The sequence below is a fragment of the Paenibacillus sp. J5 genome (assembly GCF_054955055.1).
Genome location: NZ_JBUEDD010000009.1, coordinates 1 through 230,686, shown reverse-complemented (window position 1 = coordinate 230,686; position 230,686 = coordinate 1). Strand labels below are relative to the sequence as shown.

The following is a 230,686-nucleotide window of genomic DNA, read 5'->3' as shown; positions in this document are numbered from 1 at the left end:
CGGGCTTTTTTCTTATCGCCTTTAGTAATCATTCGAGGTTCACTCCCTTCATTCACCTTACCGATATAAGAGTTAAGCTGCTTTTACAAGCGGCTTACTTCTTCTTACCGGCTTTACCTTCCTTGCGAAGGATGCGTTCGCCTTCATATTTGATCCCTTTGCCTTTATATGGCTCAGGCTCACGTACAGCGCGGATTTTGGCAGCCAGGGCGCCTACGCGCTCCTTGTCGATGCCTTTAACGATGATTTTTGTATTCGAAGGAACTTCGAATTCAACATTCGCTTCCGGCTCGATCTCAACCGGGTGAGAGTAACCAACGTTCAGTACCACTTTTTCGCCGGACTTGCTCGCGCGGTAACCTACGCCAACAAGCTCCAACGTTTTCTGGAAACCTTCAGTTACGCCGTTTACCATGTTAGCTACAACACTGCGTGTTGTGCCGTGCAGGGAACGGTGCAGTTTATGATCAGAAGGGCGCTCTACCGAGATTTCGTTCTCCCCAATGACAATTTTCATGTCTTTGTGAAGCTCACGGGACAGCGTTCCTTTCGGTCCTTTTACAGTAATCAATGTGTTATCCAAGGTAACGTTCACGCCAGCAGGCACTTGGATAGCTTTACGACCAATACGGGACATTGTTACACCTCCAATCGTTGTGAATCTGAATTACCAAACGTAGCAGACAACTTCTCCGCCGGATTTGGATTGACGAGCTTCTTTATCCGTTACGACGCCTTTGGATGTGGAAATAATCGCGATTCCCAGTCCTCCAAGCACGCGAGGGACTTCATTGCTTTTTGTGTACACGCGCAGTCCAGGCTTGCTAATACGCTTCAGTCCTGTAATAACACGCTCGTTGTTCGGGCCGTATTTCAGGAAAATACGGATAATCCCTTGTTTGTTGTCCTCGATATATTCAGCATCGCGGATAAAGCCCTCACGCTTCAAAATTTCGGCGATTTGCTTCTTCACTTTCGAAGCAGGCATTTCCACGGTTTCGTGACGAACGACATTCGCATTGCGGATGCGCGTCAGCATATCTGCAATCGGATCAGACATAACCATTCTTGTAAACCTCCTTCCCGAACTAGGCTGATTACCAGCTTGCTTTTTTGACGCCAGGAATCTGGCCTTTGTATGCTAATTCACGGAAACAAATCCGGCAGATTTTAAACTTTTGCAAAACGGAGTGCGGACGGCCGCAACGCTCGCAGCGCGTATAGGCGCGCACTTTAAACTTAGGCGTGCGTTGTTGCTTGACTTTCATCGAAGTTTTTGCCACTTGGTAATTACACCTCCTGTGGATTACTTCGCAAACGGCATGCCCAGTTGGGTCAGCAGCTCGCGAGCTTCTTCGTCCGTTTTTGCCGTCGTAACGATGACGACGTCCATTCCGCGGACCTTGTCGACTTTATCGTACTCAATCTCTGGGAAGATGAGTTGCTCTTTCAGACCCAGCGTATAGTTACCGCGGCCGTCAAAAGCTTTATTGGAAATTCCGCGGAAGTCGCGTACACGCGGAAGAGACACGTTGAACAATTTGTCGAGGAAGTAGTACATACGCTCGCCGCGCAGTGTCACTTTAACCCCGATTGGCATATTCTCACGAAGCTTGAAGCCCGCGATGGATTTCTTAGCACGAGTGATGACCGGCTTTTGACCGGAAATGAGACGAAGCTCTTCTACTGCAACATCCAGCACTTTGGAGTTGGAGACAGCCTCACCTACCCCCATGTTGATAACAACCTTCTCAACTTTCGGCACTTGCATTACCGAAGAATAGTTGAATTTTTGCATCAGGGCTGGGGTGATTTCATTCAGAAAACGATCTTTCATTCTTACTGCCATGAACTATGGACCTCCTTTCCGTCACATCAGATTAATCGATAACTTCGCCGGATTTGCGAGCAATCCGAACTTTTTTGCCGTTATCCAGCACTTTGTAGCCTACACGAGTTACTTTTCCGCTCTTTGGATCAATCAGCATGACGTTCGATACATGGATCGGCGCCTCTTGCTCGATGATTCCGCCTTGCGGGTTTTGCTGCGATGGACGGGAATGCTTCTTCACGATATTCACGCCTTCTACAAGAACGCGATTTTCACGAGGATATGCTGCGATAACCCGACCTTTTTTGCCTTTATCTTTACCTGTGATTACGATGACATTGTCATCCTTTTTCACATGCAATTTGTTGTTGTGGGATTCCAGCACTTTTTTCAGCCTTGGCATTTGTTACACCTCCTGCTCACTTTAAGCGTTAAGGCAATATAGGTTCCCCATGAGCATACTGCTCGCCGGGGCTGGTATTAGATAACTTCCGGTGCCAGCGATACGATCTTCATGAAATCGCGGTCGCGCAGCTCACGTGCTACTGGTCCGAAGATACGAGTTCCGCGAGGGCTCTTGTCGTCTTTAACAATTACCGCTGCATTCTCGTCAAATGCGATGTAAGATCCGTCTTTACGACGTACAGAACGTTTGGTACGAACGATTACTGCTCTTACAACGTCACCCTTTTTGACAACGCCGCCTGGTGTTGCTTGTTTAACGGAGCAAACAATCAGATCACCGATATGCGCTGCACGACGTCCTGTACCACCCAGAACACGGATACACATCAGCTCTTTTGCGCCAGAGTTGTCAGCAACAGCTAAACGCGAAAATGGTTGAATCATTTATTGGTCCTCCTTTCGGACATTCCTTTTTCAAATCCGATTCAAGCGCCCGATGGCATCGGCACGCTATCGCATGATATTTAAAGGATAACCGCAGCTTCAACGACTTCAACCAGTCTCCAACGTTTGTCCTTGGAAAGCGGACGAGTCTCCATGATTTTAACGGTATCACCAATTTTAGCTTGATTGTTTTCGTCATGCGCTTTGAATTTCTTCGTGTATTTAATGCGCTTATGGTACAGATTGTGTTTTTTGTAGGTTTCTACTGCAACAACAATCGTTTTGTCCATCTTGTCGCTCACGACCTTGCCGATTTGAACTTTGCGGGCGTTACGCTCTTCGCTCATGTTCTTCCTCCTTCCTTCAGCCGAGGCTTTAGGCTTCTAGTTCAGGTTAAAGGCTATCATTATCTATCAATTAGCTGCTGATTCCGAGTTCTCTCTCACGCAATACGGTTTTAGCACGAGCTATTTCCTTCCGCACATCACGGATCCGAGTCGGGTTGTCCAGTTGGCCAGTAGCCAATTGAAAACGAAGGTTGAACAGTTCTTCCTTGAAACCGGCGACTTTCTGTTCAATCTCAGCAGATGTTAGGTTGCGAAATTCACTAGCTTTCATTTGCTTCACCACCCACTTCTTCGCGTTTCACAAACTTCGTTTTGATCGGGAGCTTGTGGGAAGCGAGGCGCATTGCTTCACGTGCGATTTCTTCGGAAACACCAGCAAGCTCAAACAACACTTTGCCTGGTTTTACAACCGCAACCCATTTCTCCACATTACCTTTACCGCTACCCATCCGTACCTCAAGCGGCTTTTGCGTAATTGGCTTGGAAGGGAAAATTTTGATCCATACTTTACCGCCCCGGCGAATGTAGCGAGTCATCGCGATACGAGCGGCCTCGATCTGACGGTTCGTAATCCATGCCGGCTCAAGAGCTTGCAGACCGAATTCGCCAAAGTGTACTTCTGTACCGCCTTTAGCACGGCCTTTCATTTGACCGCGGTGTTCTTTGCGGTGTTTGACGCGTTTAGGCACCAACATGATTAGTTGCCTCCTTCCTGGGGAGCTTTCTTCTTCGTTGGAAGGACTTCGCCACGGTAGATCCATACTTTTACGCCGATACGGCCGTAAGTTGTATGAGCTTCTGCTGTTCCGTAGTCAATGTCGGCACGCAGCGTATGCAGCGGAACCGTTCCTTCGCTATATCCTTCAGTACGAGCAATCTCAGCGCCACCAAGACGACCGCTAACCGATGTCTTGATTCCTTTTGCGCCAGCACGCATCGAACGTTGGATCGCTTGCTTCATCGCACGACGGAAAGATGTCCGGCGCTCAAGTTGTTGAGCAATGCTTTCAGCCACGAGAATCGCGTCCAGATCCGATTGCTTGATTTCAGAGATATTGATGTGCACCTTTTTGCCGCCGGAAATCTTAGCCAGATCCGAGCGCAAAATTTCTACTTCAGAGCCGCCTTTACCAATAACCATACCTGGCTTGGCAGTGTGAATCGTTACATTCACGCGGTTAGCCGCACGCTCGATCTCGATGCGGGAAACTGCAGCGTCCTTCAGTTTGTTTTTCAGGTGCTCACGAATTTTAACGTCTTCCAGCAACAGATCACCAAAATCTTTGCCGGCATACCATTTCGATTCCCAATCACGGATGATACCAATCCGCAGACCGACCGGATTTACCTTTTGACCCACACGTTATCCCTCCTTATTTTTCAGATACCACCAATGTAATGTGGCTGGTTCTTTTATTGATTCTGCTTGCGCGTCCCATCGCACGCGGGCGGAAACGTTTCATGGTTGGCCCTTGGTTAACATAGACCTGGGAGATAACCAGATTGTTCACGTCCAATTGGAAATTGTGCTCTGCGTTAGCGATCGCGGAATTCAAAAGCTTCTCCACAATCGGCGATGCTGATTTAGGGGTATGGCGCAAAATGGAAATCGCTTCGCCAACTTGCTTGCCGCGGATCAGATCCACAACCAATTGCGCCTTGCGCGGTGCAATGCGCACAAAATTGGCACTGGCTTTAGCTTGTTGCATTGTTGAACCTCCTCTCAGTTACAGTCGCTTCCAAGCAGAACTTATCTTCTGCCTGTTTTTCTGTCGTCGTCAGTATGGCCTTTGTACGTGCGAGTTGGTGCAAATTCACCAAGCTTGTGTCCAACCATATCCTCTGTCACGTATACCGGCACATGTTTACGTCCATCATACACAGCAAACGTGTGACCGATAAACTGCGGGAAAATGGTGGAGCGACGGGACCAAGTTTTGATAACGACTTTTTTGTTCGTTTCGTTCAAGACCTCGACTTTTTTCAGCAGGTAGCCGTCAATAAACGGACCTTTCTTCAAGCTGCGACCCATTTGGAATCCTCCCTTCGTCGAACCTTATGCTCACGCGCTATAATTAACAAGCGATCCGTATTACTTTGTACGAGGACGTACAATGTATTGGCTGGATGCTTTTTTCTTCTTGCGTGTTTTGTAACCAAGGGTTGGTTTGCCCCATGGAGACATAGGCGATTTGCGTCCGATTGGAGCGCGACCTTCACCACCACCGTGAGGGTGATCATTCGGGTTCATTACAACACCGCGAACTTCAGGACGCTTGCCGAGCCAACGGGAACGGCCAGCTTTACCAATCTTGATCAGCTCATGATCTTCGTTGCCTACGGAACCGATTGTAGCGCGGCATACTTTCAGGATGCGACGCACTTCACCGGAAGACAGACGAATAACAGCATAGTCGTCCTCTTTACCGAGCAATTGAGCTTCGGTACCAGCAGCACGAACTAGCTGTCCGCCTTTGCCAGGTCTCATCTCGATGTTGTGAATAACTGTACCAACTGGGATGTTCTCCAGTGGAAGCGAGTTGCCCACTTTAATATCAGAAGCTGGACCGGAGGAGATTTTGTCCCCAACTTTCAGCCCTTTTGGTGCGATGATATAACGTTTTTCACCGTCTGCATAGTTGATCAGCGCGATGTTGGAAGTACGGTTCGGATCGTATTCGATCGTTGCAACAGTACCGATGATTCCATCCTTGTTCCGTTTGAAATCGATAATCCGGTATTTGCGTTTATGTCCGCCGCCATGGTGACGAACCGTGATTTTACCTTGGTTGTTGCGTCCAGCTTTTTTGAAAAGCGGAGCCAGCAACGATTTCTCCGGTGTGCTTGTCGTAATCTCTTCGAACGTGGAGACGGACATCGCACGACGAGCAGGAGAAGTCGGTTTATACTTCTTAATTGGCACTTCTATTCCCTCCTCTTATACCGTGTGAATTAAACCGTTTCAAAGAATTCCAATTCTTTGCTGTCTTCGCTCAGTTGAACGAATGCTTTCTTCCATTCGGAAGTGTAACCAGCGTGACGACCTTGGCGCTTCGGCTTACCTGGCACACGCAGTGTGTTTACATTAACAACTTTAACTTTGAAGATTTCTTCGATAGCTTGCTTGATTGAAGTTTTATTCGCACGAATATCCACTTCAAATACATAGCGTTTGCTAGCCATCATCTCAGTTGTGCGTTCGGTAATGACCGGGCGCTTGATAATATCGCGTGGATCTCTACTCATTATGCAAGCACCTCCTGAACTTTTAGAGCCGCTTCCTTGGTAATGATCAGTTGGTCGTGTTGCAGTACATCAAGAACATTGATGCCGTCTGCAGCGACAAATTTCACACCAGGGATGTTGCGGGCGGACAGTGCAACGTTATCCTCGTAACCTGCTGTTACAACCAGCGCTTTGCGGGCAACCTTCAGGTTATTCAGAATAGCTGCAAATTCCTTCGTTTTCGGTTGAGCCAGAGCAAGCTGATCCAACACGATAATTCCGTTATCAATCACCTTGGAAGAAAGAGCGGATTTGATAGCCAAACGGCGAACTTTCTTAGGCAACTTGAATCCGTAGCTGCGAGGAGTCGGTCCGAATACGGTACCGCCGCCAACCCATTGCGGGGAGCGAATGCTTCCTTGACGAGCACGGCCTGTTCCTTTTTGTTTCCAAGGCTTGCGACCGCCACCACGAACTTCGGAGCGACCTTTAGTCTTGTGCGTTCCTTGACGTTCCGCAGCTTGCTGCAGAACAACAGCGCTATGCAATACGTGAACATTCGGCTCGATTCCGAACACGCTGTCGGACAGTTCGATTTCCTCGACTTGCGAGCCGCTCACATTATATACTGCTACTTTTGGCACTAGATGTTCCTCCTTTCCTTATTTCTTCACCGTAGATTTAATACGGACAAAGCTGTTTTTCGCTCCTGGGATCGAGCCTTTCACGAGCAGCACGTTGCGCTCGGCATCGACACGCACGATCTCAAGGTTTTGAATCGTAATCGTATCCGAACCCATATGTCCTGGCAGGCGTTTGCCCTTTGGAACACGGTTAGCTTGGATCGAACCCATGGAACCTGGACCGCGATGGTAGCGGGAACCGTGGGACATAGGACCTGTGCTTTGACCCCAGCGTTTAATTACGCCTGCAAAGCCTTTACCTTTGGAGATCCCCGTTACGTCAACGAATTCTCCTTCAGTGAACAGGTCAGCCTTCAGCTCTGCGCCTACCTCGTATTCGCTCAGGTTCACACCGCGGAACTCACGAATGTAGCGCTTAGGAGCCGTGTTGGCTTTTTTAGCATGGCCGCTCTCAGGCTTATTCGCTCTGCTCTCTTTCTTGTCGGCAAAGCCAAGCTGAATCGCTTCATAGCCATCATTCTCTTGGTCTTTCTTCTGCAGAACCACGCAAGGGCCAGCCTCGATAACTGTAACAGGCACGACATTGCCCTCGGCTGTAAATACTTGCGTCATTCCAAGTTTTTTACCTAAGATACCTTTCATGTTGACACCTCGTTTCCTTTGCTAATCCGTTCTGAATTAAAGTTTGATTTCGATATCTACACCGGACGGCAGGTCCAAGCGCATCAATGCATCGACGGTTTGCGGCGTTGGGTTGACAATATCGATCAGACGCTTATGTGTGCGCATTTCGAATTGCTCCCGCGAATCCTTGTACTTGTGTACCGCACGCAAAATCGTGATGATTTGCTTTTCCGTTGGAAGCGGAATCGGACCGGACACGCCTGCTCCGGAACGCTTTGCAGTTTCAACAATCTTCTCTGCGGATTGATCAAGAATTCTGTGATCGTAAGCTTTCAAGCGAATACGAATCTTTTGCTTTGCCATATAATTCCCTCCTTCTATCGCCCAATTAGGTATCGGACATACTCCGTGAGAAAACCCGATCGATGCCCCATGGCAAAGGGGCCGGGTGTGTCGGCAACCTCTCACATCATCGCACAGTCACAGACCAACTTCACTAGTATACAAAATTATTCGGCCCATTGCAACATCTAGGCGTAGATTTATTCGAATATTTTCCCTTGTTGCAAGCGCACGGCCAACCTTACTACACAGTATAGACGACTCTGGAATAATTATCCTGACTAGTCGATCGTATAGATGCTCCAATCCCCCTGCTTGCTCTGCCGAATCGCATACATGAGCTTGACCTCTTTGATGTCCCCCGTGTTACTGTCCAACTGCTCTCCAAGCACATAAATTTGATACTGGTGATAGGAGCCTTTAAACGTTTCAATACTATCGATGCCCGTAAATCTATACTGGAGGTTATCGCCGTAATAAAAGCCGAGAATATCCGCCATCTTCTCCTCGCCGAAGCCTGCTTTGAACGCTTCATAGTCATGCTCCACCAATGCGGTCAGATGCTTCTCCAGCACTTCCAGCACAGTCTGTTCATTTTCAGCCACCTGATCAGCATAAGACTTGGGATCAAAGGCCAAGCCAGCTTGAAATGCTGTTGGCTGTTGCTGCCCGTCAGCTTCCGTATTTTGCTTATACGCCGGCTCTTCGGAATTTTGTATCTCGCCCGCCTCTGGCGCATCGTTCCCACATGCCCCCGTCAGTAAGAGCACTGTAATCATAACAATCAAAGTATAGCTCTTCTTCATTGCACTACCGCCTTCTAGGGCGTGTCTGAACACTCTGAACGGAACAGATCTGGCCGAATTTTCGTTCCAGGCAAGGCGCTTTTTCGCAGGCGTACCGGGGGTACGTCAAGAAAAAGCAACGCAGCATGGGGCGAAAAGGCGGGGAGAGATGCCCTTGAACGGGTGTTCAGACACGACCTAATATAATGTAGAGATAAATATGTTGACGTAACCAATGACTGGAAGGTTTCGCTCCAGCAGCGAATAGCCCGCAGGGTGACAGATGATCCTGCCTTCCCTGCGAGCTATTTAACCTCATGAATGAATGAACGATTAACCCTTTACACCGCCAACGGTCATCCCCTGAACAAAATACTTCTGCAAGAACGGATATACGATCAAGATCGGGACACTGGCGACAATCGTCATCGTAGCCCGAATCGAGGTTGGCGTCACATTCGTGCCGCCGCTGCCTGCAGATTGATAGACATCGCCCGCTGAGGCGGTGGCCGAGGTGTTGGAGGTCTGTAATATTTTCATCAGTTCATATTGCAGCGTACTTAGTTTAATGTTGGAAGAGTTGTACAGAAAGACGTCGAACCAGGAATTCCATTGCCCCACCGCCACGAACAGCGATACGGTCGCCATCGCCGGAACCGTCAGCGGCAGCACGATGCGAATAAAGGTTGTGAATTCGCCTGCTCCGTCGATTCGCGCGGATTCTAGTATGCCATCTGGCAGACCCTCGATGAAGGAGCGAATAACGATCATATTGAATACACCGATGATGCCTGGGAAAATATAAACCCAGAAGGAATTCACCAAGCCGAGATCCTTGATGAGCAGATAGGTGGGAATCAATCCTCCGCTGAAATACATCGTGAACACGAAGAACATCGTAACAAACTTGCGCAGCACGAATTCGGATCGACTGATCGTGTAGGCTAGCATCGCTGTACAGAATACGGCGATTGCGGTGCCGATCAATGTGCGTAGCGCCGAAATCAGGGTTGCACCATATATATCACTTTCCCCGAAAATATACTTGTAATTATCCCATGTCCACTCCCGCGGCCATAGATAGATGCCCCCTCGAACAGCATCATTAGCATCATTGAATGATACGGCGATCATATTCACAAAGGGGTAGATAGTCACAACCATCAGGCAGATCATCATTGTTATGTTCCCTATATCGAACAAACGGTCACTCAGACTGAAGTAGCGCAAGCGGGATGTCGGTACTTTCTGCATGGCTTGAGGCCTCCTTGAATTAGAATAATCGGCTTTCCCCCATCCTCTTGGCAATATAGTTCGCCGAGAAGAGGAAGGCAAAGCTTACTAAGGTTTTGAATATGCCCGCCGCAGTTCCCAGCGAGAAGTTCCCCAGCCCCATGCCATACTTCAGTACAAATATATCAAGGTTCTCCGAGTAATCGACATTCATCCCGTTACCTAGCAAATATTGCGGCTCGAAACCCGATTCCAGAATATGCCCCAAATTCATAATCAACAAAATAATAATGACCGGCTTTAACCCTGGAAGCGTAATATGGAGAATGCGTTGAAAACGATTGGCTCCGTCAATCTCAGCCGCTTCATATTGAGACGGATCAATGGTTGTGATGGCAGCCAAATAAACAATCGTGTTCCAGCCAACATCCTTCCATACCTCGGTAGCGCCAAGAATGCCCCAGAAATATTCCCCCTTGCCCATCCATAGCACAGGACTGTCAATCAGGCGAAGCTTCATTAGAAGCAGATTGATTATGCCATCCGGAGACAGCACCGTCAGCACGATACTGGATGCCACCACCCAGGAGATGAAGTGGGGCAGATAGCTGATGGTCTGAACCACCCGTTTGAAAATGATATGTTTCAATTCGTTCAACAGAATGGCCAGCGTAATGGCAGTCACAAAGCCCAGTACCAGCTTAATGGAGCTCATAGCCAGCGTATTGCGCAGCACCCGATAAAAGGTGTCATCCTCAAACAAGGTTCGGAAATGCTGCCAGCCTACCCACTTCTGCTCCGAGAAGCTCTTGGACGGCTTATAATTTTGGAAGGCCGTTGTCCAACCCCATAGCGGAAGGTACTTGAAGACGAATGCCCATAGCACAAAAGGAATGCACATGAACAGCAGCACTTTTTGCTGCAGCACACGCTTGAAAAACAGGCCACTTCTACTTATTTGGATACCGTTGATTTCAACCGCTGAATCGGCGGGCTGTATCGGCTTCTCCACTGTCTGCAGCTCCTTTCCGTCGTTACCATCGACTCTAGAGGGGGGAGAGCCGCTCCAGCTCGCCCCCCTCTACGCAGATCCTATGGTCTACCTCTTTCTTACCATTTGCCCGCTACCCGATTTTTCACAGCCTCTGTGATGGTTTCCTCATACTTCGCCTTATCGAGCTTGTTCAGCTCGCCCATATAATCGTTCCATAGCTTCTCGAAGTTGCCTGGCGACTCCAGAATCAGGTTCGGCAGATATTTGCGCTGCAGATCATCCGCCTTCGTAATGATAATTTGCTCCGGCGAGCCCTGCTCGATCGCAATCGACCAGGCCGGGAACCATGGACGCTCCTCAGGCTTGCTGAACAGCTCGCTAAAGGTTTGGATACCATAGGCGTCCAGAAACGCCTTGTCCCCATCGGTATAGGTGCCGCGAGCAACCTCAGGCTGATTGGCAGGGCTATAAGCATTGCCGCTGGACAACGTAGAGTTGCCGCCATACTTTGGCCATTCGCTAACAAAGTAGGTGAAGCCGAATTGACGACTCATCTCCACATCATCATGGTATTTCCGTTGCTCTTCATTGGCATAATGGAAGCGTCCGTTCTCATCTACACTATAGGTCTGATCCTTGATGCCCCACTGCACCAGAATCTGATTTTCTTCCTTCAGCAGATTGTCAAAATACTGAATAATACGCTCCGGCTCCTTCGCCTTGATGCTGATGCCGACTGCATAGTTCGCGATAAAGCCTGGCGGGTCGATATACTGATCCTTGATGTCCTTGTCAAATACGATCGGCAGCGGGGCATAACGCTTCTCATCGATACCTGCTTCACGCAGATTTTTCGTCGCATCCCCAATCTGCCAGCCGTAGTTGAAGTAACCGAGCACACGTCCCGATGTCAGCTTCGCCAAGTATTGATCCTTGTTCATCGTGAAGGACTCTGGATCGAACAGCCCCTGCGAATTCACCTCATTAAGCTTTTGAATCCAGCGCTTCTGCTCCTCGGTTCCAGCTACCATCCGCGCTTCATGCGTCTCCATATTGACCATCACACTGCCATCGTTCGGATACCCTGCCAGATGCATCGCCGGGTTCTGCAGGGTGAAGAAGTTATTCGGCACACCAGCCAGGGACACGAAGCCGATCGTCTCCTTCCCGTCTACAGTCGGGTACTTCTCCTTGTATTGCTTGATCAGATCGAAATATTCATCCAGCGTCGTAATTTTCGGATAATTGAATTCCTTCAGCACGGAGCGCTGAATCCAGAAGGCGCCTCCGCCAATGTTCGGATCACCGACATATTCCCCCTGGTTGGCAGTGTAGGGCAGCGTATAGATTTTCCCATCCGTGTGACGCATTTTATCAAAATAAGGCCCGTACACCCGCTTAATATTGGGGCCATACTGCTCGATCAGATCATCCAGCGGAATATATGCCTCTGCGTCCATGAGCTTAGCCATCTCGCCACTGGAGCTGATTACATCCGGGTATTCGCCGCTAGCAATCATGACACCCGCTTTCGTCACACTGTCCCCGACCAGATATTCCATTTTGAAATCGACGCCCGTCTGCTTCTGAAGCTCCTTGCCGATCGCCGTCTCGCTTGCCAGTGTATCCTTCTTCCCTGAACCAAAATGATAGTAGGTGTAGGTAACAGGTGATGTGTCTTGTGTGTCGGCTGCCGAGGCATCTGGAGCCGTATTGTTAGATTTATTCGGAACATTGCTGTTCCCTCCATTCCCGCAGGCTCCCAGCACTGTGGCGAGCAGGATGGCCATGGAGACGGCCATCAGCTTTCGTGTCAACATGTGGATGAATCCCCCTTCATTCTTTTTAAATGTAAGCACTTTCATTATAAATGGAAAGCGCTCCCTTGATGACCCGACAAACCATACTATCTGCTTTGAAAAACATATTCGTCCGTTTCTGTGCGACAAGTTGTGCGACGAGTGGAGAACATAAACCCGCAGCAGACAGCCTTACTTGTTACCCAGCTCTTGTGGCAGCCCGATCCTAATGCATGTTCCCTCGCCCTTCTGGGATGTGATGGAGAAGTCGAAGCGGGAAGGATAGCACAGCTTGAGCCGATAATACGCATTTTTCATACCAACCTTATCTCCGATCTCCGAATCCTGGGTCAAGTAACGCTGAAGCTCCTCCAGCTTATCTCCCGACATCCCTGCACCGTTGTCGCGCAATGTGAAGATGAGGCGGTCTCTCTGCACCGATACAGAGATTGTAATGATCCCCTTCTCCGGGCTGGACTCCATCCCGTGGATGCTCGCATTTTCCACGAACGGGAGAATGACCATTTTGGGAATGCGATGCTCCAGAGCCGCCGGATCAGCAACGACACTGTATTCCAGCTTGTCACCGAAACGGTATTTCTGTATTTCCAGAAAGCTGCGAATCAGCTCCAGTTCCTCACTAACCTTGACCTCATTCTGACTCCATGAGATGGATTTGCGAAATATCTGCGCCATATTATGAATGATCTTGGCCGTTTCCTTCTCTCCCTTGATGAGACTTCGCATGCGCACCGACTCCAAGGTGTTGAACAAAAAGTGGGGATTAATCTGACTATGTAAGGCATGCAGTTGCGCCTGCTGCTGCTTCAGCTCCAGATCCTTCTTCTGAATATCAGCCACATAGACCTCATTAATGAGCGTATGAATCGTCTCCGTCATCCGGTTGAATTCTAGTGTGAGCTGCCCAATCTCATCGCGTGCGTCCTCATGGGGTATCGTCTGGAAGTTCTGGCTCTTCACCTTCTTCATGTGTCGAAGTATGCGCACGAGCCGCACATGCAGGGAGCGCGACATGGCCGCGATAATGATCGTGGGCAATACAAAGTTAATACAGGCCAGCCAGATGACAAAGGAACGGGACTTCCTCACCTCATTCAGAACCAGCTCCTCGTCCATGACCCCGTGCAGTGTCCAGCCCTCCAAGTAATTAATTCCCGTGTAGTCTGCTTCAAATAGCTGAGCGCTGCGGGGCAATGCAATATCCTCGAACTGCAGCTTCCGCGTTCGCCAGTCCTCCTCCATACTGTTGCCGAAGCGAATCGTTCCCGCAGGATCAACCAAATATAGCTTCCCGTTAAACGCGCTACTCATAAATTTCTGTCGTAGCAGCTCCGTGTTCAGATCAATCTTCATTAATTGCTCGATGCCGCCGGTATGATAGTTATTGAGCTTTTGAATCAGGCTAAAGGTGTCGCCGGAGTAAACAAACGAAGGATAAGAGGCGGTTGATGCGTTGGATTGAATATACCAGTCCGTATGGCGAATCGTATCGGCTAATTTATCGATATAGCCAGAGGCGAGGACAGTAGGGTTGTCGGTATAGACCTGATACCACCGGACACCCTGGATATGCCGATCTGCCAGCGTTCCCACAAGATAAGCATTATAGGTCTCGATATATTCCATCTGGCTGACAAACGGCCGCGCAATCGTCTTATTAAAGATCGGGTCGGCGTAGAACGAGTAGGATAAACCTACAGCCTGATCAATCATCACCCGCAGGTCGTTCTTGAGATTATCCAGTGCGGCTGCCGCGTCGCTGGTCTTCTGGCTGCGAACATTGGCTGTCGTGACTTGATAAAAGACGATGTTGGTCACAACAATAGGGATGAAAACAGACAAAAGATACATCAGGAGCAGCTTGTCACGCAATTTCATATAATTCAGATTCAGATGAATTTTCATTGCTCTCCCCTCTCCCGCTCAACAAGCAGCTTGTTGCGATACTCCGTTGGCGTGAGCCTCTCCAGCTTCTCGAACTGAGTGACGAAATAATCTGCATTTGGGATACCGATGCGTGCCGCGATCTCATATATGCGCAGGTCAGTCTGGCGAAGCAGCCTCTTCGCCTCCTGCACACGTAGCGTGAGCACATATTCATTGAAATAAACGCCATAGCTCTTGCGAAATAACCGTCCGAGATAGACGGCATTCATATAAAACCTTGCCGCAATGCTTTTGAGACTGATGTTGTCACAGTAGTGCGCATCAATATATTTCTTGATTCGGTGAATGTCCCCTTTCTGCTGCTCCTTGCGCAATTGCGCAATATAGTCGTCCGCTTCCTCCAGCGCGGACAAGACATGCTCCTGTAGCAGCTTTAGGCTCCATAAGAGATAATCGCGTTCGGCCAGCTCCTGCACGTGTTGAAGCCGTTCATCCATGCCTCCCATCTCCTTGATAACAGCCTGAATGCCGCCGAAGCATCTGGAGAGAGCGCTGGCTACCGCCTGTGGAGCGAACCGCTGCTCCTGAAACTGCCGGAACATGCTCAGGGCGGCAGCGTAGTATTCCGTCCTGTTCCCTTCCTCCACATGCATAATCAGCTCCTGGCACAGCTCCTGGCTCATATCAAACACATAGAGAGGTTGATTCTTAATCTGCTCGAACAAGATGACCTCTCTGTTCTCGGCATACTTATGCTTAGCAGCCTCGTTAGCACTAGTGTAGGAACGCCGAAGCTCGGAGAGACGATTAACGCCTTCGCCAGCATACAGGCTGACCGACATTCCCAGACGTCTCGTCAACTGATCGCGTAGCTTCGCCAGTGCCTGCATCTGATCCGAGCCATATTGCCTGAGCCAGTCCAGTCTCAACAGAATCCCTACCTCCCCCAGCCGTTGCTCCATAACAGGGAAGGTGGCAGAGGTGATAGATTGCAGCGCATCCTGCAACTGCTTGATGCTTGTCAGCTTGTCATCTGTTGCGCCGTGAAGATGTAGCACCACGTATACAAAACCAGCAGCCTTCTCCAATCCTAGTGCAGCGGCATACCGCTCCGCTTGTTCGCCATGCTCCTCATGCACGAGCGCCTCTAGCATACGATGGCTTGGCAACGTCATAGGATGGCGCTCATCGTATACGACAGCTTGCGAAGCGTACTTACCATCTCCTCCTCATCGATTGGCTTCAGGATGTAATCATGCACCCCGTAACGCATCGCCTGCTGAGCATACTTGAAATCATCATAGCCGCTAATAATGACAAATGCCGGATTACACTCGTTATGCTCCTTCACATTGCGGATCAGCTCCAGCCCGTCAACAATCGGCATGCGAATGTCGGTAATGACCAGATCCGGCTGCAGCCGCTCCATCAGTTGCAGTGCCTCCCTCCCGTTCTCGGCCTCTCCTGTAATCGTATAGTTGAGTTGCTCCCATGGTATCAGCTCCAGCAGTCCCTTACGGACGAATACTTCATCGTCTACAAGCAGCACCTTGAACATTCAATTTCCCCTTTCCGTCTAATCATCACTCTTCCATATATGGTATTTTATAATATTTCCCCCAAATGAATTATAAAGAAATAACCGGCAGACAACTACCGGTTCCATCATAAATATAGTAATGCGGCCTCCACGAAAACAAAAAAAGTGCAAGCCCCGGGCAATAAACCCATGAGCTTGCACTTTGTGTAAGCAGAAGCAGCTAATGCTGCAGCCCGCTTATTTTTGGATAGTAGCAACAGCGCCAGCGCCTACAGTACGGCCGCCTTCGCGGATCGCGAAGCGAGTACCTTCTTCGATCGCGATAGGAGCGATCAGTTCAACGGTAACGGTGATGTTGTCACCAGGCATTACCATTTCGCTGCCTTCTGGCAGGTTGATGATACCTGTTACGTCAGTTGTACGGAAGTAGAACTGTGGACGGTAGCCTGTGAAAAAAGGCTTATGACGTCCGCCCTCTTCTTTAGTCAGGACGTAGATTTGAGCTGTGAAGTTAGTGTGAGGCTTAACGGAACCTGGTTTGGAGATAACTTGACCACGCTCGATGTCTTTACGCTCAACACCACGCAGCAACGCACCGATGTTGTCACCAGCTTGAGCGGAGTCCAGCAATTTGCGGAACATCTCTACGCCAGTACATACGGATTTGCGAGCTTCTTCAGCCAGACCAACGATTTCAACCTCGTCGCCTACTTTAACAGCACCGCGCTCTACGCGACCTGTAGCAACTGTACCACGACCAGTGATTGTGAATACGTCCTCGACAGGCATCAGGAAAGGCTTGTCAACGTCACGCTCTGGAGTTGGGATATAAGCGTCGATCTGTTCGAACAGTTCAACAACTTTGTCAGCCCAAGGACCATCTGGGTTAGCCAGTGCTTCACGAGCAGCACCACGGATGATTGGAGTGTCGTCGCCTGGGAACTCATATTCGTTCAGCAGGTCACGAACTTCCATCTCAACCAGTTCCAGAAGCTCTTCGTCTTCAACCATGTCGCATTTGTTCAGGAATACGACGATGTAAGGAACGCCTACTTGCTTGGACAGCAGGATGTGCTCGCGAGTTTGCGGCATAGGGCCGTCAGCAGCGGATACAACCAGGATTGCTCCGTCCATTTGAGCTGCACCAGTGATCATGTTTTTAACGTAGTCGGCGTGACCTGGGCAGTCAACGTGTGCATAGTGACGGTTAGGTGTTTCATATTCTACGTGGGAAGTGGAGATTGTGATCCCGCGCTCGCGCTCTTCTGGAGCTTTGTCGATTTGGTCAAAAGCGATAGCTGCGCCGCCGTATCTTTTGGAAAGAACGGTAGTGATGGCAGCAGTCAGAGTTGTTTTACCATGGTCAACGTGACCGATGGTACCGATATTAACGTGCGGTTTATTACGTTCAAATTTAGCCTTTGCCATTGAACTTAATCCTCCTTAATAATTGGGAATTATATGTGTGGGCCAGATAAAAGCCGGTGAAGGCAATCATCAGGCCAAATGCACTTGTGTGTTCAGACAGCTCTTATTGAGCGCCTTTGGTTTTGGAGATAATCTCTTCCGAGATCGATCTTGGAACCTCTTCATAGTGAGACAGCTCCATTGCGAAAACACCGCGTCCTTGTGTACCGGAGCGAAGCGTTGTGGAGTAACCGAACATCTCAGCCAAAGGCACCTTGGCACGGATAATTTGTGCGCCTGCACGGGAATCCATACCTTCGATGCGACCGCGACGGGAGTTCAGCATGCCCATAACGTCACCCATGTACTCTTCAGGAACAGTAACTTCCACTTTCATGATTGGCTCAAGCAGAACCGGATTACATTTATCCTTCGCTGCTTTGAGCGCCATGGAACCTGCAATCTTAAACGCCATCTCAGAGGAGTCGACGTCATGGTAAGATCCGTCAACGATTCTAGCTTTGATATCAACGAGCGGGAAGCCAGCCAGAACGCCGTTCTTCATCGACTCTTCGATACCAGCTTGAACAGCCGGAACATACTCACGCGGTACAACACCACCGACGATTTTGTTCTCGAATACAAATCCTTCTCCTGGCTCTTGAGGCTCGAACTCGATCCATACGTGACCGTATTGACCACGGCCGCCGGACTGACGAACGAATTTACCTTCAACTTTAGCAGGAGTGCGGAAGGTCTCACGATAGGCTACCTGCGGCTTACCAACATTGGTTTCCACTTTGAATTCACGACGCATACGGTCAACGATGATTTCCAGGTGAAGCTCACCCATACCAGCGATGATCGTTTGGTTCGTCTCTTCATCCGTGTACGCGCGGAAGGTTGGATCTTCCTCAGCCAGCTTGGAGAGCGCTACGCCCATTTTGTCCTGGTCGGCTTTCGTTTTTGGCTCGATAGCAATCTCGATAACCGGCTCAGGGAAGTTCATGGATTCAAGAATAACCGGGTTTTTCTCATCGCAGAGCGTGTCGCCAGTGATGGTGTCTTTCAGACCCACCGCAGCAGCAATATCTCCAGAGTATACCACGGAAATCTCTTCACGACTGTTCGCATGCATCTGAAGGATACGTCCAATTCTTTCGCGCTTGCCTTTAGTGGCATTCAGCACGTAGGAACCGGAATTCAGAACTCCAGAATACACGCGGAAGAACGTCAGTTTACCCACGAACGGGTCGGTAGCAATCTTGAACGCCAATGCTGCGAACGGTTGATCGTCAGCAGATTTGCGAACAGTTTCTGTTCCGTCTTCAAGAACACCCTTGATGTCTGGAACGTCGGTTGGAGCTGGCAGGTAATCTACAACAGCATCCAATACGAATTGCACACCTTTGTTGCGGTAAGAAGAACCGCAGACAACTGGGAAGATTTTCACTTCACATACGCCCTTGCGGAGCGCAGCTTTGATCTCAGGGATCGAAATCTCTTCGCCTTCAAGATACTTCATTGTCAGCTCTTCGTCAAGCTCGGCAACTTTCTCTACCAGCTCAAGACGAAGCTCTTCAACTTTCTCTTTCAGTTCAGCCGGGATTTCGATTTCTTCCGGATCTTTACCCAGATCATCTTTATACTTGTAAGCTTTGCGCTCAACGATGTCTACCAGGCCGATAAAGTCGTTCTCAGCTCCGATTGGAAGCTGAATCGCTACCGCATTTGCTTGGAGACGCTCACGCATGCTAGTAATTACATTCAAATAATCTGCACCGATGATGTCCATTTTATTGACATAAGCAATACGTGGAACACCATAACGGTCAGCCTGACGCCATACGGTTTCAGACTGAGGCTCTACGCCCTCTTTTGCACTGAAAACCCCAACGGCCCCGTCCAATACACGCAGGGAGCGTTCAACTTCAACAGTGAAGTCAACGTGACCCGGAGTATCAATGATATTAATGCGGTGACCCTTCCATTGAGCGGTAGTCGCAGCGGAAGTAATCGTAATTCCGCGCTCCTGCTCCTGCTCCATCCAGTCCATCGTAGCGCCACCATCGTGCACTTCACCGATTTTGTGGGTACGGCCTGTATAGAACAGAATCCGTTCGGTAGTCGTCGTTTTACCCGCATCGATATGCGCCATGATACCGATATTACGCGTATTTTTCAAGGAGAACTCTCTAGCCATGAATTTGTCTCCTTTCGTGTTTTAAATCCTACCAGCGGTAGTGAGCAAACGCTCTGTTCGCATCCGCCATTTTGTGCGTATCTTCACGTTTCTTAACGGAAGCGCCGGTGTTGTTGGAAGCATCGATAATCTCTGCTGCCAAACGCTCCACCATTGTTTTCTCTCCGCGATTGCGAGAGTAGTTCACCAACCAGCGCAGACCAAGCGCAGTACGGCGCTCAGGCTTAACCTCGATCGGCACTTGATAGTTGGCACCGCCGACACGACGAGCTTTAACTTCAAGCACTGGCATGATGTTTTTGATTGCAGTCTCAAACACTTCCATAGGATCGTTGCCTGTACGCTCTTTGATCAGGTTGAACGCATCATACAGAATGGTTTGGGCTACTCCGCGCTTACCGTCGAGCATGATACGGTTGATCAGACGAGTAACCAGCTTGCTGTTGTACACCGGATCCGGCAGTACATCCCTTTTTGTTACTGGACCTTTACGTGGCACTGAGGAAGTCCCCCTTTCTTCTCATAGTCATCCTGCGTGCCGGAACTTTTTCCGACTTCAGGCTATCTTACTTTTTCTCTTTCGGACGCTTCGTGCCGTATTTGGAACGAGCTTGTTTACGGTTGTTAACACCTGCAGTATCAAGCGCACCGCGAACGATGTGATAACGTACACCCGGAAGGTCTTTAACCCGGCCTCCACGAACCAGTACGACGCTGTGCTCTTGCAGGTTGTGCCCGATCCCGCCAATGTAAGCCGTAACCTCAACGCGGTTCGTCAAACGTACACGCGCATATTTCCGCAGGGCGGAGTTCGGTTTTTTCGGAGTCATTGTCCCTACACGAGTACATACACCGCGTTTTTGCGGGGAGCTTTGACCTGTCTCCTCACGCTTGAGCGCGTTGAAACCTCTCTGAAGTGCAGGAGATTTGGATTTTACCACTTTAGCCTGACGGCCTTTGCGAACTAGCTGATTAATTGTTGGCATGCTGCCACCCCCTTCCCATAATTGACCATGAACAATGCCTTGCCCTACTTAAAATTTAAGCCCACAGACCCAGGCGGTTCATTCATAAACAAACAAAAGTTTCCGCCAGTCAATCTCAAGAGTTAACCAGCAAAAACGGGTGCAACCATCATTCTTCATCAGGAACCCAAGCGGCCATCGCAGCCCCGACTTCAATCCCGCACATCTGTCCGAGATGCTTCATCGTCTCTACCCGGATCACTTCAATTCCAGCTTGCAGGCTCCGCTCGACAATGCGTGTTGTCAATTTCGGATCTGCATCATCAGCCACATACACTGCGACAGCCGAGCGCTGTTCAACAGCTTTAGCCGTTTGCTTCGTGCCGATCTTAAATGCCATGGGATCTCATCCTTCTATACTATCTTCTCGCTCGCTCAAGTACAGAACCATCCATACATTCTAGGCACACTTCGCTATATTAGCATCTCATAACCCATCATGTCAAGCTACTTGTGATCCTAATATAAAAAGTGCAGCAAACTATTCTATAATATCAGGTAAAGGGGATGCAGGTCAAGACAAAATGTCTGCCTTAACCGCACCCCCGATTCCTATACAGCTCCGAATTAGGATTCTACAGGAACGCTCTCCAGTTGTTCTTCTCCGGCCAGCGTCTCTTCCTCCATACCGGCAAAGCGAACGCTGCGATAGCGGTTCATACCTGTTCCCGCAGGGATCAGCTTCCCGATAATGACGTTCTCCTTGAGTCCAAGGAGTTGGTCGACCTTGCCCTTGATAGCAGCATCAGTCAGGACACGAGTCGTCTCCTGGAAGGAAGCCGCAGACAGGAAGGAGTCGGTTTCCAGTGACGCCTTCGTAATCCCGAGCAACACTGGTTTGGCAACGGCCGGTTCCTTGTCAGCGAAGATCGCCTCGCGGTTAGCTGCCTCATATTCATGAATGTCAACGAACGCGCCTGGGAGCAGTGTCGTATCTCCGGCATCAACGATTCGGATTTTACGAAGCATCTGCTTGATCATTACTTCAACGTGCTTGTCGTTGATTTCTACACCCTGGTTACGATATACGCGTTGAACTTCCTGCAGGATATAGTTCTGAACGCCGCGGATGCCCTTGATGCGCAGCATATCCTTCGGATCGATGGAGCCGTCAGTCAGCTCATCGCCTGCTTCAATCTGCTGCCCCTCCGTTACGCGGATACGCGAGCCGTAGGTAACAGAATACACTTTGGACTCCGCTTCGCCTTGAACCTCGATCTCGCGGCGATCCTTCGCTTCACGAATCTCCTTCACCACGCCGTCCAGCTCGGTGATAATCGCTTGGCCTTTAGGATTACGCGCCTCGAACAGCTCCTGAATACGCGGAAGACCTTGGGTAATATCGTCTCCGGCAACGCCCCCGGTATGGAATGTACGCATCGTGAGCTGCGTTCCCGGCTCACCGATCGATTGCGCTGCGATGATGCCTACAGCTTCGCCGATCTCGACATGCTTGCCTGTTGCCAGGTTGCGGCCGTAACAGATTTTGCAGACGCCATGACGGGCACGACAGCTCAATACAGAACGGATCTGCAAGCGTTCAACACCGGCTTCAACGATCGCATCTGCCTTGTTGGAATCGATCAGCTCATTGCGATTGACGATTACCTCGCCCGTCTTCGGATGACGCACAGTCTCGAAGGAGTAACGACCCTCGATACGGTCGTACAGATCCTCGATAACCTCTTTGCCATCTTGAATTTTGCTAACACTGAACCCTTTATCTGTACCGCAATCATCCTCGCGAACAATCACATCCTGGGCTACGTCTACAAGACGGCGAGTCAGATATCCTGAGTCTGCTGTCCGCAGCGCCGTATCCGCCAGACCTTTACGCGCGCCGTGCGTGGAAATAAAGTATTCCAATACGGTCAGGCCTTCGCGGAAGTTCGATTTGATAGGCAATTCGATGATCCGACCGGATGGGTTCGCCATCAGACCCCGCATACCACCAAGCTGGGTGATCTGAGATTTGTTACCCCGCGCCTTGGAGTCCACCATGAGCATGATGGAATTGTAGCGATCCATGGATTTCATCAGAATATCTGTAATCTGATCCTTCGCTCTGCTCCAGATGCCGATGACACGGTCGTAGCGCTCCTCGTTCGTAATCAGACCGCGACGGTACTGATTCGTAACCACTCTGACCTTCTCGTCAGATTCAACCAGAATCTGATTTTTCTCCTGAGGCACAATAACGTCGGACACTGCGATCGTAATACCGGCCTTGGTCGAGTAGGTAAAGCCAAGCTGCTTGATTTTGTCCAGAATGATCGAGGTTTGCGTAGTATGGTAGATACGGAAGCATTCTCCGATCACTTGTCCGAGATACTCCTTGCCGACTGCGCCGGCGACGGGCAGGGACATCATGAATTCACGCATGTCGGTGCCTTTTTTGGTGATAAAATATTTATCCGGTGTTCCATTCAGCAGATTGACCTTGGTGGCCTCATTGATGTACGGGAACGTGTCCGGGAATATTTCGTTGAAGATAACCTTGCCGACTGTTGTGGCAATCAGCGAATTTTGCTGTTCTTCTGTAAACGTCTGTTTCTTGAGCACCTTAACTGGGATAACGATCCGCGCATGCAGCGAGACAATACCGCGCTGATAAGCAGAGATCGCTTCATTCACTGTGCCGAAGATGGAGCCGGAGCCTTTGGCTTCTGGGTTATCCATCGTCAGATAGAAGCTTCCCAGAACCATATCCTGAGAAGGCGTAACGACCGGCTTACCATCCTTAGGGTTAAGGATATTGCCCGAAGCCAGCATCAGCAAGCGAGCCTCAGCCTGTGCCTCGGCCGACAGCGGAACGTGAACCGCCATCTGGTCACCGTCAAAGTCCGCGTTATAAGCGGTACAGACGAGCGGATGCAGCTTAATGGCGCGACCCTCTACAAGAATCGGCTCAAATGCCTGAATACCCAGTCTATGCAGCGTAGGGGCACGGTTCAGCAGTACCGGATGCTCCTTGATGACTTCCTCAAGCACATCCCATACTTCCGGGCTGACACGCTCTACTTTGCGCTTGGCGCTCTTAATATTATGAGCCAGACCTTTGTTGACCAGTTCCTTCATAACGAACGGCTTGAACAGCTCCAGCGCCATTTCCTTCGGCAGACCACACTGATACATCTTCAGGCTTGGTCCGACAACGATAACCGAACGACCGGAGTAATCGACCCGTTTACCCAGCAAGTTTTGGCGGAACCGCCCCTGCTTGCCCTTCAGCATATGGCTGAGCGACTTGAGCGGACGATTGCCCGGTCCAGTGACCGGACGACCGCGGCGACCATTATCGATCAGCGCGTCCACCGCTTCTTGCAGCATGCGCTTCTCGTTCTGAACGATAATATCTGGCGCTCCCAGATCCAGCAGGCGCTTCAGGCGGTTGTTACGGTTGATGACACGGCGATACAGGTCATTCAAGTCGGAGGTTGCGAAACGTCCGCCATCCAGTTGCACCATCGGGCGCAGCTCTGGAGGAATAACAGGCAGCACATCGAGAATCATCCACTCCGGCTCATTGCCGGAATTACGGAAAGCCTCGATAACCTCCAGGCGCTTGATCGCGCGGTTGCGACGCTGACCCTGAGCAGTGCGCAGCTCTTCCTTCAGCGTTTCCAGCTCGCGCTCAACGTCGATGTCCTGCAGCAGCTTCTTGACTGCTTCAGCGCCCATGCCCGCCTGGAAGCCATATCCGTACTTCTCACGGTAGCTGCGGTACTCCTTCTCGGACAGCAACTGCTTTTTCTCCAGCGGTGTATCTCCTGGATCAGTCACCACGTAGGAAGCGAAGTAGATAATCTCCTCGAGTGAACGAGGAGACATATCCAGCGCCAGACCCATGCGGCTCGGGATGCCTTTGAAATACCAGATATGCGATACCGGAGCGGCCAGCTCAATATGACCCATCCGCTCGCGGCGTACCTTGGCGCGTGTTACTTCCACGCCACAGCGATCGCACACTACGCCCTTGTAACGCACTCTTTTATATTTGCCGCAGTGACATTCCCAGTCCTTCTGGGGTCCGAAGATCTTCTCGCAGAACAGACCTTCCTTCTCCGGCTTCAGTGTGCGGTAGTTGATCGTTTCCGGTTTTTTGACTTCCCCGCGCGACCACGAACGGATCTTGTCGGGAGAAGCCAGACCGATTTTCATATACTCGAAGTTGTTAACATCCAACAAGGAGCAACCCTCCTTAAGACTGTGTCAGTACCTTAGTAACCCATTCCATCCAAAGCCTGCTGTTACTCGGCGCCTACCTCTGCACCTTCCAGGTTGAGGTTCAGCTTATCGCCCGTATTGTCATCTTCATCGTCGATCTCTTTCATCTCGATCTCTTCTTCGTTCTCGGTCAGGATCTTCACATCCATCCCCAAGCTTTGAAGCTCTTTAATAAGAACCTTGAACGACTCTGGAACGCCTGGCTCCGGCACGTTCTCGCCCTTAACGATCGATTCATACGTTTTCACCCGACCAACGACATCATCGGATTTGACGGTCAATATCTCTTGCAAGGTGTAGGCTGCGCCATAGGCCTCAAGCGCCCATACCTCCATCTCCCCGAAACGCTGTCCGCCGAACTGGGCTTTACCGCCGAGAGGCTGCTGAGTAACGAGCGAGTACGGCCCTGTAGAGCGAGCATGGATTTTGTCGTCAACCATGTGCGCCAGCTTGATCATGTACATGACACCAACCGTAACCTCGCGTTCGAACGACTCCCCTGTTCTTCCGTCGTAGAGGATCGTCTTACCGTTGCGCTGCATGCCGGCTTCTTCCATCGTGTCGAATACATCATATTCATTCGCTCCGTCAAATACCGGAGTTGCAGCATGAATGCCCAAATGCTTACACGCCATGCCAAGGTGAACCTCCAGCACCTGACCGATATTCATCCGTGAAGGTACCCCTAGCGGATTGAGCACAACCTCTACAGGTGTGCCATCCGGCAGAAACGGCATATCTTCTTCCGGCAGGATGCGGGCGATAACCCCTTTGTTTCCGTGACGTCCCGCCATCTTATCGCCTTCAGAGATTTTACGTTTCTGAGCGATATAGGCACGAACCAGTTGATTCACTCCCGGTGGCAGCTCATCGCCGTTCTCACGGGTGAACACCTTCACATCAACCACGATTCCGTCGGTACCATGCGGCACGCGCAGCGATGTATCGCGAACCTCACGCGCCTTCTCACCGAAGATCGCATGCAGCAGCCGCTCCTCCGCTGTCAGCTCCGTAACCCCCTTAGGCGTTACCTTGCCGACGAGGATGTCTCCTGCGCCAATCTCGGCTCCAACGCGAATAATGCCGCGCTCGTCGAGATTCTTCAGCGCTTCTTCCCCGACGTTCGGGATGTCGCGCGTGATTTCCTCAGGTCCAAGCTTCGTATCACGAGCTTCGGATTCATATTCCTCAATGTGAATGGAGGTATACACGTCCTCTTTCACAAGCTTCTCGCTAAGCAAGATCGCATCCTCGTAGTTGTAGCCCTCCCACGTCATGAAGGCAACGACGACGTTGCGCCCCAATGCCAGCTCGCCCATCTCGGTCGATGGTCCATCTGCCAGAATCGTGCCCTTCTTGACGAATTCGCCCTTGCGCACGATCGGACGCTGGTTGATGCAGGTACCTTGGTTGGAACGCATAAACTTATGCAGCTTATGCTTCACCAGATCCCCGGTAATCTGCTTGCCATCTACAATCTCAACGCGGCGCAGCGCAACCTCATTGGCGGATACGCGCTCAATGTAGCCATCATATTTGCTGACGATACATACGCCGGAATCCTTCGCCGACTTATGCTCCATTCCTGTACCGACAAGCGGAGCCTTCGGAATCAAGAGCGGCACCGCCTGCCGCTGCATGTTGGAGCCCATCAGCGCACGGTTGGAGTCATCATTTTCAAGGAACGGAATTAGCGCCGTTGCGACCGATACCACCTGCTTCGGCGATACGTCCATATAGTCAACTCGCTCGCTCGGCATCGTCAAGATGTTATCCGCCTGCTTGTTGTAACGAACGATGACATTCTCTTCTGCAAATTTGCCTTCCGGTGTTAACTGCGCATTCGCCTGAGCGATAACATAGTTATCCTCCTCGTCCGCAGTCAGGTAAGCAATCTGCTCTGTAACGATACTGGTCTTCGGATCGACCCAACGGTATGGAGCTTCAATGAAGCCATATTCGTTGATGCGGGCAAAGGTAGACAAGGAGTTGATCAGACCGATATTCGGTCCCTCCGGCGTCTCGATCGGACACATGCGGCCATAGTGAGAGTGGTGAACGTCACGCACCTCAAAGCCTGCACGCTCACGTGTCAGACCGCCCGGACCGAGCGCAGACAGACGGCGCTTATGCGTCAGCTCTGCGAGCGGGTTCGTCTGATCCATGAACTGGGACAACTGCGAGCTGCCGAAGAACTCCTTAATCGATGCAATGACTGGACGAATATTGATCAGAGCCTGAGGCGTGATCGCATTCGCATCCTGGATGGACATACGCTCACGAACAACCCTCTCCATGCGGGACAGGCCGATCCGGAATTGGTTCTGGAGCAGCTCACCTACAGAGCGGAGACGGCGGTTGCCAAGATGGTCAATATCATCTGTGCTTCCAACACCATGCAGCAGGTTAAGGAAGTAGTTAATGGAAGCGATAATGTCAGCCGGTGTAATATGTTTGACGGACTTGTCAATCAAGCCGTTCGCAATAACTTTAATAATCTTGCCGTCTTCGTGCGGAGAGAATACGCTGATGGTCTGCAGTGGAATACTACTAGCATCCATGACGCCGCCGGCAACATGGTATGTCTTAAAGCCAACGTTCTTCTCCAGAAGCGGCAAAATTTCATCCAGCAGACGACGATCAATCATCTGTCCGCTTTCAGCCAGAATTTCACCTGTGCTTGGATCAATCAGTGTCTCTGCAAGACGCTGGTTGAACAGTCTGTTCTTAATATGAAGCTTCTTGTTGATCTTATAGCGACCTACATTCGCCAGATCATAACGCTTCGGATCAAAGAAACGGGCAACGAGCAAGCTCTTCGCATTATCCAGCGTAGGCGGCTCGCCCGGACGCAGGCGCTCGTAGATTTCGATCAATGCCTTATCCGTCGAATCGGTGTTGTCCTTGTCCAGCGTATTGCGGATATACTCATCATGCCCGAGCAGATCCAAGATCTCGGCATCGGTGCCAAAGCCCAGCGCACGCAGCAATACCGTTACCGGAATTTTCCGTGTACGGTCGATCCGCACATAGACAATATCCTTTGCATCGGTCTCCAGCTCCAGCCAGGCCCCGCGGTTTGGAATCACTGTCGCTGTGTACGTCTTCTTGCCGTTCTTGTCTACCTTTGTGCTGAAGTAAACGCTGGGTGAGCGCACCAATTGGCTGACGATTACCCGTTCTGCCCCGTTAATAATAAAGGTGCCGGTTTCAGTCATCAGCGGGAAGTCGCCCATAAACACTTCTTGTTCCTTCACTTCGCCGGTTTCTTTGTTAATCAGCCGCACCTTAACCCGTAATGGAGCAGCATACGTGACGTCGCGTTCCTTTGACTCGTCAACCGAATATTTCGGTTCGCCCAAACTGTAATCGATAAACTCCAGCGACAAATTGCCCGTAAAATCCTGAATAGGCGAAATATCTTGAAACAGCTCAAGTAAGTCGCGCTCCAGAAATTTTTCATACGATTTTTGCTGAATTTCAATCAGGTTCGGAACCTCGAGCACCTCGTTAATGCGAGCATAGCTTCTACGCGTGCGTCGGCCATACTGAACAAGTTGTCCTGCCAACTTAACCTCACCCCTCATGTCTGCTTCAACGCTCAGGTCTTCCATTTCAAGAACCAGGCGCTAACAATACTGACTGTCAAATTGCTTCAACAGTGCATATAAATGGAACATAAGAAAGCTATGCTTGAAAACGCCACTTTCTTATATCCCAATAAAGAAAAGCCCTTATCGAAAGTAGTTCGAAAAAAGAGCGTGTTTCTCAGCGGTCGGCGCGGCACAGTTGCCGCATGATCTCATATCAAGTAATTTTGCCCAAAATCTAAACATTATACGTCAAATGCTAAAATATTATGCATGTCTGCCTTCAAAAAATAACACTTGACATTTTAATCAGCTAAAGGGTTTTCACCTAGCCTAATGCTGACATTTTATAATAATACCACAAACAAAAGAACAGGTCAACTATTTTCTGATCCCTGCTTGACAGCACGAAAGATACGATACCCCTTATCCTTCGTTATTTCCTCCACCTTGTCATACAAGGCTTCGAGCTTTGTCCAGGCTGAAGGAGCCCCCTGCTTTTTTTGAATCACTACCCACATTTGCCCGCCAGGACGCAGCAGAGACCAGCCCTCCTCGAAGATACGATGAACGACAGCTTTACCGGCACGGATCGGCGGATTCGTCAAGATAACATCGAAGCTGCGACCTTGGACAGCAGCATACAGATCGCTTTGCAGTACTTCAACATTGGAAATTCCATTATGTGCGGCATTGTACATGGCAAGCTCAACCGCCCGTTCATTGATATCTATCATGGTGACTCGTCCCTGTGGAACGAGCATGGATGCTGCCAGTCCGATCGGGCCATAACCGCAGCCCACATCGAGCACCTCATCTGCAGCATTCAATTGCACAGCTTCAATCAACACTCTGCTGCCATAATCGACACCCGCCTTGGAGAATACGCCAGCATCCGTTGCAAAACGGTAGGTTTTCCCCCGGAGGATGGCTTCATGAATTTGACGATCCTGCTTGGCTGCCGGCTTTTGTGTATAGTAGTGATCGGACATCATTTCCCTCCTCTTCTAGTCTGCATGCTACCAAGAGGCACAAACAGATAATAAGCGTAAGCAAACCCCTTGAAGCACGGCTCCAAGGGGTTTGCTATAGTGCAAGAAGGCTATTACTTCACTTCTACGGAAGCGCCAGCTTCTTCGAGTTTTGCTTTAACAGCTTCAGCATCCTCTTTGGATACTTTCTCTTTGATTGGTTTTGGAGCATTGTCAACAACGTCTTTCGCTTCTTTCAGGCCAAGACCTGTGATTTCGCGAACAACTTTGATAACGTTGATTTTGGAAGCGCCAGCGTTAGTCAGAATTACGTCGAATTCTGTTTGCTCAGCAACTTCAGCAGCGCCGCCGCCAGCTACTACAGCTACAGGAGCTGCTGCAGTTACACCAAATTCTTCTTCGATTGCTTTAACCAGGTCGTTCAGTTCAAGAACGTTCATGCCTTTGATTGCTTCCAAGATTTGCTCTTTACTCATGGTTGAACCTCCATAGATTTAATTTTGTATTGGTAGTCATGCAATGCATTGTTTTGGTTCATGCTTTGGCCTCGGCGTCCTGCCATAGGGCAGCGCTGCTCTGCCAACTAAAGTTGGCATCAGCCGTTTACGCTTGTTGTTCTTGCTTTTCGGCAACAGCTTTAACTGCAAGCGCGAAGTTGCGGACAGGTGCTTGCAGCACGCTGAGCAACATGGAGAGCAAACCTTCGCGAGAAGGCAGATCAGCCAGAGCTTTCAGTTGTTCTACGCCTACAACTTGCCCTTCAACAACGCCGCCTTTAATTTCCAGAGCGTCGTTCTTTTTGGCGAAGTTGCTCAAAATTTTCGCTGGAGCAACAACATCGTCTTTTGCAAATGCAATCGCGGTTGGACCGGTCAGCACTTGGTCAAGCTCAGTCAGCTCAGTTGCAGCAGTCGCACGACGAACGAGCGAGTTCTTCAGCACTTGAAATTCAATGCCGGCTTCACGAAGCTGCTTGCGCAGTTCAGTTACTTGAGCAACGTTCAGACCACGATAGTCCGCAACAACTGTACAGTTGCTCTCGCGAAACTTCGCAGCAATCTCTTCAACCGCTTGTTGTTTTTCTTGAATGATTTTTGCGTTAGCCAAGCTTTACACCTCCTGTAGTATTTGTACAAACCGTAACCGCAAGCTCCATTCCGATGTCCGATACATGAGAAAAGGCCCCCGCTAACCGAGCGAAGGCCATGATTACGCTATGTGTTCCCAGGCTATAGAGCTCCAAGATCAGCATAAACTATATATCATAACACCTCGGTAGGAAATTAAGCTGAACGCACCTACTGTCTACGGCATGCATGTTCAATTGTCAGAGCGAATTCTTAGCGGTATACCGCTGTGTTCACACGAGCGCTAGGGCCCATAGTGGAAGAAATCGCGATGTTTTTCAGGTAAACGCCTTTGGCTGCAGCCGGTTTAGCACGCACCAACGCTTCAACCAGAGAACGAAGGTTTTCGTTCAGCTTCTCAGCGTCGAAGGATACTTTACCGATTGGAGCATGGATTTGACCTGCTTTATCCAGACGGTACTCGATTTTACCAGCCTTAATCTCTTGAACCGCTTTGGCAACGTCAAACGTTACAGTACCGGCTTTAGGGTTAGGCATAAGGCCTTTACCACCGAGAATACGACCCAGTTTACCAACTTCCGCCATCATGTCTGGTGTTGCTACGCAGACGTCGAATTCGAACCAGCCTTGCTGAATTTTGTTGATCATGTCGGCATCGCCTACATAATCTGCTCCAGCCGCTTCGGCTTCCTTCACTTTTTCGCCTTTCGCGAATACCAGTACGCGCTTTGTTTTACCTGTGCCGTGCGGCAATACAACTACACCGCGAACAGCCTGGTCTTGTTTCCGAGGGTCAACGCCCAGACGGACGGCAACTTCTACGGATTCATCAAACTTAGCAGATGCTGCTTTTTTGACCAGTTCAATCGCTTGAGCTGGCTCATATGTCGCTTCGCTGTCGAACAGCTTAACGGCTTCTTGGTACTTCTTGCCACGCTTTGCCATTTAGATATTCCTCCTCATGTGGTCATAACGGAAAATCCTCCATAACGGATGATCCTCCCACTGCAGCCGACACGCTTGTCTGCTGCACACAATTCACCGAAATTAGTCGGTAATTGTAACGCCCATACTGCGGGCTGTACCTTCGATCATCAGCATTGCCGCTTCAACGGACGCTGCATTCAGGTCAGGCATTTTTTGTTCTGCAATCTCACGAACTTTCGCACGCGAAACGGAAGCAACTTTCTTCTTGTTTGGCTCGCCTGAACCTTTATCGATTCCAGCAGCTACGCGAAGAAGAACTGCAGCCGGCGGCGTCTTGGTCTCGAACGTGAACGAACGATCCTCAAACACCGAGATAACAACCGGAATAATCAATCCCGCTTGATCTGCTGTACGAGCGTTGAACTCCTTACAGAATGCCATGATGTTAACACCTGCTTGACCAAGCGCTGGACCGATCGGCGGAGCCGGATTCGCTTTACCTGCTGGCACTTGCAGCTTTACCATCTTGATGACTTTTTTTGCCATAGTAGACACCTCCTTGCCCTGTAGTGTGGTCAGACGGGTACAGCAATTGCCATTCCCTCCCACCATCGCAGCCGCGTGTCAGCTAACTGCGAATGCTGTCCAGAAAACCAGACGATTATATCTTCTCCACCTGAGTGTAGTCCAGCTCAAGAGGGGTTTCCCTTCCAAACATGTTAACATGAACCTTCAGCTTGCTCTTGTCGAGTAGAATCTCTTCTACTGTACCGACAAAATTAGCGAAAGGCCCTACTTTGACGCGAACCGATTCTTTCAAATCGAATTCGATCACCGGTTTCGGCTCTTCAATGCCCATATGCTTCAGAATCTGGTCTACCTCATCTGGAAGCAATGCGGTCGGCTTGGAGCCGGACCCTGTAGATCCAACGAAGCCCGTCACACCAGGCGTGTTGCGAACAACATACCAAGAGTCATCGGTCTGCACCATCTCGACTAGAACATAGCCGGGATATACTTTCCTCATAACGGTCTTCTTCTTGCCGTCTTTGTTGACGATCTCTTCTTCCATAGGTACGAGCACACGAAAAATCTTGTCCTCCATGCCCATAGATTCTACACGTTTCTCGAGATTCGTCTTCACCTTGTTCTCATAGCCGGAATACGTGTGAACTACATACCATCTTTTTTCCATAACAAGCCACCTTTGGACACTTCTTAATCAATCAGTTCGACCAATCTAGAGATCCCGATGTCAAGAAGCCAAAAGTAAATGCCGACGGCCAAAACTGTCACGATAACTACAATTGTGTAGCTTGTCAGCTCTTTACGATTCGGCCAGCGAACTTTTTTGAGCTCAGCATAGGCGTCCGCAAAGAAGGCAAATGACGAACCAAAACCCTGCTTCATCTTCGCTAGAAATGTCACGTCCACACCTCCATTAACTATCGAGTCTCGCGATGAGGAGTATGCTCGTTACAAAACTTGCAGAACTTCTTCATCTCGATGCGGTCGGGGTGATTCCGTTTGTTTTTGTTGGTTGTGTAGTTTCTTTGCTTGCAGTTCGTGCATGCCAACGTAATAATTACCCGCATTCAAGTACACCTCCCGAAACTAACCTTCTCATTGCATGTCGTACACTTGCATAAACGTTTATGTTGAATCCGAGGATTCAAAACCCGTTCAAAACATATGCATATTTTGGGCTACCTAAAACACTTTATCACAATCACCATGCCATGTCAACGAGAAACTCGTTCGGTAATGTCTCCCAAGCCTTGACCTGCTTGGTCTCGCGGCGTATCCACCCCGCTCCAGTATTGCCCAGTATAGCCTATCTTATAGCCCCAGCAATTACTTTTTTTGGAATGGCTTGGGCATCTGCTGCATCACTGTCGTCGGCGAAGTCTATAAAAAAAGCGCCGGCCTACCTCCCGAATATCTCTTCGGCAAGCAAGCCGGTTAGCCTGATACGTCACGAATCTCCAGATAACGCTCTAGCTTGCGCTTGACACGCTGCAAGGCATTATCGATCGACTTCACATGCCGGTCTAAATCTACAGCGATCTCCTGATACGAACGACCATCAAGATAGAGCCTTAGCACTTTGCGCTCCAGATCACTTAGAATTTCGGCAAGCTTGTCCTCCAAGCCAATGAATTCCTCTTGGTTAATAATCAATTCTTCCGGGTCGGATACTCTCGAGCCACAGATGACATCCAATAATGTACGGTCGGAGTCTTCATCATAGATAGGCTTATCCAAGGACACATAAGAATTAAGAGGAATATGTTTCTGTCTGGTCGCTGTCTTAATGGCGGTAATAATCTGTCTCGTTATGCACAACTCTGCAAAAGCCTTGAATGAAGCCAGCTTGTCTCCCTTAAAATCACGGATGGACTTGTACAGGCCGATCATGCCTTCCTGAACAATATCTTCCCGGTCCGCTCCGATCAGAAAGTAAGAACGCGCCTTTGCCCTGACAAAATTCTTGTATTTGTTAATCAAATACTCCAGGGCAATCCCATCGCCTTCCCGGACCGCTTCAACCACATCTTCATCCGTTCTGCAATCATATTCGTGCATATTCAAATCTCTGAGGTCGATGCTCACTCACTATCCCTCCGGCCTGCAAGGCATACACTGCTCTGACCTAGCAACGAATAATCTAGCATAAAGGTGGCTGCTGCCGTCTGATAGATGCTCATCGTTCCACAGCAAACAAACTATCAAACTGCTGGTATTTCATAGAAACTAATATTTATACATAGAGCCAGTATACATTATGTAACCTGACATCGTCAATAAGTCTGAGTCCATAAAATTTCCAATTTTATTCAATTAATACTACTAATTACTTCAGGAATCGCCTCTGCGCATTCTTTCCAAGCGGCTCCATACATCCAAGCTCACAATTCCATCCAATGAATTGCGGTTGCCGTCTTGACCAGATCTCACCTGTGCGCCAATCTCCTTCTGATTTTGCTCGATGTTAATCAGCAGCTCCCGCGCTGAAATCCGCAGCGCCCCCTTGCCAAAGGCCACATGCTGCTCCACCAGATCGGAGGTGGCTACATAGATATGGCGTCCACGCCGAGTCAGCTCAATAACCAGACGCTCAATGCATTCATCGGCCGTCTCCTTCTCCTTGGTATATTGGATAGTCAGTTTATGTTGCTTGTAGGAAGCCCCCAGACCCGGAACCCGGTGCGCATCGAAGATGACATAGACCTTCATTCCTGTAAAGCCTTGATAATCTGCCAACAGATCAAGCAGACGGTCGCGTGCCTCCTCTAGCCCAAGCTCCTTGAGTCTTTCGAGTTCGGGCCAAGCCCCAATGATGTTATATCCGTCCACCAGCAGAATATCTTGAAGACGGCTCATGGCTTACGTTTCCTGCGCCGCTGCGCCTGTCGCAGCCTTGCCCTTGCTGCCATAGCCAAGCCGTTGACGCACCGCTTCATACATGAGCACGCCTGCTGCAACCGAGGCATTCAATGAATTAAGCTTGCCGAGCATCGGCAGTTTCACCAGGAAATCGCATTTCTCACGGATGAGCCTGCCTATTCCCTTGCTCTCATTGCCGATTACGATGGCAAGCGGCATGTTGAAGTCGGATTGATAGACATCGCCCTGTGCGGCCACATCGGCTCCGGCGATCCAGACCCCTCCATCCTTCAGCTTGTCGATCGTCTGTCCCAGATTAGTCACACGGGCAACGAGCATATGCTCCGCCGCGCCGGCCGATGTCTTGGAGACGGTCGCTGTCAGCGAAGCGGATCGACGCTTCGGGATGATCACCCCATGAACACCAGTGCATTCTGCCGTCCGCAGGATAGAGCCCAGGTTATGCGGGTCTTCGATCTCATCCAGCAACAGCAGCAGCGGCTGTTCACCGCGGGAGGCTGCAAGCTCCAGCATTTCCTCCACCTCGGCATAGCGGTAAGCAGCTACCTGGGCGACTACCCCTTGATGCTGCACGCCCGCAGCCAGTTGATCCAGCTTGCGTTTATCGACATGCTGGATGACAACGCCCAGCTTTTTCGCTTCGGTTACAATTGGCAGCACCGCATGCTTTTGCGCCTGCTCTGCAACCAGAATTTTGTTGATCTCACGACCGGAGCGCAACGCCTCCAGCACCGGGTGCTTCCCGGCAATCCATTCTTCCTGTCTTTCCTGATCCGTCATGTCGTTTCCTCCTCTTCGCCTGCCGCGACTGAAGTTCTCTGAATAGCAATCTCTAACAGCTCCTGTATCCGGGCGCTGCGCTTATGGTAATACAAGTAACCGAACAAGCACTCCAGCGCGGTTGCATGGCGATATTCCTGCGGGTCTGCATTTTTGGGCGGGTTGCCCGACTTGGCATTGCGTCCCCGCCTGACGACATCCGCCTCCTCGTCCGTAAGCAGCGGCATCAGCCGATGCAGCAGCGCACATTGCGCCTTCGCCGACACCATCGAGGTCGCTTCCTTATGAAGATGATGCAGACGATGATTGGGCTGCGCGAGCAAATACTGGCGTACCAGCAGCTCAAATACGGCATCCCCGATGTAGGCCAGCACGACCGGACTCATCTGCTGCGGTTCCTTTGCTGGGGGATGGAACCACAGCCCGTTCTGGACGCCGCTCTCCATGGGCTGCTTCTGCTTCTCCGCAGGCGTACCACCTGCCTGTTCCGGCTTCATCATTTGCGCCGCCAGCGGATGCCTTGCGGCGTATCCTCCAACACGATGCCCTGCCCCGCCAGCAGGTCGCGAATCTCGTCTGCACGCGCCCAGTTCTTCTCCTGCCGAGCTGTGTTGCGCTCCGCAATCAGCCGATCAACCTCCTCGTCGAGCAGCCCATGCTCCGCTTGCTTCTGCGGCAGGAGACCCAGCACCTCGTCGAAGCGACGCAGCATAGCCAGCAAGGCCTCCAGCACTACAGCTTCAGCAACCTCTTGCTGCAGATACTGGTTCGCCTCATTCACCAGCTCGAACACCGCTGTAATCGCATCTGGCGTATTGAAGTCATCGCTCATCTTGCTATGGAATCCGGCCTCGATCCCCTCCAGCCGCTTCAACACCTCGGCGGCGAGCTCCGTCGGCTGCTCCGGCTGTCCTATAGAAGGCAGCGCTGCCAGCCGATGCTCCAGATTCGCTTCGCAATTGCTGATCCGCTCAACGCTGCTCTGAGCCTGCTCCATCGTCGATTCGTTGAAATTCAGCGGGCTCCGATAGTGGGTAGCCAGCATGAAGTAACGAATCGCTTGTGGCTTGGCGCGTTCCAGGAGCGCGCGAACGGTAACCCCATTGCCGAGCGACTTGGACATTTTCTTATTGTCGATATGGATATAGCCGTTATGCATCCAGTAGTTGGCAAGCGGCTGCCCTGTGCAGGATTCCGACTGAGCGACCTCGCATTCATGATGCGGAAACTGCAGATCTGCACCGCCGCCATGAATATCCAGCGTGTCCCCCAAATATTCTCGCGCCATAGCGGAGCACTCGATGTGCCAGCCCGGACGTCCAGCTCCCCACGGGCTATCCCAGTTGATCTCGCCCGGCTTGGCTCCCTTCCATAGGACAAAATCCTGGGCATTCTCTTTACGCTCGCCGATCTCGATCCGAATGCCCATCTGCAGCTCCTCCAGATTCTGATGCGACAGCTTGCCATACTCCTCGAAGCTGGAGGTTCTAAAGTACACATCGCCTTCACTCTCATAAGCGGCTCCCTTATCCACCAGCGCTGCAATGAAGCTGATAATTTCCGCAATATGCTCTGTCACACGGGGGTTGCTCGTCGCCTTGCGCACACCGAGCGCTTCAATATCCTCATTGAACGCCGCAATGAATGTCTCCGCCACCTCGGGCACCGTCTGCCCCGTCTGCTCTGCCTTGCGAATCAGCTTGTCGTCCACATCCGTAAAATTCATGACATAGTTGACATCATAGCCTCTATGCTCAAGATAGCGACGCACCGTATCAAAGAAGATTACCGGACGAGCATTGCCGATATGGATATAATCGTAGACAGTCGGCCCGCACACATACATTTTTACCTTGCCCGGCGATTGCGGCACGAATTCCTCCTTCTCGCGGGTCAATGAATTATAGATCAGCACAGTCATAGGTCACTCTCCTCCGCTGCCCACCGGCAGTCTCGCTTCTTTCTTCATGTTATCCATCTGCTCCCGCAGCTCATCCAGCTCCTGCTGCAGCCTGCGGCATGTCTCGATGACCGGGTCAGGAAGCTGGCTATGATCCAGGCGATCACTGACGCGCTTGCCGTTGCTGCGCACGATTTTGCCTGGAATGCCAACGACCGTGCTGCCCGGCGGAACCTCGCGCACGACCACCGAATTGGCTCCGATGCTGGACCCTTCTCCTACCGTGAAGCTTCCCAGCACCTTCGCTCCCGACCCTACCACGACTCCGTTGCCAATGGTGGGGTGCCGCTTGCCCTTCTCCTTGCCTGTTCCTCCGAGCGTTACACCCTGGTAGATGACCACATCATCACCAATCACACAGGTCTCTCCGATGACAACCCCCATCCCGTGGTCAATAAACAGCCGCTCTCCGATGACAGCGCCAGGATGAATCTCGATGCCCGTGAAAAATCGGCTCGCCTGCGAGATGACCCGTGCCAGTGTATACCACCGTTTCCGATAGAGGAAATGAGCGATTCGATGCCACCATATCGCATGCAGGCCAGAGTAGGTGAAGATCACCTCAAATTTGCTACGCGCCGCAGGATCATTCTCGAATACCGCCTGAATATCCGATTTGAAATGCCTGAACATAGCACGCCCCCCTTTCAGAAAACAATCTGTTATCGCTCCGATGCGTGATAACCTGCTCCAGCCGGATGCTTTCCTCGATGCTTCAAATAAACGTCCTGTATAACAAAAAATCTTCGCAGCCATATGGCTGCGAAGACGTATCATCGTGGTTCCACTTCGCTTCAGACAACAAGGCTCAACCGCTGTTGACACCTGTATCCCTCACATGCTCTTAACGCGAGCGTCACGTTGCCGCCTACCCCGCATAGGCAAGCAGCGTTCTGCCCGCATCTATCCGGCTCGGAGCAAAGCTCCCAGGTGCATGTTCCGCCTTCGGGAATGGACAACTTCCAGCGGGCAGCGAAGATGCGCACTCCAAAGAGCGTCAGGGTTCGCGTGCGGTTGTCCTCTCTGGGAATCCCTTCAAAACGTACTTTTCCTGTTCTATGCCTGTTTCGTCATTATTTGAACCTAGTATACCCCTTTGCATCAGGGTTGACAAGCGGCAAGATGCAGCCTGCGAAGCGACCGCTAGCCGAGCCTAGCCTGAAGACGGGTCAGCACCTTGCTGCGTCCAAGCAATCGGATCGTCTCATTCAGATCCGGGCCATGCGTCTGACCTGTCAGCGCAGCGCGAATCGGCATAAACAGTTGCTTGCCCTTGCATCCCGTCTGCTGCTGAACCGCCTTGATCATCGCCTTGATGCTATCCGCCGAGAAATCGCCGTCCGCTGCGCCCTCTACCTGAGCGGCGAACGCCTGCAGCACCGCAGGCACCTGCTCCTCGGCCAGCACCGCGGCAGCCTCCTCCTCGTCTGCCGGCTCCTCGCGGAAGAACAGCTCGGTCAGCTCGACAATATCGGCCGCGCAGCGCAGCTTATCCTGATACAGCTTGACAAGTGCGCTTACCCATTCATATTCCGCAGCATCCGTCTGCGTGCTTGCTTTGCCTGCGCGCTGCAGATGCGGCAGGCATAGATCAACGATGCGCGCCGTGTCCGCTTTCTTAATATATTCATTGTTCATCCAGGCCAGCTTCTGCGTATCAAACACCGCTGGACTCTTGCTCAGACGGGATTCATCGAAGATGTCCGCCAGCTCCTCGCGGGTGAACATCTCCTGCTCGCCCTCGGGCGACCAGCCCAGCAAGGCGATGAAGTTGAACAGCGTCTCCGGCAGATAGCCCAGCTCGTCATACTGCTCGATGAACTGGATAATCGACTCATCGCGCTTGCTCAGCTTCTTGCGCTGTTCATTGACGATCAGCGTCATATGGCCGAATACGGGCGGCTCCCAGCCTAATGCTTCATAGATCATCAATTGGCGCGGCGTGTTGGAGATATGATCCTCTCCCCGTAGCACATGGCTGATCTTCATCTGGTGATCATCGATAACGACAGCAAAATTATAGGTCGGAATGCCATCCTTCTTCACGATGACGAAATCGCCCATCTCCGCCGTATCGAAGCCGATCTCGCCCTTGACCATATCCTGGAACGTATAACGCTTGCCCTCAGGCACGCGGAAACGGATGCTTGGGATGCGCCCCTCCGCCTCGAAGGCTTGGCGCTGCTCTGCGGTCAGACCGCGATGGCGTCCAGAATAGCGCGGCGTCTCGCCTCGTGCCATCTGCTCTTCACGCTCCTGCTCCAGCTCCTCCTCAGTGCAGTAGCAGTAATACGCCTGGCCGTTGCGAAGCAACTGCTCATAGCATTCGCGATACAGCTCCAGCCGCTCGGTCTGACGGTAAGGGCCGTAGGCGCCGCCGACGTCAATACTCTCATCCCAGCTAATGCCCAGCCACTTCAGATAGGTTAGCTGATTCTCCTCGCCGCCCGCCACATTGCGCTTCACATCGGTATCCTCAATGCGAATAATGAGCTTGCCGCCATGCTTGCGCGCAAACAAATAGTTGAACAGCGCCGTGCGCGCATTGCCAATATGCAGATGCCCGGTTGGCGAAGGGGCATAGCGTACTCTTACTTCCTGTGCCATCGCTTCATTCTCTCCCTTATGTAATAACGTATATTATAAGCCGCTGTAGCGGCTGTTGCACACTCAGACGCACATCATAGCACATCCTTCACGAGACAGACAACCGATTGCGCCGCGATCCCCTCTCCCCGGCCGGCAAAGCCGAGCTGCTCCGTCGTGGTGGCCTTTACATTGACCTGCGACAGGTCGGCCTCCAGCGCGCGCGCGATCACCTCAGCCATCTGCGGAATATAGGGCGCCATCTTGGGCTTCTGGGCGATAATCGTCGAGTCGATATTGCCAAGCTTGTAGCCACGCTCCTTCGCAAGCGCCCACACCCGCTCCAGCAGCTTCAGACTATCCGCATCCTTGAAGGCCGGATCGGTATCTGGAAAGTGCTTGCCGATGTCGCCCAGTCCCAGCGCACCCAACACGGCATCGCTAATTGCATGAAGCAGCACGTCAGCGTCGGAATGGCCGAGCAGCCCCTTCTCATACGGCAGCGTCACGCCGCCGATAATACATGGTCTACCCTCTACCAGTTGATGCACATCAAAGCCTTGTCCTACTCGAATCATATTGATGAGTCCCCTTCCCGCTTGCGCAGCGACAGCCACAGCTCTGCCAGGGGCAGATCCTCCGGCGTCGTAATTTTAATATTGGTATATTCCCCTCCCGCGACCGCAACCACCACCCCGGTACGCTCGACAGCAGCCGCGTCATCGGTGCCCAGGAAGCCCTCGGCTAGCGCCCGCTCCAGCGCCTCCTGCAGCACCTCGCGGCGAAAGGCCTGCGGCGTCTGGATCGCCCACAGCCCCTGTCTGTCCGGCGTGCCTGTGATCACGCCCTCCGCATTCACCTGCTTGATCGTATCCTTCACCGGTACGCCAAGCACAGCAGCGCCATGCTGCACCGCCGCCTCGCAGCAGCGCGCGACGGCAACGCCGCTTACCAGCGGACGGACGCCATCGTGTACCATCACCCATGGCGCAGTCAGCGCCTGTAAGCCCCGGTAGACCGAATCCTGACGCTCTGCGCCGCCAGCCACAACTGCTCTTACCTTGCGCAAGCCATGCTGCTGCACAAGACCGCGACAATAATCGGCGTCGTCCTCGCCCACTACCAGCGCGATTTCGCTGACCTGATCCAGCCGCTCGAACGCCTCCAGCGTATGGACCAGAATCGGCTTGCCTGCCAGCGGCAAATATTGCTTGCTTATCGCCGAACCCATCCGCTTGCCCTTGCCTGCGGCGACGATTACAGCCCCCCATACAGCTTGCTTGTCCATTATGCTCCCTGCCTTCATGCCTCGCCAGAGATGGCATCAGCACAAACAGCCGAAGGCGCAGGGTCTCCCCCGCGCCGCCGGCGTAATGCCAATGCCGCCCTTGCTTCATGATATGATCCTTCTTCCCTCTATCATACCACAATCGCAGGGCTATTGCGCCTTCTCCAGCAGCTTTGGCTTGGCAAAGATCATTCGTCCTGCCGAAGTCTGCAGCACACTGGTCACCAGCACCTCCATCGTCGTGCCGATGAACTCCCGTCCGCCCTCTACTACAATCATCGTACCGTCATCAAGATAGGCGACACCCTGCCCATGCTCCTTGCCATCCTTGATCACCTGGACGACAATCTCCTCACCTGGCAGCACCACCGGCTTGACCGCATTAGCCAGATCGTTAATATTAAGCACGGACACCCCTTGCAGCTCACACACCTTGTTCAGATTGAAGTCATTGGTGACCACCTTGCCGCCGAGCGCCTTGGCCAGCTTCACCAGCTTGCTGTCCACCTCGCCGATCTCCTCATAGTCTCCCTCGTATACGAGCACCCGAACATCAAGCTCCTTCTGAATCTTGTTCAGAATATCCAGGCCGCGCCTCCCTCGGTTCCGCTTCAGCAGATCGGAGGAATCAGCAATATGCTGTAGCTCCTCCAGCACAAATTCAGGTATAACCAGCGTCCCCTCAATGAATCCGGTCTTGCATATATCCGCAATTCGGCCATCTATAATTACACTGGTATCCAAAATTTTATGCTCCTCAAAGCCAGACTCATACGGCTCCTCCCGCTTGCTAGCACGGGATTCCATAAAGGCTGTATAGCCTGCAGTCAGCTCGTCCTGCTTGAGCATTCCGATGCGCAGACCAACATAGCCAAGCAGCACCATGAGCGCTGCCGACAGAATACCCCCCGCCTCCTGCCAGCCAGACAGGGCAGGCGACAGCAGCGCCGCCATAACCAGACCACCGAGCAATCCTGCGCCACGGGCAGCAAGCTCCCCCATGGACAGCTCTGCCAGTCTGTCCGCTGTACGCTGCAGCAGGCCGATGAGCGGCTCGGCGGCAATCCCGGCGGCGATCAGACCGCCGAACATTCCGAGCCCGATGCTGGAATAGTACAACGCGCCGCTCTTGGCCATGAACAGAGCCGGTTCTCCCCAAGCCCCTTGACCGCTCAAGCTGCTGTGCAGCCATGCTCCCGCATATCCACCTGTAATGATGCCAAATAGCTGTATAATTCGTTTTAACATTTGCGAACACCTCCATTACAAGTATGACCATTTCAGGGCAAGCTAATCGTTCCCTTCAATTTTTTTCCACATGTTTACGGCAAACAGCTTTGTCATTTCCCTTAGCATTATTCTATAATGGAGTCAGTACAGCAAAAATTGAAAGAGGTGGGAAAATGAGTACGCCTACACTGGAACATCTGCAGCAGCAAGTATCCGAATTACTGCTACGTCATCGCAGCCTGATGGATGTCATGTCCAAGTACGGACAGACTGGGGCCACTGTGAATCGCGCCGTTACCAAAGCGGTGACGGAGTGTGGCTGCATTCAGCTCCAAGCCCGCAAGCAGAATTTCCCGAATGATACCGACCTGCAGGAAGCGAAGAGCAATGTGGAAAATCATCTGTCTGGAGAGTTGTGTGAGGTTTGCAGAGATACCGTGAAGGATGAGCTGGGGCGCAATCTGTTCTACATGTCTGCCTTATGCAACCTGCTGGAGATTAACCTGAATGATGTCGTGGATCATGAGACACAGAAGTGTGCCACACTGGGCTTGTTCAAGCTTAGCTAATAGTCTGCCAGAGCGGGGTTACACGCACATCCCCCCTCCATAACAACAAACGGCTTATCCGCATCATGGCGGATAAGCCGTTTGTTTAATGTTACAAAATGTATACAAATTCTCTCATTGTAGCCGTTATGAGCTTAGCACGGCCTTTATGCGCTCTGGTCAGACGATAGAGGCTCCTCTACCTGTTGACGTTTTTTACGCTTGATGCGAAGAAGACGGAGCTTAACGTTTTTTTTTAACCCGTACAGCGCGTAGAGCAAGAGCGGTACAAAAATAATTTTGGCGAGATGCTCGCTATACAGCAGCCCCAGCACGACTGCTGCGATGATAATAATCGGAATCACCCACAGCGCGCCCTTGGATACACTCACCTTCTTGAAGCTCGGATAGCGAATGTTGCTCACCATCAGATAGGACAGCAACAGCATACTGATCACCAGCACCGACACGGGTATACTCTTGTAGAACAGAGCGAGCGTACAGAGCACGCCGCCAGCGGCCGGAATAGGCAATCCAATAAAATAACCCGGCGTACCGGAGATGACATTAAATCTAGCAAGCCGCAGCGCCCCGCAGATCGGGAACAGCGCCGTAACAATCCAGCCAGCGGCCGGACTCAGGTTCTGAAAAGCAACAACATACATAATAAAAGCAGGAGCTACCCCAAAGGAAATGACATCGGATAAAGAATCCAGCTCCTTGCCGAATTCGCTCGTCACATTCAACGCTCGTGCAACTCTGCCGTCGACGCCATCAAGCAGCATCGCAATCAGCACCATAATAGCGGCGTAGACCGGCTCCTCGTTGAACACCAGAATAATCGCCACAATACCCAAAAACAAATTCCCAACCGTAAAAAGACTCGGTATCGATTTCGTTATCATCAATTTCCACCTCATCTTTACTATGCCCATAGCGATCTTCAATCGTTCTGAACAGATTTTCCCAAACCATTACAATACAGCCATCTTAACATTGTATGGGATTTAGATTTGTCTGTCAATGAACACTTGATCCTGAATACGCTTCAGGCCCTCCTTGATCGCTCTTGCCCGCACCTCTCCGATGCCATCCACCTCATCCAGTTGGTGGATCGTCGCTGCAATGATGTTGGGCAAATGACGGAAGCGCTCCACCAGATTATGCACGATGACCATCGGCAGCCGCGGAATCTTATTGAGCAGACGATAGCCGCGTGGCTGGATGGCTTCCTCGGTAACCGAGATCGTGTACGGGTACCCCAGCAGGCGAATGATCTGGTGAATATCCAGCAGCTCCTCGGAGCTGATTTTTTTCAGAGCGGCGCGAATCTCCTTGATCTTCTCGTCGCTGTTGTCCCGCGAGTAATCCTTGAGCAAGAACCAGGCATCCTCCTCTACGCCCCCAACCAGCTCCTCCATCTGCATGCTGATCAGCCGTCCCTCGGTGCCCAGCTCATTGACATAACGGTTAATTTCCGTCTTGATGCGCAGCACCATCTCCACCCGCTGAATAACGTTGGCGACCTCCTGGAGCGTAACCAATTCCTCGAATTCGGAGGCAGACAGATTGGTAAAGCTCTGATTCAGCACCGCCTTATATTTCTCCAGCGTCTGAATCGCCTGATTCGCCTTGGTCAAGATTACGCCAATCTCCTTGAGCGAATAGCGCATGCTGCCTTGATACAGCGTAATAATATTTCTTCTCTGCGAGATCGATACGACAAGCTTGCCTGTCTGCTTGGCCACTCGCTCGGCTGTCCGGTGTCGGATGCCCGTCTCGCTCGATGGAATGCTGCTGTTCGGGATCAACTGGGTATTGGCGAACAGGATGCGGCGGAAATCCTCACTCAGGATGATCGCTCCATCCATCTTGGCCAGCTCATACAGATAGTTTGGTGAGAAGTCGCAGTTGATAGAGAACCCTCCATCCACAAGCTCCATCACCTCGGGGCTATACCCCACTACGAGCAACGCGCCTGTCTTGGCCCGCAGCACGTTCTCCAGCCCTTCGCGAAAGGCTGTTCCGGGCGCAACCAAAGGCAGCAGTTGATTCATCATTTCCTGGTGATTTAATTCTTTCGTCATGTTTGGCCCCCCTCTCTAGCTGAGCGCCGCTGCGAGCGCTTCGGATACCGTACTTACACCAATAATTTCAATGCCAGATGGCGGCTTCCAGCCCTTCAAGCTCTTCTCTGGCATAATGATACGCTTGAAGCCAAGCTTCTCGGCCTCCTTGACACGCTGCTCGGCGCGGCTGACTGCTCTCACCTCTCCCGTCAACCCCACCTCGCCGAAGATGACATCATATGGCTTGGTTGGGACGTCGCGGAAGCTGGAGGCCAGACTGACCGCAGCCGCAAGATCCACTGCCGGCTCATCAAGCTTGACGCCTCCGGCTACATTAAGATAAGCATCCTGATTCTGAAGGAACATCCCCATCCGCTTCTCCAGCACCGCAATAATGAGCGCCATCCGGTGATGGTCGATGCCCGTGCTCATCCGCCGCGGCGAAGGGAAGTTCGTCGTGGCCACCAGCGCCTGCAGCTCGACCAGCACAGGGCGAGTTCCCTCCATGCTCGCAACGACCGTCGAGCCGGACACCCCCAGCGGACGCTCCGACAGGAACAGCTCCGACGGGTTCGTCACCTCACGCAGCCCGCTCTCTTGCATCTCGAAGATGCCGATTTCATTCGTCGAGCCGAAGCGGTTCTTCACCGCACGCAGCAGCCGATACGAATGATGGCGCTCGCCTTCGAAGTACAGCACGCAGTCCACCATATGCTCCAGCAGCCGTGGGCCTGCGATCGCCCCTTCCTTGGTGACATGTCCGACCAGCACCGTCGCGATGCCCCGCACCTTGGCGATCCGCATGAAATGCGCCGTGCATTCCCGCACCTGCGCCACACTGCCGGGCGCCGACTGGACAGAAGGCTCATATACCGTCTGAATGGAGTCAATCACGAGCAGATCGGGCGATACGGATTCGATCGCCTCGTCGATCAGCTCCAGATTCGTCTCACAGAGTACATAGAGCGATGCAGACAACGCTCCGAGGCGGTCCGCCCGCAATCGTGTCTGCCGCACGGACTCCTCCCCCGATACATACAGCACCGTCAGCCCCCTTGAGGCCAGGGCGTGGGAGGTCTGCAAGAGCAGCGTCGACTTGCCGATACCCGGATCGCCTCCAACCAGAATGAGCGAGCCAGGCACGACGCCGCCGCCCAATACCCGGTTCAGCTCCCCGAGCCGGGTCTCGATTCGAGGCTCCTGGCTGCCTTCTATATTTATGATGGACTGCGGCTTTTCTTTCGTGCCGACAATCGAAGATTTCATGCCCTGCGTGCGAACCTCTGTCTCCTTCTCCTCCACCATCGTATTCCATGCACCGCATCCGGGGCATTTGCCTAACCACTTGGGCGCCTCCGTGCCGCATTCGGTACAGCAAAATTTTATTTTTATTTTAGCCATTAGCGGCTCCTTTTAGCTCAGTAATTTTCATTGCGTGGATGGAGCACCACGAAACGAGCCGCATCCCGCCAGCAGAGCGCCTCACACTCTGACCTGCGAATAGTCCAGCCCTCGCTGCCTATATTGTACACCAACCTATCCAGCTCATTCCAGCAATCAGCAAAATTGAGACTATGGGCGCATAAAAACAACTCTTGACGACACTGTTCCCTGCTTAATCAGCGCATTATACGTGTCCTCTCAAGGACAACACCGCGGCTTTGACTGGTCTAGGTTGGTTGGATTTCTCATATGTTGGGGTAGAACAAAAAGCAACTGGAAGCCGTCTTCCGAGCGGCTATGCTAATTGAAATGAGGTGATCTTCGTTGTTTACCCGCATTAACAAGCTTGCGATTGATCTGCCCGGCACCACCTACCCCGATGCCAATGCCGCTGCGGCTACCCAGGAATTGATGGGCGGGCGATTCGGCGAGATGTCCACCCTGAACAATTATCTCTACCAATCGTTCAATTTCCGCGGCAAGAGCAAGCTTCGCCCCTTCTATGATCTCGTAGCCAGCATTACTGCCGAGGAGGTCGGTCATGTCGAGCTAGTAGGCACGACGATCAATCTGATTCTGACCGGAACCACCCGCCCTGGGAAGCCGGACTCCACCCCGCTCCATGAGGGGCTCGACAAGCGCAACTCCTACTTTTTCATCCAGACCGCGCAGACCTCGCTTGCCGGAGACTCGATGGGTCAGCCCTGGCGGGGCGACTATGTATTCAATAGCGGCAATCTCATCCTTGACCTGCTGCATAACTTCTTCCTCGAATGCGGCGCCCGCACGCACAAGATGCGCGTATATGAAATGACGAACCACCCGGTCGCGCGGGCAACGATCGGCTACCTGCTTGTCAGAGGCGGCGTTCATGTGCTCGCTTATGCCAAGGCGCTCGAAATTGCCACAGGGGTGGATATGACCAAGCTGATTCCCATTCCGAATCTAAGCAACCAATCGTTCGAGGAAGCGAGAAAATACGAAAATATGGGACTCGGCAACAAGCTGTACACGTTCAGCTATGAGGATTATCGTGACATCGATCAGATCTGGAAGGGAACCCATCCGCAAACCGGCCAGCCGCTGGAGGTCATTATTGGAGTGCCTGAAGGCGGGGCCGTGCCTGACCTGAAGGAGCTGCCTGAGGAATTCGCCCCTGGCATATCTGCCGAGGATTATATTGAGATTGTTAAGCGGCTGCGACAAGGAGCGGGGATGAAGAATGATTAAGTTAAGCATGGAGGGGAAGCGTGATGGTCACAGTCATTACATTAAAAAACAAATCCATCCCAGTCTATCTGTCTGCCGGGCAGCAGCACTATCTGGAGCCGCTTAGCGCGAAGCTGGGCGAATTATCGATGCAGCTAGATTTCTATAAGAAGTGGAAAAGAATACGCTCCGTCGAACTCGTTCGCGACGTTGCTATCCTCAGCTATTCTGACGGAACAAAGCTGTACCTTGAGGTTTCCTGAGCGTGAGGAATCCGTGTCATCATACGCTTCGTCCCTTGAACGCCGATTCTTATCCGCTACAGACGGCTCCAGGTAATCCGTTCAACGCTGGCAACAAACTGCCCCATCCGCATCGGATGAGGCAGCCCGTCTAGCCAGCGGCCATCTTATCTCGGGCTCAGACTAATGCCCCCCGAGCCGGTCTTGGCCACGAGCTCCGCTTCGCCGTTACCGTAGGTTGCCGACAATTTCCCATCCGTCTCCTCCATCTCGGTGTAGCCGCCGAAGCCCAGCTTCAGGTTGCCGCTGCCTGTATTCAGCTTCACCCGTAACGACTCAGGCTGCTGTGTCAGCAGTACAGTAATATCTCCACTGCCCGTCTCCAGGCGTGAGCTGCCGCTTAGTTCCTCTGCCGTCACCGTAATGCTCCCGGAGCCAGTCTCCAGCTTCAGCTCCTCGAATGCCTGGCCATTGAGCACGATACTGCCAGAACCGGTCTCGCCCTCGACCTGCTTCGCATTGGCCGTCACCACTGCTTTGCCGCTGCCCAGATGGAATTGAAGCCTCTGCGCCTCGACTTGATCCAGCTCGAGTCGCCCCGAGCCGCTCTCCAGCTTCAGCTCCTTGGCCTGCAAGCGATCCGCCTCGACCGCGCCGCTGCCTGTTGACAACTCGAAGCGCTCCCATTCTCGGGCGGGGAGAGCAATCCTCAGGTTGATAGAGGTGAAATTAAAGCCAATCGTAAATTTGGGCTGCTCCAGCTCAATTCGCAGCTCGTCCCCGGATGGCTTCACGACCAGCCTCGTATCCTTCAGCAGCCGCTCGCTTACTTGGCCGGAGGCGATGACCTCTGCCTGCTCGCCCGCCCCCTCCACAAGGACAACATCCGAGCTGCCCAGATTGATTTTAACCTTCTTGATCCCCTCCAGAGGAACCGATTGCTGCTGCTCGAACGGAACCGTGCCGAGCGCGCCATCAAGCGTTCCCTGCTGATAAGCAACGAGCAGGCCAACTACGCCCAGTACAACAAGACACAAGCCTACATAAATAGATTTTCTCATGTATTATTTCTCCTTTATCATCCTGCTGTTCCACTTCAAGTAGCGAACCGTCATCGCCATAAACCCCTTGGTCAGCTTGCGCATCCCGGTGGTAGCCAGCAATGCAAGTCCCGCCAGCAGCGCCATACCCGACACGGCAGGCAAGGCAGCTAATCCTTCGTTGATGATCCACTCGACAGCCAACGCCAGCGGCGCGAGCCATAATGCGACCACCGCCGCCCATAAGCCTATGATCGCGGCGAACAGACCGAGGTACGGACCAAGCACAAAGACGAGATTGAAGAAGCCCAGGCTGACTGCGGCGAATACTGCACGCGATACTCGCACCGGTGATTGCTTCTCCTCTGCCTGATTGACCCGATATTGAAGCATAAGCTCTCTGGCTATCAACTGCGGGTCCCCCAGCTCCTGGATCGCTTGCTCCTCCGTCTGTCCATTGGCGCTAGCCATCTCAAAATGCAATTCATAATCGGACAACAGCTCTCGCCGCTGCTCTGACGACATCGGGTGCAACAGATGATACAGTTGGTTTAAATATTGCTCTTTCGTCATTATGGACGCAGCCCTTCCTCAATAATTTCATTTACTGCTCCAGTAAATACGTTCCATTCGTCGATTAATTGGCGCATATAGTCCCACCCCGAATCGCTAAGCCGATAGTACTTGCGGGGCGGCCCTTCGCTGGACTCTTTGAGATAGGTTGTGAAATATCCCTCTTGTGTCAGCCGACTTAGCAGCGGATAGACACTCCCCACCGCCACCTCGAATTTCTCGGATATTTTCACAGCAAGCTCGTAGCCATACCGATCCTCACGGGAGGCAAGCACCAGTACGCATATTTCCAGAACGCCTTTTTTAAATTGAACATTCATTCGGCCTACGCTCCCTATTCTTCAATGCTCACTATTCAATATTGCTTCATATCTAGCTGCGCGGATGCCTCATACTGTACCTTTTACAATCCACTATACTATAGCACTTACTATTCAACATTGCAATATACCTGACAGATCGGACTCGAATCGAAATTTCTCCGCTTCTGTGGTATGCTTGCAATTAGGTAAGTGAACCCTAAGGAGGCAATGAACACCATGTCCAACTACAGCATAACGAAGCTGGAGAACGGCTTCACGATATACGAATTGTCGGAGAGCAGCACCTCATCCTCGGTGCGCATCTGTCCTGAGCGCGGGGGGATTGCTATCAGCCTTGTACTGCACGGCAAGGAGCTGTTCTATCTGGATGAAGCCACCTTCCTTGACCGCGAGGCTAACATTCGCGGGGGCAACCCGATTCTGTTCCCGATCTGCGGCCAGTTGACTGATGCGCAATATGAATGGAACGGCGTCATCTATCCGATGAAAAACCACGGCGTCGCCCGGATTAAGCCATGGGAGGTTGCAGGCAGCAGCACCGACGGACAAGCCAGCCTGACCTTGATTCTGCGCAGTGATGCCCAGACATTAGCCTCTTACCCATTCGAGTTCGAACTGGAGTTTACGTATATTCTGAAGGATGGCAAGCTGCGGCTGGAGCAGCAATACCGCAATCACTCGAACAGCGCGATGCCCGTCTATGCCGGCTTCCATCCGTACTTTGCCACCACGGGCAAGGCCGTTCGCTACGAGACGGATGCCACCTCCTACCTCGACTACAACGACATGGAGACCAAGCCAATCGAAGGAGCTATCGACCTTGCCGGCAAGGTCGAGTCGCTCACACTGCTAAATGCGAAGTCGGGGGAAATCGCCTTCCCGCTGGACGGCTCCACCCGTGTCCGTATGGCCTACAGCGATGTGTTCCAGTATGTCGTGCTCTGGTCTGTGGAGGGCAAGCCGTTCATCTGTGTCGAGCCTTGGATGGCGAAGACGCATGAGCTGAACCGCAAGGAAGAGCTGCCGCTTATTGAACCGGGCGCGACGCTGGAGGCCTGGCTGGAGATAGGGCGCGAGGCTTGACCTGTTGCAATCGCCGTTGGTAGCATGCGATACGCCTCGGCACACCATTGCAGGTTAACTAATTGACACACAATTACAGAGAGGGTATCCCGCATGGCTGCAATACGCAGCCCGCGAGGATACCCTCTTATGTATGAGGCCATAGCTATGCCTCAGCTATATCGCCACCTGCTCCATGCCCAGCAAGCTTGCTCCCTTGTGACAACCGCAAGCTTCCATAGCCTGCTGCCTTACATGGGCGGCGTCATCCGCCGGCTGCTCGCAGCCGGCCCGCGTCCGAACAGCTCCAGCAATGTACCCTGCTTGGCGGCTGTGTAATACTCGGAGCTATCATCTGGCGCCAGCACGATGCCCAGATGATGATGATCGCCATCGAACCGCGCCCGCTGCTCGAATCTTACATGGCCATCATAATTGATGATTTCCAGCTTGCAGAACGCCGAATGGATATGGAGTGCTTCGTGGAAATCCTCCGGTGTCAGCGTCTTGCGGCCATTAACCTTATGAACGAGCTCTCCAGGGACAATGCCCAGCTCAGCGGCAGGCGAGCCCGGGACGACAGCAAGCACACATAATCCCTGCCCGTTATGCACATAGAACGGGCTCCGTCTTGCTTCGCCTGCTGCACTGATCCAGCCAATCGCCTCATGCAGCAAGAGTGCGCCGATGGCCGCGACCAGCGTCAGCGGTGGCCACCATATAGCGAGCGCGGCGATAGCGCCGAGCGCCAGACTGTACCAGAGCAGCGTCTTGGCCGTCTGTCTGGCTCGCTGACGGGGCAGCAGTGACCGGGTCAGCTCGCTATAGCCGACGATCATCGGCAAGCCGAGCAGCAGCCAGCCCCCGCCTGGGCCCTCGCCTCCAAGCAGCGGCGCCCATGGCAGTGCAAAGCCCGCTGCCTCCGCAGGGACGAGCAGCAGCAGCGGAATCGGCCAGTAGCCCTGTAGCTGATAACCGCCGATCAGCTTGCCGCGCTTGCTCTTCATCACGATCGGACTAGCCAGCCTCTCTCCCTGCGACCGCATGAACCATGCTTCAGCCAGATGCAGCATAGCGATCAATAGCAGCAGTCCCGGAATATCCAGCCGTTGCAGGGAAGCCACATATGGAGCTGCCCACGCGCCCAGTACATCCTCGTTCACCCAGCTTGCCGCCCAGTGGAGAACACCCAGCACGCCAGCACTGTAGGCAAAGCACAGATACCGGATGCGGAACAGGACAAGGATCGCTGTAAGCCCCCATAGCCAATAGACCGTCTCGATCTGGATAGCCGCACCTATGCCAAAGGAGAGTGCCGACACACCGATGCCTGCAGCCATCCCCATCACCAGCAGCTTCAGCAGCAGCAGCGGCCATGGCCGCATACGCACATGGAACAGCTTGCGTTCTGTACGCGTCTGCCTTACAAAGTGCAGCACAACCAACAGCACCGCTATGTAGTAGAACGGCTGCAACAGCAAGCTCACAACCGCTTCTCCTGCCTGTCGCAATATTTCCAGCGTCAGCTCCATCGATTCACTCCCATTTCTCAACAATATCAACCGCTCTTCACTTGCCTGCATAGCGACTGCCCAGCATCAGAACCACACCCACGCCACGCGACCGGCGTCTACCTTAACTGCCTGTTCAGGCGACTACTCTCCCTATGTATGCCATACCCCATGCGCCAGAATGCTAAACCTAGGACGAAGTCTGAAGCGAGCGGTTACGTGTCGACATCTAAGATTCGTATAAGCAAATACCGCTTTTAGTTTCTGGAATATCGAAAAAAGAAGGCTGGACATCTGCTCATTGGGAGCAGACAACCAACCTTCTACACATTCGACACACCAGAGCAGTAATCCTGCTGCCATCGTTACCTGCTAATTTTTTCCTTCACTGTTTCAATAGCCTTGATAAGCTGTACGTCATTCTTCTCATTGCGCACAAACAGAATAAGCTGCTGCTCCAGTTTCTCCGCGCTCGCCTTATCCAGCTTGCCCGTTACGGACAGACCCTCGGCACGCTGGAAAGCCTTCACAGCTTCCGCTGTCTGCTTGCTGAAATAGCCGTCCTTGCGGTCAACCTGGTAGCCCAGCCCGCCCAGCATGAGCTGCATGCTGCGAATTTCCTCGCTCAGCATATCCTGCTCCAGCACCGTCTGCTTGGATAATCGCGGCGCGCTATAATAATCTGGCGGGAGAACCTCGACATCCGGGGTAATTCCCTTCTCATGCACCCAGTTGCCATCTGGCGTCAGCCATTTGGCAATGGTCATCTTCACCAGGCTGCCATCCCCCAGCACCTTGTTGTAGCTCACCTGCACTGTCCCTTTGCCGTAGGAGGTTTCACCGACGATGACCGCTCCGGCACGCTCACGAAGCGCCCCGGCCAGCACCTCAGATGCGCTCGCACTGCCCTTATTCGTCAAGACGACGATTGGGTAGCTTCTCCCGTTCCCCTTGGACAGCGTCTGCTCACGCGCGCCGCCCTTCTCCTCGATCATGACGATCGGCTCGCCTTTCTTGATGAACGGCTGGGCGATGGACACCACAATCGGCAGCACGCCTCCCGGATTGTTGCGCACATCAATAACGAGACCCTTCAGCCCCTTCTTCTCCAGCCCCTCCAGCTCCTCTAAGAAGCGCTCACCCGTGTTCATCGAGAATTGCCGGATCTCGATCAGGCCGACACCATCCTCCAACAGCTTCGCGTAGACCGTCTCCACATCGATGTCGTCGCGCACGAGCACGAGCGAGATCGGCTGGTCGACGCCAGCTCGCCGAATCTGTACCTTGGCCTTCGTCCCCTTGGGACCGCGGATTTTGGCTACCGCTTCATTGAGCTGCAGCCCCGACAGACTCTCTCCATTTACGGACAGCAGAACATCCTTAGGCATCAGGCCTGCTCGCTCTGCAGGCGAATCCTTGATCGGAGAGACGATCACGATATTGCCGCCCTCCATCGTCACCTCAGCTCCAATGCCGGAGAAGGAGCCTTCAATCGACTCCGTGAAATGCGTTGCTGTCTCCTTCTCCATATACGCCGAATATGGATCGTCGAGCGCAGCCATCATGCCATTGATTGCACCGTCAACCACCTTGCCTCTGTCAACGTCCTTGTAATACTTCGTCTCGATCAAGGACAGCACAGCGCTCAGCTTGTCCTCCTCCTGCTTGGTCAAGCCTTGCCCGTTCACAGATGGCACCGCTGAAGCAAGTCCTCTGCTGCCATCCAGCACAAGGCGGTCAGCGAGCACCAGTGTGACGAGAACGGACGATGCCATGGTCAGCAATATGAATACAAGCACTGTACGCCCTTTGAATTTCATCGTTCTACCTCCACCCTCACCATGCCGGTTCGTTATCCTTGCTAGTATATGACAAGCCGCTGGTAATTATTTGCGGCTGCTCGTGCGAAGCGGAAGGAACTTTCCGTTGCTAGGGCGCACAACGTTTAAGATTAGCGAATATAATTCATTGGATTTTGCGGTTTTTCATTCAAGCGCACTTCGAAATGCAGGTGATTCCCTGTCGAATTGCCTGTTGATCCAACCTCCGCGATCTTTTGACCGCGCTTCACCTCTTCGCCCACCTCAACCTTGATTCCGCCTTGGCGAATATGCGCATACAGCGTCCACAAGCCGTTGCCATGATCGATAATGACCGTATTGCCATAACCGCTCGTCGCCTGAGCTACCAGCACAACACCAGATTCCGCTGCATAGATAGCCGTGCCGCTTGGCGCAGCAAAGTCGACGCCATTATGCATCTTTCCTTTCTGCCCGGTAATCGGATGTGTACGCGGCCCAAATCCCGAGCTGGTACGGTACCCATCGCCGATCGGACGCAGCAGCTTGCCGCCGGCCTTGTAATGCGACTGCACACGGTTGCGTTCCTTCTCCAGATCGGAGGCCTTCTTGGCCAGCTTGAGGATCAGCTCCTCCTGCTCCGCCGATACCTCCTCCAGCTGCTCCATCTGCTCGGAATAGGAGAGGATCATTCTCTCCTTCTCCTTCTCCTTGTCTACCAATTGCGCGTAGTATACCTCCAGGCGACCGTAGAGATCCTTCACCTCTGCCAGCTTCGTCTCTACCTCGGCCTTCTTGACCTCAATCAGTTCCTTATCCTTCTTATGCTCCGCCAATATCACCTTATCCTGAGACAGAATCGATTGTATCGAATCGAAGCGATCGAGGAAATCAGAGAAGCTGGTGGCGCTCATCATCACATCCAGATACGATACAGAGCCGCTCGTATACATCAACCGAACACGCGACTTCAGCAGCTTGTCCCGCGCTTCAATCCGCTTCTCCGCCTCCTGAAGCGCCTCTCCGGCCTCCAGCAGCTCGCGCTCTGTAACGTCCAGCTTGTCGCGGGTGGACTGCATGTTCTCGGTGGTCTGATTGATCTGATCCATAATCTTCATGATCGATTGGGCGGTCTCTTCCTTCTTCTGCTCGATTTCCTTATACTCTTGCTCTGCATTCGCCTTGCTGTTGGCCGCCGCCTTCATCTCGGAGCGAACCTTAGCCAGCTCGCGATTGATCTTGTCCACTTGTGACGTCGCCGCCTGCCCTCCTGTGGGCTGCAGCAATATGATCGCCATTGCCAGAACAGTAAGAAGCGTTAAGGCTTTTTTCACCTATCTCTCACCTACACTTTCAAGTACTTGCGAACCGAAATCGTACTCCCCCAAATGCCTATCAACGTTCCGATGCCGAGCAATATGCCTGCAACCATCCAGGCAGCCTCCTGAGTCTGAACCAGCTTAATCATCATCAGGCCAAGCTCGAACTGCGACATCTGCACCAATTGCTCATACAGCACCAGCAGCACGCCCGCTGTAATCGCCGATCCGATGATGCCAATCAGCGCTCCCTCAATAAAGAACGGCCAGCGTATAAAATGATTCGTCGCGCCCACAAGCTTCATAATCGCAATCTCGCGACGGCGCGCCAAAATCGTAACCTTAATCGTATTGGAGATCAGGAACATCGCCGTCAGCGCCAGACCCGCGACAATAACAAGCCCGATATTGCGCACGGCTGTCGTGAATTTGAACAGCGTTTCCACCGTACCCTGTCCATACTTCACATTTGTGATGGGCAATGTCGGGTCGGCTTCATTAATCGCCTTGATCTTATTCGCTACAAATGAGATCGTCTGCGGCTCGAACACCTCGATCGTGAACGAATCCGGCAGCGGATTGTTCGTCTCGTCGAACCCCTCGAGCAGATCCTTGCCGTCCTCGCCCAGACTTTCACGCAGCAGCTCCAAACCGTCCGCCTTGGAGACGAACTCCGCCGACTTCACCTCAGGCATATTGGCAATCGTATTGCGCAGCTCCTCAATCTTGCTCTGTTCTACCTCTAGCTGCAAATAGACCTTAATCTGCACCTGGCTCTCGATCTGGCTCGCGAGGTTGTTCACGTTAAGCGCCAGCAGCAGAAACACACCCAGAATAAACAGCGAAATAACAATCGAACTAATCGAAGCAAACGACATCCAGCCGTTGCGAATAATATTTCTGACGCCTTCTCGGATATGGCGGAGAATGGTGCTAAATCTCATAACCGTACTCCCCTCTTGCCTCGTCCCGCGCAATCAAGCCATCCTCGATAGCAATAACGCGCTTGCGCAGCTTGTTCACAATGTCCCGGTTATGAGTCGCCATGACGATGGTCGTACCGCGAAAATTAATTTCCTCCAGCAGATTCATAATGTCCCACGACGTCTCCGGATCGAGATTGCCCGTAGGCTCATCCGCGATGATAACCGCAGGGTTATTCACGATCGCTCTGGCAATGCCGACACGCTGCTGCTCTCCACCCGAGAGCTGTGCAGGGAAGCTGTCATGCTTGCCCTTGAGCCCTACCAGCTCCAGCACCTCCATCGTTCGCTTGCGAATCTGCCGCCGCGGCGTCTCGATGACCTCCATCGCAAAAGCAACATTCTCATAAGCGGTCATCTTGGGCAGCAGGCGAAAATCTTGAAAGATAACGCCGATATTACGGCGAACATACGGAATTTTGCGCGGCTTCAGCTTGCCGATATTAAAGCCGTTGACCGAAATCTGTCCCTTCGTTGGAACCTCTTCCCTATAGATAAGCTTCATGAAGGTCGATTTCCCGGCGCCAGAGGGTCCGACCAGATAGACAAATTCATTCTTTTCTATTAAAACGGAGACGCCGCGCAGCGCATGCGTACCGTTCGAGTACGTCTTCCAAATGTCTTGCATCTCGATCACATTATCACATCCTGTTGAGTGTCAGCTTTATCTTCTTCGACAGCAATCACTCAATTCCTTTCAAAAAACAGAGATTCGACAATTTTCTAATAATTCTAATCTTTTTTTGCATGGGAAGACACGCTCTGCCTTCTCCTGAATACGCCTGATGAACAGCTTCGCGAAAGCATGGCATACTCTCCCTCAGTCATACATAGACATAAACTGATGCCGTCGCATTATATCTCGATTGATCACGCAGCAAGGAGGAAGGGATTGTGAAGAAGCTGCATCTTGCTTTTATCATTGTCGGCGTCATTCTCCTCATCCTCGCCACCGGCTGGGGGCTGCTCTACATCTATTCTACGGGCAAAAAGGTTCCAGAGGGGGCGCACGCAGGCGCCGTGGAGATTGGGGGGATGAGCGTACAGCAGGCTTGGACAGCACTAAATGAAGCCTGGGACGAATTCGAGCAGCGTCCCGTGCACATCCTGCTCAACGAAGCCTCAGGCCTGGAGCACAGTTGGGCGCTGCGGCAGCTCGGCATTGCAGTAGAGCGTGCCGCCATCAAGCCCGTGCTCGACCAGCTCCAGGAGGGAAATATGATTCAGAGGGCGCTCTATCGCTACAACTTTGCCCGCGAGCTGCCCGTCGCGCTGGCGCTCGACGCTCAGCAACTGGGACTTGCGCTTCGCAAGCATTGGGGATGGCTCGAATTCAACGAGCCAGCCAATGCACGGCGAATCATTACGTCCCAGGATCGCATCATCTATGAGCCGCATCATAATGGCTACAGACTGGACATCGAGCCAATGGCTGGCGCACTGACCGCCTGGGCAGGACAAGCTCTGAATCGCCCGGAGCAAGCGGGAGAGGGGCAATTCATGCTGGGACTTAAGACGCTCCGCCCGGCGCTGACACTGGAGCGACTGCAGCGTCAGGGAATCGAGCGTAAAATTGCCAGCTTCAGCACCAGCTTTGCCCGAAGCTCGGAAGGGCGAGCCTATAATGTAGCCTCCACAGCTCAAGTTCTTAATGGCTGGGAATTGGCTCCCGGCGAGGTGTTCGACTATAGCCGGATCATCCAGGCCGCTAGAGAGCACTATGGCTTCCGCGAGGCTCCAGTCATCGTCAACGGCAGGATAGTGCCCGGTATCGGCGGCGGAATCTGCCAGGTGTCCAGCACATTATATAATGCTGCGCTGCTCGCCGGACTGGAGATTGTGGAGCGTCGCAACCATTCGACCCCGATCTCCTATGTGCCCATGGGGCGGGATGCTACCTTTGCCGAGGGCTATCTGAACTTCCGCTTTCGCAACACGACCGGGCATCATCTGGCGATACGTACAGAGGTGTTCGAACGGGTGCTCACAGTCAAGCTGTTCGGGACGATGCCTGCGTCCACAACCTACCGGATCGAGAGCAAGCTGGTCAAGCAGCTTCCGCCCCCGACTCGCAAGGTGCGGAGCGGGGCCGCTCCGCGCGGCGGACGAGTTCTGATCCAATCCGGCAAGCCTGGCTATGTCGTCGAGGTGTACCGAATCAAGCTGGAATCAGGGAAGCAGACCGCTCGCGAGCTGATCTCGACCGATACCTACCCGCCACAGGCGACGATCATTGGCGTATCCGCTGCCGATCCTCTCCAGCTCGAGCCGGCGCCGCCAGCAGCCGCCTGGGATGCGGAGCCCGAGCTATGGCCGCGTGAGCCGCTCATCGTCGAGGATGGCTTCCTGCCAGATAGCGATACGAAGCATAGCGATCAGGGGCTACTGCACGGCGAGTATAATTAGAGGATGCCGGATTTGTAGCTTCACCCCGAGATTCATTTAGAAGTACAGCCTGCACTCTTCAATGTGACGCGAATTCTCAACAAGCCGTTATTCATGCAGAGCAACAAGACGCCTGTCAGGTTGACTCCATACTCTGGAGCGAACCCGACAGGCGTCTTGTTGTGGTGCTGTACAGGATGCTAATCCTGGTCGACCACGGTGACCGGTCGATCTGGCTGCTGTATCGTGAAGCTGTTGGACAGATACAGCAGCTCCAGCGCACGGTTGTACTCCTGCTCGGTCGTGCTGCTGTGATGCGAGCTGTCAGCCCCGGACAACGCATGGAGCGGGTATTCCGTCCCGTCCTCGAAGCCGCTGCCCGGCATAAACAGCGAGCTCTCGCTCACGAAGGAGCCCGACGGCAGGTAATACCGCTGCGGCAGCAGATTGTACGTCTGATTGATCAGATCCTCGCCGAAATGAATCTGGCGATCAAGCGGAGCGCCCAGCAGATTCGCCACCGTCGGCAGAATATCCACCTGCCCGCCCATCTGCTCTATGACCGCTGGATACGTTATGCCAGGCCCAATAATGCTAAGCGGAATGTTAATCATATCCGTGTAGCTATATTCGTAGCCGTAGATTTCCTCCATCAGCGCCTTGTCCTGAGCCGTCAGCGAATAGATCGGCAGCCCCAGATGATCGCCATAGACGACAAGCAGGCTATGATCCCAGACGCCGCTCTCCTTCAGCCCGTCAATGAACTGGCCGAGCGCATAATCAGCATAATTCTGCGAGCGGATATAGTCGCCAACGAACGTGCCCTCATACCGCTCCGGCAGCGTCATCTTGTACTTCTCCTCCGGGATCGTGAACGGATGATGCGCCGTCATGGAGATCACCTGTGCATAGAATGGCTGATCTTCGGCATCCATTCGTGCTAACTCCTCAAGCGTCTTGCGGTAGAGCACCTCATCCGAAGCTGCGAAGAACACACGGTCCTCATCGCCGAAGAACTTGGCGTCATAATACTTGTCGAAGCCCAGTGCCTGGTAGAGCTCGCCGCGGTTCCAGAACTCCACCACATTCGTATGGAAGGTCGCCGTATGATACCCCTGCGACTTCAGCAGCTTGGGCAGACTCGGCAACTGCTTGCCAGCGTACTCGCCCGATGCGGCGCCCCGCGGCGGTATATATTGCGACGTGTTGACTATAAATTCGGCATCCGATGTATTGCCTTGCCCCACCTGCTGGTAGAAGTTCGGGAAATAGAAGTTCTCCTTCATCAGACGGTTCATATTCGGCGTAATCTCCTGGCCGTCAATCTTCAGACCGATCAGAAAGTTCTGGAATGATTCCATCTGAAGAAGGATCAGATTGCGCCCCTGAGCCGCGCCCGCATAACGCGGATGCTCGACCGGCTTCACCTGCTTGAGCTTGTTGATCCGCTCCTGCGTAATCTCGGCGAGCGGCGTCCACTCCTGCTGCTCCTTCGAGAAGATCGTATAGGCCTCATAGTTGAGAATCCCCATCTCCTCGGCCTTCTTCAGCTCATTCATCATCGCCCGGTTCGGGAAGATGTTGGCGAAGCACAGGGCGAGCGAGACGATGAACAGCGCGCTAACCCAGCCTCTGCGCTCCCGCCGGGGCATCGTCAGCCGCCACTCGCGCTTTGTCCGCATCTTGAAGTACAGGAAGGCCAGTACCAGAATATCCGTGAAGATGAGCAGATAGTACGGGTGCATCAGCGAGATCACGCTCTTGTTGACCGCCGTCACCTGATTGACCTGCTCCAGCGCATGATAGGTGACAAACACACCGTAATATTTGTAATACATAATCACCGCAAAAAAGATCGCCGTGACCAACAGATTCGTCATGAAATAGTACAGCAGCTTGCGCTTGCTCGCAAACCATTCGATGAGGCAAAAGATCAACCAGATGAATGGAATCTCTGTCAGTAGTGGAGCCAGCGAGACACCACTGCCGAAGATGACCAGATAAGCCAGATAGCTTTTGAGTAAGAGCAGCACGGAGAAAAACGCAAACGGCTTTGTCCGCAAAGCCTTGAACGCATTAAACAATGCCATCACTATTCCCTTCCTTTCATAAAGCAAGCAGACGAACCTGATATTCGCCTGCTCCGCCAATAAAACATGCACATAATTATGACGCGCAGCTCATCGAAAGTCAAAACGAAGAAAACGTTCCCATCGCTACTAACGAGCCAAAATACGAAATGGTTGCAGTAAAAACGCAGATTTTCGCCCTATATAGCCGATCTGCGCAGCCAGATAAGCATTTCCTCGAAGGTATCCACAGGGATAATGCGTAGACCTGGCGCTCCTGCCTGCGCCTCCTCCTCCTGCCCCTTCGGGACAAAAAACACATCGGCTCCATCGCGCTTGGCAGTGAACGCCTTCTGCCGAATGCCGCCGATGCGCCCGATCTGACCATCAGCGTCGATCGTACCCGTGACCGCCACCCGATGCCCATTCGTCACGCCCCCCGGAATGAGCTGGTCGAGCAGCGCCAGCGCCAGGGCCGCGCCATGCGAAGGCCCGCCCTCATGGGCAAAGTAACGGCGAAAGGTAACCTTGCGCGGCAGGTCCGGCTCCAGGCTGTCCGTCACCTGAATGCCCATGATCGCTTGCCCTGGCTGCTCTGGATTGCCCTTGGTCAGCACCTCGCGGCTCAGGCGCTCTCCGTCGCGCAGCAGCGCGAGCCGCACCGTACTGCCGGGCACCACATCCGCCATCTGTGCCCTCAGATCGACAAGCCTCGCCACCTGTGCATCGTTGACCTGCACGATGATGTCGCCCGGCTTCAACTCCCCATGAGCCGGCCCTTTTACCTCCACCAGCACCACCTTCGCGCCGCTGCGCTTCACTCCGGCGCCAATGCCTGCTTCATGCAACGCAATGGCGCTGCCAATCTGATCCGCCTCTGCCTTCAGATCGCGCACTAGACTCTCATACTGGCCAAGCGACATGCCGAGCGTCTCGATCGGCCGGAAGGTATACGCCGGGAACAGTTTGGCATATAGCCAATCTGCCAGAAAAGCGGGACGATCGAACACCAGCAGTCCCATAATCTCGCCATGCGGCTGCCCGCCCTCCACATGGACGTAGCGGTTCATATTAACCGCCAGCCCAGGGTAGGTGACCATCTGCGAGGTCGGCCAGAATAGCCCGGACAGCAGTGTGGCGGATAGCACCAGTGCGAGCAGGCTGCGCCAGGGCAGGCGACCTCCTCGATACCGTTCATGAAGTGCGGCATCCCAGATCGCAAGGAGCCAGATGAGCGCGATGCTCCCTGCCGCAACAGCCAGCAGCAGGAGAGACAGCTCGCCCACAATGCCCATATAACAGAGCAAGCCAGCAGCCAGCGCCGCCATGAGCAGAATACTGCCATGCCGGACGAGCAGCCAGCGCCGTCGTGCCTTGAAGTCGGCAGCAGGCTTGCCCCCTTGGGCTTCCCCATCTTGGGGGGAATATCCCTGGAACGAGGCGAGCAGCGCCATCACTGCCCCGCCCACCCATAGCAGCGGCGGAACCACCAGCGCAAATACGAGCCCATTCAACAGATCAATCCAGTACAATTGACCAATTCGGAGCACATCCGGCACCCAGATCAACTCGCCGAACGCGCAGAGGGCAATCACTGCCGTCATCCCGTATAGATACCATCGATGCCATCGCGCCATGGGCCACCCTCCGTTCAACATGTTAATGAACCTATCATATCATTTTCGAGCCACCAAGCGCCAAGCACCGCCCTAGACAGCCTTCCATACAACACCTATAGGGAGACAGCTTCAGCAGGAGCTGCGGCGTTCTCCATGCGCGACATTATTCATCTTGGCTGGGCACGATGCGCTAATGGCCTGTACGCTGTGGCCGATGGTTTTTTTTCGTGGGGCTCTTTTCAAGCAAGCTTTACCTGTGCTATAATTGAAAGCGCTAACATTATTGTTGCAAATCTCTAATGGGGGGAGCTTGAAAGGATGAGTGTAGCGTTGGAAACCAAAAATGTATACGAAAACTTTGAGGTGGAAACGGACATTCTTTTTTTCAAAGTCGGCTCACTGGGCATGGTCAGCTTTCACGGCAGAAACTATAACATTAAAAAGAGGATGTCTGCAGAACAGCTCCAATCCATGCTCGCCAAAGCCTGCTTTGTGCAGGTGAAATCGGATTGTTACGCCAATATCAGCAAGATTACCGCCATCGAGAACGATCATCTCTACTTCGGACAGGAGCTTGGCGATGCCAAGACGATTCCTGTGTCCAAACGGAAGCAAGCGATGATTAGAGAACTGCTGCTGCGCAAGCAACACGCCCTGCAATAAGCAGATGCCCTGCGGCAGTGTAATCCGACTTCAAGACCCGCCTTGGTGGCAGGTCTTGTTTTTTGTGCCTGTGCTCGCCTCCTCCCCTTCACCACTTCCCTCTCCTCGCCCTCTTGATCGTTCTCCCCCAGCGCCCTACACCTCAAGTCTGGCGTTTACAACCCTAGGCCCCCTTATGTATAATGAGCTTGATTCCAAAATACGACAGTGGTGGTGGGGAAAATTCTGTACTTTCTTGGCTTTATCGTGTCGTTTATTATCGTCTATGCACTTATACCGCCGTTCGCCAAGCTCGCCTTCAAGCTAGATTATGTGGACAAGCCCCGGCAAGATGTCGAGCGCAAGCTTCACCGGCAACCTATTCCGCTTACAGCCAGCTATCCGATCTTTATCGGCTTTTTTATTACATACCTGTTAATTACACGCGATTTTTCGCTACAGACAGGAGCCATGGTGCTTGGTGGCGCTCTGCTGCTGTTCATCGGTACGATCGACGACTGGTACAAGACCAAGGGCAAGGACTTCCCTGCACTGCCCAAGCTGCTCGTTCAAGTATCTGCAGCCGTGCTCGTCTACGCCTCAGGGATTGTGTTCACCGGCTTTGTCAATCCGTTCTCGGGCGAGTACATCGTCCTGCCAACACTGCTGCAATTTGTGCTGACCATCCTGTGGATCTTCGGCGTCACAACCGTCATTAACTTCTCGGACGGACTGGACGGGCTGGCAGGCGGCCTATCCGGCATCTCGGCGCTTACCCTGTTCATCGTAGCAGTCGCTATGGGGCAGTCCAATTCGGCGATTATGGCGATTATTCTGGTCGGCATTACGGCTGCTTATCTGCGCTTCAACAAACCGCCGGCCAAGGTGTTCATGGGGGATGCCGGAGCAACCTTCCTCGGCTTCATCCTGGCGGTGATCGCACTGGATGGCGCATTCAAGCAGGCGACGGTATTGTCGCTGTTCATACCGATCCTCGCACTCGGCGTGCCGATCTTCGACAATATCTTTGTCGTCATCAAGCGCTTCATCCAGGGCAAGGCGATCTGGCAGGCAGATGCAACACAGGTACATTATCGCCTGCTGCGTGCGGGATTCAACCATAAGCAGGCGCTGATGGTTCTGTTCCTCATTAGCACCTGCTTCAGCTTATCTTCTATTATACTACTGCTTGTTCAATCCTAGACGGCTAGATCGGCCCCTGTCCTGTGTGACAGGGGTCTTTTCTATGCTTACACCGCCCCGAACGCCAGTGGCAGAGGCTCTCCTGCATTCGCCGCCGGCTTCATCATTTCATTGCTGGCAGGCAACCACAGTCAAATGAACCCGCAAGTTCCGACACTGGCGGTAAAGCGCTTGCATATTGCATATGCTACAATGAAAGCATCATATGGCAAGGGATGTGCATACAACGCATGAACAAGGTTCGCATTGGCATAATCGGCCTCGGTAATATGGGCAGCGGCCACGCCCGCTATCTTGTGCAAGGCGAGGTCGAAGGCGCAGTACTCGCAGCAGTTGCAGACTCACGAGAGGAGCGACTGAACTGGGCCGCTCAGGAGCTAGGCAGCGAAGTCGCATTATTTAAGGATTACCACGAGATGCTCCAATCAGAACACATTGACGGCGTGCTGATCTGCACCCCACACTACAGCCATCCCGAGCAGGCGATCGAAGCGTTGCAAGCTGGCATGCATGTCTTGATCGAGAAGCCTGCTGGCGTCTATACCAAGCAAGTGCGCGAGATGAATGAAGCCGCCGCCGCCAGCGGCAAAGTCTTCGGCATCATGTACAACCAGCGCACCAATCCGTTATACCGCAAGCTTAAGGACCTGGTCGATTCCGGTGAACTGGGTGAGATTCGCCGCACCAACTGGATCATCACCGACTGGTACCGTCCGCAGAGCTACTATGATTCCGGCGGCTGGCGCGCAACATGGGCGGGCGAAGGCGGAGGCGTGCTGATTAACCAGGACCCCCATCAGCTTGATCTATGGCAATGGACAACAAGCATGATGCCCAAGCGGATGCGCGCCTTTTGCTCCTTCGGCAAGTTCCGCAACATTGAAGTGGAGAACGATGTCACTGCCTATGTCGAATATGAGAACGGCGCAACTGGACTGTTCGTCACCTCGACCTTCGAAACACCGGGTACCAATCGCTTCGAGCTGTCTGGCGAACGCGGCAAGATCGTCGTCGAGAACGGCGCGATCACCTTTTGGCGAACACGGGTGTCCGAATCCGATTTCAACCGCACCTACACCGGAGGCTTCGGCCAGCCGGAATGCTGGAAGATCGACATCCCTATCGAGGGGCGTCATGACGAGCACAAGGGCATTACACAGAACTGGGTCAACGCTATACTCAAGGGCACGCCACTGCTCGCACCTGGAGAAGAAGGCATTCATGGCCTGATGCTGTCCAATGCGATGCTGCTGTCGACATGGCTCGACGATTGGGTCGATCTGCCGATTAATGAGGATCTGTTCTATGAGAAATTGCAGGAGCAGATTAGCAAGTCCAAGACGACCAAGTCATCCGATGCATACCGTACACTGGATGTCAGCGGCACCCATTAACGAATACCAACCCATGCGAAGCAGGAGGACAAATTAATGAGCAGACACGACGGAATGAATTATGCGCCCCAGGGCAAGCCGCGGCCAGTAGTGGAGCCCGGGCAATTCCAATTTGCAGCCATGGCGCTGGAGCATGGTCATATCTATGGCATGTCCAACGGACTGATCGAGGCAGGAGCAGAGCTGAAGCTCGTCTATGATCCCGATCCGGCAAAGGTCGAGGCTTTTTGCAAGCAGTACCCTGGCGTACAGGTCGCCTCCTCCGAGCAGGAGATTTTGCAGGACCCGGACATCGTGCTCGTCGCAGCAGCGGCCATCCCCTCCGAGCGCGGAGCGCTTGGCGTGAAGGTTATGCGCCACGGCAAGGATTATTTCACGGACAAGACGCCATTTACAACCTTGGAGCAGTTGGAGGAGGCGCGCCGCGCCGCGTCAGAGACTGGCCGGAAATATGCCGTCTACTTCAGCGAGCGGCTGCATGTGGAGAGCGCGGTCTTCGCCGGACAGCTCATCCAGAGCGGCGCCATCGGCCGGGTAGTCCAGGTGATCGGCCTCGGGCCGCACCGTCTGAACGCCCCTTCGCGCCCAGGCTGGTTCTTCGAGAAAGAGAAATATGGCGGCATTCTGTGCGACATTGGCAGCCATCAGATCGAGCAGTTTCTCTACTACACCGGCAATACGGATGCTCAGGTCACCAGCAGCCAGGTGGCGAACTACGCCAACAAGCAATACCCTGAGCTGGAGGACTTCGGTGATGCCAGCCTTGTCGGCGGCAATGGCGCAACCCAGTATTTCCGTGTCGACTGGCTGACTCCATCAGGTCTGTCTACATGGGGAGACGGCCGGACACTGCTCCTTGGAACGGACGGATACATCGAGCTGCGCAAATATGTGGACATCGCCCGCGAGCGGGAGGGCAACAAGCTGTACCTCGTCAACGGCGATGGAGAACAGCGGATTGATCTGGATGGCAAGGTGGGCTATCCATTCTTCGGCGAACTCATTCTCGACTGTCTGGAGAGAACCGAGCGGTCGATGACGCAAGCCCATATCTTCAAAGCATCGGAGCTATGCTTGAGAGCACAACTGCAAGCCGTCCGTGTCGAATAGACAGCGCTGACAGATAGGGACACTTGGCTAACTACAAGGAGGAAGCAATATGAAATTATCTGTCTTCACTGTCGCCACACCGGATCTGACGCCCGAGGAACTCGCAACGGCAGCGCGCGATGCCGGGCTGCATGGCATCGAATGGCGCTTCAAGGAGACGCCCGAGGAAGCACGCGACGAGGCGCCTTCCTTCTGGCGCAACAATCTATGCTCCATGTCTCCGCTTGAGGGCGAGCAGAGCTGGAGTCGCTTCAAGCAGGCAGCCGAAGCTGCTGGGCTGACCAGTGTGAGCGTGACCCCTTATCTTGCCCCCGGAGACTTGGAAGCGACGGAACATGCCCTGCGAGCCGCGCGCTACATGGGCGCATCGATGATCCGCCTTGGCGTGCCATTCTATGACCGGAGCGTTCATTTTGAACAGCTATTCGCACAGGAACGCGCCTACTTGAAGGAGGCCGAGAGCCTGTGCAGGCAATACGGCGTCCAGGGCGTCATCGAGACGCATCATGTGACGATCGCGCCTAGCGCCTCCGCTGCCCGCAGACTCGTCGAAGGGCTGGACCCGCAGCATATTGGTGTTCTGTATGATCCGGGAAATATGGTCTATGAAGGCTTCGAGAACTACCGGATGGGTCTGGAGCTGCTGGGCCCTTACCTTGCGCATGTCCATATCAAAAATGCGCGCTGGGTGCGCCAGGAGCAGACATCAAGCGCTGCCTACAGTTGGAGCTGCCAGTGGGCTGGCATGAGAGAGGGCATTGTGCCGATCCATCAGGTCATAGAGGACCTGCGCGCGGTCGGATATGATGGTTATCTTGGGCTGGAGGATTTCAGTGGTCAGCTCGCTTCGGTGCCGATGCTGAAGGACTATGCCGACTATATGAGAGAATTGTTGAGGGGGTAAACCGATATAGGGTGAGCAACACGTATACCGTCTAATCCTTCAAGGACAAAGCGGCCCCGATTCTGAATCGGGGCCGCTTCTTATGGTACAGTGCATATGAAGGCAGCCAGGAATGTGATGCGCTGCAATCAGCTTCTCAGTACAGGCAGCAGCTTCGTTCCTTCATTCATCTCAGACTGGCAGATCGGACACAAAGGCTGGGACTCAAATGAAAAGTCATTGCGCATCCAGCAGCTGCAGTTGTCACTGCTGCATGTCCAGATTGCAGTCTGCTCCTCGGGCGTCGGCTCTACATTTTTTTTGGAATAATAGATTGCGATCCCTCCTTATGCTACGGACTATCCAGCTCCCCCCTCCTAGGCGAATGGACGCAAGAAAGGAGAGGGCCGGATGAAGCCGTTACCCTATTGTATCCCATGCCCCGCGAAAATAGTACCAAAAATGAAAAAACAATGCATTGCCTGCCCGAAATGCTACCCGCCTGCCATTTAATCCATCTTTAAGCGCTTCATGAACTCCTCAGCCGCGCTGTAGCCCTGCTGCTTCAGATACCAGCTATTGGCTGCGGCCTCGATCAATCCGGCCACATCCCGCCCAGGCTGTAGCTGAATTTCGATGTGTGGGATTTTGACATCCATATATTCGGTGAATTTCGGCTCCAGCTCCAGCTCGTTGTTGAGTGCGTTCTCTTGCCACTTCGTCAGCTCAATGTCCAGCACAATCCGGGTCTCCTCCTGAAATGCCTTGCGCCCATATAGTCGGGCGACATTAATAAGACCGATGCTGCGCAATGCCAGCAGCTCCTTCGTCTTCTCATCATGTGACCCGAGCAGCGTCTGTGGACTCAGCTTCTTCAGCACCACGATGTCGTCAGCGACCAGCCGATGGCCACGGCGGATTAGAGTATGTGCCGTCTCGCTTTTGCCGATACCCGACTTGCCGCGCAGGATGATCCCGATACCCGACACATTGAGGCAGACGCCATGAATGGCAATCTGTGGAGCCAGCGTCTTCGTTAAGTAGGCATCCAGCCTGCCGAGGAATTCCGTCGTCGTCACCGTCGTCCGCAGAAGCGGAATCCCCTCCTCCTCGCAGTATTTGGTCAGATATTTGAGCCCCTCCTGATTAGCAGTCACAATGAAGCACGGCGGATGATATTTGACAATGTTGCCGATTCGCTGCTTGCGTTCTTCCACATCTAATTTATGCAAATAGTTAATTTCCTTTTTCCCTAATACTTGAACATGCTCCTGAGGAAAAAAGTCAAAATAGCCGACAAACTCCAGCCCCGGGCGGTACGCCCGAGATTTGCTGATTGTCCGGCTCAGCCGATCCTCTCCAGCAAGCACCTCTAATGAAAACCTTTGGGTCAGCTCCTGAACGGTGATGGTCTTCATCCCTTTTCCCCCCGCCATTCTTAAGTAAGCAATACATAAATTGATTGTACCCTATTCGACATGCAGCAGCCAATCCCTGCAAGGGCAAGCCCTTGGCTAGCCGCTCGCGCAGGGACACGATTTCGCCCAACCTCCTAAGGTTTACTAGCGGGACAAAGAAACGTATACTATAAAGTATGTGATTGAGTTGCGAGGTGGAGCATGATGGACAACTTGAAACAAGCCCTTGAACTGCTTGGGCTGCCTGAAGACGCTTCCAGAGAAGATGTGGAGAAGCGCTACATGACGCTCGTTCGCCGAGCCAAGGCGAGAGGGGGCGCTAATGCGACCGAAGACGGCTTCGACTTCGACGCCATCACCCGCGCCTACAAGTTCGTTCTGGAACAGGACAAGCAGCAAGCGATTGAAGAGCTTACAACAAATCAGTATGGCAAGTACAAGAAGCTGGCAGGCGCTGCCGAGAAAACCGATCATTTTTTTCACTATTATAAGTTTCATGTGCTGGGTGCAATCCTGCTGATTCTTTTGGCAGGTTATGGCATTAAGAGCTATATGGACAATCAGGCGCAAAAAGCAGCGGAAGCACTGCTTCCTCCGGTTGAGCTATATGTGATGTATCATGGACAGTTCTTTCTGGAACAGAATGATAATAACATGAAGCCGGTCGAGGACAAGCTGCTACCGTTGTTCCCAGAATGGCAGCGACTCAAGGTTGGCTTGACCTACGTCCCTAAGGAAACACGCAGCGAGCTTGACATGGCCAGCATTCAGAAGGCTGTACTGTCGATTATGACGGAGAAGGCAGATGTATACCTCTTCGACAAAAGCACGTTTGCGCAGCTATCGGCACAAGGACTGCTCCAGCCGCTAGATGCTGCTGTCCGTGGCGGCACGCTGGAGCCGTTGGTATCACCCGAGCAGCTAATGGCCTCCCGTACCGAGGATGACACCGAGGATCATATCTACGGGATTGATCTGAGTAGCAATCAGACGATGGCCAGTATGCCGATGTACGGAGAGGAGCGGATTGTCGGCATCCGTACAGATGCACAGCATGCCGACAATGCCCTACGGTTTATCCAGCGTATGCTGGAGAAGAAGTAACAACTGCCCATACAGCCCTCCACGTCAGCGACCGTTATGCTGACGTTGGAGGGCTGTATGGTGTGTGCGAAGAATCTGCTAAGCATTCTCCTGCCCATTATGCTTGAGGTAGAGACGGCGAATCTCCTGCTCGTCCACCGCGGCGCTGATCAGATAGCCTTGCCCTTCATCACAGCCCTTCTCTCTCAGAAAGTCAATATGCTCTTGTGTCTCAATTCCCTCCCCTATTACCTGTATATCCAAATAATGCGCCAGATTAATGAGCGAGGACAGTATAATATTGTTGTTCAGATCATGATTAATATCCTTCACAAAGGAACGATCTATCTTCAAATAATCTATCGGGAACGTCTTCAAATAATTCAATGAGGTATAGCCCGTTCCAAAGTCGTCAATCGCAATATGTACACCTAGCTTCCGTAGAGCCGCCAGCCTGCTCTTCGTCATCTCTTGGTCCTCTATAAGTACACTCTCGGTCACCTCAATATCCAGCCAGCCCGCCTTCAGTCCACTCTCTGCCAGGATCGCGCCCACCAACTGCGGAAAATCCGGTTCCTTTAGCTGCACCAACGAGACATTGACACCGACGCGCAGCTTCAGCCCTTCGCGATGCCACTGGCATACCTGACGCAAGGCGCTTCTCAGCACCCAGTTCCCGATGGCGATAATATCCCCCGTCTCTTCGGCGATCGGAATGAAGTCGGCAGGCGATACAAAGCCCAGCTCTGGATGATCCCAGCGAAGCAGCGCCTCCACGGCCTCGATCTTGCCCGTGACTACGTTAATGATCGGCTGGTAGCGCAGGTACATCTGGTCAAGCAGAATCGCCTTGCGAAGTCCGCTCTCCAATTGCAGCCGATTGGTGAACTGGGAATCCATCGCTTCGTTGTAGATCGCATAGCGCCGCTCCTGGTGAAGCTTTCTTACATGCCTCATCGCTATGTTGGACTCGCGCAGCAGCCTTCCCGGTTCAAACTCCCTGTTCCTACCCGCTAGCGTAATGCCGATGCTCGCCGACACCACGACCTCCATTCCCTCCATATAGATTGGAGAGAGCAGCTTGGCTATTAGCGATTGGGCGGCAGTAGCCGCAGCCTGCTCACTGGCTATGTCCGGCAGCAAAACAGCGAATTCGTCTCCTTGCAGCCTGGCTATGACGGCCTCTGGGGAGAATAACTGCCTCAGCAGCGACGAGAATTGCTGCAACAGCAACTCACCCTTGGCATAGCCGAGCGATTCATTGATGAACTCAAACCGATCCAGGTTAATTGTCAATACAGCGTGCAGTTGCGAAGCGTCACCGTCATGAAGTTGCTCCAGGCGCTGCAGAAACAGCTTGCGATTCGGCAGCCCCGTCAGCAGATCGAAGTTGGTCATCAGATTCATCTGATGCTTCGTTTCCTTCTGCTCGGTTATATCCTTCACGATCCCAAAAACCACCTCAACGGAACCGTCGATCGTAATGGGAATGGTTGTGCATTGTACGTAGACGATGTTGCCGTTCTTGTGACGGGCAGCCATCTCAAATTGCTCAGGATTTCCCTGAAGCGTGCGCTGGAAATGCTCATCTGCCCGGGCATGCTCCTGTTCACCAACAATTAAGTCGCTAATATTCATAACGAGCAGTTCCTCGCGCGAAAATCCGGATAGCAAGGAGCAGTGGGAATTGACATTCACCAACAGACCCTCCCTGTTCATCTCAAACACTGCATCCGGGTGATATTCAAATAAGCATAAATAACGGCGTTCCATCTCCATTAGCCTTCTGGCTGCGCAGCTATTGTCCATCATATCCTTCACTTTCCGCACAAGAGCTTCCCTGCTTTTGCTGTAATGGTATTACTCGCTGCCCTGCTCTTCCTGGAGCAGGCATTCGTTCCTGTCTTCTGCGGCCTTCGCCGCCGAAATCCGATGGATGAAGTCGATGTCTCATGCTCTGTTCCCCTTCGATGTTGTTCTCGCTCTTCATATTAATCTGTAGCCGGCAACTCAGACAGGTCGTATTTTTTAGCATCGTCCTCTAGCATTCCTTCGTCTAGCCCTGTACTGATGTGCAGGATGCAAGCGAATCTCGTATCCAGTATATCCTAATTAATCATTCATTTAAATGAAATTTCATAAGTCAGCCTTCCCCAGAAACACCAGGCTGCGACCCCTCATAGAGCACTCTCCTTACATGCGGATGGACACAAACTTCGTCTCCAAAAAATCCGCCAGGCTGTCCGGGCCGCCCTCACGCCCTATCCCGCTCTCCTTCATCCCTCCGAATGGCCCTTCGACAGCAGTCGGCACCGCATCGTTGCAGCCGATGATTCCATACTCCAAGGACTCGTATATTCGAAACATCCGACCCAGGTCGCGAGTGTAGTAATAGGCCGCCAAGCCATAGACAGCGTGATTCGCCTGCTCGATGACCTCTTCCTCCGTATCGAACAGACAGACTGGCGCAACCGGTCCGAAGGTCTCCTCTTGCATGATCAGCATCGTATCATTCACCGCCGTCAGAATCGTCGGTTCATAGAAGTAGCCAGGCAGCCGACTGATCGCCTTGCCTCCCGTTACAATCTGTGCGCCTTTTTCGACAGCCTCATCCACCTGAAGCCTTACCTTGTTAAGTGCCTTCTCGCTAATGAGCGGGCCGATCGCACTCTCCTTCTCGAAGCCGTCGCCGACGACCAGTTGCTCGACCGCTTGCTTGAAGCGCTCCAAAAATTCTGCAGCAACGGAGCGTTGCACATAGATTCGATTCGCACAGATACAGGTCTGTCCGGCATTTCTGAACTTGCTGCTGACGGCTCCGGCTACAGCTATGTCCAGATCAGCATCCTCGAATACGATCAGCGGGGCATGGCCGCCAAGCTCCATCGATACCCGCTTCACCTGCTCGGTAGCCGCCTTCATCAATTGCTTGCCGACTGCGGTCGAGCCTGTGAAGGTAATCTTCCGAATCGCCGGATTGGACAGCAGCTCCTCCCCGATCTCCTGTGGATGGCCCGTCACCAGATTGAGCACGCCCGCAGGTATGCCCGCTTCATGGGCCAGCTCCATGAACCGCACCATGACCCCCGGCGTCTGCTCCGCGGGCTTGAGTACCAGGGTACAGCCCGCCGCAAGCGCCGGGCCAATCTTGCGCGCCGCCATCGACAATGGGAAGTTCCATGGCGTAATCGCCGCAACCGGCCCTACTGGCTGACGGATGGACAGCAGACGCTTGTCTGGCGAGCTGGACGGAATAACCTTGCCATAGACACGCACCGCTTCACCCGCACTCCAGCGCAAATATTCGGCTGCAAGCGCCACCTCACCGCGCGCTTCGGCTAACGGCTTGCCCATCTCCAGCGTGATAAGCCCTGCCAGCTCCTCCTTGCATTGCTCCATCGAATCAGCAAGCTTGCTCAGATACGCTGCTCTCTCCTTCGCCGTCAGCCCCGCCCAGCCCTTGTAAGCACCCTGAGCCGCAGCGATGGCTGCTCTGGCATCCGCTATGCCGCCCTGCTGCGCCGTCCCCGTCACTGCTCTTGTAGCCGGATTAATCAATAAATAGGTACGCCCGGATGTCGACTGTACCCATTCCCCATTGACATACATCAGCCATTGATTCATGCCATCGTTCTCCTTTCCTTGCTCGATACTGCACATGATGTTGCACATCGGCCTTGCCAGGCCGGCTTGTCCCCAATCTATTGAAGTCCAGCCTTTCAGAATGTTATGTCATCTACTATCCTATTGCCCACTTGCCCAACAAGCACAAAATTTGAATTGATCAAGTCTATTATAACCGATATAATGCTAACACAAAGAAATAAAAGTCCAATTACATATTACTTTTTGCACCGAATTAAGCCGATTTGGCCGGCAAATGGAGGGTACCTATTCCATGCAGATGACTACCCGGCACAACGCTGGAAGATAAGGAGAAGGAAATGACAGAAGCAGTATCATCAGGGTTCTGGCGGCAACTATGCTGGGCCATGGTTAAGACAGGTATTCTCGGCTATGGGGGCGGTCCATCAGTGATCCCGCTTATCCGGCATGAAGCGGTAGCTCGCCATCAATGGATGAGCGATGAGGAATTCGGCGAAATCCTGGCGTTCGCTAATGCACTGCCTGGTCCGATTGCGACCAAGATCGCCGCCTATCTCGGATACCGCCTCAAAGGGACGGGAGGCGCTACAGTCGCTGTGCTTGCCCATATTATGCCATCTGCCGTCGCCATGATTGCGTTGTTGTCGGCGGTTAATTTTCTAAGCAGCTCTCCCATTGTGCAGGGCATGATCGGCGCGGTAATTCCGGTTATTGCCGTCATGCTGGGCATGATGGCTTACGAGTTTGGCGAGCGAGCTCTGAAGGGCTCGGGCAAAGTGCTGGGGGTCATTTTCTTCGCCTGCGCCTTCATCCTGCTCCAACTGCTCGATGTTCATCCTGCTCTGGTCATCATGGTGTTCCTGCTCTACGGCGCCTTCCACTTCAAGCTGAGGGCTCGTCTGGAGGCACGGCAAGAGCAGAAGCGCTAATACGGTTTACAACAGCGGCTCCGCTTCAGGTTGCGCTCAACCCGGGGCCTTCGCTTCGAGGAGCATGGCAGAAGAATAGAAAAGAGGTTGCAGCATGGATTGGTTTCATTTGTTTCTCGGCTTTTTGCTTGCCAACTTGTTAGGCTACGGAGGAGGCCCCGCCTCCATTCCGTTGATGTATCAGGAGATCGTGACCCACTATCAATGGATGACCGACCCGCAATTCTCCAACTTGCTTGCGCTCGGCAACACACTGCCTGGACCGATCGCGACCAAGATCGCCGCCTTTGTCGGTTATGATGTATACGGAATTCCTGGCATGGTTATCGCTCTGTCCGCCACCATCATCCCGTCAGCCGCCGCTCTCATCGGACTGCTCAAGCTGCTTGAGCGCTATCGCAGCTCCAGTGTGGTAAGAGGAATGACGCTGCTCGTCCAGCCTGTTATTGCTATCATGATGGTGCTGATGACCTGGCAGATGGGCGCCAGCTCGCTGGAAGCGATCGGCATCGTGCAATCGCTCGGCATCGCGCTAGTCGCCTTCTGGCTGATGGTCATCCGCAAGATGCACCCAGCTCTCGTGATCGTATGCGCCTTCGCCTACGGCGGCCTTGTCCTTCCGCTAATGTGACGAACAAGCCCTGTCATGCACATCGTCATTAGGCACAATCAGAAAAGCCCATGCCGGGTTCTCCTGTATTATGGTGCTGTACTGACCATTTTACACGAATCCCTTCATGGGCTTGCTTGTATTTAGCTGTCACCATTCTCCCGCCCAGGTTAAAAATCACCTCGTTATGGTGTCTATTATTTGTTGCATCGCACGCCTGGCTTCTGGTATAGGGAACACCGGAAATACATGGTTCATTTTGGGATACTCAAAATAGTTGATGTGTACATTCTCCTTGTCTGCGCGTGCTTTGAACTTGCGAGCATCCGGCAGGAAGAACTCATGAGTACCTATAAACAATGTGATCTTTCCTAAGCCCCGCAGCGGGCCATTGATCGGACTTAATAAGTAATGACTTCGCTTTGTCCCTCCCGCGTACACCTTTCCTGTCTCGATCAGCAGCTCCAGATTCAGCATAGGTTCTTTTTTCTCCAATGCTGCGATGTCAGGGTGGTCTAAGGCGATGTCTAGCCATGGGGATAAAAGGATGATATTTCCTGGCTGTGGAATCCCTTCCTCCAATAATAGCTGGGCCAATGCCAGAGACAGTCCACCACCTGCAGAGTCGCCCATGATGACAATATCTTCCGGTGCGGCTTTGGTCAACAAGTCTTGATAGATCGGAAGAACCTTCGCGAAGCTCTCTTTATAGTGATGATTGGGTGCCTTGGGATAGATGGGGACTGTAATCGTGCAATCCAGTTTTTGGGTTAATTGATGCAAGAAACGCCAATGCCACAGCAAGGGCTGCTCCGTATAACCTCCGCCAGGCAGAAACAAAATTTGTCTTGTACTTGGCTCCGATGAAGATTTCATCAAGTACGTATCCATGGAATAGGATGACGTCTTCATTATATTATATTTGCGTTGCAGTCGGGCTGGCAGCTTATACGGAGATTTATTTTCAATCCTTTTTTTCTCCAGATAGGTGGCAGGATTAACGTTCTTTCTCGTTAGTTTCAATAACCACTCGATAAGAAAACTTTGCCAACTTCTCATCCTGTCGTCCCCCTTGTTGTGAACTTGTGAACAGATATAATAGCTGTAGAATTCCCTTTGCTATCTGTATATTAACAAAGTATTTTGATAAAATAAATTTAAATAAAATTTACTAACCTAAATATTTATTTAAGGATGCGCTATTATGAATATCACCCAGCTACACTACTTGATCACAGCCGCTAATTACGGTTCCTTCACTAAGGCTGCTAGCATTCATCATATTACAGTTCCTACCATTAGTCAGTCGATCCGACAGTTGGAGGAGGAATTGGATGCCGTTATTTTTCATCGGACGAAGAAAGGGATTGTCCCAACAAGGGAAGGGGAACTGATCCTCCAGCATGTCGCATCGATCCTCAAAAGTCTGGATTCGATGAAGCAGGAGCTGTCCCAGCTTAAGGAAGAATGTTCGGAAGACATTATCATTTCAACGATCCCGGGGATGGTACCGCAGGTTGTTCAGGCCACGATTGAATTTGCCAACAAGTATCCGACGCTCAATGTTCAGTTGATCGAAGGGGATACACAGACTGTAATGAATCATGTTCACGAAGGCTATGCAAGTATGGGGTTGATTACTTACAACTCCGAGCAATACCAAGATCCCGCATTGGAATGGATGCCCATTATTCAGGGGAAGGCTGTCGTAATTGTGAACAGAAATTCATCCCTATGCGTGTTGAACACCGTAGCCGCAGAGGATCTAAGAAATGAAGCCTTTGTTCTATATAAAGATGAGGAAATTGAACGTATTGCCCAACAGTTGGTAGCGGAGCAGCCCTCCAACCGTATTGCCCTTTCGACGAATAATATGGAGGCTCTGTATCAAATGGTTGTTCGAGCGAATATGATTACGATCGGCCCGGATTTTGTTATACACTCTCTGCCCTCTAGCTATCAGGAACAGCTTGTGACGATCCCGTTGCAGCAATATCATTTACAGCCTGTTCTATTGGGACGAATCACCAGAAAGAAGGAACGGGCCTCAAGAATGGTCAATGAATTCACAGCCAGACTATCCGAATTATTTAACGGAGGCTAGGGCGTGTCCTCCCCAGGGCAGTATCTGCTCCACGCGGAGGAGTCTATAACACGCCTTAGCTGCAGGACGCGCGTCACGAGTGTCTCGCCAGCGCTGGCAAGCTGCGCTGGAACGCTGACCCAAGCTCTGGTATAGTGCTGCAGCAGACTGCTCGTTCAGCCTCAACAGACCAGCGTGTCCCCAGGCTCCAGCGCATATAGCCCGCTATGCCCCTCCTGCTGAAGCAACTCAAGCAGTTCTACAGTAGGCGTGCGCGCAGCATGAACCAGCACCGTCGCATGGCTAGGGACAGCAGCCAGCATCCGGCGCACATCGGGCAAGCCCTGATGCACCTTATAGCGTACACGCAGCACCTGCAATGCTTCATCCTCCTGCGCCAGCAATCGGGCTCCGAAGGAGCCACGCCCCAGATGGCCGGTCAGCATCACCAGACCGCCTCCTGTGTTCTTCATATACCTGCAGTACCACTGTGCACACTCCGTCTCCATCATGCCGCCAGCCGTGAAGATAAGCTTGGCTCCCGTTAAGGACAACAGTCGAGCCCGCTCAGCATTATTTCCCGCAACCGCGACGCGCGGCGAGCGCAGCAATGCCTCCAGTTGCTCGGCACTGTGCTCACGCAACCAATAGCGCTGCTTGACCAGCTCTCGCAACGGCGTCAGCAGCTCCCCGTCTACAATTAGCGGCACCTGCGAGAAGCGGTGATGCGCCCACAGCAGCAACTCCTGGCCCCTTCCATGGACAGGAACGGGAAAGAGTACAGACCTGCCTCTGCTGAGTGTATCTCCTGTCGCCTCATGCAGCGCGCGCAGCTTGTCCTCCTGCGTATCTGGATCGGCGCCGCATGCCGCATCGATAATCGACAGATCGGCTGCTCTGTCCAGCCTCGGGCGATCCGCAGCAAGCACCTGTGATTCCTCGGAGTAATCCCCGGAGAAGAAGATCAGGCGGCCACACCAGTCCAGCGCATACCAGACCGAGCCGGGCATATGCCCGCTCCTGCCCCACATCATCTTGACGCCGGGCGCTGCCTCTATCCAGTCTCCAGCCTCGCCAGCGTCTTCCAGATAAGCATAACGTACCCTGGCGATGTCCCTGTCGTCATAGGGAAGCGTTAAGCCATACGAGGCGGCATAGCTCTTCCATGCGCGGTAATAACCAGGAAGCCGCAGTGCCGTTGCCCGGCTCGTCCATACCACACCCTTGTAGCCGTATTTGTACAGCAGCGGGAGCGCCATGGAGTGATCCTCGTGGGCATGGGACAGCAGAACTGTCTTGAGCCGACAGGCGACGGACGGATCAATCCGAGGATAGATGCCGCCTGACTCCTTCTTGCCCCCGCAATCCATCAGCACGGCTTCATTCTGATGCTGCAGCAGGTAGCTGGAGCGACCATGCTCGCAGGCTCCTCCCCATATGGTCAAAGATAGCATCATTTCAGTCCACTTTCTCTAGTTTGCTGTAATTTGTTCATAACAAGCAGTAGGATGGTCGTTATGCCTACGGTGACAACTGCCATCGCCATGCCCATCGATACTGCCCCTTGCTCGAATTGGGCGTAGATATAGGTTGCAGAGGTCTGCATGGATGGAGGCAGGATGAGCAGAGAGGCTACGAGCTCGCGATTGGCGATGGTGAAGGTCATCATCCATCCAGCCAGCATGCCTGGCAGCAGCAGCGGCAGCAATATTCTCCGTCCCACATACAGCCAGCGGCCGCCGAATACTTGCCCGGCCTGCAACAGCGACACATCTAGCTGTCCATACCCGGCCTTGACATATTGCACCGTATACGGCAAAAACAATAGGACATACGTCAGCACTACCATCCCATAGGTATTGTACAGCGGGATTGGCATCCACTTTGCATTCCAGAGCAGAATCAAGCCGACAACAATGACAATCCCTGGCACGGTGTTCGGCAACAGGCTGAACAGATCGGTCAGCCTCTGACTCCGCGTCGAGCTGTTCTTAATCGTCAAGGCCAGCCAGGTGCCCAGCAGCAGCGCGATGGTAGAGGCCGCCACCGACAAGCCAAGACTGTTCGTGATCGCTCGCAGACTATCTGTACCTGGAGCCAGCAGTGCAGCATAATGCTGAAGCGTCAGGTTGCCCCAAGCGAGTCCTTCACCGCGCAGCTTGAGCAAGGAAGCCACGATTATGGAGAAATAGGGAATACCCACCGCAGCGGTCATGAGAAGCACAATATATGCGCCGCACAGCAGTCGGCTCCAGCCTCGGATTGGACGCAGCGCCCGCCCCTTTCCCTTGCCTCCTGGCAAACGAAACGTATGGCGGCGGCTGATGGCACTCTGGATGTACCACATGAGCAGACAAGTCGCCAGCAGCACAGAGGATAGGGAGGTCGCCTTGCCAAAATCAATCGGCCAGCTCGAGATGTAGCGGTGGATTTCCGAGGTCATCACAAAATAACCGATCTTGCGACCAAAGGTTGCCGGTGTCCCGAATTCCGCTATCGTCTTGACGAAGATAAGCAGCGTGCCCATCACATAGCTTGACAGCAGCAACGGCAGCACAATGCGCCGTATCCGATACAGGAAGCCGCCGCCATGAACCGCGGCTGCCTCCTCCAGACTGCCGCTGATCTCCAGCAGCGTATTGCGCAGCATCAGATACAGGAAGGGGAACAGATGCAGACTCATAATAATCACCATGCCGCCGAAGCTGAAGAAGGCGGATGTTATCACCGATGATGCCGGCAGCAACTGCTCCATATAGCCGTTGCGCTGCATGAACAGCATCCACCCCATCGAGCCAATGTAGGGCGGCGTCATGAATGGAATCAGGAACATAATATCCAGCCAGCGATGACGACCCATGTCGGTTCTGGCCATAATCCATGCCAGCGGCAATGCAAGCACCGTCGTGCCGGCGACGACGCACACTCCAAGCCATATTGACTGCAGCAGCACCTGCCCTAGACTGGCGTCCAGCACGCTGCGCAGAGGCGCGAGCAGATCGAGCTCACCGTCCGGCACTATGCTCGTCCAGAAGATGAACAGCAACGGCAGTACAATGAGCAAGCCTAGCAATAAGATCGCAAGGATGAGGCCAATTCTGGAATAGATCCGTAACGGAGTTGTATGCATATGGTACCCCTATATAAGACGGTCCCGGCACTCGCCGGGACATCGGATTCTTGATGCTTACTTGAATAATTGGGTGAAGCGCGTAGCAACCTCCTCGCTATGCTCCTTCATCCACTGCCAGTTCACATTATACGTCTTAATATCTGCTGCATTGGTGCGATCCTTCGCCTGAATATCCTGGCGTCCGGGCAGCAGGTATGCTTCGGCAACGAGCTGCTGCGCTTCATCCGACAGCAGATAATCCATGAAGGCCTTGGCATTGTCCACATGGGGGCTCGACTTGACGATCGCTGCGGGACGGGGGCTGATGACGGTGCCTTCCTTCGGATAGACGATGTCGACCGGCTCTCCCTTGGCCTTGGCCTTGTAAGCCATATAATCGACGCCTGCTGCGACAATGGACTTGGCTCCGGTAATAACAGGGTCCAGCGCCTCCTGATTAGCGCCCGCCATCGCAACGCCATTTTGCTTGAATTGCTCGAACAGCTTCCAGCCTTCCTCTCCCGATTCGCTCAAGTAACCAGAGATGAAATCCAGCGCCGAGCCGGACAATGAGGGATCGGGGATATTCACCTGTCCGCTCCATTGTGCTTGTCCCAGCTCCGCCCATGAAGCAGGCGGGGTCTGTACCAGCTTCGTGTTGTAGACGATACCTAGCGCCGATGCGCTATAGCTGAAGTAATGCCCCTGCTCATCGGACCATCCGGGGATTAGCTTATCCGCACTCGCCGCCTCTGGATAGGACAGCAGCAGCCCCTCGCTGTTCAAGCCCTGCATCGAAGGCAGGGAGGCCAGCACGACCACGTCCACCGCCGGATTGGACTTCTCCGCCTCCATACGCGCCAGGATTTTGCCTGTTGTCCCCTGGAACATCTCTACCTTCACGCCTGTCTTGGCCTCGAAACCCTCTTTAATCTTATTCGCCAGCCCCTCTGGCCCGGCACTATAGACGACCACGCTGCCGCTCAGCGTCTTCTCCGCTTTCTCCTTCGTCTCACCTGTGCTCTGCACAGTCGTCGCCGCCGTATCCAACGTACCCCCAGCATTGCCTCCGCCAGATACGCCGTTCGTGCTGCTTCCTGTTGTGCCACAAGCCGTCAGAGTCATCCCCATCCACAAGGTCAAGGCCAACAGCATTCCCTTTGATGCCAATTTCATTTCATCTTCCTCCTTCTATTGTTCCTCACTGGACGATTCAACTACGCAATGTATATGATCCTCACTCACGTACAGCTCCACCATCTCGCCAGGCTGAAGGCGGCGGTCGGCATATGCAATCCACATATCCCCCCCTCTCTCCATCTCCAATCCCAGCTCATAACGATCGCCGATATAGCTTGCATGTGCGACTCTGCCTATCAGTCGCTGGTCGCTCTCCGCCCCCTTGCTCCATCGCAGATGCTCGGGCCGAACCATCAACCGATCCGGCTCCAGCCAGTTCGATCTGCCGATGAAGCGAGCCACGAATGGATGACTTGGCGCACGATAGATATGTTCTGGCGTCCCTCTCTGCAATACCTGGCCTTGCTTCATCACGATTACATCATCCGACATACTCATCGCCTCAGTCTGGTCATGCGTGACATACAGCGCGGTCATGCCTAGCTGCCTGACCAGACGCATCAGCTCGCCGCGCATCTCATCGCGCAGTACCGCATCCAGTGCGCTTAGCGGCTCATCGAATAGAATCAGCCGCGGCGATACCGCAATTGCCCGCGCGAAGGCGACCCGCTGTTGCTGCCCGCCAGACAATTGATGCGGCAGGCGCTGCTCCAGCCCTTCCAGCCGCACTGTCCGCAGCGCCTCCTGCACCGCTTCCCGCAGCCCTTCCTTGCGCTTGCGGGCGCGGAGACCGAAGGCTACATTTTCAAATACCGTCATATGCGGCCATAAAGCAAAATCCTGAAATACCATGCCCAGTTGCCGTTGATGAACCGGCATGCTCACCCGCCGGGCACTGGAGTAGAAACACTGATCCTGTACATAAATTTCGCCGCCATCCGGCTCCTCCAATCCTGCGATCATACGCAGCAGGGTTGTCTTGCCACAGCCCGAAGGCCCCAGCAACGTGGTGAAGCTGCCCGCGCGCACTGTCAGGTCAGTCGGCTGAAGCGCCTGCGCAGTGCCAAACGATTTGTGCAGCGAGCGAATGATTAGTTCTCCCATCATTAGTTTCCGCCTGTCCTTTATTTCACTCGATTGAAAGACTATGCCTTGTACCTGCGTCGTCCGTGGAGCGCATAAGCGTGGCTCGTCTGAATTCAGTATAGGAAGCGATTATTTGGCCTTTATTTCTGTCATGTAAATGACATATTAATCTTTTGGCGGATTTCTGTTAACACACATCGAATTATTCTATGGTACATTGTGGGCATCCTGACCGATCTGGAGGTTGTGTCGTTGAATCTGTTAAAGCTGCAAATACTCGAGCTGATCGCCAAGAACAAAAAAATAACCGCAGCCGCGGGAGAGCTCGGACTAAAGCAACCGACCGTCACCTATCATATGAAAAGCCTGGAGCAGGACTTGGGTGTGAAATTGTTCGAGAATCGATCAGACAAAATCTTCCTCACAGATGCCGGCAAGGCATTGCAGCACTACGCCTCGCTCATTAACAGGCTTGCAGCCGAAGCGCAGCGCATTACCGCCGAATACGGCAGTCTGACAAGAGGACGGCTGAGCATCGGGGCAAGCTATGTTCCGGCCACCTATCTGCTGCCGCAGGTGCTCAGCCACTTCAACGCCGCCAATCCAGGCATCGAGCTGGCCGTTTCCGTCAAGCCTACCCCCATGATTAAGGAAAAGCTGCATAACCATGAGATCGATCTGGGCATCTTCTCCTCCGAAGCTGTGGAGCTCTCCGGTATTCGCGCCCGCAGCCTGTGCGACGACGAGATGGTCGTGATCTGCTCGCCCGGCCATCCGCTCGCCAAGCTGCCAGAGCTGGACCCTGGCTGGATCGCAGCCTCCAATTTCATCCTGCATGGTGCGGCCTCCAGCACGCGCAGCCTGACCGACCGCTGGCTGGCTCAACACCAGGTGCAGCTCGTTCAACCACTGGAATTGGACTCGATCGAAGCGATCAAGCAGACCGTTCGTCAAGCCAGACACATCGCCTTCATCTCACGGCTCGCCGTCCTGGAAGAGCTGCAACAGGGCACACTCGTTGCCTATCCTGTGCCGCGCAATGACTTTCGGCGTTCAATCTACTGCTGCTACAACACGAATCGCTATGATTCCCGCCTAACGGAGCGTTTCATTGACGCGCTGGCAGCTCCACAAGCAGAGTCAGTATTTTAGAGGAATATACGTTCCCATTTCGGTTGACATCTTTTCCTGTAATTTGTTATAGTAGGATAAATCCGAAATTCATAGGAATGGATCTTACGTGGGAAGCACCCGTAAGAGCTGGGCATCAGCCTGGCTCTTCGGGTGCTTTTTTGACGTTGAGGTTCCACAAGGAGGAGATAGAAATGAAGCGTAGCGTAATAGGCCGCGATCGTCGATCTTATGAAATTGTAATTCCAGGTTCCCCCCAGCTTCCAGCTCAGATGCTGCTATGGCTGACCGCCCTGCTGCTGGCTCTAATCTGCAGCGCCACTGTACTACCCGCAACCGCACTCGCCGCCTCTCTTGAGCTTGGCCCGGCCACCTTGCAGCGGCTGGATAAGGCGCTTGCAGACGCCGATCGTCTCCATAGCACATCCATCCGCAAGCTGTACGTCCAGTTGGAGAGCCTGCAGCAACAGGATACAGAGCTGGAGTCCATGACCAAGACGGAGAAGCTGCGCAATGACGGGGCGTTGCTGACCCTGCGTGAGAGGATGAAGAGTCTGGACAAGAGCAGACTGGAGCAGCTCACACGGCAAGCCGAGTCGGCTCGCAAGCTGTATCAGCCGCTATTCACCGCCTACTCCAGCTTGAATAGTCAGGTGCAGGCGGCTCGCAAGTCAGGCAACAAAGCAAGGGCAGAATCGCTCTTTGCACAAGCTTCAGAGCTGAAGCTGGCGGTGCAGCTTGCAAGACAGGATCTAAAGCTCAGGAAGGACACGCTCCAGGCGGCCAAGCAGCAGCGTGCCCGGACATTGCAGGCTGTGCGCCATGTGCTGGCCGAGCTGGACAGGGTGAAGCTGAAGGCCAAGCAGCAGCGCCTTGAGATGAGCACAACTAGAAAAAGCTTGACCACGACGTGGAAAAGCTTCAACCAGCATATGAAAAACAAGGATGCGCCTCGCATGAGCACATCCCTCACGGCCTTGACTCGCCTGGCCCATACGATCGTCCAGGCTCGGCAGCAGCTCTATGATCTGGAGCGGCAGCGGGGTCGTATCCTTACTAGAGCTACCTCCATACTGCCAAAATAACAGCAGGGCAGCAACGATAACGATTCCAGAAGAGTTGCGAGTGAGCGCGCCTTCCAGACTGAAGCCACATGACCAACGGCGCTCACTCTTCGCTTGGACATGTCCTCTATCTCCCACGGGAGCAGCTTGCATCGAAGGCTCGTTATCGCGCAAGCTGCTCGCTCATCGTCATAGCAAGGAAATGATAAGCAGCACGGGGGAGAACGTCCGCAAGCGGATATTTCTCGACAGGTGTTATGGCACCCTGGCTTAATTGTGGCTCGAACGGATTAGCGGAGTCGGCTCCCCTACGTACAGCAGCTCCAGACGGTGCAGCGCCCGTGTACAGCCGACGTAGAGGAGCTTGGCATCCTGCGGCATTTCCGTATAGCTGTGGGCATCAGCGTCAATCACGAGCGCTGCGTCGAACTCTAGCCCCTTGGTCAGATGAACCGGCACGACAGATATGCCTCCGCTATATCCACGCTGCCCCTCCGTGATTAAGCTTGCCTCGATGCCCGCCGCCTGCAGCGTGTCGAACAGCTCATGTGCGCTCTGCTCGGTGCGGACGATGAGCGCGACCGTTGCCATACCGCCCTGCCCATTGTCCATGATGAATTGGCGGATGCGCGCCAGCCGATCCGCAGCGTCTGCCGCCAATGTGATACGGACAGGCTCACCGCTGCGGAATACGGGCTGGGCAGGAGGCAGCAGCGTGTCGGTGAAGGGAAGAATTCGGTTGGCGAATTCGATAATCTCCATCGTGGAGCGGTAGCTCTGGCGCAGCTCGTGATAGGAGCGGCGCTCCGGCTCGAATAAGGAGCTGAACTCCTCCCAGCGATGAATACCGCGGTAAGCGTGGATGCCTTGGGCGAGGTCGCCGAGGATCGTGAAGGATGGCTCGTTCATACAGGCCTTGAGCACCTCAATCTGCAGCGGGGGCACATCCTGCGCCTCATCCAGTACGACATGGTCGAAGGCGGGCGACGGTACACCGTGGAAGGCCAGATGCAGCCAGGCCAGCGGCGCCAGATCCTCCTGCCGGACGATCCGCTTCTTCAGATCGTTGCGTGTCTGCTCTATGATCGGCTGAGGCAGGCTCGCCGTCTCCGTCTCTTGTCCAAGCTGTTCGAACAGTTGGCTGTACAGCTTGAGCACATCCACCTCGCCCAGCTTCTTCACATAGGTGCGAAGCCGTTGCTTGGCTGTCTTGCTGCGATCCTTGCGCTGCTTCGGATCACTGATCTCGCCAAGCGCCATCGTAAGCCAACGGTTCATCCTCGCCACCAGTCGCTCACGCCTAGGGGCGAGCGGGTAGTAGCGGTACTCCACCTGGAACCACTCTCTGATCTCATCTGTGGAGAGCGTCTTTCCTGGCCAAGCCTCCATATCCTGCTGCGGGAGGTACTCCGCTTCATAGCTCGCTATGAAGCGGTCGAGCACTTGCTTGAAGGCAGCCGACCCCTTATAGCGGCCAGGAGCCAGCTTGAGCCGCTCTGCCCGTGCAGCCGAGCCGGCTGCGCCGCTTCCTGTCGCGGCAAACCACTGCTTCCCTTCTCCATCATCCTTGGACAGCAGCTTCGGCACCCCGAGCAGCTCGCTCGTCCAGTCTGCGAAGGTCGTCTGCCGGACATCGCCAACACCCAGCTCCGGCAGCACACCGGAGATGTAGTCGAGGAACATCGCATTGGGCGCGAAGATCACCATCCGCTCCGGTCGCATCTGCTCCTGATATTGATAGAGCAGATAGGCCAGACGGTGCAGCGCGACCGTCGTCTTCCCCGAACCGGCGGCCCCTTGAATGATGAGCGCTGCCTGTCTCGGGGCGCGAATGATGCGATCCTGCTCCGCCTGAATCGTAGAGACAATATCCCGCAGCCGATTATCCTTCTTCTCCCCCAGCCTGTACAATAGAAATTCATCGCTCAGCCCGAGATTGTCTCCGCCCCGTACATAGCTGTCCACTACCCTCTCCAGCACCTGCTTGCGGATCGATAGATTGCGCTTGAGCAGCACCTCGCCGTTCACCGTCCCTCCCGGCGCCTCATAGGCTACTGGCGCATCTCCGCCAGTGAAGGTGTAGAACAAGCTGGCTACCGGCGCGCGCCAATCGATGATATAAGGAGCGCCGTTAGCGCTATGCTCCATTCCCCGCTTCCCGATATAGAGCGGAAGCGGCTTGGGAGTATCCTGCTCCAGGAAATCCAGCCTGCCAAAATACGGCTCGTTCTGCAGCAGTGTTAGCCGCTGGCGCTCCCCTTCTCGTTTCTCATCGAGCAGTTGCTCCGTAAAATCATCTCCATAGTAACGCCCCCCGATGGATGCCAGTTGCTGTCCGATCTCCTCCAACGTGTCGCGGAGCCGAAGCTGCTCCTGTTGAATGCTTGTATTCGTTTCCATTGCTTGACAGATGCCTCCTTTGCAGACCAAATGTACCTGTGAACGTCAATCTGGGCATGCACAACGATGCTTCAGATTACAATTTTATTCCGGGCAGGCTCATCCTTCAGATGAACCCTTGCCCACTTTCTTGATCATATGAGCATACTCATGGCCGACCAGCGTCAGCCCTCCAATCTCCTCATAGCCTAGCGATTCGTACAGCCGCCGTGCACCTCCATTGTCACGCTCGACATTAAGCGAGATTCGGGAGTGACCCTGCCCAGCTCCCCATTGCTCCGCCGCTGCCAGCAGTTGCGTGCCCCACCCCATTCCACGAAACTCCTGATCGACACATAGCGCATCTATATACCACTCTCCGGGCTGGGTCTCCTGCTCCATCTCCAGCGGCATATCCAGAAAGCTCGCGTGCAGGATGGCCAGCAAACGTTCATGCAGCTCGGATTCCGCCGCCCCATCGTAGCAGATAACGATACCGACCGCGCGCCCCTCCTCGTCCGCCTTGACCAGAATATTCCGATGACTGAACTTGTTGAACGAGTCACTGACAGCCAGGCTAAGCCCTGTCTGCACCGTGGCCTTGGGATAGGCACGCAGCAGCGGCAGCTCCATCCCCTCCCATATCTCATAGATAAGCTTGGCAATATGATGGCTATCTTCTGTTGTAGCCGGACGAATCATAACACTCACTCTCCTTGAAGCTTGCGCATTTTGCTAACCGCTATTATACTACTAGCAACCATAGACAATGTACAACAAAGGAGCGGAGACAACCAGATGGGCTACAAAATCGCCTTTTTCGATATTGACGGGACACTGGTAAATGAGGAGAAGCAGATTCCTCTAGATACAATCGAAGCCATTAAGGAGCTAAAAGCACGCGGAGTTGAGGCTGTAATCTCGACAGGGAGAGCTCCCTATTTCTTCAAGCCGATCGCCGAGCAGCTCGGTATCGAATCCTTCATCAGCTTGAATGGGGCCTACGTGGTCTACCAGGGTAAAACGGTGTATAAGCGGATTATTCCCAAGGACAGCATGCAACTGCTTGTCGAGCATGCCAACCTGCAGCGCCATTCCCTTGTATTTGAGGGGGAAGACTATTACTACGCCAATGCCGAGAATCATCCCTTCATCATCGAGTCAGTCAACTCGCTGCGCGTCGAGCAGCCGCACTTCCGTCCAGATTACTGGCAGCATGAGGATGTATTCCAGGCATTCCTGCACTGCACACAGGAGGATGAGCACCTGTATGATGGCCATTTCCCTGATCTGCGGTTTGTACGCTGGCATCCGCAGGCTGTCGACGTGCTTCCGGCAGACGGCTCCAAGGCGCAGGGCATCCGCTATCTGCTGGACACACTCGGCATCGCCAAGGAAGAGGCGATCGCATTCGGAGACGGGCTTAACGACAAGGAAATGCTTGAATATGTAGGCTTGGGCATCGCGATGGGCAATTCACACCCCGAGCTGATCGCCCATGCGGATTATGTCACCACCTCGGTGGATGAGCATGGCATCCGCAACGGACTCATCTATGCTGGAGTGCTCGAAGCCCAGCCCGTATAGCAGTTCAAGCTTAATGCAAGAAAATAGCGGTTATGACAGCTTATCACTTTATGATGCAATTAGCAATAGGCCCATGCCCGGCTCGCAGCCGGGTATGGGCCTATAAGCATCTGTACGATGGTTAGGCCAATATATCATCAATGCGTTGCAGTTCCTCCGCCGTAAATCCGATATGACGGAGCGCGCCTACGGCGTCCTCAATCTGGCTCACCTTGCTCGCTCCGATCAGTGCCGACGTCACGCGACCGCCACGCAGCACCCAGCAGAGTGCCATCTGGGACAGCTTCTGTCCGCGCTCCCGCGCCAGCTCATTCAGAGCGCGCACCTTCTTCATCGTCTGCTCGGTCAGCTCTTCCGGGCGCAGGAACACGCTCGGCCCCGCCGCCCGCGAGCCAGGAGCAATGCCATCCAGATAGCGGTCCGTTAATATTCCCTTGTGAAGGGGCGAGAAAGCGATGGAGCCGATCCCTTCCTCTGCCAGCACATCCAGCAGCCCCTGCTCCGCATGGCGCGACAGCATGGAGTATTGCGGCTGATGAATCAGGCAAGGCGTACCTAGTCTGCGAAGTATCTCTGATGCACGCCGCGTATCCTCCGGGCTGTAGTTGGAGAGGCCAACGTACAGCGCCTTGCCCTGACGAACGATCAGATCGAGTGCGCCCATCGTCTCCTCCAGCGGGGTGTCCGGGTCAGGGCGATGATGATAGAAGATGTCCACATAATCAAGCTGCAGCCTCCTAAGGCTCTGGTCGAGGCTAGAGATGAGAGATTTCTTGGAGCCCCACTCCCCGTATGGGCCTGGCCACATGTAATAGCCTGCCTTGGTCGATATAATCATCTCGTCGCGATAAGCAGACAGCTCCTGCTTCAGTATCCGACCGAATGTCTCCTCGGCCGAGCCGGGCGGAGGGCCGTAGTTGTTCGCCAGATCAAAGTGGGTAATCCCCAGATCGAACGCCCGCTGCACCATCGCCTTGCCGTTCTCATAGACATCGATGCCCCCGAAGTTATGCCATAAGCCAAGTGAGATCGCCGGCAGCTTCAACCCGCTGCGTCCGCTGCGATAATATATCATCGTGTCATATCGATTTTCCTGTGCGCTATATGCCATTCAATGCTCCCCCTTTATGATAGAAAGGCGATCTGGCCAACCTTATTAACTATTACAATAACGCAAAGCTACAGAAGTGACTATGGCAGTAAGGAAGTACTTTATGGAATAATGTCTTGTTCCGTATATTGGCTACGGTATTGGCGAGGCGACATGCCGTATTTCCTGCGGAACATGCGCGAGAACAACAGCGCATCCCGATAGCCAACCGAATGGGCAATCTCGCCCACGGAGTAGCCGGTATCGCGCAGCAGCCTGCTTGCCTTCTCCAGCCGATAATGGAGCAGATACTGCTGTGGCGGCATCCCGACAGCCTCCTTGAACAGCACTGACAAATATTTGCGATCCAGCCCCATATAGGCCGCCAGCTCGCCAATCGTCACCTGCTCGCTATAGTGCGCATGCAAATATTCGAGTCCTTGATGCACATACCCCTCCTGCTTGCCGACAGCGGACCTGGCAGCACGGGAAGCAGGATATTCACCGATCAGCGCCGCCCAATATTCATGCAGCAATATAGATAGTCGCAGATCGCTCGCCGCTCCGAGCTCCAGCGCTTCTGTCATCCGCTCATAGAGGAACGGCATCACCTGCATATCCATCGGGAACACCGGGCGCTCCGGTGTCAGTCTGGTACGCTTCAGCAGGTCCGGCACACGGGTGCCTGTAAAGCCGAGCCATGAATAGACCCACGGCTGCACCGCGTCCGCCTCATAGTACGTCAGCACCTGTGGATAGATCAGAAAACCTTCGCCTGCTCCCAGCGCATACTCCTTATCCATCACCCGGACGATGCCTGTGCCCTGATGCACCAGATGCACCTTGTATACATCGCGCACCCCCGGCCCGACCGCATGCCCGGGCGCACAGGCCTCCTTGCCCCAGAACAACAGATGCAGCTCCGGCTCCGCCGTATGCGGAGCCAGCGGGTTATATTGAAAATCTGCCATGCCGCAGCTCCACCCTCCATCATCAAGCATTGTCGTTCTATTCTAGCACAGGGGAGTCGCGTGGCAAAACCAGCGGGTCCAAGACGGAGTCTAGCCGCCTAGTGGCCGCAGGGTTAGCGTCAGTTGCTGTCTCACCGGCTTGATCAAGTAGGCATCCAGCGTCGGAGCATAGCCACAACTGTGATTGCCAAGTCCACTCTGCGCCAGATCGGCATGCACCCATATGGAGCCAGACGGCTGCAGCTTGTGGACATGGCTGGCCGCGCTCAGCTCAGCGGTAGTATACAGACTCGCTGCCAGTTGCAGCAGCGGCTGTCCCACGAGCTCGATCCCCGCCCCGCTGCCATCGGTCAGTCTCGCCCGCCGAACATCTGCCTTGGCGCCGTTCTCCTGCGGCTTGATATAAGGCACGAACTGCTCCGCCACCGTGCCCTCATAGATGCCCAGCTTGCCGCTGAGCTTGCGGTCGGCATAGCATTCGTGCGGGCCTAGCCCGAACCATTGCAGATGGTCGAATCGTTGCGGCAGTTGCAGCTCCACGCCGAAGCGCGGCAACGGCGGAAGCGGCTGCGGCGGAAGCGGCTGCGGCGCACAGGCTGCCGTGCGCGGCTCCAGCAGCACCTCCATGCCGAGCTCTCCTGATGGATCAATCCGGTAGCTGACTGCCGCCTCCAGCATGACGCTCTCTCCGCGAGCAGCCAGCGCGAAGCGGGTATGCACCCTCAACCCATCCTGTTCCAGACTCGTGACGAACTCCCGCATATTGACCTCAAGCCGGTCATAGCCTGCCTTGCGCCACGCCTGAGCCAGATGAACATCATTGTCTACCGGCGCCCGCCATAGACAGACCCGCGGCCCACGCTCGAGCAGTTCCCGCCCTTGCCAGCTCCAGCCCTGCAGCAGCCCGCTCGTCTTATCAAAGGTGAGCTCGAAGCTCTCACCGCATACTGCCAGACGGGAGGCATCCTCCCGAACCTCCAGTTGGTGTCCGCGCTGTATTCTGTGCGCCATATCCGGTCGAGCCGGTTGCCCTTCCCCGTCCTGCTCTTGCTGCTGGAGCTCCGTAGCAGGCTGAAGCGGCAATGGTATATCCGCCCATGCGACTTCATGCCCCTGCTCCGCCCATGCGGCATCCTCTGCCAGCACAACCCGAATATGAAGCCAGGCTTCAGGCGGGCAAGTCTGCTGCTCGAAGTCAGCCGCTCCGCTTAACAAGCCGTCTCCTCGCCCGGCGAAGCTCCCCGGCTGCTGCCCGTAAGTCTCATCCCCGCCCTTCCATGTCCCCACTGCACCGTGAGCCATTCGCTGCGGCACAGCCTCGCGGTTAGCCTCCGATTGGCGCTCACTATAGGAAGACAATCGAGCTGCTGCACAGGCAGCCTCACGCAACATGGGCGGCACATCAACCCTAACCGTTTCGCTCTCTCCAGGCTGCAGCTCAGGGAGTACCAGGTCGCCGCTCCCGAGCAGCTCCCCGCCCCGCAGCAGCTTCCATTCCGCGCGCAGGTGAGCGAGGGTCAGCATATCATAGCGATTCGTCACCTTCACCTGCCACGGCGCCTCCGCCTGCTCGATTAACACAGGCTCGATGACCTTCTTGTATTCCAGCAGAGAGGCCTTCGGCGTCCGATCAGGGAAGACCAGTCCATCGAGGCAGAAGGAGCCGCTATGCGGCTGATCCCCGAAATCTCCGCCATATGCATAATAACTCTCGCCATTATCCTCCTTGAGCAGCGCCAGATCAGCCCACTCCCAGATCAGACCGCCCAGCAGCCGCGGATAGCGGTATACCGCCCCCCAATACTCCTGCAGGTTGCCTGCAGCATTCCCCATCGCATGACCATACTCCACCATCAAGTACGGCCTCGCATCCGGCTTGCGGCCTTCAGCGATCAGCATATCGACTGAAGGGTACATCGAGCTGACTATATCGTTCACAGCCGCCTCATACGCCCGTTCATAATGAATCGGACGAGTCGGATCAACCCGACGTATCCAAGCCGCCATCGCATCATGATTCGGCCCATACCCGCTCTCGTTGCCCAGCGACCAGATGATGACCGAGGGATGATTCTTATCGCGCTCGACCATCCGCGCCGCCCGCTCAACGAACGCCTCCTCCCACTCTGGACGGGAAGACAGCCATCCCTCATTGCCGGCAAAATGAAAGCCATGTGTCTCCAGATCTGCCTCATCCATGGCATATAGTCCGTATCGGTCGCACAGTTGCAGCCAGCGCGGCACGTTGGGGTAATGTGCCAGCCGCACGGCGTTCATATTATGCTGCTTCATCAGCTTGATGTCGCGCACCATCGCCTCCTCCGAGACGACAAAGCCGTGCCGCGAATCGAATTCATTGCGATTGACCCCCCGCAAGATGACGGGATGGCCGTTCACCAGCAGCAGGCCATCTGCAACCCTCACCTCCCGCAGCCCCACCTCAATAACCTTGACCTCCAGCAGCTCACCCGCCTCATCATGCAGGGAGAGCACCAGAGGGTACAGCTCTGGTGTCTCCGCGCTCCATAGCCGCGGCTCGTCTACCTCCATCGACCATGACAGACGGCATTGCTCTCCTGGAAGCAGATGGACTCCCTGCTCCCGCTTGGCAATAACCCGGCTGACCGCTCCTGCAGATGCCGATAGAGACGTACCAGGATAAGCGCCCGGCCTCCTATCTACCCCGCATCCGTCCGCTGCTGCAAAGTGCACCGACTCCGGGTCTGTTCCTTGGTCTGTTCCCGGGTCTGCTTCCGGTTCAGCTCGCCAATCGCCTGCCCCCTGTGGTGAATACAATCTGCTTCTTACTGTGCAATTGGCGTCTGCATTGGGGAACCAAGACGAGCGCGCCAACTGCAGCTCCACATGCACCCTTGCCTTGCGATACCCATCACACAGCTCGGTGCGCACCGATGCATCGGCCACGGTCACAGCAGGCAGCAGCATTAGGTACACATCACGAAAAATACCGCTCAGCCGCCATTTATCCTGACTTTCCAGGTAGCTGCCATCACACCATTGATACACCCTAACCGCCAGCACATTATCCCCTTGCTGCGCGAGTCCGGTCAGATCAAACTCCGCTTCATAATGGCTGCCCTGCGAGTAGCCGGCCAACTGCCCGTTCACCCAGACATGGAAGGCCGAATCCACCCCTTCAAAGACGAGCCTCAGTTGGCGTCCGGCAAGCTCCTCCCCCATAGAGAACTGCATCCTGTAGCATCCGGTCGGATTAGCTGCGGGGACATGCGGAGGATCGATCGGGAACGGATACGGACAACTGCTATAATGAGGCGTACCGTAGCCATGCAACTGCCAGTTGGACGGGACGGGAAGATTATCCCAATCCTGATCGTCGTATGTCGGAAGCTGGAACAGCGACGGCGCATCCAGCGGAGAACTGGCGTAGTGGAACTTCCAGGTACCATTCAGCAGCTTGAAATAGGGTGATTCCGTGCGGCGACCGCGGATCGCTCCCGCCTCATCCGCATAAGGGATCAGCTCCGCGTGCGCCCGCTCCCGCCTTCTGTGCAGTATTCTCAGGTCTGTCACATCCCGCAGCAGCTCAGCCTCTTGAATCCCGTCATCGCTATAGGCAGCATAGCGCTGCCTCTCTCGGTTGTCCGCCCTGTCCCGCAATTTCCATTCCCTAGCCCCAGTCATCCCGAGTGGCAGTTGCTCCCCTCGCTCTCTCATTCTACCCGGCCTCCCTCTATGATTCATCTGTGAAAATAGGGCGCACCCGCATCTGCTGCAAGCACACCCTATTTGCTTCTATTGGCAGCCCCCGCGTCACGATCCTCAAGCTCGGGAGCGCAGGAGCAATCTGTCCATCTGTACCGATGACCACGGAAGCCACCAGGCTCGCTAGCGACATCGGCATCGCATATCGCATGAACCTGATGGCGATGCCGTCAAGCAGCGAGCCATGGAAGGCGAGCACCCACGCTGCACGGTTTGATCGTAGCAGCCTGCTTACCATAGCAGGGCGACTGCCACTCACTGACTGCTGCCCACTGACTACCGCTTCATGCCTGTTACTGCCTGCCTCGAAACTTGGCGATCGCCTGCATGAGCGCCGGATGCTCGGCCGCATACTGCTCCAGCGGGATACCGCGCACGGCTGCCTCCCAGCCCAGCTTCATACTCAGGCAGCCTGCGGCAGGGCCGCCGGGATGTGCAAGGATACCGCCGCCCGCCAGATGCATCACATCCACACTGGCTGCCGCAGCATACGTAGCATGAGCCATCCCCGCCCATTGCCCTGAAGAGACGACAGGCATCGCCTTATAGCCTCCCAACAGCGGCTCGACACAGGCTTGGAGCGACGTGGTGACGGACTCGTTGCTCTCGTAAAATTTGCTGTTCAGGCCATTCACATGGATGTGATCTGCTCCTGCCAGGCGGCATAGCTTCTGGTAGGCCGTAAAGCTCATGCCCAAGCCGGGAGAGCGCGTCAGCATCCCCCATTGATTGCGATGCCCGTGGATCGGCACCTCGCTGTATCGGTTCAGATGCGCCAGTCCAGGCAGCCCGATGCTGAGCAGACTGACCATGACGCAGTTGCCGCCATGGCGCACGATCATATCATGGTGCCGCTTCATCTCGTCGATCTCTCCGGTAATATTGAAGGCATACATCAGCTTGCGCCCCGTCACGTCCGCTGCGCGCTCGACCGCCTCCATGACCGCCTGCACCTTCTGCTCCATCGGAGCAAACGGCGGGTTGGCATTCAACTCATCATCCTTCACGAAGTCAAGTCCGGCCAGCGCCATGTCATAGACGAGGCTTCCCAGCTCCTGCGGCGTAAGCCCGATGCTCGGCTTCACGATCGTGCCCAGCAGCGGACGCCCCTGCACCCCCGTCAGGCGGCGTGTGCCGTCTACCCCGAACTTCGGGCCGGGGTAGGCAGCGGCGAAGGATGGCGGCAGCTCCAGATCGAGCAGTCGCAGCCCCGAGAATTCCTGCAGCTCGTACAGATTGCCAGCAACAGCGGACAGCAGGTTCGGGATCGACGGCCCGAAGTTATGGAGCGGGAACGACAGCGTCACCCGTCCTCGGCGATAGAGGCCATCATGTCCGGGCGGCGTTGCCGCTCCCGGCAAGGTCGGCGCTGCCAGCGGCTCCAGCGGCTCGATATGCTCCACATGCGCCGCATGGCGCAGCTTGAGGTCATCTGTCTCGCCCGGAACGGCGGTGAACGTGCCAGTCGACTGCTCCCCGGCCATCACAGCGGCCGCTCTCTCCAGCGACCAGGGCGTCTCAATCAGATAGACCGCACGCACCCGCTCCTGTGTACCTGCTCCAGCGACGCCGCTCATACGCCCGCTCCTTCCTGCTCCAGCGCCTCCAGCACCGCCTTGACAGCCTCCACACCAAGCCGCGGACTGGACAGCACCGGTCTTCCTGTCACATCGCGGATGCGACTCTCCATACGCGCCATGGAGCCTTGCGCCAGCACGAGCACCTCTGCCGATTCGGCCGCCTTGCGCGCAGTCTCCAGCAGGAGGCGGTCATGCTCCTCCGGCCTGCCCCCGGACAGCGCCTCGAACGCGCCCTCCGCGAGTCCGCTGACCAGTTCGACCTCCCTGCCCGCCTCCTCCGCTTTGCGACGGATGAGACGCATCGTCGGATCAAGTGTCGTCGGCAGTGTCGCCAGAACAGCGATCCGCCCATACTCGATGGCCGCCTTCGCCGCCATCGCATCGTCGATCTTGACGAGCGGCGTGGCGATCATGCTGCGCGCCGCATCGGCTGCCTCGCCTACTGAGGAGCACGTATTGAGGATGACATCTGCCCCCAGCTCCTCGCCGTGATGAAAATATTGCATCAGCCTGCGCGCAACGCCTGCGGGCACATGCCCGGCCTGAATGACCTCGCCGATCAAGCTATCGTCCACGATGCTCACCAGCTTCACCTCGGGCAGCAGCTCCTGAAATACTGCGCGCAGCGGCTCCGCCAGCGCCAGGCCCGTATAGACCGCGACGACCTTTCGTGTCCTCTTCTCTCCCATATGAATCCTCCATTCTCCCGACCCGGCTCGCTTCAGCTTCCCGGAATTGATAGTACCTCCCGCCACGCCCTACCGCTAAGTCCCCTGCTCGGCCCTCGACACTGCCCCCGGCTCTGGCCTCGACCTGTCCTAACCTTATCCCGTCTCGCTTGCGGACAAGGACAGCTTACCAGACCAGCTCCTGCTCATGGCGGACATAGCTGCCCTCGCGAAGCGGCGCTTCATCATATACCTTCCGCCCGCTATAGAACGGATGCTTGGTGCCCTGAGGAGAAATATCGATCACATCATCGCCGCGCCACAGCGTTTCGAAGGTCTGACCAATTGCCGTCTCGATCGTCTTGCGCACCGACAGCGGGAAGGTAATGGTGATCTTCTCGCCTGCCTTGGCTGCGCCCAGCAGCAGGAATACCTCATTCACCCAGCGGCTTGGCTCACTGCCGTTGCCCTCCGAAACCTCGCCGCCCTGCTCACGGACGAAGCTGACCTTCGCCCAGCCTGCCCACTCCGGGATGCGCACGCGCAGTCTCGGTATGTCCCGATGAATATGGAGCACCACCTTGCCCTCATGCGGCAGATAGCTGTCCACATCGAGCCAGGCAGAGCCGCGGTTCAGCAGGAAGTTGACGCTGACCGTCCCCTTGTGCTCCGTTACTGTATTGCTCCAGCCCATATAGAGACCGCGCGTACCAGAGCCCAGACAGCAGATTTGCAGATCGCTTGTATGGCCCCGGCCATGATTCACGTCACAGCAGAAATCGTTAGGCGCGGAATAACCCGCGAAGGCGCCTCTCGTCCGGTCGGCAATATCGCTATAAGTGATCAGCCCCGGCACATTGCCTGCCGTATCCTTCGTCTCCTTCACCCAGCCCATCTCCAGTAGCTGCGACTCGGCCAGATGGTTGCGGATGAAGCGCTCGACCGTGCCCCAGTATTGGGTGTAGCCGCTCTGCGCCAGCGTAATGCCGGTTGAGATCAGATCGACGAGCGAGCAGGTCTCATGCTCATAGGCTTGCTCCTTTAGATCGCCCGGCGTCCAGCCGAACGCGGTGCATTGGGTGAGCGCCCACGCATAGCTGCGCTCAACGAAGTTGATGAGCGAGGCATCCTTGGTGAAGGCGCCGAAGCGAGCCAGCGCATCGAGCGTACCGAGCCGGGTATGAAAATGCCCGCTGCGATACGCCAGCGAATCGTTGAAGCTGCCGTCCTTGTTGAATACACCGCTGCGCTGTACGATTAATGCAGCGAAGAATTCGCATAGCTCCAGGGCATCAGCGTTGCCTGTCAGCTCATGGTATTTGAGCAGCGGCATAATCAGCCGCCCGCAGAAGGCCGCCGGGTCGGGAGCAAGGCGCAACTGCACGGCATTCGAGGACGGCCAGCCGCCATCCTTATATTCCGAGGCTGGATAATACCACACCTCGCGCTCCTTGATCGCTACCCGCTTGAGCGCCGCCACATGCTTGTCGGCTGCCTCCTTGACACGCTCATCGCCTGATGACATATACCAGGTCGTCAAGGACAGAATAACGGCGCGCTGGTCGATGAAGTTGGCGTTCGGCTCCCAATCGCGATGCGGATTCTGCTGGCGGTAGCTCAGGCCATCCTCCTTGAAGAAGGAGAGCAGATTGGCTCTGTACTTCGCCTCAATCTCCGTGCCCTGCTCAGAGCCGGACATATGGCGTGCCAGGATCATGCCGTCCACCATCCGCCCATGGGACGAGCCGTAATCCCAGTCGCCATGCGTCAGATGCGCAGGCTCCTGCATCAGATTGGCGGCAAAGAACGGAATATGATCAAAATCCTGATCCGCCATCCCTGTCATCGCATTCAAGGCGGCAGCAGCACGCTCCTCCAGTGTCAGCGTATCCGGTATCCATCTCGTAGTCATCGCTCACTCTCTCCTTTATACGTAAGATTACCTGTATTCTTGCGGTATTCACCAATGGTCTGACCCGTCTTTTTCTTGAAGATCTGACTGAAATAACGATAGTCGTCATAGCCGACCAGCTTGGCGATCTCATAATTTTTGTACCCGGAGCGCTGCATCAGCTCCTGGGATTTGCGTATCCGATAATCGGTCAAATAATCGACGAACGTCTTCCCCGTCTTCCGCTTGAACAATCGGCTGAAATAATCGGGGTTCATATAGAAGCTGCCTGCAATCTCTGGCAGCGACAGCGCCTGATCATAGTGGGCCTCGATCAGCCTCAGCACATCGCTCATCGCCTGATCGCCCTGGCGGCTGCCGCTGCGCGTACAAGCCTCCAGCACCGCCGGCAATAGCTGCTCGGCCAGCAGTATACGGATCGACTCCGCATCGCAGCGGCAGGACAGTTGCTCCGTCACATGGAGCAGGCTCTGCCCGGACGCCTGCTCCAGCCCCGAGCCCACGGCGATCAGCAGCTTGTCAAGCGCATGAACGAGCAGCGCCGCGCTGCGCTGGAGGCTCTCGACCGTCATCTGCGGCGCAGATAGCTCGCCGTACAGCCGCTCGAAGGCAGACAGCGCTGCCTCGCGATTGCCGGTCTGCAGCGCGAGCAGCAGCGCGCGCTCCTGCTCCTGCGGGTACGGAGCGGCTGCCCCGGCCGTCGCGGCGGGATGCTGCACCAGCACCCGCTCCTGCCCGAGCCGACGCGCGAGCAGCGCCGTGCGCGCCTGCCGATAGGCGCGCCGCATCTCGCCCGGCTCGCGCAGCGGTGCGCTGCAGCCGAAGCTGCACCCGCCGCCCTGCTGGCTGGCGCCGCCCAGCAGCAGCGCTGCGAGCCGCTCCAGCTCCTGGGGCGCCGATGCTTGCGCGGGCGCATGGAGCAGCACCGCAATCTCGCCGCTGTCGCCCAGTGCGCACGCGGCGAAGCTCCAGTTGCCGCCGAGGTGGAAGGCGCGCTCCTTCTCCAGCTTCGCCTCTAGCTGCGGCAGCAGCGCCGCCCCGGCAGGCTGCGCTCCATAGCAGTCGGGCAGGCCGACATACAGCCTGCACTCGCCTGTCCCGCCTGGCAGCGCCGCGAACGGAAAGCTGCCGGGCGGCTCCTCCTGCTGGCTCAGCGCCCTCTGCAGCCAGGCGCCGCGCCCGCCGCGCTCGGTTGCCTGCGCCCCCGCGCGCCTGCGCTGCAGCTCGGCAACCGCCTTCTCCAGCACCAAGGCCAGCTCCTCCTTCCTCACCGGCTTGAGCAGATACTCATACGCCTTGTGGCGGATCGCTTCCTTCGTATATTCGAAGTCGGTATAGCCGCTGATGACGATCGTCAGCAGCTCCGGCAGCTCCCGGCTCAGCATGCCGATCAGCTCCTTGCCGTCCAGACCCGGCATCCGCATATCCAGAAACAGCAGGTCGGGGCGGAGCTCCAGCGCTAGCTGGTAGCCGTCCTCCCCGTCTCCTGCCTCACCCGCCAGCTCCAGCGGCAGCTCCTCCCAGGGGATCGACTGAATCAAGCCCCGTCTGATCCATTTCTCATCATCCACCACCAGCACCTTCAGCTTCTCCATCCTGTCTCTGCTCCCTCCGGTTGAGGATTAACCCTTCAGCGAACCCGCCGTCAGGCCGTCTATGATGTAGCGTTGCAGCAGCAGATAGATGATCAATACCGGAGCCACCACGATCACCATGAAGGCGAACACAATGCCCCAGTTCGTTGAATACATCGTGACAAAATTGAAGATTTGCAGCACGATCGTCCACTTCGTACTGTCTGTCACCAGATAGAACGGTCCGAAGAAATCATTCCACACCGACACCATCACGACGATCGTCACCGTAACGAGAATTGTCATCAGCAGCGGGAGAATAATCTGCCAGTACAGCCGGAAAAATCCGCAGCCCTCCAGCATCGCCGCCTCATCCAGCTCCCGCGGAATTGACTTCATGAAGCCGACCAGCAGGAAGACCGAGAAGGGCAGCAGCACAGCGGTATAGTACATGATAATGCTGAAATACGTGCCTTTAATCGCCAGGTCATTCATCAGCTTGATCGTCGGCACGATCGAGACCGGAACGATCAGACCAAGGATGAAGGCATAGTAGACGCCGCGCAGGAACTTGTCGTTGCGCCGCTGGATGACAAAGGCTGCCATCGAGGCGAACAGGTTCACGCAGATCACGACCAGTCCGGAGATCAGAAAGCTGTTTTTGAAGCCGCGCAAAATATTAGCCTGGTTCAGCACATCCTTATAGTTGCTCACCATCCACTCTGACGGGAGAGAGAGTCCGAACAGCGCCGACTCGCGAATATCCTTGAACGAGTTCAGCACAATCATTATGAACGGCACCAGGATCACCATCGCCAGCAATATCGCGATGATCTCCAGACCGATCAGCATGCCTCGCCGCTTCATCACATCTCCACCTCCCGTTTCTTCATCGCCATCAGCACAGGCACGCCAATCACCGTCACCAGCACGAACAGCACCATATTGACAGCCGTCGCATAGCCCATCTCGCCCGAGCTGAACATACTGCGAATATAGGTGTAGAATACCTCTGTCGTATAGCCGGGGCCGCCCTCAGTCAACACCATCACCATCTCGAACACCTTCATCGAGCCTATCATGGACAGCAGCACGTTCACCGTAAATGCGGGAGCCAACAGCGGAAACACAATATGACGGAACCGGCTCCAGTAATGAGCCCCGTCGATCGAAGCACTCTCCGTGAGATCTTTCGGAATGAATTGCAGCCCGGCCAGATAGACGACCATTGAGAAGCCGGCCACCCGCCAAATATCTGTCGCGATAATCGCCATCAGCGCATACTTGGGATCATTCAGCCAGTCCTGTGCAAGAAAGCCCAGCCCCACATTGTTAAGCAGCACATTCACAATGCCATGCTCCGGGTGATAGATCGCCCGAAAAATATAGCCAATGACAATCGGTGCAATGACATACGGCAGGAAAAAGATCATCCGCAGCACATTGCGCAGCACCAGCGCCTCATTCAGGATGAGCGCGAGCCCCAGCCCGCTCACATTTTGCAGCACCGTCACTGCGGCGGCAAAAATCATTGTATTGATCAACGCCGTCTTCAATCGCGGCTCCGCAAACAACGCGGCATAGTTATCCCAGCCGATGAACTTGATCGAGTCGGCATTTATATTCCAATCCGTGAAGCTGTAGTAGAAGCCTATAATAGTCGGTGTAATAAAAAATGTCAGAAATACGGCGAGCGCCGGAAACGAAAAATACAATGGGTATTTGAGTCTTTCCATGGCCTCCCCCTCCTATCCGTCGATGCTGCTGTCTGTTATCTATTAGAGAGTGCCCCTGTATGAGGCACTCTCGATTGCCAGCCTCGCCTGATGGCGCTGCGGCAGTTGAATCTCCCATCATGCTGCTTGCCTATGCTTCTTATTCAAACCCTGCCAGACGCTTCGACTTGCCATCCTTCTCGTAGTTGGCGCTGAACTCCTTGATCGCCTTATCAATATCGCCATCGATGAAGAAGGTTTGCAGTGTTTTTTGGAAGTCGGCAAAGCTGGCTGTCAGACGGTTCTGAATGTTCACCTTCGATTTGCCTTGATCCATCAGGTCCTTCACAATCTGCTGCACCGCATACAATTCGCTCGTCGCGCCATCGAAGATCGGAATGCCCGGTTGGGTTTTGTAATACAGGTTGACCATATCCGGCGAGATCATGAATTTGACCAATTCCTTAGCTGTCTCGGCATTTTTGGCCTTGTTCGGAATCATGAGCTGGTTCGGCGGCGTAACGAGTGCCGTGCCCGCATCCGTCGCAGACGGGAAGGGGAAGAAGCCCAGCTTGCTGTTCACGAACTCCTTGCCGAATTTTTTCTCGAGCTGTGGAATGATGCCGTCCAGCATGAACGCCATGCCAACCTTGCCTTCACCCAGCAGGTTCTGCAGCTCGTCAAAGGTACCTGCCAATATATTATCCTGGTACAAGCCCAGATCCTTCAGCTCCTTGGATTTCTCGAACAGGGCGCGCAGCTCTGGAATGTCGGCGAGCTTCAGCTCGTTCTTCTCCAGCTTGGCGACGCCCTCGTCGCCGATCGCCGGATCGATATACGATACCCATCCTGTCAAGTAGAATACTTGTGGCGGCCATGCATCCTTGACGCCCTCATAGAACGGCGTAATCCCCTTCGCCTTGATCTTCTTGGCGATCTCCAGCAGGTCAGCGTAATTCGTCGGCGGCTGTACTCCAGCAGTGGTGAATACATCCTTGTTGTAGTAGACACCCATCATACCGGTCGCTCCATACGGCACGCCGTAGATTTTGCCTTCCTTCTCCTGGAACTCCTTCATGGAAGGAATAATGCGGCTCCACACATCGGCCTCGCCCGACCATTCAACAAGCGTCTCATCCGCTCTCAGCTTGACATATTGCTTCGGTCCCGGCTGCATGAGGAACAGGTCTGGGAAATCTCCTGTCGAGAAGCGGGTTTTCATCATATTGTCGTAATCCCCGCCCGGCAGCGCCTGCAGCTCCACCTTGTTCCCGGTCGCCTTCTCATATTCGGCAAAGATATTGGTGAATGGTGTCGTATCCACCGTATTCGGGATGACGAAGGTTAACGTCACCGGGTCTTTCGCTGGCTTACTGCTCTCCTCTGTCTGTTCCGTTGTAGTTCCGGTCGTTTCCCCGGAGCTAGTGCCGCCAGATGAAGCGCCGGTATTGCCTGCATTGCCCCCACAGGCCGACATAACCACTACCATGAGGCTGAGCATGAGCAGTGATGCGGTTCTGTTCATTTTTCTCATATCCTGTAACCTCCCCGTTAGCTGAAGCTTGCTGTAGTAATCGCTTACACACACATTATATTGCAAGCGCTTTCTTCGCTTCTATCCACAATATCGACCAATGATGTTGAAAATTCCGACCTGCTGCACGTCCTCATCCTTCCGACTCGGACAGACGTAGCGTAATGCAGGTACCGCGCCCCTTCCGACTATCGACCGTCATCGCGAACCGCTCGCCATAACGGATCGCATAGCGCGAATACACATTGCTGATCCCGATCCCGCCTCCCCCTGCTGTCTCTGCTACCGGGTCGGACAGCGAGGATGGACGCAGACGCGCTAGCAGCTCAGCTAGCCTCGTCTCTGATATGCCGACGCCATCATCAGACACAGCCAACACCATCTGCTCCTGGTCTCTATAAGCAGCGATATGGATAAGCCCCTTGCCTCGCTTGCGCTCAATGCCGTGAAAGACCGCATTCTCCACAAGCGGCTGGAGCGTCATCTTGAGCAGCGGGAAGCTGTACAGCTCCTCTTCAATCTCCGTTACATAGGACAGCTTGTCATCAAAACGAATCTGCTGGATGTTCATGTACGCTTCAATCTGCACCAGCTCCTCCTGCAGCGTCACGACATCATCGCGGTTTTTCGTATTATAACGGAACATATCGGCAAGCGATTGGGCCATAGCCCCGATGTCCTGCACCTTGTAGTAATCGGCCATCGCCTTGATGCTATCCAGCGTGTTATACAGAAAATGAGGGTTAATCTGGGAATATAGCATTGCCAGTTGCATCTCCTGCAGCCTGATCTGGTACAAATATTTGCTCTCGAACAGATGCTGCAGCTCATCTTGCATCGCATTGAAATTCATCGCGATTCGCCCGATCTCGTCATTGCGCCCCACAGGCACCCGCAGCGAGAAGTCGCCCCGCTTGATGCGATTCACCGTCTTGTACATGTCTAGAATCGGCTTGGTGATGCTGCGCCCGAACAGCACCGAGATGAGGAACGCCAGCACGAAGGCGACCGCAACCGTCATTAACGCGCTGGTCTTGATCTTCTCCAGCGGGGCAAAGATCTCTGCCTGCGGCGTCATCAGCACGATCTTCCAGCCCGAATACCGCGACTTGACATAGGACACCAGATCATCGCCTGCTGCCCCAGCATGCCAGAACTGCCCGCTTGCGCTCCCGAGGCGGCTCATGAGTCTCGTCGCCAGCGGCTTGTCCGCCCCTGCCGTATCATAAACTTGCCTGTCCTGAGAATCCAGGATGATCATTCTGGTCGCGGCTGATTTCGGGCTGATGTTGCGCAGCAGGTCATTGCTATACTCAGCCCTTACAATGATGAACTGATCCGGGTTAGCGAAATCACGAATCAGCAGCGAGGTAGCATACGCCGCCTCCTCTGCCCCTGCCTGCTTGGCTGAGATGCCGCTGAAGAACACCTTGCCATCCAGCTCCACTGTTCCGCGGAACCAGTCGGATGCGCGAGCCTGCGCCGCCGTCCAGGGCTTGTAGTTGTCGGAGGAGGATAGCAGCTCGCCATCGCTATAATAGATCTGGAAGCGCACAAAATCACGGATGGGCGTAATATTGAAGCTTTTGAGAAAGAGATTGCCCAGCTCCTGGCGGAACAGGAAACGCGACTGCTCCTTCATCGAAGCATAGTCGTTGATGCCGTCGATCATCGCTTCACTGTAATAGGGTGCCAATAGAACATTGCGTTTATTATGAAAGTCGTTGTCCAAGTTGACCTCAATCTGCCGCACAAATTGAACATTGGAGTCCTCCACCTGCTTCTGCATCGAATTATAGGCGATGCTGAATGCGACCGAGCCGACCAGCGCGATGCAAATCAGAATAATCGTAAAATAACTCAACAGCAGTGTGGTGCGTATATTCAGCGTTCTGCTGCCACGAATTCCTTTGAACCTTCCAAGCACCCTTATCCCCCCTATTGCTGGAAGCCTGGCTAGGATGATGCCGCAGCCCCAATATATGTAAGCGTATTCATTATTGTTGACATTGAATTGCTTCTCCCTCAGGCTGACTCTAGCTTACTACGATTATTCCCGCTGCTCAAAGCACAAATTTACCCTGTGTGTCGCAGGAGAGACATGAATCCTCCGACGACGCATAATTCCGAGAGGACATCGCTCTGCATGTCCCTTTAAGCTGAATTTAAGGTTCGTTTGCTATCGTTAGAATTATCAGATACTCATCTCAGATCTTGCTAACAGTCTAGCCCTTACGAGGCTGTGATCATGTTGCGGGATACAATAGAACACTAAAATAACGGAGGGATTACGAATGAACCCAAAACGTATGTTTATGATCGCTACACTTGCCGTTGCCTTGACATTGGGTAGTCTCGGGACAAGCTCCGACACGCGTGCAAGTGCAGCAGCCGAGCTGATGAATGTAGCTGATCGCGCAGAAGCAGAATCTCCCGTCGCCAGCGAAGATGATTTCTTGCAGGTGCTGGGCGCATCCAGTGACGATGATGTCTATGAGCAGCTACAATCCGGAATGTCGCTAGCTGCTATCGCAGATCGCAATCAGAGCGATGTTCGCCAATTGATCCAGTTGCAGACGACGCAGATGCAACAACTGCTTCAGGATCGGCTTCTGCAGGGGCAGATCAGCTTTGCCGAATATGAAGCGCAGCTTGAGGAGCTGGAATCGCTGCTGACAGAGAGCGCCCATGCCAGCTATTTCACTCCTTAACGAACACGGCATTTCCATTCGTCGCCAGGGCTCATGCCGAGCCGCAGGCAGGGGAGCTGGCTTGACACCAGCCGTACTCGGGGCGATTCTGATCATCCGCTTGCGCCCTTCTCCGGCCTCTCCTCCCGCTGCGTCTGGCTATATGCATTGTTTCACGTCATGCTTGCAGCCTGCCTGCTGCAAGTGTGCGGAGTCTTGCAGCATACGCACGCAGTTAATACACCGTTCTCTTAGGCTCTTGCGACGAATACGGCCGACCCGAGCTTGGTGCGATAGCGCTCCAGTATCCGAGCATTCATCTGCCCGAGGTAGAAGGCCGCTTCATCGAAGAACAAGGTTGGATCGACCTCACGATTCGGATCGACATCATCTAGCGTCACCATAATCTCCGGTCGTACATCCTCGCTCGCATAATGGGTGAAACCTGCTAGGCGCATCATTTCCAGCCATCCCTGCTCATCTGCCATCGTTCTCATGCCGTATAATTGCCGCATTGCGCCCTTCATCAGCGCCGTCGACTCCTTGGAGACGGTCAGCTCGCGGTCAAGCAATGTTCCTCCTGGCTTCAGCACACGACGATACTCCGCCAATGCCGATCGAGCGTCTGTGAATATCGAGACGGACTCCACGAATACAAGGTCAAATATGCCGTCCGGGAAAGGGAGCTGCTCTGCGTCTCCCCTCACCAGCTTCACCTTAGCCTCTTCTCTGGCTATTCGCCGTTCCGCGCGCTTTAGCATGGATTCATTACTGTCCACCGCGGTCACCTGATAGCCGCAGCGTGCGAGATGGCATGAGGTTCTGCCGGTTCCACAGCCGATCTCCAGGACGCGGCTTCCCTGCGGGAGCGGGTAACGCTCCACCAGTTGCATCGTCGCCATAAATCCGCCAGGGTGGGCGCTGCCTTCCCCGAGCCGTGCCAACAAATCATGGTAATTCACGCTGCATCCCTCCTCCTGCGCCATTATATGCAGGAGGGCTTCCCAGTTTCAAGAAATAGGAAAAAATGTACGCTGTACAGGTCTTCCGTCCACGCCAATTCTCCTGCTGCCGACTATGATATGACAGGGGATTGTCTTGTGCCCCATGAAGGAGGGAATCGACCGTGCATCGAATACACCCGATCTGTATGGAGACGGTGCAGCCACATCTCGGGCAGCAGGTCTGCATTGTGACCCATGACGGAAGACATCTCTACGGCTGCCTGGACGGCATTCGCGGAGGCAAGCTGTATCTGCTTGGCTGCCAGGAAGGCCCCCGGTTGTCTGCCGTAGGACGTCATGCGAAGTCAATGGCTGCCCAGAGCGGACGCAAACAACGTCCCAAAGCCAAGACCAAATCATACCCTTACGGCTACGGTCCCGGGTTTGGCCCCGGATACGGCGGCTACCCGCCTTATGGCTATGGCTATGGCCCTGGACGGGGCATTGAGCTGGCGCTGATCGCAACCTTGTTTCTGCTGCCTTTTCTGTTCATCTAACCGCTCGCCGTGGCCCGAGTGCCCAGAGCCTCCTGCCTGCCGCAGGCAGCAGCTCCGGGCACTCGGGCAGCTCGGGCGCTTGTGTGGCTATCGATAGATGGGAAAGGCGTCCTATGCTATACTATGAATGGACAAGCACGCGCTACTTACATATGACTACTACAGATGCACATTAGAAAGGGGATTCGGTAATGAGGCTTCATCATCGCAAGCGCTGGAGCATAACATTGCTTGTGCTCGCATCGCTCCTTCTTGTTCTCTCCGGCTGCGGCAGCCGCACAGCAACGCCCGGGACAAGCAGCGGATCGCAGACAGCAAGTGAAACAGGCAAGGAGACGGTCAAGCCGGAGAAAAACCCGGTCGTCACCATCGAGCTGGATAATGGCAAGCAGATCAAATTGGAGTTATATCCAGAGATCGCTCCCAACAGCGTGTATAACTTTATTCATCTGATAAACCGTGGTTTTTACGATGGAACAATCTTCCACCGTGTCATTCCCGGCTTTATGATTCAGGGCGGTGACCCGAAGGGTAACGGAATGGGTGGACCAGGCTATGATATTAAGGGCGAGTTCACAAGCAATGGCTTTCCCAACGACCTGAAGCATACCCGGGGCGTGCTATCCATGGCGCGCACGCCGGCGCCAGATACAGCAGGCTCGCAATTTTTCATTATGGTGGCCGATTCGCCTCAGCTCGACAACGAGTATGCTGCCTTCGGCAAGGTGCTGGAAGGCATGGACGTTGTAGACGAGATCGTGAACCAGCCTACAACCGCCGGCGATCGCCCCGTGCAGCCGACGGTAATGAAGCGAGTATCCGTCGATACCTTCGGAACCACCTATCCCAAACCAGAGGTTATCCTCTAAAGTTCATAGCCAAGCAGACAACAGCAACACGCCAAGAACCTTCATCGTCCTATGCAGTAGGCGCATGAAGGTTCTTGGCGTGTTAGGCGTGTGTATGCAAACCCACATCGAGGTTCTGCTACGCCTGTGACATAGCGCCTGGAATGGAACGTAAACGCAGCAACCTCGGTCCCTGCGGAGTTTGTATACACACCCTAGCGAGCTGCACGGACTTAACGAAGTGGCGCAGCTTAGCCTCCTCGGCTGATGGATCTGCTCTTTTGCGACATCATCAGGAAGGCCCCAGCGAGCACAAGCACAATCGCCAGTAACGGCTGACCTAATACACGTTGTCCGAGCAGATTGCCTATCGAGAATGCCGTGTAGAACAGCACCGATAGAATCGTCAAAATATAAATGGGAATGAGCAGCCACTTATTGCGATTGCCGAACCAGTAAAACTCAAACAACCCTACAGCCACCGCAAGCAGGAAGCCCGGCCACATCGTCCCCCAATTATCCATCAACATGGCCACTTGGCATACGACGCCCGCAGTAAACAAGATTCCCCCAGGGATCAGCAGGCCGCTGGCTCTCCTCCTCGTCATGGAAAAGTACATCCAATGGAAAAACAAGCTTAGCGGGATGACAAACATCGTCGGCCAAAAGTACGCAAATACATGCCCTGTGCTCATTGATCCGCCCGGATTCAATAGAAAATAAACGCCTAGCAATAATAATAGAGCCCCCACAACCGCCCGATTCAACATCTTACCCTTCACTCCTGTCCGTCATAGCAACCTTATGTATTGGCTTATTCAGATTACCATAGGGTTCAAGCGAATACCTCCTTCTGCGGGGAAGGAGCTAACTGGACTAAAGTCCAGGATTCAGCCATTTTAAAATTTTTTTTGAAAAGCTATAAACTTTAAATTGCGACTGCCGATATATTAATTAGGCGCTAAAATAGGCCGGTAGTCGCAGTGAAATACTTCATAATGGAATATCATAAAGTCAAGGATGGCTTATACAATCGTGACTCCTCTGCAGGATGCGGAAGGGGTGCGGTTCTATAAGCCATCCTTTTTTTGTTTTCCACATTGATAAGGGGGATGCTTCATGCTTGTAGTAGGTAGAAAACCTGGGGAGTACATTATGATTGGCGGCAATATTAAGGTTGAAGTAGTCAGAAGCAAAGATGGGCACCTGCGTCTAGCCATTGATGCGCCGAAGGACATCTCCATTTTGCGCGGCGAAGTATATGAAGCAAATCAGGCGCTTCAATCTACTACACTCGGCGTTTCTCTGTAGCTGACCTTCCATCTTACGCATGTTTTTTCTGTAGCATCATGAATTGCAAGAGAGCCTTCACAGGCTCAACTTAAAGATACAAGCGCTCAAGGACGAGCTCGCACACCCGCTATTCCGGTACATTCACCGGAACCGGCGGCGATGCGACTCGTCCTCTTTTTTGTTTCTTCGCGGAAGCAAGATGGGCTTGTATGAAGCAGTCCGCGCAGGCCATCCGCCATGAGCGCACGGCCGCAGTTCATCCCGATAATAAGCCGCCTTCAGACGGTTTGTTATAGATACAGGTGAAAATGGAAGTTCACCTTTAGACCATCCAAGGAGGAGATTCAAGATGAGAATTAATCACAACATTGCAGCAATGAACACGTACCGCCAGTTAGGTGTGAATACCGGTGCAACAGGCAAGTCACTGGAGAAGCTGTCCTCCGGTCTGCGGATCAACCGCGCAGGAGACGACGCTGCTGGTCTGGCTATCTCCGAAAAAATGCGCAGCCAGATTCGGGGGCTGGATCAAGCAACCCGGAACTCCCAGGATGCCATCTCGCTGATTCAGACTACAGAGGGCGCATTGAACGAAACCCACTCGATTCTGCAACGTATGCGTGAGCTGGCTGTTCAAGCGGCGAGTGATACGAATACGGGAGATGACCGTTCAGAAATTCAAAAAGAAATTAACCTGCTGACATCGGAGATTAACCGGATCGGCAACACGACTGAATTCAACACGAAGAAGCTGCTGAACGGCGATTTCGACTTTGTGGCCGCTACTTCAGGCAACACGAAGGCGGAGCTCGCACTGAATGCGACAACTGTCATTACCAACACGGACACAGCAGGCTCGGCAACTGGCGGCGCATATGGCGCAGCCGGCAACCGCAATCCTAAAGCCTCCGCAGCGACAGCTACTGGCACGGGCGCCGCCAACGCGGTAGCCATCGCTGGTACAAACAACGAGCTGACACTGAAAATCGACGGTACAGAGCAAACGGTCGTATTCACCAATGCGGCGGCTGGCGCTGCGGCCCTGACTGAGATTAATTCCAAGCTGAACGCGATCGGCGCAAGCGCATCGTTTGGCTCGAGCAATGAGTTGATCATCAAATCGAATACGCTCGGCAGCGGCGGATCGATTGAGATTATGGGCGGCAACTTCGCCTCCACCTTCATGTATGACGGCACAGGCGGTGAGTCTCTCGATGACATTACGCTCGCTGAAGGCAAAGACGTGAATGATGTATGGGTTCACGGCGCAACCGCGGGCGAAGTCACCGGAAGCACCATCTTTACCGATACGACGCTTGGCGGCTCTGCCGGATTCACCGTAGCTGCTGGCGCCAATGAGCTCACGGTGACCATCAACGGTACCCAATCGACAATTAGCCTGAACGTGGGCAACGTGTATGACGGCACCGCGGGTCAAGGCGTCACGAAGTTGCTCACTGACCTGAATACGGCTCTTGGCGCGTCGGGCAAATTCTCCGTCGATTCCGGCAACAAGCTGGTGCTGACCTCCGCTACGACCGGCACTACCAGCAATGTGACGATTGACGGCGGCGGCCTGGCGAATATCCTGTTCGGCGCAACGGCTTCCCGCACTACCCAAGCCGGGCTTACAGCCAACAACTCGATTTCGATTGATGTGGACGGCACAACGAAAAGCGTGACGCTTGCGAACAAGACCTATCAGGATCTGGATGATTTCGTAGCTACGAATGCGGCAGCCTTTACGACGGCTGGCGTAACTGCCAGCAATGAAGGCGGCGTGCTCAAGCTGACCAGCACAACAACAGGCGTCAATAGCGATGTGACCAATGCTGTTGATAGTGATGCGGCTAGACAGTTGGGTCTGGTTAAAGCCGATGGCAGCGCATTGGCTGCTGGCAACTTCGTTGCCGGCTCGAATGGCAACACGACGCTCAGCTTGACTGTAGACGGAGAGAGCATTAATGCTGTCATTCAACAAGGCACCTATACCGACCGTACATTGCTGGCGGCTGCTGTACAGAGTGCGATCAACAATGCCAGCACAACAGCAGCAGATGTGAAGGTATCGGTAAATGACAACAATGAGCTGGTCATTACGAGCGGCAGCGATGGCTCCTCCTCCTCTATCACCATCGGGGCGCACGCCACGAAGGATGCAGCGGGCATCCTCGGTCTGACGACCAATACGGCAACGGCAGGAGCGGCTCAGGAAAATGCAGAGCTGACCTTCCAGATCGGCGCCAACCAGAACCAGTCGATGTCTCTGAGCATCGCTGATATGCGCTCATCGGCTCTAGGCATCACAGGTACAGGAGCAGGCTTCTCTGCCTCCAATAATGTCACGAACGGCACGAATAACAATAAAGTCGAGAAAGCATTGGATGTGACGACAGCCTCCAACGCAGCCAATGCCATTACGGTTATCGACGCTGCGATCAAGAACGTGTCGAGCGAGCGCTCCAAGCTGGGGGCAAGCCAGAACCGTCTGGAGCATACCATCAACAACCTCGGCGCATCCTCCGAGAACCTGACCGCAGCCGAATCGCGTATCCGCGACGTCGACATGGCGAAGGAAATGATGGAGTTTACGAAGAACAACATCCTCTCCCAAGCAGCACAAGCGATGCTGGCTCAGGCGAACCAACAGCCGCAAGGCGTGCTTCAATTGCTCCGTTAATCGCATCGTAATAAGGGGCTCCGGGCTTTTACTGCCGGAGTCCCTTTTATTTTCTACAATAGGCCTCAATATCCCGGGCTCAGCCCGTGAGGGTCTTAGCTTCTCCTTCCCCACCACCAAACTTCAGCCCCCTGCGCAGGTCTGCCCGCTGAGCCACAGGATTCAGTCGTCTGTCCTGTCGCCCAGCAGTGCCTGCAATCGAGTCTGGTCTGTGATGGTTAGCACCCTGCTTCCCGTCTCCAACAGCCCCTGATCCTGAAGCTCCTGCAGCACCTTCGTCACCGTCTCCCGTACAGCACCCACCATATCTGCTAGCTCTTGATGCGTAATTCGTATACGGCCCGGCGCAGCGGAGCCCTCCTGCTGCTTCAACAGATGAAGCAGATGCTTGACGGTGCGCAGCTTGACACTTAGGAAGGTCATATCATAGATATGACGGTTCGCCTGCCGCAAGCGCTCCATAATGTCATCCAGCATCAGCAGCACGAGCCGCGGGCTGGAGGCTATGAAGCGTTCAAAGCAACTGCGCTTCAGTAAGGCCAGCCGCGTGCCAGCCGCGGCCTCCGCTGAAGCAGAGCGCACCTGCTGCGGGTTGATCATGGCCATCTCACCGAAGAAATCTCCCGCGCCAAGTGTGACGTAATTGATTTTTTTGCTAATCTCGAACGAAAAAATATGAACGGCCCCGGATAATATAAAATAGATTTCGTCACCCGTGTCTCCCTGCAATATTATTAGCTCTCCCTTGCGGTAGTGACGCTCTCTTATATCCGGGAGGATGGCCTGCACCGCCTCCTCGCCAATTCCTCGCAACAGTGGCACGGTACGGCAGAGCAATGCTGCGGTCAGCGGCTCCATCCTATTTGACGACATAGCATCTATCCTCCTCAACCTGTTTGCCTGCCTCCAATGCGGCGCGGATCACTGCGGCTACCGCCGCTCATTTGCAGCATTTGCCTTTGGTTGGCGCTTGGAGTCACTACAGATTGTAGCATGATATAACCTCTAATTCTGTAACCGCCGACACAAAAACCCGAATCTCGGTCTAACCGAAATTCGGGCCTGAGAGCCTATTGTGCGCCTGTCGCCGAATCGTTCCCCTGACGGCTTACGCTTGCAGCAGCCCATTGGGCAGCAGCCATCCAGGATGACGGTAATGCAGTCAGTCGGAACTCATCCTCTCCGACCCGTACCACACTGCCGAGCGCCAGCGGCACCGACTGATGCAGCTTCACGGTCACAAGATAGGCCGGGAACCTATCCTGCTGCCCCTGTGACGAGCTCCCACCCGCCGCGCTTCCCTCGTTCGACTCGTTGGACGTTTGCTGCTCAGCGCCTTGGCCTGTTGGCTGGATGCCGCCACTCTCCGCAGCTACAGTCTCTCCCGCAGACCGCGAACCGGAGCCTGCCGGCTCGCTGCTTTCCCGCGATGTGCCCGCATCTGGTGCAGCGGGCTCGCCTGCGGATGTGCCCTGTCCTGCTATGCCATCTGTCACTCCGACACCTGAAGCCTCCGTATCATTCGGAGCTGTGGCCTCCGAACCCGCTTGTGGCGGCTTGCTGCTATCGACTTCGCCTTGTCCTAATGACGAGGCGCTCTCCCCGGCAGGTGATTCGCAGGTCGTCGCATAGGTCACCTTGCCGAGCTCCTGCTCCCGCCCTTCAGGATCGATGATGATAATCCGTTCCGGTCGAAGCGTCTTACAGGAGGACGTATCGGTGAATGGGAAGAGCAGTGCAGACACCTCTTCCCCGCTGCCCGCCTCTGCCTCGCTGTCCAGTACCGCGTAGACACGCGGTTCGGCAGCAGCTTCAGGCATCTGCACCTGCAACTGCGGGGCTGATGGTGCATCTGCTGCCTGCTTATCCCCCGCCAGCCAGATTGCCCCAGCCGCGACGGCTATGCCGCCAGCAATAATGACAGCAAGTGCGGTCATTCTCGGGCTCTTGCGGAGGAGGCGCGCCAGCTTGGACGACAGCTCCAGCTTCGCCTGCTTATAGATTTCCTGCAGATAAGGCCCCGCCTTAGCCATATATTGCCGCTTGAACTCCCTCTGCTTGAATGCTTCGCGGTCATATTGCTTGAAGTAAGCCAGCACCGCGCTGCGATAAGCCGGCACGAAGCCGCGCGGCCGCATAAAGTCCGGGTGCTGCTCGGACCATTTGAAGAAGGCATAGATCGTCTCTTTGCGCCGCGCATGCTGATGCAGATACTCGATTAGCGCAGGATAGGATAGCGCCTCAAGCTGCGGACTGCGGTAAAAAGCCAGAATGATGCTCTCAAAGGGGGCCGTGTCCACACGATCCGCCAACAACCGCCGCCCAAGCTCCTGAACCTCGTCGATCGACTCTGCATTCAAGCCATCCATCAGCTCCGTAACCGGCGCGGACTGGCTCATCCATCGGTGCGCCGCCTCCAGCATCGCGGCGGTCTGCCGTTCTGCAGCGGTCAGCTCCTCCTGACACCTCTGCAACAGCTCGCGACGATCCAGGAAATACGCCTGCTTCAGTTGCTCGCGCGTTACTGTGGTCAACTGCAGGACGCGCAGCAGCCGCACATAGAGTGCCTGCTCCAACTGCTGAAGGAAGCTCGCCTCGCCTGGCTGCTCGGCGCTCTCCTGACGAGCACGCAGCCGCTCCAGTTGTTCGCTAACGATGCCCAGCAGGCGGTTGCCGGAATGCAGCTTGCTGGCTAGCTGCTCACTGACCAGATTGCGGAACCACTCCAGCCTGTACAGATCCGGGTAGGCCTCCGTCCATTGGTCGGCAAGCTCGAGGCTATCGTGCAGGGTGGGCAGTTGATGAAGCTGACTGGCCAGATAGGGCTCGAACAGCAGAGCGCTCAACCGGATATCGCCCAGCACCCTTCCGAAGAAGGCCTCGCCAAGCTCAGTATCAGAGGTTATCACTCGGTATAAGCCAGCCGCTTCCTCCTCCATGCCCTTCACATTGGCATGGGTCAAGGCATGGACGAAATAGGCGGTCAGCTTGTTCGTGTTGCGTCTGCGATCCTGCAAGCCGTAACGCACCAGCAGCTCTGCGGTTTCCCTGGCTGGCACCCGCCCCTCTCTCACCAGATCATACTCTCGGTCGAAGCAGGCGTTGAACAGATCATGCAGCCTGATCTTGCCTGAGGCCGGGACAGAACCCGAAGACTCTGTACCCAATCCGGCTCCCGACCTGTCCGGCATATACTCCAGCATAGACAGCAGCACATCGTTCTTGTGCTGCTCGTACAAGGCGTCATGACCCTCCTCGATCTGGAACAGCAGTGCCAGCTCATGGTAGGCCTGCAAGGTCAACTCCTTGCCCGGCTCTGTTCCCTGCAGCATCTGCGCAGCAAATTCGAAGAAGCGCTCCCTCCGCTCTGGCTGCTCCAGGCTGCTCCATATAAATTCAAAATACGGCAGCACCCTGCTATCCATATCGGCATTCATAATACGGTCATTAACCAGATCGAACAGGAACTCCTTCTCCACCTGGCGGTCACCGGCGCGCAGGCTGCCCCGTTCGACAAACATCAGATGAATACCCTTGCGGCTCTGGGGCTCCTTGGCGTATGTCATAAAGCCCAGTTGCCTGCGAACCGCATAGGGGAGATGGCTATAGAGCAGCTCCAGCAGCTCGGAGGCTCGGCTAGAGATATGACCAGGAGCCACATCGAGCGCAATATAGACCTTCTTCTTACCGCCGACCGCCGTCATCGCCGCATACAGCAGTTGCATGAAGCGCCGCTCGCCCAGAATCAGCTCGGCCAGCAGCGCCCGCGGCGGAGGCTGCTCCTTCTCCTGCTCGTTCTGTGGCAGCTTATCCAGCTCTGGAAGCTCGGAGCCGCTGTCCAGCTTGTAGCTATCCATGAATGCTGCCCTCAGTGCATGATGGACACTGATCTCGCCACTCTCCCAGCGGCTCGCGGGAATGACATAATGATGAGTAAAAAACGTGCTGCGCAGCCCTGTAAAATCAGCAGCCTGATAGATGCTGCGCCCCAGAAGCGCGTCACCGTTATCCAGCCGCAGCAGATGAATCGCCTCAGGATAGGCCTCCTCCTGCTTCTCTCCACTCGCTGCCAGCTCGGCCGGAGCATCATACATGCAAAGCGGATGCAATTGCTTCTTGACCAGTTGATGATCGAGCCCGGCAGAGACAGCAATTGTATCGTAGCCCTCGGTAGAGCGGAAGATGCCATGACGCTCGCGGGTATACAGCTGCTGCTGAATCCGTGCGAATCCACTCATAGCTCTCTTCTCCCCTCAATATAATTGAGCTTGTACAACAGCCAGACGAACGGCTCATCGACACGGATCGGGCTGACTACGGTCTGCATCCTCTGATCCACCGGATTGCTTCCCAATGCAGATACGGCGAAGTACGCCGTTTCCTTGAAATAGACATCCATCGTTCCCTTGAAGGGACGATCAACCTTCTCTATGAAGCGGCGAATCTCGCCGTCGATATTTTCGAATTCAGTGAAGTTAAAATAATCGCGATGCACCACATTATGGAACACATTGCTGTTGGACTTGATGTACTCCCCATCCTCGTCCTTCAGATTATGCAGCATGTCGCTTTTGGTCAGCACAACAGCCGTCGGAATATCGGTCTTGTTATTCTCCTGGTAAGCAATAAAGTCGCCGAACAGCGTAAGCACCACATCCCGCGGCTCATCGTATTGCGATACCCATTCTCCCGGCTTGCTGCCGAATTGCATACGAATTTTCTCGCGAATCGAGCGGATTTGCAGCGGATCAACCAGCAGCAAAATACCCGCGGAATTTTTGATATGCTGCCCATGCAGCCCCAGATAGTCCTGCTCCACCATGCCCTCGCCTGCGACATCAAAAAAAACAAGCGTGAGCGGCGGCTTTGTATCATCCTTGAATACAAACTGGAAGATGAACGGCTCTTGCATCCTTTCCTTCTGCGTCGAAGCCAGCAGATCACCGCGTTCAAACAGCGGCTCCTCATAATTGCTTCGGAATTTACGGCTAATCTCCGCATTGAGCGGCATACAAGCTGCGTGAAAATGATCAGCGGTCGTATGCTGCAGCGTGTGAATTAGGGAGGTCATGTAGACCGACTTGCCGACTTGCGAGGCTCCGATGATCGAGATAATATTGCTCGGCACCTTCCCCGCAGTGACAGGCAGCTCATTATGACAGCTCGGACACAATCTGCGACGCGTCAGCTCCCCATAGCGATCGGTTAGCCCAATCAACACATGGTCGGAATAATGAAGATACTCCTCAGGCACGTCGCGCGGATCGAGTACAGCTTCCATATCATGCACCCAATCCAGCCCGAAGCGCTCGCGATACCGATTGAGCTTCTCGTCCTCACCCAGCGCATAATCCTCATCATCATCCCGATGGTGGGTCGCGCGGAACACCACCTCATCTGGAGAAAACTTGCTGAAGCAGTAGGGGCATACAATATCATAATATAAAGGCCGAGCCTGCTGCTGCGGCCGCTTCTTGAACCAATCCATTATTCCCATCGTTCTTCCCTCCGTTCCTTGCAGACGCTTAGCCGTTACATTGGAATCAGCTCATACAGTTGCCCGTACTGCTTGCCATCGGACAAGAACAGTCGGACATACTCCTGCTTGCCCACCTCAATCGGAGGCAGAACCGTTGCCCCAGCAGCAAAATCGGATACAAACGGGTACATCATCCCGTCGTCGCGACTCGCTGGCGCACTCCCCTGCTTCTTCACATAGCATAGTGCCTCCTTAGGCACAGGCACCTCCGCGGCGATGCGGATCGTCACTGCCTTTACCGGCTTGAACCAACTGTTCTTGTACTGCACAGCATAGCGTATCTTCGCTCTGCCGGTGCTGACTGCAATCTCATTATCCCCGGCAGGCTGCCGCACAAGCAGCGGCTCGCCGTCATCCTCCAGCACGGCGTAGACGGTATACAGGTACCGCCCAATCCCCTCCAGACGCGTAGAGTACCCGCCGTTGGCCTTGTATTCCTCTCTCGTATACAGCTTCAGCCCGCTGCCGGGCTGATGTGCTGCTGCCTGTGGAGCGATGTCTGCCGCCGTCCTGGCAATATAGACCGCCCTTAGCCCTGGAGGCCAATGCCATCGAAGCACACAGCGATCCTCCTGAACCTGGCAGGACAGATCCGAAATCATAGGCGTGCCAGACGTTGCCTCAATATATCTCATGTCTCTCCGCCTTTCCGTTCCCTGAGCTTAGTCTAGAAGCCGCTGTTGCCCCCGCGCGATCTGCCCGGAGCGGTCGACAGCTTCGCATCGCGTCCGCCACTGCGGTAGATGCGACCGTTCTCCCGTATAGGAACGATCAGCGTGAACAAGGACATGATCGCCGTCAACACCAGCATAGCCGCCAGCCGCACCATGAGGTCTGACATGCTGCTCCCGGACAACCCCTGCTCCAAGATAAGACCGGCAGCCAGCCCTCCGACCGCTCCGCCTATCGCGAAGCTGCGCGCCAGAAAGCGATTATCGAAGATAAGTCCAAGCCCCAGGCCGATCGCAGCGCCCAGCAATGCCAGCGCCGTCACACGCAGCAGCGCATACAGCAGGCTATCTGCCGTAATTCCTTGGCGCTGCGTCACTAGCATCCGGTCATCGAGCATCTTATAGATGGACTGGAATACCGCTGTCAGATTGACCGCATCCGTCACATTGGAGTATGACCCGCCAGTCTGTGCCGCAATGTGCTGCAGCAGTGCGCCGCCCTGCTCATTGTCAACATTCAGACCGATGGTATGAATCGCTATCTGCCGGTTGCGATACTCCTCCAGCTCGCGCTCGATCGGGGAATCGCTGTAGCCATCCGACAGTAGAATTACCGCTGTCCCGCGTCCTGGCTGATCCTTGACATCGATGACCCCCAGTGCATCCGCCAGCACGCTCTGAAAGTTCGTGCCGCCGTCGGCCTTGCCAATCTGCGCCAAGGCAGTTGCGATCGTACCCTGTGAAGCCGCTGACTGTGCCGCCGTGAATGCCAGTAGCTCCTCGCTCTGGTCAGCGAACAGCAGCAGCGCTACCCGCTTATCCTCCTCCATCGTCGCGGTCAGCCGCTCCACTGCGGCGAAGCGCTCGCTATCCGGGTCGGTCTCATTCATGCTGCCGGAGTTGTCGAGCGCGAATACGATGTCCTGCGCTGGCTTGATGCCGCCCAGATTCAACTGATAGCCAAGCTGCAGCAGCGCCCCCGCCACAAACAACAGCACCAGCGTGGAGGGAAGCAGCAGCTTCCACGACAGCCCGGTGTAGCGTTGACGCCATGAGGAGCCGTTCAGCCTTGGCGAGATCAGCTCGGCAATCAGGCTGAACAGCCCGATGAAGAACGCCAGCACGCCGAAGTACAGCCCTGCAGCTACTGCCCGCGGCATGGCGGCTCCCAGCCGCTCCAGCATCAGCTCCCCTGCGGCGAAGCCGATGACTGCACCAAGCAGACTGAACAATAGCAGAAGCCCGTTCAATTTGCGCTGCATCTTCCTTGCCCCCTTTATTTTCCTTCTCTCTTATGCCCGCATGATTAGCGTAGCTGCGGAAGCTTGTCCTGCTCCATATAATGCAACTGACAGCCCTTCTGCGCATAGGTCTCATAATAAACTCTGCTGTTGCGATAGAACATCAGATCCTCCACATGGAAGCCGCCCATCAGGCTCAGCTTATCTACGCCGCTGGTGCGCCTCTCATGCACGCAGCCCAGCCTGTGGACGAGCGAGCCCTCCCCTTCCTTGAGCGCATACCGCACGAACTCGCTGCGGCCATCTCCGAACAGATATTGCTCCTCATAGCGATGCTCATGTGTATAGTCGAGCAACCGGATATTGATGGCTGCCTGCTCATCCAGCGTTCGCATCAGTCGGCCGAACAGCTCCTCCTTGGACAGCGCCTGACGATTGCTGTACTCGATCGATACATTCGCCCGGTCGAGCAGCTCCTCCTCGAAGGTGCGCGAGAACGGCGAAGCCCCCAGCACCTCCTTGCGGCAGATGATCATCAGCCGCTGTGCCAGCTTGCTAGCCCCCTCCTCTAACTGACGGCTAATGCCGCCCACATAGCGATCATCGAACCAGATTCCAGCGCCGCGACGGTTCTCCAGCTCCAGCATCACCTCTGCCGTTACCCGATCGTAATACTCGAAGATGTTCTGCCCGGTATAACGGTCGGTCCGCTCGATCGCAGCCAGCGCAGCCTCGCGGAAGGTGTCCGCCAGCCATTCCAGCTCGCGAACCTGAGCCTGGTATTGCTCATGCAGTTCCTCTATTGCTCCAGCAAGCATGCGGCAGACAGCAAGCTCCGTCTCCAGCTCCAGCAGCGACCAGGCGCGCTGATACACCTGCTCGAAGAACTGCCTCAGGAAGGCGCGCAGATTATGCTTATCCATCATGGGCAGCTTCTGAAAGCGCAGCTCCTCCACCTGTGTATACTTGTACTGCTCCCATTCATCCCGGAGCTGCTCTTGCTCACGCGCCATATCCCTCATACGTGTATGCAGCATATGCAGTACGCTATCCGCTCCGCCTTGCTCATCTGTCCAGGCTGCCAGTTGGACAAAGCTGATCTGCGGCCACTGCGCGAGCTGCCGCGCAAGCGCGCCCCTCAGCAGCTCCTGCGGCTGGAGCATAGTCAGCCGTTCACGCGCCGCTGCACGGAAATGCGTCTCGAAGAACCGCTCACAGCTATCTCCGAACAGCTCCTGCTCTGCCTCCCTCAGCGTCATGCGCCGAATGTGCTCATACTTGACGCCGCTGCGGGTCAGCAGCGCGTTCATATCGCCCACCTGCTCCCGCGGCGGCAGAAGCCGTCCGAGCAGCTCGGACAGCGAGAGCGGATCGACAGCGAAGAAGGCCAGGCGCTCGCGCGGCTCCGGCTCGTGCACCTGCTTCAGCCGCTGCATGAGCTGACGGGTGAAATGATAGAGCACCGTCAGCGCAATCGCCTCGTTAGGCCGGTTGACAACCGCCAGTCCAGCCGAGACCAGACCATACCTCCCCGAGTCCGCCAGCAGGCTGCTGCGGAACGCAGCATTGTTGTACACCGCGCCCTGCATCGCCTCAGCCGCTTCCTTCCGCTGTCTGTTCTTCAGCAGCATGATGTGGCTGATAATCGCATAATTGGTCTCCATGCCATTCCAGGCGGCGACGCCCTTCTCGTTGCGGTCCGACAGCATATAGACCAGATCGAACAGCGGCGAGGGTGGATGACTGACCGGGATGGACAATCCATCTCCTGTCACCCTAAGCTGCGCCGTATAGGTGTAGTCGGACTGCTGCATCGCCTCCACTTCACGCAGAAAGCTGACGCCAACCGCGCCAGCCATTGCATAGTGATCCGATTGCTCCCGTTCATTTAATAGCACGTACAGATCCTTCTGCACCGACTTGAATGATTGCATCAGAATCGACTCCGCGAGCAGGGCAATGTCCGGGACCAGCACATTAAGCGAATCATCAGCCCGCGTAATGACTGCCAGATGCAGACGGTCGAACGACACATACATTCGCCCATAGTCTGCGATGATGTCACCGACCCTCCGAAAAGCGCGGTTCAGCTCCGCCAGACAACTGCGCTCCTCATGGAACAGCCGTCCCAGCTCGCGGCGCATGCTATGGCTATCCTCCAGCGCTGGAGCGAGCCGTGCAAGCTGCACGCGAATAAGCGCTGCTTCCTGCTGCCTCCCCACGATCGCTGCCTGCGCCGCATTCTCCGTCATTCTCGGCTCCGCAGCGCTATACGCAGCAGCAGGTGCCCGCCCCCCTGGAGCGCTACCCCCGGCTTGAGCTTCCGCTGGGCTGTCTGATCCTGTACGCCGGACGAGCACAGAGCGTTCCTCCGCGCCGCCCGTGTCTGCGCGGCTGTGCTCCTCACGGATAGACCCTGCCGCCCCTTGCAGACCGCTTACGCCCACATGAAGGTAGACGACTCCCTCACTATTGTCCCATCTCTGGCGATGGGCAAGGATCATCGGCTCGATCGCCTCGGCAGCCAGATCACCGATGAACAGGAATACCGTCGGGTAATGGATGCTGCTCTGATCATCCCCGCGTCCGCTCTGCCGCTGCTCGGCCGCCGCATATTCGGCCGCATACCGTTCCAGCATCGCTCTCATCGCTATCTCAACCTTCTGAGGATGTCATGCAATCTGCTTGCCATCTCCCGATAGAATAAGTACATCTCCTCGCCTCTGGCCAGCTCGATCCGCTCGTACTCCAACCGCTCGCGGGCATCCAGGAACGAGCCATACAGCTCCTCCAGCTTCGCTACCAGCGGCGCAGTATCCTCCGCTGCGGTCAGATCGTTGACACGACGGGACGCCTTGCGGAGCAATGCCGCCCGCTGCTTGTCCTCCAGCCGCCCGAAGCTCTCGTACACCTCGAACTCCACGAAGCCGCCGCTCTTCATCAGATTGGCGAACGGCGACCATGGCTCCTCCTCCGGGTCGCGGTCATACACGTAGAGCGCCCCCTTCTTGGCAATGGTGCCCGTGTACAACGCCTCGATGAACTGATCCATCGCCCGCCCCTCGCTCTGATGAGCATCGAGCAGTTGCTCCAGCTCGCGCGCCTTCGACTCTATCGCCTCGTATGTGGCCAGCTCTTGGCGCACCCGCAGCAGCAGCTCCGGCGAGCGGATCAGGTTCTCCTTCGCCAGCTCCTCATTCAGACTGCCGAATATATCCTTCTCCCCGGCCTGTGGAAGCCCTTCAGCCAGCAGCCTGCGCAGCTCGGCCTGCGCGCGCTTCACCTCGCCCAGATTCGGCTTGCCGGTGGATGACTGCATCGCGTAGCCGGACAGCAGCTCCTCCAGTTGGAAGGGCTGTGTGAACCGTACAGAGTAGCGGCTGCTGGTCGTGTTATCCTGCCCCTTCTCCACGATGACGCCCAACGCCAGCGCCCGATCGAATTCGGCGCGTACCCGTGCGTTATAGGCCTGCACCCGCGCGTTCATGTACGTATCGCCCCAGGATTTCTCCGGGATCGGAGACGGCAGATAGGTCCAGTTCACCTTATCCGTCTGTACCAGATGGCGCCCGATGCCCTCCTTATCCAGAATCGTCCGCTCGTAGCTCTCCTCATATACCCGTAGCGGCGTGTAGACGAACAGAGGCACCCCGTTCTTCGTATTGAGCCAGAAGATCCGGTTCTTCACTTCGCTCTCCTTGATCGTGAAGTGCGATTTGCCCAGCGCATTGTTCTGGTAGTTGCGTATCCCCTTGAGGATGCTCGGCGCCTTGACGGGCACGGAGACGAAGCCCCACGATGGAAAGTGGAGGTTGCCCGAGCTGTTGCTCAGATGGAACACCGGGATGGCCTCCTCATCCAGCTTACTGGCAATCTGTCGTTCGACGAATTTCTCCACCGGCTCATCATTGCCATACTTGAGAACCAGAAACTCCTCCATCGACTTCGTGATCAGGTCGCCGAACTTCTCCGTCAGAAACTCCGAGATGGAGCCGATAATGTCGATCTCCTGCTCCTTCACCCATTGATTGGAACGGTTAAGCAGCTCTTGAGCGAAGTCGCGGATCAGATCGTCGCCATCCCGCTTGTCCATCATGCGAGTAATCATATCCGATATATCCGGCACGTTGACCAGATTCCAATAGTAGGTCTTGTTGCCGCGGTGATCGAGCTGTTCGTCTCCGCTCAGCAAGAGATCGCCATTCTTGGAGAAGATGCCGCTCAGCACATTCAAAATTTCAGTGAAGACCTTGTAGATGCGGTTGTTCTCATTATTGAGCAGCTCATACAGATCCTCATAGAATTCAATCATCTGCTCCATCCGCTCGACATCGGCATGCAGCCAGTATTCATTAATTTTGGCTTCGATATAGTAGTTTTTCTTCTTGTCCTTGGACACGAAGGCGCTCTTCGCATCGCCCATCCGCTCCTCCGCCTGCTCGCGAGCCGCTTCGATGTCGCGCGGCAGCCGCGTCTGGCTCTCGCGCAGCGTCTCGATGTAGGAGAGCAGCATCTTCAGCAGGCAGAAGCCCTTCTCGTTATAGAGCAGCCGCGACACATAGAACGGCCCCTGCTCTGGATGAAGGAACATGCGGCGAATCTGCTCGGTGAACTGCTGCACAATTTCGCCTGGGAGCTGCTTCTTCGCCTTGATATATTCCTCGCGCGCCCGTGTCAGAAAGCTCTGCTCCAGCTCGGTGTCCATATTGACAACCTGCAGCTTGATCACATTGGCGTAGCTCAGGCGCTCGCTGTTCTCATAGCCAGGCAGCGGCTCCGGCACCCGCGACTCGAAGTTTTTGACCATGGAATCCAGATCGACACCCAGCTTGCGGGCAAACTTCTCAACATCCTCCTGGCTCGGCTGCTTGGCGAACATCTTGTCCATCTTGTTGAACAGCCGATAAGCCAGATAGGTGGTCATCTCCTCAATCGGCAGCACTGCCGATGACGCTCCAATAATGTTGTAGTCATAATTCGCCGGGTAGAGCTTGTTCATCTGGGCGATGTTGGTCCGAATGTTGCTGATATAGTCATGAATGGCGAATTCCTCGCCCGACTGCTTATCCTCGCTCGCCATGAAGTTCGTAATGTTCTCCGCCGTGACATTCATGCAATAATCGTAGGCATTCTCCAGCAGCTTGCCCTCCGTATTGGTCGCGGAGATCAGATGGCATAGATTGAATGGCGGCAATGGCGAATTCACACTGAGAATGCTGCCGTACTGCTGCTTGAACCGATCGCCGCGGGCATCCACATTCATCCAGTAGTCCAGTTCCTTGAGCGCAGCATAGCCGTTCTTCTTGATATATTCGCGGGTATGCTCACTCAGGCTCTTGTTCGCCAGGTTAATATCCGGCGTGAACAGATAACCCAGGATATTGACCCGGTCAACGCCCCCCGCCCCATGATCACGCTCGATAATGCCGCGCACGATATAAGAGATGTCGAGGAAGCTGCCGCTCCCTGTTCCGCCTGACAAGCCGGTCAGCAGGAACACCATCAGCTTCTTGTTCGTGCCGACCGACAGCGTCTTGATCTTCTTGTCGATGCTCTGAACCACCTGATTGATCTTCGTGAACAGCAGCAGCCGTCCCGCCTGGCGCACACCTGCCGCGCCGTTCATGCCATCGGTAATCGACAGCTCCGGCGAGAGCCACTCTGTAATGTAAGGCTCCAGAATGCTGCGGTTTTGCAGTAGCCCTCCCACCTCAGGGTTAGACAGCAGCACGAATTCATTGATCGGATCGAGCCCGATGCCTTTGTATTTCTTGTTGCGATCCTGCTCATTCGTCTCGAACGCGAGAAATTCCACGTTATCGGGCTTGTCCCGCTTGCGTCTGGAAGCCGCGTCCTCCGGCAGGCGGAAGCGGCGGTTGATCTGGTATTTGAGACGCAGCAGCGCGTCGATGCCTGTGCCTCCCAGCCCGATGATCAGTATCGGATTGTCGATCGTATCGACCCTGATCTTTTCGCTGACGATGCCGCCTCCAAGCGATACATCCAATTGCTGTATATGCTCTCTGACGATTGGTTTCATCCTGCATCCCCCCGTGCTCGATTTATACGAGATATTCTACGAATATAGTTTTATCTACTTGTTGCAGTTGCACTGTTATGCGATCCCCGCTCTTGAGCTCCAGCCCCTTGCTCGCATCCAGCGCCCGGCCTGAGCGCTCGATGGCGCAGCCCGACTGATTAAGCAGCCGGATACGATCGCCGGGAGCCGGGTTGAATACGATCCGCTCCGTCTCCTTCAGCTCCGGCGCAAGCTGCACCATCTGATGCAGTGTCATCTTGCCCTTGTAGGCAGATAACCGCCGATATTGCGGCGTCGTGCGATCGCCTGTGTTCTCATCGCGAATCTCGATGACCAATTGGCCGACGAAGCCGCGGCGCGCCTGCTTCATATAGCGCCAGATGAACCAGGCGGCAGCCAGCAGCGCGACGAGCGCGCCTGCTCCGAGCAGTACGTTGACGAGCGGGAACGACGCCTCGGCTGCTCCGGCCGCGCCTGGCTTGGCGCTGACACGCACTGGAGCCGTCTCACGGTAGAAGCTCGACTCCTCCGCCCTGACAACCAGCTCATAATCATGCTCCTCAGGCAGCTTATAGCTCCCTTCGAACTGCTCTCCTGTATTGTCCAGCTCGATCTGCTCTGTATTCCCTGTATCCATATCTTTGACGAGCAGCATGGCCTTCATGTTGCGATATTGCTCCGCATCCTTAAGACGGCTGCCGCCGCTGACCAGATAGGCTTCGATGCCAACGGAGCCGCCCTTGTTGAGCACTGCCGACTTGAGTGGCGCCATCTCCAGCTCCAGGTCATAGTTAAAGACGAAATTAATGTCGATTTTGTCTCTGGGCACCCCTTTGACCTGCAGCTTCCACTCCCCCACAGCCGGGGTCAGCAGCTTGATCAGCGAGTAGCTGGCCGACTTGGAGAGCAGCGCATGATCAGACGGAATCGGCACCTCTGCCCCTGACGGATCGACCAGCCTCGCCTCGACAGGCTTCGACGACATAATCGAGATGTTTGCCTCCAGTACATTGGCGTTAGGCACCTTAACCGGAACCTCCTGATAGGAGCCATCTGCTGTGATCGAATCGACGGGGACAATATTCAGCTCCATATGGCTTGCGAAGATTTCGCTCAGGATTTGCGGGAGATCGTCTGCGGTATCCGTCGCGAAGCTCTTGGCCCCGGTTCTCTTCGCAATCGCCGCCAGCGCCTCCTTATTCAGCTTGCCGTCGGCATTCAGCCCGATCGTATAGACCGGAATCTGCTGCTGCTCGGCTATGGAGAGCGCCTGTTCCATATCCTGATCCGACTCGGCCTGGTTGCGCCCGGACTTGGGATTGAATTCATTGTTGCCGTCCGCGAGCAGGACGATCATCGGCTCATGGCCCGTATTCCCGCTATCCTGCAGGATTTGAACCGCCTCCTTCACTCCGACTGCAATATCCGTGTAGGAGCCGCGGTTCAATTGGTCGATGAAGCCCTTGAGATTGTCCTTGTCCTGAGCCGACCGGATCTCCAGCAGCGCCTTCTCGCGCTCAATCTGCTGCGAATAGGCAACGATGCCAACCCTGTCCCCTTGCGCAGACAGCATGTCGATGAACAGCTTCATCGCTTCATTGCCGATATTGTTCGGATCGCTGGTGCTCATCGAATGGCTGACATCAAGCACCAGCACCGCATCAAGCTTCGAGGATGAGCTGGCGGCTGTGGCCGTGTGGGGCCAGCACCCGACGATGAGCAGTACAGCCAGCAGCAGCAGTGTAGCTGATCGCAATCGCAGAAGCAGCGGGGCGACCCGCTCAGCGGCGGGGACATCTATTCGTTTGGGTGTTATTTTTGAAGTCATGGCACAGCTCCTTTTGTGAATAAAAACGGTATAATGGGCAGCATGAGCCGCATGGGTAGCGCCAGGCTGCATGCTTGTCACCCGGGACAACAGGCCGTAGCGCAGCAGTCATCAAGCATAGTATAAAGGTGAAACCTTATAAAAATCTTAGTTTTTTATAAAAATCTGTCACAGTTCGGCACATCCCGGCAATTTTCTTAGAGCAGACTCTTCAAAAGTCAGTCAGGCTGCCCGTTCCATGCCTTGCTTGTTCACCACGCTTTTGATGATGTTATACTGTTAGTATAACGGATCATTTTTTATAAATCACTTTCTTGCAAGAGAGGAACTTCCTATGGTTACATACGTATGTCTGGGACTATTGTTTCTTTTTGTCGTATCCAAGGCGATCGCTTATACCTATAGCAGCCGCCGCGCCCCCTCGGAGGACGAGGTGGAGAAGACTGTACTGTCGATACTGCGGAAGGGAGAGGGTGAGGGCGAGTGACTACGAAGATTCCCGTACAGATCAGACCATACGAACGAACGCGCTATGCGTATCAGAGGTTGAAAATATGCCGCCGCTGCGGAGAATTCACAGTGCTTGGCGATGAGGAATGCGCCGCGTGCGGCAAGCCTAGCCTGGTGCCGGTGGAGGAGCATGCCGAGGCACTGCGCCATCGCAAGGTGTGGAAGGAACGCATCCTTGCGCTCGTGCTGTGGGCGGCTGCGATCGCGCTGGGCAGAAGCGATCTCGAATGGGCTGCAGCCGGAGCCGGCGGACTGGTGCTGTTCATCCTGCTGGTCGTCCTGCAGAACAAACAATCCGAGGCGCAATACAGAATACAACTGCATCAACTATTTGCCGGTCATGAGGAAGCGCTGGTCGAAGGGTTGGCGATGGATCATGAAGCCGCTGTCGTCGTGTTCAAGGAAGGGGATAAGCCGCTCGCGTATGAGATGCTGCGGGAGGTTGGGCTGCTCGTCCACACCGAGCAACTGCGGATCGATCAGATCGTGCTGCTGCAATCCTTCATCCTGCGCAAGGATATGGATCTGATGCTTGAGCCGCTGCTGCTGCGCCGCTTCAGTCCTGATCTGGCCCAGTATATCGGAGAGATTGCCAAGATCAAGCGGGAGCTGCTGAAGGAACGAACCTTTCGCTATGTCCTCGTCCATGAGCTGCAGATATTGCGCATGCCGCAAGGCGAGAAGATTATGGCGCTGGTCACAGGGGCCGCGGTGCGTATGAAACGGTACGTGACGATGTATCCCCATCTTGTCATTCGCTATGCCCGCCTGCTGCCTAAGGAGCGCTTCCTCCGGCTCTGTCTGATTGTGCACAGCGATCCGCATCGCAACTGGGGTGAGGTTGGGGCAGAGGTATACCGAATCTATCAGGAGCAGTATCGGCATGACCCTGACTTCGACCGGATGAGCAGCATGAGCCATCTTGCCGCCGCCAGCCGCTACTAGCCGCGCCCCCCTGCCACTGCCCGTGGCCGAGCCTGGGACAGGCTGCTGCATCACGTTATTCACCTCAGCAAGGCTCAGCAACGCGATCCTGGGAGCAAGCGCAAACAGGAGCACGCTATCTTGCACCAAAGACCCCTCTTGATTGGTCTTGAGCTGCATTAGCGTGCTCCCGCTTGCTCATGTTATCTCTGCAATCTAGGATGCGTAGGCATCACAAGCCATGCGCTCGCGAAGCGATACCGATGCAGTACCGATGCGGCATGCTCGGCGATGCTCCCGTCTCGCCGACTCGCTTGGTCCTCTCCATCGCTCCGATGTGACACCCAAGCCGTAGCCAGCGCTCCGACTGTTGCCCTCCCTACTATCGCTGCACATACCGTGAAATATCGAGCTGCAGTCGATCCGCCAGCCGCTGTCCCAGCTCGGCATCTGCACGATAGAAGTTGCAGATGGCAAGCAGCTTCGTCTGCTCTGCCACCGGCTCCAGATCGGCGGAGAGATTATTCACGACCGCCTCCTGCTCCGCAGCCGTATAACGGCGCCATACCTGACCTGCCTGTCCAAAGTCATTGGTCTTGGCGAGCGTGCGCCGCTCCGCCTGCCCGTGCACCGGATAGCCTATGTCCTCATAAGCAGCATCTTCCTTAGGCGTATGCGTGTAGCGGTTCGGCTCATAATTAATATGCTCGTTCTGCTGCCGTATCGGCATGGCGCCATCGCGCTGGTTGTTGCTGACCTGGGCGAACGGGCAATTAATCGGCAGTTGCAAGTAGTTCGGCCCGATCCGGTAGCGCTGCGTATCCGAGTAAGAGAACAGCCGACCCTGCAGCAGCTTGTCCTCCGACGGCTCGATGCCAGGCACGACAACACCGGGATTAAAGCCTGATGACTCCGTCTCTGCGAAGACGTTATCCGGGTTGCGGTTCAAGGTCATCGTGCCAACGAGCTGGTAAGGAACATCCTCCTCGAACCAATCCTTGGTCGGATCGAGCGGATCAAAATCAAAACCGTCCATATCGGCCGGGTCAAGCACCTGCACATACAGCTCCCACTGTGGATAATCCCCGCGCTCGATGGCCTCATACAGATCACGGCTGGCATGGTTGAAGTCCTGTCCCTGAATCTGTGCCGCCTCCGCAGCAGACAGATTGTTAACCCCCTGCTTCGGCACCCATCTAAGCTTCGTATACACCCTGTTGCCATAAGCATTGATCCACTTGAATGCATGAACGCTGGAGCCGCGCATCTGGCGATAGTTCGCCGGTATCCCCTCATCCGAGAACAGATGCAACAGCATATTTGTCGATTCGGGCGTCAGCGACATGAAATCCCAGTAGCGGTCAGGATGTTGAATATTGGTGCGAGGATCGGGCTTGAGCGAATGCACCATATCCGGGAACTTCATCGCATCGCGTATGAAGAAGACCGGCAGGTTATTGCCTACAAAGTCGTAGTTGCCCTCCTCAGTATAGAACTTCACGGCGAAGCCGCGCGGGTCGCGCAGCGTCTCTGGCGAGTGCTGACCATGCACGACCGTCGAGAATCGGACAAATACCGGTGTTTCCTGGCCCTCCTCCTGCAGGAAATGCGCCTTGGTATACCGCTTCATGCTGTGAGCGACTGTGAAGATACCGTGAGCGCCTGCCCCGCGCGCATGAACGACCCGCTCCGGGACACGCTCCCGGTCAAAATGAGCCAGCTTCTCCAGCAGTTGATAATCCTCCAGCAAGGTGGGCCCTCTCTGACCTGCTGTGCGAGAGCTCTGGTTGTTGCCGATCGGCATGCCATGGTTAGTGGTCAAGCGATTCATTCCCACCACTCCTTTTATTGTTTATTAAATTATAATAATTCTAAATTAATAACTTATATCATATTATTTCAAATGGCGATAAAAATCAATAGAAATATATAGAGACAATCACTTCCATTCTGTGATACAAATGTAATCGCAAACAATGTATTTCGGAGGTGAATCTACCATGCGGCTCAGCAGACATCGCTTCAACACACTGCGCAATCAGATGCTATTCGGCTTTCTGTTTGTGATGCTGATCATTTTATCTCTGGTCGGCATGATCACGTTCGATTCCGTATCCCGCCTGTTGCAGGACAATACAGAGAAGCATGTGCAGCAGACGGCGATTCAGGCCAGCGGCAGACTCGAAGCGGTGCTGACACAGATCGATTCGCTCACGACACAGGTCGCCACGAGCGCCTATGTTCAGCAGGTGCTTCTCAATGAGTATAACGGCAAGATGGCAACCTTCTCCGAGCGTCAGGCTCTTGTCTCCAGCGTCAAGCTGGTGCAGGCCTACGCGGAGGGCGTACAGTCGGTGGAGCTATACAATGACCAGGGCAAGCGCCTCTTTCCGCTGGACGGTGACGGGCTGCTCAGTCGCGTCAGCAGTCCCTGGGTCGATACGGCGCGCAACAGCCGCGGGCGCATCGTCTGGATCGGACTCGATCCGAGCGACCCGGAGTCTGTGCTGTCCATCCGCAGCATCAGCTTGATCGATCACTGGTTCGAGCCGGGCGGGTTCCTGCTGGTGCGAATGAAACGGGACATCTTCAATATCAGCCATGCGGCTGGCGGCGAGGGCAGCCCGGAGACGATGCTTCTTGCCGGGCGCAATAACAGCCTGATTGCCACCAGCGATCCCACCTTCACCAATGCCAAGCTAATTGAACTGATGAACGCCAAGGGACCAGTCGTAACGCTGGGAGGCAAACAGTATATGCAGGTTAGACAGCAATCTGAGGTCACCGGCTGGACGTTGCTGCTGCTTACGCCAATCCATGAGATTACAGGCGGCATCTCGGTGCTGCGCACAGCGATCCTAGTATCGGCTGGCATCGGAACCATACTGTTCGCCTTATTGTCTTTTGCGCTATCTACCCTGATAACACGCCCGATCTTCAAGCTTATCAAGACGATGCGCAGCGCACGCCTGGGCGGTCTCAAGCCTGTATCACACATCTCCTCCACGATCGAGATTAATGAGCTGCACTACTCCTACAACCAGATGGTCGAGCACATGAACAATCTGATCGAGCTGGTCTACGAGAAGGAGCTGCTGCAGACGCGGACGGAGTTTAAGGCGCTGCAAGCGCAGATTCACCCGCATTTTCTATTCAACACACTGGAGGCGCTCTATTGGTCGCTACAGGAGAAGGGAGAGGAGAGCTTGGCGGAATACGTCGTCAAGATGGCGGATCTGTTCCGCTATACAATCTCCACTCCCGGTCAGGGAGAATGGGTGACGCTTAGCGAGGAGCTCCAGCATATCGAGCGCTACCTGGATATTATGAAGCTCCGGTTCGATGACCGGATCGCCTGGCGGCTGGATGTCCCTCCAGATTGCAGCAGCATCCGCCTCCCCAAGCTGCTCGTTCAGCCTCTGGTGGAGAATGCTGTTCTCCACGGGCTGGAGCGCAAGCTCGGCGCCGGGTTCATCGCGGTTACCGCACGTCGGGACGATGACCTGCTCCATATCACCGTTGAGGATGACGGCGGTGGCATGACAGAGGAACGGCTGCGAAGCATCGTCTCGGCACTGCATAGCAGCTCAGCCCTCTCCCCCGCTTCCTCGGGGGCGGGCATGGGATTATTGAATATTCAGCAGCGGGTGCTGCTGCATTTCGGCCAGGGCAAGCCGGAAGCTGTAGCTGGCTTGCGACTTGCCGCACGAGTTGGCGGCGGCACGATCGCAACCCTAGCCATACCATTAACCAGTAAAGGAGTGAAGCAGCATGCATGCGACAAAGACGATCCTGATCGTTGATGATGAGCCGCGTACACGGCGCGGGCTGAAAAATATGCTGGAGGCCTGGAGCGGAGGGCGCTGCAACTTCCGCACCGCTGAGAACGGGCAGGAGGGGCTGGAGATTATGAAGCGCGAGTCGGTACACCTGCTCATTACCGATATTCGCATGCCGGAGATTAGCGGGCTGGCGCTGGCCCGCGCAGTTGCCGACCAGGCGCTGCCTGTTCAGCCCTCGGTCATCCTCATCTCCGGCTATGCTGAATTCGAATACGCCCAGCAAGCGATTGTGCTGCGCGTTGTGAACTATCTGCTCAAGCCGGTGAGCAAGGAGAAGCTGATCGCGGCAGTCGAGCAGGCGCTGCAGGCGACAGAGGAGCGCAATCGTACCGTCAGACTGCAGCATATCGCAGACCTGAAGCTGCTGCACCACAGCGAGACGACCTCCCCCCTCAGTGAGCCGGTCAGAGAAGCGCTCGACTACATGGCACAGCATCTAAGCGAGCCGTTCGGGCTGCGCGAGGTCGCCGAGCATGTCCATCTCAACCCGAGCTACTTCAGCGTCTTGTTCAAGGAGCAACTGCAGATGACGTTCAGCGAGTATACGACTCGGATGAGGCTGCAGAAGGCCAAGGAGCTGCTGCTCCAGACGAATCTGCCGGTGACGGAGGTAGCCGAGCGGGTCGGATACCAGACCGCCAAATACTTCAGCAAGCTGTTCAAGGAGTATGAGGGGCACAGCCCCGGCCTGTACCGACACGAGGTCTGGAGTCAGAAGCCCGAGGTCTGATACGTCCCTGCAGAACGCTACGAATGAGGTATTCAGCAGCATAGCCTGCCGTCTACCCAAAAATAGTAGACAATGACCCAAACGCTGTACCCTTATCTGCCCTCAGCCATCAATGCTACACTACGTTGTAGACATGGAAAACGCATTCATTACCACTTCACACAGGCTGTGGGCAGTATCTTATGAAAAGGGGAGGAATACCTTCGATGACAAGAAGAACATGGGCAATATCCTTGATGATTGTAGCACTGACGGCCACAGCTCTAGGCTGTAGCGGCAACAGTGGCTCCAGCGGTCCAGGACCGGGCAAGCAAGATACCGCGGGCGGGACGAATAGCACGACACCGGCTGCCGAGGGGGGGACGAATAGCCCCAAGGAGGGCGAGAGCATCAAAATCAAGATGATGCATCTGTGGCCAGACGGCAGCAACTCGGCTCAGAACAAGCTGGCCAAACAGATTATCACAGATTATGAGAACGCCAACCCGAACGTCAAGATCGAGACCGAGGTGCTGGAGAACGAGCAATACAAAAACAAGCTCAAGGTGCTATCCGCCTCTAACAAGCTGCCGGATATCGGCTTTACCTGGGCAGCCGGCTTCCTGGAGCCATATGTGAAGGGCAATAAGTTCGCACCGCTCAATGATCTGCTGGAGAACGAGCTGAAGGATCAGTTCGTAGCCGGTACAACCGAGGCCTACGCGATGGACGGCAAAACCTATGCATTGCCTGTGGAGCTGAATATCGTCCCTGTCTATTACAACAAGGAGATTTTCGCCAAGCATAATCTGCAGCCGCCGCAAACCTATGATGAGCTGATGCAGGTCATCAGCACGCTGAATGCGAATAAGGTGACACCGATTGCGCTCGGCTCCAAGGATGCGTGGACAGGCTCCTTCTGGTACATGTATCTGGCCGATCGGATCGGCGGACCAGATGTGCAGGATCAAGCCGTCGCTGCGAGCAGCTTCAGTGATCCTAGCCTGCTGGCTGCCGCTCAGGCGGCTCAGGAGCTCGTGAAGAGCAATGCCTTCATCAAGGGCTATAACGGCCTGTCCAACGATGAAGCCAAGTCGGAGTTCATGAATGAAAAAGCGGCGATGTATGCTATGGGAACATGGGAAGTACCGAACTTTACAACCAACCCGGATATTCCCCAGGAATTCAAGGATAAGGTGGGCTTCTTCAAATTCCCGACCTATGAGGGCGGCAAGGGCAATGTGAACGATTGGGTAGGCGGCCCTGGCGTCGGATTATTCGTCTCCGAGGATTCCAAGGTGAAGGAAGAAGCTAAGAAGTTCGTCAGCTACTTTGTGAAGCAATGGGGCGAGCTGTCCGTCACTGAAGCTGGCATCATCCCGGCCACCAAGGTGGACACCTCGTCCATCAACCTGCCGCCGATGTTCATCGATCTGCTGAACGAACTGAACAGTGCGAATAAGGTCATCCTCTATCTGGATGTACAGATGAAGCCTGTCGCTTCGGAGGAGCATCATAACCTGGTGCAGGCGCTGCTAGGAAACGCCATCACACCAGAGGAGTTCATTCGCAAGCAAGAGGAAGTGCTGAAGGCCGGCAAATAGAGCGCTGCGCTAGATCACGCCGGAAGGAGATCCACCATGAACAAAGTCATGTCGAACCGATTCATTATCGCACTCTATACTCTGCCGGCCTTGCTGCTCATTGTGGCGCTGATCTATTTTCCGATTGTGCTAACCGGCTATTATGGCCTGATGGACTGGGACGCCGTCAGCAGCATGGTCTTCATCGGGCTCGATAACTATGTTGCCTTGCTCTCGGACAGCGCCTTCGGCAGCAGTGTATTCCATTCCTTCCTGTTCGCCCTGCTGTCCACCCTATGTCTGGCGCTCTACATGCTCGTTGCGCTGGTGCTGGCAGGGAAGGTGAAGGGAGCTAACCTGTTTCGCAAAATTTATCTGATTCCCATGCTGCTGTCCTCGGTCGCCATCGCCCAGCTCTGGCTGAAGATCTACCATCCGACCAACGGCATGCTGAACAATTTCCTGATCTCGATCGGCTTTGAGGACCCGCCGGCATGGCTGTCTGAGCCCAAGCTTGTGTTATGGGCGCTGTTCATCCCTATATTGTGGCAATATGCCGGGTTCTACATTCTGATCTACTACGCAGCACTCAAAAATATTCCCGAGTCGCTAATTGAGGCGGCGCGAATCGACGGCGCCGGGGCATGGCAGATCGCGCTGCGCATCAAGCTGCCGCTCATCACCGAGGTCGTCAAGGTGACGATCGTGCTGGCTGTTGTCGGATCGCTCAAATATTTTGACCTGATCTATGTCATGACAGACGGCGGCCCGAACGGAGCCAGTGAGGTAATGGCATCCTATATGTATCATAAGGCATTCCGCGGCTTCGACTTCGGGTATGCAAGTGCCATCGGCTTCTTCCTGCTTATTATCTGCATGGTGGCCACCTGGGCGATTCGCAAGGCGACCACCTCCAAAGAGACCATCCAATATTCCTGATACGTACAAGGAGGTGCCTTCGTGAAGCAATCCGGTTCTGCGGCAGCCCTGCCCGCCAGACAGACGAGTGTCCGCACGAATACGGGGCGGCTGGGGCGCAGCGTGCTGTACGTCGTGCTTACTGTGGGAGCAGCACTCCAATTAATCCCGCTCGTCTGGCTGCTCTTCTTCTCACTGAAGAACAATCAGGAGGTATTCAACATGCCTCCCCTCTCCCTGCCGACACAGCCGCGCTGGGAGAACTATGCCAATGTATGGTCGCAAGGCAATATTGATCGATATTTCATCAACAGCGTGCTGGTGACCGTCATAGCGGCGCTGCTGACGATCCTGCTGGCCAGCCTCGCAACATTTGCCATCACGCGGATGCGGTGGCGGCTGTCCAGCCTCGTGCTAGGGCTATTCATGATCGGACTGATGATTCCAGTACACTCGACACTAATTCCGCTGTTCAGCCTCTTCGAGAAGCTGAAGCTGGTGGACTCGCTGCTCAGCATCATGCTAACGTATACGGCCTTCAATCTGCCGATTACGATGATGATTCTGCTTGGCTTTTACTATGCATTGCCTGGCGAGGTGGAGGAGGCGGCGGTTATGGACGGCTGCTCGGTGCATCGCATGTTCCTGCAGATTGTGCTGCCGATGACCGTACCGGTGATTGTGACCGCCGGAATCATTAATATGATCTACAACTGGAATGAGTTCATCTTCGTTAACACCTTCATCAGCTCGGACAGCTTGAAGACGTTAACGGTCGGGGTGCAAAACTTCGTCGGCCAGTATACAACCGACTGGGGAGCGATCGGGGCTACACTCATGATCAGCATCCTGCCGATCCTGACGATCTTCCTGGTGCTTAGCAACAAGATTGTCGAAGGCATCGCAGCAGGATCGGTCAAAGGCTAGCGCCAGCATTTAAGCCGCACTTGCGAACAGCGCACGGAACGGGCATCATGCCATCCGTTGTTCGCAAGTGCGGCTTTTGTCATGCGGGTCATGCGGGTCATGCGCCCGCAGTTGCGAAGAGCAAGCCGTTCGCCGCAGCGTTAGCTGTCCTTGCGAGAGCCGTACAGCTCCTGCTCTGTCTGGTGCCATTCCCGCAGCATCATCCGGTAGAAGCTCCGTTCTTGTCCGCTCAGTCCATGCTTGTTATGCTTCAAGATCATGGAGCCAATCCTGCGCTTCAATATCTCGTTCCGTCTTCCCAGCAGCTCGTTGTAGGTCAAGCTCATCACCCTCCACATATGTGTCTGTTCTATGGTTCAACTGTGCTACTCCAGTATACCGAATCCATGCGCTGCCTGAAAAATCTGCTGCCGCGCCTTCCTCCCCGCTGTGATCGCCTCTCCCCGCAGTTGTGCTCCGTGTGCCGTTACGCTCTGACGGTTACGGCCGTTTTCTCCCATTTGCGCCGCTATTGGCGGCCTCATCATCGTCGAATGATCGCCCCCAAGAAATGTAACCGCTTTAGAATTTCTGGTGTCATGTTGGCAGTTGATCATTTGGAGCGACAGGACTATGATAGTATCACTGCACTGACTATACTTCATACAATTGGGTGAATGATATGGAAGCCAAATTTTGCATGCTCTGCGGAGCACCATTAGAAAACCGCTCCATCGGCGGAAGCCTGCGTGCAGCCTGCACGTCCTGCAGCTATGTGCACTGGGGAAATTACAGCATTGGCGTCGGGGCGCTGGTCATGAGGGAGGGGAAGCTGCTGCTTGTACGCCGGGCGCAGGAGCCCGGCAAAGGGAAATGGACCAATCCCGGCGGCTATATCGAGCAGTTGGAGCCGATCGAGCAGACGATCATCCGCGAGGTGCGGGAGGAGACACAGATTGAGACCCGTGTGCGCAGCGTCATCGCTGTGCGCGACCTGCCGCGCCCTATTCACAATATCTATCTGGCCTTTTCCATGGAATACTTGTCGGGCGAGCCTGTGCCGGATCAGACGGAGGTCGATGCTGCCGGCTTCTACAGCCTGGAGGAGATGGCGGAGATGGAGGTGGCTGACTTCACCCGATGGCTGGTAGAGGTCGCACTGAACCAGACGAAGGCCGGATTGCTCCAGGACGATGCGTCAGGACATCGCTTCTCGGGCTATGGTCTGTTCCGCGTGTAAGTGAGGCATAAGCATAGTGTGATGCATAAGCTTCCAGTCATACAGACGGCTGTCCGCCCATTCGAGCGTGACAGCCGTTATTCACAACGGTATGTCTTCAAACTCCGACGGGAGCAGATTTCGCCGAATTTTCGTTCCGGGCAAGGCACGTTCTCGCAGGCGTACCGGGGGGACGTCAAGAGAACGTAACGCAGCAAGGGGCGAAAAGGCGGTGAACGAATGCCCTTGAGCGGGTTTGACGACACGCCCTAGGAACAGGAGTCCCGCCAGGGCGAGTGTCTCACCGTTACCGATTGCGCCATAGCCGCAATCCGAGCGCGATCAACTCGGCCACCCCTCCGATAATCAAGCCAGCGGCAACCGCTTCGAAGAAGGCCAGCAGGCTGACCAGATCCTCCCAGCCGTTCATATCACGTACATAGAACACCATGAGCATCAGCCCTCCCAAGGTGCCCGCAACAGTAAAGCCCCATAGCCATCTGGCTCCTAGCCAGCCACATACCCCGCTGATCAGCCCCAGAACGGCGCTTAACAGCAGAAAGCGCAATGCATGCGGCCAGGTCCATGCTTGCCCGTACAAGCCAAAACGAATGAGCCACAGCAGCCCTGTGACGGCCAATACCGTCACCACAGTCCACCAGAACCACTTGCCGCTTTTGGCTGCTGGAATCCAGTTCATGTCGTTCCCTCCCTGTCTTCGTATCTGTCTATCGTAATGTGCGTATCTTCGATTGTAAAATAATTTGGCTCTCGTTACAAACAGGTGCTGCATTATCTTCAATAATTCTCACCCCCGCAGCAGTAAGAGCCTTAGCGATAGAACGCTTTCAAGCACAACGTGCCGCAAACCACTGAAGGATGTTGTCTGCACGGGCTTTAATTGACAATGATTATTAATATTAATTATAATCGCGAATATAGAGTGTGTATGGGTACAGAGCAAGGGAGTGAGCCATCATAGGAAAAGAGAGTCACAGACCACATGATGCGATACACAGGCATCTTGCCGAGACCATCAATATATGGACACAATCATCAGTTGTGCTGTTGGATGTACGCTATCAAATCGTCAGCAGTAAGACCCCCATCTTCAATTACCGCATGCCAAGCAGCATGTTCTTATTCTCCTATAACGGTTCTGCGGAGGTTTGTCTGGATGACAATGTGTTCAGCGTAGAGCGGTTTGGGATATTCCATGGTGGGAAGGGGAGTTGTCTGTCCATTCGCCCTAACGAAGGAGAAGTGAATTTTTATACTATCTACTATAAGACGGAAGAACCTCCCTTCTATAAAGAGGAATTAATACAACTTCTTTCCGTCGTCAACCCGTTCCAGGAGCTGTATGGTTTTTCACCAAGAAATCCATTGTTGTTCTTGGAGCAACTCAAAAAACTTCATCATCGCTGGAATGGCGGCTCGCTATTGAACTCATTATATGGCAGGGCGGCTTTGTTGCAATGGGTATGCGCGATTTATGAAGAACTGACCCATAGCGGGACTCAGGAATTGCAGCCGGATACAGTATCTCTGGTCAAACTTTATCTCGACGAGCATTATCATGAGATGATTTCGCTTCAGGATCTCGCCGAAAGATTTCATATTAGTTCCGGTCATTTAACCCGTTTATTCAAAAAACAGTTGCAAGTTGGTCCCCAGGAATACGTAATTAGAAGACGAGTTGAGGCGGCGCGAAGGCAGTTGCTTGACACTGACGCCACGCTGAGAGAAATAGCCTGGAGCTGTGGATTCTCGGATGAATTCCACCTGATTAAAATGTTTAAAAGCTGCTATGGTGTGACCCCAGGGCGATTTCAGGAAAATGAGTTCAATCCGTTTGTCCGATGCTGCCATGGGTAAAGTTGCCCACTTCCCTTATGCTAGTAGAGAGCTAGCTGGACTAGATTTAACAACAAAAGGGGAGTATACCGTGATTGGAGCCAATAAAGGAAACTTCATTCTTTCAGCCGCCTTATGTCTCATGCTATTGCTGTCGGCCTGTTCGGCACCGGCACCGTCGACAGGCGGAGCCAATGCGGCAAATTCTGTGCCGACGCAAGGGGCAGACTCGCAGCAAGCTATCGCAGCAACAAGAGAGTTTCAGCAGGATGGACAATCGACGGTTGTCCCGGCAGAGCCGCAACGCATCATTGCAGATTGGTTCTACGGAGAACTGCTGGCGCTTGGCATTCGACCCATTGGCTATCCCGACTATTTGCTCAAAGAATATCCTTTCGCTGATCCAGATGGAACCGTAGGACTAGGAGAGTCGATTGAGCAAATCATTGAGCTGAAGCCAGATCTCATTATTTCAACGTGGGCGGAGAGCTATGAACAATTTTCCAAAATTGCTCCATCCGTCTTGTTGAAATCAAAGGACGGGGTCATTAACAAAATGCAGGTACTAGGTGAACTTGTGAATAAACAGGAGGAAGCGGAAAACTGGATTCGCTCCTTCAAGCAGAATCTTGAGACATCAAGACAGCGCCTTGCAAAGGATATCGCTCCCGGCACCACCGTTACCATTCTCGGCGTTTTTAAGAAGGACTTGAGGCTCTACGGATTCCATAATATGGGCGGAGAAGTGCTGTACAATCTGCTACAAATGGAGCCTCCTCAACGGGTGAAGGAAATGTTCGAGCAAAGTGATGCATGGAATCAATCCATTTCATTCGAAATGCTAGAGGAAATTGCCGGGTCGCATATCATTCTGACCGTATATGATCCGGAAAACTCGGGACGTGAGACGATTGAGCAACTGGAGCAGAGTGAACTATGGAAAAATCTTGATGCTGTTAAAAACGGTCGTGTTCACAAGATAGACTACTATGATCTGTTTTTTGACGATCCCATCGCCATTGAGCACCAGATTGAAATGTTGACCAATCTGATTCTGCAATAGCTTGGGGGGAGTGAGCTCCTCTTCCCCTTCCTGCTGCTGGCAGCTCATTATACTCGCCGCTACACATTATTCTCCCAAGCTTGGGTTACTCTAAAGACAAGTTTGAAACAGGGGGAATAACTGCTGTGGAGATATGGAAGGATTTCGGAATTGTCGCCATCCGCTCAGTTACGTTGTTTCCATTGCTGCTGGCGACCACGTTGTTTATGGGGAGGCGTTCCATTGGCGAGCTGCCCGTGTTTGATTTTCTCATTATCTTGTCGCTCGGCTCGGTCGTAGGCGCAGATATTGCCGATCCGGACATCCGGCATCTGCCGACCGCATTCGCTATCGTCTTTATAGGACTACTGCAGAAAACGGTCGCCGTCCTGGTTGTTCGATACCGCAAGTTTGGACGACTGATTACGTTCGAGCCAACCGTTATGATCTACAAGGGGAAATTGGTTGCCAAGCATCTGAGGAAATACAAATATTCCATCGATAACATCCTGCAAATGCTGCGCGAGCAGGAGATATTCGATGTCGCCTCTGTCCATCTGGCCGTGCTGGAGGCCAATGGCAAGCTAAGCGTGCTGAAGACGGGAAGCACAATGCCGGTGACGGCGCCACAGCTTGGCCTTGCGCCGCAACAGCCCGAGACCGCTTACCCGGTCATTATTGAAGGCAAGCTGCAATACGATACGCTGCAACAACTGCATATCAGCGAGCAGCAGCTCTATGAACAGCTAAGACAGCGCGGCGTGCTGGCGCAGGACGTCTTCCTCGCCGTCTGTCAGGATATAAGCAGCCTGAACATCACACTCTGCGAGGAATCAGTTGAGCTGCCGCCAGTAAAGCATTAGCGCAGTCGGGACACCCTGGAACAGACGAGCCGAACTATTTTCGGTCATAGTCCGCCTTGATCTCGCCCCATGCCTTCGTCTGCCATTTGAGCACCTTATTGTCATAAGTATGGGTGCGCAGCCATTCCTCTGCCCTCTGAACCAACTCCCATACTTGACGGGTGGACTCGTCCTTCACCAGTGTCGTCGATACCTTCTTCTCCCGCACCCACTTGAGAGCGTTGAGCGAGTCGCTGTATACGGTTTTGCTGCTGCCCTGCTCCTTCAAGTAAGCAAGTGCATGCACAATCGCCAGAAATTCGCCGAGGTTATTCGTACCCTTGCCGATGCTCTCGTTGGAGAATAGCACCTTCCCGGTGCGGGTATCCACTCCGCGGTATTCGATCGGGCCGGGATTGCCATGCGTACCTACGTCAACCGAGATACTGTCATAGTCGATCTCTCCGATCGCTGCCACCGTGCCGCGGCTGCTCCGCCGAGTCATTCCCGTCCCTGACACTGGCTTCTTCCCTGCCGCCCCTTCTGCGCCACTTGCCCCTCCTGAGCCTTGCCCCCAATGCTTCTGCCAGCCATCACGGAAGGCCGCCTCGGCTGCCGCCTTCGATTCGTAGGACTTGAACTTGGCGCCCGCGACGCCAGAGGTGTTGCGCTGACATTCCGCCCATGTCGCGTATACGCCAGGTTTTTTACCCGCCCAGACGACATAATATTTCGCCATTTCTCATTACCAGCTTTCTATTGTTTTGTCGCCATTCTAGCATTAATCATCGGTTCGTTTCAATGCCTCCCTTCAGCACCTGCACCACCCATGACCGAACTCGGATGGACAGTTCCAGTGTGAACTCTATATAATGCAACTAATGGATAGGAAGAACTGTCCTCCGCTGTTCGCAATGTTCGGCGGAACAGATCTACACAGCAAGGAGAGGAATAGGAAAAATGTCTTTTGCCGTACAGAGCATCATTGAACGTTGGACACAGCAGGAAGGATCCGCCCCGAGCACGGTAGACGGCCTGATCGCCGGACACCCGGATATGAGCATTACCGGAGTAGCCGTCACCTTCATGGCTACCCATCATGTGCTGGAGCAAGCCGTAGCTCAAGGGCTGAATATGATCATTACCCATGAAGGGCTGTATTACAGCCACCACCATCCCAATTCGTGGCTGGACGAGAACGACCCCATCGCTGTAGAGAAGCAGCGCTTCATCGAGCAGCATCAACTGTCTATATACCGCTACCATGACCATTGCCATCAGGTCGAGCCTGACTTGATCACAGAAGGACTGGTGCGCAGCCTTGGCTGGGAGCAGCAGGTGCAGCATATTTTCAAGGAGGCAACGACGGTGGAGCTGCCGGGCGACAGGAGTGTAGTAGACATCGCTAGCCATATTAAGCAGCGGCTTGGTCTACCCTATGTGCGTGTGGCCGGAGACGCGAGGTTGAACTGCCGCCGAATCGGGCTGACGGTGGGCTATCGGGGTGGCGGTCTCAATGGTGTAACGCTGCTGCAGCAGCAAGGGGTGGATCTGATCATTGCCGGCGAAGGGCCGGAATGGGAGACGCCCGAGTATGTGCGTGATGCCGTTAGCCAAGGCAGCCGCAAAGCGCTTATCATGATCGGGCACGCCCCGAGCGAGGAGCCGGGTATGCGACTGTTTGCCGAACGGCTGCAGCAACAGCTCCCTGAGCTTCCCGTGCGCTTCCTGGCTACAGAACCGCTGTATCATATCGTGTAACGTTCTTGAGCTGGCCGCATGTATGTAGACCGCCCTCACTCCCGTCAGGCTGCACAGGACTCAGGGGCGGCTGTGCGCTAGATCACAGCCAAAGTTGCAATAATGATGTATACTTGAAGCATTAAGGCACAGGATAACTGTCACAGGACAGTTCAGGCGCTCTGCCTCAGGCACCGCAGCAGCCTGGGCAAACCAATGAACATGCAAGGCAAGGAGGGATCACCCATGAGAAAAGAACATACCGTTTATTTCAAGGTTATGCGCAATGGCGAAACAAAACGGCTCAGAGGCTTGATCTATTTGGAGGAAGGAACGGAGCCGACTGCTCAGGACTTCGAGCAATGCCTGAAGGATTGCGGGCATGAGGTACAGTTGATTGATCCAGAGCATTTCATATATAGGGCTTACCAGGACGGCGAGGAATATCTGATCGATGTGCTGGAGGACTATAGACCGAACACTCGTGATCGCAATACCGAGAATCTTGCCAAAACCTTCATGAAGACAGACCCTATGCTGTAGGTGCCATTACCGCAAGTTCCCCCATATAACACGAAAAGGCTCAAGCGGAGTGAGGGCTTGAGCTTTTTCTGCTTGAAATAATAAAACGACATCTCCGCCACTTTTTCTAAAGCATACTCGCGAATGTTGTTCTTTAAATCGTAAATAGAAGCGCCCAATTATCTAGCCTGCTTCCGTGCATGTTGATTTGCTATCTTCAAGAGCTCTTGGAGCTGTTCTCGATTCTCTATGTATTATGGCATTCCAGAGTATGCTATACTTCTACTTCGGTAAGTTGTAGAAGTTTCTCTAAATCAGTTACTTTATCTGAAGCAACTACACTCAAATACTTCCGTACAACCTTCGACTTTTCAATACTTTCCCTAATAGTCTGGTAGCAAAGATCGACTAGTGTATCCTGTTCGATTAATGTATTTGTTAATGCCTCACCATTCGTTGTATAGATGGGGGTATCTTGAATGACCTCCTTTATATCATAGTCATTGCTACAAATAATTGACGCCCCCAGCAAAAGTACTGCAGCTAGACTATGAATTTCTCCGAGATCATTAGTATTTTTCAAAAGACGGCCTTCTCTTATTTTCTTCTCATTTAAATCTGAAAAAGCTTTATGCATATCTTTTAAATAACTTTCATAGATCGCATAATCATTTTCTGTCAACGCCGTTTCATCATCAGGATCAAAGAGCTTCCACTTTCCTTGGTCAATATAACTCTGCACTTTTTTCCTAACATCTGATATTAATATTTCATCAAGTACCACTTGATGGATGTAAATATCTTCATACAATGAATCAATCCAATTAAAAACATCAGCAGACTTAAAAGTGGCGGCATGAATCAATATGTTAGCATCAACAAACACTTTTCCATTACGCATCGACTTCATGCCCCCTTGAAAGGGCAACCAATTGATATTGTTCTGCAAGCTTGGGAGCAAATTTTGAAAGCTTATTTGCTGCTATAAGCATATCTAAACCTTTTTTCTCTACTCTCTCTTTTACTGCATACTCATATGCTACAAATCTTGTGTCCTTGCTGGAATAATCTGAAACTGAGATTGGAAACCCTAATTCAGACCGTTTTTCCAACCATTCCACTTCGGAAAATTTTTTAGTCGGTACTTTTTCACCAAGTTCACTTAATCTTCGTACTACTGCCATATAGGGAACGTCAGCAAGGTCAGCAATTTTAAGAATAGCTACTTCATCATCTTGCTTTTTAAACTTCTTCCATAAATTTTTAGTTAGTTCTTTAGGTAGCATTATTGCTGCTGCAAATCGATCCGCTGCACGTTCATGATCAAAATTTCCATCCTGCATAAGACTTCCTTCTGATAAATGCCACAGTTCATGAGCAGCCGTAAAATATCTCGTTCTCAATGAATGAAAAGTATTCAAGACAACAAACTGCTCACCATTCTGATGTTGAATCGCTGCACCATAATAATTTTCATCTTCCACATATTGGTAAATTAAATTTACCTTATCAGCAAGTAAACGTTCAATATGTGAACCAATAAAAATATCATGACCTATTGCGTCTTGCAAGAAACTCGCCGCGTACACCTCAGCAACTTTTTCAGCTTTTTCTCTATGATTCATCAGTTCACCTAATCGATCATCCCGATATAATCTTCAATTGCAAATAGTAAAGAATCAAGTTCTCTTTTAGACCGACGATTAGATACCGTCCCTCTCAAATGTACAGTCAGTAATCCTTTTTCTGTCGATTCATCCCTGAGGAGGTCCACTACTTGGATATCTAATAAATTTGCTATTTGCTCAACGTGCTGGGGTTGTAATACTCGATTACCTGTCAACAGATGTCCTACCATACCTTTACTCAGCCCTAATTCATCAGCTAGCCACTGATAAGATTTCCCTTCTGCTTCTAACCATGCTTTAACCTTTTTAATTACTATCTCCTGTGTTCTCATACATACACCACCTCATGTTTGTATACAAATATTATACAAATTCTTGTAGACGTATACAAATGATTTTTATTATCTTATGCAAAATGTTGTGAAAGGATACATACAACTCAAAGAACTGAACATCAAAGGCAAAAACCACATCCTCTTGCGGATGTGGTTTTACATGGTGGAGGCGAGAGGATTTCAACCCCTGTCCAGAGACAACGGCACATGCGCTGCACCTGCGAAATGATGCAATAAAACAAAATGATTGCCATACCACCCGAAGGTTGCTCTGAAATATCCCTTCCATTGTCACACACCGTCTTCTTTAACGCTTATAGCTACACGATCGGAGAGCGCTCATCGAAATAATCTGAAGGGCTGTGTCCGGTTAGCCGCTTGAAGATGCGGTAGAAATAGGAAACGTCGCTATAGCCGACATATTCGGAAATTTCGCTCACCGTCAACTGGGACTCCGTTAGCAAATATATAGCGGTCTTAATACGCTGGCTATGCGTGTAGGCGCTGATCGTCTGACCCGTTACCTCGCGGAATAAGGTAGCAGCGTAATTCGGCGTTCGCTGTATCGCGTCACCGAGCTGCTCCTTGCTTACCTTCTCCCGGTAATGCTGCTGGATATAATGCTTCATCCGCTCCACGCACCGATGCTTGCTGCTAGTGATCGGGCCGCGATCCAGCTCCTGGCTGACCATGACGAGCGCTTCCGCGAGCAGCGCCCCGGCCATGAGCTCGTAGTACGAGGGCCTCTCCTGCCACTGTATCAGCAATTCCTTCAATCGCTCCAGCACCTTGTCATAGCACCCCAGACGCAGATGTAGCGGCGCTGATCGCTGGAGCAATGACAGCTCGCCTGAGGTAGCTCCCGGGACGAAGCGGATCGAAAGCTTCGTATGGAACACGGTCGGGATGCTCTTCCCGTAAAAAACTTGTCCAGCAGGCAGCAGCAGCAGCTCGCCCTTCTCCATTATATACTTGGTGTTGTTCACCCAATATACACATCTGCCATAGGTGAGCAGCACCAGTCGGCAGTCAGCGCCCCGACCCTCCCCCTTATCGCCTTCCTCGTACCATTCCACTCCATGATCCTCACGCGCCTCCGTAATAATCAGCATAGAAGAGCCTCCCGCTCGCCATCATCTCCGTACTATATTTCATTCAGTATACCATAGTTCATAGTTACAACTGCCATTACAAGCTACAATGAAGGTAATATAGGAGGTGCTTCACATGCAAAAAACTAAAATTATCTGTACCATGGGACCTTCGTGTGATTCGGTAGAAACATTGAAAGAAATGATTCGCGCGGGCATGACTGTCGCCCGGCTGAATATGGCGCATGGCGAGTTGGAGGATCATGTCGCGCGCATTGAGAACGTAAGACAAGCTGCGCGCGAGCTTAATACGTTCGTGCCGATGATGATGGACATTAAGGGGCCTGAGGTGCGGATTGGCAAGCTCAAGGAAGCCGCTGTCGATCTGCAGGCAGGCAATGAGCTGATTCTGACCTCTGAGGAGGTGCTGGGTGACAGCACGCGCATCGGGGTGAACTATGCTGAGCTGCCGCAAGTGGTGAAGGCAGGCGACCGCATCCTGATCGATGACGGCTTGGTTGATCTGACTGTCCTGAAGAGCGAGGGCACAGAAATTACTTGCCTGATCCAAAGCGGCGGCCTGCTGAAGCCGCGCAAGGGCGTCAATCTCCCAGGCATCAAGACGACGCTGCCGGGGGTAACCGAGCGCGATGTGGCGCATATCCACTTTGGCATCCAGCATGACATCGAGATGATCGCTGCTTCCTTCGTCCGCAAGGGAGAGGACATTCTGGAGATTCGTCGTATCCTGACAGAGAACGGCGCGCCACATGTGCAGATCATATCCAAGATTGAGAACGAGGAAGGCATGGTCAATTTGGACGGTATTATCGATGCCTCCGACGGCATCATGGTAGCACGCGGCGATCTGGGAGTTGAGGTTCCTGTTGAGGAAGTGCCGATGATGCAGCAGGAGATGATTACCAAGTGTAATCTGGCCGGCAAGCCGGTCATCGTTGCCACTCACATGCTGGAATCGATGCAGCAAAATCCGCGCCCAACAAGGGCAGAGGTGAGCGATGTTGCGAATGCCGTGCTGCAGGGCGCGGACGTCATCATGCTGTCCGGGGAATCCGCAGCGGGCAAATACCCGATTCAATCGGTGAAGACGATGGCCTCGATCGCACGCAAAGCCGAGACGATGATTCAATACCACCAGCAGTTCACGAAGAAAAAAGCGCAGCACTCCACCAATATTACAGAAGTGATCAGCCAGGGCGTCGTCAGCGCATCGCTGGAGCTGGATGCCAAGGCGATCATTACTTCGACAGAGAGTGGATTCACAGCGCGCATGATCTCCAAGTACCGCCCGCAAGCGCCGATTATTGCCATCACGCGCCATCCGCATGTACTGGCCAAAATCTGCCTGCTGTTCGGTGTCATCCCGATTCAAGGCGAGAGCTACTCCACCACAGATGAGATGTTTGACTCCTCCACGCGACTGGCTCGGGAGAACGGTCATGTCGAGGCAGGCGACATCGTCGTTCTGTCCGCGGGCGTGCCTCTGGGCGAATCCGGTCGCACGAATCTGCTGCAGATCCAGCAGGTATAAGACAAGCCGGCAGTATACGTAGCGGATGCACGCCCTAAGTTGAAGGGTAGTGTCCTGTGTCACGCTTACGCAAGACAGCTCATGACATATCCATAAGGGGTCGTCCCATACGCCCCCAACATAACTAGGCTGGACAGAGACAACGTAACGTTTTCCGTCCAGCTTTTTTTGTGTGCCTGCTGTTACGCCGGCGCCGGAACTTCTGCTTGACAGTTTTTTTCTGACTGGCTTATAATAAAAACAACAACATATGAACATGTATTCATATATTAAATTATAGAAAGCAGGTATCGCTATGGCAGAGCATTCTCATGGCCATGACCACGATCATGGACACAGCAGCAACAACAAACGGACTTTGCTGATTTCATTTGCGATCATCACGGCGTACATGGTGGTCGAAGTCATAGGCGGCTTCATGACCAACAGCCTGGCTCTGATCTCGGACGCGGGACATATGCTGTCCGACTCCCTGGCCTTGGCCATTGCCTTGCTTGCCTTCAGATTTGGCGAGAAGGCGGTCAGTACAGGAAAAACATACGGGTACAGGCGTTTTGAGATACTGGCTGCTACGCTCAATGGGCTAACCTTGATCGGCATTGCCATTTACATCTTCTATGAAGCGATCGAACGCTTTACTAACCCGCCGGAAGTCGCTACGGTCGGCATGCTCATCATCAGTACCATTGGACTGCTGGTTAACATCCTGGTGGCCTGGATTATGATGCGGGGCGGCGATACCGAGCATAATCTGAATATGCGCGGCGCCTTCTTGCACGTCATCAGCGATATGATGGGTTCTGTAGGCGCAATCGCCGCCGCTCTGCTCATGATGTTCTTTGGCTGGGGCTGGGCTGATCCACTGGCCAGCGTCATCGTCGCTGTACTCGTACTTCGCAGTGGCTATATGGTGAGCAAGTCTTCCCTGCATGTATTAATGGAAGGAACCCCGCGCAATATTAAGGTGGAAGATGTCGCGCAGGCCATATTGAAGGTCGATGGCGTCCATGGGGTGCATGATCTGCATATCTGGTCGATTACAAGCAACATGCATGCCCTGACTGCCCATATCGTCGTAGATGGGAACAAAACCGTATATGAAACGGAAGCTATAGTGCACAAGGTCGAGCATATGCTGGAGCATAAAGACATTTCCCATGTAACCTTGCAAGTCGAATCGGAGAAACACGCGCATGAGGACAGCCTCTTATGCAACATTAAAGCAAGCGCGCCCGATGCTCACGCCCATCATCATCATTAGCGTCAGCGGTTTTCAATGGGGCTGTCACATTCAAAAGGCTGGGCGAGAAAACGTCACGTTTTCCGTCCAGCCTCTTTGCCGGCCTGCTGTTGCATACACCCGGCAGATATGAAATTGGCGGCGCAAACTTTCGTTCACACCGCCTCCTTATTATTCTACGCCATCCTTGAAATGCTTGTCGTAGTGCTTATCGCCTTTATGCTCCAGATCGCTTAGTGTCTTCTCCAGCGTCTGCACGATCTGCTCCTTCGCCTGGGAGATCGTATCGTAGAACAACGCTTCCTCTGCGCCAACAATCCTCACTCCGCTGATCGCTTGCATAGAGGTGAAGAGTCGATGCTGCTCAGCCAGATCATCCAGTGCCTTAAGCGTATGCTTCGTCTGCAAAAACAAATCCTTATGATGTTGCTCTGTCAGACGCTGCTCCAATTGCTCCAACCGTGCATTCATGTTATCATCGTCCCCTTCATTATGAATTCGCAAGCCTCCTGATCCGAAGCCGCGTTCTTGCTTCTATTGTATCCGCAGCCGAGCCCGATTAGCAAGGCACCCCTTATCGACGATGCGAGGTACGTTCTAGGATGGCCACGCGGCTAGGACGAAGCGGACGATAAATCCTGCTCTTGAGCTTAGTTAGGGAACAAAACCCAGCCGTCAACAGCAGGTTACTTGCCTTCCTCATCCTCGCGGTAGTCCTCAACAATGACTTCAAGCGCACCTGTCATGGGGTCCATGACAAAGCCATGCACAGGAACCGCCTTAGGGAACAGAGGATGCCTGCGCACCATCTTCACGCTATGCATGACACCTTCCTCTGCACTGGAGAAGCCACGTAGAAATTTCTCCATGCGAATTCCAGAATTCTCCAGCGTCTCGACCACGAGCGGGTCAATCCCGTGTTCGGCAAACTTGCTGACCATGCCTTGGGCATCGAGATTAGTCATGCCACAGCCATGGTGTCCGATGACGAGCACCTCACGCGCGCCGAGCTCGTACACCGCCACAAGCACACTGCGCATGGCACTCCCGAACGGCTGGGTCAGGATCGCGCCCGCATTTTTAATAAACTTGGCATCCCCATTCTTGAGATTCAACGCCTTGGGAAGCAGCTCAACCAGTCTGCTATCCATACAGGTGATGACGGCAATCTTCTTCTCTGGAAATTTATCTGTTACATAGGTTTCGTACTGCTTGTCCTCGACAAACGCTTTGTTAAATTTTAATAGTTCAGGTACAATCGACATATTGTCGCCTCCTAACACTGGCAAAATGGCCTGTAACCATTATTCATAGATTTTCGCTAACAGTCAACGGTTTTGATTGGAAAAAATGGGTTTACAAGCACATATTCTTCAAGTGTGCGAGACTGACGCCGTATCCAAAAAGAAGGCAGCGGATGTCCGCGCATATCGCGAGGTGTCCGCTGCCTTCCATTAATTCATCAGTTTTCCCTCCTTCCGGCTTCTAGTCCGGTATTCCGGGAACACCATGGCCGGGTCCAGCAAGCTGATGCGCTCCGCCCATTCGGGGAGCGTCAATTGAAACTCCGGGTCGTTACTGGAATAAGCTACCCGCAGCGTCTGTCCGATTCCAAGCAGCCTGATCAGCTCAATGTCCCGTGTAAAAAATGCCAGTCTACCCACCACATCCTCTCCCGAGCTGGTCCGAAAGCCGATCTGAAGCCTCATCCGGTATCTCCCGGAACGCTCACCGATCACCTTCTCCATCTCCGCCCCAATGACGGTCCCGACGGTCTCCAGCCGTTCCGCCTGAATCTTGCCTGCCGTAAACCTGTTGGCCCTGTCATGCAGCATGGCTCCTGCAATAAAACAGCCAAATGACAACACGATCATGACCACCCCCAGAAGCATGCCATAGCTGGTTGCCGCCACTGCACCAATCGTAAGCAGCAGGGCTATCATATGGACAACATACCCCATTCTTCTGTAGTCCATCGCCACCCCCGCCTTCCTATGGGTTTGCGGCGTTCTGCCGCACATGTGCCTGCACTCTTGGCTGTTCTGCATCATGCTGCGGCATCGGCAGATGTCCGACAGAACGCATACTTTTATTATAGTGGATGATCATGTTCAGCGTTTGAAAATGAATATTTACTAATGATTATATCCATGCGAGCTTCGCCGTATGCTCTCAAGCAGCGCCCTTCAACCAGCACACTGATAACGGATCGGCGGCAGCCCGGGCCCTTACTGCTTGCTGCTTACTGCTTACTACTTGCTGCTTGCAGTTCACCCAGCAGTTCTCTAGCCGTCTCCTCCAACACCGCCTCATCCTCCGCTTGCATGTAGATCGCCTCTATTTGATTGCGGAGTGCCTTGGCCTCTGCGAGCAAGCTGATCGCTTCCTTCATAGAGGCCTTGTAACGGGCGCTCACATCTGCGATAGCCTCGCTGTGCCGCTCGTCAGTCCCAGGGGCAATGGCCAGCTCATAGACATCCAGGATGCGATCTCCCTCTCGTACAGGGAAATGTTCATGTGGCGCCGTGCTGTCGAAGATAGCCAGGCTTCGTTCGGGGAAGATCAGCATATCAAGACTGCCGGGATCAAAGCCGCAGTGGTATACCTCCACATCCAGTCCCCGCTCTGTCGCGGCGGCAGCCAGCTTCTTGAACAGCGTGGACTTGCCTGACCCAGGCCGCCCCTTGACGAAGACTCGAGTCTGCACCGTCTCGGTTAGATTCGGCACGAAATCCACCGCACCGCTGCAGGTAGCTGCACCGAGAAAGCGGTGCCCCGCGCGCGGCTCCTTCGTAGCTGCCTCTGAGCGATTGCCCAGGTGCGTATCCGCCCATTGCACGGCAAGTTCGTTCATGACCCCGCGGTCAAGCGCCTCAATATAGTATGCTTCCCATTCGTCATGAATACGCAGCGTCCGCTGAAAGCATGCATAGGCTTGTTCATAAGTATGGCTCAGCTCCTGCTCCAAGTGCGCTAGCGCTGCCTCTTCCCGTGTCAGTGCTTCCTCCCGCAATGCGTGCGCTACGGAAATCCGTATCACCTGTGCCGTCGCTACAGTCTCTTCTGTCTCTTCTGTCTCTGTTATCTCTCCCGTCGCTTCCGCCGTAGCGGCTTCATCCCAAGCTTCCGCGTCTATGATCCCGATGCCAAGCTCATGGATGATGATTCCCTCCAGTTGCGTACTATCCAGTGGCTGATGTATCCAGTCGATCGAGAGTGGCTGGCTACGCAATTGTCGTTCCAATGCTGCCAGCACCCTGCTTGTTCCTCCAGGATAGCCATCCAGGATGTAGATCGTGTTCAAGCCTTCATATACGGAAGCTGTTAGGTTGTACAGTCCTTCCGCCGTATTGCCGCGTGCGAAATAATGACGCTGTGTCATAAGCTCATCCGCTCCCTTCCTGCTGCTGCAGGCCATTTGCATTCCTTACACGGTATGCGATGCAGGTGGGCGGGGTGTCTGGCCTTCTGGGCGAAATTAGCGAGCTCTTATTGCGGCAGCGGCAACAGCAGCGCGGACAGCTCCTCGTAGCTGCACACAATATGATGCGGTTGATGATCCGACTCCGGTGTGACGCCACGATGGTTGAACCATATGGCCTGCCAGCCTGCACCAAGCGCGCCAACGACATCATTGCGCCACGAGTCGCCGATATATACGCAATCCTCCGGGCGCGTGCCTGTCGCTTGATTGACATGCTGAAATAATCGAATATCCGGCTTATCCCAGCCCGCTGCACCCGAGATGAAGCGATGACCCGCGGGAATCAGCTCATCCAACTGCAGCGCCTCCAGCTTGTTGGTCTGATGCTCGGGAGCACCATTCGTAATCAAGCCGAGCAGTACGCCCCGATCCCGCAGTGCCGTCATAAGCTCACGAGCACCGGGAAACAGCGCAATCTTGTACTGGCAGCCCAGATACGCTGCTTGCATCCGGGCCGCCTCCTCGTCACTGAGCTTTATGCCATGCTCTGCCAGTGACAGCTTGAACCTCTCTCGCCTCATATGCTGGGTGGCGTTGCTTTGCTCCATGGCTTCGGCTCCGCCCAGCTCATGCGACAGCTTGTCGCTATAATAGCGCATACGGTGATAGGCCTCTTCATATGGAAAGTGGTCTGCGGTTCCGCCGACCTCCCGAACCGCAGTGTAAAATGGAGTCAGGTGGTCATACAGGGTGTCATCCACATCAAAAAATACCGCCGTTGTCTCCGGCGCCTGCTTGAGCTTGCTCATTACGTATCTCTCCTGTCTGCTAAATTGCTGATGTCCATCTATCGTAGCATTGCCTGCTCCTCACGCCTAGCCATAGGGGGCAAAAGTTTGCCGGCTGCTCTGCGTAGCGAGACAATTTTTGATATACTGTTAAGGTGTAAAATGGACGGATACGCTTTCCCTTGACGTACCCCGGTACGCCAGCGAGCAAGCACCTTGCCCGGAACGACATTCGGCAGCATCTGCTCCCGTCGGAGTTGAAGACACGTCCTAGCGCGAAACATAAGGAGAGAAATGAGTTATGCAGCAGCATCTATTGGCACAAGTGGAGACGGAGGACGGCATCATCACCGTATACGAGACGCAGGAGCTTTATGGCGAGAAGGGGCGGTTTCGGATACTGCAGTTCGCGGATGAAGCCATTCAGGGGGCACTCGACCTTGAGCAGCAAGGGCGGATGATCTTCGAATATCCCAGAGCGCTCGTTCATCTCATGGCCTGCCATCGACCTCAATTTGAACGCGCGTTCATTATTGGCCTTGGCATTGGAACGATTGCCAGGCATTGGGCAGATCGGCAGATTCTATCCGCTGAGGCGAGCCGTGATGTTGCCGAGCTGAGCAGGCGTTATTTTGGCTGTGAGCAGCTACGGGTCGAGATCGGTGACGGGAGGCTGTTGCTTACGGAGCAGCCGGATGGACGATTCGACTATATCGTCGTCGATGCCTTCACGAGCGAGGGAACGCCCAGCCATCTCACATCACCCTCCTTCTATGAGCTGGCTGCCAGCAAGCTGGAGGAGGGTGGGGCGCTGCTGTTCAACCTGATGGGCAGACGGCAGCAGGATCATAGCATTCAGATGATCTATGCTGACCTGCAAGAGCGCTTCGCTCATGTGCAAGCATTTATTTTACCTGCCGACAGAGGGCATGATCTGCATAATATCATCCTGGCTGCTGCAAAGACGCCGATCCGCTGCCAGGCGCGGCAGATGGCAGGCTTCATTCCTCATGACCTATAGACAGCCGAGAGGAGCTTTTCGTTGTGAACGTTCGCTTATACCCATTTTTGCTATTCTATGTCTTCATCTATGCGGGCAATGCGGTCTATGGCACCTTCCTGCCCGTTTATTTTCAGCATATCGGCTTTGATCCCATACGGATCGGTACCCTGCTCAGCCTGGGCCCGTTGGTCGCTATCATGGCTCAGCCCGTGTGGGGCGCCCTCGGAGACCGGGCGCGCTCCAAAAATTCAATCCTGCTCCTGCTGCTTGCAGGCAGCGGCATCGCAGCACTACTGTACCCGCTATCGACCATGTTTGTATATCTGCTGGTGATGATCTGTCTGTTCACCTTCTTCCAGACCTCCATCTTCGCCATGGGCGACACCATTACACTGGAGGTTCTGGATCGGCACAGGCTGGCCAGCTTCGGCCTGATCCGCATGGGCGGAACGTTCGGCTTCGCGGCGATGTCGCTCCTGTTCGGCGCGATCGCCCAACAGCATATCGGTTCCATGTTCTATGTCTATGCGTTGCTGATGGTATGCTGCGTGCTAGCTGTGCTGAGGTTTCCTACGATTGCAGGCCACCAGTCCAGTGGAAGCAAGATGTCGACACGGGTTCTGTTCCGGGATCGCCTGCTGATGCTGTACATGGGGTTCAGCTTTATTCTGCAAGTTACCTTAGGGTACTACTACGCCTTTTACCCGATGTACTTCTCAAGTCTGGGCGGTGACAGCCTGCTGCTCGGATGGTCAATGGTGATTTCCTCGCTAAGCGAGGTGCCGTTCCTGCTCTATGCCAACAAGATTTTTGCCCGCATTCGAGTATCGACGATTCTGTTGGTTGCTGCTGCGGCATCCGTTGTCCGCTGGGCACTGTTCGCGGTCATTGATTCCCCCTACTGGGTACTGCCTGTGCAGGCGCTGCATGGGCTGATCTTTATCGTCCTGACGGTAACGATGGCATATTACATTAATCAGCATGTGCCCAAGGAGCTGAAAGCGAGCGGTCAGACACTGCACGGCTTGCTGACGCTTGGAGCAGCGCGCATTATCGGCAGCTTCGCTGGCGGGATCGCCACCCAGCAGCTCGGAATACGCACCGTGTTTATATACAATTCGGGGATTGCGCTCTGCAGCACCCTTGCCTTCATCCTGATCGTATGGGGGATGCGGAACAGGCAGACACAGACGGCGGATGAGCGGAGGGGCAGTTAACTCATAGGACAAAAAGAGCAAAAAGAGCTGTAGCGAATGCTACAGCCCCAGCTTCTGTCCCCGCTCCAGCCGTTTGATCTGCTGCTCCCCAGTGTCGGCCATCTCCCGGAATACATGGATCGTATCGCGCATCTTCGGCAGCGCCTCCTGCTTATAGGTGCTGATGGAATCGAGCGCAGACAGCACATCGGAGAACGCCTGCTTGAGCGTATCGACAGAGATGCTCGTCTCCAGCGACTGCTTGTGGATAGCAGCTCCCTGATTTTTCAACATACGGGAGGTAGCGCCGATCAACTCATTCGTCGTCTGATTTAACATCTCGATCTTCTGCAGCACGATCTTCTGATTATAGAGCGCGCTGGCAACGGTCACTGAGATTTTGAGCGCCGAGATGGTCACGTTGCGTGCACGGTCAACTCCGCGGATCAACTCCTTATTGTTGCGGATGACCACCTCGATCGCCATAATGCCCTGCTGGTTCACGACCTGCATCTGCTGCAGATCCATCACGCGCTGCCGCAGCGGAAACAGCACCTCCTCGGTAATGAACCGAATCTTGTCCTCCGACTCGCCGCGCAGCTTCGCCGCTTCAATCTGGCGCTCGATCTCCTCGTCCATCAGCATCCCAAGCTGAATCTCCTTCTGAAGCTTCTTGGTCAGCTCGCGCAGCGTATGCTGCTCCAGCTCGAGCGTCGTATTATCGTTCTTCAGCACCGTCTTGCCCTTATCGAGCGAGCTGATGATATCGGAGATGACGACGTCGGCCTTCTGGAACTTTGCAAAATAACGGCGCAGCGGGTTGAATAGCTTACTAAGTGGCCCTGTCTTCATGAAGTCGATTGCGCTCGGGTCAAGGTCCTTGAGCTGCAGTTGCAGCTCCGTCAGTCCCTGCGCCACCTGTCCGCCCTCATCCCCTGATCGGGACAGATTCTGAACCGATACCTGCAAGAGCGCATTTTTCTCTGAGGAGGTACGCATCGTTCCCATCCCGAAGCCATCAATAGACTGCAAAATCTGCCTGCGCTTATCGAGCGAATCCAGATCAAGCTCCAATATCGCTGTCACGTTGCTCTGCGCCAACTGCTGAAGCTGAGCCACCTCCTCCGGTACCGGCTTGACCTCCTCCTCGATTGCCGTTTTGATCTTCTCTGGGCTGATTACTTCCATTGAAAAAGACATTCCGACCCCTCCTATTCATCATGTTGAGCTGCTGCGCCGTTACTTGCAGCTACATCTGCACATTCAGCAGGTTGCCGATCTTGTAGACGACATCCTCCGTATCGGCATTGATGCTCGCCGCCTCGTTAATACTGGATATGTTCTCCAGCGCCTTGATGTCCGCGTTATAGCCGATCGTGTAGATCGGAATCTTGAATCCCTCGATGATGCCTCTCACATCATGAAGCGAATGACCGTCACGTGTCTCGCCGTCACTGAGAACGAAGATCAGCGGCTTCACATTCGGATTAGCGGCCATCTCCTCCTGCAGCATCTTCACCGCTACCGCGATAGCATCGAAGGTCGCGGTGCCGCCCGCTGCCTGCAGGCTATTGACGGCACCGACGAACATCGATTGCTGATTCGTATCGTAGACGCCGATTGGCACATGAATCGTTACATCCTGAGAGTAAGAGATGAAGCCGATGCTATTGCTCCGTCCCAGATATTTCTGCCCATTGAGCAGCGACTCCTTCAGTCGGTTCAGCGGCTCGCCCGCCATGCTGCCAGATACATCGGCCACGAACACTGCGGCAACCGGCTTACTGCCATCCTTCTTGTCCTTCCACAGCTTCTGCGCCGCCGCCAGCACATTCCCATTCACCTCAGGCAGCTCCGATACATAATTCTCCAGTCTATTGAAGCCGTTATCGCTGGCGAGCTTCTGGTATTTCTCCTGGACGACGAATTCGGCGAACGCCTTCAGAATCTGGCTTTTCTCCTGCGTGAGCTCTCCGAGCGCATACAGCGGACTGTCATGGCGTGCTCCGAACGGGGTGAACACATACCCGCCTTGCAGATCGGCCGCATTGGCGAAGGTCTGATACTCCAGCACGAACGCATCGAGCATGCCTGTCTTGGCCGCATCCCGCATCTGCAATGTCGTCGAGGCGGTGAATGGCACGTTAGCCTGGAAGCGCTCGAACCCTTCCACCGCCTTGCCGCCGAGCAGGTCGTTGCTGTCGAAGGTGGAGAGCGCAGTAACCAGGAAGTTCAGACCGGTGGAGCTGGCGAACGGATCGGTATAGCCCATCGCCAGTTCATTATCTGCGATCGCATCCGTGACCGTCTTGATGTTGACCGCACCGTATTTCTCAATCATGGCTTCATGCTTCGCCTTGGAGATAACGATGCCGGGCACATTGCCGACCAGACGCTTGGCGACCTGCTCCGTCTTCACGCCCTCCGCCTTGACCATCTCGCCCCATAGCTCATTGGATGGCGTGAACGCATCTGGCACATATTTGCCGGAACGGATATAATCGGTGGCTGTCCCCGAGGCAATGTTGCGAATCCGCACGGACACCGGCTGCCCGTTCACCTCGATATTGGAGGTGTTGAAGGCCGTCGCTACCTCATTCAACCAACCATCCACTCCAGTGCCCGATTTCTCGGTGGACGAGAAAATCTCCACATAGCTGCCGGTCGTCTTCTCCACCGAGATCGCGTACTTGGATATATCCGGCAGGGCATCACCAATCGAGACGGGATCGAGGTCAATCTGACCCTTAATCGGCTCCGCTGCCGTTACGTTAATTTTCTTATAGATGCTGTCCAGCTTCTTAGCCGCGTCCTCAGTCGATACCTGTGCCGTATCCTTCCCCAGATCCGAGGTCAGGCCAATACCGAAATAGATGAGGGCGAACACTGCAGCGGCAATAACGGCCAGCACGGTGAGCGCTTTTCCTTTCCCCATGCTCATCTCCCTTTCAATGCTTATAATATTTGGTCTGCTGAATGAGTGCATCGATCTCTTTCATGCAAGGCATCTCATCGATCTCTCTGTAATCTGTGCTGCCTAGCAGCGAGATTTCCAGCAACAGCTTGTCGAGCTTCAACATAATCTCCTCATTGCCAGCCAAGTAACCTTCAATATATGCCAGATATTTGTTGTACAGACTTTTCCGCTCCTGCACCAGCCGCTCCGAGAAGCGCGCTGCCCCCTGTTCACCGGCAAATTGCGCGAATTCAGAGGGGTCAAATACGCTCAGCTTGTTCAGAATTCCCTTGAGATTCAGATAAAATAGCCGCTCCACCTCCAAGATGACCGAGGTAAACTTCGTGTAGCTAAGCTCTGTCGGCTCGAACCGCTGGCCAAGCACCTCCATCAGCGCTCGCTTCTTCTTCTGCATGCGTTCGATCTGGTCTGTCGCCAGCGCCATATCCTTCTTGAGCACCTTGACGCTCTTGTACTGCCCAAGCGCTGCACTGTATTCCTCTGGATCAGCCTCATTGCCAACCGTCCTCCATTGGATGACTGGCGGTCTGAATAGCAACGTATAACTCTGATACAGCAGTACCAGCAGACTCACAATGATCAGGGTTGCTCCCACAGCCGTCTGCAGGCGGTCTCCGCCTCCAAGCTCTACCCCTAATAGTCCCGGAGAAAACACGACGATGTTGACTACAATAATGATAGCAATCGTTCCCAGCAGCCTGAGTATCCTTGAGCCGTTCACCCTGCACACCTCCTGCGCCCTCATTCTCCGAACATTCTGTCATGATCTATCCTTTCATACGTAGCATCCTGCCAATCGATGCATAAAAATACATCCTATCAAAGCAGCTCCACTCTCTGCCGCATGGACTATTATACCATATGCTCCCAACCCCTTAATTACATGAACAATAAATGCAGCGAAATTCATCCGACTCGGCACATTCTACAGGTGGCAGCTCGCTGCTTAGACCATCCAGCTTCCCGTTCGTCAGGTGCGTAATACGACGTACTGCCTTTTTGCCACAGCAAAAAGAACCTGAGTCTTGGCGGACCAGGTTCTTCGCCATCTATATAGTTAGCTCCATTAACTAGCCAAGCTTGTGCCCACAATTCGGGCAGAAGTTCGCACCCTCGTTCCTCGCGCCACAATTCGGGCAGAAGTTCGGCTTGGCGCCAGCCCCGCCCCCGGCACCCGCACCGCCGCCTGCCGCTCCGCCTGGCTGCGGTGCATTGCCAGACTGCCCGCCTTGACCGCCTTGACCGCCTTGACCGCCTTGACCGCCTTGACCACCCTGACCCTGGCCCTGGCCGCCTTGACCGGCTGCTCCACCTTGCTGCTGATTCCACTGATTCATATTCTTCATCATCTCGCCCGCCATGTTCATGCCCATCATCATGCCAGCCATATCCGCCGCGGCTCCGCCACCCTTCATCTTGCCGGAGGTCATGCCGTCGATCATCGACACCTGCTGATATTTTTGCATATTGCCTATCATTTCATGGGAGGCGGTCTTGGTGATCATATCCTGAATTTCCTTCGGATAGTTAAAGCTCATGATGTGGAAGCCGGTAATCGTCAAGCCGCTGTCCAGCATCTGCATATCCAGATCCTCGCGAATGCCCTGCGCAATATCAAATGAATTGGCCTGAAGGTTGAACATATCCTTGCCCTCGCGGCTAATCCACTTCATCAGCAGTTGATCCAGCACCGCTGTAATCCGCAGCTTCACATCCTCGACCAGATAGCTGTCCTTCACCCCGGCTACCCTGTCGATCAACGCCATGTAATCAGACACCTTGAAATTAAATGTCCCGTTCGCGCGGATCGGCATACCGCCAGGTAGCTGTGGCGTCGGAATGAGCACCGGATTTTGCGTCCCCCATCTCACCATGAATTCCTTCGTATTAACGAACAGCACCTCGACCCGCATGCCGCTGTTGAAGCCGAACTTGAAGCCCTTGAGCGTCGACAGGAACGGAATAATCTGGCTCTCGATGTTATACTCGCCATCCTGCTCGAATACACCCTCGATCTTGCCGTTATTCAGGAACACCGCATCCTGACCGGGACGGATGATGAGCTTGCTCCCCTTCTTAATCTCATTATTGTTCCATTTCCAGAAAATCATATCGTCCCTGAACTCATCCCACTCGACTACATTTGCAAATTGATTGCGAAAAAATACCATCGTCTCTCTGCCACCCCTTCATCGTATCTAAAATGATCCTCTGCTGCCGCTATGTGAATGGCCTCCGCCGCTTACGCCTCCGCCGCCAGACCCGCCTCCGCTGCCCCCAGAGCCGCCGGAATTCGTGTTGGTGATGCGGGTTCTGGTCGTCGTTGTCCGCAAATAGTTGTCGTGATGCTCAATCAGCCCTCCCGAATCAAAGTCCTGATACGTATAGCGATTAACCTCAACTCTCCCCTCACGGTGGCGAACCATGAGGCCGACCACGATCACCCCGAAAATAACCGACACCCCGATCTGGAACCAGAGCTGAAAGAAAATACTGTCCGGGTTCACTCCCGGCGCGTAGTCCATATAACGGTATGCAGTACGGATGTACTGCTCGAACGCCTTGGCGTATTCGCCATTTGCCAGCGCAGGCGTTACGCGGTCGCGGATTTTGTCCAGACGCTCATTATTCAGATAGGACTCCGCCTTGTAGAAGCCAGCCAGATAGATTTCTCTGTGCTTCATATCCATGGTCAGAATAACGGCGTTGCCATGCTTCTTGTCATACCCCGGCCCCCGCTGATCGTAGAAATCCTCTGTCATCTGCAGCACATCGGCGCCCTTGTCATTATTGGAGGTGTAGATGATGATATCGGTCTCCCGCTCAGAGCCATATTGATTAGCCAGAGCATTCAGCTCCGCCCGCTCGTCTGCCGTCAACAGCTTCGCCTCGTCATAGATGAGCTGCTTGTCGCCCCCTGCTGCATGGGCGGCTGGCAGGATGATGAAGAGCGACAACCCTAGCCATAGCAGCAGCGCTGCATATCTTCTCACCACAGTCCGCCTCCCATCATCCATTGCAGGGCGCGCATCGCGATGAAGCCCCCTCCGACGAATAGAGCGCCATATCCTGCCACCTTCGCCTTGCTAATCGGCGGCTTGCCCACCACCTTGCCGGTCTGGCCATTCATGGCGAAGGTATGCTCCATCCGGTCAAAGTCATAATTCACAATCCACACTGGCAACAGGACATAGTCCGCTCGCTGCACCTTCGTGTACACCTGCTTGCTCGGAAAGCTGATGCTGGAATAGCTGCCTACCGTACCGCTTAACGCTTGCTCAATATAAGGGGCGACCTTCACCCGCGCTCGGGAGACCATCTGCTGCTCATCAAAGCTGTACTTCTCCGCCACATAACCCGCCAGATAGGCGGTGTTGAAGCGCTTCAGCTCCTTGAACGTGAACGGCTCCAGCCGATCCATCAGCTCATCCTTCATCTTCTCCGCAGCGTCGACCGGCACATGGACATAGTGCAGACGAAGCTTGCGGTATACATCAAAATGCTGCGTTTCCGTAATCCGATATTCGCCCCGTCTATAGGATTTGACACGTGTGCCATTGCCCGATGCTTCCACATGAGTCTGCAGGTCATAGAGCCAGAAGGGAACATAGATACCGGTAATCGACTTGATCCGGTCTGCGGTCATGAAGCCGCGCGGGGTCATCAGACCGTTCTTGCACCATTTCTTGAAGGCCGCTATCGCTTCCTGCTTGCCGATCTTGAACGGGATGACCTTGACGGGCGCCAGCTCTCCGGTCAGACGATCGCCAAGCGCCACCGCCGAGCCGCAGAAGCTGCATACGGTTGCCGACGTCTCCGGCTCTGTCAGAATGACTGCGCCGCAGCTATTGCAGTGATACTGCCTTGCCTCATCCTCCTCGAAGGTGGCTCTAAGCAGCGGGTCCTCCACAAATTCTACATTGTCTTTCCTTCCGCAGCTTGCGCATGACAGCATGCCAGATGCGCTGTCGAAACGCATGTCGCTACCGCAATTGGGGCATTTATACTGTATGACCGGCACTTTCATTCACCTCGATTATCTTGCTGTTAGGATCGTGCTAACTTGCTCCTTAGCGCAGCCAGTTCCTCCTGCGGGCTGGCCGTCTGCGCGGTGCGACCGCGCGGCTCATGGGCAGCGCCATCTTCATTCGCGGCACTCGCGGCTCCTGCCGGGTCAGACTCGCCCGTCGCTGCTGTGGGGCCGGGTTCATCCGCAGCCAAGCCTGGCGATGGAGCCCCGCTGCCGGTTCCGTTGCCGCCAGCACTTCCAACGCTGCCGCCAGCCTCGCCAGCCTGCTTCTGGCTCTCTACGAGTCGAGCAATCAGCTCATCCAGGTCATCCGGCTGCTGCCCGGCCCTCAGCTCCGCTAGCGCCATCGCTTCATCATAGGCCTTGTTCGCCCGCTCCTCCAGTTCCTGGAGCGCGCCTGTCCCACCTCCTGCGCCGAGCGCATTAAGCCGCTCCTGTGCCCTTGCTGCCGCCAGCTTCTCCCTGAGCATTGCTCGCCGCGCCTCCAGACTTGCCAGATCACCTGCAAGCTTCTGCTCCATCCGCTTCATTCCCTCAGCCCCTGCCGCTGCTTGCTCGTAAGCCGCCAGCAGTCTCTGCTCCTGTGCGCTCTGCTGTGCCTTCCGCTCCAGAAACCGGAGCGCCTCCGCTTCATTGCCCGCCTGGACGGAACGCTCCGCATACCGCTGCAGCTTGGCGATCTCCGCCCGGCATTCCTCAAGCGCTCGCCTGGCTCGCCGCTCCTCCATCTGCACCGTGGCATTCTCCGCTCTCACCTGACCCAGATCACGGCTCAACGCACGCATATATTCGTCCACGGCCTTCTCCGGGTCCTCCGACTTGGCTTGCCAGGCATTCACATTGCTCCGCATGATATCCCGGAACCTGGATAACATCCCCATCCCGCATCCCTCCTTAGGCGATTTGCTCTCTCCCTATAATACCGCAAAATGAGACAAAAGGATTCATTTCCTTCTCTCCCCCAACGGGTACAACAGACTGCTACACGTGATTAGCGCAATGCAAGGCAAATAGCGCAAGCCTCGAAGATGATCCAAGGCTTGCGCTATGTTAACGTATCTATTGTGCTCCGTACCTGTTAGCGGGCTGTCCAGCCACCGTCGGCCTTGATAACATCGCCGTTCACGAAGCTCGAATCATCGGAACCCAGGAACAGCGCCACACGGGCGATCTCAACCGGGTCCGCTATTTTGCCGCTTCCTACATCTGTTAGTGCAGCCATCCCCAGCGGATGAGGCTCCGTAATCGTCGTCTGGATATTGGTGTTGACCCCTCCAGGAGCAATCGCATTGCAACGGATGTTGCCGCCTTCTCTGCCATAGGTTGCGGCAATGTTCTTGGTCAGTCCGATCAGACCATGCTTCGAGGCCACATAAGCTGCGCCACCGCGAGTACCGAACAGTCCTCCTACCGAGGCGTTATTAATAATTACACCGCCAGAAGATTGATCTTTCATAATATGAATGGCTGCACGGGAAGCCATCAGCGGCCCCGTCAGGTTAATGGAGAGGACTCGATCCCACAGCTCGTCCGTTACATCGCCTACTGGTGTGAAGTTGTCCATAATACCGGCATTATTCACCAGAATATCCAGCGAACCGAAGCTGGACACCGCAGTCTGTATCATCGCTTCAATATCTTCCTTCTTGGAGACATTGACCACTACGCCTGTTGCTGCTCCGCCGTTGTCCTTAATCTGCGCGACGACGCGGTCTACTGCTGAGGCATTGATGTCCGCGACGACCACCTTGGCTCCTTCTTGCGCATACAACAGAGCGATTGCCTCGCCCATGCCTGAACCCGCGCCAGTTACGATCGCTACTTTATTCTGCAGTTTCATGGATACACTCCCTCTATGTTGAAGTATGTTCGAACACCCCAATCATATACATTGTAAGCGCTATACTCAATTCACATTTCGTAATCATTTGTCTAAGTCTGTACAGATGTATATACTTTGTTCAAAAGGGCATAAAAATACTTCAAATTCCCGGGGGAATGTCCAATGTCATCGAAGCAAGGCAGCAACGCCGGAGTCATACGCACAAAAAAAGCGCTCAAGCATGCCTTCCTCTCGCTGCTCGCGGAGAAGGAGCTTAAAGCGATTACCATTACCGAGGTGGTTGCCCGAGCTGAATATACGCGGGGGACCTTTTATAATCACTATCATTACCTGGAGGACTTGCTGGAAGAAATTATAGAGGAGACGATTCAAGGGTTCATCCATGCCTTTCGGGAGCCTTATGAGGGGAAGAGGGAGCACTATAGCCTGCAGCAGCTATCTCATTCGACCGTACCTATCTTCCGCTATATCGGCGAGCATGCCGAGGCGTTCGCCCTGCTGTTCCAGATGCCCGGATTTCAGTCCAGGCTTAGCGATGCCATCCGCACCATCTATGACCGGGATTACGAGCTGCTGTTCGCCAAGGTGCCTTCCCATATTAATCGTGAAATCTTTATGAATCAGAGCGTCTACATTATCATTGGCCTGATCTCCTACTGGATTCAGTCCCAATATAAGTATTCCGCCAAGTATATGACCGAGCAGATGCTGGAGATTGCCAAGCTATATATCACTTGACGCGCCTGACTCCAGCCCCAGGCTGTCCAGCCGCAGGAGGCTGCGCGGTGCGATGCACCGCGCGCCCACTCACCCCTAGCGACTCTTGATTAACAGCTCCACAGCCTGCTGTACAATCTTGCTCGTATCGCCGCCGCTGGCCTGCTCCTCTTGAATGCACTGCTCCAGATTGACAGCTACGATATAGGCAATCGCCTTATCCGTCGCGCTGCGCACTGCCGACAATTGGCTAACGACATCCTTGCAGGATTGCTCCTCCTCCATCATGCGCAGCACACCTCTAATCTGGCCTTCCACACGGCGCAGCCGTTTCTTCACATCCTCATCATAATGCATGGCCAATTCCTCCTCGCATACCTATATAGGTATATTATTGCTGAATCGGCATCGAAATACAACCTTCTCAAATAAACAGATTCACCTTGCCGTCTGCCGCTTCTCCAAGATACGCCGCCACGCCTCCGTATTCGATTCCGTCCAGTAGCTCTTCCTTCTGCAAGCCGAGCAGATCCATCGTCATCGTACAGGCGACCAGACGCACACCCTGCTCGCGAGCCAGCTCGATTAACTGGGGCAACGTGAGTACATTGTGCTTTTTCATCACATGCTTGATCATTTGCGGACCCATCCCCGCATAATTCATTCGAGACAACCCCAGCCGGCTCGCGCCGCGAGGCATCATCCAGCCAAACATCCGCTCAAGCACTCCCTTCTTCACCTGCACCGGCCCCTCCTTGCGCAGCGTGTTCAGCCCCCAGAACGTGAAGAAAATGGTGACCTCATGATCATAAGCAGCCGCCCCGTTGGCGATAATGAAGGCCGCAATCGCCTTATCCAGCTCGCCGCTGAACAGGACGATGGTTGATTTCTCTTTGTTCCCTTCCATACGCTCACTCCTTTGCTCAGATGTATTGCCTAATCTGCACCTGGATGCGATTGAATTTTGCAAGCTCCAGCATCCAGCATTTATACCTGGTGGGGTATAAAAAATTGAAAAAATATGGTGTTGTTTCCTGTATAGCCTCAGAAGCCACACGCCTGTCTCTCCACAGCCTCTTACCTCATGAGAATAGGGGCATTACCCCGCCCGTTTATGCATATACCCGTATAGGTATAAAAACACTATAGTCGATTTGAGCTCGTTCGTCAATGGCCTTGTATGACCGCCCATATGCTTCCAGCCTCTGTCGGTTGACCTTGTAAAAGGCCTTACTCTACAATAAAGACATTCTAGATATAGAGAAGCTACAGGGAAGCAAAGGCGGGAAAACAGATGAAAAGAATACTGCTCATCGAAGACGAGCGGAGCATGGCCAGGTTCATCGAGCTGGAGCTGACGCACGAGTCGTTCTTCGTTCAGAGCGCGCCCGATGGGCATAGCGGGTTAGAGCGTGCGCTCTATGAGGATTGGGATGTGATTCTGCTCGATCTGATGCTGCCTGGACTGGACGGACTGGAGGTATGCCGTCGAATTCGCGCAGTCAAGTCCACGCCCATCATTATGCTGACCGCCCGCGACAGCATCAACGACCGTGTATTCGGGCTGGACAGCGGGGCAGATGACTATATTCCTAAACCATTCGCGATCGAGGAGCTGCTGGCTCGCATGCGAGTTATCTTCCGCAGGCAGGAACAACGGGCTGACGGGCAGCGCTCCCTACTCGCCTTCCATGATCTGACCGTCGATCTCAACTCACGCGAGGTTCGCAAGGACGGACGGCTGATCGAGCTCACGAAGCGAGAATTTGGACTGCTCGTCGCCTTCATGCAGCATCCAAACCGTGTGCTGGAGCGGGAGACGCTGCTGGATAAAGTATGGGGCTTCGAGGCCGTCGTCGATACGAATGTGGTCGATGTCTATGTGCGGTATCTGCGCAATAAGCTGGATGACCCTGGCGAGCCAAGCTACATCCAGACTCAACGCGGCATCGGTTATGTGATGCGGCGATGAGTGTGCTATATCGCTACCACTGGAAGCTGCGTCTGCGCTGGAAGCTGACACTGGGCTCCGCGCTGCTGCTGTTCCTGCTGTTCTCCGCCTACAACCTCGTGCAATACGTTTTTGTGGAGAACTGGATGAAGCAGCAGGCGCAGCAAGCCGCTGAGCAGGATATGCGGGAGCTGCTCAATGATCTGCTGGAGAAGGAGCTTGCCTTCAACGAGCAGGAGCTGCCTGCTATCCGCGCAAGGCTGGAGAAGGTCAACGAACGTGGACAGCTTATCCGGGTTCTGGGGCCGTCCGGCCAGCCAATTATAGCTGTTGGGGAGGAATTGCCCAGAGCTTGGGAACACTATTACCCGGACGCCCCACTGGCAGCCTCGGGCTCCTGGTTTCTGGATGGCCAGTTGCTGCTGTTGCGCAGTCCGCTTACGATCTTCTCCTTCGAGGGCACGATAGAGATTATCAGAAGTGTCGAACAATTCGACGAGCTGAGCTCTGCCTTCTTCCAGATCATGCTGCTCTGCTGTCTCGGGGCAGTCATCATCAGCGGATTGGGAGGATGGCTGTTGTCAGGGCAGTTGCTGCGGCCGCTCAAGGCAATGAACGAGGCCATGCTTAAAGTGAAGGAGCGCGGCCTGCGTGAGCGGATGCCGTTGCATGGAGGCCGTGTGGATGAGATGGGCGCACTCATGCAGCGCTTCAATGAAATGATGGACCAACTGGAGCGCTCGTTCGCCCAGCAGCAGCATTTTGTAGAGGATGCGTCACATGAGCTGCGCACGCCGATCGCTATCATCACGGGGCAGCTCCGTATGCTGCAACGTTGGGGAAAGCATGAACCCGCCATCGTCGACGAAGCGTTGGAGGCGTCGATGCAGGAGCTGGCACGGCTTAAGGGGTTGGTTGAGGAGCTGCTTGCTCTCTCAAGAGCGGAGAACAGCTCGCAGACGCACACACAAGCACGCTGCTCTGATCCGAAGGCAGTCATAGAGCGGTCGGCAGCCAAGCTCGGCTCTCTCCATCCGCAGTTCCAACTGCGGGTTGAGGCGGCGGAGCTGAAGGGATCGACGCTGCATATTACCGAGCAGCATCTGGAGCAGCTTCTGCTCATTCTGCTCGATAATGCGGTCAAGTATTCCGGCAGCTCCCGCTGCATAGAGCTGAGCGCGACGTTAGCGGGAGAGCAGGCAGTACTGGCTGTAGTCGACTATGGCATCGGGATTGCCGAGGAGGAGCTGCCCCTCGTCATGAACCGCTTCTATCGTGCAGACAAAGCCCGCATTCGGGAAGGCGGCGGCTTCGGGCTAGGGCTGGCTATTGCCCGCAGACTGACGGAGAGCTACGGAGGAGAGCTGCGTATTCGGAGCAGCCTTGGCAAGGGCACCACCGCCGAGCTTGTATTAGGGGTCGCGCGATAGCCACGCCGCAGACTCCTGGTCTGGAGAAGCTGCCATCCTGGCGGCTAACGAGCGAGCACGAGACACGAGACGCCGACTGACCGAAGCATGAAGCCGTAGCTGCTCTCATACCCCCTGGACGATGACGCCCTGATGGCTGTACGACATACAGAGATTCACTTCCCTTGAAGGCGAATCTCTGCTTTTTTTTATTTTCACAGCATTTTCTCATTTTCATCGGCTACAATAAAATCAATTGATTTGGTAATGATATTCATTATCAAAGAATATGAACAAAAAGGGGTTATTGTATCATGATGAAGAAATATGCATCCTCACTGATCATCCTGACGATGATGATGGGGTTGATTCTGGCAGGCTGCGGGACGCAGACAAGCTCCAACACATCCGGAGCTGGCGCCAATACAGGCAAGGCACCTGCAGCCGAGTCGAACGCTGGTTCTACAGCAGAGACGTCCAGCAGCAATGGAGCCAGCGGGAGCCAGATGGTCAATGTATATACCGCCCGCCACTATGATGTAGACAGCCAGTTGTTTGATGCGTTCACGCAGGCGACCGGCATCAAGGTCAATGAGATCAAGGGTACGGCTGAGGAGCTGGTTGAGCGCCTGAAGCGTGAAGGCGAAAGCTCTGAGGCTGATCTGTTCGTCACCGTCGACGGCGGCGTGTTGAACTATGCGAAGCAGAATGATGTGCTCCAGCCGATCGTATCGGCGACCGTAGATACCAATGTCCCGGCACAGCTTCGCGATACCGAAGATTACTGGGTCGGCTTTGCCACACGCGCCCGTGTCATCGTCTACGCCAAAGATCGCGTGAAGCCAGAGCAACTGTCCACGTATGAGGATCTGGCCACTGACAAATGGAAGGGCAAGGTACTGGTGCGCTCCTCCTCCAGTCTGTATAACCAGTCCCTGCTCGCCTCCTTCATCGAGCTGAACGGTCAGCAGGCTGCCGAGGCTTGGGCCAAGGGCATGGTGGCGAACTTCGCCCGCGACCCGGAGGGCGGCGACCGCGATCAGGCGAAAGCGATCGCAGCAGGCATCGGCGATGTCGCGATTATGAACACTTACTATGTCGGACAGATGCTGCATTCCAAGGATGCGGAGGAAGTGAAGGTCGCAGAGCAGATTGGCGTCTTCTTCCCGAATCAGGAGACGACCGGCGCTCACCTGAATATTAGCGGCATTGGTCTGACCAAGCACGCCAAGAACAAGGAGAACGCCATCAAGCTGATCGAGTTCCTGACGAGTGCAAAGACGCAGACGACGCTGTCACAAGGAAGCTTCGAGTTCCCGGTGAATGCCGCGGCGGACAAGCCGGAGCTGCTGAAGACTTGGGGAGAATTCAAGACGCAGCAGCTTGATTTCGCCAAGCTCGGCGAGAACAACAAGCTGGCGGTCGAGCTGCTGAACAAGGCAGGCTGGAAATAATGAAGGCCGCTGCACAATTCGTCTGGAGAACGATGCAGCGCCAGCTCAACGGCTGGACGATCGTGACGGTGGCGGGAGCTCTGGCAGCTCTCGCCCCTTCCGCTTATATCCTGCTCGGCCTGCTGGCAGAACCGACAGAGAATTGGCCTCATATTCGGGACTATGTGCTGCTGGATGCATCGCTGCAGTCGTTATGGATGGTGCTGGGAGCAGGAAGCTGCGCGGTTGCGCTCGGCGTTACGCTCGCCTGGCTTGTAGCAGTGTACGATTTCCCGTTGCGGCGTTTTTGCCATTTTGTATTCGTCCTGCCACTAGCGCTGCCTCCCTATATCGCCGCATACACGTATGGCTCGATGCTCAGCTATACTGGCAGTGTGCAGGCTTTTTTGCGCAATCAGCTAGGACTAACGCCGAACCCGGCTTACTTTGACATCATGTCGCTGAAGGGCGCCATTTTTATTTTTACGATCTGCTTGTTCCCCTATGTCTATTTGCTCGTCAAAACGATGCTGGAGCGCCAAAGCGCCTCCTATATCGAGAATGCCCGTCTGCTCGGACAAGGGCCGCTGACCATCTTGGTTCGCATCGTGCTGCCCGTATCCCAAACCGCGATTGCGGGTGGAGCCAGCCTCGTCGCATTCGAGGTGCTCAATGACTACGGGGTGTCCAAGCACTTCGGCATTCCGTCGTTCACCACCGCCATCTTCAAAACATGGTTCGGCATGTATGATGTCGATTCAGCCATCCGACTGTCCGCGCTGCTCATGACCTTCGTCATCGCCATCTTCCTACTGGAGCGGCTGGTGCGGCGACGCAAGATGTATCATGCCTCGACCAGCAGGCAGCGTCCGCTGGCCCGTCGCAGACTGCGCGGGCCTGCCGCATGGGCGGCTACCGGGCTCGGGCTGACGGTATTCGCGTTCTCCTTCGCGATTCCGGTGGTTCAACTGATCGTATGGGCGGCCTGGACATACAACGATGTCCTGAATGCCCGCTTCGTGCTGTTGCTCGGCAACACCCTGCTCGTCTCTGCCATAGCCATCCTGCTGTTGATGACACTGGCTGTGATCATCGCCAACGTTGTGCGCTTTGCCAAGCGCTCACTGTGGGGCATCGCATTGTCCAGACTCGTTGCCATGGGCTACTCGATACCCGGCGCAGTACTGGCTATCGGGGTGCTGGCCGTATTCCTGTCACTGGATGGCCTGCTCGGCGCAAGCGGCCTGTACGAACGGCTCGGCTACAGCCCCAGCAAGCTGGTGCTGAGCATGTCGATCGCCATGCTGATATTTGCCTATATCATTCGCTTCCTGCCTGTCGGTTACAATGCTGTCGAGGCCGGCTTTGACAAGCTTGGGAACCGTTATACCGAGGCGTCGCGCATGCTCGGACAGAGCCTAACGGCCAGCTTCTTCAAGGTAGATCTGCCGATGATCCGCGGCGCTGTCCTTACCGGCTGCATCCTGTCATTTATGGAGATTGTCAAGGAGCTGCCGCTAACGCTGCTGCTGCGGCCGTTCAACTTCGAGACGCTCGCGACCAAGGCGTATCAGTATGCCAGCGACGAGCAGATTCATCAGGCCTCTGTCCCGTCATTATTCATCATTGCGGTCGGAGTAGTCTTCGTATGCTTTTATTATTGGCTAGGAGAGAGGAAACCTTCATGAGCTATTTTCAAGCCCGACAACTGACCTTCAGCTATGACAAGGGGCGTGGCACGGTGCTGGACGGCTTCTCGATGTCCGTCGAGCAAGGCGAGGTCGTGGGCATCGTCGGCCCGAGTGGAGGCGGCAAAAGCACGTTGCTGCGCATCATCGCAGGACTGGAGATGCCCCGCGCAGGCTCTATCGTTATGGATGGGGAGACGCTGGTGGATGAACAGCGGTTCGTGCTGCCGGAGCGTCGCAGCATCGGCATGATCTTCCAGGATTATGCCCTGTTCCCCCATTTGACTGTCGCCCAGAATATACAATTCGGATTGCCGCGCACTGCTCGCAAGGAACGGAGAGCACGGCTGGACGAGATGCTGGAGCTGATCCAGATGGAGCCTTACACGCGTGCCTATCCGCATGAGCTGAGCGGTGGTCAGCAGCAGCGTGTTGCTTTTGCCCGTGCGCTGGCGCCGCGTCCACGCCTGCTGCTGATGGACGAGCCGTTCAGCAGCCTCGACGCCGAGCTGAAGAGCGGCATCCGCTCCGAGCTGAAGCGAATGCTGCTCGCCTCTGGCATGACCTGCATGCTCGTCAGTCATGATCGTGAGGACACGGACGCCATCTGTAATCGGGTCGTATCGATCCGCTAGCTCTCACGATGCACCATGTAATGAAGCGCTTGTGTCAAGAATCCGCTGCGCTGCGGAAAACGTCGCAGCGCCTCCATCGCCTGGCAGTAGTGCTCCCACATCTGCCTGCGCGCCCCATCCAGTCCAAGCACCGTCACGAAGGTGGAGCGGTCGTTCGAGGCATCCTGTCCGACAGGCTTGCCCAGCATCGCTCCATCTCCCTCCGTATCGAGCAGGTCATCCCTGATTTGAAACGCGATCCCCGCATGATAAGCATAGGACTTCAATGCATCTAGCTGCTGACTGCTTGCCTTGGCAAGCAGCGCCGGCATAATCAGCGCCGCCTCGAAGGCGATACCCGTCTTGTAATAACAGAGCGTGTTCAGTTGCTCCAGCGTGAGCCGCTTGCCCTTGGAGCCCAGATCCATTGCCTGGCCGCGGCACAGATCCTCGGCGCGCTGTGCCGAATACTTCATCAGAGCCAGCACTGCCCCCGGATCGAAGGACTGCAACGAGGCCTGCTCCTGCACCGCCCGCTGCATAAGCAGCAAGCCGGTCAGCTCGGCTGTCGCGCTATCATGCACCAAGTGGAGCGTTGCCTGTCCTCTGCGGATCGAGGCGTTATCTTGTGTGGGCAGATCGTCAAAAATCAGAGAAGCGGTATGCATATATTCCAGCGAGCGGAGCAGCGGCGTGAGCTGTTCCGCTATGAGCCCATACTCCTGCACACCAACTACCCATGTCAGCACTGGTCGCAGACGTTTGCCTCCGCTCGCCAAGCTGTAATTGGCGGCCATCGTTAGCGGCTCCTCCAGATGCGGCAGATCGGCAGGGGGGTCTAGCGGCAAAATGCGGTTAATCTCATCACGCGCCTTGCGAACCGTCTCATGAAAGAGCTGCTGATGCTGGCGATCCTGCTTCAATTGCCCCGCAAGCTGATCGCGCAGCAGCTTGTCCAGAAACTCAACATCATCGGCCCTCCGTACCATTCGCTGTACGAGCCGATTGAAGGCGGGAGCATCTGGTGCAAGCAGCCTCATCCGGCGCGCATACGCTGTGTCCCCGAGCCGCGCCTTGAACCGCTTCAGTCCATTGATGGCGCGATCCAGTATCACCTCGCGCGCGCCAGCATCACCCTTGTAGACATGTTGGATCAGATGACAGACGACCGTCCAATATAGCTCGAACGGGTTAAGCAGATCGGGGCGACGGTCATGATGAGTGAAATAGTACGTATACGGCGTCACAGCGCCATCCTCCAGGTCGGCATCCAGATCAGCGAAGTCATCAGCCAACTGGTTATAGATTCCGTAGTAGAACGTCCGGCTCTCGAAGCCTTCCTCCTCCGCCGTCCCCAGCACGGAGCGCGCCACCAGGCGAGAGGAGGCAGACTTCAGAATGACAGGAATGAACAGCTCCTCATTCGTATAGCCGGGGTTGGACAGCGATTTGACCCGATCCAGCTCCTGAGAGTGAAAGAATACATAGGATTGCTCGAAAAAGACTGTCTGTTTCCCTGCCGGTTGCTGCTCCTTAATATATTCGAAGGCTTCCCGCAGCTCGCCATGGACATAGTGAATCAGTTGCCGATTCGACTCGCTCCAGCTCTCCAGTTCCAGCTCCGGTACTGTGCCGCGAAGGAGCGCGGCACGGATCAGGCGGCTATAGCGCGCCTTCTCCTCTATATTCAGCACCTTGGCATCCAGCAGATCGTCAATAAACGGATACGTCAGGCCATAGGAATAGCCGAGCCGAATCGCCTGATTGATCCGTTCTGCCCGTTCCCGTGGCTCCAGCCCCTCCTCCATCTCCTCCATCGCGTGTAGCACGACGCCAAAAACAATCTTGATCAGCTTACGCTGGGCATGCTCGGCATTCATCTGTTCCGGGATATGGGTCGCGACGGTATGGAGCTTGCCGATCAGCCACATCGCCGCCGATTCAACACCCTCGGACTGTGCCCATCTGTATACACCCGTCATGTTGATCATATCCAGGCCCCCACCACTCTGCGACGACAGGAGCCGCTGCTTGACACGCGCGGTCATCCGCCGAATGCGCATCTGCGTCTTCGGATCATCCACGGCTTGGCCAAGATCGCGCATATACATATACGATACGCTGCGCTCCAGATAGCCATCCAGTCGGCCTGTACGCTCCAGCCAATTGAGGTAGTGCCCAGCATTGCCCCCCTGCTCCTGCGGAGGGCGAGAGAATAGCGATAGCCAAGGAAAGCGGCGGATATGCTTATGCTGCCATTGTCTCAGGTGTTCGGTCAATACAGGTGCATAGCCTCCAGACTCGGCCAGCTTCAATAGGATGGCAAAGTATTGCCCCGCCTTGTGTTCTGCCTGTTCATAGCATGGATCGGGATCAATATGATAGTCCTCATTCATAGGTGTCACTACCTCAGCTTCTATATAGGTTTCTTCGTAGGTTTCTTCTCATGTATTCCGAATGAGGTTTCCGGGATAACGACACACAATCGGGCGGCCAAAGACAGGGTCAACGTCCAATCCCCAATTAGAAGGGGGCCATGGGAGGGAGAACATCTCTACTGTCGCCTTCCCTCTGCTGACACTGTGGCGAATAGCTGCACCATAGATGTCCTTCATCTCATATTATATATCATGGAAGAAGCGGAGCCACTAGACTTTAGACGGGAATCCCGTGTATCCGGCGCTTTTTTGTGCGATTGAATGTCATGTTAGCGGGGGAGAGTAGTGGTCTATACGGGACAGGGTGTAAATTACCTGTTGGGGGCATAAAAAAGAAGGAATTTGTCAATTTCAGTCGAATGCTATAAATCTGGAAATATCATCCCATAGCTTGGAGGTTATGCCCATGTCAGGCCCCACTAATATCCTGCAATGGACGTTTGTATCCGAATGCCCGGTTCCGCAGGACGTCAACCAACTGCTGGTGGCAGGAGAAACTGCTATCTGTGCATACCAGACCATTCGCGACAGCGCTATATTCACCAATAAGCGCCTGATCGTCCGAGATGCCCAAGGCATAACAGGGCGCAAGGTTGAGATCTATTCCCTTCCCTACTCCTCCATCTACATGTGGTCCACCGAGAATGCAGGTGGCTTCCTCGATGTGAATGCAGAGGTGGAGCTATGGACCAAGGCCGGCCACATCAAGGTCAATCTACGCAAGGGCATCGACATCCGCAAGCTGGATCGGCTGATCGCTGATGCTGTTCTGTAATTCTACAATCGGCCAGCGGCTGACACCACTCTGTAGCTATACGGTCAGCTAATCGCTGACGCTGTCCTGTAAGTCAACAAAAGCGCCGGTTGCGGCGCTTTTCGCTTGATCACAAAGCAGGCCCGCAGCGGTGGGCTGCGCAATCGCGCATCTGTGGTCATAGGTGCGGCCACAGATGCCACCCGCCGAGTCCCCTAATCACTTGAACTGAAAGCCTTGGCTCGTAATAATATCGTACAACTCTGGACGCAGACGCTCTGCACGGAGTCGGGACGCCAGCTCCCCAGACCATGCGGCTTGCTTGCTGCCACCAGTTCGGCTCGCGTAATATTGCGCCAGCGTCTCGTCGTAAGCACGGATATGCTTCACAAGATCCGCCTGATTATAACGCTCCTCATGATATACGGCCTCCATGGCCAGACGGGGTCGCGGAGTAGGCGACTGGTCGGGCTTCCCGATACACATACCGAAGATTGGATATACCAGCTCCGGCAGCTCCAACAGCTCAATGACGCGCCGCATGTCGTTGCGAAGACCGCCGATGAAGACCGTCCCCAGCCCTAGCGCCTCCGCAGCCACCGCGGCGTTCTGAGCCGCTAGCGCCGCGTCCACGGTCGCCACGAGAAAGGTTTCGACATTCTGCGGCACTTGCAGTGTGGCATCGCCAGTATGCAGCCTCACCGCTGCCTGGGCTCGGTGCAGATCCGCGCACCACACCAGAAACAGCGGGCACGCCTCCACATAATGCTGCCCGCCCGCAAGCGCCGCTAGCTGGCGCCGGGTATCTGCCTTGCGAATACTGATTACGCTGTACGCCTGCATATTAGATGAGGTCGATGCCGACTGAGCACTGCCAATAATCTGTGCCAGTTGCTCCTGCGTGACCTCCTCCTGCTTGAAGCGCCTAATGGAGCGGTGAGCCTGCAAGTGCCGGATCATATCATTCATCCTGCTTCCTCCTTCGTTGATCAACTGCCTATCGTATTCAGCCTTCCGCCCGCATGACGCATTCCCTGCTCACTCCTCAGGAAGACGCGCCACAGCAGCGAAGAACACCTCCAGCAGCTCCGTCTGGAACTGAGTCTCTACAAATCTGCTAATGTTGTCCAGCTCCTCCTGGCTGCTATATTCCAGGCATGGCCGCCCTTCGCTCCATAGCACTCGGCATGGGTAAGCCTCCAGCACTCGCTGGATAATATAGTCCTGCTTCAAGGCTTCATTACGTGCCATCCGTGCTCCCTCCTTCCTAACGATGCCCAACCTGCGATTACCGATACGTTTGCCGCGGCATGGCTTGCTCTTCTTCACAAGCCGTCATTGTCAAGCTGTAATAGTCCATCTAAGCGTAGCAATTGCCTCCAGCGACTTCAACCGTTATTGTTATTATATAACGTCTCAATTTCGCCAGTACATGCTACCTGATAAGAGAATAATCATCCATTTAGTCGCGAAGGATGGAGTGTAGCAATGATCGTAGTCCGGTTCGTACCTGTAGTAGACCTTAATCAATTTGTCGAACTAATGACCATATTACCGCAGGCAGGTCAGCCGAACAAGGAGGAGTCGAAGTGAAAGCATTGCAGCAGCTTATCCGTTTTGGTTGGGAGCAGGCGCTATCCTGTCTGTTCCCGGTCGTTATCTTCTCGTCCCTTGCCTTAACGAAGCTTGTGCCGCTGCCGCTTCTGCCGCGCTATGACTGGCTGCTGCTTATTTGTATCGCCATGCAATGGTGGATGCTGCGCTCGGGGCTGGAGACGCGGGATGAATTGAAGGTCATCACCCTATTTCACCTGATCGGTCTGGCGCTCGAAGTGTTCAAGGTGCATATGGGCTCCTGGTCTTATCCGGGGGAAGGGTACTTCAAAATACTAGGCGTGCCGCTCTATAGCGGCTTCATGTACGCAAGCGTAGCCAGTTATCTGTGCCAGGCATGGAGACGGCTGCGGGTCGAGCTAATCCATTGGCCGCCCCAGTGGGCCGTCATCCCGGTTGCCGCGGCGATCTATCTGAATTTCTTCACCCATCATTTCTGGGTGGACATCCGCTGGTTGCTATCTGCCCTCGTCCTCCTCGTCTTCTGGCGGTCATGGGTCGTCTATGAGGTGAACGGCATTCGTTATCGCATGCCACTGTCGCTGTCCTTTGTCCTGATCGGCTTCTTCATCTGGGTAGCCGAAAATATCGCCACCTTCTTCGGTGCCTGGACCTATCCGAATCAGACGGCTACCTGGAGTCTCGTGCACCTGGGCAAGGTCAGCTCCTGGCTGCTGCTGGTCATCGTCAGCTTCCTGATCGTCGCTACGCTCAAGCAGGTGAAGGGGCAGCGGGGGCGGGTGTAGCCCCCGCTCGACACCTTCTCTACGGGATAATGGGAGATGGCCATGAGAACGAGAACCTGCCTCTAACCGCTCACAAGCTCACATGGCGCCCCAATCGCTCCAGCCCGATGTTAGGGCGAACACACCGTAGTTCGGTTGAACAGTAGAAGGGACGTCTCAAAGTCATGAGCGACTTTGAAACGTCCCTGGTTTGTGAAGCGGGTCTGAGTTCGTCTTAGGTTGTCATTTACGGTGTGAATACCGCCTTATGGCTTGTACAGCATCTAGGGCTCAATGCCCCACACCAGTTCGCCACCTTGATAGAGGGTTACCTTGTTCCAGTCTTGATAGGATGTTTTGGTTGGATCGTAGGAATAGTCATTAGTCTCGTCAAAGTTGCTCCAGTCCGTCTTATACATGCGGAGCTGGATGTCCCCAGTTTGTCCACCTGGCTGGATCGAGCCAGCCGCAGCAGTGAAGCTGAGCTCCACATACGTATCGGTGAATGTACGGAGGATGTTGGCGCCGCCAATCTGAGCCCAGTCAATAGCCGAGTCCATCGCTGCGCTACCTTCTTTGGAGAAGTAGTAACGGATTTTCAGATCGCTCAGGTTTACAGCCGTGTTGCCGTTGTTTTTGATATTGAAATACGGTTTGATCTGACTGTCAGTCGCATTCGTATCTCCCGCGCGGTATTGCAGAACCAGATCGCCGCTCGGCGCAACCACACCTTGCGGAGTTGCGGAGGCAGGGGCGGAATTAGCGCTTTCCCCGGCAGCGTTCACAGCACTCACAACATAATGATACGTCGTACCATTGGTCAGACCTATATTCGTATAAGAAGTCCCGCTTACGTTAGCCGCAACAGTTGTGAATGGACCTGCTGCGCTGAGCGCACGCTTCACATTATAGCTCGTTGCCCCCGCGGAAGCCGTCCAGGATAAGCTGACCTGGGCATTACCTGCCAGAGCCGTCAAGGCAGTAGGTGCAGCAGGAGCTGTAGCTCCGGCTACAGGTACAGCACTTTTTACAACCGAATTCGCGCTTTCACCCGCCGCATTCACTGCGCTGACCACATAATAGTAGGTCGTCCCGTTGGTCAGGCCCGTATTGGTGTACGTGGTACCAACTACATTGGCCGCAACGGTTGTAAACGGTCCAGACGCACTCAGTGCACGCTTCACATTATAGCTTGTTGCACCTGTGGAAGCTGTCCAGCTCAGCGATACCTGTGCGTTGCCTGCTGTCGCAGTCAGTGCAGCCGGAGCCGCTGGAGCCGTCGGTGTTCCGCCGCCATTGGAGGCTGGCAGAACAGGGAAGGAATTCTTCACCAGCATGACGAATTGATCATGGAACCAGTGACCTGATACTGGAGCGTTAGGAAGCGCACCTGTCAATACACCATCGCGAGTTGTAAATGTTGGATCACACATCCGGTCGAAGCCCTTGCCTTCATTGTTCGGAATTTCAGAGCTGGAGCCATCGGATTCACCTGGAGGCTTGACCCATACATAGGCATCCAGATGGGCAGGCCCCGGCGCTGCCTTAGGCGCTTCACCCATGCCTGATCCACTGCTGTTACACCAGTTCCCGCGGTGAGTACGGCGATCGACACGCCCGGAATTCACGTAGCTGTTAATATCGCTGCCTGAAGCCGATGTCGGACGGTTTACCCCTCCCCAGCCATTACGGCTGGTATCGATCAGGAAGCCAATGCTGCTCGGCCAGCCTGCTTGTACAAAACCGTTATACAATGCAGCCGTAAAATCCGTTTCGTCGAAATACGGATTCCACTCATAGAACTTGGCCGACCTGATCGGTTGTCCACCAATATTCAGATCTGGATTGGACAGATTCGGCTCATTGAGCGGCGTGGTGTTTGCCGTGTTGGTGATGAAGCCAGCCACACTATTCAGACCGGCTGCAGTTCCTTGAACAATGCTCGTATACTCCGCGATTGCAGCGGTCCGGTTGTTATCCCATCCGAGCCAGCCAGAGTGAGCAATATCCAGGTAGTTGTACACATTCGGAATGGCATGCAGCTTGTCCAGTGCATATTGCACACCCGCTGCGTAGATGCCTGTCGAACTGGCTTGAGCGCAAGCCGGCGTATTGAGGTTCGTGACCAGGTTAGGCAAGCTATCTGGCTCGATGACCGCTATAATACGGATGTCCTGATACTTTGGCTGAGCAAAAATATCAGCTATGACATCGATATAGTCTGTTTTGTAGGTCTGCAATGCGGCTTGAGTCAGCGGTAATTCACCGTTGGAAGCCAGCGCATGGCAGTCACGACCGGGCAGATTATAGATGACGAAGGAAGCCGTGATTGGAACACCAGGTTTCTTTTGCTCCAGAACAGTATCCAGATGCTCCTCGACACTTTTGCGTCCTGCATTGTTCGCCCCGCCATAGATAGCGGCAATCCGGTCAATCCAGACTGCTGTAGGGTAAGATTTAACCGTTTCCATTTGTGCCTTTAACGTTGCATCACTGGTTAACGCAATGGATGTATCGACAAGAGCGGCATAGTCCGGGTTCAGATACGCTGTAGCTCCGACGAATGGATTATCGACACGCGCTTCCGCAGCCAGGGCTCCTGGGCCCATGCCTGACAGAATTCCTGTCGCAAGCAGCGTTGCTGCGAGTAATTGCTTGATACCTTTGCGGAAAGTTTTACCGCCTTTGAGTTTGTTTTTCTGATTCGTCTTCATAAATCCACCTTTCCTTTGATTAGTTAGTATCAAATACTTGTAATGGATCCTCCATACGGCATACAGGCGCACACCGAAGAGAATCGTCAGATTCGTTGTGGATATAACCTCCAAGTCAGTTGAATACGCTTGCAGAAAAGAGACTGATCACTTTAAAGCTTCTTAATGAAAAGAATGGATGACTGAATATGCGAAAATCGGTTTTCTCAGATGAGGGATAAAGCTGTGGGTAAATGCGGGTGGTCATCGTGCTCAAGCTTTAATACCTATAACCATACAATATGGGGAAGCGCTTACTGATTGTGGTTTAAAATGGCTTACCCTCGCTAGACTTCACTTCGCGTGTTCACCTCCTTATAAGCCATTATACTTTATGGATATATTACTGTAAATTGGATAATTTAAAATTAATTATATTTAATGTAATTAAATATGAAGGAATTCGACAAGTCGCCCTCTCATGCCGATACGCGGCCACAGCCACAGCTTAGTCCTGAGCTCATCTGTACCGTTTAATTAGACAGTGACAGTTTAGCCTCCGCTGGCACCACTCAAGCGTAGACGGCTGTCGCTGTTCTTGACAGGCAAGGCTCGGCTCGCGTAGATATAGAAGAACATATAAGGCGGGACACACTCTTACCTACCTAAAAACCGCAAGCCTTAGGGATGGCATCCCTTGCGCTTGCGGTTTCTCATAAAGAGCGGAGCCTTCAGCTACCTTAAATTAAGGGTGGCCTTATCCTTATTTTTTTCCAGCCTTAGAATCAAGCTATCCTGGGATTCCGCTACTGTGTCTGGAACCTCCATAACAACAAACCCAGACTTCGAAGATAGAGGCTTAATACTTTCTTTGCTAAGGTCTTGATCAATCATCGTAATCGTATATTTATACTCATACTTATCCTTGAAGATCGCCTTCATTCCCACGCCTCTAGCCATTGCCGTGAATGTCAATTCAAGTTTGGCGGAACACGATGCCCTGTAGCTTGCTCAAAACCATACGCTATTTGGATTAATATAGGTTCACTGAACGCAGTACCAACAAAGGATATCCCCTGCGGCCCTTTGGTTGTGTAACCTCCCGGAGCAATTATCCCGCTTGTGGCATATCCTCCAGGAACGGTTATGATGGGATAGCCCGCTCTTGCGGCAAGATCAGCTCCTCCCTCGTTTCCGAGGAACATTAGTGCATCCAATCGATGCTTATTCAAGGCATGATCTATTCCATTTTTTCGAGCCATCTCCACATTCCGCGTTAAACTATTCAAATATTCTGCTTCCTTCAAGGTACCACTTGTTTCTTCCGACCAGATTAATGTGCCTTGTCCGTATTTCAATGCTCTGTGTGCATGTGCTTCGTTGAAAGAAATTACTTCCTCCAATGAATGGACTGGGACTTCTTCAGGTAATTGAGCCAGGTATTTGTTGAGGGCATATTTAAATTCATATCGTAGTACATTCGCATCCCATTCTGTGTTCTCACACGGTAGGCTTACGGCATCAACAATGGTCGCCCCCTCGTTCTTCAATGCTGTTATAGCATCTTCAACGATTTTAAGCCTTGCTTCATCCAAACCTTCATAATAAAATCTGGGAATCCCTATTCTTGCTTGCCTCAAAAAGCTGTTATCCAAAAATTGAGTATATTCTTGGTATCCATGATTTATCCCTAAGGCATCGGCGTCCTGTTCGTTCACATGAACTAAAGCACCTAAAATAATTGCAGCATCTGTCACTGTTCTTGCTATGGGGCCCGCTGAGTCTTGGCTAAAGGTAATGGGGATGATTCCAGTCTGACTAACCAAACCAACCGTCGGTTTAATGCCTACAACCCCATTCTGACAGGCAGGGCTAATAATCGAACCCGTTGTTTCCGTTCCGATCGCTGCCGCCCCAAGATTCGCCGCAACAGCCGCGGCTGAACCTGAGCTTGAGCCACCAACAAATAATTCCCCCGCTCCATACGGATTTAACACCAAGCCGCCTCTAGAACTATACCCTGCCCACATTTCATTCGACATAAAGTTTGCCCACTCGGTCATATTGGTTTTCCCGAGCAGGACAGCACCGGCAGCACGAAGCTGGGCAGCCACAGTTGAATCCTCTATGGCAATCGAGTTCTCCAATGCGATAGAGCCTGCACTCGTATGCATGCAGTCATGTGTAGCAATATTATCCTTGAGGAGTATAGGAATTCCGTGTAGATACCCTCTAGCTCCTTTCACCCTTCTCTCTATATCTAAAGCTTTAGCTATCTCAACAGCCTCTGGATTGATCTCCAAGATGGAATTGATTTTTGTATCGAATTCACCAATTCTTTCCAGATATACATTTACTAAATCCTCAGAGCTTATATTCCCCGACTCCATAGCTTCTTGCATGCTTGGTATGTCCGCTTCTATGATCCAACTTGCAATATCCATATCATCATCCTTCACCATCCGAATATTCTACACTAATAGTAAGAGGCAAGAAGGACTTCTCCACAGTATGCAGATTGGAGAACTCGTCCATCTTAGACCGCTGTGAGCGGGATCTGTGTGACCGTGGTAGGTATGAAAAAGCCACCAACCAGAAGGTTGAAGGCGATCCCCTGACCCCTATGAATTATCGATCTACAGAAAACTCTGTTAATATCCTTGCTGTATCATCCATAGAATGAATTCCTTTGGCGATATCTACAATAAACTCAACGGCATATTCGCGTTCCATTTTTAAATGTTTACCGTTAATCATCAGAAATGATTTAGTAACCAAATAGGCTGTACGTTTATTACCATTGTGGAAGCAATGATTCTTGACCAGAGACTCAAGCAGAGCGGCAGCTTTTTCAAATAATTCAGGATAAGCATCTTTCCCGAATATAGTTTGTTGCGGTCTATGTACCGCAGATTCCAGCAGGCCGTGATCCTTCACTCCTGACTGATCTGCGTCGTTCATTTTTCGCATCATAAAATAGTGGGCTGAAATAACCTCTTCTTTAGTCAGGAATATATTCATCTTATCGGTCCCTTAGGTCCTCAAGAATACCTTCATCTTCTTGAAACACGTCAAAAAAAGCTTCAAGCACCTCTGGTCTTATATGATCAGGGAGCTGAGTTTGCTGAACCTTTTTCAAGACCACTTCGCCGCGATCATTTTCCACAAATTCAATCTCATCACCTTGGGAGATGCTTAGCTTTTCAGTTAAACCTTTGGGCAAGCTCACTCCAAGACTGTTACCCATTCGACCTACTTTACGAGCATATCGCATACCATTCGAATTATCCTTTGTCACCTTGACCACACCATTCATTGTTTGTTCTCCTCTCTATGAGTATATTCCGCATCCCGCAGGTTATACCTTATAACTGTAATAACTTTTATTACGTATATACATATTCTACCCTATTGATCTATAAATATAAAGCAAAAACACCATCCTCATGCGATGGTGCTCATGGTGGTGGAGGCGAACCGTGGGTGTGCAAAACCACAATTCTCCGTTAATATTTACATCCAAATAGCCTGACCTAAAACACTTTTGAATCGTTCCAATGATTTTTCTCCTATACCATCAATTCTTAATATCTCTTCGTCAGATGCTTCGGCTAGTTTCCCTACCGAATTGTACCCATGGTCTTTGAGAATTTCCAATTTATTGTCTGTAATTCCATATGGGAACATATCCGACTTTTTTAATTTTTCTATCGGGAGTTCGAGGATTGATAAGTTTTTATCTTCTGGTATTTCTGGCCAATCAATAAATGATAACACACTGTTTTGTGAAAACTGTACGTCCTCACCTTCTCGTTTACTCCATTGATCAAATAACTCTTTTGTTAATCTTGTTCCTGGTATTACCTCGAGCAGATTACATAAGTTTAAAACAAATCTTGTTCCCCTCCCACCTGATTTCATCCCTCGGGAGACTTCTCTTCTAGCAATAAAACCAGTATACTCCAGTATCTCTAACGCTTTATCTACTCTATTCACAATATTTCTGTGAATGATACAAGAGGTCACATTTTTCGCCCCACAATGTTGATATAATATTTCAGCCAAGTTTTCAGAGGGTTCAATTAATGCTTCATATATGCCAATTTTCAATCTTATTTCATCAATCATTGGCCAATAGTAATCGCGACTTAATTCCAACATTACCTCTGATAGAATGGGAAACCCTATAGTTTTCTCTGTATTCAGAAGTATTGAGCATGCTTTAACATAAGATCGTACATTACCAACAACTGATTGTCCTAAAAAGGAGGCTACTTCCTTGACATTAATTGAAAAGTTCTTTTCATTGAGTTCTTCCTGAAAACGTGATTGCATTACCATATAAAAGAACTGATCAAAATCTTCTTGGTCTTCTCTTCGGGAAATTTCAACAACTGTAGCATCATTATAGATATCAAATCGGTTTCCAAAACGAGTAACTCCTGGGTATATTGCCGCTTTACAAGAAACATTGCTGCTTGAAAGCGTTCTGAACACATCAAAAAATTCTTCCAGAGCTGCTTCCCTACCGATATGTGCCGCATCATCAAAAAACAAAACTATTCTTTTGCTTACGTGCTCTGATAGTCTTACTAATTCTTTATGCACTTCATAAACTTCTGGTTCCGAAGCAAAATTAAAGTTATATTTTTGATATGACTCTTTGCTGATTTTGTCAATTAAAATACGTAGTAGTTCAACTTCATACTGCTTTCCTCGAGTTCTTAATAAAGGGAGGTGTCTCAGACTTAAATATATCCCAACAGCACTAGAGCCTAAACCGTTTTCGTTCAATCTCCTATTAGCTTCACGCATTAAAGCACTTTTGCCTGTACCTCTTCCACCTTTTAATAAGACTGGCCCATGGGCCATAAGCTTTTTTATAATATGTTCTTCATAACTCATAAAATGATGATATTTGATAAATTCTTCTGTTGAAAAATCTTCTGATGCCAATATTAAATTTACGAGTCCATTATCTTGCGCCATGCTCGTACCATCTCCTCAACTTCCAAATATAAATCAAGTGCCCCCTCTTTAGGCAGAGAGGAAGACATCAATCCACCAAAATGACTAACTAGACCTAAATCTGAAATTGTCTTTAACATCCTTAAAACAAAATCCTGTACCGTAGTTGCATCATATACACTATCAGTATTAACTAAAAATTCATAGTGTACTCCTTTTGAAAATGCTGAGAAAAGCTTTCCAGCCTCTGTTTTAGTCATTTCGAAGAACTGCATTTCATCTTTTACTTCTAGCTCATCTTTCCAGTCACTAGGTTTAGAAATAGTATACGAAGGTATAAAGTCTATAACATTCAAAAATCCAGGTTTCCAAAACAACTCTCCAAAATAATTACTAAGTAACGCCCTGTCATATTCGCTGGTCTTAACTTCGGGATTCCAAATATCATTTCTAGGTTTAGTTGTAGCTAAAATATCACCTGACCATTGCAACGCAACGTTAGATCTTTTTGTGACATCGTAGTTTGCTGATGATTGGACCTTATAAACTATTAAAACACGGAAAGGATCTAGTCTTGCAAGCAATGCAGTTCCGGCTGCTTCAAAAATAGTTCTTGCATAAAACGGTGCTAACTCCCTCTCATCTTCATCTAATAAATCAACACTAAGTAGCTTTCTAATGAATTTACTTATTGTTATATTAAGTTTATTTAGGACACTATTAATCTCAATATTAATATCTTCTTGTTGACCACATAATAAATATCCTAAGGGATGCAACGCCACACTCATGTTAGATGCTCCTCCACTTTTACATACTTTTCCCATAAAACTAACTATATCAATAAATAATATCAGCTTCAACAAGATGCGTAGCATATTTTAACATGTGACCGTACAAGACTTGTAAGATTACCGGGCTTCGACGCGAGTACATCGTGAATTATCTGCGGCTCAGCACCAAGAAAAGATTTTTAAAGATGAAGCCATTCTGCTTCTCGCTAAGCAAGCGAAGAAGAATGAGCCTTATAAGAATCAAAGAAACAAGTCTACACATGAATCTAGGCTACACGAAGAAGCAGGTTTGGCACTTCTGTAGAAGCTGGAAAGCATGGAACAGCAGAAAGCGTCGATTGAGCATAAAGTCACTCAACATTAAGAAGCAGTCGTTACATAGGATATGCTAAAATAACTGGTTCTAGCGCTTAAACATCATGTAGCCGGACAGAACATCTTCAAAGTTAAGATGTTCATTTGTAGCTATGTAAAGTTATAATGAGCATGTAAAGCATATTCCGAAGCTGAACGATGAGGAAAGCAAAAATCCACAACCTCGTGCGGTTGTGGATTTGCATGGTGGAGGCGAGGGGAGTCGAACCCCTGTCCGAAGACAACGCCACAAAGGCTTCTACGGGTGTAGTCACAGTTTTGATGTCACCTGGCCGAACGCCCCGTAACCGGCTTTCGATCAGGTCAGCCTGATTATCTTCTTCAGCACACCCCAGGCGGAGATGTGACAGCGTATCCCACTAAAGTTGGGCCCTCATCCCGGTACATGGGCGATACAGAGCGAGAGCACGCGAGCAGGTTATTAAGCTGCTACAGCGTAAGTTGGTTGTTGTTTGCCATTTAATTGGCTTTAGCGTTGATGAAGCGGACGCGTCCCCACTACCCGCAACCCTTGCTCGTACTATCCCCGTCGAATCCAAAAAACGCCCCCGAATGAATAAGCGCTTAGATCGGACAGTATCCATCCGCAGCCCTGTGCCTGCACAAGACTACCGATCAAGTACACCGAGTCGCTGCATATAAAGCCAGAGCGTCACCAACTAACCCGCTCCTGCTGTCTGTAACCTAGTATAACACATCTTCCGCCGCTGCGTCTGTATTGATTACTGGGACGATTAGCGACCAATGGAAGCCTGCCATATCCTTACCATTCCTGACTTACCTGGCAACCTTCTGCTTCTCCCGCAAAGCGCGCTGAATGTCACGCTGAGCATCGCGCTTGGCCGCAGTATCACGCTTGTCATACTGCTTCTTGCCCTTGCCAAGTCCGATCAGCAGCTTGGCATAGCCATTGCGCGTATAGATCTTCAGCGGCACAATCGCATAACCCTCCTGCTTGGACTGACCAAGCAGCTTATGAATCTGCAGCTTGTGCAGCAGCAGCTTGCGCGCCCGCGATGGATCGGGATTATGACGATTACCCTGCTCGAACGGGCTGATGTGCATGTTGTGAATGAACATCTCTCCATTGCGGATCGTGGCGAACGCATCGTTAATGTTCGCACGTCCCTGTCGCACCGACTTGATCTCCGTCCCGGTCAAGACGATCCCCGCTTCATAAGTTTCCTCGATGAAGTAGTCATGGGAAGCCTTCTTGTTCTGGGCGAGCGGCCTGTCATCACTCTTCTTCTTGCCCATGCTTACTCACTCCCTCTCTTATGAAGCCTGAATCAAGCCAGTCTACACCGCATCACAAATGCATGTCAGTTGCACAATGGACTCCCACAGGTTTCAGGAGTCCATTGTAACAAGTTTATATTTGGAAATCAAGCACCCGCACAGGGTTGAGCCCGATTATTTGAAGCTGCTACACACCCAACCTCATCACAATCTACAGCATCATCCCTTATTGCAGCGCACTATCCTTCTCTGCCATGACCGCCACGCCGCCACCTGCTCCAGCGTTTACGCTGCCGGTAGCAACTGCGCTGCCAAGGCCAGCAGCCGCTTCCGCATGAGCGGCGCCAACGCCTGCCTTGCTGCCAGCCGCAGCTCCGGCTGCTCCGCCGCTCTTCTTCTTGCGCGGCGGCTTCCGCAAGCCGCGCGCCGCATCGGCTGCGCCGGCTGCCGCTGCGCTGCCGCCTTGCGCTGCTGCGGCTGGCGCAGCAGCGGCTCCCTTGCGGCGCGAGCCGGTGCCGCTGCTGCCGCCGTCTCCCCGTCTGCCGCGGGGAGACTCGCCGGCTTCGCCGCCGCGATAGGCTTGCCCGCTAATCGGCAAGCCCCACATATCCCGGCGCACGCCACCCTTCCGCGAAGTGGTGGCGTAGCCCCCGCGAGAGCCGCCTTCGGCGATGCGCTCGCTATGGCGCTCCGGCGGCGCTTGGCGGCCTGCGCCGCCTTGCCAGCCGCCCTGGCGGGTCGAGCGGCCGCCGCTGGTGCGCTCGCGCTTGTTCTTGCGCTGCGGCGGCACCTTAGCGCTCGGCGACTGCTCCGCCGCGGCTACCGAATCGCTGCCGCGCTCTGCGCCCTCGGCGCTCGCCGATCGGCCACGCCCTGCTTCGCTGCCCTGCGCCAGCGCATCTGCGCCAGCGCTGCCGTCGCGCCTTGCTGCTCCGCCGCGCCGCTTGCCCTTGGAAGCCGGGCGCTGGAGCTGCTCCTCTTGCCCGCTCCCCACAGCTTCCACGCCTGTCTCCGCAGGCTCTGCTACTGCTGCCACAGACGCTCCTGCTGCCTTGCGATTCTTTCTGCTGCGCTTGCTCTTGCCAGAGTGCTCGCGGATCGTCTCCGTTTGCCCTTGCTCCGCTTCCTTGCTATGGCCCTCTAAGGCCCCATGTTCATTACCATTCACTTGAACTGCATCCATCGCCAGCTCTCCCTGCTCCCAGCCGGGGTCATATTTTGTATTGCTATCTAGCCAGACATTGTCGTCAGCAGCATGCCACGGGTCATCTGAGCCCGCATTCGCACTGGACGCCGTGCCTCCCTTTCCCTTCTTCTCCTTCTTGCCTGCTACAGTCGGCGTCCCTTCCCCTGAGCCGCCCCCAGCTTGTCCGTTAACCGGGCCCTGCTTGCCCTTGCGATCCTTGCCGGGGCGGCCGCCTTGATCGCGGCCAGGCTTGAACAGCTTGCCCGGACTTCCCTTGCCTCCCTTAGACGGGCCACCCTTGCCAGGGCCGCCCCGTCCTGGCCCGCCCTTGCCGGGCTTGCCATTCCAGAAGCCGCCGCCGCGCGGCTTAATATCTACCAACTCAAAATCAATCGTATGGTCATTCATATTCACACGAGCGACACGAATCTTGACCTCATCGCCGATCCGGTACACCTTGGAGGAGCGCTCTCCGATCAACGCCATGTGCAGCTCATGGAAATGGTAGTAGTCGTCATGCATATCGCTTAGCCGGATCAGCCCTTCGACCGTATTCTCCAGCTCGACGAACATGCCGAAGCTGGTCACGCTGCTGATGATGCCCTCGAACTCCTCGCCAACCTTGTCGAGCATGAACTCGCATTTCTTCAACTGCTCCGTATCTCGCTCCGCATCTGCGGCCACACGCTCGCGCTGCGACGAATGCTGGGCATAGTCCGGCATCTTCGCCTCCAGCGCTTCCTGGCGCTTAGGCGGCAAGCTGCCTCCGTTAGCCAGCACCTCACGCATGACACGATGGATGATCAGATCGGGATAGCGGCGGATCGGCGAGGTGAAGTGGGAATAAAACTCGGCCGCCAGGCCGAAATGCCCCAGACTCTGCGCATCATACTTCGCCTGCTTCATCGATCGCAGCATCATCGTGGAGATGACGGTCTCCTCCTTGCTGCCACGAATCTCTTCCAGCATCGTCTGCAGCGCCCGCGGATGAATGGTGTTCGCCTTCCCCTTGACCGTATAGCCGAAGTTCGCGGCAAACCGTACAAAGTTCATCAGCTTCTCCGAATCCGGGTCCTCATGAATCCGATACAGGAACGGCACCCGCAGCCAGTGGAAATGCTCGGCCACCGTCTCGTTGGCCGCCAGCATGAATTCCTCGATAATCTGCTCGGCCACGGAGCGCTCACGCTTCACAATATCGACGGCCTTGCCTTCCTCATTCACAATTACCTTGGACTCTTGGAAGTCAAAATCGATCGCCCCGCGCTTCATCCGTCGCGAGCGCAGCCGCATCGCGAGCTGCTCCATCAGCCTGAACATGTCAAGCAGCTCTGCGTAACGAGCCTTCAGCTCTTCATCATCATCCACCAGAATTTTGCGGACATTCGAATAGGTCATCCGCTCCTTCGTGCGGATCACGCTGGTGAAGACATCATGGCGCACCCGCTTGAGCGTCTTGGCATCGAACTCCATCTCGCACGACATCGTCAGCCTGTCCACTTGAGGGTTAAGCGAGCAGATGCCGTTCGACAGACGATGCGGCAGCATCGGGATGACCCGATCCACCAGATAGACGCTGCACCCTCTGCGATACGCCTCCTGATCGAGCGCAGAATTTTCCTTCACGTAGTAGCTGACATCAGCGATGTGCACGCCAAGCACGTAGTTACCGTTCTCCAGCAGCTTCACGCCTACCGCATCATCCAGGTCCTTCGCATCCTCGCCATCAATCGTCACGATCACTTCGTCTCGAAGATCGCGTCGACCCTGCTGGATGATCTCCTCCTCTGTAATCCGGTCAGGCGCCGTCTCCGACTCCGCCAGCACATCATCAGGGAAGCCCTCCGGTAGCTGATGCTTGCGGATGATCGAGAGAATATCAATGCCTGGATCATCCTTGTGACCCAGCACCTCGATAATTTCGCCTTCCGCAGCCGAGCGCCCCTCGGGATAGTTCACGATGCGCACAACCACCTTCTGTCCGGTCACTGCGCCGCGGAAGCCCTCCTTAGGGATGAAAATGTCACGATTGATGCGCTTGTCATCCGGCATCACGAAGCCATAAGCCTCATGGTGCTCGAAGGTGCCCACGACCTCGGTAATCGCACGAGTGACCACCCGGACGACCTCGCCTTCCATCCGTCCGCCGCCTGCGCTTTTGGATGTAATACGCGCCAGCACCGTATCCCCATTCATCGCACTTTTCAAATCATTGGCATGCAGGTACACATCCGGCTGATTGCTGTCGTCAGGCAGCAGGAAGGCGAACCCCTTCGCATGCGCCTGCACCCGTCCGCGCACCAGGTTCATTCGCTCTGGCACGCCATAGCGCTCACTGCGGGTACGCAGGATTTGACCAGACTCCTCCAGTCGGGTGAGGAGCTGCAGGAATGCCTTGAACTCCTCAGCGTTGCTCGTTCCGAAATGCTGCTCCAGCTCTTGATATGTCATCGGCTTGTAGGCGGTCTCCCGCATAAAATCAAGCAATTCCTGTTCTGTTACCATCTTATCTCGTCTCACCAGCCTGCCCAGTATATTAAGGCTATATCAAGTATAGGCGATACGTAGACCGCTTGAAAATAGCCTTGAGCGAAATGATTCTGCCACCTATACGGCGATAAGCAGGAAGCCCTGCATCCTTAGGCCGTATAGACCATCTATATACATAAATCAAATGTGGATCAGCCCAGAACGCTATGCGGAATAAGACTTCTCGCTGCTCGTGCTCATCGCTCCACAGAAGGAGAATTCTGGAGTCCGATCAACTCGATTCACATCGCTCATAGCTCGTCACTGTTGCTGCATTTGCTTCACTTATATAGTCATGTATTTCATAAGTATATACAAATTATGCGGCTTCCATCCATGAAGAGGTTGTCCTGTCTGCGAGGGGAGCGCAGCCTGCACCTGGCCTGATCTGAAGTCTTCGCAGATGGCAGCCGCACGGATGGGCCCAGCGCCCCTGGCTCAAGCAATAGGGGCATGAAAAGGCTTGGCTGCATACGCTCACTTATATATTAAGCTTCAATAGCTGGCGCTTATGGGCAGCTTCTGTCCCGTTCTAATCGGCGTAGCCCTGTCCCAGTGCGCATATCAAGCCCAAAATAAAGGGGATTTCTGATCGATTCATCTGGTCAATCGCCAGGACGGACTAATGCCATCTTGACGGTGTGTTTGCAGTTCGTTGCATTAATTGCGTCTCAGCCGCCAGCAGAAGAGGGAAGTGAGAGACACGATAACAAAAAAAGCGGGGAACCCCCCGCTTTTTAATGTATTCTCTGTGTCAACCCTTCACCAAATAAGCCACTGTCAAAGACAATAGGAAGAAGCCTACCGCCAACACGACAGTCAAACGCTGTAAGAACAGATCCAGACCACGAGCCTTCTGTTTACCAAACAGATGCTCCGCTCCGCCTGAGATTGCCCCGGACAAGCCTGCGCTCTTCCCTTTTTGCAAGAGAACCGCTGCAATCAAGCCCAGTGAAAAAATTACCAGCAAAATCTTCAATGCAACCACAGTTCCACCTCCCGCTATAGGAGCTCATGAATTAAAGCTGACCCTAGCCATATCAAAACATATATCGCTAGTTTATCATATCTAACGGCCTGCTTGCAATTCCAAAATTCTCTTTTTTCTCTGCGGCCTCCTCGTCAGACCAGGTTCCGATCTTGAAAAAACTGCAAGCTAAGCCTTGCGCTATCTACCGAAGTTAACTCGAATTGCTCCTGACACACAACATAATATTGCACATCCGCCTCCGCCGCCGCCCTCAGCAGCGGATCAAAGTTTATTACACCCTCTCCAATCACCGTATCGGTGCGCTGAGTGCCGAAGTCCCGGATATGCATCAGCTCCAGACGGCTTCCATAGCGGTTAATCAGGTCTGCCGCATGCAGTCCCGCCATATAGACCCACCCCACATCCAGCTCCAGGAACATCAGCTCCGCCGGGATACGCTCCAGCACATGATCCAGGATTAACTTCCCATTCACATGCACAAGCTCACTCACATGATTATGGTAACCAAATTGAAGCCCCGCCGCCCTCACCTGCAGTGCAGCCCGCTCCAGCACCCGAACCAGATGCCGTACATCATCCATTGTAGGCTTTTCCTGCAAGGGGGCCCATGGCGCTATGATCCGGGGTACACCAATCTCCAGCGCATATTGTATCTCTCGCTCCATGTCCTTGCCCAGCGACTTCAGGTTCCCCCAATCGATGGGGACATGGTTGCCGACCGCCTCTAATTGCAGCTCCTCCAGTCGCCTTCTCACTGCAGAGGGCTTCACCCCGTAATATCCGGAGAACTCGATTGCCGGATACCCTATCTTCGCCGCTAGTTCAATCGCTCCGAGCAGATCCATCCTCGCGACGTCCTGCAGCGTCGACAACTGCAGCGCTACCTTTGGCATGCTCTACGCCTCCGTTCGTTGCCCATAGTTAAATCATCTGTTCTGTAGTATGAAGCAACAGGAGAGAGGACATGCATCGCCTTTGCATCTTGCCTCCCAAGGACAGACCTATCCTTCGACAGCGGGCATGTGCACCCCATAAACGTATGAACCAGGCGTAGACCTGTCGCTAATAAAAACATCCCCACACCGCACGAGGCGGCGCAGGGATGCTTGGTGGAGGTTCTCAGTTAAGCCTTGTGGCTTACTTGAAGTTTTTCAGGTTGTAGAATGCTTGCTTGCCACCATAGATCGCTGTGGAGCCCAGTTGATCTTCGATGCGCAGCAATTGGTTGTATTTCGCAACACGGTCTGTACGGGAAGGTGCGCCTGTCTTGATCTGACCCGCGTTAGTTGCTACTGCGATGTCAGCGATTGTGCTGTCTTCGCTCTCACCGGAACGGTGGGAGATTACTGCTGTGTAGCCTGCGCGCTTCGCCATTTCGATCGCGTCGAAGGTTTCAGTCAGGGTACCGATTTGGTTTACTTTAACCAGGATCGAGTTGCCTACGCCTTGCTCGATGCCGGAGGACAGACGCTCGGTATTGGTCACGAACAGGTCGTCGCCCACCAGTTGAACCTTGCTGCCCAGTTTATCCGTCAGCAGCTTCCAGCCTTCCCAATCGTCTTCGGAACAACCGTCTTCGATCGAGATGATTGGATATTTGTCCACCAGGGAAGCCAGGTAATCAACGAACTCAGCGGATGTGAAGGAGCGGCCTTCGCCTTCCAGATGGTACTTGCCGTCCTTGAAGAACTCGGTGGACGCAACGTCCATGCCCAGGAATACATCGACGCCTGGCTTGTAGCCCGCTCTTTCGATTGCAGAGATGATCGTTGTGATCGCTTCTTCGTTAGAGCCAAGGTTCGGAGCGAATCCGCCCTCGTCGCCTACAGCCGTGTTCAGGCCTTTGTCCTTCAGTACAGCCTTCAGGTTGTGGAAGATTTCAGCGCCGATGCGCAGTGCTTCCTTGAAGCTCTCTGCGCCTACTGGCAGAACCATGAACTCCTGCACGTCGATGTTGTTGTCTGCATGCTCGCCGCCGTTAACGATGTTCATCATCGGCACTGGCAGTGTTTTGGAGTTGAATCCGCCCAGGTACGTGTACAATGGAACGTCCAGCGCATCCGCAGCAGCGCGGGCAACCGCCATCGATACAGCCAGAATCGCGTTTGCGCCCAGCTTGCCTTTGTTCGGCGTGCCGTCCACTTCGATCATTCTGCGGTCGATTGCCACTTGATCCAGTGCGTCCAGTCCGATGATCTCAGGAGCGATCAGCGTGTTGACGTTCTCTACCGCTTGCAGCACGCCTTTACCCAGGTAACGGCCCTTGTCGCCGTCGCGCAGCTCAACTGCTTCATAAGCGCCAGTGGATGCGCCAGATGGAACGATTGCACGGCCTTTGCCGCCGGACTCCAGATGAACTTCAACCTCTACCGTTGGGTTACCACGGGAATCGAGCACTTCGCGTGCATACACATCAGTAATGATAGACATGAGAAAAAACACTCCTTCAATGTAATTTGGTTTGGGGTACTTACTTCGAGATCAGGGAAGCTCCAGTCATCTCTGCTGGCTGCGGCAATTGCATCAAGTCGAGAATCGTCGGTGCAATATCAGCCAGAATGCCGCCCTCGCGCAGTTGAACATCCTTCGAGGTGACGATCAGCGGCACCGGATTCGTCGTATGCGCCGTGAACGGACGCTCATTATCATCGAGCACCAGATCCGCGTTGCCATGGTCAGCCGTGATGATGACGACGCCGCCCTTGGCGAGCACGGCTTCAACTACCTTGCCCATGCATTCATCCGTCACCTCAACCGCCTTGATCGTCGGCTCCAGCATGCCGGAGTGCCCAACCATGTCGGGGTTAGCGAAGTTCAGAATGATCGCATCGTGCTTGTCAGCTTCAATCTCCTTCACCGCAGCCTCAGCCACCTCGTAAGCGCTCATCTCCGGCTGCAGGTCATAGGTCGCTACCTTAGGCGAATTGATCAGAATGCGTGTCTCACCTGGCAGCTCGACATCCCGTCCGCCGCTGAAGAAGAACGTAACATGCGGGTATTTCTCGGTCTCGGCGATCCGCAGTTGCTTCTTGCCCTGCTGTACCAGCACCTCGCCCAGCGTATTGTCCAGATTTTTCGGTTTGTAGGCGACGAGTCCGCCCACCGTCTCACTGAACAGCGTCAGACAGACGAAGTACAGATTCTTCGGACATTTCGGTCCGCGGTCGAAGCCAGGGAATTCGTCATTGGTGAAGACCTGGGACAACTGAATCGCACGATCGGGACGGAAGTTGAAGAACACCACCGCATCCTCCGATTCCACCAATGCAACCGGCTGCTTATCTTCCCCTACGATGACTGTCGGCACGACAAATTCATCATATACGTTGTTCTCATACGATTGTACAACAGCCTGCAGCGGATCGACAAATTGCGGGCCTTCGCCGTAGACCATCGCACGATACGACTTCTCCACGCGATCCCAGCGCTTGTCGCGATCCATCGCATAGTAGCGTCCGTGCAGGGAAGCGATCTTGCCTACGCCAACCTCTGCAATCTTCGCCTGCAGTGCCTCCACGAAGGAGCGTCCGCTATCCGGGGCTACGTCGCGTCCATCCAGGAAGGCATGGATATAGACGTCATGGAAGTCCTGGCGCTTCGCCAGATCCAGCAGGGCGAACAAATGTGCAATGTGGCTGTGTACGCCGCCATTGGAGAGCAGGCCGTACAGATGCAGCTTCTTGCCATTCTTCTTCGCATGCTGGATCGCGCTCAGCAGTGTCTCGTTATCGTAGAACTCGCCCTCGCGGATCGACTTGTCGATGCGGGTCAAGTCCTGATAGACGATCCGTCCGGCGCCGATGTTCAGATGGCCCACCTCGGAGTTGCCCATCTGTCCTTCTGGCAGACCCACCGCCTCGCCGCAAGCTGTCAACGTCGTATGCGGATAAGTGGCCATATACCGGTCATAGTTTGGCTTATTGGCTTGCGCCACCGCATTGCCATGAACCGTATCACGCAGGCCGAAGCCATCCATAATGATCAGAGCTACAGGTTTTGGCGCGCTCATCTTACTTGGCCCCCTGAACAAGCTCGATATAAGAAGCAGGCTCCAGGCTTGCACCGCCGACCAGTGCGCCGTCGATGTTAGGCTGTGCCATATACTCTTTAATGTTGGCAGGCTTCACGCTGCCGCCGTATTGAATGCGCACTGCGTCAGCCGTCTCTTGACCATACAGGCCTGCAACCACGCCGCGGATATAGGCAATCACATCCTCTGCGTCTTCAGCCGTGGAGGACTTGCCTGTACCAATTGCCCAGATCGGCTCATAAGCGATAACGACTTGTGCGGCTTGCTCGGCAGACAGTCCCTCGAAGGCAGCAGTTGTCTGAACGTTACACACATTTTTCGTCTCGCCCGCCTCGCGCTCCTCCAGCTTCTCGCCCACGCAGACGATCGGCGTCAGGCCGTGCTTGAATGCAGCATGTACTTTTTTATTCACAATCTCATCGGTTTCCGCAAAATAGGCGCGACGCTCGGAATGTCCGATAATTACATACGAAACCTTCAAATCCTTCAGCATAACACCGCTAATCTCACCGGTATAAGCTCCGTTGTCCTCGAAGTGCAGGTTTTGCGCGCCGATGCCGATGGAGCTGCCAGCAGCAGCAGCCGTCAGAGCAGGAAGTGCAATATAAGGAGCGCAGATTACACTGTCGACTCCCTCGACTTCTGCCTTGCCTTTTACCTCAGCCAGGAAGCTCTCTGCCTCCGAGACTGTCTTGAACATTTTCCAGTTGCCTGCAATAATCGGTTTTCTCACCTTTTCGTACACGTCCTTTCATTTTGAGAAGGGGCAATGCCTCATCTCTTATAATAGCCTATTTTTCGCCATGAAACGACGCTTTTTCCGTAAAAGGAGAAAGCGCCGCTATAGGTCTTTTTATTTATCGTTAAGAGCTTCTACACCTGGAAGCTTCTTGCCTTCCATGAACTCCAGGGAAGCGCCGCCGCCTGTAGAGATGTGATTCATCTTGTCAGCCAGGTGGAACTTCTCTGTCGCCGCCGCCGAATCGCCGCCGCCGATTACTGTGTAGCCTTCGGTCTCTGCACAAGCTTGCGCAACAGCGCGCGTGCCATGGGAGAATGGCTCGATCTCGAACACGCCCATCGGCCCGTTCCATACGACCAGCTTGGAGTTTTTGATGACGTCCGCATACAGCTCGCGGGTTTTCGGGCCGATGTCGATGCCTTCCCAATCAGCAGGAATGCCGTCTACATTGACAATGTTGGTGTTGGCGCTAGCGCTGAAGTCATCGGATACGACGATGTCCACTGGCAGCAGGAAGTTCTTGCCCAGATCCTTGGCCTTCTGGATGAAGCCAAGCGCCAGATCCAGCTTCTCGTTGTCCACCAGCGATTGTCCGATCTCGTAGCCCTGTGCCTTGAAGAAGGTGTAGGAGAGGCCGCCGCCGATCAACACATTGTCGGCAATTTCCAGCATCTTGTTGATGACGTCGATTTTGTCCTTTACCTTAGAACCGCCGACGATAGCGGTGAACGGACGGTCAGGGTTCAGCAGCGCTTTGCCCAGTACAGCCAGCTCCTTCTCCATCAGCAAGCCGGATACGGCTGGCAGATGATGTGCGATGCCCTCAGTAGACGCATGTGCGCGGTGAGCAGCGCCGAATGCATCATTGACGAACAGATCGGCCAGCTCGGCAAATTGCTTCGCCAGCTCCGGATCATTCTTCTCCTCGCCTGGATAGAAGCGCACGTTCTCAAGCAGCAGTACATCACCGTCATTCAACGCAGCAGCCTGAGCCTTCACCGCTTCGCCAACGGCTTCGTCAGCCTTGGCAACCGGCTTGCCCAGCAGCTCGGACAGACGAGCAGCCGCCAGATTCAAGCGAAGCTCCTCCACCACTTGGCCCTTCGGACGACCCATATGGCTCGCGAGAATAACCTTTGCGCCCTTCCCGATCAAATATTGAATTGTAGGCAGCGTTTCACGAATCCGTGTGTCGTCCGTGATGGCTCCGTTCTCAACCGGTACGTTGAAATCCACCCGTACAAATACACGTTTGCCGCTTACCTCGACATCTCTTACACTTTTCTTGTTCATCGCAAGAACCTCCTTGGTTGTTAGGGGATAGAAGGCTATAGAGCTTCATCAAGACAGTGTCCCGGATTTGCAGCAAATCCGGGACGGGAATGTCCGCATCCGCCCCGTGGCAGACCACAGGGGGAAGCGTTCAAGTGTATAGGATATTACAGGCCTTTTGCTGCGATGTAAGCAGCCAGGTCAACTACGCGGTTGGAATAGCCCCACTCGTTGTCGTACCAGGATACAACCTTCACCATGTTGCCTTCAACAACCATAGTGCACAGGCTGTCGATAGTGGAGGAAGCTGGGTCGCCATTGTAGTCGCTCGATACCAGCGGCTCTTCGGAGAAGTTCAGGATGCCTTTCAGCGGGCCTTCAGCAGCAGCTTTCAGCGCGCCGTTCACTTCTTCAACCGTTACGTTCTTGCTCACTTCAACAACGAGATCCGTTACGGAAACGTTAGGTGTAGGTACACGCATTGCCATACCATTCAGTTTACCTTTCAGTTCAGGCAGTACGAGCGATACAGCTTTAGCAGCGCCTGTTGTGGAAGGAATGATGTTCTCTGCAGCAGCGCGAGCGCGGCGCAGGTCTTTGTGAGGCAGGTCAAGTACAGATTGGTCATTCGTGTAGGAGTGAACAGTTGTCATCATCCCTTTAACGATACCGAACTGGTCGTTCAGTACTTTCGCGAATGGAGCCAGGCAGTTTGTTGTACAGGAAGCATTGGAGATTACAGTATGTGCAGCCGGGTCGTATTTGTCTTCGTTAACGCCCATAACAACTGTAATATCTTCGTTCGTTGCAGGTGCGGAGATGATAACTTTCTTCGCTCCGCCTTTCAGGTGAAGCTCAGCTTTTTCTTTCGCTGTGAAGATACCGGTAGATTCCACAACGATCTCAACGCCGTACTCTCCCCAAGGCAGGTTGCCAGGGTCGCGCTCTGCGAATACTTTGATTTCTACGCCGTTCACGACCAGCGCGCCTTCTTTTGCCTCTACAGTAGCATCCAGCGTACCATGAGTTGTATCATATTTCAGCAGATGTGCCAGTGTTTTTGTATCTGTCAGATCGTTTACTGCAACCACTTGCACGTCAGGATTGTTCAGCGCTGCGCGAAATACGTTACGGCCGATACGACCAAAACCATTAATACCCACTTTAACCATTGTGATTTCCTCCTAAAGTTCGGTTTAATTATTCATTTATCTCAACACCCGCGACTTTGCTTCCTGTTAAGCCGCTTAGTGTCATGATCCTTCTGTTGATCTTACAAGCCAAATCGGACGATAATCTCTTCGGCTGCCGCCTCGTCCGTCACGAGTATGTCCTCGTGCCCGAATCGCAGGATAGCCCCGATTGCCTCGCCCTTGCTTCGTCCGCCAGCGACGCCAATCACCACTTCTGCGCGTTGAATGTCTTCAATTCGCAATCCGGCTGTCTGCATCCGGTGAACGACATTGCCATCCTTGTTGAAGTAGAAGCCAAACGCCTCTGCGAGCGCTCCTTCCTCTCTCAAGGCCGCAATCATCTCGTCTCCCACCTTGCGGCGGCGAGCCATCACCATCGCATCCCCGATGCCGTGCAGCACGATGCGCGCACTGCGAATGACCTCGACCAGTTCCTTGATGCCCGGCTCCTGCATGAGCGATACGTAAGCTTCCTCGCCCAGATGATCCGGCACATGAAGCAGCCGATATTGTGCGCCCACTCGCTTCGCCATCGTAGAGACAATAGTGTTCGCCTGATAGTCGACACTTTCGCCAAGTCCACCGCGCGCCGGAACGAACCGGATGCTCTTGAGCGGAACATGGGAATGCAACTGATCAGCGACATGAGCGAGCGTGGTGCCTCCAGTGACGGCGATGACATCATCGCTTCCCATCACCTTCTTGAGCGCCTGTGCGGCCGCTCTGCCTAGCTCCTTCTTCGTATGCACGGACGTATCGGAATCTCCCGCGACAACCCATACCTGCTTCAGATGGAAATAGCGGCGAAGCTTCTCCTCCATCTCAGAGAGCCCGAACAGCTCCTTAGCCTCTGGCTCCAGTTCATCTAACAGCTTGATGCCTGCCTCGCTAATCTCCATGCCATTGCTCTGAATATCGAGCAGGCCCTGGGACTTGAGGAAGTCGGTCTCTGCCCGAAGCACCCTTTCTGTCATTGAGAGTGAAGTAGCAAGCGCCCTGCGTCCAATCCGGTTCGAGTGTCTGACCTGCTGAAGAATGGTATACCGCTTCTTCATAATGTCCAATACATCAGGCATCAGTCTCTTCTGCAGTTCAAAGGTATTGCGCATAGGGTTCACTCCTGTAGCCCGGCAAGGGCGCTATGGACGGTACGAACATTAGGACAATTAACGTCCCGCAGTATCATTTTAAGTCCCACTTACATTGTATCGAATTTCATACCGTTATGCAACTCAAGTTTTCACCGCTTATTTATTTTCGACATGACCCTTGCTTTTTTTTCATCTATCCCATATAATAAATCTCGCTGCACCTTATAGTGTGCTCAGCAAGTCATATAGATGCGCCCGTGGTCCAATGGATATGACGTAGGCCTCCGGAGCCTGAGATCGAGGTTCGATTCCTCGCGGGCGCGCCACTTCACAAGCTACTCCTGACGGTATCGTCAGGTTTTTTTATTTTTCATGTCTGACTATCTTTGACTTTTGTTTTGGAATCCGTTATGATAATTTTACATCCTAATTATTTGAATGGAGGCGTGTCCAGATGGATATGAATTTTGTACCAATGGTCATTGAACAAAGCAACCGCGGAGAGCGCGCCTATGACATCTACTCCCGTCTGTTGAAGGACCGGATTATCTTTTTGGGGAGCGGCGTGAATGATGTTGTCGCCAATTCGATCATCGCTCAGATGCTCTTCCTGACCGCCGATGACCCGGAGAAGGACATCAGCTTGTACATTAACAGTCCGGGAGGTTCCATAACTGCAGGGATGGCAATCTACGACACCATGCAATTCATCAAGCCCGATGTATCGACGATCTGTGTCGGCATGGCAGCTTCCATGGGCGCATTCCTGCTCGCTGCAGGCGCCAAGGGCAAGCGCTATGCGCTGCCTAACAGCGAAGTGATGATTCACCAGCCGCTCGGTGGAGCCGAAGGGCAAGCCAGCGACATCGAGATTCGTGCCAGACGCATCCTGAAGATGCGCGACAAGCTCAATGGTATTCTGGCTGAACGCACAGGACAGCCGCTGAGCAAGATCGAGCAGGATACCGATCGCGATTATTTCATGAGCGCTGAAGAAGCTCGTGAGTACGGTCTGGTTGACAAAGTGATCGAACGCATCTAGAGTTTTCACAGCCTCAGAACGCTATCCGCAGTTGTGCTTGCTTCTTCCATCGCTTCACGCAGGCAGCCGTACAGCATCGCGATATGGCGCATATACCCAAGCAATAGTGCATTTCAGAGCCTGGCAGGCTAGTCCCTCCAGGCTCTTTATCATAGCCAATATTTGATGTCAAGAAAAATTCAACATACTGAATCGGACAAGACGATGCACCCATTTCATGGTAAGATGAAAAAAACGAAGAACTTCCCATATTCATACATCTCTAGGGTTGTTTTTGAAAACCATTAACAATGGAGTTGCGTCTTATGAAAATTTCAAACCCCTTCCTATCCATGCGTAATTTCATCAAGCCTACGGATCGGAGCCGTCGTTCCTCGCAGCGTTACAATATGGAGGATTCCGGCTATTCAGTCAGGTTCTCTGTTGCGAAAGAGCCTGTATACAGCGACTACAGCGACAAAACCCTACTCCTGAAGCCCTTGAATGATGAGCATCTGCTGGAGGTATATCGCGAAGCCAAGGCGATGTGTCTGTCTGAGGATTTCATCCAACTGATCGAAAGCGCATTGGAGCAGCGTAAAATTCCATTAAGAGAAGTGGGCAATGGCTAAGCCGCTCTTGTCGACTCATAGCGAATGGCCGCACGATGACGTGCGGCTTTTCATCATGTTAACCCAGGGTACGCTGGAATACACGACGCCAGACACCCCACCTCGGACATGAGCCGCGGTGGGGTGTCTTCTTCATTCTATTACTTGCCAAAGACAAGGGTCGTGTTAGAGGAGCCGGCATACTTGGTTACAAATTCGCGAGCATAATTGGCATCCCTAACCTCATAGCTATAGTTGCTGCTAGGTCTCCAATTCGTCCTAGGCGATCTGGGAGCGTTCAGAGCAGGTGTACTGCCCGAGTCCGTAAACTCGCCATTCGCCTTGTCATCGAGTATGCCGCCTTTTTCTGCCCCTGCGCCAAAGTAGTTGTTCTCGGAATAGATCCGCGCTCCCTGACCAATGGTAATGGCCTGATTGAAATTATTTGCATAATTATTTTTGACATGGAAATATCCGTATCGCATAAGGCCTGGGCCGCGGACATACAGGTTTTCAAAGTAATTGTTCGCCAGCGTGACATGGGGCACCCCATTATAGCTGCTATTGCCATCATTCGGGTGGCCCAGTATTAGACCATATCTGTGATTCGAGAATTTGGAATTGCTAATGGTAATATAATCGGCTCGGTCGCCGATATAGAGCAGCTTGTCCAGATCACTACCATTGGCGTTGTAGCCATGGCCTGCGAACGTACAATGATCGATCCAGTAATTGGTCCCGGCCGTAATGTACATCTGAATATCATCGTTTGCATTGATGTTAGCCGAGTGCTGGAAGGTAAGATTTTGAAAAATGACATTGCCTGAGCTGGAGGTAGAACGGAAATGAATATTGGTCAGCGTGTGATTGTTGTAGGAGCCGACAATTGTCTTGTTGGAGCCGAAATTCACTTTTTGCAGCGTGGAAGAGGAGATGTTGTTCTCGATGACAAGAATCTTAGGAGTCGAGCCCGCACTATGGGTGCGCAGATCGTTCAAGGAGCTAATGTACACAATCTGACCGTTCTTCCCACCAGTAATGGCTGATTTCCATACGCCAAATTCGTTTTTCGCGTTCCCTGCGAAGCCTGTCAGTCCTGTCGTGCCGGTGTTGGGAAAGCTGGCTGCCCCATACGTCGACAAGGGAGGAGTAAAGTTCAGCCATAACACCGCAGCAACTAACAACAGAAATGAAAGCCTTTTCATAAATAACCACCAACCTTTTTCTTTTATTTAATTTTGCAATTTTATTATATATTGTAATTTATACCATAGCAATCCTCAATTCAAAAAAACGCCAAAAACCCCTCGCCTGAGTGAGTGGCGAAGGGGTCTTCTCATCCATTCCTTATGTCAGACCCGCCTTATTGGTTCTCCAGTTCTTCCTTGCTTACCAGATTGACTAAAGCGGTTACAGCCTGTTCTGCGTCCGAACCCTCTGCACTAATGTGTACTTCAGTGCCCGAGCTAATGGCCAAGCTCATAATACCCATAATGGATTTGGCATTCACTTTCTTGTCGTCCTTCTCCACGAACACTTCGGAAGAAAATTTATTTGCTTCCTGTACAAAAAGCGCTGCCGGTCTTGCATGGAGACCTGTCTTCAAACGAACGACCACAGGATGCCTTGTCATGGAAACCATACCCCCTATACTATTTCGATCTAATACCTGTATTCCAAAGACCGGTTCCAATCATCCCGGTCTTCTCTGCCTGTGAACAAGATGTCCACAGTTGCCGTATATTCCGGCACGGTAGATCCTTCCGGGCCGGCCTCAGCCGCCGCCCATATGCTTGCATTATTATAACATTATATCATCCGAAGCACTAGGTTGAAAAGTTTAGCCGTTCCTTATTTTCTCGGCAAGTTCGTCAAGCTTGCGCAATCGATGATTGACCCCGGATTTGCTGACTTTCACCTTGAGCAGATCGCCAACTTCCTTCAGATTCATATCCGGATGCTTCAGGCGAATCTCTGCAACCTCCTTCAGTTTGTCAGGAAGATGATCCAGTCCCAGCTCCTTCTGAATCAGCTTGATATTATCGATCTGCCGCACGGCTGCCCCGATCGTCTTGTTCAGATTGGCCGTCTCACAGTTCACGATCCGGTTGACCGAGTTACGCATATCGCGCATAATTCGTACATCCTCGAATTTGAACAATGCCTGGTGCGCCCCGATAATATTAAGGAACTCGATAATTTTCTCGCCTTCCTTAATGTAGAAGATGAAGCCTTTCTTCCGCTCAATGCATCTGGCATTGAGATGGAAGGAATTCGCCAGATCCACCATGGAGCAGCATTGCTCCTCATACATCGAAGCGATCTCCAGATGATAGGAGGAGCCTTCTGGGTTATTCACCGAACCAGCAGCCAGGAATGCGCCTCTCAGATAGGAGCGTTTGCAGCAAGGCTTGCGAATCAGCTCCGGATCAATTCCTTGATGAAATACAAAGCCTTCCGATACAATGTGAAGCTCAGCCAGCATCTCCTGAGCCCTCATCGGAATTCGAACGATATAGACGTTATTTTTTTTCAACCGCATCTTCTTGCGGACAAGCAGCTCTGTATGAACAGCAAATAGCTTTTTCGTCAAGGAATAGATCCTGCGCGCAATAGCAGCATTTTCTGTTGACACATCCAGAATGACCTTACGGTTGGCGAGATTAACAGAGCCATTCATTCGAATCAGCGCTGCCAGCTCTGCCTTCTCGCAGCAGGAATCTGCCTCGATTAAGGTCAGCTCCTTCTTGGTTTGGGCCGCAAAAGACAAGCGGGCTCACCCCTTTCGTTGCATCCAATTCTCAACAAGCTGATAAATATGATGGCTTAGCCGCGCGGCATCATGTCTGAGATAGGTACGAAACAACACCAGTCGGTCAGCAATGACCTGGTAGCCCCGCTTCTTCACTTCCTCCAGATCCAGATGAACCGCCTTGGCCCCCTCCTCCGCATACTTGCTCTGTACCTGCGGCGGAATCTCGCCGTCATTCACGATGACATAGTCAAACAGATGATGACCGATGTGGGCATGGATCGCCTCCAGATGGTCGCTGACAGAATAATTATCCGTCTCGCCAGGCTGTGTCATCACATTGCACACAAATATCTTGACCGCATTCGATTCCACAATGGCCTGTGCCAGCTTGGGCACGAGCAGATTCGGAATAATGCTCGTATACAGGCTGCCCGGCCCGACGAGAATCGCATCCGCCTCGCGCAATGCCTCCACCGCCTCTTCCAACGGCTCCACATTAGCCGGCTCGATCATGACTCGCTTGATCTGCCTGCGCGCCTTGGGGATCATTGATTCGCCGGTGACGACAGAGCCATCCTTCATCTCTGCCTTCAGCACGATCGACTGTCCCGCAGCCGGCAGAACCCGCCCGCGCACCGCCAATACGCGGCTCAGCTCGCGCACTCCGGTGACGAAATCCCCCGAGATGTCCGTCATCGCTGCCAGCATGAGATTGCCCAGGCTATGCCCCGCCAGCCCGTTGCCATGGTTGAAACGATAGTTTAACATATCCGCCAGCAGCGGCTCCACATCCGCAAGCGCGGTTAATACGTTGCGAATGTCGCCTGGGGGCGGCATATGAAGCTCGTTGCGCAGAATGCCGGAGCTTCCCCCATCGTCAGCGACGGTGACAATGGCGGTAATATCAAGCGGCTTCTCCTTGAGGCCGCGCAACATAACCGAGAGGCCAGTACCGCCACCGATGACAACAATGCTCGGATTCTGTTTCTTGTTTGTACGCTGAATCAATGCTTCACCCCGCTAATGGCGGTCACGCTCGGCATCACGATGACTGACACGCACGATCTCCGTATCACTGCTGCCCAGCATTCGTCCCAAGTATTCCGCAATTGCAACCGATCGATGCTTGCCGCCCGTACATCCTATGCCGATCACAATTTGACTTTTCCCTTCCTTGTGATACAGAGGAATCAGGAAATTTAACATGTCCAGCAGCTTGACGAGGAACTGCTGGGTTTCTGGCCATTTCATCACATATTCATACACATCTGGATTCTGGCCTGTATTCGGACGCAGATGCTCTACATAGTGCGGGTTGGGCAGAAATCTGACATCGTAGATCAGATCTGCATCGATCGGCATACCATATTTGAAGCCAAAGGAGGTGACATTGACTGATATGCCATTTTTGTCCATGTTGGAGAAGCGGGAAATAATCCGTTCCTTCAGTTGTGCCGGCTTAATATTGCTCGTATCGATCACCTGATTCGCCCAGCCCTTCAGATCTTCCAATAACCTGCGCTCGAGCGCGATGCCCTCCAGCGGCAGTCCCTCCGGAGCGAGCGGATGACGGCGCCGTGTTTCCTTGTAGCGTTGAACCAATACGCTGTCTGTGGCATCAAGGAACAGGATTTCGCATTGAATGGTATAATGATCCTGAATATAGGATAATGACTCGGACAGCGCTGTAAAAAACTCGCGGCCGCGCAGGTCAATTACCAGTGCTACCTTCCCAATCTTCCCCTTGGACTGCTCAATTAATTCAGCAAATTTCGGGATTAGCACCGGCGGCAAATTATCGACACAGAAGAATCCCAGATCCTCCAGACTCTGTACTGCGATCGTCTTGCCCGCGCCCGACATCCCTGTGATGATGATCAGCTTCGCTAGTGATGCAGAATTTGTCGTCATGTTTCTCACCCCTCCTAGGGCGTCATATCCATCTTCAGCTTGCCATTGCAGAGACCGCAATGGTCAAGGTCAAGGGTCTCTATCGTCTAACCTTGCTGCAGAGACATGCTCTGCCAGGCGACACGCTCTGATATGGCGGACACCCCGCCTGCTTCTTATGCTTCCTAGCTGTTAATTACAAGCCCGGCGGCGCCGACGATTCCCGCATCGTTGCCGAGCTGTGCCGGTACGATCTCTACGCCCTCCTGCGATGACTCTGGTGTCAGCTTGGCGAATACTTCGCGGATCTGCTCGAACAAGTACTCTCCAGCCTTGGATACCCCTCCGCCAATAATGAACCGTTGCGGGTTCAATACGACGGATACAACAGACATCGACTTGCCCAGATAGTATGCCGCGCGGTTCACGATGCGGATCGCCACTTCATCTCCGGCCTTAGCCGCGTCCACAACGTCCTTGGCCATAATATTGTCGACCAGCGACAGTGAGGTGCGATCGCCGCGGGCAACAGCATCCTTAGCCATCCGAATGATGCCAGTTGCAGACGATACCGTCTCCAGACAGCCCATCTTGCCGCAGCCGCACTGAATCGCCTCCAGGTCAGGCACGATCTGGATATGTCCCAGCTCTCCCGCCTTGCCTGCATACCCCTCCACGATCTTGCCATTAATAATAATGCCCCCACCGACACCTGTACCCAGCGTATAGCATACACAATGGCCAACATCGCGACCTGCGCCCGACCACGCTTCACCCAGCGCAGCTACATTGGCATCATTATTGATATATACCTTCTTCTCCAGCTTCTCTTCCAGATATTGCTTGAGGTTGACATTGCGCAGCCCCAGATTCGGCGAGAAGGATACGATGCCATTCGGTATATCCAGGAATCCTGCAATTCCGATCCCAATTCCTTCCACATGCTCCCATTCAAACGGGGAGTCTTCCACGATGTTGCGGGCATAAGCCGCAATATTGTTTAATATCGCATCTGTGCCCTTGCTTACCTCCGTCGGTCCTTCATACGTATGGAGCAATTTGCCTTCCAGATTACATATCCCGACTTTGATTGCCGTTCCTCCGATGTCGACTCCAACGCAGATCTTTTCAGACATGACAATGGCCACCTCAATTTACTTAGTTAACTGCTTCTGTACCAACTATAAGCCAACTGACCCGTGTGGTCAAGAACAACGGTATTCCGCCTTCTAGAGCCTCTGTCACTGCTTAATATAGCCTATGCTCGTTCTTGCTGAAGCTTGCGCCGTAATACTCTTGCCTGCTTGTCTGCACCTGACACACCTTGGCAGGCAAAAAGGCGTGCCTGCGCTGTACACGCAAACACGCCACATTCACGCTGACGCCCTCGCTCGCCAATTACAGCGACTGGCTCCAGTCGTGAACCGCATGACCTTCCAGGAACTTCTCACAATCAAGCGCCGCCATACAGCCGCTGCCAGCAGCGGTGATTGCCTGGCGGTACTTCAGATCCTGCACATCGCCGCATGCGAAGATGCCCGGGATATTCGTCTCGCTCGTACCCGGCTTCACCAGAATATAACCGGTCTCGTCCGTCGTCACCTGTCCGCCCAGGAATTTCGTATTGGGCGTGTGTCCGATCGCCACGAACATGCCGTCTGTCTGGATGACTTCCTCCTGCCCGGTTTCATTGTCACGCACCTTCAGACCGGTTACGCCCATCGGGCCTGCGACCACCTCAAGTGGCGTCTTGTTCAACTGCCAGGAGATTTTGCTATTCTCTTGTGCCCGAGTCTGCATAATCTTGGAAGCCCGAAGCTCCTCGCGACGATGCACCAGCACAACCTCGCTGGCAAAGCGAGTCAGGAAGTTCGCTTCCTCCATCGCCGAGTCGCCGCCGCCGACGACGATAATCTTCTTGCCGCGGAAGAAGAAGCCGTCACAGGTCGCGCATGTGCTGACACCACGACCGACATTGTCCTTCTCCCCAGGAATGCCCAGGTACTTGGCAGAGGCGCCTGTGGAGATAATCAGCGATTCTGCAACCAATTCCCCATGCCCCTCAACCTGAAGCTTGAACGGGCGCTCGGAGGCATCCACCGAATTCACCCAACCCGTCCTGAATTCTGCTCCGAACCGTTCGGCCTGCTTGCGCATATTGGCCATCAGCTCAGGCCCCATGATGCCATCAGGGAAGCCCGGGAAGTTCTCCACCTCAGTCGTCGTTGTCAACTGTCCACCAGGCTCTGGGCCTTCAATCACCAGCGGATTCATATTGGCGCGAGCCAGATAGATCGCTGCCGTCAGCCCTGCCGGGCCTGTGCCGATAATAATGGATTTATACATGTTCATTGCCTCCCTTGCTGAATTGAAACTCTCTATAGCTGCTGCCGCCTTCCTTCACGCCTTCACGCCGCCCGAGCTACTCTCCGGAAAATTCTCCGAACTGGGGAAACACCGACCTCATCTTCTCCTTGATGCCGCAGGCCTCGTCGATCGCCTTGGCGTATTTGCTTACGGTCGAGATCGACACGCCATACCGCCTTGCAACCTCATGGTAGGATATTTCCCTGCGATGCATCTTCGCCGTCAAATATTCCAGAGCCGCTGCCCAGCCCTCGACCTTGGCGATCTTGGGTACATTCGGATACACTCTTGTCAGATATTCCACCCACAGCGTCAACAGATCATGCTGCTGAACCAGATCATACAGCTTGTTCATACGCTGCTGTGCTGCCTCCAGCACGGCTTGCCATCTGTCTTCCCACACCGGCAGTCTGGAGGGCAGCAGATTCGACTCCACATGCGTCCGCTTCCCTTCCAGCATCGCCGGGAGCGAGTCATGCACCCCGATGGAACGGAGCACGAAGATGGCGATTCGCTTGAGGTAATCATCTTCATCCGGCTCCAGCACGAACTCGCGCAACGCATCCTTAACCTCGTTATCGGCAATCATGCCCAGCGCTTGAATGACTTGAAGCTTGGTCTGACGGTCACCGTGCCGCAGCGCCCAGAAGAAGGAGGAGCGCACTAGCGGGTCCCGCTTCAGGTGATCAGGCAGCCCGTCCGTAGACTTCTCCCATAGGCGGAACTGCTCCTCGAAGGGCAGATGATAATGATAGCTGCTCGGGGGCGGCTCCTGCTGCGAGCGGACACTCCCCAACTGATCCAGATAATACTTCGGTATATCCGAGCCCGGGTCCAGCTTGGCTGTCTGCCGCCACAGCCGTTCCGCTTCCTTCCATCTGCCGATATTGCAGGCGGCGATAGCCGCATAATGATGCAGACACGGGTCCTGCTGTAGAGCGGGGTCCTTCAACAGCCGCATGAAATGCCGATAGGCTGTCTCATGCTCACCGAGAATGCCCATCGTCGTCGCTAGCTTGAATACATGCTCATGATGGAACGGATACGTCTTCTTCAGCAGCTCAACCAGTTGTGTGAGCGGCTCCTTATGACCTGCATGCTGGTGGAAGATGGCCAGATTACAGAGTGCATGAACATTGCCACCCTCTAGCTCCAGTACCTGGTTAATCGTGTCCATCGCCTTATCGAAGCGACCCATGTAGTAATAGGCCAATGCCAGATTATTGCGAGCGGCGAGAAAATCCTCGTACTTCTCAACGATGCTCTCCAGCAATCGAACCGCCTCGGCGAATTTCCCTTCCTCCAGCAGCATCCGCGCCTGATCATGCTCGTACAAGCCTTCGCGCGACTTGATCACCGCTTGCTTGGGCGGTCGATCCAGCTCGTACTGGAGCAGCTCCATCATTTCTTCGGCCTCATCGAGAAATTGCCCCTCCGCATCCTCCTCCAGATAACGGATTAGCGCATCCTCAGCCGCCTCATACTGCTCCATATTGGCAAAATTGTTAGCCATATAGAAATGGCATTCCGTCATGGATGGATCGAGCTCCTCCACAATGGAGCCGAGTATCCGGTTGGACTCCTCGTAATTCCCCATCTCTGACAAAATTCCCGCCATATTACAATGGTTGACCGGATTATCAGGCTCATAATCAACAGCCCGCCGAAAATACTTGAGGGCCTTGTCATAGTGAAGCCGGTCTAGTGAGCGGACCGCTCGTTCGAAAAAAAATGTCGCATCAAGCTGAATCGGGATCACCTTAGCGGGCTTGCTGGCGACCGTTCGTTTTTTCCCCTTCAATGCAAGGCACCTCCTTCTGATACGGGCAAATTATGCTTCAAATTATACCACAGTAAGACTCGGGAATATACAGCCGCCCCGCCGCAGACGCCGCGTCCACGACAGGACGGGGCATGTACACGACAGGCAGCAGGCGTTACTTCCATGCCTGCTGCCTGTCCCTGTTGTTTATTATATCCCTGCATTTTTGAACAATGTGCTGATCGATCCGCCCTGCATAATGATGCGGGTAGCCTCCGCCAGCATCGGAGCAACGGAGAGCACCTTGAAGCGATCCGAATGGCTCTCGGGCAGCGCGATGGAATCCGTAATAACAACTTCCTTAATGTACGGATGATCCAGACGCTGAAGCGCAGGCCCGGAGAATAGCGGATGTGTTGCGCACACATAGATGTCCTCGGCGCCGCGCTCCTTCAAGCTTTCAACGACATTGACAATCGTCGTTCCCGTATCGATCAGGTCCTCAATGATGATTGGAGTTTGTCCCTCTACATCCCCGATAACATGCGTAATCACCGACTCGTTGTGAGTAGGCCGCTTCTTGATCATAATCGCAAATGGGGAATCCAGGTAGTTAGCCAGCTTCTCTGCCGTAGAGGCGCGTCCTGCGTCAGGAGAGACGACGACCGGATTTTTAATATCCTTGGATTTCAGATAGTCGCTGAGCAGGTCAAGCGCCGTCAGATGGTCCACAGGAATGTTGAAGAAGCCCTGGATGGCCGGAGCATGCAGGTCGATCGTAATGACCCGGTTCGCGCCCACAGTCGTGAGAACATCAGCCAGCATCTTGGCCGAGATCGGCTCGCGCGGTGCAGCCTTTCTCTCCTGACGGGCATAGCCATAGTACGGCACGATGATGTTGATCGTGCGTGCGGATGCGCGCTTGGCGGCATCGATCATCACCAGCAGCTCCACAAAAAATTCATTGATCGGATGAGAGAACGACTGCACGATAAACACATCGCAATTGCGAATCGTCTCCTCATAGTGAACATAAATCTCACCGCTCTTGAATCTGGACACTTTAATGCGGCCTAGTGTCTGTCCGAGCTCCGAACAGATTCTTTCGGCCAATTTGGGGTTTGAGGAACCTGAAAAAATACGCAACTTGTCGCTAAACATGATACCCTCCTGAGCTTTTGGAAACAAAATTCTTCATGATCCAGCCATCATTGTTCAACCTACAGACTTGAACGCCAGCAGCTATACTGCAAGATGTGCAGCCGGGACAACAACCCCTCTGCCTGGCAAAGCGTGAACAACCGTTATATACGAACTATTAACATTATACATACATTTCGTCATTTTTCAAAAACTTATCATCGTCCGTTTACGCTGGCTAAACGTTGCCAGATGCGAAAATCCAAGCTCTTTCAACTGCGCGCGCGCCTGATCCAGATATTGGCCGAGTCGCTCCGGCTGATGCGCATCCGATCCGATCGTCAACGGAATGCCCAGATCGCGGGCGTATTCCAGCATCCGACGGCTGGGGAACATCTCCTCCACCGGCATCCGAAGCCCGGAGGCATTCAGCTCGATCGCCAGATCATGCCGCTTCACCGCCTCCAGGGCGGCGTTCTCAAGCTCCGTCACATCCTCGTCCGGCTTGAAGCCGAACCGCTTGATAACGTCGATATGACCGATGTAATCATATAGACCCGAGGCTGCCGCTTTTTGCACCGCATCATAGTATGCCCGGTATACCGCCAGCTTGTCCTTGCCCTCCCACTCATGGGTTTGACGGAAGTCGGTCACATCCCACTCACCGAGAAAATGAACGGAGCCGATGACATAATCCCATGAGTATGAGCGGATGATCTGTTCAAGCTGCTGCTCCCAGCCCTCGATATAATCCGCCTCCAGCCCCACGCGGATGTCGATGGCTCCCTTGTACTTCTCCTTCAGCTCGAAGCACTCCTCCACATAGCGAGGCAGCTCCTCCATCGGCATCGCCATCTCCGGGTAATACGCAGCCGGGTCGACATGGACAAGAGGGATGTGATCGGACAGGCCCAACTGGTCCAGTCCGATCTCAATCCCTCTCTTCACGTAATCCTCCAGGCTTCCGACCGCGTGGCCGCAACGGGCATGATGTGTGTGATAGTCAATCCACATGCGCAACCCGCACCTTTCTATCTCATCTTGTTCGTGGTCGGCTTATTATGCCGCGTACCCAGCTCTCTCATCACATCATCCAGCGGCAGCCCGCGCTCGCGCAGCAGCACCATCAGATGGAAGATCAGATCGCTCACCTCGCTGCGCAGCTCGTCATTGTCCTGATTTTTGGAAGCAATAATGACCTCCGCCGCTTCCTCGCCCACTTTTTTCAATATTTTATCGACGCCCTTATCGAACAGATACGTCGTATAGGCTCCGCTTGGACGCTCTGCATAACGCTGCGCAATCGTCGCCTCCAGTTGATTGAGCATCGCGAAGCGATCGCCTGCCTCCCGCGGATCATCTGTAGCGCCCTGCACCGGAATGTCATTGAAGAAGCAGCTATAACGTCCTGTATGACATGCCGCGCCCTGCTGCTCTACCCGCACCAACAGCGTGTCGCCATCGCAGTCGTACTGCATCGAGCGAATCTTCTGTATATGTCCCGAGGTCGCTCCTTTATGCCACAGCTCACCCCGCGAACGGCTCCAGAACCACGTCTCTCCACTCTCCTGCGACTTGTGCAGCGACTCGCGGTTCATATAGGCCATCATGAGAACTTCCTTGGTGACCGCATCCTGTACGATCGCCGGCACCAGGCCGTCACGATCCCACTTGATCTGCTCCGGTTGAAATGCCTGATCTGTCATCGAACCTCGACTCCCTTTCTCCGCAAATCCTGCTTCACTTCATCAATCGTCATCTCTTTGTAATGAAAAATCGTCGCTGCCAGTCCTGCGTCAGCACGACCTTCTTCAAACACCTCGTGGAAATGCTCCACCTTGCCTGCTCCACCTGAAGCGATCACCGGAATCCCGACCAGATCGGACACCGCGCGAGTCAGGCGCACATCGAAGCCATCCTTCGTCCCGTCCGCATCCATGCTCGTCAGCAGCAGCTCGCCGGCGCCCAGGCGCTCGGCTTCCTTCACCCACTCCAGCGTCCGCATGCCAGTCGCTGTCCGTCCACCATGCGTGTAGACCTCCCATTCGCCCCATTCCGGGTTGAACCTGGCATCGACGGCCACGACGATACATTGCGAGCCGAAGACACGTGCGCCATCCGAGATAAGCTGCGGGTTCTTCACCGCCGCCGTATTGATGCCGATCTTGTCGGCCCCTGCGCGCAGCAGCCGCTTCATATCATCGACATGCGAGATGCCTCCGCCCACGGTGAACGGAATCGTAATCTCCCCGGCGGTGCGGCGCACAACGTCGACCATCGTCGCCCGCCCTTCATGCGAAGCCGAGATGTCGAGAAACACCAGCTCATCCGCTCCTTCACGATCATAGGTGGCCGCCAGCTCCACCGGGTCTCCCGCATCACGGAGATTGACGAAATTGACGCCCTTTACGACCCGCCCATCCTTCACGTCCAGACATGGAACTATCCGTTTGGCTAACATCATTGCATCCTCCCTGCTCTCTTTTTTACTACCAGCAGCTTCATGCTCCGCCTGAGTTAGGCGTTATTTCCCCTTGGCACAGAAGACGGATGCACTCTGTCCGTCACGATTAGCCCTGCTGCAACTGTTCAGCCGCAGGACGGCTTGCCGAGCCTGTCAAGCGAAGGAAATTATCCAGCAGCCGCATCCCCAGCTCTCCGCTCTTCTCTGGATGGAACTGCATGCCGTACACATTGCCCTTGCCGACAATTGCGGTAACATCCTGGTAGTAATCCGTCGTTGCCAGCAGATGCTCAGCATGCGCAGGCTTGGCATGATAGGAATGGACGAAGTAGACATGGCCTTCCTCCAGCCCGCGGAACAGCGGACTATCCTGGCGGAAGCTTAGCTTGTTCCAGCCCATATGAGGCACCTTGTAGCTGCCCTGGAAGCGCACAACTGTGCCCTCCAGCAACCCCAGACCCTCGTTGCTCCCATGCTCCTCGCCGCGGCTGAACAGCAACTGCATGCCCAGACAGATGCCCAGCAGCGGCTTGCCTGATTCAGCATAGAAGCGCGTCACCTCGCCAAGCCCCGTATGATGCAGATTCTGCATCGCATCGCCGTAGGCGCCTACGCCCGGCAATATCGCCCCCTCCGCATCCAGGATACGCTGCGCATCGGCAGTAATGACCGCCTCATAGCCAAGTCGCTCGACCGCCTTGCTGACACTATGCAGATTGCCCATGCCGTAATCGATGATCGCGATCACTCTACAGCACTCCCTTCGTCGATGGCACTCCTTGTACACGAGGATCAATGGAAGTGGCCTCATCCAGCGCGCGTCCCAGCGCCTTGAATACCGCTTCAATCATATGGTGGGTGTTCTGTCCATAGTGAACGATGACATGCAGCGTAATTCGCGCCTCCAGCGCCAGCTTCCACAGAAATTCATGCACCAGCTCCGTTGTGAAGCTGCCTACCTGCTGGGAGGGGTACTCCGCGCGGTATTCAAAGTGAGGACGGTTGCTGATGTCAATGACGACCTGCGCCAACGCCTCATCCATCGGCACAAACACACTCGCATAGCGCTTGATCCCGCGCTTGTCTCCCAGCGCCTCGCGCAATGTCTGGCCTAGACAGATTCCGATGTCCTCTACTGTATGATGATCGTCGATGTCGACGTCGCCACGTGCCTCCACCTTCAGATCGAACTGTCCGTGCTTCGTGAACAGATCAAGCATATGATTCAAGAACGGCACATCCGTATCAATCTGTGTCTGCCCTGTGCCGTCTACTGCAAAAGACAGCTTGATGTCCGTCTCATTCGTCGTGCGCGCCACCTCGGCTGCGCGTGGTCCATTCTGTGTCATCCGTTGGCCCTTCTTTCTGTCGCTATATTATTGCTGACTACCGCGCTCCTGCTGCAGCCGCACCTCGATTGCTCTCGCATGACCCTCCAGCCCCTCATGACGGGCAAGCGCCATAATATGGTCGCCATTCTGAAGCAGTGCTTCCTTGCTGTAATAGATCAGACTCGATTTCTTAATATAATCGTCCACGTTCACCGGAGAGGAGAAGCGGGCAGTGCCATTGGTTGGCAATATGTGGTTCGGCCCAGCGAAATAATCGCCCACCGGCTCTGAGCTGTAGTCTCCCAGGAAGATCGCGCCCGCATTCTCGATACGACCAAGCAACTCCATGGGGCTAGCAGTCATAATCTCCAAATGCTCCGGCGCCAGCTTGTTCACGACCTCGATCGCCTCATCGATCGAATCCGTCAACAGGATCGCTCCATAGCTGTCCACGGATTGGCGGGCGATCTGCTCGCGTGGCAGCTCCTGCAGTTGGCGCTCCACCTCGGCGGCTACCAACTCCGCCAGCTCACGGGATGGCGTCACCAGAATTGCTGACGCCATCTCATCATGCTCTGCCTGGGACAGCAGGTCTGCTGCCACATAGACCGGATTGGCTGAATCGTCGGCGATGATCGCAATCTCGCTCGGCCCGGCGATGCTGTCGATGTCAACGACGCCGAACACAGCGCGCTTGGCAAGCGCAACATAGATATTGCCCGGCCCGGTAATTTTGTCGACGGGCTCGATCGATGCCGTGCCGTAAGCGAGCGCCGCGATGGCCTGCGCCCCGCCGACCCGATAGATTTCCTTCACTCCTGCCTCAGCAGCCGCAACCAGGATGAAGGGATTGATTCCCTCCTTGCCGCCTGTCGCGGGAGGTGTAACCATCACGATCTCCGGAACCCCTGCCACCTGCGCCGGAATTACATTCATGAGCACGGACGATGGATAAGCGGCCTTGCCTCCTGGAACATAGACCCCCACTCGCTTGAGCGGACGGATTATCTGTCCCAGCAATGTACCGTCTGGCTGCAGATCCATCCAGGAGTGGCGCTTCTGCTTCTCATGGAAGGTACGAATATTGACTGCCGCCGCACGAATGGCCGTCAGAAAGGTGTCATCCACATACTTGTAGGCCTCCTGTATCTCCGCCTCTGTCACCCGCAGGCCGGACGCCTCCAGCTTCACCCGGTCGAACTGCTCGGTGAAGCGAAGCAGCGCCGTGTCCCCCTCAGTACGAAGCGCCTCTACAATGCTGCGCACCTTTTCATTTTGCTCCGGGGTTCCATACTCAACCTCGCGGCTCAAATTAAACTGCTCTGCAGGAATTATCCGCATTGCGCTGCTCCCCTCTCTATAAGCTGTTGCCGACCGTCTATAACGCCACGCATCGCAAGCGATGCCAGCGGCTATGCAGGCGATGCTCTTACAGCACTTAGACTTGCTTGGCTGCAATCGCCTCCTGCAACAGATCGCACAGGCTTTGGATTTTCGCATTTTTCATTCTGTAGCTCACTCGGTTAGCAATCAGACGACTCGTAATGCCGAAGATCGTCTCCATCTCGACCAGGCCGTTCTCCTTGAGCGTCTGCCCCGTCTCTACCATATCGACGATCCGGTCAGCCAGACCGATCAGCGGCGCCAGCTCGATCGAGCCGTTCAGCTTGATGACCTCCACCTGCTGTCCACGCTCGCGGAAGTATTGCGAGGCGACATTCGGATACTTCGTCGCTACCCGCGGATGAATCGACGGCTCCCAATCCGGCAGGCCGATCACCGACATGCGGCACTTGGCAATGCCCAGATCCAGCAGCTCGAATACATCCTTGTTCTCCTCCATCAGTACATCCTTGCCGACAATCCCGATGTCCGCTACCCCGTACTCGACATAGGTTGGCACATCCACCGGCTTCGCCATGATGAACTCCATATCCATCTCCGGCAGCTCGATCACGAGCTTGCGCGTGTCGTCGAAGTCGCTCGGTATCGGTAGCCCTGCCTCGCGGAACAGCTTGGAGGCCTGCTTGTAGATTCTGCCCTTAGGCATGGCTACCTTCAATGTGTTGCTGATTTGGCTCATGCCAGCGTCCCCCCTTGTACCTGGTTGCTGCGAACGGACACTACTGTCGCATACGCCTTGCCCTTATATTGAACGGGTCGCTCACTAGCCGCAGCAGGCAGCCAGCTCTCCCAGTCCTCTACCTTCTCCGTCACAACGACATCCCCCTGCTCGCGGTAACGGCGCGCCTCCTGCAACGCTCGCTCGCGGCCGCTTGCGTCATAGCCGATCAGGATACGCTGCGGCTCCTGACTGCCTGTTCTGACCAGATCAAGGATGCGCGTCGTCTTGAGTGCGAATCCGGTCGCTGGCGCCGGACGGCCGAACTGGCTCAGCAGATTGTCATATCTTCCACCGCTCGCCACCGGGAAGCCCAGATCAGCGGCATAGCCCTCGAAGGTCATGCCCGTATAGTAGGAGAAATCCCCGATCATCGTCAGATCGATCAGCACATGCTCGCTTACCCCGTAGGCCTCCAGCACATCCCAGATCTCGCACAGATGGCGAATCGAGGCGCGCGCGATCTCGCTGCCGCTCAGCTCCAGCGCCTGATCGCAGACCTCCTGTCCGCCACGCAGCCGCAGGATACCCTCCAGCTCACGCTTGAGCGGCTCACTCAGCTCCAGGCGCCGCAGCTCGTCACGATAGCCGACATAGTCGCGCCGCAGCAGGCAGGACTTCAGCTCCTCCTGCGCCTCGCCTCGACCGCTCAGCGTCTCCTCGAACAGCCCGTTCAGGAAGCCGACATGACCGATCGCAATCTTGAAGCGATCAACACCAGCGGCCTGCAACGAGGCGACAGCGAGCGCGACTACCTCGGCATCCGCCTCCGGCGAAGCGTCGCCGATCAGCTCCACACCGGTCTGGAAGAACTCGGCCTCGCGTCCCGCTTCCTCCTCAATCGCCCGGAACACATTGGAATGATAAGACAGCCGCAGCGGATGGTCCACCTCCTTCAGCAGTGAGCTGGCGACACGGGCAATCGGTGAGGTCATCTCAGAACGCAGCACCAGTGTTGTGCCGCGGTTATTCAACAGCTTGAACAGCTTCTGATCCGAGGTCGAGCTGGCGACGCCAACGGTATCGTAATATTCAATCGTCGGTGTCATAATCTGCTCATAGCCCCAGCCTCCCATACAGGCAAGAACCCGGCTCTCCACCTGACGCAGGCGGGTGACGGCATGAGGCAGATAGTCCTTGACTCCGATCGGCTTTTCAAATACTTTTGGTTTGGACACAACGTTCACCTACATATACTTTAGTTTATTAAAGCATTAACAAGTTACCATACTGCCAAAATAAAGATTTTAATCCACTTTAACACGGATGCCCCTTGTCGTCAAGACTCAGTAAACGAGTCAATCTGGCGCCATTTCACCCGCTCACCCGTCACTGGTAATGAGCTTTAAGCTCCGCCAACCTGCACAACGTTGCTACTCTAACCACACACCCTAATAGGCAAAAAGAATTGCCGGGTGCGGCTCTCCGCACTCCCGGCAATCCTGCCCCAGCTATTCCCGCTTCGTGCCCAGCTCACGCAGCGGGTTTCCCCCTACGAAGCTGTGCGGCGCGACATCCTTATGGACGACAGAACCAGCCGCTACGACCGCATGATCGCCGATTGTCACGCCCGGCAATATGGTCGTATTGGCTCCGATCATGACGCCGCTCCCAATCTTGACAGCGCCAAGCCGATATTCCTTAATGAGATACTCATGCGTCAATATCGTCGTATTATAACCGATGATGGTATTCTCTCCGACTTCGATCCGCTCGGGGAAGAAGACATCGACCATGACCATCAGCGCAAAGGCGGTATGCTGCCCAATCTTGAGTCCCAGCACGCGGCGATACAGCCAGTTTTTGACGGGCAGTATCGGACAATAGCGAGCCAGTTGAATAACGATGAAGTTGCGTACCACCTTCAAGGGGCTCACCGTGCTGTACATTTGCCATAGCGCGTTCGGCCCTTCTACCGGGTAACGCTCAGTTTTGCGCAAGGGGCTCCCGCTCCAATCCGACCAGCGCATACAGATCGCGCATGTCATGCAGAATATGCTGCGCTCCGGCATCACGCAGAGCCGACTCCTCCTTAAGCGACCAGGCGACGCCGACCGGAATGACGCCAGCTTGCACAGCAGAGAGAATATCGACCGGGCTGTCCCCAACCATCACTGTTGTGGCCGGGTCCGCACTAAGCTGCTGCAGCGCCATCAGCACAGGCTCCGGATGCGGCTTGGGATGCTTGACATCCTCGACCGTGACGATGGAGCCGATCACATCGGGCACCTGCAGGAACCGCATCGAGCGCTCTGTTGACGCACGAACCTTGGTCGTCACGATGCCGATCAGAATGCCTGCAGCGTGCAGCCGCTCGATAACCTCCATGACGTTCGGGAAGAGGCGCACCAGTTGATCATGAAGCTCATAATTTTTGCTGCGGTATCGCGCAATCAGGTGAGCCACATCATCCAGGCCGGAGAAGCGTTGCAGTTGCACCTCCAGCGGCAGACCCATGCTAGGAATCATATCCTCTCTTGTAAAATCCGATGGCAGCAAGCCCTCGAGCGCATGCAGAAAGGATTGAATAATCAATTCATTCGTATCCAATATCGTTCCATCCAGATCCAGCAACACTGTTCTAACCAAAGTTGTCAACGTCCGCTCTCCTTGTCCTCATCCTTATCCTTATTCGCCGCGGCCTCCTGCTCACTCTGCTGGGCGAACGGCGAAGCCGCAGCCTGTCCGGAGATGCTCACTTCCGGTGCAGCGGATTTCACTCCATTCTCCTGCAGATTAGCAGCCTTGCTCGAGCGTAACGGATCATTGTAACGAACCGAAGCCAAGCCTGTGGCACGACGAATCGCAATAAACCCAATCCCCAATAGGATCAGCACGATCGCTACCACCTGTGAGATGCGCACATTGCCATAAACCGGGTCCAGATAGCCTTGCTGGAACAGCACCGTCATTGGCGACCAGAGACCGTTAACCAGCGACGCGAGCCAATCCGGGCCCTGGAAGGCCAGGCTGTCCGTCCGCAGCGCCTCAATATAGAATCGGCCGATCGAGTACCAGATGAAATAGAACATCAACAACTCACCGACGCGCAGAAACGATAGGCGGCGCAGCACCAGCAGCAGCAGCAGGCCAACCAGACTCCATAGCGATTCGTACAGGAAGGCCGGATGGTGGAATACGCCAGCCTGCACCTCCATCTGATTCACGATCCAACCAGGCAGATGGAGCGTATCGCGGAGAAAGGACTCGTTCACAGGGCCGCCGTAGGCCTCCTGATTGACGAAGTTCCCCCAGCGCCCGATCATCTGACCCGCAATGAGCGAGGGAGCGCAAATATCAGCGATGCGCAAAAAGCTATAACCTTTGTGGCGGGAATAAAAATAACCGCAGATAAACGCACCGATCAGCGCGCCATAGATGGCTATGCCTCCATTCCAGATCTTGAAGACATCCAATAAATTATCACGGTACTCGTCCCACTTAAATGCAACATAATAGATACGTGCGCCAATAATGGCAGACGGCACGCCCAGCAGCAGCAAATCCATAAAAAAATCAGGCGACAGCCCGAACCGCTTGCCCTCGCGAACAGCGAGCAGCAAGCCGATCAGTGCCGCCGTTCCCAGAATAATGCCATACCAGTTGACCGGAATCGGCCCGAGCTGGATAGCTACTGGATTCAGCTTCAACACATTCATGCACCACGGACTCCTTTACTCGTAATCGTCCATATCCTCCGCTATCGTCTCCGTCAGCTTGTTCGTGAATTGCAGCGCCGCATTATAGCCCATCCGCTTGAGACGATAGTTCATGGCAGCCACTTCAATAATAACAGCCAGATTTCGCCCCGGACGTACCGGAACGGTGACCAGCGGCACATCTGTATCGATAATGCGTGTCGTCTCCTCATCGAGTCCCAGACGATCATACTGCTTCTCCTGCTGCCAGTTCTCCAGCTTGATGACGACACTGATCCGTTTGGCTGTGCGAACCGCCCCTGCGCCAAACAGCGTCATGACGTTAATAATCCCCAGACCGCGAATCTCCAGCAAGTGGCGAATCAGCTCCGGCGCCGAGCCTACCAGTTGTCCGTCAGACATCTGTCGGATCTCTACCGCGTCATCCGCAACCAGTCGATGTCCGCGCTTCACCAGCTCCAGGGCTGTCTCACTCTTGCCGATCCCGCTGCTGCCTGTAATCAACATCCCGATGCCGTATATATCGACGAGCACACCATGAATCGTAGCTGTCGGAGCCAGATGATTCTCCAGGAAGTTCGTGATGCGGCTAATCAGGTTGGTCGTGCCATTCTGGCTGCGCAATAGCGGCAGCTTGCTCTCATTCGCTTGCTCCAGCAGCTCCTTCGGCGCGTCCAGCCCGCGAGTAATCAGGATGCAAGGCGTCGCGTCGTCACACAGCTTCTTCATCCGTTCCTTGCGTTCCTCGCTGCTGAGCGTCTCCAAGAAATCGAGCTCGGTCTTGCCCAGAATCTGAATACGCTCAATCGGGTGATGATTGAAATAACCTGCCACCTCTAGACCCGGACGATACAGATCGTCAACCGTAATGCCGCGCTTCAATCCGTCTTCTCCAGCCAGTATTTCCAGTTGAAATTGCTGTACAAGCTTCGATACCTTCACTTTTTTGGGCAATCTAGTAGCCTCCCTCACGCCCATGCCGTCCTGCAAAGAGCATGGATTATCGTCTATTCCCAATGTATCCATCGTAATGCAAAAAAGCGCCGAAAGCAACGTTTACCGTCGCCGCGGCGCATGAACTATTTGATGCGTAATTCAATTGGCTGCATAACATAGCCAGGATAATGGCGAATTCGGAACGTAAGCGGCTGCTTGAACGGCTTGTCATGCGGCAAGCGATAATTAAACTGTGGCTGCCCTGTGCCGCCCGAGGCCCAGGAGAAGCCCTGATCGCTCTCGTCGAAGACCTCTCCAGAGGCATCGGTGAATTCATCCGCCAGCGCGTCGCCGTAGGACCACATCTGGTCTGTCTCGTCGAGGCCGCTGAGCTTGAATACCAGCTCTGTGTGATCCTCGCGTTCCTCCACAGTGTCCAGATGAATACGATTGTCTGGAGCTTGCAGCAGCAGCCCCTTCTCCGTATCGATGACGAGCGGAGACATCTGCTTGTCTGTATAATATAGCCCCTCTGCACGCAAGGTGAGTGAGTTCGATGCCATGAAGTAACTACTCTGAAAATAATACTCCCTGACATCGCCGCCTGAAGCCATGCTCGACACCAGCTCATTCCCTTGGTCATCTACTAGTCTCAACTTAATGAATCCATGCACGATATGGCTATTCTCCTCCGGGAAACGCAGCTTCAGCAGGATGCGCAGCGGGTGAATCTCCGCCTGAAGCAGTTCAATTCTTTGCCCTCCCGCTTCAATAACATGATTCAACGGCAAGATTTGAGCCTTGCCCTCGTATTGGCTTCGGTCAATGCTCAGCTTCACAGCCAGCCTCGCTTTCCCGACCTTGCCAGAGAGCTCTACCTGCTCCGGCAGGCGCTGCTCTCCTGTGAGCTGGAAGTCGAGCATATCATACATGCCGTACTCCTCCGTCATTCGCCAGTTCTCAGGAGCCGTCCAGCGGACCGAATAGGTGAGCGGATTGCCCTTGTCATCCTTCAATTCGGCATTCTCCAGTGTAAGACCCGCTGTCACTCTATCCTCCAGCCGATATAACACCAGCAGCCGGCTTTCATCTGCCATGATCGCCTCTACTGTCAGCCTAACGCCATCCTGCTCGGCTACGGCATGGATCGGCTGAATGTACTCCTCCATCACTGCCGAGGTCAAGGAGGCATCCGAGCCGATCAGCCGCAGCCATTGCTGTATACCCGGAATATCCCGCAGCACAGAGGCGAAGACGGGCGAAACCGCCGCGCTAAGCATAAGAGCGGCTAACAGTAGCGACATAGTAGCCGCGGTATATCCTGCCCTTCTTAGCCACCGTCTACGCCTTCTGTCACGCTCCTGGCGAGCGCCCGCAGCTACACCCGCCCGTACAGCCGAGAACAGCTTCTCCTCCGTCACCGCCCCTGCTGCGGCTGCCGTCTCCGACCTAATCCTGAGCAACTCCTCTTCGATCATCTTCTGCCCCTGTGTATGCTTCTCCATCGCCCCGTTCCTCCCCTCCGGCCTCCAGATGCCTGGAATTTCGTAATTGCTTCAAGGCCTTATTCAGCCATGTCTTAATCGTTCCATCCGGCTTGCGCAGTAGCTTCGCTATATCCTGAATGGTCATATCACAGAAATATTTCAGCGTTACAATATGTCTGTATTTCGTATCAAGCTGCTCCAACGCTCGCCTGACATCCAGCTTCAGGTCGCTTTCCTCCGAGCTTGGCGATGCCGACCGACTCAAGATCTGCCCACTTGCCTTCTGACGCATGGTCAACCCAGCCGCACGCTTGCGTTGGTGCAATGCATCGATACAGACGCGGATCAGAATTTTGGTTACCCAGGTTGTGAAATACTCCGGGTTACGAACGCTCCCTCGCTTGCTCCATGCCCGGCTCACTGTTTCCTGAACTGCCTCCAGCGCATCTGCCTCATGGTGAAGATAAGCATAGGCTATGCCGTACAGCCGTCTGCTCTCTGCCTCCATCCACTGCGCAAAGGCCTGCTCATCTTTAGCAACAGCAGCAGCCGTCTGATCTTGCGCTTCCATGCTTCCCCTCCTTTGAGACGTGTATAAAGATTAGACCGCGCTTGAGGCCAAACGGTTTTACTTATTTTGCGCTTCCGCTTGAATCATAACAAATAGCCCGCACACGACCGCAGAGCGGTTGGGGGCGGGCTGGGCTGGCGATATAGAAAGGCTCCAGAGAAGTTGACTTCTCCAGAGCCTTGAGTATGGTACGCGGGTCAATATACCCGCGGGCTATAATTTAGTTGTGCAGCAGAATGCTCAGCTCAGTTTGAGTATCAAACATATGAACTTTGTTCATGTCCAGAGCCAGCTTGATGTTCGCGCCCTCTGTGATGGAGGAGCGTCCGTCAACACGGCCGATAACCGTTTCGTTGCCCAGGCCAGTCAGGTAGATGTTTTTCTCATAACCAAGGTTCTCAACAACCTCTGCCAGTGCAGTAACTACGCTGCCAGGGGAAGCTTCCAGGAATACAGGCTCATCATGCAGGTCCTCTGGACGCACGCCCATAATAACCTCTTTGCCGACATAACCCTTCTCGCGGATGATCGCTGCTCTGCCTTCTGGCAATGCAACATCAATACCTGTTGTTTTGAAGGTTACTGTGCCGCCTTTATCAGACAGGGTTCCCTTGATGAAGTTCATCGAAGGGGAGCCGATGAAGCCAGCTACGAACATGTTAACCGGGTGGTTGTACAGCTCTTCAGGAGAGTCTGCTTGTTGAATGAAGCCGTCCTTCATAACCACGATCCGGTCGCCCATCGTCATCGCTTCTACTTGGTCATGCGTTACGTAGATAACGGTTGTTTCCAGGCGTTTCGCCAGTTTTGTGATTTCGGCGCGCATCTGTCCGCGCAGCTTCGCATCCAAGTTGGAGAGTGGTTCGTCCATCAGGAACACTTGTGGTTCACGAACGATCGCACGACCCAAGGCAACGCGCTGACGTTGACCACCGGACAGAGCCTTTGGCTTACGCTCAAGCAGATGCTCGATGTCCAGAATTTTTGCCGCTTCACGTACACGCTTGTCAATTTCGGCTTTCTTGAACTTACGCAGTTTCAATCCAAATGCCATGTTTTGATACACGTTCATGTGTGGGTACAAAGCGTAGGATTGGAATACCATTGCAATATCACGATCTTTAGGAGCAACATCATTAACAAGACGCTCGCCGATGAACAGTTTACCTTCAGAGATTTCTTCCAGACCTGCAATCATCCGAAGTGTAGTCGATTTCCCGCAGCCGGATGGCCCTACCAGAACCAGAAACTCCTTGTCCTTGATGTCCAAGTTGAAGTCAGTTACAGAAGCTTTATCGGAACCGGGATATTTTTTGTAGACATGTTCTAAACGTACGCCTGCCATTTATATTTCCCCCTAAACAATTGGTTTTGATATATACATATCTTATCTCAGACCGGTGAGAATGACTATGCACATACTTTACAAAAAAATTATCTCCTTTTCGTCACTTTGTACAATAGCAATATAATTTTAACAAGCACAGCATCACTGAACACTCGTACATCCAAGCCGGTCTCCTGCTTCAGCTTATCTAGCCGATACAGCAGCGTATTGCGGTGAATATACAGCTTTTTTGCTGTTTCACTCACATTGCAGTCCAGACTGAAGAAGGTCTCCAGCGTCATTAATATCTCCGGCTCTATAATGACATCTGATCGGTTCAGCATCTGCTCCAGATACTGGCTTCGCTGTGACTCGGAGATGCTGTTGAGCAACCGCTCAAGGTGGAGCAGCCATGGCAGGTGAATGTTGTCTCCAACGTGGAATTTTCTACCTAGGTAGATCGTCTCCTGCAACAGCCCGAGCGTCTCCAGGATCGAATTGGCCGGGGTCGCCGGATGAGATACGGCAAGATGGCATTCACCAATCCATTCACTCGCCAGCATGCCATGAAGACCAGAACAGATGGAGAACAGCATCTCATCGACGGTCTCTTCCTCCTCCTCCCGCTCTTCATTCACCGTGTCGCTTAGCAGCGAGATCGGCGCCAATATGAGCCATTCCTGTGACTTGAGCGGTATAAGCAGCACATCCTCCTCAAAGAAGGATTGCAACAGCCGCTCCAGCTCCGCATAGGTATTATTGGGCGGTACATGCTCGCTGACGAGCAGGAAAGGAACCATCTCGGAGAACAGCTTGCCGCCAATTGTGAGATAATCGGGGATAACGACGCCTTTGGAGCCGTTGTCCAGCTCCCCCATAATCCATTCGCCAAGTTCGGCTAATTGGCGGCCCGTCTCATTCAGCTTGCCTGTCATTTCCGAACGGGACTGCTTGAGCTGGATCAGCGTCCAGCTAATGAGGGACTCTTCCTTGGGAGAGATGCTGCCCTCTGGAATCTCCAGCAACTGCACACGTTGACGATCACAAGATACTACAATTCTCAGCAGGCCGTTCCATAGCGCTTTCATTCCTGGTCGTGGCAGCCTGCTCCCGCCTGCACCAGGCTCGCCCGCGTTTTGTTCCCATTCGCTGGCACTTATTTGAACGAGACGTATGGGGCAGCCAATAATCTGCTCTAGCTGATCTTTCCATTCCGTATTGCTCATTATAGCGATAGCTCCTATCCGCCTGTTGAAAGCTTTTTCCTTCATTGTACCATAGGAGAAGAGCGGTTTCACATTTCAAGCCGCTTTCCTTCAACAGACAGATGGGAACAAATGCATCTTCATATACCCAAGTGAAGGCGCTAATCATTGTAGGAAAACAACTCCTCTGTAATCAGAGCTATAGCGGCTGGAATTAAAGATTTGGTATAGCAAGTGGGGAGTATTTATAATATGGGAAGGAAATATTGAAGGGAGAAACAAAAATGAACCATTATCTATTGGAATCACACTGTATATTTCCATCCGAGGATATTCAAAAAACAGCCGATTTTTACGAACAAAAAATGGGGTTCAGAGCTGCACCCTATTTGAATTCCAAGGAGCCTCATATATGTCTGTATAGAGATTCCACAGAAATTATATTAATCAGAACAAATGGGAAGAAATTCACTCCCAACAGAGAACTTTACGGATATGGGTATGATGCCTATTTTATTACGAAAAACCAAGAGGAGCTTCAGGAAGAGCTGATTCAGTCGAATGTAAACATCATTCATCCATTAAATAACACTGACTATGGCAATAAAGAATTTGTTGTTGAAGATATAGATGGAAGATGGATCGCCTTCGGAATCAAAACCATGCAAGAAAAAAGTTGATTTGTCCATACCGTGTTACTCCGTGTACCCGCAGACAATATAAATCGAATGATGCAACATGCAAACATAAAAAACCTGCAAATTTCTTTGCAGGTTTAGCTATTCAACAAAAGTGAGCCATGAAGGACTCGAACCTTCGACACCCTGATTAAAAGTCAGGTGCTCTACCAACTGAGCTAATGGCTCTTAATATGAAAATGGTGGCTCGGGACGGAATCGAACCGCCGACACGAGGATTTTCAGTCCTCTGCTCTACCAACTGAGCTACCGAGCCGAAGGATAAAACTGGCGGAGCTGACGGGATTCGAACCCGCGGTCTCCTGCGTGACAGGCAGGCATGTTAGGCCTCTACACCACAGCTCCACGATACAATGAACCAAAAAGGACAAAAAAAATAATAGATGGTGGACGCTGACGGGATCGAACCGCCGACCCTCTGCTTGTAAGGCAGATGCTCTCCCAGCTGAGCTAAGCGTCCTTATAAAGTTGGTAGCGGCAGAGGGGATCGAACCCCCGACCTCACGGGTATGAACCGTACGCTCTAGCCAGCTGAGCTATGCCGCCACATCAATGAGCTTGTCCAAGCAAGCTCCTCTGCAAGTTGCTTACACCTTGAAAACTGGATGCGAAATCAAAAGGTTCATTC

Annotated in this window: 213 protein-coding genes, 6 tRNA genes, 1 other RNA gene, 1 pseudogene and 1 other annotated feature (1 of these 222 cut by a window edge); of the genes and pseudogenes, 51 read left to right on the top strand and 170 right to left on the bottom strand. The window is 53.9% G+C overall.

The annotated features are described in order from the left end of the window. The 50 genes from rplR to ACY1JZ_RS17660 all read right to left on the bottom strand — a co-directional run. Positions 1-32 carry the 5' portion of a 50S ribosomal protein L18 gene (gene rplR, locus ACY1JZ_RS17905; protein WP_270167953.1) on the bottom strand. It extends 334 nt beyond the left edge of the window, so the window shows 32 of its 366 coding nt (coding positions 1-32); the start codon lies at positions 30-32; its stop codon lies off the left edge, out of view. A 62-nt stretch (positions 33-94) separates the two neighbouring features. Further along, a complete protein-coding gene (rplF, locus tag ACY1JZ_RS17900) occupies positions 95-637 on the bottom strand; it encodes a 50S ribosomal protein L6 (RefSeq protein WP_270167951.1) in 543 nt (180 codons plus the stop codon). A gap of 30 nt (positions 638-667) precedes the next feature. Then, positions 668-1,066 (bottom strand): 30S ribosomal protein S8, encoded by a 399-nt coding sequence (gene rpsH / locus ACY1JZ_RS17895; protein ID WP_270167949.1) that lies wholly within the window; start codon positions 1,064-1,066, stop codon positions 668-670. Between the two features lie 31 nt (positions 1,067-1,097). Next, a complete protein-coding gene (locus ACY1JZ_RS17890; protein WP_013312154.1) occupies positions 1,098-1,283 on the bottom strand; it encodes a type Z 30S ribosomal protein S14 in 186 nt (61 codons plus the stop codon). A 23-nt stretch (positions 1,284-1,306) separates the two neighbouring features. Then, positions 1,307-1,849: a 50S ribosomal protein L5 gene (gene rplE / locus ACY1JZ_RS17885; protein ID WP_270167932.1), complete on the bottom strand. Its 543-nt coding sequence runs from the start codon at positions 1,847-1,849 to the stop codon at positions 1,307-1,309. 31 nt (positions 1,850-1,880) lie between these two features. Beyond that, positions 1,881-2,234, bottom strand: a complete 354-nt coding sequence (rplX, locus tag ACY1JZ_RS17880) for a 50S ribosomal protein L24 (protein WP_270167931.1) — start codon at positions 2,232-2,234, stop codon at positions 1,881-1,883. A gap of 77 nt (positions 2,235-2,311) precedes the next feature. Beyond that, positions 2,312-2,680 carry a 50S ribosomal protein L14 gene (gene rplN, locus ACY1JZ_RS17875; RefSeq protein ID WP_028559487.1) on the bottom strand — a complete coding sequence of 123 codons (369 nt, stop codon included), beginning with the start codon at positions 2,678-2,680 and terminating at the stop codon, positions 2,312-2,314. 80 nt (positions 2,681-2,760) lie between these two features. Beyond that, positions 2,761-3,027, bottom strand: coding sequence for a 30S ribosomal protein S17 (rpsQ, locus tag ACY1JZ_RS17870; RefSeq protein WP_270167930.1), 267 nt, complete (start codon positions 3,025-3,027; stop codon positions 2,761-2,763). Between the two features lie 70 nt (positions 3,028-3,097). Continuing rightward, complete coding sequence (rpmC, locus tag ACY1JZ_RS17865) at positions 3,098-3,298, bottom strand: 50S ribosomal protein L29 (RefSeq protein ID WP_006037938.1); 201 nt, start codon at positions 3,296-3,298, stop codon at positions 3,098-3,100. After that, positions 3,288-3,722: a 50S ribosomal protein L16 gene (gene rplP, locus ACY1JZ_RS17860; RefSeq protein WP_270167927.1), complete on the bottom strand. Its 435-nt coding sequence runs from the start codon at positions 3,720-3,722 to the stop codon at positions 3,288-3,290. Before rplP ends, rpmC begins: the two co-directional genes overlap by 11 nt. A gap of 2 nt (positions 3,723-3,724) precedes the next feature. After that, positions 3,725-4,387, bottom strand: coding sequence for a 30S ribosomal protein S3 (gene rpsC / locus ACY1JZ_RS17855; protein WP_270167925.1), 663 nt, complete (start codon positions 4,385-4,387; stop codon positions 3,725-3,727). Positions 4,388-4,400: 13 nt separating this feature from the next. Beyond that, positions 4,401-4,736, bottom strand: a complete 336-nt coding sequence (rplV, locus tag ACY1JZ_RS17850) for a 50S ribosomal protein L22 (protein ID WP_270167923.1) — start codon at positions 4,734-4,736, stop codon at positions 4,401-4,403. A gap of 41 nt (positions 4,737-4,777) precedes the next feature. Then, positions 4,778-5,059 (bottom strand): 30S ribosomal protein S19, encoded by a 282-nt coding sequence (gene rpsS, locus ACY1JZ_RS17845; protein ID WP_270167921.1) that lies wholly within the window; start codon positions 5,057-5,059, stop codon positions 4,778-4,780. Positions 5,060-5,119: 60 nt separating this feature from the next. Then, positions 5,120-5,950 carry a 50S ribosomal protein L2 gene (gene rplB, locus ACY1JZ_RS17840; protein WP_270167919.1) on the bottom strand — a complete coding sequence of 277 codons (831 nt, stop codon included), beginning with the start codon at positions 5,948-5,950 and terminating at the stop codon, positions 5,120-5,122. Between the two features lie 29 nt (positions 5,951-5,979). Next, on the bottom strand, positions 5,980-6,273 hold the full coding sequence (gene rplW / locus ACY1JZ_RS17835) for a 50S ribosomal protein L23 (RefSeq protein ID WP_270167917.1): 294 nt from the start codon (positions 6,271-6,273) through the stop codon (positions 5,980-5,982). Next, complete coding sequence (gene rplD / locus ACY1JZ_RS17830; RefSeq protein ID WP_270167915.1) at positions 6,273-6,896, bottom strand: 50S ribosomal protein L4; 624 nt, start codon at positions 6,894-6,896, stop codon at positions 6,273-6,275. The genes rplW and rplD overlap by 1 nt, the downstream gene beginning before the upstream one ends. 18 nt (positions 6,897-6,914) lie before the next feature. After that, a complete protein-coding gene (gene rplC, locus ACY1JZ_RS17825; protein ID WP_270167913.1) occupies positions 6,915-7,538 on the bottom strand; it encodes a 50S ribosomal protein L3 in 624 nt (207 codons plus the stop codon). 36 nt (positions 7,539-7,574) lie between these two features. Continuing rightward, the gene (gene rpsJ / locus ACY1JZ_RS17820) at positions 7,575-7,883 is read right to left on the bottom strand and encodes a 30S ribosomal protein S10 (protein ID WP_005544556.1); all 309 of its coding nucleotides are present in this window, start codon (positions 7,881-7,883) and stop codon (positions 7,575-7,577) included. Positions 7,884-8,143: 260 nt separating this feature from the next. Further along, positions 8,144-8,668, bottom strand: a complete 525-nt coding sequence (locus ACY1JZ_RS17815; protein WP_462630352.1) for a hypothetical protein — start codon at positions 8,666-8,668, stop codon at positions 8,144-8,146. A 312-nt stretch (positions 8,669-8,980) separates the two neighbouring features. Then, positions 8,981-9,901 carry a carbohydrate ABC transporter permease gene (locus ACY1JZ_RS17810; RefSeq protein ID WP_462630351.1) on the bottom strand — a complete coding sequence of 307 codons (921 nt, stop codon included), beginning with the start codon at positions 9,899-9,901 and terminating at the stop codon, positions 8,981-8,983. 19 nt (positions 9,902-9,920) lie between these two features. Beyond that, a complete protein-coding gene (locus tag ACY1JZ_RS17805; RefSeq protein ID WP_462630377.1) occupies positions 9,921-10,880 on the bottom strand; it encodes an ABC transporter permease in 960 nt (319 codons plus the stop codon). A 110-nt stretch (positions 10,881-10,990) separates the two neighbouring features. Further along, positions 10,991-12,694: an extracellular solute-binding protein gene (locus ACY1JZ_RS17800; protein ID WP_462630350.1), complete on the bottom strand. Its 1,704-nt coding sequence runs from the start codon at positions 12,692-12,694 to the stop codon at positions 10,991-10,993. Between the two features lie 171 nt (positions 12,695-12,865). Next, a complete protein-coding gene (locus ACY1JZ_RS17795; protein WP_462630349.1) occupies positions 12,866-14,599 on the bottom strand; it encodes a sensor histidine kinase in 1,734 nt (577 codons plus the stop codon). Beyond that, positions 14,596-15,756 carry a helix-turn-helix domain-containing protein gene (locus ACY1JZ_RS17790; protein WP_462630348.1) on the bottom strand — a complete coding sequence of 387 codons (1,161 nt, stop codon included), beginning with the start codon at positions 15,754-15,756 and terminating at the stop codon, positions 14,596-14,598. Before ACY1JZ_RS17790 ends, ACY1JZ_RS17795 begins: the two co-directional genes overlap by 4 nt. Continuing rightward, the gene (locus ACY1JZ_RS17785; protein WP_462630346.1) at positions 15,753-16,139 is read right to left on the bottom strand and encodes a response regulator; all 387 of its coding nucleotides are present in this window, start codon (positions 16,137-16,139) and stop codon (positions 15,753-15,755) included. Before ACY1JZ_RS17785 ends, ACY1JZ_RS17790 begins: the two co-directional genes overlap by 4 nt. 219 nt (positions 16,140-16,358) lie before the next feature. Further along, positions 16,359-17,549 (bottom strand): elongation factor Tu, encoded by a 1,191-nt coding sequence (gene tuf / locus ACY1JZ_RS17780; RefSeq protein ID WP_462630345.1) that lies wholly within the window; start codon positions 17,547-17,549, stop codon positions 16,359-16,361. A gap of 103 nt (positions 17,550-17,652) precedes the next feature. Continuing rightward, a complete protein-coding gene (gene fusA / locus ACY1JZ_RS17775) occupies positions 17,653-19,731 on the bottom strand; it encodes an elongation factor G (RefSeq protein WP_270167872.1) in 2,079 nt (692 codons plus the stop codon). 28 nt (positions 19,732-19,759) lie between these two features. Then, positions 19,760-20,230 carry a 30S ribosomal protein S7 gene (gene rpsG / locus ACY1JZ_RS17770; RefSeq protein WP_270167870.1) on the bottom strand — a complete coding sequence of 157 codons (471 nt, stop codon included), beginning with the start codon at positions 20,228-20,230 and terminating at the stop codon, positions 19,760-19,762. A 67-nt stretch (positions 20,231-20,297) separates the two neighbouring features. Continuing rightward, positions 20,298-20,717, bottom strand: coding sequence for a 30S ribosomal protein S12 (gene rpsL / locus ACY1JZ_RS17765; RefSeq protein WP_028559473.1), 420 nt, complete (start codon positions 20,715-20,717; stop codon positions 20,298-20,300). A gap of 148 nt (positions 20,718-20,865) precedes the next feature. Then, on the bottom strand, positions 20,866-21,096 hold the full coding sequence (locus tag ACY1JZ_RS17760; RefSeq protein WP_270167869.1) for a ribosomal L7Ae/L30e/S12e/Gadd45 family protein: 231 nt from the start codon (positions 21,094-21,096) through the stop codon (positions 20,866-20,868). Between the two features lie 227 nt (positions 21,097-21,323). Beyond that, entirely contained in the window at positions 21,324-24,944 is a 3,621-nt protein-coding gene (rpoC, locus tag ACY1JZ_RS17755) for a DNA-directed RNA polymerase subunit beta' (RefSeq protein WP_270167868.1), read from the bottom strand. Positions 24,945-25,006: 62 nt separating this feature from the next. Continuing rightward, positions 25,007-28,570 carry a DNA-directed RNA polymerase subunit beta gene (rpoB, locus tag ACY1JZ_RS17750; protein WP_270167867.1) on the bottom strand — a complete coding sequence of 1,188 codons (3,564 nt, stop codon included), beginning with the start codon at positions 28,568-28,570 and terminating at the stop codon, positions 25,007-25,009. 380 nt (positions 28,571-28,950) lie between these two features. Next, on the bottom strand, positions 28,951-29,565 hold the full coding sequence (locus ACY1JZ_RS17745; protein ID WP_462630344.1) for a class I SAM-dependent methyltransferase: 615 nt from the start codon (positions 29,563-29,565) through the stop codon (positions 28,951-28,953). A 113-nt stretch (positions 29,566-29,678) separates the two neighbouring features. Further along, positions 29,679-30,041, bottom strand: coding sequence for a 50S ribosomal protein L7/L12 (gene rplL, locus ACY1JZ_RS17740; RefSeq protein WP_270167865.1), 363 nt, complete (start codon positions 30,039-30,041; stop codon positions 29,679-29,681). Between the two features lie 127 nt (positions 30,042-30,168). Continuing rightward, positions 30,169-30,672: a 50S ribosomal protein L10 gene (rplJ, locus tag ACY1JZ_RS17735; RefSeq protein ID WP_270167864.1), complete on the bottom strand. Its 504-nt coding sequence runs from the start codon at positions 30,670-30,672 to the stop codon at positions 30,169-30,171. Between the two features lie 58 nt (positions 30,673-30,730). After that, positions 30,731-30,894 (bottom strand) — a sequence feature (ribosomal protein L10 leader region). 11 nt (positions 30,895-30,905) lie between these two features. Next, positions 30,906-31,598 carry a 50S ribosomal protein L1 gene (rplA, locus tag ACY1JZ_RS17730; RefSeq protein ID WP_462630343.1) on the bottom strand — a complete coding sequence of 231 codons (693 nt, stop codon included), beginning with the start codon at positions 31,596-31,598 and terminating at the stop codon, positions 30,906-30,908. A gap of 102 nt (positions 31,599-31,700) precedes the next feature. Next, positions 31,701-32,126 (bottom strand): 50S ribosomal protein L11, encoded by a 426-nt coding sequence (rplK, locus tag ACY1JZ_RS17725; RefSeq protein WP_270167861.1) that lies wholly within the window; start codon positions 32,124-32,126, stop codon positions 31,701-31,703. A gap of 115 nt (positions 32,127-32,241) precedes the next feature. Further along, positions 32,242-32,775, bottom strand: coding sequence for a transcription termination/antitermination protein NusG (gene nusG, locus ACY1JZ_RS17720; protein WP_028559464.1), 534 nt, complete (start codon positions 32,773-32,775; stop codon positions 32,242-32,244). Positions 32,776-32,798: 23 nt separating this feature from the next. Beyond that, positions 32,799-33,008 carry a preprotein translocase subunit SecE gene (gene secE, locus ACY1JZ_RS17715; protein WP_270167858.1) on the bottom strand — a complete coding sequence of 70 codons (210 nt, stop codon included), beginning with the start codon at positions 33,006-33,008 and terminating at the stop codon, positions 32,799-32,801. A 17-nt stretch (positions 33,009-33,025) separates the two neighbouring features. Continuing rightward, positions 33,026-33,175 (bottom strand): 50S ribosomal protein L33, encoded by a 150-nt coding sequence (rpmG, locus tag ACY1JZ_RS17710; protein ID WP_081666981.1) that lies wholly within the window; start codon positions 33,173-33,175, stop codon positions 33,026-33,028. Between the two features lie 367 nt (positions 33,176-33,542). After that, on the bottom strand, positions 33,543-34,166 hold the full coding sequence (gene sigH / locus ACY1JZ_RS17705; protein ID WP_442954939.1) for an RNA polymerase sporulation sigma factor SigH: 624 nt from the start codon (positions 34,164-34,166) through the stop codon (positions 33,543-33,545). Positions 34,167-34,439: 273 nt separating this feature from the next. Further along, complete coding sequence (locus tag ACY1JZ_RS17700) at positions 34,440-34,964, bottom strand: NYN domain-containing protein (protein ID WP_462630342.1); 525 nt, start codon at positions 34,962-34,964, stop codon at positions 34,440-34,442. A gap of 3 nt (positions 34,965-34,967) precedes the next feature. Then, positions 34,968-35,768, bottom strand: coding sequence for a 23S rRNA (guanosine(2251)-2'-O)-methyltransferase RlmB (gene rlmB / locus ACY1JZ_RS17695; protein WP_462630341.1), 801 nt, complete (start codon positions 35,766-35,768; stop codon positions 34,968-34,970). Further along, positions 35,765-36,214, bottom strand: a complete 450-nt coding sequence (locus ACY1JZ_RS17690; RefSeq protein WP_462630376.1) for a Mini-ribonuclease 3 — start codon at positions 36,212-36,214, stop codon at positions 35,765-35,767. Before ACY1JZ_RS17690 ends, rlmB begins: the two co-directional genes overlap by 4 nt. Positions 36,215-36,264: 50 nt before the next feature. Next, positions 36,265-37,689: a cysteine--tRNA ligase gene (gene cysS / locus ACY1JZ_RS17685; RefSeq protein ID WP_462630340.1), complete on the bottom strand. Its 1,425-nt coding sequence runs from the start codon at positions 37,687-37,689 to the stop codon at positions 36,265-36,267. Between the two features lie 3 nt (positions 37,690-37,692). Beyond that, the gene (cysE, locus tag ACY1JZ_RS17680) at positions 37,693-38,361 is read right to left on the bottom strand and encodes a serine O-acetyltransferase (RefSeq protein WP_270167851.1); all 669 of its coding nucleotides are present in this window, start codon (positions 38,359-38,361) and stop codon (positions 37,693-37,695) included. Between the two features lie 510 nt (positions 38,362-38,871). Continuing rightward, positions 38,872-40,335 carry a glutamate--tRNA ligase gene (gene gltX, locus ACY1JZ_RS17675; RefSeq protein WP_462630339.1) on the bottom strand — a complete coding sequence of 488 codons (1,464 nt, stop codon included), beginning with the start codon at positions 40,333-40,335 and terminating at the stop codon, positions 38,872-38,874. Positions 40,336-40,409: 74 nt separating this feature from the next. Continuing rightward, positions 40,410-40,892, bottom strand: a complete 483-nt coding sequence (gene ispF, locus ACY1JZ_RS17670; protein WP_270167847.1) for a 2-C-methyl-D-erythritol 2,4-cyclodiphosphate synthase — start codon at positions 40,890-40,892, stop codon at positions 40,410-40,412. After that, a complete protein-coding gene (ispD, locus tag ACY1JZ_RS17665; protein ID WP_462630338.1) occupies positions 40,889-41,602 on the bottom strand; it encodes a 2-C-methyl-D-erythritol 4-phosphate cytidylyltransferase in 714 nt (237 codons plus the stop codon). Before ispD ends, ispF begins: the two co-directional genes overlap by 4 nt. 150 nt (positions 41,603-41,752) lie before the next feature. Next, entirely contained in the window at positions 41,753-42,850 is a 1,098-nt protein-coding gene (locus tag ACY1JZ_RS17660; RefSeq protein ID WP_270167843.1) for a PIN/TRAM domain-containing protein, read from the bottom strand. A 155-nt stretch (positions 42,851-43,005) separates the two neighbouring features. On the opposite strand from ACY1JZ_RS17660, the gene ACY1JZ_RS17655 reads away from it, so the two are divergent. Further along, the gene (locus ACY1JZ_RS17655; RefSeq protein WP_270167841.1) at positions 43,006-43,401 is read left to right on the top strand and encodes a nucleoside triphosphate pyrophosphohydrolase family protein; all 396 of its coding nucleotides are present in this window, start codon (positions 43,006-43,008) and stop codon (positions 43,399-43,401) included. 146 nt (positions 43,402-43,547) lie between these two features. Here the strand turns inward: ACY1JZ_RS17655 and pssA are convergent, their stop codons facing one another. The 3 genes from pssA to radA form a co-directional block, all read right to left on the bottom strand. Then, positions 43,548-44,285, bottom strand: a complete 738-nt coding sequence (pssA, locus tag ACY1JZ_RS17650) for a CDP-diacylglycerol--serine O-phosphatidyltransferase (RefSeq protein ID WP_462630336.1) — start codon at positions 44,283-44,285, stop codon at positions 43,548-43,550. 102 nt (positions 44,286-44,387) lie between these two features. Next, entirely contained in the window at positions 44,388-45,467 is a 1,080-nt protein-coding gene (gene disA, locus ACY1JZ_RS17645) for a DNA integrity scanning diadenylate cyclase DisA (protein ID WP_270167837.1), read from the bottom strand. 15 nt (positions 45,468-45,482) lie between these two features. Next, positions 45,483-46,850, bottom strand: a complete 1,368-nt coding sequence (gene radA / locus ACY1JZ_RS17640) for a DNA repair protein RadA (RefSeq protein ID WP_462630335.1) — start codon at positions 46,848-46,850, stop codon at positions 45,483-45,485. A gap of 366 nt (positions 46,851-47,216) precedes the next feature. Between radA and ACY1JZ_RS17635 the strand changes: the two genes are divergently transcribed. Together ACY1JZ_RS17635 and ACY1JZ_RS17630 are read left to right on the top strand one after the other, a co-directional pair. Then, complete coding sequence (locus ACY1JZ_RS17635; RefSeq protein ID WP_462630334.1) at positions 47,217-48,122, top strand: manganese catalase family protein; 906 nt, start codon at positions 47,217-47,219, stop codon at positions 48,120-48,122. A 23-nt stretch (positions 48,123-48,145) separates the two neighbouring features. Then, positions 48,146-48,364 (top strand): hypothetical protein, encoded by a 219-nt coding sequence (locus ACY1JZ_RS17630; protein ID WP_462630333.1) that lies wholly within the window; start codon positions 48,146-48,148, stop codon positions 48,362-48,364. A gap of 146 nt (positions 48,365-48,510) precedes the next feature. Here the strand turns inward: ACY1JZ_RS17630 and ACY1JZ_RS17625 are convergent, their stop codons facing one another. Genes ACY1JZ_RS17625 through ACY1JZ_RS17615 form a run of 3 tightly spaced genes read right to left on the bottom strand, consistent with a single transcriptional unit; the run spans position 48,511 to position 50,276 of the window. Continuing rightward, positions 48,511-49,404 carry a DUF4097 family beta strand repeat-containing protein gene (locus ACY1JZ_RS17625; protein WP_462630332.1) on the bottom strand — a complete coding sequence of 298 codons (894 nt, stop codon included), beginning with the start codon at positions 49,402-49,404 and terminating at the stop codon, positions 48,511-48,513. A gap of 3 nt (positions 49,405-49,407) precedes the next feature. After that, the gene (locus ACY1JZ_RS17620; RefSeq protein ID WP_462630331.1) at positions 49,408-49,956 is read right to left on the bottom strand and encodes a DUF1700 domain-containing protein; all 549 of its coding nucleotides are present in this window, start codon (positions 49,954-49,956) and stop codon (positions 49,408-49,410) included. After that, entirely contained in the window at positions 49,956-50,276 is a 321-nt protein-coding gene (locus ACY1JZ_RS17615; protein WP_270167825.1) for a PadR family transcriptional regulator, read from the bottom strand. Before ACY1JZ_RS17615 ends, ACY1JZ_RS17620 begins: the two co-directional genes overlap by 1 nt. A 219-nt stretch (positions 50,277-50,495) precedes the next feature. On the opposite strand from ACY1JZ_RS17615, the gene ACY1JZ_RS17610 reads away from it, so the two are divergent. Next, positions 50,496-51,362 (top strand): aldose epimerase family protein, encoded by an 867-nt coding sequence (locus ACY1JZ_RS17610; protein WP_462630330.1) that lies wholly within the window; start codon positions 50,496-50,498, stop codon positions 51,360-51,362. Between the two features lie 230 nt (positions 51,363-51,592). On the opposite strand, the gene ACY1JZ_RS17605 is transcribed toward ACY1JZ_RS17610, so the two are convergent. From ACY1JZ_RS17605 to ftsE, 5 genes are all read right to left on the bottom strand, one after another. Continuing rightward, the gene (locus ACY1JZ_RS17605) at positions 51,593-52,897 is read right to left on the bottom strand and encodes a PDZ domain-containing protein (RefSeq protein ID WP_462630329.1); all 1,305 of its coding nucleotides are present in this window, start codon (positions 52,895-52,897) and stop codon (positions 51,593-51,595) included. A 320-nt stretch (positions 52,898-53,217) separates the two neighbouring features. Continuing rightward, complete coding sequence (locus tag ACY1JZ_RS17600) at positions 53,218-54,672, bottom strand: S41 family peptidase (RefSeq protein WP_270167820.1); 1,455 nt, start codon at positions 54,670-54,672, stop codon at positions 53,218-53,220. A 131-nt stretch (positions 54,673-54,803) separates the two neighbouring features. Beyond that, entirely contained in the window at positions 54,804-55,985 is a 1,182-nt protein-coding gene (locus ACY1JZ_RS17595) for a murein hydrolase activator EnvC family protein (RefSeq protein WP_270167817.1), read from the bottom strand. 11 nt (positions 55,986-55,996) lie between these two features. Continuing rightward, complete coding sequence (gene ftsX, locus ACY1JZ_RS17590) at positions 55,997-56,914, bottom strand: permease-like cell division protein FtsX (protein ID WP_462630326.1); 918 nt, start codon at positions 56,912-56,914, stop codon at positions 55,997-55,999. Then, complete coding sequence (gene ftsE, locus ACY1JZ_RS17585; RefSeq protein ID WP_270167814.1) at positions 56,904-57,590, bottom strand: cell division ATP-binding protein FtsE; 687 nt, start codon at positions 57,588-57,590, stop codon at positions 56,904-56,906. Before ftsE ends, ftsX begins: the two co-directional genes overlap by 11 nt. A 257-nt stretch (positions 57,591-57,847) precedes the next feature. Between ftsE and ACY1JZ_RS17580 the strand changes: the two genes are divergently transcribed. After that, positions 57,848-59,359: a VanW family protein gene (locus tag ACY1JZ_RS17580; RefSeq protein WP_462630324.1), complete on the top strand. Its 1,512-nt coding sequence runs from the start codon at positions 57,848-57,850 to the stop codon at positions 59,357-59,359. A gap of 179 nt (positions 59,360-59,538) precedes the next feature. Here ACY1JZ_RS17580 and ACY1JZ_RS17575 read toward each other — a convergent pair whose 3' ends face one another. Continuing rightward, entirely contained in the window at positions 59,539-61,428 is a 1,890-nt protein-coding gene (locus ACY1JZ_RS17575) for an LTA synthase family protein (protein WP_462630323.1), read from the bottom strand. Positions 61,429-61,607: 179 nt separating this feature from the next. Then, the gene (locus ACY1JZ_RS17570) at positions 61,608-63,044 is read right to left on the bottom strand and encodes a PDZ domain-containing protein (protein WP_462630321.1); all 1,437 of its coding nucleotides are present in this window, start codon (positions 63,042-63,044) and stop codon (positions 61,608-61,610) included. A gap of 300 nt (positions 63,045-63,344) precedes the next feature. On the opposite strand from ACY1JZ_RS17570, the gene ACY1JZ_RS17565 reads away from it, so the two are divergent. The 5 genes from ACY1JZ_RS17565 (at position 63,345) to ACY1JZ_RS17545 (ending at position 68,279) form a co-directional block, all read left to right on the top strand. Continuing rightward, on the top strand, positions 63,345-63,689 hold the full coding sequence (locus tag ACY1JZ_RS17565; RefSeq protein WP_270167809.1) for a LytTR family transcriptional regulator DNA-binding domain-containing protein: 345 nt from the start codon (positions 63,345-63,347) through the stop codon (positions 63,687-63,689). A gap of 222 nt (positions 63,690-63,911) precedes the next feature. Next, positions 63,912-64,871 (top strand): MraY family glycosyltransferase, encoded by a 960-nt coding sequence (locus ACY1JZ_RS17560; protein ID WP_462630375.1) that lies wholly within the window; start codon positions 63,912-63,914, stop codon positions 64,869-64,871. A gap of 230 nt (positions 64,872-65,101) precedes the next feature. Continuing rightward, a complete protein-coding gene (locus ACY1JZ_RS17555; RefSeq protein ID WP_462630319.1) occupies positions 65,102-66,265 on the top strand; it encodes a Gfo/Idh/MocA family protein in 1,164 nt (387 codons plus the stop codon). A 36-nt stretch (positions 66,266-66,301) separates the two neighbouring features. Further along, on the top strand, positions 66,302-67,375 hold the full coding sequence (locus ACY1JZ_RS17550) for a Gfo/Idh/MocA family protein (protein ID WP_462630317.1): 1,074 nt from the start codon (positions 66,302-66,304) through the stop codon (positions 67,373-67,375). A 49-nt stretch (positions 67,376-67,424) separates the two neighbouring features. Further along, positions 67,425-68,279 (top strand): sugar phosphate isomerase/epimerase family protein, encoded by an 855-nt coding sequence (locus tag ACY1JZ_RS17545; RefSeq protein WP_462630316.1) that lies wholly within the window; start codon positions 67,425-67,427, stop codon positions 68,277-68,279. 128 nt (positions 68,280-68,407) lie between these two features. Here the strand turns inward: ACY1JZ_RS17545 and ACY1JZ_RS17540 are convergent, their stop codons facing one another. Both ACY1JZ_RS17540 and hprK (ACY1JZ_RS17535) read right to left on the bottom strand, forming a co-directional pair. Next, positions 68,408-68,593, bottom strand: a complete 186-nt coding sequence (locus ACY1JZ_RS17540) for a cold-shock protein (RefSeq protein ID WP_270172754.1) — start codon at positions 68,591-68,593, stop codon at positions 68,408-68,410. A 174-nt stretch (positions 68,594-68,767) separates the two neighbouring features. Next, the gene (hprK, locus tag ACY1JZ_RS17535; RefSeq protein WP_270167805.1) at positions 68,768-69,676 is read right to left on the bottom strand and encodes an HPr(Ser) kinase/phosphatase; all 909 of its coding nucleotides are present in this window, start codon (positions 69,674-69,676) and stop codon (positions 68,768-68,770) included. 204 nt (positions 69,677-69,880) lie between these two features. On the opposite strand from hprK (ACY1JZ_RS17535), the gene ACY1JZ_RS17530 reads away from it, so the two are divergent. Further along, positions 69,881-70,780: a J domain-containing protein gene (locus tag ACY1JZ_RS17530; protein WP_270167803.1), complete on the top strand. Its 900-nt coding sequence runs from the start codon at positions 69,881-69,883 to the stop codon at positions 70,778-70,780. Positions 70,781-70,858: 78 nt separating this feature from the next. On the opposite strand, the gene ACY1JZ_RS17525 is transcribed toward ACY1JZ_RS17530, so the two are convergent. After that, positions 70,859-72,589: a putative bifunctional diguanylate cyclase/phosphodiesterase gene (locus tag ACY1JZ_RS17525; RefSeq protein ID WP_462630315.1), complete on the bottom strand. Its 1,731-nt coding sequence runs from the start codon at positions 72,587-72,589 to the stop codon at positions 70,859-70,861. A gap of 363 nt (positions 72,590-72,952) precedes the next feature. After that, complete coding sequence (locus ACY1JZ_RS17520) at positions 72,953-74,383, bottom strand: NAD-dependent succinate-semialdehyde dehydrogenase (protein WP_462630314.1); 1,431 nt, start codon at positions 74,381-74,383, stop codon at positions 72,953-72,955. A 320-nt stretch (positions 74,384-74,703) separates the two neighbouring features. Here ACY1JZ_RS17520 and chrB point away from each other — a divergent pair, with 320 nt between their 5' ends. Together chrB and chrA are read left to right on the top strand one after the other, a co-directional pair. Next, positions 74,704-75,294: a chromate efflux transporter ChrB gene (gene chrB / locus ACY1JZ_RS17515; RefSeq protein ID WP_462630313.1), complete on the top strand. Its 591-nt coding sequence runs from the start codon at positions 74,704-74,706 to the stop codon at positions 75,292-75,294. Between the two features lie 94 nt (positions 75,295-75,388). Further along, positions 75,389-75,925 carry a chromate efflux transporter ChrA gene (chrA, locus tag ACY1JZ_RS17510; RefSeq protein WP_270167796.1) on the top strand — a complete coding sequence of 179 codons (537 nt, stop codon included), beginning with the start codon at positions 75,389-75,391 and terminating at the stop codon, positions 75,923-75,925. Positions 75,926-76,081: 156 nt separating this feature from the next. On the opposite strand, the gene ACY1JZ_RS17505 is transcribed toward chrA, so the two are convergent. Beyond that, the gene (locus ACY1JZ_RS17505; RefSeq protein WP_462630312.1) at positions 76,082-76,963 is read right to left on the bottom strand and encodes an alpha/beta hydrolase fold domain-containing protein; all 882 of its coding nucleotides are present in this window, start codon (positions 76,961-76,963) and stop codon (positions 76,082-76,084) included. Between the two features lie 145 nt (positions 76,964-77,108). Here ACY1JZ_RS17505 and ACY1JZ_RS17500 point away from each other — a divergent pair, with 145 nt between their 5' ends. Then, positions 77,109-78,008 (top strand): LysR family transcriptional regulator, encoded by a 900-nt coding sequence (locus ACY1JZ_RS17500; RefSeq protein WP_462630310.1) that lies wholly within the window; start codon positions 77,109-77,111, stop codon positions 78,006-78,008. A gap of 161 nt (positions 78,009-78,169) precedes the next feature. Here the strand turns inward: ACY1JZ_RS17500 and ACY1JZ_RS17495 are convergent, their stop codons facing one another. From ACY1JZ_RS17495 to ACY1JZ_RS17480, 4 genes are read right to left on the bottom strand one after another with little or no spacing between them, the layout of a single operon-like run. After that, the gene (locus tag ACY1JZ_RS17495; RefSeq protein ID WP_462630308.1) at positions 78,170-79,444 is read right to left on the bottom strand and encodes an MBL fold metallo-hydrolase; all 1,275 of its coding nucleotides are present in this window, start codon (positions 79,442-79,444) and stop codon (positions 78,170-78,172) included. Next, complete coding sequence (locus ACY1JZ_RS17490) at positions 79,441-81,117, bottom strand: ABC transporter permease (protein WP_462630307.1); 1,677 nt, start codon at positions 81,115-81,117, stop codon at positions 79,441-79,443. The genes ACY1JZ_RS17495 and ACY1JZ_RS17490 overlap by 4 nt, the downstream gene beginning before the upstream one ends. A gap of 57 nt (positions 81,118-81,174) precedes the next feature. Next, positions 81,175-82,275 (bottom strand): ABC transporter substrate-binding protein, encoded by a 1,101-nt coding sequence (locus ACY1JZ_RS17485; protein ID WP_270167786.1) that lies wholly within the window; start codon positions 82,273-82,275, stop codon positions 81,175-81,177. Positions 82,276-82,290: 15 nt separating this feature from the next. After that, positions 82,291-83,286: an ABC transporter ATP-binding protein gene (locus tag ACY1JZ_RS17480; protein ID WP_270167785.1), complete on the bottom strand. Its 996-nt coding sequence runs from the start codon at positions 83,284-83,286 to the stop codon at positions 82,291-82,293. Positions 83,287-83,511: 225 nt separating this feature from the next. On the opposite strand from ACY1JZ_RS17480, the gene ACY1JZ_RS17475 reads away from it, so the two are divergent. Together ACY1JZ_RS17475 and ACY1JZ_RS17470 are read left to right on the top strand one after the other, a co-directional pair. Beyond that, entirely contained in the window at positions 83,512-84,417 is a 906-nt protein-coding gene (locus ACY1JZ_RS17475) for a LysR family transcriptional regulator (RefSeq protein ID WP_462630306.1), read from the top strand. Between the two features lie 173 nt (positions 84,418-84,590). Further along, complete coding sequence (locus tag ACY1JZ_RS17470; RefSeq protein WP_462630305.1) at positions 84,591-85,481, top strand: hypothetical protein; 891 nt, start codon at positions 84,591-84,593, stop codon at positions 85,479-85,481. A gap of 249 nt (positions 85,482-85,730) precedes the next feature. Here the strand turns inward: ACY1JZ_RS17470 and ACY1JZ_RS17465 are convergent, their stop codons facing one another. Together ACY1JZ_RS17465 and ACY1JZ_RS17460 are read right to left on the bottom strand one after the other, a co-directional pair. Further along, entirely contained in the window at positions 85,731-87,860 is a 2,130-nt protein-coding gene (locus ACY1JZ_RS17465; protein WP_462630304.1) for a HelD family protein, read from the bottom strand. Between the two features lie 99 nt (positions 87,861-87,959). Continuing rightward, positions 87,960-88,541 carry a GNAT family N-acetyltransferase gene (locus tag ACY1JZ_RS17460; protein ID WP_462630303.1) on the bottom strand — a complete coding sequence of 194 codons (582 nt, stop codon included), beginning with the start codon at positions 88,539-88,541 and terminating at the stop codon, positions 87,960-87,962. Positions 88,542-88,637: 96 nt separating this feature from the next. Here ACY1JZ_RS17460 and ACY1JZ_RS17455 point away from each other — a divergent pair, with 96 nt between their 5' ends. Continuing rightward, positions 88,638-89,426 carry a Cof-type HAD-IIB family hydrolase gene (locus ACY1JZ_RS17455; RefSeq protein ID WP_462630301.1) on the top strand — a complete coding sequence of 263 codons (789 nt, stop codon included), beginning with the start codon at positions 88,638-88,640 and terminating at the stop codon, positions 89,424-89,426. A 121-nt stretch (positions 89,427-89,547) separates the two neighbouring features. Here the strand turns inward: ACY1JZ_RS17455 and ACY1JZ_RS17450 are convergent, their stop codons facing one another. From ACY1JZ_RS17450 to ACY1JZ_RS17395, 12 genes are all read right to left on the bottom strand, one after another. Next, positions 89,548-90,537, bottom strand: coding sequence for an aldo/keto reductase (locus ACY1JZ_RS17450; RefSeq protein WP_270167774.1), 990 nt, complete (start codon positions 90,535-90,537; stop codon positions 89,548-89,550). A gap of 101 nt (positions 90,538-90,638) precedes the next feature. Then, the gene (locus tag ACY1JZ_RS17445; RefSeq protein ID WP_270167772.1) at positions 90,639-91,487 is read right to left on the bottom strand and encodes an AraC family transcriptional regulator; all 849 of its coding nucleotides are present in this window, start codon (positions 91,485-91,487) and stop codon (positions 90,639-90,641) included. Positions 91,488-91,577: 90 nt separating this feature from the next. Continuing rightward, positions 91,578-95,183 (bottom strand): glycoside hydrolase family 2 TIM barrel-domain containing protein, encoded by a 3,606-nt coding sequence (locus ACY1JZ_RS17440; RefSeq protein ID WP_462630300.1) that lies wholly within the window; start codon positions 95,181-95,183, stop codon positions 91,578-91,580. A gap of 16 nt (positions 95,184-95,199) precedes the next feature. After that, a complete protein-coding gene (locus ACY1JZ_RS17435; protein WP_270167768.1) occupies positions 95,200-95,469 on the bottom strand; it encodes a hypothetical protein in 270 nt (89 codons plus the stop codon). A gap of 55 nt (positions 95,470-95,524) precedes the next feature. Next, a complete protein-coding gene (locus tag ACY1JZ_RS17430) occupies positions 95,525-96,808 on the bottom strand; it encodes a ribulose-bisphosphate carboxylase large subunit family protein (RefSeq protein WP_462630299.1) in 1,284 nt (427 codons plus the stop codon). After that, a complete protein-coding gene (locus tag ACY1JZ_RS17425; RefSeq protein ID WP_462630298.1) occupies positions 96,805-97,500 on the bottom strand; it encodes an aspartate/glutamate racemase family protein in 696 nt (231 codons plus the stop codon). Before ACY1JZ_RS17425 ends, ACY1JZ_RS17430 begins: the two co-directional genes overlap by 4 nt. 166 nt (positions 97,501-97,666) lie before the next feature. Beyond that, on the bottom strand, positions 97,667-99,391 hold the full coding sequence (locus tag ACY1JZ_RS17420) for a glycoside hydrolase family protein (RefSeq protein ID WP_462630297.1): 1,725 nt from the start codon (positions 99,389-99,391) through the stop codon (positions 97,667-97,669). Then, positions 99,388-100,986 (bottom strand): response regulator transcription factor, encoded by a 1,599-nt coding sequence (locus tag ACY1JZ_RS17415; RefSeq protein ID WP_462630296.1) that lies wholly within the window; start codon positions 100,984-100,986, stop codon positions 99,388-99,390. The genes ACY1JZ_RS17420 and ACY1JZ_RS17415 overlap by 4 nt, the downstream gene beginning before the upstream one ends. A 27-nt stretch (positions 100,987-101,013) precedes the next feature. Then, positions 101,014-101,832, bottom strand: coding sequence for a carbohydrate ABC transporter permease (locus ACY1JZ_RS17410; RefSeq protein ID WP_270172752.1), 819 nt, complete (start codon positions 101,830-101,832; stop codon positions 101,014-101,016). Beyond that, positions 101,832-102,701, bottom strand: coding sequence for a carbohydrate ABC transporter permease (locus tag ACY1JZ_RS17405; RefSeq protein WP_270167759.1), 870 nt, complete (start codon positions 102,699-102,701; stop codon positions 101,832-101,834). The genes ACY1JZ_RS17410 and ACY1JZ_RS17405 overlap by 1 nt, the downstream gene beginning before the upstream one ends. Before the next feature lie 139 nt (positions 102,702-102,840). After that, on the bottom strand, positions 102,841-104,214 hold the full coding sequence (locus ACY1JZ_RS17400) for an ABC transporter substrate-binding protein (protein WP_270167757.1): 1,374 nt from the start codon (positions 104,212-104,214) through the stop codon (positions 102,841-102,843). Positions 104,215-104,347: 133 nt separating this feature from the next. Continuing rightward, positions 104,348-106,141, bottom strand: coding sequence for a cache domain-containing sensor histidine kinase (locus ACY1JZ_RS17395; protein ID WP_462630295.1), 1,794 nt, complete (start codon positions 106,139-106,141; stop codon positions 104,348-104,350). Positions 106,142-106,508: 367 nt separating this feature from the next. Here ACY1JZ_RS17395 and ACY1JZ_RS17390 point away from each other — a divergent pair, with 367 nt between their 5' ends. Beyond that, the gene (locus ACY1JZ_RS17390) at positions 106,509-106,925 is read left to right on the top strand and encodes a hypothetical protein (RefSeq protein WP_462630294.1); all 417 of its coding nucleotides are present in this window, start codon (positions 106,509-106,511) and stop codon (positions 106,923-106,925) included. A 230-nt stretch (positions 106,926-107,155) separates the two neighbouring features. Here the strand turns inward: ACY1JZ_RS17390 and ACY1JZ_RS17385 are convergent, their stop codons facing one another. Next, positions 107,156-107,866 (bottom strand): class I SAM-dependent methyltransferase, encoded by a 711-nt coding sequence (locus ACY1JZ_RS17385; RefSeq protein ID WP_462630292.1) that lies wholly within the window; start codon positions 107,864-107,866, stop codon positions 107,156-107,158. Between the two features lie 164 nt (positions 107,867-108,030). Between ACY1JZ_RS17385 and ACY1JZ_RS17380 the strand changes: the two genes are divergently transcribed. Both ACY1JZ_RS17380 and ACY1JZ_RS17375 read left to right on the top strand, forming a co-directional pair. After that, the gene (locus ACY1JZ_RS17380; protein ID WP_270167752.1) at positions 108,031-108,405 is read left to right on the top strand and encodes a hypothetical protein; all 375 of its coding nucleotides are present in this window, start codon (positions 108,031-108,033) and stop codon (positions 108,403-108,405) included. Between the two features lie 191 nt (positions 108,406-108,596). Continuing rightward, a complete protein-coding gene (locus ACY1JZ_RS17375) occupies positions 108,597-109,274 on the top strand; it encodes a peptidylprolyl isomerase (RefSeq protein WP_270167751.1) in 678 nt (225 codons plus the stop codon). 230 nt (positions 109,275-109,504) lie between these two features. On the opposite strand, the gene ACY1JZ_RS17370 is transcribed toward ACY1JZ_RS17375, so the two are convergent. Next, positions 109,505-110,023 carry a hypothetical protein gene (locus tag ACY1JZ_RS17370; protein WP_270167750.1) on the bottom strand — a complete coding sequence of 173 codons (519 nt, stop codon included), beginning with the start codon at positions 110,021-110,023 and terminating at the stop codon, positions 109,505-109,507. Positions 110,024-110,372: 349 nt separating this feature from the next. On the opposite strand from ACY1JZ_RS17370, the gene ACY1JZ_RS17365 reads away from it, so the two are divergent. Both ACY1JZ_RS17365 and ACY1JZ_RS17360 read left to right on the top strand, forming a co-directional pair. Next, the gene (locus ACY1JZ_RS17365) at positions 110,373-110,564 is read left to right on the top strand and encodes a carbon storage regulator (protein WP_270167749.1); all 192 of its coding nucleotides are present in this window, start codon (positions 110,373-110,375) and stop codon (positions 110,562-110,564) included. A gap of 331 nt (positions 110,565-110,895) precedes the next feature. Next, on the top strand, positions 110,896-113,226 hold the full coding sequence (locus ACY1JZ_RS17360; protein WP_270167748.1) for a flagellin N-terminal helical domain-containing protein: 2,331 nt from the start codon (positions 110,896-110,898) through the stop codon (positions 113,224-113,226). Between the two features lie 162 nt (positions 113,227-113,388). On the opposite strand, the gene ACY1JZ_RS17355 is transcribed toward ACY1JZ_RS17360, so the two are convergent. The 8 genes from ACY1JZ_RS17355 to ACY1JZ_RS17320 form a co-directional block, all read right to left on the bottom strand. Then, on the bottom strand, positions 113,389-114,099 hold the full coding sequence (locus ACY1JZ_RS17355; protein ID WP_270167747.1) for a Crp/Fnr family transcriptional regulator: 711 nt from the start codon (positions 114,097-114,099) through the stop codon (positions 113,389-113,391). 197 nt (positions 114,100-114,296) lie between these two features. After that, entirely contained in the window at positions 114,297-117,464 is a 3,168-nt protein-coding gene (locus ACY1JZ_RS17350; protein ID WP_462630291.1) for a GAP1-N2 domain-containing protein, read from the bottom strand. After that, complete coding sequence (locus tag ACY1JZ_RS17345; protein WP_462630290.1) at positions 117,461-118,723, bottom strand: TRAFAC clade GTPase domain-containing protein; 1,263 nt, start codon at positions 118,721-118,723, stop codon at positions 117,461-117,463. Before ACY1JZ_RS17345 ends, ACY1JZ_RS17350 begins: the two co-directional genes overlap by 4 nt. Before the next feature lie 35 nt (positions 118,724-118,758). Then, the gene (locus ACY1JZ_RS17340) at positions 118,759-119,400 is read right to left on the bottom strand and encodes a beta-mannanase (protein WP_462630289.1); all 642 of its coding nucleotides are present in this window, start codon (positions 119,398-119,400) and stop codon (positions 118,759-118,761) included. 32 nt (positions 119,401-119,432) lie between these two features. Next, a complete protein-coding gene (locus tag ACY1JZ_RS17335; protein WP_270167742.1) occupies positions 119,433-120,698 on the bottom strand; it encodes a vWA domain-containing protein in 1,266 nt (421 codons plus the stop codon). A 44-nt stretch (positions 120,699-120,742) separates the two neighbouring features. After that, positions 120,743-123,325 (bottom strand): transcription initiation factor TFIID, encoded by a 2,583-nt coding sequence (locus ACY1JZ_RS17330; protein WP_462630288.1) that lies wholly within the window; start codon positions 123,323-123,325, stop codon positions 120,743-120,745. A gap of 2 nt (positions 123,326-123,327) precedes the next feature. Next, on the bottom strand, positions 123,328-126,717 hold the full coding sequence (locus ACY1JZ_RS17325; RefSeq protein WP_462630287.1) for a tubulin-like doman-containing protein: 3,390 nt from the start codon (positions 126,715-126,717) through the stop codon (positions 123,328-123,330). A gap of 22 nt (positions 126,718-126,739) precedes the next feature. Next, positions 126,740-128,545, bottom strand: coding sequence for a vWA domain-containing protein (locus ACY1JZ_RS17320; protein WP_270167738.1), 1,806 nt, complete (start codon positions 128,543-128,545; stop codon positions 126,740-126,742). A 334-nt stretch (positions 128,546-128,879) separates the two neighbouring features. Here ACY1JZ_RS17320 and ACY1JZ_RS17315 point away from each other — a divergent pair, with 334 nt between their 5' ends. After that, positions 128,880-129,032: a hypothetical protein gene (locus tag ACY1JZ_RS17315; protein WP_462630285.1), complete on the top strand. Its 153-nt coding sequence runs from the start codon at positions 128,880-128,882 to the stop codon at positions 129,030-129,032. Then, positions 129,029-130,000, top strand: coding sequence for a hypothetical protein (locus ACY1JZ_RS17310; RefSeq protein ID WP_462630284.1), 972 nt, complete (start codon positions 129,029-129,031; stop codon positions 129,998-130,000). The genes ACY1JZ_RS17315 and ACY1JZ_RS17310 overlap by 4 nt, the downstream gene beginning before the upstream one ends. Positions 130,001-130,361: 361 nt before the next feature. On the opposite strand, the gene ACY1JZ_RS17305 is transcribed toward ACY1JZ_RS17310, so the two are convergent. Next, positions 130,362-131,810 (bottom strand): catalase, encoded by a 1,449-nt coding sequence (locus ACY1JZ_RS17305; RefSeq protein ID WP_462630283.1) that lies wholly within the window; start codon positions 131,808-131,810, stop codon positions 130,362-130,364. 169 nt (positions 131,811-131,979) lie between these two features. Here ACY1JZ_RS17305 and ACY1JZ_RS17300 point away from each other — a divergent pair, with 169 nt between their 5' ends. The 5 genes from ACY1JZ_RS17300 to ACY1JZ_RS17280 all read left to right on the top strand — a co-directional run bounded on the left by ACY1JZ_RS17300 (position 131,980) and on the right by ACY1JZ_RS17280 (position 137,958). Then, entirely contained in the window at positions 131,980-133,782 is a 1,803-nt protein-coding gene (locus ACY1JZ_RS17300) for a cache domain-containing sensor histidine kinase (RefSeq protein ID WP_270167733.1), read from the top strand. After that, a complete protein-coding gene (locus ACY1JZ_RS17295; protein WP_270167731.1) occupies positions 133,751-134,551 on the top strand; it encodes a response regulator in 801 nt (266 codons plus the stop codon). The genes ACY1JZ_RS17300 and ACY1JZ_RS17295 overlap by 32 nt, the downstream gene beginning before the upstream one ends. A gap of 206 nt (positions 134,552-134,757) precedes the next feature. Beyond that, positions 134,758-136,134, top strand: a complete 1,377-nt coding sequence (locus tag ACY1JZ_RS17290; RefSeq protein WP_270167729.1) for an extracellular solute-binding protein — start codon at positions 134,758-134,760, stop codon at positions 136,132-136,134. 36 nt (positions 136,135-136,170) lie between these two features. Beyond that, positions 136,171-137,052 (top strand): carbohydrate ABC transporter permease, encoded by an 882-nt coding sequence (locus ACY1JZ_RS17285; protein ID WP_462630282.1) that lies wholly within the window; start codon positions 136,171-136,173, stop codon positions 137,050-137,052. A 48-nt stretch (positions 137,053-137,100) separates the two neighbouring features. Beyond that, positions 137,101-137,958, top strand: a complete 858-nt coding sequence (locus ACY1JZ_RS17280; RefSeq protein ID WP_270172751.1) for a carbohydrate ABC transporter permease — start codon at positions 137,101-137,103, stop codon at positions 137,956-137,958. A 140-nt stretch (positions 137,959-138,098) separates the two neighbouring features. Here ACY1JZ_RS17280 and ACY1JZ_RS17275 read toward each other — a convergent pair whose 3' ends face one another. Further along, positions 138,099-138,278, bottom strand: a complete 180-nt coding sequence (locus ACY1JZ_RS17275) for a hypothetical protein (RefSeq protein ID WP_462630281.1) — start codon at positions 138,276-138,278, stop codon at positions 138,099-138,101. Positions 138,279-138,323: 45 nt separating this feature from the next. Further along, positions 138,324-138,485, bottom strand: a complete 162-nt coding sequence (locus ACY1JZ_RS17270) for a hypothetical protein (RefSeq protein WP_462630280.1) — start codon at positions 138,483-138,485, stop codon at positions 138,324-138,326. A 134-nt stretch (positions 138,486-138,619) separates the two neighbouring features. Between ACY1JZ_RS17270 and ACY1JZ_RS17265 the strand changes: the two genes are divergently transcribed. Beyond that, positions 138,620-139,177 (top strand): NUDIX hydrolase, encoded by a 558-nt coding sequence (locus ACY1JZ_RS17265; protein ID WP_270167723.1) that lies wholly within the window; start codon positions 138,620-138,622, stop codon positions 139,175-139,177. A gap of 286 nt (positions 139,178-139,463) precedes the next feature. On the opposite strand, the gene ACY1JZ_RS17260 is transcribed toward ACY1JZ_RS17265, so the two are convergent. Next, positions 139,464-139,856 (bottom strand): hypothetical protein, encoded by a 393-nt coding sequence (locus tag ACY1JZ_RS17260; protein ID WP_270167722.1) that lies wholly within the window; start codon positions 139,854-139,856, stop codon positions 139,464-139,466. A gap of 368 nt (positions 139,857-140,224) precedes the next feature. On the opposite strand from ACY1JZ_RS17260, the gene ACY1JZ_RS17255 reads away from it, so the two are divergent. The 3 genes from ACY1JZ_RS17255 (at position 140,225) to ACY1JZ_RS17245 (ending at position 142,918) form a co-directional block, all read left to right on the top strand. Then, positions 140,225-141,034 (top strand): helix-turn-helix domain-containing protein, encoded by an 810-nt coding sequence (locus ACY1JZ_RS17255; RefSeq protein ID WP_462630278.1) that lies wholly within the window; start codon positions 140,225-140,227, stop codon positions 141,032-141,034. Further along, positions 140,997-142,076, top strand: coding sequence for an ABC transporter substrate-binding protein (locus ACY1JZ_RS17250; protein ID WP_462630276.1), 1,080 nt, complete (start codon positions 140,997-140,999; stop codon positions 142,074-142,076). The genes ACY1JZ_RS17255 and ACY1JZ_RS17250 overlap by 38 nt, the downstream gene beginning before the upstream one ends. A gap of 125 nt (positions 142,077-142,201) precedes the next feature. Then, positions 142,202-142,918 (top strand): DUF421 domain-containing protein, encoded by a 717-nt coding sequence (locus ACY1JZ_RS17245; protein ID WP_462630274.1) that lies wholly within the window; start codon positions 142,202-142,204, stop codon positions 142,916-142,918. Positions 142,919-142,952: 34 nt separating this feature from the next. Here ACY1JZ_RS17245 and rnhA read toward each other — a convergent pair whose 3' ends face one another. Beyond that, entirely contained in the window at positions 142,953-143,636 is a 684-nt protein-coding gene (gene rnhA, locus ACY1JZ_RS17240; RefSeq protein ID WP_270167718.1) for a ribonuclease H, read from the bottom strand. A gap of 221 nt (positions 143,637-143,857) precedes the next feature. On the opposite strand from rnhA, the gene ACY1JZ_RS17235 reads away from it, so the two are divergent. Both ACY1JZ_RS17235 and ACY1JZ_RS17230 read left to right on the top strand, forming a co-directional pair. Continuing rightward, entirely contained in the window at positions 143,858-144,658 is an 801-nt protein-coding gene (locus ACY1JZ_RS17235; protein ID WP_462630272.1) for a Nif3-like dinuclear metal center hexameric protein, read from the top strand. Positions 144,659-144,883: 225 nt separating this feature from the next. Beyond that, positions 144,884-145,180 (top strand): hypothetical protein, encoded by a 297-nt coding sequence (locus tag ACY1JZ_RS17230; protein WP_270167714.1) that lies wholly within the window; start codon positions 144,884-144,886, stop codon positions 145,178-145,180. 253 nt (positions 145,181-145,433) lie between these two features. On the opposite strand, the gene ACY1JZ_RS17225 is transcribed toward ACY1JZ_RS17230, so the two are convergent. The 4 genes from ACY1JZ_RS17225 to ACY1JZ_RS17210 all read right to left on the bottom strand — a co-directional run bounded on the left by ACY1JZ_RS17225 (position 145,434) and on the right by ACY1JZ_RS17210 (position 148,234). After that, entirely contained in the window at positions 145,434-146,060 is a 627-nt protein-coding gene (locus ACY1JZ_RS17225; protein WP_462630270.1) for a PIN domain-containing protein, read from the bottom strand. Further along, positions 146,053-146,784 (bottom strand): ImmA/IrrE family metallo-endopeptidase, encoded by a 732-nt coding sequence (locus ACY1JZ_RS17220; protein WP_462630269.1) that lies wholly within the window; start codon positions 146,782-146,784, stop codon positions 146,053-146,055. Before ACY1JZ_RS17220 ends, ACY1JZ_RS17225 begins: the two co-directional genes overlap by 8 nt. 8 nt (positions 146,785-146,792) lie before the next feature. Then, positions 146,793-147,119, bottom strand: a complete 327-nt coding sequence (locus ACY1JZ_RS17215; RefSeq protein ID WP_462630267.1) for a helix-turn-helix domain-containing protein — start codon at positions 147,117-147,119, stop codon at positions 146,793-146,795. 323 nt (positions 147,120-147,442) lie between these two features. Continuing rightward, the gene (locus tag ACY1JZ_RS17210; RefSeq protein ID WP_462630266.1) at positions 147,443-148,234 is read right to left on the bottom strand and encodes a helix-turn-helix domain-containing protein; all 792 of its coding nucleotides are present in this window, start codon (positions 148,232-148,234) and stop codon (positions 147,443-147,445) included. A 115-nt stretch (positions 148,235-148,349) separates the two neighbouring features. Here ACY1JZ_RS17210 and pyk point away from each other — a divergent pair, with 115 nt between their 5' ends. Continuing rightward, on the top strand, positions 148,350-149,765 hold the full coding sequence (gene pyk, locus ACY1JZ_RS17205) for a pyruvate kinase (RefSeq protein WP_462630264.1): 1,416 nt from the start codon (positions 148,350-148,352) through the stop codon (positions 149,763-149,765). A 295-nt stretch (positions 149,766-150,060) separates the two neighbouring features. After that, complete coding sequence (locus tag ACY1JZ_RS17200; RefSeq protein WP_462630262.1) at positions 150,061-151,026, top strand: cation diffusion facilitator family transporter; 966 nt, start codon at positions 150,061-150,063, stop codon at positions 151,024-151,026. Between the two features lie 150 nt (positions 151,027-151,176). Here the strand turns inward: ACY1JZ_RS17200 and ACY1JZ_RS17195 are convergent, their stop codons facing one another. From ACY1JZ_RS17195 to ACY1JZ_RS17175, 5 genes are all read right to left on the bottom strand, one after another. Further along, the gene (locus ACY1JZ_RS17195; RefSeq protein ID WP_270167694.1) at positions 151,177-151,476 is read right to left on the bottom strand and encodes a hypothetical protein; all 300 of its coding nucleotides are present in this window, start codon (positions 151,474-151,476) and stop codon (positions 151,177-151,179) included. A 215-nt stretch (positions 151,477-151,691) separates the two neighbouring features. Then, on the bottom strand, positions 151,692-152,270 hold the full coding sequence (locus ACY1JZ_RS17190) for a beta-class carbonic anhydrase (RefSeq protein ID WP_270167692.1): 579 nt from the start codon (positions 152,268-152,270) through the stop codon (positions 151,692-151,694). A 189-nt stretch (positions 152,271-152,459) separates the two neighbouring features. Next, positions 152,460-152,981, bottom strand: a complete 522-nt coding sequence (locus ACY1JZ_RS17185) for a DUF3592 domain-containing protein (protein ID WP_462630260.1) — start codon at positions 152,979-152,981, stop codon at positions 152,460-152,462. 266 nt (positions 152,982-153,247) lie between these two features. Beyond that, a complete protein-coding gene (locus tag ACY1JZ_RS17180) occupies positions 153,248-154,387 on the bottom strand; it encodes a hypothetical protein (protein WP_462630258.1) in 1,140 nt (379 codons plus the stop codon). Between the two features lie 107 nt (positions 154,388-154,494). Next, a complete protein-coding gene (locus ACY1JZ_RS17175; protein ID WP_462630256.1) occupies positions 154,495-155,238 on the bottom strand; it encodes an HAD family hydrolase in 744 nt (247 codons plus the stop codon). A gap of 280 nt (positions 155,239-155,518) precedes the next feature. On the opposite strand from ACY1JZ_RS17175, the gene ACY1JZ_RS17170 reads away from it, so the two are divergent. After that, positions 155,519-156,238 (top strand): spermidine synthase, encoded by a 720-nt coding sequence (locus ACY1JZ_RS17170; protein WP_462630255.1) that lies wholly within the window; start codon positions 155,519-155,521, stop codon positions 156,236-156,238. Positions 156,239-156,261: 23 nt separating this feature from the next. Further along, a complete protein-coding gene (locus tag ACY1JZ_RS17165; RefSeq protein ID WP_462630253.1) occupies positions 156,262-157,437 on the top strand; it encodes an MFS transporter in 1,176 nt (391 codons plus the stop codon). A 39-nt stretch (positions 157,438-157,476) separates the two neighbouring features. Here ACY1JZ_RS17165 and ACY1JZ_RS17160 read toward each other — a convergent pair whose 3' ends face one another. From ACY1JZ_RS17160 to ACY1JZ_RS17125, 8 genes are all read right to left on the bottom strand, one after another. After that, positions 157,477-158,616: a toxic anion resistance protein gene (locus ACY1JZ_RS17160; RefSeq protein ID WP_462630252.1), complete on the bottom strand. Its 1,140-nt coding sequence runs from the start codon at positions 158,614-158,616 to the stop codon at positions 157,477-157,479. Positions 158,617-158,665: 49 nt separating this feature from the next. Beyond that, positions 158,666-160,351 (bottom strand): vWA domain-containing protein, encoded by a 1,686-nt coding sequence (locus ACY1JZ_RS17155; RefSeq protein WP_462630251.1) that lies wholly within the window; start codon positions 160,349-160,351, stop codon positions 158,666-158,668. Between the two features lie 13 nt (positions 160,352-160,364). Continuing rightward, positions 160,365-161,114 (bottom strand): hypothetical protein, encoded by a 750-nt coding sequence (locus ACY1JZ_RS17150; RefSeq protein WP_270167677.1) that lies wholly within the window; start codon positions 161,112-161,114, stop codon positions 160,365-160,367. Between the two features lie 349 nt (positions 161,115-161,463). Then, on the bottom strand, positions 161,464-162,564 hold the full coding sequence (locus tag ACY1JZ_RS17145; protein WP_462630249.1) for an SPFH domain-containing protein: 1,101 nt from the start codon (positions 162,562-162,564) through the stop codon (positions 161,464-161,466). 27 nt (positions 162,565-162,591) lie between these two features. Next, positions 162,592-163,389, bottom strand: a complete 798-nt coding sequence (locus ACY1JZ_RS17140; protein WP_462630248.1) for a TPM domain-containing protein — start codon at positions 163,387-163,389, stop codon at positions 162,592-162,594. Beyond that, positions 163,383-164,414 carry a TFIIB-type zinc ribbon-containing protein gene (locus ACY1JZ_RS17135; RefSeq protein ID WP_462630246.1) on the bottom strand — a complete coding sequence of 344 codons (1,032 nt, stop codon included), beginning with the start codon at positions 164,412-164,414 and terminating at the stop codon, positions 163,383-163,385. The genes ACY1JZ_RS17140 and ACY1JZ_RS17135 overlap by 7 nt, the downstream gene beginning before the upstream one ends. 26 nt (positions 164,415-164,440) lie before the next feature. Further along, the gene (locus ACY1JZ_RS17130) at positions 164,441-165,304 is read right to left on the bottom strand and encodes a PspA/IM30 family protein (RefSeq protein ID WP_462630244.1); all 864 of its coding nucleotides are present in this window, start codon (positions 165,302-165,304) and stop codon (positions 164,441-164,443) included. A gap of 197 nt (positions 165,305-165,501) precedes the next feature. Then, positions 165,502-166,263, bottom strand: coding sequence for a glucose 1-dehydrogenase (locus tag ACY1JZ_RS17125; RefSeq protein ID WP_462630242.1), 762 nt, complete (start codon positions 166,261-166,263; stop codon positions 165,502-165,504). Positions 166,264-166,428: 165 nt separating this feature from the next. Between ACY1JZ_RS17125 and ACY1JZ_RS17120 the strand changes: the two genes are divergently transcribed. Further along, a complete protein-coding gene (locus ACY1JZ_RS17120) occupies positions 166,429-167,004 on the top strand; it encodes a TetR/AcrR family transcriptional regulator (RefSeq protein ID WP_462630240.1) in 576 nt (191 codons plus the stop codon). Positions 167,005-167,079: 75 nt separating this feature from the next. Here ACY1JZ_RS17120 and ACY1JZ_RS17115 read toward each other — a convergent pair whose 3' ends face one another. After that, positions 167,080-167,340 carry a metal-sensitive transcriptional regulator gene (locus ACY1JZ_RS17115; RefSeq protein ID WP_442954833.1) on the bottom strand — a complete coding sequence of 87 codons (261 nt, stop codon included), beginning with the start codon at positions 167,338-167,340 and terminating at the stop codon, positions 167,080-167,082. Positions 167,341-167,407: 67 nt separating this feature from the next. Beyond that, positions 167,408-167,890 (bottom strand): DsrE/DsrF/DrsH-like family protein, encoded by a 483-nt coding sequence (locus tag ACY1JZ_RS17110; protein WP_462630238.1) that lies wholly within the window; start codon positions 167,888-167,890, stop codon positions 167,408-167,410. A 387-nt stretch (positions 167,891-168,277) separates the two neighbouring features. Here ACY1JZ_RS17110 and ACY1JZ_RS17105 point away from each other — a divergent pair, with 387 nt between their 5' ends. The 5 genes from ACY1JZ_RS17105 (at position 168,278) to ACY1JZ_RS17085 (ending at position 174,099) form a co-directional block, all read left to right on the top strand. After that, on the top strand, positions 168,278-168,955 hold the full coding sequence (locus tag ACY1JZ_RS17105) for a response regulator transcription factor (protein ID WP_462630237.1): 678 nt from the start codon (positions 168,278-168,280) through the stop codon (positions 168,953-168,955). Continuing rightward, complete coding sequence (locus tag ACY1JZ_RS17100; protein ID WP_462630236.1) at positions 168,952-170,364, top strand: HAMP domain-containing sensor histidine kinase; 1,413 nt, start codon at positions 168,952-168,954, stop codon at positions 170,362-170,364. The genes ACY1JZ_RS17105 and ACY1JZ_RS17100 overlap by 4 nt, the downstream gene beginning before the upstream one ends. Before the next feature lie 293 nt (positions 170,365-170,657). Further along, the gene (locus ACY1JZ_RS17095) at positions 170,658-171,797 is read left to right on the top strand and encodes a Fe(3+) ABC transporter substrate-binding protein (protein WP_462630235.1); all 1,140 of its coding nucleotides are present in this window, start codon (positions 170,658-170,660) and stop codon (positions 171,795-171,797) included. Then, entirely contained in the window at positions 171,797-173,464 is a 1,668-nt protein-coding gene (locus tag ACY1JZ_RS17090; protein WP_462630234.1) for an ABC transporter permease, read from the top strand. The genes ACY1JZ_RS17095 and ACY1JZ_RS17090 overlap by 1 nt, the downstream gene beginning before the upstream one ends. Continuing rightward, the gene (locus ACY1JZ_RS17085; protein ID WP_270167654.1) at positions 173,461-174,099 is read left to right on the top strand and encodes an ABC transporter ATP-binding protein; all 639 of its coding nucleotides are present in this window, start codon (positions 173,461-173,463) and stop codon (positions 174,097-174,099) included. The genes ACY1JZ_RS17090 and ACY1JZ_RS17085 overlap by 4 nt, the downstream gene beginning before the upstream one ends. On the opposite strand, the gene ACY1JZ_RS17080 is transcribed toward ACY1JZ_RS17085, so the two are convergent. Beyond that, positions 174,096-176,474: a polyprenyl synthetase family protein gene (locus tag ACY1JZ_RS17080; protein WP_462630233.1), complete on the bottom strand. Its 2,379-nt coding sequence runs from the start codon at positions 176,472-176,474 to the stop codon at positions 174,096-174,098. The genes ACY1JZ_RS17085 and ACY1JZ_RS17080 overlap by 4 nt on opposite strands. 448 nt (positions 176,475-176,922) lie before the next feature. On the opposite strand from ACY1JZ_RS17080, the gene ACY1JZ_RS17075 reads away from it, so the two are divergent. Then, the gene (locus ACY1JZ_RS17075; protein WP_270167650.1) at positions 176,923-177,291 is read left to right on the top strand and encodes a PH domain-containing protein; all 369 of its coding nucleotides are present in this window, start codon (positions 176,923-176,925) and stop codon (positions 177,289-177,291) included. Between the two features lie 198 nt (positions 177,292-177,489). On the opposite strand, the gene nfsA is transcribed toward ACY1JZ_RS17075, so the two are convergent. After that, on the bottom strand, positions 177,490-178,239 hold the full coding sequence (gene nfsA / locus ACY1JZ_RS17070) for an oxygen-insensitive NADPH nitroreductase (protein WP_462630232.1): 750 nt from the start codon (positions 178,237-178,239) through the stop codon (positions 177,490-177,492). A 69-nt stretch (positions 178,240-178,308) separates the two neighbouring features. Continuing rightward, a complete protein-coding gene (locus ACY1JZ_RS17065) occupies positions 178,309-178,521 on the bottom strand; it encodes a hypothetical protein (RefSeq protein WP_462630231.1) in 213 nt (70 codons plus the stop codon). Positions 178,522-178,859: 338 nt separating this feature from the next. Between ACY1JZ_RS17065 and ACY1JZ_RS17060 the strand changes: the two genes are divergently transcribed. Beyond that, positions 178,860-179,630 carry a DUF817 domain-containing protein gene (locus ACY1JZ_RS17060; RefSeq protein WP_462630230.1) on the top strand — a complete coding sequence of 257 codons (771 nt, stop codon included), beginning with the start codon at positions 178,860-178,862 and terminating at the stop codon, positions 179,628-179,630. Positions 179,631-179,893: 263 nt separating this feature from the next. On the opposite strand, the gene ACY1JZ_RS17055 is transcribed toward ACY1JZ_RS17060, so the two are convergent. From ACY1JZ_RS17055 to ACY1JZ_RS16975, 17 genes and pseudogenes are all read right to left on the bottom strand, one after another. Further along, positions 179,894-182,323 carry a glycoside hydrolase family 6 protein gene (locus ACY1JZ_RS17055; RefSeq protein ID WP_462630229.1) on the bottom strand — a complete coding sequence of 810 codons (2,430 nt, stop codon included), beginning with the start codon at positions 182,321-182,323 and terminating at the stop codon, positions 179,894-179,896. Between the two features lie 950 nt (positions 182,324-183,273). Continuing rightward, positions 183,274-184,746, bottom strand: a complete 1,473-nt coding sequence (locus ACY1JZ_RS17050) for an amidase family protein (protein WP_462630228.1) — start codon at positions 184,744-184,746, stop codon at positions 183,274-183,276. Between the two features lie 184 nt (positions 184,747-184,930). After that, positions 184,931-185,323, bottom strand: coding sequence for a type II toxin-antitoxin system death-on-curing family toxin (locus ACY1JZ_RS17045; RefSeq protein WP_462630227.1), 393 nt, complete (start codon positions 185,321-185,323; stop codon positions 184,931-184,933). Between the two features lies 1 nt (position 185,324). After that, positions 185,325-185,618 (bottom strand): AbrB/MazE/SpoVT family DNA-binding domain-containing protein, encoded by a 294-nt coding sequence (locus ACY1JZ_RS17040; protein WP_462630226.1) that lies wholly within the window; start codon positions 185,616-185,618, stop codon positions 185,325-185,327. 197 nt (positions 185,619-185,815) lie between these two features. Then, positions 185,816-187,291 (bottom strand): hypothetical protein, encoded by a 1,476-nt coding sequence (locus tag ACY1JZ_RS17035; protein WP_462630225.1) that lies wholly within the window; start codon positions 187,289-187,291, stop codon positions 185,816-185,818. Further along, on the bottom strand, positions 187,267-188,061 hold the full coding sequence (locus ACY1JZ_RS17030; RefSeq protein WP_462630224.1) for a hypothetical protein: 795 nt from the start codon (positions 188,059-188,061) through the stop codon (positions 187,267-187,269). The genes ACY1JZ_RS17035 and ACY1JZ_RS17030 overlap by 25 nt, the downstream gene beginning before the upstream one ends. 562 nt (positions 188,062-188,623) lie before the next feature. Next, positions 188,624-188,989: a transfer-messenger RNA gene (ssrA, locus tag ACY1JZ_RS17025) on the bottom strand. Positions 188,990-189,216: 227 nt separating this feature from the next. Next, complete coding sequence (gene smpB, locus ACY1JZ_RS17020) at positions 189,217-189,696, bottom strand: SsrA-binding protein SmpB (RefSeq protein WP_462630223.1); 480 nt, start codon at positions 189,694-189,696, stop codon at positions 189,217-189,219. Positions 189,697-190,948: 1,252 nt separating this feature from the next. Continuing rightward, positions 190,949-193,369 (bottom strand): annotated as a pseudogene (rnr, locus tag ACY1JZ_RS17015) (ribonuclease R); the annotation flags it as partial. A gap of 778 nt (positions 193,370-194,147) precedes the next feature. After that, a complete protein-coding gene (gene secG / locus ACY1JZ_RS17010) occupies positions 194,148-194,381 on the bottom strand; it encodes a preprotein translocase subunit SecG (RefSeq protein ID WP_270167488.1) in 234 nt (77 codons plus the stop codon). A 134-nt stretch (positions 194,382-194,515) separates the two neighbouring features. Beyond that, positions 194,516-195,277, bottom strand: coding sequence for a sugar phosphate isomerase/epimerase family protein (locus tag ACY1JZ_RS17005; protein WP_462630222.1), 762 nt, complete (start codon positions 195,275-195,277; stop codon positions 194,516-194,518). A 244-nt stretch (positions 195,278-195,521) separates the two neighbouring features. After that, positions 195,522-196,814 (bottom strand): phosphopyruvate hydratase, encoded by a 1,293-nt coding sequence (eno, locus tag ACY1JZ_RS17000; protein WP_270167486.1) that lies wholly within the window; start codon positions 196,812-196,814, stop codon positions 195,522-195,524. A gap of 40 nt (positions 196,815-196,854) precedes the next feature. After that, positions 196,855-198,393: a 2,3-bisphosphoglycerate-independent phosphoglycerate mutase gene (gene gpmI, locus ACY1JZ_RS16995; RefSeq protein ID WP_270167485.1), complete on the bottom strand. Its 1,539-nt coding sequence runs from the start codon at positions 198,391-198,393 to the stop codon at positions 196,855-196,857. Between the two features lies 1 nt (position 198,394). After that, the gene (gene tpiA, locus ACY1JZ_RS16990) at positions 198,395-199,147 is read right to left on the bottom strand and encodes a triose-phosphate isomerase (RefSeq protein WP_270167484.1); all 753 of its coding nucleotides are present in this window, start codon (positions 199,145-199,147) and stop codon (positions 198,395-198,397) included. Between the two features lie 120 nt (positions 199,148-199,267). Next, complete coding sequence (locus tag ACY1JZ_RS16985) at positions 199,268-200,449, bottom strand: phosphoglycerate kinase (protein WP_270167482.1); 1,182 nt, start codon at positions 200,447-200,449, stop codon at positions 199,268-199,270. 146 nt (positions 200,450-200,595) lie between these two features. After that, complete coding sequence (gene gap / locus ACY1JZ_RS16980) at positions 200,596-201,600, bottom strand: type I glyceraldehyde-3-phosphate dehydrogenase (RefSeq protein ID WP_270167481.1); 1,005 nt, start codon at positions 201,598-201,600, stop codon at positions 200,596-200,598. Between the two features lie 101 nt (positions 201,601-201,701). After that, entirely contained in the window at positions 201,702-202,730 is a 1,029-nt protein-coding gene (locus tag ACY1JZ_RS16975) for a sugar-binding transcriptional regulator (protein ID WP_270167480.1), read from the bottom strand. 233 nt (positions 202,731-202,963) lie between these two features. On the opposite strand from ACY1JZ_RS16975, the gene ACY1JZ_RS16970 reads away from it, so the two are divergent. The 3 genes from ACY1JZ_RS16970 (at position 202,964) to ACY1JZ_RS16960 (ending at position 204,365) form a co-directional block, all read left to right on the top strand. After that, positions 202,964-203,038: transfer RNA gene (locus ACY1JZ_RS16970), tRNA-Arg, on the top strand. 134 nt (positions 203,039-203,172) lie between these two features. Next, positions 203,173-203,754 carry an ATP-dependent Clp endopeptidase proteolytic subunit ClpP gene (gene clpP / locus ACY1JZ_RS16965; RefSeq protein WP_270172744.1) on the top strand — a complete coding sequence of 194 codons (582 nt, stop codon included), beginning with the start codon at positions 203,173-203,175 and terminating at the stop codon, positions 203,752-203,754. Between the two features lie 305 nt (positions 203,755-204,059). Further along, positions 204,060-204,365, top strand: coding sequence for a sporulation histidine kinase inhibitor Sda (locus ACY1JZ_RS16960; protein WP_270167479.1), 306 nt, complete (start codon positions 204,060-204,062; stop codon positions 204,363-204,365). Between the two features lie 140 nt (positions 204,366-204,505). Here the strand turns inward: ACY1JZ_RS16960 and ACY1JZ_RS16955 are convergent, their stop codons facing one another. The 25 genes from ACY1JZ_RS16955 to ACY1JZ_RS16835 all read right to left on the bottom strand — a co-directional run bounded on the left by ACY1JZ_RS16955 (position 204,506) and on the right by ACY1JZ_RS16835 (position 229,381). Continuing rightward, positions 204,506-205,549 carry a polysaccharide lyase family 1 protein gene (locus ACY1JZ_RS16955; protein ID WP_462630220.1) on the bottom strand — a complete coding sequence of 348 codons (1,044 nt, stop codon included), beginning with the start codon at positions 205,547-205,549 and terminating at the stop codon, positions 204,506-204,508. A 158-nt stretch (positions 205,550-205,707) separates the two neighbouring features. Further along, entirely contained in the window at positions 205,708-205,977 is a 270-nt protein-coding gene (locus tag ACY1JZ_RS16950; RefSeq protein ID WP_028560934.1) for an HPr family phosphocarrier protein, read from the bottom strand. A 207-nt stretch (positions 205,978-206,184) separates the two neighbouring features. Beyond that, the gene (whiA, locus tag ACY1JZ_RS16945; protein ID WP_270167476.1) at positions 206,185-207,114 is read right to left on the bottom strand and encodes a DNA-binding protein WhiA; all 930 of its coding nucleotides are present in this window, start codon (positions 207,112-207,114) and stop codon (positions 206,185-206,187) included. Positions 207,115-207,120: 6 nt separating this feature from the next. Further along, positions 207,121-208,107, bottom strand: coding sequence for a gluconeogenesis morphogenetic factor MgfK (gene mgfK, locus ACY1JZ_RS16940; protein WP_442954828.1), 987 nt, complete (start codon positions 208,105-208,107; stop codon positions 207,121-207,123). Positions 208,108-208,119: 12 nt separating this feature from the next. Further along, entirely contained in the window at positions 208,120-209,010 is an 891-nt protein-coding gene (gene rapZ, locus ACY1JZ_RS16935; RefSeq protein ID WP_270167474.1) for an RNase adapter RapZ, read from the bottom strand. Positions 209,011-209,174: 164 nt separating this feature from the next. Next, the gene (locus tag ACY1JZ_RS16930) at positions 209,175-210,125 is read right to left on the bottom strand and encodes an ROK family glucokinase (protein ID WP_270167472.1); all 951 of its coding nucleotides are present in this window, start codon (positions 210,123-210,125) and stop codon (positions 209,175-209,177) included. Positions 210,126-210,387: 262 nt separating this feature from the next. Continuing rightward, complete coding sequence (gene trxB, locus ACY1JZ_RS16925) at positions 210,388-211,335, bottom strand: thioredoxin-disulfide reductase (protein ID WP_270167470.1); 948 nt, start codon at positions 211,333-211,335, stop codon at positions 210,388-210,390. 76 nt (positions 211,336-211,411) lie between these two features. After that, the gene (locus tag ACY1JZ_RS16920) at positions 211,412-213,157 is read right to left on the bottom strand and encodes a tetratricopeptide repeat protein (RefSeq protein ID WP_462630219.1); all 1,746 of its coding nucleotides are present in this window, start codon (positions 213,155-213,157) and stop codon (positions 211,412-211,414) included. 171 nt (positions 213,158-213,328) lie between these two features. Beyond that, on the bottom strand, positions 213,329-214,279 hold the full coding sequence (locus tag ACY1JZ_RS16915; RefSeq protein ID WP_270167468.1) for a ribose-phosphate diphosphokinase: 951 nt from the start codon (positions 214,277-214,279) through the stop codon (positions 213,329-213,331). 186 nt (positions 214,280-214,465) lie between these two features. Further along, on the bottom strand, positions 214,466-215,272 hold the full coding sequence (hisJ, locus tag ACY1JZ_RS16910; protein ID WP_270167467.1) for a histidinol-phosphatase HisJ: 807 nt from the start codon (positions 215,270-215,272) through the stop codon (positions 214,466-214,468). Between the two features lie 17 nt (positions 215,273-215,289). Beyond that, entirely contained in the window at positions 215,290-215,964 is a 675-nt protein-coding gene (gene hisIE / locus ACY1JZ_RS16905) for a bifunctional phosphoribosyl-AMP cyclohydrolase/phosphoribosyl-ATP diphosphatase HisIE (protein ID WP_270167465.1), read from the bottom strand. Beyond that, positions 215,961-216,719: an imidazole glycerol phosphate synthase subunit HisF gene (gene hisF, locus ACY1JZ_RS16900; RefSeq protein WP_270172741.1), complete on the bottom strand. Its 759-nt coding sequence runs from the start codon at positions 216,717-216,719 to the stop codon at positions 215,961-215,963. Before hisF ends, hisIE begins: the two co-directional genes overlap by 4 nt. Positions 216,720-216,828: 109 nt before the next feature. After that, positions 216,829-217,470 carry an imidazole glycerol phosphate synthase subunit HisH gene (gene hisH / locus ACY1JZ_RS16895; RefSeq protein ID WP_270167462.1) on the bottom strand — a complete coding sequence of 214 codons (642 nt, stop codon included), beginning with the start codon at positions 217,468-217,470 and terminating at the stop codon, positions 216,829-216,831. Between the two features lies 1 nt (position 217,471). Beyond that, on the bottom strand, positions 217,472-218,071 hold the full coding sequence (gene hisB, locus ACY1JZ_RS16890) for an imidazoleglycerol-phosphate dehydratase HisB (RefSeq protein ID WP_270167460.1): 600 nt from the start codon (positions 218,069-218,071) through the stop codon (positions 217,472-217,474). Between the two features lie 27 nt (positions 218,072-218,098). Further along, complete coding sequence (hisD, locus tag ACY1JZ_RS16885) at positions 218,099-219,394, bottom strand: histidinol dehydrogenase (protein ID WP_270167458.1); 1,296 nt, start codon at positions 219,392-219,394, stop codon at positions 218,099-218,101. Between the two features lie 97 nt (positions 219,395-219,491). Continuing rightward, a complete protein-coding gene (hisG, locus tag ACY1JZ_RS16880; RefSeq protein WP_270172739.1) occupies positions 219,492-220,127 on the bottom strand; it encodes an ATP phosphoribosyltransferase in 636 nt (211 codons plus the stop codon). A 5-nt stretch (positions 220,128-220,132) separates the two neighbouring features. Further along, the gene (locus ACY1JZ_RS16875) at positions 220,133-221,353 is read right to left on the bottom strand and encodes an ATP phosphoribosyltransferase regulatory subunit (protein ID WP_462630217.1); all 1,221 of its coding nucleotides are present in this window, start codon (positions 221,351-221,353) and stop codon (positions 220,133-220,135) included. A 273-nt stretch (positions 221,354-221,626) separates the two neighbouring features. After that, the gene (locus tag ACY1JZ_RS16870; RefSeq protein WP_270167454.1) at positions 221,627-222,115 is read right to left on the bottom strand and encodes an acyltransferase; all 489 of its coding nucleotides are present in this window, start codon (positions 222,113-222,115) and stop codon (positions 221,627-221,629) included. After that, positions 222,102-222,773, bottom strand: coding sequence for an HAD-IA family hydrolase (locus ACY1JZ_RS16865; protein WP_462630216.1), 672 nt, complete (start codon positions 222,771-222,773; stop codon positions 222,102-222,104). Before ACY1JZ_RS16865 ends, ACY1JZ_RS16870 begins: the two co-directional genes overlap by 14 nt. After that, positions 222,770-223,834, bottom strand: coding sequence for a prolipoprotein diacylglyceryl transferase (gene lgt, locus ACY1JZ_RS16860; protein ID WP_462630215.1), 1,065 nt, complete (start codon positions 223,832-223,834; stop codon positions 222,770-222,772). The genes ACY1JZ_RS16865 and lgt overlap by 4 nt, the downstream gene beginning before the upstream one ends. A gap of 15 nt (positions 223,835-223,849) precedes the next feature. Next, positions 223,850-224,788, bottom strand: a complete 939-nt coding sequence (gene hprK / locus ACY1JZ_RS16855) for an HPr(Ser) kinase/phosphatase (protein WP_270167450.1) — start codon at positions 224,786-224,788, stop codon at positions 223,850-223,852. 125 nt (positions 224,789-224,913) lie between these two features. Next, entirely contained in the window at positions 224,914-226,275 is a 1,362-nt protein-coding gene (locus ACY1JZ_RS16850) for a DUF4179 domain-containing protein (RefSeq protein WP_270167448.1), read from the bottom strand. Beyond that, complete coding sequence (locus ACY1JZ_RS16845) at positions 226,220-226,828, bottom strand: sigma-70 family RNA polymerase sigma factor (RefSeq protein WP_270167446.1); 609 nt, start codon at positions 226,826-226,828, stop codon at positions 226,220-226,222. The genes ACY1JZ_RS16850 and ACY1JZ_RS16845 overlap by 56 nt, the downstream gene beginning before the upstream one ends. A 220-nt stretch (positions 226,829-227,048) precedes the next feature. After that, complete coding sequence (locus tag ACY1JZ_RS16840; protein WP_270167444.1) at positions 227,049-228,173, bottom strand: ABC transporter ATP-binding protein; 1,125 nt, start codon at positions 228,171-228,173, stop codon at positions 227,049-227,051. An 89-nt stretch (positions 228,174-228,262) separates the two neighbouring features. After that, a complete protein-coding gene (locus tag ACY1JZ_RS16835; RefSeq protein ID WP_270167442.1) occupies positions 228,263-229,381 on the bottom strand; it encodes a PucR family transcriptional regulator in 1,119 nt (372 codons plus the stop codon). A gap of 263 nt (positions 229,382-229,644) precedes the next feature. On the opposite strand from ACY1JZ_RS16835, the gene ACY1JZ_RS16830 reads away from it, so the two are divergent. After that, positions 229,645-230,040, top strand: a complete 396-nt coding sequence (locus ACY1JZ_RS16830; protein ID WP_270167440.1) for a VOC family protein — start codon at positions 229,645-229,647, stop codon at positions 230,038-230,040. 113 nt (positions 230,041-230,153) lie between these two features. Here the strand turns inward: ACY1JZ_RS16830 and ACY1JZ_RS16825 are convergent. From ACY1JZ_RS16825 to ACY1JZ_RS16805, 5 genes are all read right to left on the bottom strand, one after another. Continuing rightward, positions 230,154-230,226, bottom strand: a tRNA-Lys gene (locus tag ACY1JZ_RS16825). 12 nt (positions 230,227-230,238) lie between these two features. After that, positions 230,239-230,314 (bottom strand) — tRNA-Phe (locus ACY1JZ_RS16820). A 12-nt stretch (positions 230,315-230,326) separates the two neighbouring features. Then, positions 230,327-230,403, bottom strand: a tRNA-Asp gene (locus tag ACY1JZ_RS16815). Between the two features lie 39 nt (positions 230,404-230,442). Continuing rightward, a tRNA-Val gene (locus ACY1JZ_RS16810) sits at positions 230,443-230,518 on the bottom strand. A 9-nt stretch (positions 230,519-230,527) separates the two neighbouring features. Continuing rightward, a tRNA-Met gene (locus tag ACY1JZ_RS16805) sits at positions 230,528-230,604 on the bottom strand. Positions 230,605-230,686 lie beyond the last annotated feature (82 nt).

Coding starts and splice junctions, on each gene's coding strand:
- rplF (WP_270167951.1), bottom strand. CDS start 637: ATGTCCCGTATTGGTCGTAAAGCTATCCAAGTGCCTGCTGGCGTGAAC.
- rpsH (WP_270167949.1), bottom strand. CDS start 1,066: ATGGTTATGTCTGATCCGATTGCAGATATGCTGACGCGCATCCGCAAT.
- rplE (WP_270167932.1), bottom strand. CDS start 1,849: ATGGCAGTAAGAATGAAAGATCGTTTTCTGAATGAAATCACCCCAGCC.
- rplX (WP_270167931.1), bottom strand. CDS start 2,234: ATGCCAAGGCTGAAAAAAGTGCTGGAATCCCACAACAACAAATTGCAT.
- rplN (WP_028559487.1), bottom strand. CDS start 2,680: ATGATTCAACCATTTTCGCGTTTAGCTGTTGCTGACAACTCTGGCGCA.
- rpsQ (WP_270167930.1), bottom strand. CDS start 3,027: ATGAGCGAAGAGCGTAACGCCCGCAAAGTTCAAATCGGCAAGGTCGTG.
- rpmC (WP_006037938.1), bottom strand. CDS start 3,298: ATGAAAGCTAGTGAATTTCGCAACCTAACATCTGCTGAGATTGAACAG.
- rplP (WP_270167927.1), bottom strand. CDS start 3,722: ATGTTGGTGCCTAAACGCGTCAAACACCGCAAAGAACACCGCGGTCAA.
- rplV (WP_270167923.1), bottom strand. CDS start 4,736: ATGCAACAAGCTAAAGCCAGTGCCAATTTTGTGCGCATTGCACCGCGC.
- rpsS (WP_270167921.1), bottom strand. CDS start 5,059: ATGGGTCGCAGCTTGAAGAAAGGTCCGTTTATTGACGGCTACCTGCTG.
- rplW (WP_270167917.1), bottom strand. CDS start 6,273: ATGAGTAGAGATCCACGCGATATTATCAAGCGCCCGGTCATTACCGAA.
- rplC (WP_270167913.1), bottom strand. CDS start 7,538: ATGAAAGGTATCTTAGGTAAAAAACTTGGAATGACGCAAGTATTTACA.
- rpsJ (WP_005544556.1), bottom strand. CDS start 7,883: ATGGCAAAGCAAAAGATTCGTATTCGCTTGAAAGCTTACGATCACAGA.
- ACY1JZ_RS17815 (WP_462630352.1), bottom strand. CDS start 8,668: ATGAAGAAGAGCTATACTTTGATTGTTATGATTACAGTGCTCTTACTG.
- ACY1JZ_RS17810 (WP_462630351.1), bottom strand. CDS start 9,901: ATGCAGAAAGTACCGACATCCCGCTTGCGCTACTTCAGTCTGAGTGAC.
- ACY1JZ_RS17800 (WP_462630350.1), bottom strand. CDS start 12,694: ATGTTGACACGAAAGCTGATGGCCGTCTCCATGGCCATCCTGCTCGCC.
- ACY1JZ_RS17795 (WP_462630349.1), bottom strand. CDS start 14,599: ATGAAAATTCATCTGAATCTGAATTATATGAAATTGCGTGACAAGCTG.
- ACY1JZ_RS17790 (WP_462630348.1), bottom strand. CDS start 15,756: ATGACGTTGCCAAGCCATCGTATGCTAGAGGCGCTCGTGCATGAGGAG.
- ACY1JZ_RS17785 (WP_462630346.1), bottom strand. CDS start 16,139: ATGTTCAAGGTGCTGCTTGTAGACGATGAAGTATTCGTCCGTAAGGGA.
- tuf (WP_462630345.1), bottom strand. CDS start 17,549: ATGGCAAAGGCTAAATTTGAACGTAATAAACCGCACGTTAATATCGGT.
- fusA (WP_270167872.1), bottom strand. CDS start 19,731: ATGGCTAGAGAGTTCTCCTTGAAAAATACGCGTAATATCGGTATCATG.
- rpsL (WP_028559473.1), bottom strand. CDS start 20,717: ATGCCAACAATTAATCAGCTAGTTCGCAAAGGCCGTCAGGCTAAAGTG.
- ACY1JZ_RS17760 (WP_270167869.1), bottom strand. CDS start 21,096: ATGGCATTTAAGATCGGCACGAAGCAAACGGCTAAAGCTGTTGAACAG.
- rpoB (WP_270167867.1), bottom strand. CDS start 28,570: ATGAGGGGTGAGGTTAAGTTGGCAGGACAACTTGTTCAGTATGGCCGA.
- ACY1JZ_RS17745 (WP_462630344.1), bottom strand. CDS start 29,565: ATGTCCGATCACTACTATACACAAAAGCCGGCAGCCAAGCAGGATCGT.
- rplL (WP_270167865.1), bottom strand. CDS start 30,041: ATGAGTAAAGAGCAAATCTTGGAAGCAATCAAAGGCATGAACGTTCTT.
- rplA (WP_462630343.1), bottom strand. CDS start 31,598: ATGGCAAAGCGTGGCAAGAAGTACCAAGAAGCCGTTAAGCTGTTCGAC.
- rplK (WP_270167861.1), bottom strand. CDS start 32,126: ATGGCAAAAAAAGTCATCAAGATGGTAAAGCTGCAAGTGCCAGCAGGT.
- nusG (WP_028559464.1), bottom strand. CDS start 32,775: ATGGAAAAAAGATGGTATGTAGTTCACACGTATTCCGGCTATGAGAAC.
- rpmG (WP_081666981.1), bottom strand. CDS start 33,175: ATGCGGGTAATTATTACGTTGGCATGCACGAACTGCAAGCAAAGAAAC.
- sigH (WP_442954939.1), bottom strand. CDS start 34,166: ATGCACGAATATGATTGCAGAACGGATGAAGATGTGGTTGAAGCGGTC.
- ACY1JZ_RS17700 (WP_462630342.1), bottom strand. CDS start 34,964: ATGAGCCGTCTTCAAGATATTCTGCTGGTGGACGGATATAACATCATT.
- rlmB (WP_462630341.1), bottom strand. CDS start 35,768: ATGACGGATCAGGAAAGACAGGAAGAATGGATTGCCGGGAAGCACCCG.
- ACY1JZ_RS17690 (WP_462630376.1), bottom strand. CDS start 36,214: ATGGAGAGCGGCGTCCAGAACGGGCTGTGGTTCCATCCCCCAGCAAAG.
- cysS (WP_462630340.1), bottom strand. CDS start 37,689: ATGACTGTGCTGATCTATAATTCATTGACCCGCGAGAAGGAGGAATTC.
- cysE (WP_270167851.1), bottom strand. CDS start 38,361: ATGTTCAGGCATTTCAAATCGGATATTCAGGCGGTATTCGAGAATGAT.
- gltX (WP_462630339.1), bottom strand. CDS start 40,335: ATGGCACAGGAAGTAAGAGTACGCTATGCCCCTTCGCCAACCGGGCAT.
- ispF (WP_270167847.1), bottom strand. CDS start 40,892: ATGATTCGAGTAGGACAAGGCTTTGATGTGCATCAACTGGTAGAGGGT.
- ispD (WP_462630338.1), bottom strand. CDS start 41,602: ATGGACAAGCAAGCTGTATGGGGGGCTGTAATCGTCGCCGCAGGCAAG.
- ACY1JZ_RS17660 (WP_270167843.1), bottom strand. CDS start 42,850: ATGTTAAAACGAATTATACAGCTATTTGGCATCATTACAGGTGGATAT.
- ACY1JZ_RS17655 (WP_270167841.1), top strand. CDS start 43,006: ATGAGTACGCCTACACTGGAACATCTGCAGCAGCAAGTATCCGAATTA.
- pssA (WP_462630336.1), bottom strand. CDS start 44,285: ATGATAACGAAATCGATACCGAGTCTTTTTACGGTTGGGAATTTGTTT.
- disA (WP_270167837.1), bottom strand. CDS start 45,467: ATGACGAAAGAATTAAATCACCAGGAAATGATGAATCAACTGCTGCCT.
- radA (WP_462630335.1), bottom strand. CDS start 46,850: ATGGCTAAAATAAAAATAAAATTTTGCTGTACCGAATGCGGCACGGAG.
- ACY1JZ_RS17630 (WP_462630333.1), top strand. CDS start 48,146: ATGGTCACAGTCATTACATTAAAAAACAAATCCATCCCAGTCTATCTG.
- ACY1JZ_RS17625 (WP_462630332.1), bottom strand. CDS start 49,404: ATGAGAAAATCTATTTATGTAGGCTTGTGTCTTGTTGTACTGGGCGTA.
- ACY1JZ_RS17620 (WP_462630331.1), bottom strand. CDS start 49,956: ATGACGAAAGAGCAATATTTAAACCAACTGTATCATCTGTTGCACCCG.
- ACY1JZ_RS17615 (WP_270167825.1), bottom strand. CDS start 50,276: ATGAATGTTCAATTTAAAAAAGGCGTTCTGGAAATATGCGTACTGGTG.
- ACY1JZ_RS17610 (WP_462630330.1), top strand. CDS start 50,496: ATGTCCAACTACAGCATAACGAAGCTGGAGAACGGCTTCACGATATAC.
- ACY1JZ_RS17600 (WP_270167820.1), bottom strand. CDS start 54,672: ATGAAATTCAAAGGGCGTACAGTGCTTGTATTCATATTGCTGACCATG.
- ftsX (WP_462630326.1), bottom strand. CDS start 56,914: ATGAGATTTAGCACCATTCTCCGCCATATCCGAGAAGGCGTCAGAAAT.
- ACY1JZ_RS17575 (WP_462630323.1), bottom strand. CDS start 61,428: ATGGCATTGTTTAATGCGTTCAAGGCTTTGCGGACAAAGCCGTTTGCG.
- ACY1JZ_RS17570 (WP_462630321.1), bottom strand. CDS start 63,044: ATGGCGCGATGGCATCGATGGTATCTATACGGGATGACGGCAGTGATT.
- ACY1JZ_RS17565 (WP_270167809.1), top strand. CDS start 63,345: ATGAGTGTAGCGTTGGAAACCAAAAATGTATACGAAAACTTTGAGGTG.
- ACY1JZ_RS17555 (WP_462630319.1), top strand. CDS start 65,102: ATGAACAAGGTTCGCATTGGCATAATCGGCCTCGGTAATATGGGCAGC.
- ACY1JZ_RS17550 (WP_462630317.1), top strand. CDS start 66,302: ATGAGCAGACACGACGGAATGAATTATGCGCCCCAGGGCAAGCCGCGG.
- ACY1JZ_RS17545 (WP_462630316.1), top strand. CDS start 67,425: ATGAAATTATCTGTCTTCACTGTCGCCACACCGGATCTGACGCCCGAG.
- hprK (WP_270167805.1), bottom strand. CDS start 69,676: ATGAAGACCATCACCGTTCAGGAGCTGACCCAAAGGTTTTCATTAGAG.
- ACY1JZ_RS17530 (WP_270167803.1), top strand. CDS start 69,881: ATGGACAACTTGAAACAAGCCCTTGAACTGCTTGGGCTGCCTGAAGAC.
- ACY1JZ_RS17520 (WP_462630314.1), bottom strand. CDS start 74,383: ATGAATCAATGGCTGATGTATGTCAATGGGGAATGGGTACAGTCGACA.
- chrB (WP_462630313.1), top strand. CDS start 74,704: ATGACAGAAGCAGTATCATCAGGGTTCTGGCGGCAACTATGCTGGGCC.
- chrA (WP_270167796.1), top strand. CDS start 75,389: ATGGATTGGTTTCATTTGTTTCTCGGCTTTTTGCTTGCCAACTTGTTA.
- ACY1JZ_RS17505 (WP_462630312.1), bottom strand. CDS start 76,963: ATGAGAAGTTGGCAAAGTTTTCTTATCGAGTGGTTATTGAAACTAACG.
- ACY1JZ_RS17500 (WP_462630310.1), top strand. CDS start 77,109: ATGAATATCACCCAGCTACACTACTTGATCACAGCCGCTAATTACGGT.
- ACY1JZ_RS17495 (WP_462630308.1), bottom strand. CDS start 79,444: ATGATGCTATCTTTGACCATATGGGGAGGAGCCTGCGAGCATGGTCGC.
- ACY1JZ_RS17490 (WP_462630307.1), bottom strand. CDS start 81,117: ATGCATACAACTCCGTTACGGATCTATTCCAGAATTGGCCTCATCCTT.
- ACY1JZ_RS17485 (WP_270167786.1), bottom strand. CDS start 82,275: ATGAAATTGGCATCAAAGGGAATGCTGTTGGCCTTGACCTTGTGGATG.
- ACY1JZ_RS17480 (WP_270167785.1), bottom strand. CDS start 83,286: ATGATGGGAGAACTAATCATTCGCTCGCTGCACAAATCGTTTGGCACT.
- ACY1JZ_RS17470 (WP_462630305.1), top strand. CDS start 84,591: ATGAAGCGTAGCGTAATAGGCCGCGATCGTCGATCTTATGAAATTGTA.
- ACY1JZ_RS17465 (WP_462630304.1), bottom strand. CDS start 87,860: ATGGAAACGAATACAAGCATTCAACAGGAGCAGCTTCGGCTCCGCGAC.
- ACY1JZ_RS17460 (WP_462630303.1), bottom strand. CDS start 88,541: ATGATTCGTCCGGCTACAACAGAAGATAGCCATCATATTGCCAAGCTT.
- ACY1JZ_RS17455 (WP_462630301.1), top strand. CDS start 88,638: ATGGGCTACAAAATCGCCTTTTTCGATATTGACGGGACACTGGTAAAT.
- ACY1JZ_RS17450 (WP_270167774.1), bottom strand. CDS start 90,537: ATGGCATATAGCGCACAGGAAAATCGATATGACACGATGATATATTAT.
- ACY1JZ_RS17445 (WP_270167772.1), bottom strand. CDS start 91,487: ATGGCAGATTTTCAATATAACCCGCTGGCTCCGCATACGGCGGAGCCG.
- ACY1JZ_RS17440 (WP_462630300.1), bottom strand. CDS start 95,183: ATGAGAGAGCGAGGGGAGCAACTGCCACTCGGGATGACTGGGGCTAGG.
- ACY1JZ_RS17435 (WP_270167768.1), bottom strand. CDS start 95,469: ATGGTAAGCAGGCTGCTACGATCAAACCGTGCAGCGTGGGTGCTCGCC.
- ACY1JZ_RS17430 (WP_462630299.1), bottom strand. CDS start 96,808: ATGAGCGGCGTCGCTGGAGCAGGTACACAGGAGCGGGTGCGTGCGGTC.
- ACY1JZ_RS17425 (WP_462630298.1), bottom strand. CDS start 97,500: ATGGGAGAGAAGAGGACACGAAAGGTCGTCGCGGTCTATACGGGCCTG.
- ACY1JZ_RS17420 (WP_462630297.1), bottom strand. CDS start 99,391: ATGACTACGAGATGGATACCGGATACGCTGACACTGGAGGAGCGTGCT.
- ACY1JZ_RS17415 (WP_462630296.1), bottom strand. CDS start 100,986: ATGGAGAAGCTGAAGGTGCTGGTGGTGGATGATGAGAAATGGATCAGA.
- ACY1JZ_RS17410 (WP_270172752.1), bottom strand. CDS start 101,832: ATGAAGCGGCGAGGCATGCTGATCGGTCTGGAGATCATCGCGATATTG.
- ACY1JZ_RS17405 (WP_270167759.1), bottom strand. CDS start 102,701: ATGGAAAGACTCAAATACCCATTGTATTTTTCGTTTCCGGCGCTCGCC.
- ACY1JZ_RS17400 (WP_270167757.1), bottom strand. CDS start 104,214: ATGAGAAAAATGAACAGAACCGCATCACTGCTCATGCTCAGCCTCATG.
- ACY1JZ_RS17390 (WP_462630294.1), top strand. CDS start 106,509: ATGAACCCAAAACGTATGTTTATGATCGCTACACTTGCCGTTGCCTTG.
- ACY1JZ_RS17375 (WP_270167751.1), top strand. CDS start 108,597: ATGAGGCTTCATCATCGCAAGCGCTGGAGCATAACATTGCTTGTGCTC.
- ACY1JZ_RS17370 (WP_270167750.1), bottom strand. CDS start 110,023: ATGTTGAATCGGGCGGTTGTGGGGGCTCTATTATTATTGCTAGGCGTT.
- ACY1JZ_RS17365 (WP_270167749.1), top strand. CDS start 110,373: ATGCTTGTAGTAGGTAGAAAACCTGGGGAGTACATTATGATTGGCGGC.
- ACY1JZ_RS17360 (WP_270167748.1), top strand. CDS start 110,896: ATGAGAATTAATCACAACATTGCAGCAATGAACACGTACCGCCAGTTA.
- ACY1JZ_RS17355 (WP_270167747.1), bottom strand. CDS start 114,099: ATGTCGTCAAATAGGATGGAGCCGCTGACCGCAGCATTGCTCTGCCGT.
- ACY1JZ_RS17350 (WP_462630291.1), bottom strand. CDS start 117,464: ATGAGTGGATTCGCACGGATTCAGCAGCAGCTGTATACCCGCGAGCGT.
- ACY1JZ_RS17345 (WP_462630290.1), bottom strand. CDS start 118,723: ATGGGAATAATGGATTGGTTCAAGAAGCGGCCGCAGCAGCAGGCTCGG.
- ACY1JZ_RS17340 (WP_462630289.1), bottom strand. CDS start 119,400: ATGAGATATATTGAGGCAACGTCTGGCACGCCTATGATTTCGGATCTG.
- ACY1JZ_RS17335 (WP_270167742.1), bottom strand. CDS start 120,698: ATGCAGCGCAAATTGAACGGGCTTCTGCTATTGTTCAGTCTGCTTGGT.
- ACY1JZ_RS17330 (WP_462630288.1), bottom strand. CDS start 123,325: ATGAGAGCGATGCTGGAACGGTATGCGGCCGAATATGCGGCGGCCGAG.
- ACY1JZ_RS17325 (WP_462630287.1), bottom strand. CDS start 126,717: ATGAAACCAATCGTCAGAGAGCATATACAGCAATTGGATGTATCGCTT.
- ACY1JZ_RS17320 (WP_270167738.1), bottom strand. CDS start 128,545: ATGACTTCAAAAATAACACCCAAACGAATAGATGTCCCCGCCGCTGAG.
- ACY1JZ_RS17315 (WP_462630285.1), top strand. CDS start 128,880: ATGGTTACATACGTATGTCTGGGACTATTGTTTCTTTTTGTCGTATCC.
- ACY1JZ_RS17305 (WP_462630283.1), bottom strand. CDS start 131,810: ATGAATCGCTTGACCACTAACCATGGCATGCCGATCGGCAACAACCAG.
- ACY1JZ_RS17300 (WP_270167733.1), top strand. CDS start 131,980: ATGCGGCTCAGCAGACATCGCTTCAACACACTGCGCAATCAGATGCTA.
- ACY1JZ_RS17295 (WP_270167731.1), top strand. CDS start 133,751: ATGCATGCGACAAAGACGATCCTGATCGTTGATGATGAGCCGCGTACA.
- ACY1JZ_RS17290 (WP_270167729.1), top strand. CDS start 134,758: ATGACAAGAAGAACATGGGCAATATCCTTGATGATTGTAGCACTGACG.
- ACY1JZ_RS17285 (WP_462630282.1), top strand. CDS start 136,171: ATGAACAAAGTCATGTCGAACCGATTCATTATCGCACTCTATACTCTG.
- ACY1JZ_RS17270 (WP_462630280.1), bottom strand. CDS start 138,485: ATGATGAGGCCGCCAATAGCGGCGCAAATGGGAGAAAACGGCCGTAAC.
- ACY1JZ_RS17265 (WP_270167723.1), top strand. CDS start 138,620: ATGGAAGCCAAATTTTGCATGCTCTGCGGAGCACCATTAGAAAACCGC.
- ACY1JZ_RS17260 (WP_270167722.1), bottom strand. CDS start 139,856: ATGAACTGGATTCCAGCAGCCAAAAGCGGCAAGTGGTTCTGGTGGACT.
- ACY1JZ_RS17250 (WP_462630276.1), top strand. CDS start 140,997: ATGAGTTCAATCCGTTTGTCCGATGCTGCCATGGGTAAAGTTGCCCAC.
- rnhA (WP_270167718.1), bottom strand. CDS start 143,636: ATGGCGAAATATTATGTCGTCTGGGCGGGTAAAAAACCTGGCGTATAC.
- ACY1JZ_RS17235 (WP_462630272.1), top strand. CDS start 143,858: ATGTCTTTTGCCGTACAGAGCATCATTGAACGTTGGACACAGCAGGAA.
- ACY1JZ_RS17230 (WP_270167714.1), top strand. CDS start 144,884: ATGAGAAAAGAACATACCGTTTATTTCAAGGTTATGCGCAATGGCGAA.
- ACY1JZ_RS17225 (WP_462630270.1), bottom strand. CDS start 146,060: ATGCGTAATGGAAAAGTGTTTGTTGATGCTAACATATTGATTCATGCC.
- ACY1JZ_RS17220 (WP_462630269.1), bottom strand. CDS start 146,784: ATGAATCATAGAGAAAAAGCTGAAAAAGTTGCTGAGGTGTACGCGGCG.
- ACY1JZ_RS17215 (WP_462630267.1), bottom strand. CDS start 147,119: ATGAGAACACAGGAGATAGTAATTAAAAAGGTTAAAGCATGGTTAGAA.
- ACY1JZ_RS17210 (WP_462630266.1), bottom strand. CDS start 148,234: ATGCTGATTATTACGGAGGCGCGTGAGGATCATGGAGTGGAATGGTAC.
- pyk (WP_462630264.1), top strand. CDS start 148,350: ATGCAAAAAACTAAAATTATCTGTACCATGGGACCTTCGTGTGATTCG.
- ACY1JZ_RS17200 (WP_462630262.1), top strand. CDS start 150,061: ATGGCAGAGCATTCTCATGGCCATGACCACGATCATGGACACAGCAGC.
- ACY1JZ_RS17195 (WP_270167694.1), bottom strand. CDS start 151,476: ATGAATGCACGGTTGGAGCAATTGGAGCAGCGTCTGACAGAGCAACAT.
- ACY1JZ_RS17190 (WP_270167692.1), bottom strand. CDS start 152,270: ATGTCGATTGTACCTGAACTATTAAAATTTAACAAAGCGTTTGTCGAG.
- ACY1JZ_RS17185 (WP_462630260.1), bottom strand. CDS start 152,981: ATGGACTACAGAAGAATGGGGTATGTTGTCCATATGATAGCCCTGCTG.
- ACY1JZ_RS17180 (WP_462630258.1), bottom strand. CDS start 154,387: ATGACACAGCGTCATTATTTCGCACGCGGCAATACGGCGGAAGGACTG.
- ACY1JZ_RS17175 (WP_462630256.1), bottom strand. CDS start 155,238: ATGAGCAAGCTCAAGCAGGCGCCGGAGACAACGGCGGTATTTTTTGAT.
- ACY1JZ_RS17170 (WP_462630255.1), top strand. CDS start 155,519: ATGCAGCAGCATCTATTGGCACAAGTGGAGACGGAGGACGGCATCATC.
- ACY1JZ_RS17160 (WP_462630252.1), bottom strand. CDS start 158,616: ATGTCTTTTTCAATGGAAGTAATCAGCCCAGAGAAGATCAAAACGGCA.
- ACY1JZ_RS17155 (WP_462630251.1), bottom strand. CDS start 160,351: ATGGGGAAAGGAAAAGCGCTCACCGTGCTGGCCGTTATTGCCGCTGCA.
- ACY1JZ_RS17145 (WP_462630249.1), bottom strand. CDS start 162,564: ATGGTATTTTTTCGCAATCAATTTGCAAATGTAGTCGAGTGGGATGAG.
- ACY1JZ_RS17130 (WP_462630244.1), bottom strand. CDS start 165,304: ATGGGGATGTTATCCAGGTTCCGGGATATCATGCGGAGCAATGTGAAT.
- ACY1JZ_RS17125 (WP_462630242.1), bottom strand. CDS start 166,263: ATGAAACTGCAGAATAAAGTAGCGATCGTAACTGGCGCGGGTTCAGGC.
- ACY1JZ_RS17120 (WP_462630240.1), top strand. CDS start 166,429: ATGTCATCGAAGCAAGGCAGCAACGCCGGAGTCATACGCACAAAAAAA.
- ACY1JZ_RS17115 (WP_442954833.1), bottom strand. CDS start 167,340: ATGCATTATGATGAGGATGTGAAGAAACGGCTGCGCCGTGTGGAAGGC.
- ACY1JZ_RS17110 (WP_462630238.1), bottom strand. CDS start 167,890: ATGGAAGGGAACAAAGAGAAATCAACCATCGTCCTGTTCAGCGGCGAG.
- ACY1JZ_RS17105 (WP_462630237.1), top strand. CDS start 168,278: ATGAAAAGAATACTGCTCATCGAAGACGAGCGGAGCATGGCCAGGTTC.
- ACY1JZ_RS17100 (WP_462630236.1), top strand. CDS start 168,952: ATGAGTGTGCTATATCGCTACCACTGGAAGCTGCGTCTGCGCTGGAAG.
- ACY1JZ_RS17095 (WP_462630235.1), top strand. CDS start 170,658: ATGATGAAGAAATATGCATCCTCACTGATCATCCTGACGATGATGATG.
- ACY1JZ_RS17090 (WP_462630234.1), top strand. CDS start 171,797: ATGAAGGCCGCTGCACAATTCGTCTGGAGAACGATGCAGCGCCAGCTC.
- ACY1JZ_RS17085 (WP_270167654.1), top strand. CDS start 173,461: ATGAGCTATTTTCAAGCCCGACAACTGACCTTCAGCTATGACAAGGGG.
- ACY1JZ_RS17080 (WP_462630233.1), bottom strand. CDS start 176,474: ATGAATGAGGACTATCATATTGATCCCGATCCATGCTATGAACAGGCA.
- ACY1JZ_RS17075 (WP_270167650.1), top strand. CDS start 176,923: ATGTCAGGCCCCACTAATATCCTGCAATGGACGTTTGTATCCGAATGC.
- nfsA (WP_462630232.1), bottom strand. CDS start 178,239: ATGAATGATATGATCCGGCACTTGCAGGCTCACCGCTCCATTAGGCGC.
- ACY1JZ_RS17065 (WP_462630231.1), bottom strand. CDS start 178,521: ATGGCACGTAATGAAGCCTTGAAGCAGGACTATATTATCCAGCGAGTG.
- ACY1JZ_RS17055 (WP_462630229.1), bottom strand. CDS start 182,323: ATGAAGACGAATCAGAAAAACAAACTCAAAGGCGGTAAAACTTTCCGC.
- ACY1JZ_RS17050 (WP_462630228.1), bottom strand. CDS start 184,746: ATGGATATTGCAAGTTGGATCATAGAAGCGGACATACCAAGCATGCAA.
- ACY1JZ_RS17045 (WP_462630227.1), bottom strand. CDS start 185,323: ATGAATATATTCCTGACTAAAGAAGAGGTTATTTCAGCCCACTATTTT.
- ACY1JZ_RS17040 (WP_462630226.1), bottom strand. CDS start 185,618: ATGAATGGTGTGGTCAAGGTGACAAAGGATAATTCGAATGGTATGCGA.
- ACY1JZ_RS17035 (WP_462630225.1), bottom strand. CDS start 187,291: ATGGCGCAAGATAATGGACTCGTAAATTTAATATTGGCATCAGAAGAT.
- ACY1JZ_RS17030 (WP_462630224.1), bottom strand. CDS start 188,061: ATGAGTGTGGCGTTGCATCCCTTAGGATATTTATTATGTGGTCAACAA.
- smpB (WP_462630223.1), bottom strand. CDS start 189,696: ATGGGCAAGAAGAAGAGTGATGACAGGCCGCTCGCCCAGAACAAGAAG.
- ACY1JZ_RS17005 (WP_462630222.1), bottom strand. CDS start 195,277: ATGCCAAAGGTAGCGCTGCAGTTGTCGACGCTGCAGGACGTCGCGAGG.
- eno (WP_270167486.1), bottom strand. CDS start 196,814: ATGTCTATCATTACTGATGTGTATGCACGCGAAGTGCTCGATTCCCGT.
- gpmI (WP_270167485.1), bottom strand. CDS start 198,393: ATGAGCGCGCCAAAACCTGTAGCTCTGATCATTATGGATGGCTTCGGC.
- ACY1JZ_RS16985 (WP_270167482.1), bottom strand. CDS start 200,449: ATGAACAAGAAAAGTGTAAGAGATGTCGAGGTAAGCGGCAAACGTGTA.
- gap (WP_270167481.1), bottom strand. CDS start 201,600: ATGGTTAAAGTGGGTATTAATGGTTTTGGTCGTATCGGCCGTAACGTA.
- ACY1JZ_RS16975 (WP_270167480.1), bottom strand. CDS start 202,730: ATGCGCAATACCTTTGAACTGCAGAAGAGACTGATGCCTGATGTATTG.
- clpP (WP_270172744.1), top strand. CDS start 203,173: ATGAATTTTGTACCAATGGTCATTGAACAAAGCAACCGCGGAGAGCGC.
- ACY1JZ_RS16960 (WP_270167479.1), top strand. CDS start 204,060: ATGAAAATTTCAAACCCCTTCCTATCCATGCGTAATTTCATCAAGCCT.
- ACY1JZ_RS16955 (WP_462630220.1), bottom strand. CDS start 205,549: ATGAAAAGGCTTTCATTTCTGTTGTTAGTTGCTGCGGTGTTATGGCTG.
- ACY1JZ_RS16950 (WP_028560934.1), bottom strand. CDS start 205,977: ATGACAAGGCATCCTGTGGTCGTTCGTTTGAAGACAGGTCTCCATGCA.
- rapZ (WP_270167474.1), bottom strand. CDS start 209,010: ATGACGACAAATTCTGCATCACTAGCGAAGCTGATCATCATCACAGGG.
- ACY1JZ_RS16930 (WP_270167472.1), bottom strand. CDS start 210,125: ATGTCTGAAAAGATCTGCGTTGGAGTCGACATCGGAGGAACGGCAATC.
- trxB (WP_270167470.1), bottom strand. CDS start 211,335: ATGTATAAATCCATTATTATCGGCACAGGCCCGGCAGGGCTGACGGCA.
- ACY1JZ_RS16915 (WP_270167468.1), bottom strand. CDS start 214,279: ATGTTTAGCGACAAGTTGCGTATTTTTTCAGGTTCCTCAAACCCCAAA.
- hisJ (WP_270167467.1), bottom strand. CDS start 215,272: ATGTGGATTGACTATCACACACATCATGCCCGTTGCGGCCACGCGGTC.
- hisIE (WP_270167465.1), bottom strand. CDS start 215,964: ATGACAGATCAGGCATTTCAACCGGAGCAGATCAAGTGGGATCGTGAC.
- hisF (WP_270172741.1), bottom strand. CDS start 216,719: ATGTTAGCCAAACGGATAGTTCCATGTCTGGACGTGAAGGATGGGCGG.
- hisB (WP_270167460.1), bottom strand. CDS start 218,071: ATGACACAGAATGGACCACGCGCAGCCGAGGTGGCGCGCACGACGAAT.
- hisD (WP_270167458.1), bottom strand. CDS start 219,394: ATGCGGATAATTCCTGCAGAGCAGTTTAATTTGAGCCGCGAGGTTGAG.
- lgt (WP_462630215.1), bottom strand. CDS start 223,834: ATGAATGTGTTGAAGCTGAATCCAGTAGCTATCCAGCTCGGGCCGATT.
- ACY1JZ_RS16850 (WP_270167448.1), bottom strand. CDS start 226,275: ATGGAGAAGCATACACAGGGGCAGAAGATGATCGAAGAGGAGTTGCTC.
- ACY1JZ_RS16845 (WP_270167446.1), bottom strand. CDS start 226,828: ATGGAAGCGCAAGATCAGACGGCTGCTGCTGTTGCTAAAGATGAGCAG.
- ACY1JZ_RS16840 (WP_270167444.1), bottom strand. CDS start 228,173: ATGGCAGGCGTACGTTTAGAACATGTCTACAAAAAATATCCCGGTTCC.
- ACY1JZ_RS16835 (WP_270167442.1), bottom strand. CDS start 229,381: ATGAGCAATACGGAATGGAAAGATCAGCTAGAGCAGATTATTGGCTGC.
- ACY1JZ_RS16830 (WP_270167440.1), top strand. CDS start 229,645: ATGAACCATTATCTATTGGAATCACACTGTATATTTCCATCCGAGGAT.